204 protein-coding genes, 2 tRNA genes and 2 pseudogenes (2 of these 208 running past the window's edge) are annotated in these 227,312 nt (G+C 63.7%); 112 read left to right on the top strand and 96 right to left on the bottom strand.

Annotation, left to right across the window (positions count from 1 at the left end; translation table 11 throughout):
- From KVX96_RS00305 to cysQ, 7 genes are all read right to left on the bottom strand, one after another.
- Positions 1-1,530 carry the 5' portion of a beta-1,6-N-acetylglucosaminyltransferase gene (locus KVX96_RS00305; RefSeq protein ID WP_261191930.1) on the bottom strand. It extends 168 nt beyond the left edge of the window, so 1,530 of the gene's 1,698 nt are visible here — the first part of the coding sequence; its start codon is at positions 1,528-1,530; the stop codon falls past the left edge of the window.
- Positions 1,527-2,537 carry a glycosyltransferase family 2 protein gene (locus KVX96_RS00310; RefSeq protein WP_261191931.1) on the bottom strand — a complete coding sequence of 337 codons (1,011 nt, stop codon included), beginning with the start codon at positions 2,535-2,537 and terminating at the stop codon, positions 1,527-1,529. The genes KVX96_RS00305 and KVX96_RS00310 overlap by 4 nt, the downstream gene beginning before the upstream one ends.
- A gap of 67 nt (positions 2,538-2,604) precedes the next feature.
- Positions 2,605-3,726, bottom strand: a complete 1,122-nt coding sequence (locus KVX96_RS00315) for a glycosyltransferase family 4 protein (RefSeq protein WP_261191932.1) — start codon at positions 3,724-3,726, stop codon at positions 2,605-2,607.
- A gap of 64 nt (positions 3,727-3,790) precedes the next feature.
- Positions 3,791-4,777, bottom strand: coding sequence for a UDP-glucose 4-epimerase GalE (gene galE, locus KVX96_RS00320; RefSeq protein ID WP_261191933.1), 987 nt, complete (start codon positions 4,775-4,777; stop codon positions 3,791-3,793).
- Positions 4,778-4,806: 29 nt separating this feature from the next.
- Positions 4,807-5,700, bottom strand: a complete 894-nt coding sequence (galU, locus tag KVX96_RS00325) for a UTP--glucose-1-phosphate uridylyltransferase GalU (RefSeq protein ID WP_261191934.1) — start codon at positions 5,698-5,700, stop codon at positions 4,807-4,809.
- A 188-nt stretch (positions 5,701-5,888) separates the two neighbouring features.
- The gene (locus tag KVX96_RS00330) at positions 5,889-7,145 is read right to left on the bottom strand and encodes a glycosyltransferase family 2 protein (RefSeq protein ID WP_261191935.1); all 1,257 of its coding nucleotides are present in this window, start codon (positions 7,143-7,145) and stop codon (positions 5,889-5,891) included.
- A gap of 107 nt (positions 7,146-7,252) precedes the next feature.
- On the bottom strand, positions 7,253-8,050 hold the full coding sequence (gene cysQ, locus KVX96_RS00335; protein WP_261195343.1) for a 3'(2'),5'-bisphosphate nucleotidase CysQ: 798 nt from the start codon (positions 8,048-8,050) through the stop codon (positions 7,253-7,255).
- A gap of 142 nt (positions 8,051-8,192) precedes the next feature.
- On the opposite strand from cysQ, the gene KVX96_RS00340 reads away from it, so the two are divergent.
- On the top strand, positions 8,193-9,014 hold the full coding sequence (locus KVX96_RS00340) for an ABC transporter permease (protein ID WP_261191936.1): 822 nt from the start codon (positions 8,193-8,195) through the stop codon (positions 9,012-9,014).
- Here the strand turns inward: KVX96_RS00340 and KVX96_RS00345 are convergent, their stop codons facing one another.
- On the bottom strand, positions 9,015-9,626 hold the full coding sequence (locus tag KVX96_RS00345) for an alpha-ketoglutarate-dependent dioxygenase AlkB family protein (RefSeq protein ID WP_261191937.1): 612 nt from the start codon (positions 9,624-9,626) through the stop codon (positions 9,015-9,017).
- 220 nt (positions 9,627-9,846) lie between these two features.
- On the opposite strand from KVX96_RS00345, the gene dnaK reads away from it, so the two are divergent.
- From dnaK to radC, 3 genes are all read left to right on the top strand, one after another.
- Positions 9,847-11,766 carry a molecular chaperone DnaK gene (gene dnaK, locus KVX96_RS00350; RefSeq protein ID WP_261191938.1) on the top strand — a complete coding sequence of 640 codons (1,920 nt, stop codon included), beginning with the start codon at positions 9,847-9,849 and terminating at the stop codon, positions 11,764-11,766.
- 84 nt (positions 11,767-11,850) lie between these two features.
- Positions 11,851-12,996 carry a molecular chaperone DnaJ gene (dnaJ, locus tag KVX96_RS00355; protein ID WP_261191939.1) on the top strand — a complete coding sequence of 382 codons (1,146 nt, stop codon included), beginning with the start codon at positions 11,851-11,853 and terminating at the stop codon, positions 12,994-12,996.
- 110 nt (positions 12,997-13,106) lie between these two features.
- A complete protein-coding gene (gene radC / locus KVX96_RS00360) occupies positions 13,107-13,868 on the top strand; it encodes a RadC family protein (RefSeq protein WP_261191940.1) in 762 nt (253 codons plus the stop codon).
- Here radC and KVX96_RS00365 read toward each other — a convergent pair whose 3' ends face one another.
- From KVX96_RS00365 to secA, 3 genes are all read right to left on the bottom strand, one after another.
- Positions 13,869-15,431 carry a phosphate ABC transporter substrate-binding/OmpA family protein gene (locus KVX96_RS00365; RefSeq protein ID WP_261191941.1) on the bottom strand — a complete coding sequence of 521 codons (1,563 nt, stop codon included), beginning with the start codon at positions 15,429-15,431 and terminating at the stop codon, positions 13,869-13,871.
- A 21-nt stretch (positions 15,432-15,452) separates the two neighbouring features.
- Entirely contained in the window at positions 15,453-16,445 is a 993-nt protein-coding gene (locus KVX96_RS00370; protein WP_261191942.1) for a hypothetical protein, read from the bottom strand.
- A gap of 125 nt (positions 16,446-16,570) precedes the next feature.
- Complete coding sequence (gene secA / locus KVX96_RS00375; RefSeq protein WP_261191943.1) at positions 16,571-19,324, bottom strand: preprotein translocase subunit SecA; 2,754 nt, start codon at positions 19,322-19,324, stop codon at positions 16,571-16,573.
- 188 nt (positions 19,325-19,512) lie between these two features.
- Between secA and KVX96_RS00380 the strand changes: the two genes are divergently transcribed.
- The 3 genes from KVX96_RS00380 to mutT are packed head-to-tail and all read left to right on the top strand — an operon-like array spanning position 19,513 to position 22,008.
- Positions 19,513-20,358: a peptidylprolyl isomerase gene (locus tag KVX96_RS00380; RefSeq protein ID WP_261191944.1), complete on the top strand. Its 846-nt coding sequence runs from the start codon at positions 19,513-19,515 to the stop codon at positions 20,356-20,358.
- 22 nt (positions 20,359-20,380) lie between these two features.
- Positions 20,381-21,613 (top strand): bifunctional glutamate N-acetyltransferase/amino-acid acetyltransferase ArgJ, encoded by a 1,233-nt coding sequence (gene argJ / locus KVX96_RS00385; protein WP_261191945.1) that lies wholly within the window; start codon positions 20,381-20,383, stop codon positions 21,611-21,613.
- The gene (mutT, locus tag KVX96_RS00390) at positions 21,610-22,008 is read left to right on the top strand and encodes an 8-oxo-dGTP diphosphatase MutT (RefSeq protein WP_261191946.1); all 399 of its coding nucleotides are present in this window, start codon (positions 21,610-21,612) and stop codon (positions 22,006-22,008) included. Before argJ ends, mutT begins: the two co-directional genes overlap by 4 nt.
- A 521-nt stretch (positions 22,009-22,529) precedes the next feature.
- On the opposite strand, the gene infB is transcribed toward mutT, so the two are convergent.
- The 5 genes from infB to KVX96_RS00415 all read right to left on the bottom strand — a co-directional run bounded on the left by infB (position 22,530) and on the right by KVX96_RS00415 (position 28,701).
- The gene (gene infB, locus KVX96_RS00395; RefSeq protein ID WP_261191947.1) at positions 22,530-25,052 is read right to left on the bottom strand and encodes a translation initiation factor IF-2; all 2,523 of its coding nucleotides are present in this window, start codon (positions 25,050-25,052) and stop codon (positions 22,530-22,532) included.
- Positions 25,049-25,681, bottom strand: coding sequence for an RNA-binding protein (locus KVX96_RS00400; RefSeq protein WP_261191948.1), 633 nt, complete (start codon positions 25,679-25,681; stop codon positions 25,049-25,051). Before KVX96_RS00400 ends, infB begins: the two co-directional genes overlap by 4 nt.
- Positions 25,682-25,707: 26 nt before the next feature.
- Entirely contained in the window at positions 25,708-27,339 is a 1,632-nt protein-coding gene (gene nusA, locus KVX96_RS00405; RefSeq protein WP_261191949.1) for a transcription termination factor NusA, read from the bottom strand.
- A gap of 2 nt (positions 27,340-27,341) precedes the next feature.
- Positions 27,342-27,935 (bottom strand): ribosome maturation factor RimP, encoded by a 594-nt coding sequence (gene rimP, locus KVX96_RS00410; RefSeq protein WP_261191950.1) that lies wholly within the window; start codon positions 27,933-27,935, stop codon positions 27,342-27,344.
- Positions 27,936-28,077: 142 nt separating this feature from the next.
- On the bottom strand, positions 28,078-28,701 hold the full coding sequence (locus KVX96_RS00415; protein WP_261191951.1) for an NYN domain-containing protein: 624 nt from the start codon (positions 28,699-28,701) through the stop codon (positions 28,078-28,080).
- A gap of 361 nt (positions 28,702-29,062) precedes the next feature.
- On the opposite strand from KVX96_RS00415, the gene mgrA reads away from it, so the two are divergent.
- A complete protein-coding gene (gene mgrA, locus KVX96_RS00420; RefSeq protein ID WP_261191952.1) occupies positions 29,063-30,091 on the top strand; it encodes an L-glyceraldehyde 3-phosphate reductase in 1,029 nt (342 codons plus the stop codon).
- Positions 30,092-30,197: 106 nt separating this feature from the next.
- On the opposite strand, the gene KVX96_RS00425 is transcribed toward mgrA, so the two are convergent.
- Entirely contained in the window at positions 30,198-30,824 is a 627-nt protein-coding gene (locus KVX96_RS00425) for a CDGSH iron-sulfur domain-containing protein (protein ID WP_261191953.1), read from the bottom strand.
- Positions 30,825-30,988: 164 nt separating this feature from the next.
- A complete protein-coding gene (gene pip / locus KVX96_RS00430) occupies positions 30,989-31,978 on the bottom strand; it encodes a prolyl aminopeptidase (RefSeq protein WP_261191954.1) in 990 nt (329 codons plus the stop codon).
- A 69-nt stretch (positions 31,979-32,047) separates the two neighbouring features.
- Here pip and ubiG point away from each other — a divergent pair, with 69 nt between their 5' ends.
- Positions 32,048-32,803: a bifunctional 2-polyprenyl-6-hydroxyphenol methylase/3-demethylubiquinol 3-O-methyltransferase UbiG gene (ubiG, locus tag KVX96_RS00435; protein WP_261191955.1), complete on the top strand. Its 756-nt coding sequence runs from the start codon at positions 32,048-32,050 to the stop codon at positions 32,801-32,803.
- On the opposite strand, the gene KVX96_RS00440 is transcribed toward ubiG, so the two are convergent.
- Genes KVX96_RS00440 through KVX96_RS00455 form a run of 4 tightly spaced genes read right to left on the bottom strand, consistent with a single transcriptional unit; the run spans position 32,804 to position 35,091 of the window.
- Complete coding sequence (locus KVX96_RS00440; RefSeq protein WP_261191956.1) at positions 32,804-33,244, bottom strand: MarR family winged helix-turn-helix transcriptional regulator; 441 nt, start codon at positions 33,242-33,244, stop codon at positions 32,804-32,806.
- The gene (locus tag KVX96_RS00445; RefSeq protein WP_261191957.1) at positions 33,241-34,077 is read right to left on the bottom strand and encodes a carbon-nitrogen hydrolase family protein; all 837 of its coding nucleotides are present in this window, start codon (positions 34,075-34,077) and stop codon (positions 33,241-33,243) included. The genes KVX96_RS00440 and KVX96_RS00445 overlap by 4 nt, the downstream gene beginning before the upstream one ends.
- A complete protein-coding gene (gene grxC, locus KVX96_RS00450) occupies positions 34,077-34,334 on the bottom strand; it encodes a glutaredoxin 3 (protein ID WP_261191958.1) in 258 nt (85 codons plus the stop codon). The genes KVX96_RS00445 and grxC overlap by 1 nt, the downstream gene beginning before the upstream one ends.
- Before the next feature lie 34 nt (positions 34,335-34,368).
- A complete protein-coding gene (locus KVX96_RS00455) occupies positions 34,369-35,091 on the bottom strand; it encodes a ComF family protein (protein ID WP_261191959.1) in 723 nt (240 codons plus the stop codon).
- Between the two features lie 38 nt (positions 35,092-35,129).
- Here KVX96_RS00455 and KVX96_RS00460 point away from each other — a divergent pair, with 38 nt between their 5' ends.
- Together KVX96_RS00460 and hemH are read left to right on the top strand one after the other, a co-directional pair.
- A complete protein-coding gene (locus KVX96_RS00460; RefSeq protein ID WP_261191960.1) occupies positions 35,130-35,978 on the top strand; it encodes an SAM-dependent methyltransferase in 849 nt (282 codons plus the stop codon).
- A 57-nt stretch (positions 35,979-36,035) separates the two neighbouring features.
- Positions 36,036-37,088, top strand: a complete 1,053-nt coding sequence (gene hemH, locus KVX96_RS00465; protein WP_261191961.1) for a ferrochelatase — start codon at positions 36,036-36,038, stop codon at positions 37,086-37,088.
- A gap of 81 nt (positions 37,089-37,169) precedes the next feature.
- Here hemH and KVX96_RS00470 read toward each other — a convergent pair whose 3' ends face one another.
- On the bottom strand, positions 37,170-37,352 hold the full coding sequence (locus KVX96_RS00470; protein WP_085867616.1) for a hypothetical protein: 183 nt from the start codon (positions 37,350-37,352) through the stop codon (positions 37,170-37,172).
- A gap of 152 nt (positions 37,353-37,504) precedes the next feature.
- Positions 37,505-38,095 (bottom strand): L,D-transpeptidase, encoded by a 591-nt coding sequence (locus KVX96_RS00475; protein WP_261191962.1) that lies wholly within the window; start codon positions 38,093-38,095, stop codon positions 37,505-37,507.
- 167 nt (positions 38,096-38,262) lie between these two features.
- Between KVX96_RS00475 and KVX96_RS00480 the strand changes: the two genes are divergently transcribed.
- A complete protein-coding gene (locus KVX96_RS00480; protein WP_261191963.1) occupies positions 38,263-38,772 on the top strand; it encodes a CAP domain-containing protein in 510 nt (169 codons plus the stop codon).
- 19 nt (positions 38,773-38,791) lie between these two features.
- On the opposite strand, the gene KVX96_RS00485 is transcribed toward KVX96_RS00480, so the two are convergent.
- From KVX96_RS00485 to KVX96_RS00520, 8 genes are all read right to left on the bottom strand, one after another.
- Entirely contained in the window at positions 38,792-39,286 is a 495-nt protein-coding gene (locus KVX96_RS00485; RefSeq protein WP_261191964.1) for a murein L,D-transpeptidase family protein, read from the bottom strand.
- 66 nt (positions 39,287-39,352) lie between these two features.
- Entirely contained in the window at positions 39,353-40,573 is a 1,221-nt protein-coding gene (locus KVX96_RS00490; protein ID WP_261191965.1) for a class I SAM-dependent RNA methyltransferase, read from the bottom strand.
- Entirely contained in the window at positions 40,570-42,438 is a 1,869-nt protein-coding gene (locus KVX96_RS00495; protein ID WP_261191966.1) for an ABC transporter ATP-binding protein, read from the bottom strand. Before KVX96_RS00495 ends, KVX96_RS00490 begins: the two co-directional genes overlap by 4 nt.
- Positions 42,435-44,303, bottom strand: coding sequence for an ABC transporter ATP-binding protein (locus KVX96_RS00500; protein WP_261191967.1), 1,869 nt, complete (start codon positions 44,301-44,303; stop codon positions 42,435-42,437). Before KVX96_RS00500 ends, KVX96_RS00495 begins: the two co-directional genes overlap by 4 nt.
- 74 nt (positions 44,304-44,377) lie before the next feature.
- Positions 44,378-44,977: a LysE family translocator gene (locus KVX96_RS00505; RefSeq protein ID WP_261191968.1), complete on the bottom strand. Its 600-nt coding sequence runs from the start codon at positions 44,975-44,977 to the stop codon at positions 44,378-44,380.
- A 57-nt stretch (positions 44,978-45,034) separates the two neighbouring features.
- On the bottom strand, positions 45,035-46,183 hold the full coding sequence (locus KVX96_RS00510; RefSeq protein WP_261191969.1) for a CCA tRNA nucleotidyltransferase: 1,149 nt from the start codon (positions 46,181-46,183) through the stop codon (positions 45,035-45,037).
- Positions 46,183-46,785 carry a CoA pyrophosphatase gene (locus tag KVX96_RS00515; RefSeq protein ID WP_261191970.1) on the bottom strand — a complete coding sequence of 201 codons (603 nt, stop codon included), beginning with the start codon at positions 46,783-46,785 and terminating at the stop codon, positions 46,183-46,185. Before KVX96_RS00515 ends, KVX96_RS00510 begins: the two co-directional genes overlap by 1 nt.
- Positions 46,772-47,773, bottom strand: coding sequence for an Hsp33 family molecular chaperone HslO (locus tag KVX96_RS00520; RefSeq protein ID WP_261195344.1), 1,002 nt, complete (start codon positions 47,771-47,773; stop codon positions 46,772-46,774). The genes KVX96_RS00515 and KVX96_RS00520 overlap by 14 nt, the downstream gene beginning before the upstream one ends.
- Before the next feature lie 78 nt (positions 47,774-47,851).
- Between KVX96_RS00520 and KVX96_RS00525 the strand changes: the two genes are divergently transcribed.
- Positions 47,852-48,289, top strand: a complete 438-nt coding sequence (locus KVX96_RS00525) for an NUDIX hydrolase (protein WP_261191971.1) — start codon at positions 47,852-47,854, stop codon at positions 48,287-48,289.
- On the opposite strand, the gene KVX96_RS00530 is transcribed toward KVX96_RS00525, so the two are convergent.
- The gene (locus tag KVX96_RS00530) at positions 48,281-49,585 is read right to left on the bottom strand and encodes a PP2C family protein-serine/threonine phosphatase (RefSeq protein WP_314733081.1); all 1,305 of its coding nucleotides are present in this window, start codon (positions 49,583-49,585) and stop codon (positions 48,281-48,283) included. The genes KVX96_RS00525 and KVX96_RS00530 overlap by 9 nt on opposite strands.
- Positions 49,586-49,718: 133 nt before the next feature.
- On the opposite strand from KVX96_RS00530, the gene KVX96_RS00535 reads away from it, so the two are divergent.
- Entirely contained in the window at positions 49,719-50,048 is a 330-nt protein-coding gene (locus KVX96_RS00535) for an Hpt domain-containing protein (RefSeq protein ID WP_261191972.1), read from the top strand.
- Here the strand turns inward: KVX96_RS00535 and ilvA are convergent.
- A complete protein-coding gene (gene ilvA, locus KVX96_RS00540; protein ID WP_261191973.1) occupies positions 50,045-51,292 on the bottom strand; it encodes a threonine ammonia-lyase IlvA in 1,248 nt (415 codons plus the stop codon). The two genes, KVX96_RS00535 and ilvA, sit on opposite strands and share 4 nt — an antisense overlap.
- A gap of 138 nt (positions 51,293-51,430) precedes the next feature.
- Between ilvA and KVX96_RS00545 the strand changes: the two genes are divergently transcribed.
- Together KVX96_RS00545 and msrA are read left to right on the top strand one after the other, a co-directional pair.
- Entirely contained in the window at positions 51,431-52,654 is a 1,224-nt protein-coding gene (locus KVX96_RS00545) for an argininosuccinate synthase (protein WP_261191974.1), read from the top strand.
- A 198-nt stretch (positions 52,655-52,852) separates the two neighbouring features.
- Positions 52,853-53,491, top strand: coding sequence for a peptide-methionine (S)-S-oxide reductase MsrA (gene msrA, locus KVX96_RS00550; RefSeq protein WP_409977112.1), 639 nt, complete (start codon positions 52,853-52,855; stop codon positions 53,489-53,491).
- Here the strand turns inward: msrA and KVX96_RS00555 are convergent.
- The 3 genes from KVX96_RS00555 to KVX96_RS00565 are packed head-to-tail and all read right to left on the bottom strand — an operon-like array spanning position 53,482 to position 57,315.
- Positions 53,482-54,360 carry a ribokinase gene (locus tag KVX96_RS00555; RefSeq protein WP_261191976.1) on the bottom strand — a complete coding sequence of 293 codons (879 nt, stop codon included), beginning with the start codon at positions 54,358-54,360 and terminating at the stop codon, positions 53,482-53,484. The genes msrA and KVX96_RS00555 overlap by 10 nt on opposite strands.
- The gene (locus KVX96_RS00560; protein ID WP_261191977.1) at positions 54,357-56,618 is read right to left on the bottom strand and encodes an NADP-dependent malic enzyme; all 2,262 of its coding nucleotides are present in this window, start codon (positions 56,616-56,618) and stop codon (positions 54,357-54,359) included. Before KVX96_RS00560 ends, KVX96_RS00555 begins: the two co-directional genes overlap by 4 nt.
- Before the next feature lie 46 nt (positions 56,619-56,664).
- Complete coding sequence (locus KVX96_RS00565; protein WP_261191978.1) at positions 56,665-57,315, bottom strand: PhoP regulatory network YrbL family protein; 651 nt, start codon at positions 57,313-57,315, stop codon at positions 56,665-56,667.
- A 137-nt stretch (positions 57,316-57,452) separates the two neighbouring features.
- On the opposite strand from KVX96_RS00565, the gene mutS reads away from it, so the two are divergent.
- A complete protein-coding gene (gene mutS / locus KVX96_RS00570; protein ID WP_261195348.1) occupies positions 57,453-60,080 on the top strand; it encodes a DNA mismatch repair protein MutS in 2,628 nt (875 codons plus the stop codon).
- A gap of 104 nt (positions 60,081-60,184) precedes the next feature.
- Here the strand turns inward: mutS and KVX96_RS00575 are convergent, their stop codons facing one another.
- Complete coding sequence (locus KVX96_RS00575; protein WP_261191979.1) at positions 60,185-60,793, bottom strand: nucleotide exchange factor GrpE; 609 nt, start codon at positions 60,791-60,793, stop codon at positions 60,185-60,187.
- 7 nt (positions 60,794-60,800) lie between these two features.
- Positions 60,801-61,868 (bottom strand): heat-inducible transcriptional repressor HrcA, encoded by a 1,068-nt coding sequence (hrcA, locus tag KVX96_RS00580; protein ID WP_261191981.1) that lies wholly within the window; start codon positions 61,866-61,868, stop codon positions 60,801-60,803.
- A gap of 132 nt (positions 61,869-62,000) precedes the next feature.
- Here hrcA and rph point away from each other — a divergent pair, with 132 nt between their 5' ends.
- From rph to KVX96_RS00600, 4 genes are read left to right on the top strand one after another with little or no spacing between them, the layout of a single operon-like run.
- Entirely contained in the window at positions 62,001-62,714 is a 714-nt protein-coding gene (rph, locus tag KVX96_RS00585) for a ribonuclease PH (protein WP_261191982.1), read from the top strand.
- Positions 62,711-63,319, top strand: coding sequence for an RdgB/HAM1 family non-canonical purine NTP pyrophosphatase (rdgB, locus tag KVX96_RS00590; protein WP_261191983.1), 609 nt, complete (start codon positions 62,711-62,713; stop codon positions 63,317-63,319). Before rph ends, rdgB begins: the two co-directional genes overlap by 4 nt.
- Positions 63,316-64,479, top strand: coding sequence for a radical SAM family heme chaperone HemW (gene hemW, locus KVX96_RS00595; RefSeq protein ID WP_261191985.1), 1,164 nt, complete (start codon positions 63,316-63,318; stop codon positions 64,477-64,479). Before rdgB ends, hemW begins: the two co-directional genes overlap by 4 nt.
- A complete protein-coding gene (locus KVX96_RS00600) occupies positions 64,480-64,833 on the top strand; it encodes a YbaN family protein (protein WP_261191986.1) in 354 nt (117 codons plus the stop codon). It begins immediately after the preceding gene.
- On the opposite strand, the gene KVX96_RS00605 is transcribed toward KVX96_RS00600, so the two are convergent.
- From KVX96_RS00605 to hemJ, 7 genes are all read right to left on the bottom strand, one after another.
- Positions 64,808-65,719: a ParB/RepB/Spo0J family partition protein gene (locus KVX96_RS00605; protein ID WP_261191987.1), complete on the bottom strand. Its 912-nt coding sequence runs from the start codon at positions 65,717-65,719 to the stop codon at positions 64,808-64,810. The genes KVX96_RS00600 and KVX96_RS00605 overlap by 26 nt on opposite strands.
- Before the next feature lie 17 nt (positions 65,720-65,736).
- Positions 65,737-66,546, bottom strand: a complete 810-nt coding sequence (locus KVX96_RS00610; RefSeq protein ID WP_261191988.1) for a ParA family protein — start codon at positions 66,544-66,546, stop codon at positions 65,737-65,739.
- Complete coding sequence (rsmG, locus tag KVX96_RS00615; protein WP_261191989.1) at positions 66,539-67,156, bottom strand: 16S rRNA (guanine(527)-N(7))-methyltransferase RsmG; 618 nt, start codon at positions 67,154-67,156, stop codon at positions 66,539-66,541. The genes KVX96_RS00610 and rsmG overlap by 8 nt, the downstream gene beginning before the upstream one ends.
- Positions 67,153-69,021 (bottom strand): tRNA uridine-5-carboxymethylaminomethyl(34) synthesis enzyme MnmG, encoded by a 1,869-nt coding sequence (gene mnmG / locus KVX96_RS00620; RefSeq protein ID WP_261191990.1) that lies wholly within the window; start codon positions 69,019-69,021, stop codon positions 67,153-67,155. The genes rsmG and mnmG overlap by 4 nt, the downstream gene beginning before the upstream one ends.
- Positions 69,022-69,033: 12 nt before the next feature.
- Complete coding sequence (gene mnmE / locus KVX96_RS00625; RefSeq protein WP_261191991.1) at positions 69,034-70,323, bottom strand: tRNA uridine-5-carboxymethylaminomethyl(34) synthesis GTPase MnmE; 1,290 nt, start codon at positions 70,321-70,323, stop codon at positions 69,034-69,036.
- A gap of 25 nt (positions 70,324-70,348) precedes the next feature.
- Positions 70,349-71,620 carry a transcription termination factor Rho gene (rho, locus tag KVX96_RS00630; protein WP_261191992.1) on the bottom strand — a complete coding sequence of 424 codons (1,272 nt, stop codon included), beginning with the start codon at positions 71,618-71,620 and terminating at the stop codon, positions 70,349-70,351.
- A 152-nt stretch (positions 71,621-71,772) separates the two neighbouring features.
- Positions 71,773-72,225, bottom strand: coding sequence for a protoporphyrinogen oxidase HemJ (hemJ, locus tag KVX96_RS00635; protein WP_261191993.1), 453 nt, complete (start codon positions 72,223-72,225; stop codon positions 71,773-71,775).
- 444 nt (positions 72,226-72,669) lie between these two features.
- Here hemJ and KVX96_RS00640 point away from each other — a divergent pair, with 444 nt between their 5' ends.
- Genes KVX96_RS00640 through dnaQ form a run of 4 tightly spaced genes read left to right on the top strand, consistent with a single transcriptional unit; the run spans position 72,670 to position 75,386 of the window.
- Positions 72,670-73,269: a Maf family protein gene (locus KVX96_RS00640; RefSeq protein WP_261191994.1), complete on the top strand. Its 600-nt coding sequence runs from the start codon at positions 72,670-72,672 to the stop codon at positions 73,267-73,269.
- Positions 73,266-74,102, top strand: coding sequence for a shikimate dehydrogenase (locus KVX96_RS00645; protein WP_261191995.1), 837 nt, complete (start codon positions 73,266-73,268; stop codon positions 74,100-74,102). The genes KVX96_RS00640 and KVX96_RS00645 overlap by 4 nt, the downstream gene beginning before the upstream one ends.
- Positions 74,099-74,698, top strand: coding sequence for a dephospho-CoA kinase (gene coaE / locus KVX96_RS00650; protein WP_261191996.1), 600 nt, complete (start codon positions 74,099-74,101; stop codon positions 74,696-74,698). Before KVX96_RS00645 ends, coaE begins: the two co-directional genes overlap by 4 nt.
- Complete coding sequence (dnaQ, locus tag KVX96_RS00655; protein ID WP_261191997.1) at positions 74,691-75,386, top strand: DNA polymerase III subunit epsilon; 696 nt, start codon at positions 74,691-74,693, stop codon at positions 75,384-75,386. The genes coaE and dnaQ overlap by 8 nt, the downstream gene beginning before the upstream one ends.
- A gap of 70 nt (positions 75,387-75,456) precedes the next feature.
- Here the strand turns inward: dnaQ and secB are convergent, their stop codons facing one another.
- Together secB and KVX96_RS00665 are read right to left on the bottom strand one after the other, a co-directional pair.
- Positions 75,457-75,963 (bottom strand): protein-export chaperone SecB, encoded by a 507-nt coding sequence (secB, locus tag KVX96_RS00660; RefSeq protein WP_261195350.1) that lies wholly within the window; start codon positions 75,961-75,963, stop codon positions 75,457-75,459.
- Between the two features lie 60 nt (positions 75,964-76,023).
- Entirely contained in the window at positions 76,024-76,551 is a 528-nt protein-coding gene (locus KVX96_RS00665; RefSeq protein WP_261191998.1) for an FxsA family protein, read from the bottom strand.
- Between the two features lie 109 nt (positions 76,552-76,660).
- On the opposite strand from KVX96_RS00665, the gene KVX96_RS00670 reads away from it, so the two are divergent.
- The 3 genes from KVX96_RS00670 to KVX96_RS00680 are packed head-to-tail and all read left to right on the top strand — an operon-like array spanning position 76,661 to position 78,971.
- Positions 76,661-77,329 (top strand): Tim44/TimA family putative adaptor protein, encoded by a 669-nt coding sequence (locus tag KVX96_RS00670; RefSeq protein ID WP_261191999.1) that lies wholly within the window; start codon positions 76,661-76,663, stop codon positions 77,327-77,329.
- Complete coding sequence (locus KVX96_RS00675) at positions 77,326-78,363, top strand: murein transglycosylase A (RefSeq protein ID WP_261192000.1); 1,038 nt, start codon at positions 77,326-77,328, stop codon at positions 78,361-78,363. Before KVX96_RS00670 ends, KVX96_RS00675 begins: the two co-directional genes overlap by 4 nt.
- Positions 78,360-78,971: a Smr/MutS family protein gene (locus KVX96_RS00680; protein ID WP_261192001.1), complete on the top strand. Its 612-nt coding sequence runs from the start codon at positions 78,360-78,362 to the stop codon at positions 78,969-78,971. The genes KVX96_RS00675 and KVX96_RS00680 overlap by 4 nt, the downstream gene beginning before the upstream one ends.
- Here the strand turns inward: KVX96_RS00680 and KVX96_RS00685 are convergent.
- From KVX96_RS00685 to hslV, 4 genes are all read right to left on the bottom strand, one after another.
- Complete coding sequence (locus KVX96_RS00685) at positions 78,954-80,183, bottom strand: MFS transporter (protein ID WP_261192002.1); 1,230 nt, start codon at positions 80,181-80,183, stop codon at positions 78,954-78,956. The two genes, KVX96_RS00680 and KVX96_RS00685, sit on opposite strands and share 18 nt — an antisense overlap.
- On the bottom strand, positions 80,180-81,292 hold the full coding sequence (locus KVX96_RS00690) for an alpha/beta hydrolase (RefSeq protein WP_261192003.1): 1,113 nt from the start codon (positions 81,290-81,292) through the stop codon (positions 80,180-80,182). The genes KVX96_RS00685 and KVX96_RS00690 overlap by 4 nt, the downstream gene beginning before the upstream one ends.
- A gap of 66 nt (positions 81,293-81,358) precedes the next feature.
- On the bottom strand, positions 81,359-82,669 hold the full coding sequence (gene hslU / locus KVX96_RS00695) for an ATP-dependent protease ATPase subunit HslU (RefSeq protein ID WP_261192004.1): 1,311 nt from the start codon (positions 82,667-82,669) through the stop codon (positions 81,359-81,361).
- Positions 82,666-83,223 (bottom strand): ATP-dependent protease subunit HslV, encoded by a 558-nt coding sequence (hslV, locus tag KVX96_RS00700; RefSeq protein WP_261192005.1) that lies wholly within the window; start codon positions 83,221-83,223, stop codon positions 82,666-82,668. The genes hslU and hslV overlap by 4 nt, the downstream gene beginning before the upstream one ends.
- A 113-nt stretch (positions 83,224-83,336) precedes the next feature.
- Between hslV and KVX96_RS00705 the strand changes: the two genes are divergently transcribed.
- Positions 83,337-84,248 (top strand): hypothetical protein, encoded by a 912-nt coding sequence (locus tag KVX96_RS00705; RefSeq protein ID WP_261192006.1) that lies wholly within the window; start codon positions 83,337-83,339, stop codon positions 84,246-84,248.
- A gap of 81 nt (positions 84,249-84,329) precedes the next feature.
- On the opposite strand, the gene trxA is transcribed toward KVX96_RS00705, so the two are convergent.
- From trxA to regB, 8 genes are all read right to left on the bottom strand, one after another.
- Positions 84,330-84,650, bottom strand: a complete 321-nt coding sequence (gene trxA / locus KVX96_RS00710; RefSeq protein ID WP_261192007.1) for a thioredoxin — start codon at positions 84,648-84,650, stop codon at positions 84,330-84,332.
- A 62-nt stretch (positions 84,651-84,712) separates the two neighbouring features.
- Complete coding sequence (gene addA / locus KVX96_RS00715; protein ID WP_261192008.1) at positions 84,713-88,096, bottom strand: double-strand break repair helicase AddA; 3,384 nt, start codon at positions 88,094-88,096, stop codon at positions 84,713-84,715.
- A complete protein-coding gene (addB, locus tag KVX96_RS00720; RefSeq protein WP_261192009.1) occupies positions 88,093-91,011 on the bottom strand; it encodes a double-strand break repair protein AddB in 2,919 nt (972 codons plus the stop codon). The genes addA and addB overlap by 4 nt, the downstream gene beginning before the upstream one ends.
- Entirely contained in the window at positions 91,004-91,690 is a 687-nt protein-coding gene (locus tag KVX96_RS00725) for a nucleotidyltransferase family protein (RefSeq protein WP_261192010.1), read from the bottom strand. The genes addB and KVX96_RS00725 overlap by 8 nt, the downstream gene beginning before the upstream one ends.
- The gene (locus KVX96_RS00730; protein ID WP_261192011.1) at positions 91,675-92,688 is read right to left on the bottom strand and encodes an aminoglycoside phosphotransferase family protein; all 1,014 of its coding nucleotides are present in this window, start codon (positions 92,686-92,688) and stop codon (positions 91,675-91,677) included. Before KVX96_RS00730 ends, KVX96_RS00725 begins: the two co-directional genes overlap by 16 nt.
- Positions 92,681-93,154, bottom strand: a complete 474-nt coding sequence (gene tsaE, locus KVX96_RS00735; protein WP_261192012.1) for a tRNA (adenosine(37)-N6)-threonylcarbamoyltransferase complex ATPase subunit type 1 TsaE — start codon at positions 93,152-93,154, stop codon at positions 92,681-92,683. Before tsaE ends, KVX96_RS00730 begins: the two co-directional genes overlap by 8 nt.
- Before the next feature lie 48 nt (positions 93,155-93,202).
- Positions 93,203-94,831 (bottom strand): PAS-domain containing protein, encoded by a 1,629-nt coding sequence (locus tag KVX96_RS00740; RefSeq protein WP_261192013.1) that lies wholly within the window; start codon positions 94,829-94,831, stop codon positions 93,203-93,205.
- A 96-nt stretch (positions 94,832-94,927) separates the two neighbouring features.
- Positions 94,928-96,319: a sensor histidine kinase RegB gene (regB, locus tag KVX96_RS00745; RefSeq protein ID WP_261192014.1), complete on the bottom strand. Its 1,392-nt coding sequence runs from the start codon at positions 96,317-96,319 to the stop codon at positions 94,928-94,930.
- Between the two features lie 98 nt (positions 96,320-96,417).
- Here regB and KVX96_RS00750 point away from each other — a divergent pair, with 98 nt between their 5' ends.
- The 3 genes from KVX96_RS00750 to KVX96_RS00760 all read left to right on the top strand — a co-directional run bounded on the left by KVX96_RS00750 (position 96,418) and on the right by KVX96_RS00760 (position 98,145).
- Entirely contained in the window at positions 96,418-97,038 is a 621-nt protein-coding gene (locus KVX96_RS00750) for an SCO family protein (RefSeq protein ID WP_261192015.1), read from the top strand.
- Positions 97,039-97,106: 68 nt separating this feature from the next.
- On the top strand, positions 97,107-97,661 hold the full coding sequence (locus tag KVX96_RS00755) for an ActR/PrrA/RegA family redox response regulator transcription factor (RefSeq protein WP_261192016.1): 555 nt from the start codon (positions 97,107-97,109) through the stop codon (positions 97,659-97,661).
- 79 nt (positions 97,662-97,740) lie between these two features.
- Positions 97,741-98,145 (top strand): hypothetical protein, encoded by a 405-nt coding sequence (locus KVX96_RS00760; protein ID WP_261192017.1) that lies wholly within the window; start codon positions 97,741-97,743, stop codon positions 98,143-98,145.
- A 123-nt stretch (positions 98,146-98,268) separates the two neighbouring features.
- Here the strand turns inward: KVX96_RS00760 and KVX96_RS00765 are convergent, their stop codons facing one another.
- Together KVX96_RS00765 and KVX96_RS00770 are read right to left on the bottom strand one after the other, a co-directional pair.
- Complete coding sequence (locus KVX96_RS00765; RefSeq protein WP_261192018.1) at positions 98,269-98,754, bottom strand: GNAT family N-acetyltransferase; 486 nt, start codon at positions 98,752-98,754, stop codon at positions 98,269-98,271.
- Complete coding sequence (locus KVX96_RS00770; protein ID WP_261192019.1) at positions 98,747-99,346, bottom strand: HD family hydrolase; 600 nt, start codon at positions 99,344-99,346, stop codon at positions 98,747-98,749. The genes KVX96_RS00765 and KVX96_RS00770 overlap by 8 nt, the downstream gene beginning before the upstream one ends.
- Positions 99,347-99,512: 166 nt before the next feature.
- Here KVX96_RS00770 and ahcY point away from each other — a divergent pair, with 166 nt between their 5' ends.
- Positions 99,513-100,901: an adenosylhomocysteinase gene (gene ahcY, locus KVX96_RS00775; RefSeq protein WP_261192020.1), complete on the top strand. Its 1,389-nt coding sequence runs from the start codon at positions 99,513-99,515 to the stop codon at positions 100,899-100,901.
- Between the two features lie 178 nt (positions 100,902-101,079).
- On the top strand, positions 101,080-101,421 hold the full coding sequence (locus KVX96_RS00780; protein WP_261192021.1) for a DUF2853 family protein: 342 nt from the start codon (positions 101,080-101,082) through the stop codon (positions 101,419-101,421).
- Positions 101,422-101,495: 74 nt separating this feature from the next.
- Here the strand turns inward: KVX96_RS00780 and KVX96_RS00785 are convergent, their stop codons facing one another.
- The 7 genes from KVX96_RS00785 to tsaD all read right to left on the bottom strand — a co-directional run bounded on the left by KVX96_RS00785 (position 101,496) and on the right by tsaD (position 106,144).
- On the bottom strand, positions 101,496-102,497 hold the full coding sequence (locus tag KVX96_RS00785) for a DUF1214 domain-containing protein (RefSeq protein WP_261192022.1): 1,002 nt from the start codon (positions 102,495-102,497) through the stop codon (positions 101,496-101,498).
- 73 nt (positions 102,498-102,570) lie between these two features.
- On the bottom strand, positions 102,571-102,867 hold the full coding sequence (locus KVX96_RS00790; protein ID WP_261192023.1) for a DUF4377 domain-containing protein: 297 nt from the start codon (positions 102,865-102,867) through the stop codon (positions 102,571-102,573).
- 3 nt (positions 102,868-102,870) lie between these two features.
- Positions 102,871-103,266 (bottom strand): DUF1761 domain-containing protein, encoded by a 396-nt coding sequence (locus KVX96_RS00795; protein WP_261192024.1) that lies wholly within the window; start codon positions 103,264-103,266, stop codon positions 102,871-102,873.
- Positions 103,267-103,390: 124 nt separating this feature from the next.
- Positions 103,391-103,810, bottom strand: a complete 420-nt coding sequence (locus KVX96_RS00800) for an EVE domain-containing protein (RefSeq protein ID WP_261192025.1) — start codon at positions 103,808-103,810, stop codon at positions 103,391-103,393.
- Positions 103,810-104,082, bottom strand: a complete 273-nt coding sequence (locus KVX96_RS00805) for a YciI family protein (RefSeq protein WP_261192026.1) — start codon at positions 104,080-104,082, stop codon at positions 103,810-103,812. The genes KVX96_RS00800 and KVX96_RS00805 overlap by 1 nt, the downstream gene beginning before the upstream one ends.
- 5 nt (positions 104,083-104,087) lie before the next feature.
- Entirely contained in the window at positions 104,088-105,050 is a 963-nt protein-coding gene (locus KVX96_RS00810; RefSeq protein WP_261192027.1) for an NAD(P)H-dependent glycerol-3-phosphate dehydrogenase, read from the bottom strand.
- Positions 105,047-106,144, bottom strand: a complete 1,098-nt coding sequence (gene tsaD, locus KVX96_RS00815) for a tRNA (adenosine(37)-N6)-threonylcarbamoyltransferase complex transferase subunit TsaD (protein ID WP_261192028.1) — start codon at positions 106,142-106,144, stop codon at positions 105,047-105,049. Before tsaD ends, KVX96_RS00810 begins: the two co-directional genes overlap by 4 nt.
- Before the next feature lie 160 nt (positions 106,145-106,304).
- Between tsaD and KVX96_RS00820 the strand changes: the two genes are divergently transcribed.
- From KVX96_RS00820 to KVX96_RS00835, 4 genes are all read left to right on the top strand, one after another.
- On the top strand, positions 106,305-107,024 hold the full coding sequence (locus KVX96_RS00820; protein WP_261192029.1) for a uroporphyrinogen-III synthase: 720 nt from the start codon (positions 106,305-106,307) through the stop codon (positions 107,022-107,024).
- A 56-nt stretch (positions 107,025-107,080) separates the two neighbouring features.
- Entirely contained in the window at positions 107,081-108,490 is a 1,410-nt protein-coding gene (locus KVX96_RS00825; protein ID WP_261192030.1) for a COG4223 family protein, read from the top strand.
- 12 nt (positions 108,491-108,502) lie between these two features.
- Positions 108,503-110,086 carry a heme biosynthesis protein HemY gene (locus KVX96_RS00830; protein WP_261192031.1) on the top strand — a complete coding sequence of 528 codons (1,584 nt, stop codon included), beginning with the start codon at positions 108,503-108,505 and terminating at the stop codon, positions 110,084-110,086.
- Between the two features lie 48 nt (positions 110,087-110,134).
- Positions 110,135-110,210, top strand: a tRNA-Thr gene (locus KVX96_RS00835).
- Between the two features lie 525 nt (positions 110,211-110,735).
- On the opposite strand, the gene KVX96_RS00840 is transcribed toward KVX96_RS00835, so the two are convergent.
- From KVX96_RS00840 to KVX96_RS00850, 3 genes and pseudogenes are all read right to left on the bottom strand, one after another.
- Complete coding sequence (locus KVX96_RS00840) at positions 110,736-111,134, bottom strand: GYD domain-containing protein (RefSeq protein ID WP_261192032.1); 399 nt, start codon at positions 111,132-111,134, stop codon at positions 110,736-110,738.
- 67 nt (positions 111,135-111,201) lie between these two features.
- Positions 111,202-112,593: pseudogene (locus KVX96_RS00845) on the bottom strand (amidohydrolase family protein).
- A gap of 68 nt (positions 112,594-112,661) precedes the next feature.
- Positions 112,662-114,002, bottom strand: coding sequence for a metal-dependent hydrolase family protein (locus KVX96_RS00850; RefSeq protein WP_261192033.1), 1,341 nt, complete (start codon positions 114,000-114,002; stop codon positions 112,662-112,664).
- A 126-nt stretch (positions 114,003-114,128) separates the two neighbouring features.
- Between KVX96_RS00850 and KVX96_RS00855 the strand changes: the two genes are divergently transcribed.
- The gene (locus KVX96_RS00855; RefSeq protein ID WP_261192034.1) at positions 114,129-115,121 is read left to right on the top strand and encodes an AraC family transcriptional regulator; all 993 of its coding nucleotides are present in this window, start codon (positions 114,129-114,131) and stop codon (positions 115,119-115,121) included.
- 298 nt (positions 115,122-115,419) lie between these two features.
- Here the strand turns inward: KVX96_RS00855 and KVX96_RS00860 are convergent, their stop codons facing one another.
- From KVX96_RS00860 to KVX96_RS00870, 3 genes are read right to left on the bottom strand one after another with little or no spacing between them, the layout of a single operon-like run.
- Positions 115,420-116,175: an aspartate/glutamate racemase family protein gene (locus KVX96_RS00860; RefSeq protein WP_261192035.1), complete on the bottom strand. Its 756-nt coding sequence runs from the start codon at positions 116,173-116,175 to the stop codon at positions 115,420-115,422.
- The gene (locus KVX96_RS00865; RefSeq protein WP_261192036.1) at positions 116,172-117,350 is read right to left on the bottom strand and encodes a M24 family metallopeptidase; all 1,179 of its coding nucleotides are present in this window, start codon (positions 117,348-117,350) and stop codon (positions 116,172-116,174) included. Before KVX96_RS00865 ends, KVX96_RS00860 begins: the two co-directional genes overlap by 4 nt.
- Positions 117,343-118,398: a pyridoxal-phosphate dependent enzyme gene (locus KVX96_RS00870; protein WP_261192037.1), complete on the bottom strand. Its 1,056-nt coding sequence runs from the start codon at positions 118,396-118,398 to the stop codon at positions 117,343-117,345. Before KVX96_RS00870 ends, KVX96_RS00865 begins: the two co-directional genes overlap by 8 nt.
- Positions 118,399-118,724: 326 nt before the next feature.
- Here KVX96_RS00870 and KVX96_RS19195 point away from each other — a divergent pair.
- Positions 118,725-118,865 (top strand): annotated as a pseudogene (locus KVX96_RS19195) (sugar ABC transporter ATP-binding protein); the annotation flags it as partial.
- Between the two features lie 322 nt (positions 118,866-119,187).
- Here KVX96_RS19195 and KVX96_RS00880 read toward each other — a convergent pair.
- On the bottom strand, positions 119,188-120,276 hold the full coding sequence (locus KVX96_RS00880) for a glycosyltransferase family 4 protein (RefSeq protein WP_261192038.1): 1,089 nt from the start codon (positions 120,274-120,276) through the stop codon (positions 119,188-119,190).
- A 151-nt stretch (positions 120,277-120,427) separates the two neighbouring features.
- On the opposite strand from KVX96_RS00880, the gene KVX96_RS00885 reads away from it, so the two are divergent.
- The 3 genes from KVX96_RS00885 to KVX96_RS00895 are packed head-to-tail and all read left to right on the top strand — an operon-like array spanning position 120,428 to position 123,761.
- Positions 120,428-121,855 (top strand): flippase, encoded by a 1,428-nt coding sequence (locus tag KVX96_RS00885; RefSeq protein ID WP_261192039.1) that lies wholly within the window; start codon positions 120,428-120,430, stop codon positions 121,853-121,855.
- 14 nt (positions 121,856-121,869) lie between these two features.
- Positions 121,870-122,598 (top strand): hypothetical protein, encoded by a 729-nt coding sequence (locus KVX96_RS00890; protein ID WP_261192040.1) that lies wholly within the window; start codon positions 121,870-121,872, stop codon positions 122,596-122,598.
- Positions 122,595-123,761, top strand: a complete 1,167-nt coding sequence (locus KVX96_RS00895; protein ID WP_261192041.1) for a phosphatidylinositol 4-kinase — start codon at positions 122,595-122,597, stop codon at positions 123,759-123,761. The genes KVX96_RS00890 and KVX96_RS00895 overlap by 4 nt, the downstream gene beginning before the upstream one ends.
- On the opposite strand, the gene KVX96_RS00900 is transcribed toward KVX96_RS00895, so the two are convergent.
- Genes KVX96_RS00900 through KVX96_RS00910 form a run of 3 tightly spaced genes read right to left on the bottom strand, consistent with a single transcriptional unit; the run spans position 123,742 to position 127,845 of the window.
- On the bottom strand, positions 123,742-125,502 hold the full coding sequence (locus KVX96_RS00900; protein WP_261192042.1) for a hypothetical protein: 1,761 nt from the start codon (positions 125,500-125,502) through the stop codon (positions 123,742-123,744). The genes KVX96_RS00895 and KVX96_RS00900 overlap by 20 nt on opposite strands.
- Positions 125,503-125,546: 44 nt before the next feature.
- Positions 125,547-126,674: a glycosyltransferase gene (locus KVX96_RS00905; RefSeq protein ID WP_261192043.1), complete on the bottom strand. Its 1,128-nt coding sequence runs from the start codon at positions 126,672-126,674 to the stop codon at positions 125,547-125,549.
- Between the two features lies 1 nt (position 126,675).
- Positions 126,676-127,845: a glycosyltransferase family 4 protein gene (locus KVX96_RS00910; RefSeq protein WP_261192044.1), complete on the bottom strand. Its 1,170-nt coding sequence runs from the start codon at positions 127,843-127,845 to the stop codon at positions 126,676-126,678.
- 304 nt (positions 127,846-128,149) lie between these two features.
- On the opposite strand from KVX96_RS00910, the gene KVX96_RS00915 reads away from it, so the two are divergent.
- The 7 genes from KVX96_RS00915 (at position 128,150) to KVX96_RS00945 (ending at position 135,763) form a co-directional block, all read left to right on the top strand.
- Positions 128,150-129,019 carry a glycosyltransferase family 2 protein gene (locus KVX96_RS00915; protein WP_261195351.1) on the top strand — a complete coding sequence of 290 codons (870 nt, stop codon included), beginning with the start codon at positions 128,150-128,152 and terminating at the stop codon, positions 129,017-129,019.
- A complete protein-coding gene (locus KVX96_RS00920) occupies positions 129,016-129,930 on the top strand; it encodes a hypothetical protein (protein WP_261192045.1) in 915 nt (304 codons plus the stop codon). Before KVX96_RS00915 ends, KVX96_RS00920 begins: the two co-directional genes overlap by 4 nt.
- Before the next feature lie 432 nt (positions 129,931-130,362).
- The gene (locus tag KVX96_RS00925; RefSeq protein WP_261192046.1) at positions 130,363-132,492 is read left to right on the top strand and encodes an exopolysaccharide transport family protein; all 2,130 of its coding nucleotides are present in this window, start codon (positions 130,363-130,365) and stop codon (positions 132,490-132,492) included.
- A 131-nt stretch (positions 132,493-132,623) separates the two neighbouring features.
- The gene (locus tag KVX96_RS00930) at positions 132,624-133,790 is read left to right on the top strand and encodes an O-antigen ligase family protein (RefSeq protein WP_261195352.1); all 1,167 of its coding nucleotides are present in this window, start codon (positions 132,624-132,626) and stop codon (positions 133,788-133,790) included.
- A 429-nt stretch (positions 133,791-134,219) separates the two neighbouring features.
- Positions 134,220-134,900, top strand: coding sequence for a sugar transferase (locus KVX96_RS00935; RefSeq protein ID WP_261192047.1), 681 nt, complete (start codon positions 134,220-134,222; stop codon positions 134,898-134,900).
- 282 nt (positions 134,901-135,182) lie between these two features.
- Positions 135,183-135,485 carry a hypothetical protein gene (locus KVX96_RS00940; RefSeq protein ID WP_261192048.1) on the top strand — a complete coding sequence of 101 codons (303 nt, stop codon included), beginning with the start codon at positions 135,183-135,185 and terminating at the stop codon, positions 135,483-135,485.
- 32 nt (positions 135,486-135,517) lie between these two features.
- Positions 135,518-135,763, top strand: coding sequence for a hypothetical protein (locus tag KVX96_RS00945; RefSeq protein ID WP_261192049.1), 246 nt, complete (start codon positions 135,518-135,520; stop codon positions 135,761-135,763).
- An 18-nt stretch (positions 135,764-135,781) separates the two neighbouring features.
- On the opposite strand, the gene KVX96_RS00950 is transcribed toward KVX96_RS00945, so the two are convergent.
- Positions 135,782-136,003: a hypothetical protein gene (locus KVX96_RS00950; RefSeq protein WP_261192050.1), complete on the bottom strand. Its 222-nt coding sequence runs from the start codon at positions 136,001-136,003 to the stop codon at positions 135,782-135,784.
- Between the two features lie 99 nt (positions 136,004-136,102).
- Here KVX96_RS00950 and KVX96_RS00955 point away from each other — a divergent pair, with 99 nt between their 5' ends.
- Positions 136,103-136,999 carry a LysR family transcriptional regulator gene (locus KVX96_RS00955; protein WP_261192051.1) on the top strand — a complete coding sequence of 299 codons (897 nt, stop codon included), beginning with the start codon at positions 136,103-136,105 and terminating at the stop codon, positions 136,997-136,999.
- 60 nt (positions 137,000-137,059) lie between these two features.
- On the opposite strand, the gene katG is transcribed toward KVX96_RS00955, so the two are convergent.
- Positions 137,060-139,234, bottom strand: coding sequence for a catalase/peroxidase HPI (gene katG / locus KVX96_RS00960; protein WP_261192052.1), 2,175 nt, complete (start codon positions 139,232-139,234; stop codon positions 137,060-137,062).
- A gap of 145 nt (positions 139,235-139,379) precedes the next feature.
- On the opposite strand from katG, the gene KVX96_RS00965 reads away from it, so the two are divergent.
- From KVX96_RS00965 to KVX96_RS00985, 5 genes are all read left to right on the top strand, one after another.
- Complete coding sequence (locus KVX96_RS00965; protein ID WP_261192053.1) at positions 139,380-140,288, top strand: hydrogen peroxide-inducible genes activator; 909 nt, start codon at positions 139,380-139,382, stop codon at positions 140,286-140,288.
- A 56-nt stretch (positions 140,289-140,344) separates the two neighbouring features.
- Positions 140,345-141,688 carry a glycosyltransferase gene (locus tag KVX96_RS00970; protein ID WP_261192054.1) on the top strand — a complete coding sequence of 448 codons (1,344 nt, stop codon included), beginning with the start codon at positions 140,345-140,347 and terminating at the stop codon, positions 141,686-141,688.
- A 61-nt stretch (positions 141,689-141,749) separates the two neighbouring features.
- Positions 141,750-142,955 carry an NAD(P)/FAD-dependent oxidoreductase gene (locus tag KVX96_RS00975; protein ID WP_261192055.1) on the top strand — a complete coding sequence of 402 codons (1,206 nt, stop codon included), beginning with the start codon at positions 141,750-141,752 and terminating at the stop codon, positions 142,953-142,955.
- Between the two features lie 157 nt (positions 142,956-143,112).
- Positions 143,113-144,699 (top strand): GMC family oxidoreductase, encoded by a 1,587-nt coding sequence (locus KVX96_RS00980; protein WP_261192056.1) that lies wholly within the window; start codon positions 143,113-143,115, stop codon positions 144,697-144,699.
- A 63-nt stretch (positions 144,700-144,762) separates the two neighbouring features.
- Entirely contained in the window at positions 144,763-145,605 is an 843-nt protein-coding gene (locus tag KVX96_RS00985; protein ID WP_261192057.1) for an aminoglycoside phosphotransferase family protein, read from the top strand.
- Here KVX96_RS00985 and ubiB read toward each other — a convergent pair.
- Both ubiB and ubiE read right to left on the bottom strand, forming a co-directional pair.
- The gene (gene ubiB, locus KVX96_RS00990) at positions 145,594-147,126 is read right to left on the bottom strand and encodes a 2-polyprenylphenol 6-hydroxylase (RefSeq protein ID WP_261192058.1); all 1,533 of its coding nucleotides are present in this window, start codon (positions 147,124-147,126) and stop codon (positions 145,594-145,596) included. The genes KVX96_RS00985 and ubiB overlap by 12 nt on opposite strands.
- Positions 147,127-147,129: 3 nt before the next feature.
- Positions 147,130-147,876 carry a bifunctional demethylmenaquinone methyltransferase/2-methoxy-6-polyprenyl-1,4-benzoquinol methylase UbiE gene (gene ubiE / locus KVX96_RS00995; RefSeq protein WP_261192059.1) on the bottom strand — a complete coding sequence of 249 codons (747 nt, stop codon included), beginning with the start codon at positions 147,874-147,876 and terminating at the stop codon, positions 147,130-147,132.
- A gap of 94 nt (positions 147,877-147,970) precedes the next feature.
- Between ubiE and mutM the strand changes: the two genes are divergently transcribed.
- The 6 genes from mutM (at position 147,971) to recF (ending at position 154,622) form a co-directional block, all read left to right on the top strand.
- On the top strand, positions 147,971-148,822 hold the full coding sequence (gene mutM, locus KVX96_RS01000) for a bifunctional DNA-formamidopyrimidine glycosylase/DNA-(apurinic or apyrimidinic site) lyase (protein WP_261192060.1): 852 nt from the start codon (positions 147,971-147,973) through the stop codon (positions 148,820-148,822).
- 63 nt (positions 148,823-148,885) lie between these two features.
- Entirely contained in the window at positions 148,886-149,662 is a 777-nt protein-coding gene (locus tag KVX96_RS01005; RefSeq protein ID WP_261192061.1) for an enoyl-CoA hydratase, read from the top strand.
- 211 nt (positions 149,663-149,873) lie between these two features.
- Positions 149,874-150,137, top strand: a complete 264-nt coding sequence (gene rpsT / locus KVX96_RS01010; RefSeq protein ID WP_261192062.1) for a 30S ribosomal protein S20 — start codon at positions 149,874-149,876, stop codon at positions 150,135-150,137.
- A gap of 676 nt (positions 150,138-150,813) precedes the next feature.
- Complete coding sequence (gene dnaA, locus KVX96_RS01015) at positions 150,814-152,199, top strand: chromosomal replication initiator protein DnaA (protein ID WP_261192063.1); 1,386 nt, start codon at positions 150,814-150,816, stop codon at positions 152,197-152,199.
- 130 nt (positions 152,200-152,329) lie between these two features.
- Entirely contained in the window at positions 152,330-153,448 is a 1,119-nt protein-coding gene (gene dnaN, locus KVX96_RS01020; protein ID WP_261192064.1) for a DNA polymerase III subunit beta, read from the top strand.
- Positions 153,449-153,515: 67 nt separating this feature from the next.
- Entirely contained in the window at positions 153,516-154,622 is a 1,107-nt protein-coding gene (gene recF / locus KVX96_RS01025; protein ID WP_261192065.1) for a DNA replication/repair protein RecF, read from the top strand.
- Here the strand turns inward: recF and KVX96_RS01030 are convergent.
- The gene (locus KVX96_RS01030) at positions 154,619-155,167 is read right to left on the bottom strand and encodes a TetR/AcrR family transcriptional regulator (RefSeq protein WP_261192066.1); all 549 of its coding nucleotides are present in this window, start codon (positions 155,165-155,167) and stop codon (positions 154,619-154,621) included. The two genes, recF and KVX96_RS01030, sit on opposite strands and share 4 nt — an antisense overlap.
- A gap of 150 nt (positions 155,168-155,317) precedes the next feature.
- Between KVX96_RS01030 and KVX96_RS01035 the strand changes: the two genes are divergently transcribed.
- A complete protein-coding gene (locus KVX96_RS01035) occupies positions 155,318-155,911 on the top strand; it encodes an NAD(P)H-dependent oxidoreductase (protein ID WP_261192067.1) in 594 nt (197 codons plus the stop codon).
- Between the two features lie 84 nt (positions 155,912-155,995).
- Entirely contained in the window at positions 155,996-158,413 is a 2,418-nt protein-coding gene (gyrB, locus tag KVX96_RS01040) for a DNA topoisomerase (ATP-hydrolyzing) subunit B (RefSeq protein ID WP_261192068.1), read from the top strand.
- A gap of 51 nt (positions 158,414-158,464) precedes the next feature.
- Here the strand turns inward: gyrB and KVX96_RS01045 are convergent, their stop codons facing one another.
- From KVX96_RS01045 to KVX96_RS01060, 4 genes are read right to left on the bottom strand one after another with little or no spacing between them, the layout of a single operon-like run.
- Positions 158,465-159,382, bottom strand: coding sequence for an amidohydrolase family protein (locus KVX96_RS01045; protein ID WP_261192069.1), 918 nt, complete (start codon positions 159,380-159,382; stop codon positions 158,465-158,467).
- Positions 159,379-160,107, bottom strand: coding sequence for an SDR family NAD(P)-dependent oxidoreductase (locus KVX96_RS01050; protein ID WP_261192070.1), 729 nt, complete (start codon positions 160,105-160,107; stop codon positions 159,379-159,381). The genes KVX96_RS01045 and KVX96_RS01050 overlap by 4 nt, the downstream gene beginning before the upstream one ends.
- Positions 160,108-160,113: 6 nt before the next feature.
- Complete coding sequence (locus KVX96_RS01055; RefSeq protein ID WP_261192071.1) at positions 160,114-161,166, bottom strand: Gfo/Idh/MocA family protein; 1,053 nt, start codon at positions 161,164-161,166, stop codon at positions 160,114-160,116.
- Between the two features lie 43 nt (positions 161,167-161,209).
- Positions 161,210-162,205: a LacI family DNA-binding transcriptional regulator gene (locus KVX96_RS01060; protein ID WP_261192072.1), complete on the bottom strand. Its 996-nt coding sequence runs from the start codon at positions 162,203-162,205 to the stop codon at positions 161,210-161,212.
- Positions 162,206-162,430: 225 nt separating this feature from the next.
- Between KVX96_RS01060 and KVX96_RS01065 the strand changes: the two genes are divergently transcribed.
- The 9 genes from KVX96_RS01065 to KVX96_RS01105 are packed head-to-tail and all read left to right on the top strand — an operon-like array spanning position 162,431 to position 171,003.
- Positions 162,431-163,747: an ABC transporter substrate-binding protein gene (locus tag KVX96_RS01065; protein ID WP_261192073.1), complete on the top strand. Its 1,317-nt coding sequence runs from the start codon at positions 162,431-162,433 to the stop codon at positions 163,745-163,747.
- 58 nt (positions 163,748-163,805) lie between these two features.
- The gene (locus tag KVX96_RS01070) at positions 163,806-164,657 is read left to right on the top strand and encodes a carbohydrate ABC transporter permease (protein ID WP_261192074.1); all 852 of its coding nucleotides are present in this window, start codon (positions 163,806-163,808) and stop codon (positions 164,655-164,657) included.
- On the top strand, positions 164,654-165,511 hold the full coding sequence (locus tag KVX96_RS01075) for a carbohydrate ABC transporter permease (protein WP_261192075.1): 858 nt from the start codon (positions 164,654-164,656) through the stop codon (positions 165,509-165,511). Before KVX96_RS01070 ends, KVX96_RS01075 begins: the two co-directional genes overlap by 4 nt.
- Positions 165,508-166,659, top strand: coding sequence for an enolase C-terminal domain-like protein (locus KVX96_RS01080; protein ID WP_261192076.1), 1,152 nt, complete (start codon positions 165,508-165,510; stop codon positions 166,657-166,659). The genes KVX96_RS01075 and KVX96_RS01080 overlap by 4 nt, the downstream gene beginning before the upstream one ends.
- 4 nt (positions 166,660-166,663) lie before the next feature.
- Positions 166,664-167,731 (top strand): ABC transporter ATP-binding protein, encoded by a 1,068-nt coding sequence (locus tag KVX96_RS01085; protein ID WP_261192077.1) that lies wholly within the window; start codon positions 166,664-166,666, stop codon positions 167,729-167,731.
- Complete coding sequence (locus KVX96_RS01090; protein WP_261192078.1) at positions 167,731-168,894, top strand: enolase C-terminal domain-like protein; 1,164 nt, start codon at positions 167,731-167,733, stop codon at positions 168,892-168,894. The genes KVX96_RS01085 and KVX96_RS01090 overlap by 1 nt, the downstream gene beginning before the upstream one ends.
- Complete coding sequence (locus tag KVX96_RS01095; RefSeq protein WP_261192079.1) at positions 168,891-169,223, top strand: L-rhamnose mutarotase; 333 nt, start codon at positions 168,891-168,893, stop codon at positions 169,221-169,223. Before KVX96_RS01090 ends, KVX96_RS01095 begins: the two co-directional genes overlap by 4 nt.
- Positions 169,220-170,164: a dihydrodipicolinate synthase family protein gene (locus KVX96_RS01100; RefSeq protein WP_261192080.1), complete on the top strand. Its 945-nt coding sequence runs from the start codon at positions 169,220-169,222 to the stop codon at positions 170,162-170,164. The genes KVX96_RS01095 and KVX96_RS01100 overlap by 4 nt, the downstream gene beginning before the upstream one ends.
- A complete protein-coding gene (locus KVX96_RS01105) occupies positions 170,161-171,003 on the top strand; it encodes a fumarylacetoacetate hydrolase family protein (RefSeq protein ID WP_261192081.1) in 843 nt (280 codons plus the stop codon). The genes KVX96_RS01100 and KVX96_RS01105 overlap by 4 nt, the downstream gene beginning before the upstream one ends.
- A gap of 111 nt (positions 171,004-171,114) precedes the next feature.
- On the opposite strand, the gene KVX96_RS01110 is transcribed toward KVX96_RS01105, so the two are convergent.
- On the bottom strand, positions 171,115-171,984 hold the full coding sequence (locus KVX96_RS01110) for an SMP-30/gluconolactonase/LRE family protein (RefSeq protein ID WP_261192082.1): 870 nt from the start codon (positions 171,982-171,984) through the stop codon (positions 171,115-171,117).
- Positions 171,974-173,617 (bottom strand): SMP-30/gluconolactonase/LRE family protein, encoded by a 1,644-nt coding sequence (locus tag KVX96_RS01115; protein WP_261192083.1) that lies wholly within the window; start codon positions 173,615-173,617, stop codon positions 171,974-171,976. The genes KVX96_RS01110 and KVX96_RS01115 overlap by 11 nt, the downstream gene beginning before the upstream one ends.
- Before the next feature lie 144 nt (positions 173,618-173,761).
- Here KVX96_RS01115 and KVX96_RS01120 point away from each other — a divergent pair, with 144 nt between their 5' ends.
- From KVX96_RS01120 to KVX96_RS01160, 9 genes are all read left to right on the top strand, one after another.
- Positions 173,762-174,925: an enolase C-terminal domain-like protein gene (locus KVX96_RS01120; protein WP_261192084.1), complete on the top strand. Its 1,164-nt coding sequence runs from the start codon at positions 173,762-173,764 to the stop codon at positions 174,923-174,925.
- Positions 174,926-174,974: 49 nt separating this feature from the next.
- Positions 174,975-175,868, top strand: coding sequence for an SDR family NAD(P)-dependent oxidoreductase (locus KVX96_RS01125; protein WP_261192085.1), 894 nt, complete (start codon positions 174,975-174,977; stop codon positions 175,866-175,868).
- A 25-nt stretch (positions 175,869-175,893) separates the two neighbouring features.
- A complete protein-coding gene (locus KVX96_RS01130) occupies positions 175,894-177,648 on the top strand; it encodes an ABC transporter substrate-binding protein (RefSeq protein WP_261192086.1) in 1,755 nt (584 codons plus the stop codon).
- Between the two features lie 66 nt (positions 177,649-177,714).
- Complete coding sequence (locus tag KVX96_RS01135) at positions 177,715-178,719, top strand: ABC transporter permease (RefSeq protein WP_261192087.1); 1,005 nt, start codon at positions 177,715-177,717, stop codon at positions 178,717-178,719.
- Between the two features lie 19 nt (positions 178,720-178,738).
- Positions 178,739-179,659, top strand: a complete 921-nt coding sequence (locus tag KVX96_RS01140; RefSeq protein WP_261192088.1) for an ABC transporter permease — start codon at positions 178,739-178,741, stop codon at positions 179,657-179,659.
- The gene (locus KVX96_RS01145) at positions 179,656-181,413 is read left to right on the top strand and encodes an ABC transporter ATP-binding protein (RefSeq protein ID WP_261192089.1); all 1,758 of its coding nucleotides are present in this window, start codon (positions 179,656-179,658) and stop codon (positions 181,411-181,413) included. The genes KVX96_RS01140 and KVX96_RS01145 overlap by 4 nt, the downstream gene beginning before the upstream one ends.
- Positions 181,414-181,418: 5 nt before the next feature.
- Positions 181,419-182,855 (top strand): sulfatase, encoded by a 1,437-nt coding sequence (locus KVX96_RS01150; protein WP_261192090.1) that lies wholly within the window; start codon positions 181,419-181,421, stop codon positions 182,853-182,855.
- The gene (locus KVX96_RS01155) at positions 182,852-183,760 is read left to right on the top strand and encodes a dihydrodipicolinate synthase family protein (RefSeq protein ID WP_261192091.1); all 909 of its coding nucleotides are present in this window, start codon (positions 182,852-182,854) and stop codon (positions 183,758-183,760) included. Before KVX96_RS01150 ends, KVX96_RS01155 begins: the two co-directional genes overlap by 4 nt.
- Entirely contained in the window at positions 183,757-184,452 is a 696-nt protein-coding gene (locus tag KVX96_RS01160) for an SDR family NAD(P)-dependent oxidoreductase (protein ID WP_261192092.1), read from the top strand. Before KVX96_RS01155 ends, KVX96_RS01160 begins: the two co-directional genes overlap by 4 nt.
- On the opposite strand, the gene KVX96_RS01165 is transcribed toward KVX96_RS01160, so the two are convergent.
- A complete protein-coding gene (locus KVX96_RS01165; RefSeq protein ID WP_261192093.1) occupies positions 184,449-185,363 on the bottom strand; it encodes a helix-turn-helix domain-containing protein in 915 nt (304 codons plus the stop codon). The genes KVX96_RS01160 and KVX96_RS01165 overlap by 4 nt on opposite strands.
- Positions 185,364-185,526: 163 nt before the next feature.
- Between KVX96_RS01165 and KVX96_RS01170 the strand changes: the two genes are divergently transcribed.
- From KVX96_RS01170 to KVX96_RS01205, 8 genes are all read left to right on the top strand, one after another.
- A complete protein-coding gene (locus tag KVX96_RS01170) occupies positions 185,527-187,605 on the top strand; it encodes an ABC transporter substrate-binding protein (RefSeq protein ID WP_261192094.1) in 2,079 nt (692 codons plus the stop codon).
- Positions 187,606-187,693: 88 nt separating this feature from the next.
- Positions 187,694-188,719 (top strand): ABC transporter permease, encoded by a 1,026-nt coding sequence (locus tag KVX96_RS01175; RefSeq protein WP_261192095.1) that lies wholly within the window; start codon positions 187,694-187,696, stop codon positions 188,717-188,719.
- Between the two features lie 11 nt (positions 188,720-188,730).
- Complete coding sequence (locus KVX96_RS01180) at positions 188,731-189,897, top strand: ABC transporter permease (RefSeq protein ID WP_261192096.1); 1,167 nt, start codon at positions 188,731-188,733, stop codon at positions 189,895-189,897.
- Positions 189,898-189,914: 17 nt separating this feature from the next.
- Entirely contained in the window at positions 189,915-191,531 is a 1,617-nt protein-coding gene (locus tag KVX96_RS01185; protein ID WP_314733082.1) for an ABC transporter ATP-binding protein, read from the top strand.
- Complete coding sequence (locus tag KVX96_RS01190) at positions 191,528-192,874, top strand: alpha-glucosidase/alpha-galactosidase (protein WP_261192097.1); 1,347 nt, start codon at positions 191,528-191,530, stop codon at positions 192,872-192,874. Before KVX96_RS01185 ends, KVX96_RS01190 begins: the two co-directional genes overlap by 4 nt.
- On the top strand, positions 192,871-194,376 hold the full coding sequence (locus KVX96_RS01195; protein WP_261192100.1) for a tryptophan halogenase family protein: 1,506 nt from the start codon (positions 192,871-192,873) through the stop codon (positions 194,374-194,376). Before KVX96_RS01190 ends, KVX96_RS01195 begins: the two co-directional genes overlap by 4 nt.
- Positions 194,373-195,872 (top strand): alpha-glucosidase/alpha-galactosidase, encoded by a 1,500-nt coding sequence (locus tag KVX96_RS01200; RefSeq protein WP_261192102.1) that lies wholly within the window; start codon positions 194,373-194,375, stop codon positions 195,870-195,872. The genes KVX96_RS01195 and KVX96_RS01200 overlap by 4 nt, the downstream gene beginning before the upstream one ends.
- A gap of 138 nt (positions 195,873-196,010) precedes the next feature.
- Complete coding sequence (locus tag KVX96_RS01205) at positions 196,011-197,345, top strand: serine hydrolase domain-containing protein (RefSeq protein ID WP_261192110.1); 1,335 nt, start codon at positions 196,011-196,013, stop codon at positions 197,343-197,345.
- A gap of 15 nt (positions 197,346-197,360) precedes the next feature.
- Here KVX96_RS01205 and KVX96_RS01210 read toward each other — a convergent pair whose 3' ends face one another.
- Both KVX96_RS01210 and KVX96_RS01215 read right to left on the bottom strand, forming a co-directional pair.
- Positions 197,361-198,605 (bottom strand): L-rhamnose isomerase, encoded by a 1,245-nt coding sequence (locus tag KVX96_RS01210; RefSeq protein WP_261192126.1) that lies wholly within the window; start codon positions 198,603-198,605, stop codon positions 197,361-197,363.
- A 22-nt stretch (positions 198,606-198,627) separates the two neighbouring features.
- Positions 198,628-200,730 carry a bifunctional rhamnulose-1-phosphate aldolase/short-chain dehydrogenase gene (locus KVX96_RS01215; RefSeq protein WP_261192134.1) on the bottom strand — a complete coding sequence of 701 codons (2,103 nt, stop codon included), beginning with the start codon at positions 200,728-200,730 and terminating at the stop codon, positions 198,628-198,630.
- Positions 200,731-200,917: 187 nt separating this feature from the next.
- Between KVX96_RS01215 and KVX96_RS01220 the strand changes: the two genes are divergently transcribed.
- From KVX96_RS01220 to KVX96_RS01250, 7 genes are all read left to right on the top strand, one after another.
- A complete protein-coding gene (locus tag KVX96_RS01220; RefSeq protein ID WP_261192149.1) occupies positions 200,918-201,724 on the top strand; it encodes a DeoR/GlpR family DNA-binding transcription regulator in 807 nt (268 codons plus the stop codon).
- Between the two features lie 45 nt (positions 201,725-201,769).
- On the top strand, positions 201,770-202,768 hold the full coding sequence (gene rhaS / locus KVX96_RS01225; protein ID WP_261192165.1) for a rhamnose ABC transporter substrate-binding protein: 999 nt from the start codon (positions 201,770-201,772) through the stop codon (positions 202,766-202,768).
- A gap of 70 nt (positions 202,769-202,838) precedes the next feature.
- Entirely contained in the window at positions 202,839-204,371 is a 1,533-nt protein-coding gene (locus KVX96_RS01230; RefSeq protein ID WP_261192167.1) for a sugar ABC transporter ATP-binding protein, read from the top strand.
- A gap of 14 nt (positions 204,372-204,385) precedes the next feature.
- Positions 204,386-205,369 carry an ABC transporter permease gene (locus tag KVX96_RS01235; RefSeq protein WP_261192169.1) on the top strand — a complete coding sequence of 328 codons (984 nt, stop codon included), beginning with the start codon at positions 204,386-204,388 and terminating at the stop codon, positions 205,367-205,369.
- Positions 205,366-206,349, top strand: coding sequence for an ABC transporter permease (locus tag KVX96_RS01240; protein WP_085869719.1), 984 nt, complete (start codon positions 205,366-205,368; stop codon positions 206,347-206,349). Before KVX96_RS01235 ends, KVX96_RS01240 begins: the two co-directional genes overlap by 4 nt.
- Positions 206,349-206,663 (top strand): L-rhamnose mutarotase, encoded by a 315-nt coding sequence (gene rhaM / locus KVX96_RS01245; RefSeq protein WP_261192190.1) that lies wholly within the window; start codon positions 206,349-206,351, stop codon positions 206,661-206,663. Before KVX96_RS01240 ends, rhaM begins: the two co-directional genes overlap by 1 nt.
- A gap of 9 nt (positions 206,664-206,672) precedes the next feature.
- Positions 206,673-208,043, top strand: a complete 1,371-nt coding sequence (locus tag KVX96_RS01250; protein ID WP_261192192.1) for an FGGY-family carbohydrate kinase — start codon at positions 206,673-206,675, stop codon at positions 208,041-208,043.
- 96 nt (positions 208,044-208,139) lie between these two features.
- Here KVX96_RS01250 and KVX96_RS01255 read toward each other — a convergent pair.
- Positions 208,140-208,226: transfer RNA gene (locus tag KVX96_RS01255), tRNA-Leu, on the bottom strand.
- Positions 208,227-208,411: 185 nt separating this feature from the next.
- On the opposite strand from KVX96_RS01255, the gene KVX96_RS01260 reads away from it, so the two are divergent.
- Positions 208,412-209,395, top strand: coding sequence for a complex I NDUFA9 subunit family protein (locus tag KVX96_RS01260; RefSeq protein ID WP_261192194.1), 984 nt, complete (start codon positions 208,412-208,414; stop codon positions 209,393-209,395).
- Between the two features lie 6 nt (positions 209,396-209,401).
- Here KVX96_RS01260 and KVX96_RS01265 read toward each other — a convergent pair whose 3' ends face one another.
- Positions 209,402-210,205 carry an undecaprenyl-diphosphate phosphatase gene (locus tag KVX96_RS01265; protein ID WP_261192200.1) on the bottom strand — a complete coding sequence of 268 codons (804 nt, stop codon included), beginning with the start codon at positions 210,203-210,205 and terminating at the stop codon, positions 209,402-209,404.
- Positions 210,206-210,429: 224 nt separating this feature from the next.
- Between KVX96_RS01265 and KVX96_RS01270 the strand changes: the two genes are divergently transcribed.
- From KVX96_RS01270 to KVX96_RS01305, 8 genes are all read left to right on the top strand, one after another.
- Positions 210,430-211,863, top strand: coding sequence for an NAD(P)-dependent oxidoreductase (locus KVX96_RS01270; protein ID WP_261192202.1), 1,434 nt, complete (start codon positions 210,430-210,432; stop codon positions 211,861-211,863).
- 108 nt (positions 211,864-211,971) lie between these two features.
- A complete protein-coding gene (gltB, locus tag KVX96_RS01275) occupies positions 211,972-216,507 on the top strand; it encodes a glutamate synthase large subunit (RefSeq protein WP_261192210.1) in 4,536 nt (1,511 codons plus the stop codon).
- A 270-nt stretch (positions 216,508-216,777) separates the two neighbouring features.
- Positions 216,778-217,488 (top strand): monofunctional biosynthetic peptidoglycan transglycosylase, encoded by a 711-nt coding sequence (gene mtgA, locus KVX96_RS01280; protein ID WP_409977113.1) that lies wholly within the window; start codon positions 216,778-216,780, stop codon positions 217,486-217,488.
- 58 nt (positions 217,489-217,546) lie between these two features.
- Positions 217,547-218,212 (top strand): glutathione S-transferase family protein, encoded by a 666-nt coding sequence (locus KVX96_RS01285; RefSeq protein ID WP_261192212.1) that lies wholly within the window; start codon positions 217,547-217,549, stop codon positions 218,210-218,212.
- Positions 218,213-218,286: 74 nt separating this feature from the next.
- Positions 218,287-219,330, top strand: coding sequence for a tRNA epoxyqueuosine(34) reductase QueG (gene queG / locus KVX96_RS01290; RefSeq protein WP_261192228.1), 1,044 nt, complete (start codon positions 218,287-218,289; stop codon positions 219,328-219,330).
- Positions 219,331-219,405: 75 nt separating this feature from the next.
- Positions 219,406-220,326: a DMT family transporter gene (locus KVX96_RS01295; protein WP_261192231.1), complete on the top strand. Its 921-nt coding sequence runs from the start codon at positions 219,406-219,408 to the stop codon at positions 220,324-220,326.
- A gap of 4 nt (positions 220,327-220,330) precedes the next feature.
- Positions 220,331-221,242: a DMT family transporter gene (locus tag KVX96_RS01300; RefSeq protein ID WP_261192233.1), complete on the top strand. Its 912-nt coding sequence runs from the start codon at positions 220,331-220,333 to the stop codon at positions 221,240-221,242.
- 188 nt (positions 221,243-221,430) lie between these two features.
- Positions 221,431-221,625 (top strand): hypothetical protein, encoded by a 195-nt coding sequence (locus KVX96_RS01305; RefSeq protein WP_261192234.1) that lies wholly within the window; start codon positions 221,431-221,433, stop codon positions 221,623-221,625.
- A 78-nt stretch (positions 221,626-221,703) separates the two neighbouring features.
- Here the strand turns inward: KVX96_RS01305 and KVX96_RS01310 are convergent, their stop codons facing one another.
- Complete coding sequence (locus KVX96_RS01310; protein WP_261192246.1) at positions 221,704-222,573, bottom strand: branched-chain amino acid aminotransferase; 870 nt, start codon at positions 222,571-222,573, stop codon at positions 221,704-221,706.
- Positions 222,574-222,757: 184 nt separating this feature from the next.
- On the opposite strand from KVX96_RS01310, the gene KVX96_RS01315 reads away from it, so the two are divergent.
- From KVX96_RS01315 to dxs, 6 genes are all read left to right on the top strand, one after another.
- Entirely contained in the window at positions 222,758-223,255 is a 498-nt protein-coding gene (locus tag KVX96_RS01315) for a MarR family winged helix-turn-helix transcriptional regulator (RefSeq protein WP_261192253.1), read from the top strand.
- On the top strand, positions 223,255-223,959 hold the full coding sequence (locus KVX96_RS01320) for a response regulator (protein WP_261192264.1): 705 nt from the start codon (positions 223,255-223,257) through the stop codon (positions 223,957-223,959). Before KVX96_RS01315 ends, KVX96_RS01320 begins: the two co-directional genes overlap by 1 nt.
- A 131-nt stretch (positions 223,960-224,090) precedes the next feature.
- Complete coding sequence (locus tag KVX96_RS01325) at positions 224,091-225,026, top strand: histone deacetylase family protein (RefSeq protein WP_261192266.1); 936 nt, start codon at positions 224,091-224,093, stop codon at positions 225,024-225,026.
- Between the two features lie 72 nt (positions 225,027-225,098).
- Positions 225,099-225,341 (top strand): exodeoxyribonuclease VII small subunit, encoded by a 243-nt coding sequence (locus tag KVX96_RS01330; RefSeq protein WP_261192274.1) that lies wholly within the window; start codon positions 225,099-225,101, stop codon positions 225,339-225,341.
- 2 nt (positions 225,342-225,343) lie between these two features.
- A complete protein-coding gene (locus KVX96_RS01335) occupies positions 225,344-226,213 on the top strand; it encodes a polyprenyl synthetase family protein (RefSeq protein ID WP_261192284.1) in 870 nt (289 codons plus the stop codon).
- Positions 226,214-226,240: 27 nt separating this feature from the next.
- Positions 226,241-227,312 carry the 5' portion of a 1-deoxy-D-xylulose-5-phosphate synthase gene (gene dxs, locus KVX96_RS01340; RefSeq protein WP_261192290.1) on the top strand. It continues 854 nt past the right edge of the window, so 1,072 of the gene's 1,926 nt are visible here — the first part of the coding sequence; its start codon is at positions 226,241-226,243; the stop codon falls past the right edge of the window.

Below are 227,312 nucleotides of genomic sequence, written 5' to 3' on the forward strand. Positions count from 1 at the left end.
CAGCGGGCGCGGGGCGATCTCGTCGATCACCGTTTGCAGGGGCTCCATCGGGGCCTCCACGAAATCCGCCATCGTCCAGATCCGCACACGGGCCTTTGCCGTGGTGGCGCGCAGCAGATCCAGATGCGCGTTCTCGATCTTCTGCAGTTCCGCGGCCTCCTTGCGGATGTCGGCGAAATTGAGGTTCGAGTTGAACAGCGGGATCGCCCAAGCCCCGGATATCACGGCGATCTGCGCATTGGGATCGCGCGCCAGCGTGGCGCCGATCTTCTGCACGTCGCGCGGGCCGAACTGGAAGCACTGCCGCTCCCCGCGCGTGTTCCAGACAAGGCTCGAAAGGAAGGCCTTCGGGTTGTAATCGCGAATCGCCGCGCTCTCGCTCAGGCAACCGTTGTAAACCGTCTGATCCCCGGTGAAATGCACCCGATCCTTGGCAAACAGATGCCCGTGCACCTTCAGCCCGGTGGCCTTGGTGAGCCAGGCCTCGAAATCCACGAAGAGATCCGAGAACCCTTGCAGCACCGCGTAAGGCGCAGCCGTGAGCCCGTTTTCCCAGCCCTCATGGGGAAAGCGGCTCTGCATCAGCAGGCCGGGCCGCCCCTTGGTGCGCCGCTCCACCGCCTTGGAGAAGATGCGATCGATCTTGCCGGGGTTCGGCTCGGCCCGGTTCATCGCGCCATCGGGCGAGGTGAGGAAGGCCTCGTAAAGCTTCTCTGCATCCGGCCAGATCTTGCGCGCCACAAAGCAATCGGAGCGGCGCAGAAGCTGCAGGTGATCGTCGTAGAAGATATGCGGCTTGCCCTGGAAATCGAATTTCGACAGCGTCAGCGACCGGCTTTCGATCCGGGTGGAATAGAGCCGCGCCAGCGTCTGGTAGTAGCTTTCATCCGGGATCCAGACGCGCTTGAAATAGGCATCATAGGCGGCGCGATCCGGATCCTGCAGGATGGCCGACAGCGTCTGCCGCGTGAGGCACCACCATTGCGAGCCCATATGCGGCACCAGCCCCGAAGGGATGCGCCGCTTGAAGCGCACCAGCCGCTGCAGGCGCACATAGGCGTCGAAGGCCTTACGGTGCTTCTTCCAGCTGAAGGGAAAGCGCAGGGTGAAGCGCTCCTTGTCGAGCCCACCAACCGTCCAGGGCACATCCTCGGTGGTGGCAGATTCGATGAAATCCGTCTTCGGGCGCTCGGCGAGGTAATCGATCAGCTCCTGCACTGGGCGCAGGGGCAGGCAAGAGCCGGACGACAGGTACACATGGCTCACCTGCGGGTATTTCGCGAGCATCACCTCTGAGGCGATCTGGCTTGCCTCCACCAAGGACCACGTGCCCCAGTCGCAGCGCAGCCGCCGGGTGAAGCGCAGGTTTTCCAGATCCGAAAGGCTATCGACGAAGGGGCGGTAGTCATCCTCCGCAACCCGCTTGTCGACGTGGATCACCACCGGGCAGCCCGCCGCATGCCAGTGCCGCGCCACCTGAGCGGCGCGGGGCAGCGCGGTATGCGCCAGCATGACGATGCCCACCGTCATGCCCAGTTCCCCTTGGACATCAGCCCCAGAATCTCAAGCTGGCGCCAGTTGATGTATTTCTCGCTCCATTTGCACCAGAGCTCGGGATTGGCCTTCATCGCCTCGTTGTAGGCCATGTATTCCTTGCTGTTGGCGAAATGCTGTTTGCGCTCCAGCTCCTCCTTGGCCTTTTTGCCGAAGGTCGAGAGGAACTTGGCGTGCAAGAGGCAGCCCGAGGCTTTCTCCCCGCCCCATTCGTCATAAACAAGGTTGAGCCCGCGCGGCAGCAGCATATGGGTGGAGCTGACATAGGCGTAGCGGCGATCCCATTTCACCAGCGGCACCTTGTTGAGCGCCGGGGCGCGTTCGGGCTGGTCGGCAAAGAACATCCGCGCCCTTGGCCCGCCCTGAATCCAGAGATTGCCGTAGAGGCTGTTGCGGCTCATCACGTAGTTGCCGGAGTCAAACCATGAGGCGATCTCGAACGGATCCTGCCCGCTGCGGTAGGGCTGCTCGTCCACGCCGCCCTTCGGGTACATGTCGAGGATCATCGCGCCGAAGCTCTTGATCGAGGAGGCATCCAGCCAATCGGTGAGCGCGCGCAGGGAACGGGTGTCGCAGAACGGGTAGACGAGGAATTCATCCACATCCACCGTCAGGCACCAGTGACGATGGCCATAGCGCATCTGCAGCCAGTTCAGCCAATCCATCCCGAAACGCGAGCGCTTGTAGCTCTTGGCCGAACTCCAGAGCGAGACATCCGGCTGATCCTCAAGGAACTCGCGGGTGCCGTCGGTGCTGCCGTTGTCCACGAAAATGAAGTGGTCCACGCCAAGATTGCGGTAGTATTTCAGGAAGAACGACAGCCGCACCTTCTCGTTGCGGACGGTGCTGAACACGAGGATGTCGTCGGGGCGGATATGGGCGGTACGGTTGCGCACGGAAGCCAGCTCCCGCCGCTTTCGAAGGGCGCGGATCAGCCATTTCCTGCGTTGTAGACGCAAGCGATATGATCTTAACGCACTCACGCTTTTTCCCTACCGGTCCGTGGCTGCGCCTCCATCCCCGGCGCGCCCTTCCCACCCGGCAATCGGATCAGGATCCGAAAACGGTTGCGAAATGATCGCTCCAGACTGGCGGGCGGAACCCGTTGGCACCGATTTTTCTTTCCTTAACAGATGCTTCCGCAAGCATCCTGATCGCCTTCTCCCATTGATACTGATCAGAGGCATCGGCGTAAATGGGAATGTTTCCAAGCGTTTCGCGATAAACCGGAAGTGTGTTGCAGACGACCGGCACGCCCAGCGCGGCCGCTTCCAGCGGCGGCAGCCCGTAGCCCTCCGCAAGGCTCGGAAACAGAAGCGCCTGCGCCCCGGCGATCAAAGGGGCCAGATCTTCATCCGCCACCCCGCCAAGCTCCTGCACCCTGCCCTGCCAGTGTGCGGTATCGTCGAGCCGGTCAAAGACTTCCGCGTTGTTCCAACCGCGCTTGCCAACGATCTTTAGCAGGGGCACGTCCCCGCCTTCGGCCAGAAGCCTGTCCCAGACATCCAGCAGCAGCGCGTGGTTCTTGCGCGGCTCAATCGTGCCCAGCGCGAGGAAATAGGGCGCTTCGGCCTCCGCTGCGGGAGCAAGCTCCGGCAAATCGAGGCCGAGCGGCGCGACGACAGCAGGCGGCACGCGGCCAAAGCGTTCCATGTGCCGCTCCGCATCGGTGCGGGCTGTCTGCGTGGTGTAAATGCAGCGGGTCGCAGACCGGCTCACCGCCTGCATCCGGCGGGCAAAGGCCTCAACCGTGCCGGGGCGCTGGTACTCGGGGTGGTCGAGCGGGATGACATCATGCACCAGCACATGGGCCGTGCCATCGCGCGTGGCCGCGAAGAGCGCGGGCGTCAGGTTGGAATGGCCGGTGTTGTAAAAGTCAAAGCCTTCCGGAAAGGCCTTGGCGAGGCAGGCCCTCAGGCGCCGTGGCACAGAGCGCGCGATGGCGACGCTGCGCACGGCTGTTTCGATTTCCTGCGCAGGCAGATCCCGCACGGGGGGCAGACGCGAGAGCAAATCCCGCCCGCCCGGTGCGGCGTGAGTCAACCAGCCCTGAAGTGCTCCAAGCCCGTTTTGATCCAGCAGAAGATAGCCATAGCGGCTGCGCAGCAGGCCGAAGGCCGGATCGGGACGCGCGATCAGCTCTGCCAGATAGGCGGCTTCAACGCGGTCCACGCCTGTGAAAGGGCCTTTGCCATAGCGCGAAACAAGCCGCGTGACGTCCAGCAGGCGGGGCCTGTTACTTAGTGTAGTGGCCGTTCTGGTGCCATCTCCAGGCATCGGCGATCATCGTCTCCAGCGTCGAGCGTGTCGGGGTCCACCCCAGTTCCTTTTCCGCCCTTTCGCTGCCCGAGACAAGCTTCGTGCAATCGCCCGCGCGGCGTGCGCCCTCGACGATGGGCACCTGCTTGTTGGTGACGCTATTGGAGTGATCCACCACTTCGCGCACCGAGAAGCCATCCCCGGTGCCAAGGTTGAACACCCGGTTGCCCTTGCCCTCTTCCAGCCATTTGAGGCCAAGAATATGCGCCTCCACCAGATCCATCACATGGACGTAATCGCGGATGCAGGTGCCATCGGGCGTGGGGTAATCGGTGCCATAGATCGTAAGCGCCGCGCGCTTGCCTTCGATCGCGTCCAGCATCAGCGGGATCAGGTGGGTTTCGGGCTGGTGGAACTCGCCCACCTCGCCTTCGGGATCGGCCCCGGCCACGTTGAAGTAGCGGAAGATCACGTTGTTCAGCCCATGGCTCGCCGAAAAATCCGCGAGGATCTGTTCGATGGCCAGCTTGGAGCCGCCATAGGCGTTGATCGGGTGCTGCGGCGTGGTCTCGTCCAGCAGCACGTTGTCGTGCTCGCCATAGGTGGCACAGGTGGAGGAGAAGACGAAGTTCAGGCAGCCGGCTTCCACCGCCGCTTCAACGAGGTTCACCGCGCCCAGCACGTTCTCGCGCCAGTATTTTCCCGGCAGCTGCATGCTTTCACCGACTTGGCTCAGGGCGGCGAAATGCATGACGGCCACGGGCTTGTGAGCGTCGAAGGCGGCCTTGATGGCCGCCTTATCGAGCAGATCGCCCTGCACGAGCGGGCCGAATTTCACAGCCTCTGCCCAGCCCGTCGAAATATTGTCAAAGGTAACCGGAGTATAGCCCGCGCGCGCGAGCGCCTTGCAGGCATGCGAGCCGATATAGCCCGCACCGCCAGTCACAAGCACTGTCTTTTGCATTCAGGATCTCCGGGGAGGGTGGGGGCCGACTACTCGGCCACCTTCTTCATGTGGACCATCTCTTCGAGGAAGCCGGACAGCTCTTCGCGCAACTCATCGCGGGCAAGACCGAAGGCCACAGTGGCCTGCAGGAAGCCCGCCTTGGAACCACAGTCAAAGCGTTGGCCACGGAAGCGGTAGCCGAACACGTCGCGCCCGGCTTCAATTTCCTGAGCGATGGCATCGGTAAGTTGGATTTCCCCACCAGCGCCTTCCTTCTTGGCGTTGAGGTTCCGCATGACCTGTGGCGTGAGGATATAACGGCCAATCACAGCCAGGTTGGAAGGTGCGCTCTCGGGCTCGGGCTTTTCGACCATGCCCTTCACAGACACGATGCTGCCCATGTCTTCCTGCACGTCCAGAAGACCATACGCCGCGGCTTTCTCCTGCGGGACTTCCATGGCGGCAACCATGTTGCCACCGGTTTCCTCATAGGCCTCGACCATCTGCTTGAGGCAGGAGGTTTCAGCGGCGATCACGTCATCCGGCAGGATCACGGCGAAAGGCTCGTTGGCGATCAGGCGGCGGGCGCACCACACGGCATGGCCAAGACCCAACGCGTCGTGCTGGCGGATATAGGCGATCGCGCCACTTTCCATGTTCGTCTTTTTCAGCTCGTTCAGAAGCTCCGTCTTGTTCTTCTTGCGAAGCGACTGCTCAAGCTGGGGGTTGGTGTCGAAGTAATCCTCAAGCGCACTTTTGCCGCGCGAGGTCACGAAAATGAATTCCTTGATCCCGGCTTCGCGGGCCTCATCGATCGCATATTGAATCAGCGGCCGGTCCACCAGCGTCATGATTTCTTTCGGAACGGATTTCGTCGCAGGCAGGAAGCGTGTGCCCATGCCGGCCACAGGAAAAATCGCCTTCGTTACTTTACGTCGCATGATCGGACCTTGTTACCAATAAGTTTGTTCAGAGTGGGAAGAGCATACGCTGCAGCGCAGAAAAAACAAACGACTATCGCTCCCAACACTCGCGAAGGAGGGTAAATCAATCCCTTCCGCTTGGATAGTTACGCAAGTTTTCATGCTTTTGCAAAAGAATGGTGAAAATTTCGGCACGGATACCATGTTCACCCTTCTTTTCCTCCCGGTTCAGGCCAGCGCAGTTGGCGCAGGCGGCGGATTTCATGTTTGGCCCTGTCCATACTGCGCCAAAGGTGCGGTGCAGGCTCGGACCGGATCGACCTCCCGAAGATGCCTCCGTTTTGTTCCCATATGCCATCCTCCCGGAAGGACGCTCTGTGGCGCAAAGGGGTAGCGCTGAAACAAAAGAGGGTTGTTACCTCCCCCGACTGGCGCAAGGCTCTGGCCTGTTTTTCAAGCCGCTGCCGCCTGCGCCAGTGCCCTGCCCGCCAGGACGCCGCGCGCGGCGCGTCCGCCGTTACCAAAACCGGAGTGCCACAGGGGTCCGCCAGAGGGGGCAAAGGCTGCAGCACGGCCTCCGCGCCTGCGGCAAACCCGGCCTGCAAACGCGCCATCAGTCGGCCAACTGCCGCAGGGTCCAACGTTCCGGCCACCATGTGGTGCAAAAGCCTGCGTCGCTGGGCATGGGCAAACTCCGCCATGGCAGCCTCCCGCTGCGACTGATGCAAGTGTCGGCGCAGCAGGACCGCCTGACTGCGGCCGATCTCGAACAGGTCGCGAGGAGTGCGATCCGCGCGCCGGGCGGCATTCTCGCTGAACCCGTGGTGCACGAGGGCGAGCGGCGCAAAGGCCGTCGCGTGGCCGGCGGCTGCCATCCGCAGGTTCAGGTCGGTCTCGTCGTTGAAATATCGGTAGGCGGGATCAAACCCGCCCATGGCGCGCAGGGTGGCGGCGCGGAAAGCGCAGTTCGTGCCTTGAGTCTTGGCGGCATAGCCTTGAGGCGGCAACGCCACGAAGGGCGCATCACCGGAGGGCGGCGTCAGGGCGATCTCGCTCCCGTCCGGTGCCACAGCCCGCGCGCGCCACTGGTGGCTGATCCCGTTGCGCCCCAGCACAAAACCCCCGACGGCCTCCGCCCCCGGCAAAGCAAAACCGGCCAGCAGATGGGTGATCCACTTGGGCTCTGCAGCGGCGTCATCGTCGATGAAGGCCACCACCGCCCCGTGCGCCGCTGCGACCCCAAGGTTGCGCGCCGCCGACAGGTTGGCCTCGTCATAGGGCAGCAGCACGACGCCCGACCGGGACGCAAGATCGGCAACATGGGCACAGCCCGCCGGATCAGCCACGACGATGATCTCAAGCGGTCGGTAATATTGCTGAAGCAGGGACAACAGGCAACGGTACAGGCCCTTCGGACGCCCGCGCGAGGCGACGACGATCGAAACGAGTGTACCCTGTGCCATGCCCCTGCCCGCGTTCGATGCCTTTTTCGGGCATCCCTTTCTGGCAGCCTAACGCAAAAAGCCCCCGCGAGGCAGGGGCTTTTCTTTCACCGCGCCGGTTGAGCGGCTCAGGCTGGTTGCAGCTCCACACCCGGTGCATAGGCGATGAAGAAGGAATTCGCGTAGCCGTCCTTGCCGTAGACAAGCTGGGTGTGATCGTCGAAGGCCACAACATTGCCGCCCGCGCCCAGCAGAACGGCGTGGCCGGCGGCCGTATCCCACTCCATGGTACGTCCGAGGCGCGGATAGAGATCGGCCTCTCCGGTGGCGACAAGGCAGAACTTCAGCGAGGAGCCCGCGCTCTTCATGTCCTTCACGGAATACTTGCCGATGTAATCATCCGTCGCCTGATCGCGGTGGGATTTCGAGGCCACCACCATCAGCGCGCCCATGTCCGGTGTGGACACTTTGATCGGCGTCGTTGCCCCGGCAGCATCCTTGGCGAAGGGGCCGGTTTCCTCAACGGAGGTGCCATCGGCCTGCGTGTAGAACAGCCGCTCCTTGGCCGGGGCATAGACGACACCCCGCACCGGGACACCTTTTTCCACATAGGCGATGTTCACGGTGAAATCGCCGCGGCGCTTGATGAATTCCTTGGTGCCGTCAAGCGGGTCGACGATCAGGAAGGTCTCGGCTTTCTCGGCGTGGCTCGCGGCCTGCTCTTCCGTCACGAGCAGCACATCCGGAAAAGCGGCGCGCAGGCCCGCGCTGATCAGCGCGTCGGCGGCTTCGTCGGCTTCGGTCACCGGGCTTTCGTCGGATTTCACTTTCACGTCGAAATCGTCGGCGTTGTAGATCTCCATGATCTTGTCGCCGGCTTCCAGAGCCAGCTTGCGGCTCACCTCGGTGAGTTTCTCAAAATCCACGCGTTTCACTCCTTTTTGCCCCGCAGGGCCCTTTGTATTGAAAAAAATTTGCTGCGTTTTTATCGTGCACCCGTAAGGGAACAACAAGAAATCCCTCAGATAAATGCGGCAGAATGGCCCCATGTGGCAGGAAAACACGTGAATGTTTACGCATAGAGCGAAAAAGAGCGGCCTTGAGGCGACGTTTTCGACGCTGGCGCTGATCTATCATTCCACCGTCCGCAAGGTGCGGGACAAACACCGCAACGCCTTCGTGTCGATCGGGATCACCATCCTGCAGGCCTTCACCATGCTGGCCGTCTTCATGATCATGTTCATCGTGCTGGGCCTGCGCGGCACCACGATCCGGGGGGATTTCTTCCTCTATATCCTGTCGGGGATCTTCCTGTATCTCACCCACATCCGGGTGGTGAACACGATCGCCAATTCCGAAGGCCCCACCTCGCCGATGATGAAACACGCGCCGATGAACACGGGCATCTCCGTGGCCTCAACGGCGCTGGCTTCGCTCTATGTCTCGGTGCTCAGCATTCTGCTGATGCTCTATTTCTACAACGTGCTCTTCGCGCGGATCTACATCTACGATCCGGTGGGCGTCTTCGCGATGTTCCTTCTGTCGTGGTTCTTCGGCGTGGCGGTGGGGATGGTCTTTCTCGCGCTCAAACCCTGGGCACCGACGCTGGTGAAAACGCTCACCACCGTCTACATCCGCGCCAATATGATCACCTCGGGCAAGATGTTCGTCGCCAATACCCTGCCGGGCTGGATGCTCGCCATCTTTGATTGGAACCCCCTGTTTCACACCATAGATCAGGCGCGCGGCTTCATGTTCATCAACTATTTCCCGCACAACTCGTCGTGGAAATACGCGCTGATTGTTTCCATCGTGCTGCTCGGCATCGGCATGTTGCTGGAGTTCTACACCCGCAAGAAAGCCTCGCTCAGCTGGAGCGCGACGCAGTAGTCAATCCACCACCCGCAGCGTGAGGTTCAACCGACCGGGCTTGTTCAAAAGCGTGGAAGTGCCGGGGCGGATCTTGTCCACGCCATGATAGGTCAACCGCGCCTCGCCGCCCATCAGCACCACGTCGCCGGACCGCAACCAGAGCGACTCTGTTTTGCCGCCGCGTGTGGCATTGCCGATGCGAAAGAGCCCCTCGTCCCCCAGCGAGATCGAAAGCACGGGCCAAGAGAAATCCGCCTCGTCCTTGTCCTGATGCATTCCCATGCGCGCGCCCTCGCCGTAGAAGTTCAGCAGGCAGCAATCCGGCGCGCGCTCCCGGCTCACAAGCGCCTCCCAGACTGCCAGTACCGAGGGCGGGATCGGCGGCCAGGGCTGGCCGTCGGGGTGGCTCTGCACATAGCGATAGCCGCGCCGGTCGGAAAACCAGCCGTATTTCCCGGCCGAAGTCATCCGCACCGACATCGGCTTGCCATAGGGCGTCATCGGGGAAAACAGCGGCGCGTCGGCCTGAACGGCGCGCAGATCCGCAAGCATCGCCTCCTGCGCAGACGCGTCCAGATAGCCGCTGTAAATCTCGAATCCCCGCAGCCGCAGGGCTGGCTCCGCTCCCATTCTGCGCCCCTTCCCCCCGGCCCCGTGCCGGAGTCGTGTTTTTTGGCAAAAATGCCGCCTGACGGGACGTTTCCACCGCTTGCAGCGCCCCTGCCCCCTCCTTATATACGCCGGGAAGCCTGATCGGGTAGCTTACCCGGTCGTTAACTGGGATCGGAACCGAGATGCCTCAGCAAGGGGGTCCGGCTCCTACACATCGCCAAAGAAAAGGGTAAACATCATGGCTAAAGTCATTGGTATCGACCTCGGCACCACCAACTCCTGTGTTGCCATCATGGACGGCGCTCAGCCTCGCGTTATCGAAAACGCCGAAGGCGCCCGTACCACTCCTTCCATCGTTGCATTCACCGACGATGAACGCCTCGTAGGCCAGCCGGCCAAACGCCAGGCCGTCACAAACCCCTCCAACACCGTGTTCGGCGTGAAGCGCCTCATCGGCCGCCGGTTCGACGACGCCGATCTCGCGAAGGACAAGAAGAACCTGCCCTTCAACGTGATCGACGGCGGCAACGGCGACGCATGGGTTGAAGCTGGCGGCGAAGAATACTCCCCGAGCCAGATCTCGGCCTTCATCCTGCAGAAGATGAAGGAAACCGCCGAAAGCTACCTCGGCGAAGACGTGACGCAGGCCGTCATCACCGTGCCCGCCTACTTCAACGACGCCCAGCGTCAGGCCACGAAAGACGCCGGCAAGATCGCTGGCCTCGAAGTGCTACGCATCATCAACGAGCCGACCGCAGCCGCGCTGGCCTATGGCCTCGACAAGAAAGAATCCAAGACGATCGCCGTCTATGACCTCGGCGGCGGCACCTTCGACGTGACCATCCTCGAAATCGACGACGGCCTCTTCGAAGTGAAATCCACCAACGGGGACACCTTCCTCGGCGGTGAAGATTTCGACATGCGCATCGTCAACTACCTCGCTGGCGAGTTCAAAAAAGAGAACGGCGTGGATCTGACGGCCGACAAGATGGCGCTGCAGCGCCTGAAGGAAGCTGCCGAGAAGGCCAAGATCGAGCTCTCCTCCAGCCAGCAGACCGAGATCAACCAGCCGTTCATCTCGATGGACCCGAAAGGCGGCCAGCCGCTGCACCTCGTGCTGAAGCTGACCCGCGCCAAGCTGGAAAGCCTCGTCGGCGATCTGATCAAATCCTCGCTGAAGCCCTGCCAGGCCGCGCTGAAGGATGCCGGCCTCTCCACCTCCGACATCGACGAAGTCGTGCTCGTGGGTGGTATGACCCGTATGCCGAAAGTCCTCGAAGAAGTGACGAAATTCTTCGGCAAGGAGCCGCACAAGGGTGTGAACCCGGATGAAGTGGTCGCCATGGGCGCCGCCATTCAGGCCGGTGTGCTGCAGGGTGACGTGAAAGACGTCGTGCTGCTGGACGTGACCCCGCTCTCGCTCGGCATCGAAACGCTGGGTGGCGTGTTCACCCGCCTGATCGACCGCAACACCACGATCCCGACGAAGAAGGCGCAGGTCTTCTCCACCGCCGAGGACAACCAGAACGCCGTGACGATCCGCGTGTTCCAGGGTGAGCGCGAGATGGCAGCCGACAACAAGATGCTCGGCCAGTTCAACCTCGAGAACATCCCGCCCGCCCCGCGCGGCATGCCGCAGATCGAAGTCGCCTTCGACATCGACGCCAACGGCATCGTCTCCGTGTCCGCCAAGGACAAGGGCACCGGCAAAGAGCAGAAGATCACCATCCAGGCCTCCGGTGGCCTTTCGGATGACGAGATCGACCAGATGGTGAAGGACGCCGAGGCCAACGCCGAGGCCGACAAGGAACGCAAGGAACTTGTCGAAGCCAAGAACCAGGCCGAGAGCCTCATCCACTCGACCGAGAAGGCGATGGAAGAGCACTCCGACAAGGTCGATCCGACGACGATCGAAGCCATCGAGCTGGCCATCGCCGCGCTCAAGGACGAGCTGGAGAACGACAACGCCAGCAAGATCAAATCGGGCATCCAGAACGTGACGGAAGCCGCCATGAAGCTGGGCGAGGCCATCTACAAGGCCGAGCAGGACAAGGCTGACGGCGGTGCGCCTTCGGAAGAGGATTTCGAAGCCGACGCCAAATCGGACGACGACATCGTCGACGCCGATTTCGAGGATCTGGGCGACGAAAAGCGCTAAATGGGGGCCTGATACAGGACCTCAGAAGGCCGGTCTGGTGCAACCGGACCGGCCTTTTTCATGGTCCCAAGGGGGACATCACACATGTCTAAACAAGATTACTACGAGCTGCTGGGGATCGCCAAAGGCGCTTCCGCCGAGGAGATCAAGAAGGCCTATCGCAAGAAGGCCAAGGAGCTCCACCCGGATCGCAACGCCGACAATCCGAATGCGGAAGCGCAGTTCAAGGAAGTCAACGAGGCCTACGACGTCCTGAAGGATGCCGACAAGAAGGCCGCCTATGATCGTTACGGCCATGCGGCCTTTGAAGGGGGTATGGGCGGGCGGCCCGGTGGCGGCGGCTACGGCGGGCAGGGCGATTTCGCTTCGGCCTTCTCCGACGTCTTCGACGATCTCTTCGGCGATATGATGGGCGGGCGCGCGGGCTCCGGCCGGCAGCGTGCCACGCGCGGCTCCGACCTGCGCTACAACCTGCGCATCGACCTGGAAGAAGCCTACGCCGGCGTTCAGAAAACGATCAACGTGCCCACCTCGGTGGCCTGCGGCGAGTGCAACGGCACCGGCGCTGAAGGCGGGGCTGAGCCCACGACCTGCCCCACCTGTTCGGGCATGGGCAAGGTGCGCGCGCAGCAGGGTTTCTTCACTGTCGAACGCACCTGCCCCACCTGCGGTGGCATGGGTCAGATGATCAAGAACCCCTGCAAGGGCTGCGGTGGCGCAGGCCGCGTGGAGAAGGATCGTGCGCTTTCCGTCAACATCCCGGCGGGCGTTGAAACTGGCACAAGGATCCGGCTGGCCGGCGAAGGCGAAGCCGGTCTGCGTGGCGGGCCGACGGGCGATCTCTACATCTTCATCGAGGTGCGCGAGCACAAAATCTTCGAGCGCGACGGCACAGCCCTGTTCTGCCGCGTTCCGGTAAGCATGGCCACGGCCGCGCTCGGCGGGGAGATCGAAGTGCCTACCATCGACGGGGGCCGGTCGCGCGTGAAGATCCCGGCGGGCAGCCAGTCCGGCAAGCAGATGCGCCTGCGCAGCAAGGGCATGCCAGCCCTGCGCGGCGCGAACCAGGGCGATATGTTCATCGAACTGGCCGTTGAGACGCCGGTGAACCTCACGAGCCGCCAGAAGGAGCTTCTGCGCGAGTTCGACGAGATCGCCGCGGACAACAACCCCAACAGCTCCAGCTTCTTCGCCTCGGTGAAGAATTTCTGGGACAGCATGAAGGGCTGATCAGCCTTTTAGTCCAAGTGTAAACGGCGTTGCCCACCACGGGCAGCGCCGTTTCTCTTTGCAGCAGAGTGGTTAACTCCGTCTAAACGGAATCGGCGCAAGCTGGCCACATGAGCCAGAAAAGCAGCTTCGCCGAAACCCAGATGGATTTCCTTGCCGAGGATGAGGCACCGGTCGCGCCGCTGCCCTCGGGCAAGCTGCCGTCCTACATCGCCGAACACCGCCGCCGTTTGCGCGAGCGGTTCATGATCGGCGGGGCCGATGCGCTGCCCGATTATGAGCTGCTGGAACTGCTGCTGTTCCGCGCCCTGCCCCGCAAGGATGTGAAGCCCGTCGCCCGCATGCTGCTTGATACCTTCGGCAGCTTCGCCGCCGTTGTCTCCGCGCCGCCGGAGGTGCTGCGCAAGGTGAAGGGCATCGGCGATGAGACGATCACCGATCTGAAAATCGTGGAGGCCGTGGCGCACCGGCTGGCGCGCTCCCGCGCCATGCATCGCTCGGTGATTTCCAGCTGGGATGCGCTGCTGGATTACTGCCACACGGCCATGGCGCATCGGCAGACGGAGCAATTTCGCGTGCTGTTTCTGGATCGCAAGAACGTGCTGATCGCCGATGAGGAACAGGGGCGCGGCACGGTGGATCATGTGCCCGTCTACCCGCGCGAGGTGGTCAAACGCGCGCTGGAGCTAAACGCTTCGGCGCTGATCCTTGTGCACAACCACCCCTCCGGCGATCCCACACCATCCGAGGCCGACATCCAGATGACGCAGCAGGTGCAGGCCGCCGGGGAGGTGCTGGGGATCACGCTGCACGATCACCTGATCGTCGGGCAGGAGCGGGAGGTGAGCTTTCGCGCCGAAGGCTATCTCTGATCAAGGCGTGGCCGGTGCCGCCCAGACTTCCACGCGCCGGTTGATCTGGCGGCCCAGGGCGCTGTCATCACAGGCCATCGGCAGCGCTTCGCCGAAAGCTTCGGTGGCCATCAGGACACTGCCCTCGGGCAAAGCCGGTGCGGCGCGGCGCACGGCGTCCATCACCCGCCGCGCCCGGTTCTGGGAGATCTGGCGATTGGAGGCGGCGGCCCCATCACCATCGGAGAAGCCGACGAACATCAGGCGCTGCCCGTCGTAAGCCCCGGCCTCCAGCGCCTCGGCCAGCAGCAGCACATTGGTGCGCGATTGGGCATCGAGCACGGAGGAGCCCGTCTCGAAGCGGAAGGTCGTCGTGAGGCGCTCATAGCCTGCCAGCCGCGCGACCATGCGCTGAAGCTCCGACAGCGGCACCTCGCTGCCCGCGTTCAGGATCGCGCCCGCCAGCCGCTCGCCCTGGATCGCCAGCGGTTCGCGCTCTGCCGCAAGATCCACAAAGCCATTGGCCCGAACCAGCGCTTGCGCTGGGGCGGTGCCGAGGTAGCGTAGGAAGCCGCGGGCGAACTTCGGCAGGCGGCGCGGCGGGGTGTAGAGCAGGAGCGGCAGCGTCAGCGGATAATCTTCGGCCTTGAGCCCGTGGGCCGAGGCCGCGAAGCCGCGCCCGCAGGCCCCCAGCAGGCCCAGCGTGCGCGCATTGCCCTGCTCGGTGAGCGTACCAAAGCCGAGCGCCAGCGGATCGCGGGCCACCGCATCGGCGAGGCTCGCAAGCGAGCGGTGCCGGGTGACCGCGACAGGGCCGAGCGGCGCGATCTTCTCCGCGATCGCCTCCTCAACGCCCGAGTCTGCCGTGAGCGCGTGCAGCACGACAGGCGCATCGATCCCCCCGAGATCCGCCCAGTTGGTGATCTCGCCTCCGCGCAGGGCCACGAGCTGCTCGAGCGAAAGCGCGGCCACCGGGTTTTCGGCGGCCACCAGCGGCACCAGCCCGTCCAGCGCCACGACGCGCCCGCGCGCGGCGGATTTCAGGGCCGGAAGGCCAGCCTCGCGGGCGGCAACAAGCTCATCGGGCGTGATCTCCCGCGCGGCCATGACGATGTCGGCCTGATCGGTGAAGAGATCGCCAAAACCCTGCGCCGTGGTGCCAAGATGGAAGGCGATCTCGGCGACTGGCGTGCCGGAATCCTCCTGCCAGAGCACGTAGTGGAAATTGCGGTCATCACTGACGATGCGGCGGATGCTCAGCCCGGCGGACCCGGCATAGGATTCAAGCAGCAGCGGCATCAGCTCCGCGCCCAGCATTGCATCCCCGGCCACGGTGATCCGCGCGACGAAATTTTCCAGATCGGGGCAGCCGGGCCCGGCGCAGTCCACGCCGGAACCATCCAGCGTTAGCGGGCCGAACTCCGTCTGCACGCGGTAGAACTCGCCATCGAACGACAGCAGCGTCCCGCTTACCGAAAGCCCACCCCCGCGCGCCGAGAGCGTGACATCCTGCGCCACGGCAGGGGCCAAGAGGCCGGTGAATAGAAAAAGTGCGGCGCTTACCGCCGCACGACGCATCCTCATGACGCTGCCTGTTGCTGCCCTCTAGTTGCGGGCGATCTTCAGGTCTCGCAGCAGGTTTTTCAACACCAGATAATCGCCCACCGCCGAACAATCCGGCATGGCGAGCTCGATCTGCACCGTCGGCTCGGCCGTGCCTCCGCGCAGCTGGGTGCTGCGGGCGGCAAGCGCCGTGCCGCAGTTGGCCTGCGTCACCTCGGCTTCCACGCTCAGGCGCACAAGGCCGGAACGCCCCATCAGCCCGCTGGGGAAGCTGTAGATCTCGGCGCGCTGGGTGTGGTTCAGATCGCGCGCGCCCACTTCGGTGATGAAGCCCCCAAGGGCGCGGGCGGCAAAGCTGGGATCGCGCGGCGTGGCGGAAGAGACATGCCCTTTCTCCCCGTATTGCGCGCCAAACTCCAGCGCGTGGATCGCAAGGCCAGCCTCGCCGTCCCACTGCAGGATCACCCGGTCATAGAGCGCGGCCTCCTCCACCCGTACTTCGGTGGCAAGGCGGCTGCCGTCCTCGAAGCGGATTTCCAGCGCGGCGAGCGGCGAAAGCGCGGGGATCGTGGCGGTGTAGCCACCGGTCACGCTCGTCATGTCGGAATAAGCCAGATCGCCCTGCGTGACGGTGAGAAAACGCTCGGGCTGGCACGGGGCCGTCACCTCAAGCGCGATCATCCCGCCCGGTGCGGGGCTGGCCGTGAGGCTTGGCGTGCAGGGCAGGCCAAAGGCGCTGAGCACGGGCTGGGTGGTGGTCTGCGCAGCGGGCAGGCTGTCAGACTGCGTGATCGCGGGGGCTTTCAGCGGCGCAGAACCCAGCGCCAGCGTGGCCTCGGGATCGCGCGGCACGCCGGGCAGTGCGCCGGGCGTGGCTTCTGTGGCGGGGGCGCTGGCCTGCTGTACCGGCGCAGGGGCTTCTGGCGCGGCCACAAATCGCGCGGCGATGGCGCCGGAGTTCATCACCCCCATGGCCACAAGTGCGCTGAGCACGGCGACGGATGCGATCAGGGTGTATCTGCGTTTGCCAGCCATCTTGGCCTCCTCGAAACCACGGGGTTTGCGAGGGATATGGCAGCGAAATCGGGTGGAATTATGACCGGGACGGGATCAATGCCTGATCCCGCCCCGGATTTTATGCCTTTTGGGCAACAATCACTTTAGGCAAGGCGCCCGTGGCAGTGTTTGAACTTCTTGCCCGAGCCACAGGGGCAGGGCTCGTTGCGCGAGGGGTTGCCCCATGTCGTCGGGTCGTTTTCATCAAACCCTTCCACCAGCGGCACCGGCGCAGCTTCAGCGGCGGCTTCGCCCGCACCCACCGTTTCGGGCTGCGGAGCCGGAGCGGCGGCCGGAGCAGCAGCCGGAGCGGCCACGCCCTGAGCGCGCTGCTGCTGGGCAATCAGCTGCTGGATCATCTGCTGCTGCTCTTCCTCGGTGAGCGGACGCACACGGGAGAGCTGCTGCGTCACGTCGCTGCGCAGGGCATCGAGCATGGTTTCGAACAGCTGGAAGCTTTCGTTCTTGTACTCGTTCAGCGGATCGCGCTGCGCGTAGCCGCGGAAACCCACCACGGAGCGCAGGTGCTCCAGCGTGAGGATATGTTCGCGCCACTTGCGGTCGATCGTCTGCAGCAGGATCTGCTTTTCGATCGTCTTGAGGGACTCTTCGCCAAAGGCCTCGCGCTTCTCCGCCATCAGGGCATCGGAGGACTCGTAAAGACGCTCGCGGATGTCGCCATCGTCCACGCCTTCTTCCTCGGCCCAGCGGATCACCGGCACATCCAGCCCGGCTTTTTCCAGCAGGGCGGCATAGAGGCCTTCGGTGTTCCACTGATCGGCGTAGGTGTTGGCGGGCATGTATTCGTCCACCAGATCGTCCACCACCTGGTGGCGCATGTCCTGCACGATCTCGCTCAGATCTTCCGCTTCCATGATCTCCATGCGCTGCTTGAAGATCACCTTCCGCTGGTCGTTCATCACGTCGTCGAACTTCAGAAGCTGTTTGCGGATGTCGAAGTTGCGGCCCTCGACCTTCGCCTGCGCCCGTTCGAGCGATTTGTTCACCCAGGGGTGCACGATGGCCTCGCCCTCTTCCATCCCGAGGGTGGAGAGCACTTTCTCAAGCCGGTCGGAGCCGAAGATGCGCATCAGGTCGTCTTCCAGCGAGAGGAAGAAGCTGGAGCGGCCCGGATCGCCCTGACGCCCCGAACGGCCGCGCAGCTGGTTGTCGATCCGGCGGCTTTCGTGGCGCTCGGTGGCCAGAACGTAAAGCCCGCCTGCGTCCTTCACCGCCTGCTCGTCACCCTCGTGGGCCGCTTCGATCTGGGCGCGGATGGCCTCGTGATCGCCCTCGGGGTTGGCCGCGATGGCTTCCATGATCTTGAACTCGACGTTGCCGCCCAGTTTGATGTCGGTGCCGCGGCCGGCCATGTTGGTGGCGATGGTCACCTTGCCGAGCTTGCCGGCATCGGCCACGATCTCGGCCTCGCGCTCGTGCTGGCGGGCGTTGAGCACGTTGTGCTCGATCCCCGCAGCGGTGAGCATCTGCGAGAGCATCTCGGATTTCTCGATCGATGTGGTGCCAACAAGCACGGGCTGGCCCTTCTCGTGGCTCTCCTTGATCGATTTGATGATGGCCTCGTATTTCTCCCGCGCGGTGCGGTAGACGGCGTCGTTCTCGTCGATCCGGGCGATCGGGCGGTTGGTGGGCACTTCCACCACGCCAAGGCCGTAGATCTCCATGAATTCCTCGGCCTCGGTGGCCGCGGTGCCCGTCATGCCGCCGAGCTTGTCGTAGAGGCGGAAGTAGTTTTGGAAGGTGACAGAGGCGAGCGTCACGTTCTCGGGGCGGATATCGCAGCCTTCCTTGGCCTCGATGGCCTGATGCAGACCGTCCGACAGGCGGCGGCCAGCCATCATGCGGCCGGTGAATTCGTCGATCAGCACAACTTCGCCGTCTCGGACGATGTAATCCTTGTCCTTGGTGAACAGGATATGGGCGCGCAGGCCTTGGTTCACGTGGTGGACGATGGTGGTGGATTCCGGATCATAAAGCGATTGCTCGGCCGGAAGGATCCCGGCGGCGTGCAGGCGCTCCTCAAGAAACTCGTTGCCCTCATCGGTGAAAGAGACGCTCTTGGCCTTCTCATCCAGCGTGTAATGCTCGGTGGTGAGCTCCGGGATGATCTTGTCGATGGTGATGTAGAGCTCGCTGCGATCCTGCGCCGGGCCGGAGATGATCAGCGGCGTCCGGGCCTCGTCGATCAGGATGGAGTCCACCTCGTCGACGATGGCGAAGTAATGGCTGCGCTGCGCCATTTCCTTCAGGTCGGACTTCATGTTGTCGCGCAGGTAATCGAAGCCCAACTCGTTGTTGGTGGCGTAGGTCACGTCACAGGCGTAGGCCTCGCGCTTTTCGGGCTCGGGCTGCTGCGGGTAGATCACCCCCGTCGTCATGCCCAGAGCACCATAGACCTTGCTCATCCACTCGGCGTCACGCTTGGCGAGGTAATCGTTCACCGTAACGATATGCACGCCCTTGCCGGTGAGCGCGTTTAGGTAGGCCGGGAAGGTGGCCACGAGGGTCTTGCCCTCACCGGTTTTCATCTCGGCGATATTGCCCTGATGCAGGAAGATCCCACCCATGAGCTGCGTATCGAAGGCGCGCAGGCCAAGCGCACGGCGCGCGGCTTCCCGGCAGTTGGCGAAAGCTTCGGGCAGCAGCTTGTCGAGCGGCTCGCCCCCGGCAACGCGCTCCTTGAACTCGGCCGTCTTGGCGATGATGCCCTCATCAGAGAGCGCCTCGAACTCAGGTTCCAGCTCGTTGATTTTTGCGACCAAAGGACGGGTTGCCTTGATCTTGCGATCATTCGGCGTGCCGAAGACCTTCTTCGCGATTGTTCCGAAACCCAGCATGTTCTCTCTGCTTGCGGCGAATATCCATGTGTGGTCCTTTTGCGCTGAACCGCTTGTCCGGCTGCTGCTTCGCCCCTAGAACGGCGAAAAAGCGCGGACCGGCCATCGCAGACCTTTAGGCGATGTAAGGGGCTGCATAGATAGTGTCAACGTCACGCACCCCCGCGTGCCGCTCAGAGGAAATATAGATGTCCAAACGCCATACGCTGATGATCGGTGCCCTGTGCGCCGCCGCCCTGTCTGCCCCTGCTTTCGCCGAGGAAGTCACTGCCGAAACCGTGCTGGCCACGGTGAACGGGCAAGAGATCACGATGGGTCACATCATCGCGGCCCGCGCCACGCTGCCCGACCAGTTCCAGTCCGCCCCCGATGAGGCGCTGTTTGAAGGGCTGCTTGAGAACCTGATCCAGCAGGCCGTTCTGGCCAGCGCGCTGGAAGAAGTGCCGACCGCGATCAAGCTGGCCGGTGAGAACGCCGTGCGCAGCCTTGAAGCCGGTGCCGCGATCGACGCCGCCATCGAAGCCGGCATCACCGAAGAGATGGTGCAGGAGGCCTACGAGGCCCGCATCGCCGGGTTCGAGCCGCAACGCGAATTCAACGCGTCCCACATCCTGCTGGAAACCGAGGAAGAAGCCGCCGCCGTCAAGGAACTGCTGGAAGGCGGCGCCGATTTCGCCGAGACCGCGAAAGAGAAATCCACGGGCCCCTCCGGCCCCAATGGCGGCCAGCTGGGCTGGTTCGGCCTTGGCATGATGGTCGCCCCCTTCGAGGAGGCCGTCGTGGCGCTTGAGCCCGGCCAGATCTCCGCGCCGGTGCAGACGCAATTCGGCTGGCACGTGATCCTGCTGAACGAAGCCCGCGACAGCCAGCCCCCCGCGCTGGACGAACTGCGCGAGGAACTCACCGCCGAGATGGAGCAGGCCGTGGCCGAGGAATACATCGCCTCGCTCGATGGCAGCGCCACGATCGAGCGCGCGGATGTCTCCGCCATCGATCCGGCCACCATCCGCAACATCGACCTGATCAACAACTGATCCACCGGAGCCGCTGACCGCCATGGGCACACAGAAAGAAAAAATCGTTTCTCCGCTTGCCCCGGCAGGCGGCTTCCCTGACCTGCCCCCGATCAAAGGGGCAGAGTTCGCCGCCGGTGCCGCGGGTGTCCGCTACGCGGGCCGCACCGACGTGATGCTCGCACGGCTCGCGCCGGGCACGGCGATTGCCGGCGTCTTTACCCGCTCCGCCACCCGCGCGGCACCTGTGCTGGATTGCGAAGCCAAACTCGGCGGCGACGCCAGCGAAGGGGCCGCGATCATCGTAAACTCCGGCAACGCCAATGCGTTCACCGGCAAGAACGGGCAGGACGCGGTGGACAAGGTGACGGGCGCCGTGGCCGAGGCCCTCGGCCTTCCGCGCGCCCGCGTGTTCAGCGCCTCCACCGGCGTGATCGGCGAGCCCCTGCCCCACGCGCGCATCACCGCCAAGATCGCCGATCTGGCCGCCGCGCTCTCGCCCACCGCCCAGAAGGACGCCGCCGCCGCCATCATGACGACGGACACCTTCCCCAAGGGAGCAACGGCTTCCGTGAACGGGGTGACGATCTCGGGCTTTGCGAAGGGCTCCGGCATGATCGCGCCCGATATGGCGACGATGCTTGTCTATATCTTCGCCGACGCAAAGATCGCTCAGCCGCTGCTGCAGAAGGTGCTCTCCGAGCTCACGGACGTGACCTTCAACTGCATCACCGTTGATAGTGACACCTCCACGTCTGATGCGCTGCTGCTCTGCGCCACCGGGCAGGCCGAGGCCGAGGAGATCACCGAAGCCAATGTGGGCCCCTTCCGCGACGCGCTGCACGGCGTGATGCTGGATCTCGCCCATCAGGTGGTGCGCGACGGTGAAGGCGCGACGAAATTCGTCGAGGTCGCCGTAACCGGCGCAGCCTCGGACGAGGACGCCCGCAAGGTGGCGCTGGCCACCGCCAACTCCCCGCTCGTGAAAACCGCGATTGCCGGTGAGGATCCCAACTGGGGCCGCGTGGTGATGGCTGTCGGCAAATCCGGCGCCAAGGCCGATCGCGATCTGCTCTCGATCCGTTTCGGCGATGTGCTGGTGGCCGAGAAGGGTTGGGTCTCGCCCAGCTACGCCGAGGCCCAGGGCGCGGCTTACATGAAGCAGCAGGATCTGGTGATCGGCGTGGATCTGGGGCTGGGTGCGGGCAAGGCCACCGTCTGGACCTGTGATCTCACGCACCGCTACATCGAGATCAACGCGGATTACCGCTCGTGAAAACGGTCCTTGTTTCGGCCGTCGCGCTCGTCGATGTCGACGGGCGCGTGCTGATCGCTCAGCGCCCGGAAGGCAAAACCATGGCCGGGCTCTGGGAGTTTCCCGGCGGCAAGGTCGAACCGGGCGAAACGCCCGAAGTCGCCCTGATCCGAGAACTGCAGGAAGAGCTGGGTATCAACACCTGGGAAAGCTGCCTCGCGCCGCTCACCTTCGCGAGCCACAGTTACGAATCATTTCACCTTCTGATGCCGCTCTACATCTGCCGAAAGTGGGAAGGCACGGTCGTGCCCCGCGAAGGGCAGACTATTAAATGGGCCTTTGCAAAAGATCTGGCCAAATACCCGATGCCAGCGGCCGACATCCCCCTGATCCCGATACTTCGCGACTGGTTGTGACAATTTTGCCCAAACTGGCCAACTGTTTGTTTTGCAACCAGTTTGTAAATGTGACGCTACGGAAGTGTTTCAAGACTGTTAAAAAAGTCACCTTTCGTTGATGAAGGGTGGTGTTTTCTTAATCAGTTTCCATATAGACTTTACAGACACCAATTTTGACTGGGGAGAAATTGGAAATGATGAAAACGATCACTCTGGGCAGTTACGTGTCAGTGCAAGGGACCTTTATCCGTGCACTGAGCAACGGGAAGATCGTGGTTCGCGTTGGTTCGCGTGACTTCGAAGGATACCCGGTGGCCAGTAACGCCGCCTGATCAAACACTCGGTCTTCGGACCAACGGAAAGAAAAAAGGACAGGATGAAAATCCTGTCCTTTTTCTTTGCGCGATTGTGAATATCTGCCAATTCCTGCCCTGATCCGTGCAGTTGCAGCATTTGCGGGCAGACAGCGGCGAAACCTCCTAAGAAAAAGGCCGCCCGAAGGCGGCCCTGTTCATGTCGCAGCTGCAAAAAGCCACAGCTTAGAGCGTGCGCTCGACCTCTTCGCGTTCGAAGATCTCGATCACGTCGCCCGGACGGATGTCGTCGTAGTTCTCGAAAGCCATCCCGCATTCCTGGCCGGACTGGACTTCCTTGACCTCGTCCTTGAAGCGCTTGAGCGTCTTCAGCGTGCCTTCGTGGATCACCACGTCGTCGCGCAGCAGGCGCACGCCGGCGGAGCGGCGGGCAACGCCCTCGGTCACCAGACAGCCGGCAACCTTGCCAACGCCCGTCACCTTGAAGACTTCCTTGATCGAAGCATAGCCGATGAACTTCTCGCGGATTTCAGCGGAGAGCAGGCCGGAAGCGGCTGCCTTCACGTCGTCCACCAGATCGTAGATCACCGAGTAGTAGCGGATCTCGATGCCCTTCTGGTTCGCGGTGTTGCGCGCCGAAGCATTGGCCCGGACGTTGAAGCCGAAGACCGGCGCGCCGGAGGCTTCCGCAAGGCCGATGTCGGATTCGGTGATCGCGCCCACACCGGAGTGCAGCACGCGCACGCGCACCTCGTCGTTGCCGATCTTTTCCATCGCCTGAACGATAGCCTCGGCAGAGCCCTGCACGTCGGCCTTCACCAGAATCGGCAGCTCGGCCATGTTCTGATCTTCTTTGGCCTTCGCCATCAGCTGTTCCAGCGTCGTCGCAGCACCGGCAGCAGCGCGTTTGTCCTTCGCGGCCTGCTCACGGTATTCGGCGATCTCGCGGGCCTGTGCCTCGGTGTCGACGACGTTCAGAACGTCACCTGCTTCCGGCGTGCCGTTCAGGCCCAGCACCTCGACGGGCACGGACGGCCCGGCCTCTTCGACGCGGTCGCCCTTGTCGTTGATCAGCGCGCGAACCTTGCCCCACTGCTCGCCGACGACGAAGATGTCGCCCTGGCGCAGGGTGCCGTTCTGAACCAGCACGGTCGCGACGGGACCGCGGCCCACGTCCAGCTGGGCTTCGATCACGGCACCGGACGCGGCGCGTTTCGGGTTGGCCTTCAGCTCAAGGATCTCGGCCTGAAGCGCGATGGCTTCGAGCAGTTCGTCGAGGCCCTGACCGGTCAGCGCGGAGACTTCAACGTCCTGCACTTCACCCGACATGGCTTCCACGACAACCTCATGCTGCAGCAGTTCGGTGCGCACGCGCATCGCGTCCGCCTGCGGCTTGTCGCATTTGTTGATCGCCACGATCATCGGCACACCCGCCGCTTTCGCGTGGTTGATGGCCTCGATCGTCTGCGGCATCACGGAGTCATCCGCAGCCACAACGAGCACCACAATGTCCGTCACCTGCGCGCCACGGGCGCGCATCGAGGTGAAGGCGGCGTGGCCCGGAGTGTCGAGGAACGTCAGCACGGAGCCGGAGTCCGTCGTCACCTGGTAGGCGCCGATGTGCTGGGTGATGCCGCCGGCTTCGCCAGCCACCACTTTCGCATCGCGGATCGCGTCCAGAAGCGAGGTCTTGCCGTGGTCCACGTGGCCCATGATGGTGATGACCGGCGGACGATCGACGAGATCCTCTTCCTTGTCCTCGACCGTATCGATCACGTCTTCCACGTCAGCATCGGACACCCGGACCATCTTGTGGCCGAATTCCTCGATGATCAGCTCCGCGGTGTCGGCGTCGATCGGCTGGTTCTGGTTGACCATCATGCCCATTTTCATGAGCTCTTTCACCACGTCAGCCACGCGCTCGGCCATACGGTTGGCTAGCTCGGAGACGACGATCGTCTCGGGCAGCTGCACCTCGCGGATCACCTTTTCACGCTCTTGCGAACCGCCCATCGCCTTCTGGCGGGCGCGTTCCTGCTTGCGGCGCATTGCCGCCACGGAGCGCTGGCGGCCATCGCCACCAGAGAGCGCCTGGTTCAGCGTCAGCTTGCCGGAGCGGCGGCCATCGTCGCGGCCCCCTTTGCGTGCCGGGCGATCGCCCTTGGCGTCACGGTCGGGCTTGCGATCACCACCGGCCGGCTTGCCGCCACCACGCGGGCCGCTGCTGGCCTCTTGGCCGGGCTCGGTGGCCGCGGCGGCAGAGGCTGCTGCGCGTTGTTCCTTGGCGCGGGCCGCATCGGCGGCTTCGCGTTTCTTGGCCTCGGCTTCTTCCTTGGCCTTGCGCTCTTCTTCCTCGGCACGCTGGCGGGCACGCTCTTCGCGCTCCTGCTCTTCGCGTTCCTTGGCTTCCTGCTCGGCCCGGCGGCGCTCCCGCTCGGCGGCGCGCTCTTCCTCTTCGGCCTTGCGGCGCTCTTCATCCTCGGCCTCGCGGGCCTTGGCAAGCTGAAGCGCCTTCATGCGGCGCTGCAGTTCGGCCTCGGAAATCCCGGCCGGACGTTTGGAGGCATCGCCACCCGGCGTGCCGCCGCCAGCAGACTTCGTGGCGCCGGGCTTGGGCACCACAACGCGCTTGCGCTTGGTTTCCACGACCACGTTCTTCGTGCGGCCATGGGAAAAGCTCTGTTTCACATTGCCCGAACGCGGCCCGCCACGCAGGCCAAGTGTCTTTTTGCCGTCGCTATCGCTCATGTGGTCTTCGTACCCTTTCCGGTGGACGTTCCACCGTTCTTATCGCGCAAACCCGTAAGTTTCGTGGCTTCCTCTACAACACGTGTCGTGAGTCCACCAGCCGCGAGCGCGCCATGTATCACATTTTCCCGTCCGAAAGCCAAACCCAATTCCGACGCGCTCAAAACGTCGATATAGGCCCCTTTTCCGGGCGGCGGGCGCAGCTTGGACTTGCCACGCTCCGACCCATCATTTGCCTGGATCAGCACGGCCCCACGGCCCGACACGATCCAGTCCTTCACCTTCTCAAAGCCCGTCACCGCGAGCCCTGCCTTGCGCGCCAGCGAGATCAGATCGACCACCCGTCGCGCCAGAAGCGCCTCGACGTGATCGGCCAGCCCCTCGGGCACGGCGACCTGCTGCCGGGCAGCGCGGCTGAACAGCTTCTTCTTCGCCGCCAGCTCCAGCGCCGCACGATCGGCCGAGACCCAAAGCCCCCGGCCCGGCAGCTTTTCCGCCAGATCGGGCACCACGGTGCCATCGGGGCCGACGACGAAGCGGATCAGGCCCGCTTTCGGCGCCACCTCACCGGTGGCGATGCACCGACGTTCGGGCTCTCCCCGATCCTTGTCCCGGCCACCCCGTGACATCTGCCCGCGCCCAGCGAGGCCTGAGATCAGGCCTCGTCCTCCGTGGTGGTGTCTTCACCCTCGGCGAGCTCGGCTTCTTCCTCTTCGTCGGTTTCCAGATCCGCCGGATCGACCCAGCCAAGCTGGATACGCGCCGTCATCACGAGGGTCTGGGCTTCTTCGAGGCTGACGTCGAACTTTTCGAGAATGCCGTCATCCTTGACGCGCTGCCCGTCCACGGTCGTCCAGCCACCGGCCAGCTCCCAATCCGCGCAGGTGGCGAAATCGTCGAGCGATTTCACACCGTCTTCGGCGAGCGCCTGAATCATCTGGGGGGTCAGCCCGTCAAATTCAACCAGGCTGTCTTCGACGCCCAGTTCACGGGCGCGTTCCAGCGCCTTACGGTTCTGCTCTTCAAGGTAGTCGCGGGCACGGGCCTGCAGCTCTTCGGCGGTACCTTCGTCCACACCGTCGATCACGAGCAGTTCGTCCTGCTCGACGTAGGCCACCTCTTCGAGGTTGGTGAAGCCTTCAGACACCAGAAGCTGGGCGAAGAATTCGTCCAGATCCAGCGTGTCCATGAACAGCTTGGTGCGTTCTTCGAACTCGGCCTGACGGCGGGCCGATTCCTCGGCTTCGGTCATGATGTCGATATCGAGGTTCGTCAGCTGGCTGGCGAGGCGCACGTTCTGGCCCCGGCGGCCAATGGCGAGCGAAAGCTGCTCATCCGGCACCACGACTTCGATCTTCCCAGCATCCTCATCCAGCACCACTTTCGACACTTCGGCCGGCTGCAGCGCGTTCACGAGGAAGGTCGGCGCGTCTTCGTTCCACGGGATAATATCGATCTTCTCGCCCTGCAGCTCGTTCACCACGGCCTGCACGCGGGAGCCGCGCATACCCACACAGGCACCCACCGGATCGATGGAGCCATCGTAGGAGATGACAGCGATCTTGGCGCGGGAGCCGGGATCACGGGCCACGGCCTTGATCTCGATAATGCCGTCATAAATTTCCGGCACTTCCATCTTGAACAGCTCGGCCATGAATTCCGGCGCGGTGCGGGAGAGGAAGATCTGCGGGCCACGCACTTCGCGGCGCACATCCTTGATGTAGCAGCGGATGCGATCGTTCGGGCGGTAGCTTTCGCGGCCGATCTTCTCGTTGCGGCGCAGCACGGCTTCGCCGCGGCCCACGTCCACGATCACGTTGCCGTATTCTTCGCGTTTCACGAGGCCATTGATAATGGTGCCGGCGCGATCCTTGAATTCTTCGTACTGACGATCCCGCTCCGCTTCGCGCACCTTCTGCAGGATCACCTGCTTGGCGCTCTGGGCGGCGATGCGGCCCAGTTCCACCGGCGGCACCTCGTCGCGCAGCTCGTCACCGATCTGCGGGTCGGCCATGTATTGCTTGGCCTGCTCGACGGTCAGCTCTGCCTGGTAGTTCTCCAGCTCTTCATCGGCCACCACCGTGCGCACACGGGTGAAGGTCGCCTTGCCCGTCTTGCGGTCGATGGAGACACGGATGTCCATCTCGGCGCCGTAGCGGGATTTGGCGGCGCGGGCGAGGGATTCCTCCATGGCTTCGACAACGAGGCCCGGATCGATCATCTTCTCGCGCGCAACGGCCTCGGCCGTCTGAAGCAGCTCGAGCTGGTTTGCAGAGGTAATTGCCATATTCACTCCTCCTCGGAAGCGGTGTCTTCGTCTTCTGTTTCGATCTCGTCGAACTGGCTTTCGTCGACGATTCCAGCGTCTTTGCGCTGGCGCAGCATTTCATTGATCAGCTCATCGGTGAGCACGAGCTTGGCGTCAGACAGCCACTCGAAGGTCAGCCCGATGATCACGTCTTCGCCGTTGTTGTCGATCTCGATCAGCACCTCGCCATCCTCGGTGCCCTTGAGGATGCCTTTGAAACGCTTGCGGCCGTCGATCAGCTCGCTCGTCTCGATCTTGGCCTCATAGCCCTCGAAGGTGTCGAAATCCTTCAGCCGGGTCAGGGGGCGGTCGATGCCGGGGCTCGAGACTTCCAGCGTGTAGTTGTCAGCGATCGGATCTTCCACGTCCAGAATGGCGCTCACGGCCGTGGAGATCTTCGCGCAATCGTCCACTTCGATACCGCCTTCGGGGCGCTCGGCCATGATCTGCAGCGTCGAGGTCTTGCCGCTCATCAGGCGGATCCGCACGAGCTCGTAGCCCAGATCCTCGATCACGGGCTGGACGATCTCTGCAAGGCGCCGATCAATGGCGGCTTTGGCGATCAGGTCAGACAAGGGTGTCTCCAAAACAAAAAAGCGGGCTCGCGGCCCGCTGAATTTTCCGGTGGGGCTGGCCGAGGCCAACCACCGCTGTTGGAGGTGCATATACGGGCTTGGAGGTGAGTCTGCAAGGGGCTTCTAACTGCCTCCCTGTAGGTCACCAACTGTTGGGTTTTACGATCCTAGAGCCACCGCGACCACGTACGGTTTCCGGAAACTGAGAACGTTGAAGCATCCCATCCGAAACGTGCCGTACTGAATCTGCAAAGGACCTGAGTCTTTTACTAGGCGCTCCGCCATCAAGCCACGCGACAACAATTTTCTTCCCCAGCTCCTGCTTTACCATTCTAATCGGCTCAAGGAGATCGGTGTCTTGCGAAAATATGAGAGCTAGATCGTAGCTGTCACAAAATGCATCCATTAATAGGTAAGATGCTAAGTTTACGTCACTACCCTTCTCTTCCGTGTCATGAACTGTAACAAATGTAGCTGGATCAGAGACAAGGGGTCTTGTTATTTTCTTAGGAAGAAACTTTCCCTTATGTATTGAAAGCTCTGGGATTGTTTTCAAAGCTCTAAAGTACGTAGCCTGCCTTGTAGGCGCATCAGGATCACCTGATCGACTTGAAACATCTGCCGTAAAGTACCTTATTCCTTCAACCACATCATCCGACTGAACTAGCTCTTGAGAAAGAAGCCTAAGGTTGACCCATTTGTAATTTGATGAGCGTAGTCTTCGATAGTAGAAATTGAATCCGTCTACATACACACGTACGCGCATCGATTACTTTTTCGCTCTTATGATCCCGCCCCAATAAAGCAGCAAGGGCCGCAAGAGTACACCCCTTACAGCCCTTGAACCAGCAGACTTGCCACTGGCCGGTATGACTCAAATATAGTGATTCCAGGCGTCACGGTCAAGCGCGGACTCACTTCTTACGCAGAGTCAAGAGTTTTCAACATATTGTACCCAGCTTACGTATAGACACCACAAAAAGTTCTCGACACTTTCTACTCATATGTTGCCAGTTGGGTCACCTTTTCAGAACGCCCCCTGCACGCCGCGGAATAAGCCTCGGTTGACAGCTCTTGCAACACCGCCCACACAAGGCCCGACTGTGTAACCGCACCGGAGCTTCCCCATGCCCTATACCCCTGCCCCCGACCGCTACGAACGCATGCCCTACCGCCGCTGCGGGCGCTCCGGGCTGAAGCTTCCGGCGATCTCGCTCGGGCTGTGGCACAACTTCGGGCATGACACCTCCCACGAGGTGAAGCGCGCGATCTGCCAGACGGCCTTTGACAACGGCATCACCCATTTCGATCTGGCCAACAACTACGGCCCGCCCCCGGGCAGCGCCGAGGAAGCCTTTGGCGAGATCCTGAAAACCGATTTCGCCGGCTACCGCGATGAGCTGATCATCTCGTCCAAGGCCGGCTACATGATGTGGGACGGCCCCTACGGCGAGTTCGGCTCGCGCAAATACCTGATGGCTTCCTGCGATCAGAGCCTCAAGCGCATGGGGCTCGACTATGTGGACATCTTCTATTCCCACCGCTTCGACCCGGAGACGCCGCTGGAGGAAACCATGCAGGCGCTGCATGACATCGTGCGGGCGGGTAAGGCGCTCTACGTGGGGATTTCCTCCTACAACTCCCAGCGCACGCAGGAAGCCGCGGCGATCCTGAAGGATCTCGGCACGCCCTGCCTGATTCACCAGCCGAGCTACAACATGCTCAACCGCTGGGTGGAGGAAGACGGGCTGAAGCAGACGCTGAAAGATCTGGGCATCGGCTCCATCGCCTTCACGCCGCTGGCGCAGGGGCTGCTGACGGGGAAATACCTGAACGGCGTGCCCGAAGGCAGCCGCGCGACGCAGGGCAAATCCCTGAACCCGGCGCTGGTGAATGAAGACTCGGTGAAGAAGCTCAACAAGCTGAATGAGATCGCGCAGGCGCGGGGGCAGACGCTGGCGCAGATGGCGATTGCCTGGGTTCTGCGTGAAGGCGGCATCACCACGGCGCTGATCGGGGCGTCCAAACCTTCGCAGGTAGAAGATTGCGTCGGCGCGGTGGGCAATCTGGAGTTCACCGCCGAAGAGCTTGCCGCGATCGATGCATACACCGATCTGGGGCAGATCAACCTCTGGGCGCGGTCGTCGGATTCGTAAAAAGAAGATGCAACGGTAGCGCCGTCCCGAGGGGTGGCGCAATCGCGCCGCCCCGTGGGGGCGGGACGGCGCGGCCCAACAGTGCCTGTTGGGCGCTCTTTGAGCTTCAGTCCCCGCTCTTCCACCCCGCGCTGCGGTGCGTGCCATCGCAATAAGGTTTGTTCCCGGATTTCCCGCAGCGGCAGAGGATGTTTTTCCGCTCCGAGATCCCTTCAGCCGAGGAGTCCGTCTCCACCGGGACCTCGGTGACCCAATAGGGCCCATCCTTCTGGATCATGATCTCCGCGCGGCCCTCAGCCACCATGGTTTCCGGCGGCGTGCCCATCTGCAGCGCGCCCGACGGGCAGGCCGCCACTACGGCTTCCACCTCGGCCACGGTGCCATTGTCCGGCTGCACCCAGGGCTTCTTGTTCGCGTCGAAAATGTTGGAGGCGATCCGCCCGCATTCCGCCGCATGGCCACAGAGGCGCGGGTTGAAGGAAACCGTCACCTCCTTGCCCTCATAGGTGAAGAACTTGTCTGGGCCTTCGGGCTTGCCGCCCCGGCTTTCAAAGCCAACCTTGGTGTGCGTGCCATCGCAGAAGGGCTTGTTCGCGCTTTGCCCGCAGCGGCAGAGCGCCATCACAGGTTTCACCTCCAGCGCCGCGCCATCCTCACCCGTCAGGCTGTGGATGTGTTTCGCTATGAGCGGCCCGTTCTCGCGCTCTTCGATTTTCGGGGTCTCGTCACTCATCGCTGGCTCCTCCTGCTGGCATACTCAGCAAATAGGGTAACCCGGTGCAAATTGAGATCAAACCGCCCGGCGGCACGCCGGGCAGCCCCCGCCCGCCCCCAAGGCGGAGGCTTTCGCCCCCACCACGGGCCGGGGCCGCCCTCTGTTTGGCGACAGTTGGGGCCTCAGAGCATAAGCGTTGTGCGCCGCAGCCGCAGGGCGTTCATTTCCTTCACCAGCTCCGCCGTGATCCCGGCTTCCGACAGCGCATGGCCCGCCATATGCACCATCTTCAGCCGTGCATGCGGCAGGCCCTTGGCCAGCGCATAGGCCGATTGCGGCGGGCAGATCATGTCAAACCGCCCCTGCACGATGGAGACCGGCAGATGGGCGATCTTCGGCAGATCCCGCAGGATCTGGCCGTCTTCCTGCAGAAAGCCCTTGTTGACGAAATAGTGGTTTTCGAGCCGCGCGAAGGCGCGGGCATAATCCGAAGGCGCCTCCATCCGCGCGCCCTGATTGTGGATCGAGGCAAGCGCGTTTTCCCACCCAGCCCAGGCGCGGGCGAAACGGGATTCCTGCACCGTGTCACCGGAGAACAGGCGCGCGTGGTAGGCGGCGATCAGATCGCCGCGCTCCTCTTCGGGGATCAGCCCGGCAAAATGCTCCCAGACTTCCGGCCAGAAGGCCCCGGCCCCGCCGCCGTAGAACCAGTCCAGCTCCCGCTGCATCATCAGGAACACGCCACGCAACACCAGCGCTGCCGCGCGGTCCGGGTGCGCCTGCGCGTAGATCAGCGCGAGCGTCGCGCCCCAGCTGCCGCCGAACACGATCCAGCGTTCTATGCCCAGCGCGGCGCGGATCGTCTCGATGTCGCGCACGAGGTGCCACGTGGTGTTGTCCTCAACCGAGGCATGGGGCCGCGAACGCCCACAGCCGCGCTGATCGAACAAGACGATCCGGTAGGCCTTGGGATCGAAATACCGGCGCATCGCCGGGCTGCAGCCGCCGCCGGGGCCGCCGTGCAACACCACGACCGGGATGCCTTCGGGATTGCCGCATTGCTCCACATAGACGCGGTGCCCCTCGCCCACCTCCAGCGTGCGCTGGTCAAACGGGGTGATCGCGGGGTAGAGGAACCCGCCTGCGCTGTTTTGGTCTGCGACTTTGTCCATACCCCACCTATATAAGCTGCAAGGGCGCCCCGCCATGGGGCCGACACGAGATATTAACCGGAGGCGCATATGCAGGCCACCCAAACCACCGCTCAAACCACCGTCGATCCGGCGGAAGTCGCCAAGTTCGAGGCCATGGCCGCGGAATGGTGGGACGTGAACGGCAAGTTCAAACCGCTGCACATGCTCAACCCCTGCCGGCTGGATTACATCACCAGCCAGATCGCGCTGGAGTTCGACCGCGACCTGACGCAGCCCGAGCCCTTGAAGGGCCTGCGCCTTCTGGATATTGGCTGTGGCGGAGGCTTACTGTCCGAACCGATGGCGCGGCTGGGGGCTGAGGTTGTGGGCGCGGACGCCGCGCCGCGCAACATCCCCGTCGCGCAGGTCCATGCGGAGCAGCAGGGGCTGGTGATCGACTACCGCAACGTGACAGCCGAGGCGCTGGCCGAGGCGGGCGAGCAGTTTGACGTCGTGCTGAACATGGAGGTGGTGGAGCATGTTGCCGATCCTCAGGCCTACACAGATGCCTGCGCCGCGCTGCTGAAACCGGGCGGGCTGATGATCTGCTCCACGATCAACCGCAACCCGAAAAGCTTCATGATGGCCATCGTCGGCGCGGAGCATGTGATGCGCTGGCTGCCCAAGGGCACGCACGACTGGAACAAGTTCATTACGCCGGACGAGCTTTACGGGCTGATCGAGAAGGCCGGGCTGCTGCCGGTGGACCGCAAGGGATTCGTGTTCAACCCGATCAGCTGGAGCTGGTCCCTTTCGGACCGCGATCTTTCGGTGAATTACGTCTCCGCCTCCACCAAGCCCTGATCAGCTTTCCCCAAGGTGCTGGCGCAGCTCGCGCAGCACCTTGAGCGTGGTGCGGGTGTTTTCATCACCAATGTCGGCGGTGGCCTCCGACAAGATCGGCGCAATCGCCTGAATCGCGGCCTGCAGCGCGGCGCGGCCTGCCGGGCTGATCGAGACGAACTTGCGCCGCGCGTCGTCCCAATCGGGGCGGATGTGCACATGGCCAGCCCATTCCAGCTTGGAAAGCGTGTTCGTCATCGCGCCGCGCGTCACGTGGAACGTGGCCGCAAGCTGGGCCGGGGTGCGCTCGTCGCGCAGGTGATCAAGGTGGTTGAGCACCGAGAAATGCGAAAGCTCCATCCCCTTGGGCAGAGCCTTGGAGATCTGGCTGCGGGCCAGCTGCCCGGCCATGAACAGCTCGCTGAACAGGGCCGCGGCAAGGGATTCGTTCGGGTTGTTCATACCGGTGCCGTGTAGTCCCTGTCGTGGGTGATCGCGGGAATCTGTTTGCGGCACTTCTCCACCAGTGACAGGTCAAGATCAACCACGCTGACGCCCGGTGCATCGCCCGCATCGTGCAAAACCTCGCCCCAGGGCGAAACCACCAGCGAATGCCCATAGGTTTGGCGGGATTTGCCTGTGCTTGCGGCATGAGTGCCGGTCTGCGCGGGGGCGAGCACGAAACAGCCCGTCTCGATGGCGCGGGCGCGCAGCAACACATGCCAATGCGCCGCGCCGGAGACGGGCGAGAAAGCGGCCGGCACTGTCAGGATCTGCGCGCCGGCTTTTGCCAACGCGCGGTGCAGATGGGCGAAACGCAGATCATAACAGATCGTCATGCCGATCTTGCCGAATGCCGTATCCGCCAGCACGGCCTCAGCCCCCGGCCTGTAGCCCGCGCTTTCGCGGTAGGATTCGGCTTCGCTGATCTCCACGTCGAACATGTGGATCTTGTCATAGCGGGCGCGGATGCTGCCGTCCGGGGCGATCAGAAAAGAGCGGTTGGCGAAGCGGCCGTCTGCATCCTCGGTTTTCAGCCCCAGTGAACCGATCAACAGCCATATGCCATGTTTCGCCGCGCTTTCGCGCAGGCCCGCAAGGGTGCGATCCTCGGCTTCCGGCTGCAGCACGGCCTGCTGGTGCGTGCGCGAGGCGGAGACGCAATTCGTCACCTCAGGCGTCAGCACAAACTGCGCGCCCTGCGCGGCGGCTTCGGCCACCATGCCTTGAGTCACCGGCAGGTTGGCCGCCGGATCATCGGAGACGTTAAGCTGCAGAAGCCCCGCGCGCAGCATCAGGCGGCGAGCAGCGGATCGAGCTTGCCGCGCTGTTCCAGATCGTAAAGGTCGTCGCAGCCACCCACATGAGTCTCGCCGATGAAAATCTGCGGCACCGTGTGGCGGCCATGGGCGCGCTGCATCATCGTCTTGCGCAGCCCTGAATCGCGGGAGACATCATATTCGGTGAACTCGATGCCCTTTTGCTTCAGCAGGCGTTTGGCGGCGTGGCAGAAGCCGCAGAGCGGGGAGGTGTAAATCTCGACGGGTTTCATGGCGGTATCCTTGTTTGCGCGGAACTATAGGCATCTAGGCATCCTTCGCAACGCGCGCGAGGGTCAGGACACATACCTCACTTGCCCGTGATGCAAGGCAGGCCTCGGCGCAGGCCGCCAGCGTCGCGCCCGAGGTCATCACATCGTCCACCAGAAGCACCGGGCGGTCCGTCATCAGCTCCTCCCGGCGTGGGTGGGCGATGATGGCATCGGTCAGCGCGGCGAAACGCGCCTCCGCCCCGAGGCCCTCCAGCACCGGCGTCTGTTTGCGGCGCAGAAGCAGATCCGGGCAGTAGCCGAGCCCCGCGCGCCGCGCGATAGCGCGGGCCAGCAGCGCGGATTGGTTGTAGCGCCGCTGCAGGAAACGCATCCGGTGCAGCGGCACCGGGGCCACGAGCAGATCCTCCCGCAGAAGCGGCGCGGCGGCGCGCAGCATCCAGCCTGCGGCAGGCTCCACCAGATCGAAGCGGTCCGCCCGCTTCAGGCCAAGGATCATCCGCCGCGCATTGCCTTGATACAAAAGCGCCGCACGCCCCGCCGCCCAGGGCCGCGCGATGCGGCGGCAATCGTCGCAGAGCTCGCCCTCAGGGGCCTCCTCGCCGGGCAGCGGCACACCACAGGCATGGCAGATGATCCCGGTGATGAAGGGGGTTTCCCGCCAGCAGCTGCCGCAGAGGCCCCCGTCATCCGCCACCAACGCGCCGCAGCCAAGGCAGCGCGGCGGGTAAATCAGCCTCAGAGCCCTTTGCATCCCCATCGCAGCCTCCTATCTTGCCGCGAAACCCAGGACAAAGCATGAGCCGCCAAGCCCCGATCACCGACCAGAAGGCCCTTGCCCGCGCCCGCCAGCGTGCCGCGCAGCACGGCGACTCGGCTCTGTTCCTGCAGGAAGAAGCGCTTCTGGAGATCAAGGAAAGACTCAGCGAGGTTAACAGAGCGTTTAAGCGGGTGGCCGTAATCACGCCTTGGCCCGCGCTCTGGCAGCCCGCCTTCCCCGAGGCCGATGTGCTGGAGGACGGCGCCGATCTGCTGGCCTTCCCTAACCCGCCCTATGATCTGGTGATCCACGCCATGGGGCTGCATTGGGCGGGCGATATCGTCGGCCAGCTGGTGCAATGCCGACTGGCGCTGAAACCGGATGGGCTGTTCCTTGGCGCAGCGCTTGGAGGGCAGACGCTCCATGAACTCCGCGCCTCGCTGGCGCAGGCCGAGACACAGGTAAGCGGCGGGCTGTCCCCGCGCGTGCTGCCCATGGCCGAAATCCGCGATCTGGGCGCGTTGCTGCAACGAGCCGGCTTTGCCCTGCCGGTGGCCGACAGCGCCACGCAGGTGGCGCTCTACCGCGATCTCTTCCACCTTGCCGCCGATCTGCGCGCCATGGGCGAGACGAACGCCCTCACCGCGCGCCGGAAAACATTTGCCCGCCGCGCCCTCTTCGCCGAGGCGGCGCGGATCTACGCCGAGGCCTTCGGGCAGGAGGGCCGCATCCGGGCGAGCTTCGAGCTCATCTTCCTGACCGGCTGGGCCCCCCATGCCGATCAACCCAAACCTTTGCGCCCCGGCTCCGCCGCCCAGCGGCTTTCGGATGCGCTCAACACAGACGAATTGCCGCTGCCGGGCGCAAATCCTACCCCAAGCGATTGACACCGCCCCTCGCGCCTTATCTTCCTCGCCAGACCGCTAATGACCAGGACGGACCCGATGACCCAGCCAGACGCCACCTGCCCGGCCCATGCGCCGAAGGATCACCCGAAGCTGCCGAAACCCAAGATCGGCGTGCTTCTGGCCAACCTCGGCACCCCGGACGGCACGGATTACTGGTCCATGCGGCGGTATCTGAACGAATTCCTCTCCGATCAGCGGGTGATCGATTACCCGAAGTGGAAATGGCAGCCGCTGCTTCAGCTGATCATCCTGTCCAAACGCCCCTTCACCTCGGGCGCGGCCTATAAATCGATCTGGAACGAGGAGTTGGACGAAAGCCCGCTTGCCACGATCACCAAGGCGCAGGTGACGAAAATCGCGGACGCGATGGAGGCGCTGCACGGGGCGGAGGTCGTGGTGGATTACTGCATGCGCTACGGCAACCCTTCCACGCCATCGAAGGTGCGCGCGCTGGTGGAGCAAGGCTGCGAGAAGATCCTCTTCTTCCCGCTCTATCCGCATTACGCCGGCGCGACGACGGCCACGGCGAACGATCAGTTCTTCCGCGCCTTGATGGCCGAGAAATGGCAACCCGCCGCGCGCACCGTGCCGCCCTATTTCGCGCAGGAAAGCTACATCGAGGCGCTCGCGCAATCGGTGGAGAAAGCCTACGGCGCGCTGGCGGAAAAGCCCGATATTCTGGTGTGTTCCTACCACGGCGTGCCGAAACGCTACCTGCTGGAGGGCGATCCGTACCATTGCCAGTGCCAGAAGACGACGCGGTTGCTGAAAGAGCGGCTCGGCTGGGAAGACACTGCGATCACCACCACCTTCCAGAGCCGATTCGGCCCCGAAGAATGGCTGAAACCCTACACCGTGGAAGAGGTCGCGCGGCTGGCAGAGACCGGCAAGAAGAAGATCGCCGTGATCGCGCCGGCCTTCTCGGCGGATTGCATCGAGACGCTGGAAGAGATCAACGAAGAGATCAAGGAAAGCTTCGAACACGCTGGTGGGGAAAGCTTCACCTACATCCCCTGCCTGAACGATGACGACGCCCATATCGCGGCGCTGGTCGAATCGATTGAGGACAATCTGAAGGGCTGGATCTAGGGCGCGCTCAGCGCCCGATCGGCCAATAAAAAAAGGCGGTGGCTGGGGAGCCACCGCCTCTTTTTTCGGTGTGACCCGAAATTAGTTGGCTGCAACAGCAGCGGCCACGACGGCCAGCAGCAGAAGCGGAACAACCCAGCCGCCGGAAGAACCGGTGGTTTCTTCAACGATCACCGGCTCTTCGATGATCGGCTCTTCGTAACCACCAGCAAAAGCGGTCGAAGCAGCAGCGGTCAGCGCAGCGGCGAGAACGAGTTTCTTCATGTTAACCTCCAGTAATCACCTTACGCCGCGTTAAACAAAATGAGGACGGCGCAGGCAGTTCAGACTGTACCTCGTAGTCTCCAATAAGCAGGCTATGTGTCCGATTGCAAATGTATCTTTCGGAATTTGCCAAAACCTGCCGTTTCGTGGCGTCAAATAAGCAACACTTGCGTCCCCGGCCCCGCCAATTGGTACAGCTGGGCAATATGTTCGTTGTAGAGCCCGATGCATCCATTGGAAGATCGGCGGCCGATTTTGCGCGTGTCGTGGGTGCCGTGGATGCGATAGTACTTCCACCCAAGATAGAGCGCATGGGTGCCTAGCGGGTTATCCGGCCCCGGCGGCACGTAGCTCGGCCACTCCGGATTGCGCTTCAGCATCGCCGGTGTGGGGGACCAGCTTGGCCCTTCCACCTTGCGCGTCACGGACGTCCGGCCCCTGCGGGTGAGATCTTCGGTCAAGGGCACGCTGGTGGGATAAAGCTTGTATACCGTCTGATCTGCCGACCAGTAGTGCAGCACCCGCGCGTCCACATCCACAAGGATCGCCCCGCCCGAGAGACTACTGAAATGCGGCTGCCAGCTGTGCGCCTTGAAGCCAGACAAGTTGCGTTGCACCGGCGGCGTGAACACCCCCGGCTCCGGTGTTTGCGCCAAAGCAGGCGCGGCCGTGCAGGCCAGCCCTGCCACGGAAGATGCGAGAAAAACACGGCGGTTGAGCCGTTTGGAATCCCGTTGAGCCATGAGTTGCCCCCCGATTCGTCATGTAAAAGCAGCCTGTGGATAATATGGCGCGGGGGCCTCAGTCGCAAATTAAACACGGGTTTGTGCGGGCTTGGGCCGTTTTGGCGGTTTGATCCGGGCGCGCAGGGCCTGTAATGAGGGTGGGTTATTCTTACACGGTGGAGCCGATGCCCAAACTCGTGATCACCCTTTTCGCCGCCGTTCTGGCGCTTGCGGCCTGTCAGCCCTCCACTCCGGCCGTCGGCCCCGATGGGCGCCCGGCGACGAGCGTCTACAAGATCTCCGCGCGGGACTCTGGCCAGATCCAGTTCCGCATGCTGGACGGGGTGAACACCTTGCGCGCCGCGGCTGGCGTGCAGCAGGTGCAGCTGAACACCGCGCTCACCAATGCCGCCTCCAACCATTCGCGCGACATGTCGAACCAGAACCGCCCGTGGCACTTCGGCTCCGACGGCTCCTCGCCGCTGGATCGCGTGGCGCGCTCGGGCTACCCGGGCCCGGCAGTTGGCGAAGCCATTTCGGAGACCTTCGAGACAGAGCTTCAGACACTGGCCGCCTGGATGGAACAGCCCGGCACCCGCGCGGTGATCCTTGATCCGGCAGCGCGCAACATGGGCTTCTCCTGGTATCAGGAACCCAACGGCAAGATCTGGTGGACATTGGTGATGGGCGGCTAAAGCCGCCCGAACGCGCCGGTCACGGGTAGATCGAGATCACCGTGCCGTCATTCACCATGGCGTAGATGTCTTCCATCTCGCGGTTTTTCACGGAAATGCAGCCCCAGGTCCAATCGCGGCCCTTGGGTTTGAAGGCATTGGGTTCACCGTGGATGAAAATATCTCCGCCCGCGGATTTCCCCAGCGCCTGCGCGACTTCGAAATCCCGGCGGTTCGGGTAGGAGATCCCGAGCGACAGGTGGAACTTCGAATTCGGGTTGCGTCGATCGATGGTGTAATCGCCTTCCGGCGTGCGGCCGTCGCCCTCGAACTGCTTGTGGCCCACGGGGGCAAAGCCCAGATCGATGTCATAGGCTTTGAGCACCCGGCTGTGATGCATCAGATACATCCGGCGCTGCTCCTTGAAGACAGCGACGCGGGTCACTTCCGGCCCATTGTATTTACGAAATTTCGAACTGCAGGCCGCCAGCGGAGCGATCAACAGCGATAGGAGAATGGTTCTGCGCGATACCATGAAAACACTGCCCGTACTCTTATTTTGTTGGCGTCCATACACCAATTCGCAGCTCGAAAAAAGATCTCAGCCCGCGTTTCGCGTGAAAGAGGCGGCCAATTCCACGTGAGGCGACCAGCGGAACTGGTCCACCACGTCGATCCACGCCAAGTGATACCCCACGCCTACCAGCACCGCCGCATCGCGCGCGAAGCTTTGCGGGTTGCAGGAGACATAGGCGATTCGATCCACATCCGCGCGGGCCAGTTCTGCAACCTGCGCCTCGGCCCCGGCACGGGGCGGGTCGATGACCACGGCGTCAAACCGCGCCAGTTCGTCCGGCAGCAGCGGGCGGCGGAACAGATCGCGCGCCACGGTCTCCACCCTCTTCACCCCTTGCGCCGCGCGCCAACCCTTGTTGAGCGCGGCGAGCATCTCGGCCTCGCCTTCTACCGCCAGCACCTCGGCCTGATCGGCGAGCGGCAGGGAGAAGGTGCCGCAGCCGGCGAACAGATCAGCGATCTGCGCGGCAACGCCCACGGCCTCGCGCACGCTGGCCAGCAGCGCAGCCTCGCCTTCGGCCGTGGCCTGCAGGAAGGCGCCCGGCGGCGGGGCGACGCGGGCCTTGCCGAAGGCCAGAACTGGCGCGTGCCATTCGGCCACCGTTTCCCCGTTCCACGACAGCCGCGCCAGCCCGGCCCGAGCGCCCAGCGCCGTGGCCTCTTCGCGCAGCTTGGCGTCCAGCGGATGCAGGTTCTCAGCCGCAAGATCCACCCCGCCGAGCGTGCTGGTGGCCGTCAGGCTCACCTCGCCCTTACGGGAGCCGCCGAGCATCACCAGAGCGGCCATCGCCTCACGCAAGGCCAGAAGCTCGGGCCGCACGACGCTGCATTCCTGCAGATCGACGATGGTGCCCGACGCACGGCCATGAAAGCCGATCAGCGCGCCCTTCTTGGTGCGGCGGCCCGAAAACACCGCCCGGCGGCGCGATTGCTGCGGGGAGGTCTGCACCGAGCGGATCGGGGCGGTAAGCCCATGGGCGGCCAGAGCGGCCTGCACGATCCCGGCTTTCCAGTCGGCCACCAAGGGATCCGCGGCATGCTGCATGGTGCAGCCCCCGCAGGCTTTGAAATGGCGGCAGGGGGCTTTCACCCGGTCCGGCGACGGGGTGACGATCTTCGGCGCGGTGATGCGCCCGTTCTCCACCTCGCCTTCGATCACCTCGCCCGGAAGCGTCATCGGAGCAAAGATCGGGCCCTCGGCGATCCCGTCGCCAAGGTGGCCCAGTTTCTGAATGGTAAATGTCACTCGGCTGCGTCCTGAATGGTGAGGAAGCCGCCGGACTGGCGCTCCCAGTAGCGGGCGTAAAGGCCGCCCAGCGCAAGCAGTTCCTCGTGGCTGCCCTGCTCGGCAATGCGGCCTTCATCGAGCACGATGATGCGGTCCATCTGCGCGATGGTCGACAGCCGGTGCGCGATGGCGAGCACAGTCTTGCCCTGCATCACCCTCTCCAGCGCGGCCTGGATCGCGGCTTCGACCTCGGAATCCAGCGCGCTGGTGGCTTCGTCCAGCACGAGGATCGGGGCGTCCTTCAGGATGGCACGGGCAAGGGCAATGCGCTGGCGCTGGCCACCGGAGAGCTTCACCCCGCGTTCGCCCAGATGCGCGTCATAGCCTTCGCGCCCCTTGTGATCGCGCAGCTGCAACACGAAGTCATGCGCCTCCGCCCGCCGCGCGGCCTCCTGCACCTGTTCCAGCGTCGCGCCGGGGGTGCCGTAACGGATGTTCTCGAAGGCGGAGCGGTTGAACATCGCGGTTTCCTGCGTGACGGTGCCGATTTGCGCCCGCAAGGACTCCTGCGTCACCATCTTGATGTTCTGGCCGTCAATCTCCACCCGGCCGCCTTCCGGGTCGTAAAGGCGCAAAAGCAGGTTCACAAGGGTCGATTTCCCCGCACCTGACGCACCAACGATGCCGATCTTCTCCCCGCCCTGCACCGCCAGCGTGATCCCGTTCACGCCGCCCGTCTGCTGGCCGTAGTTGAACTGCACATCCTCAAAATCGAGCGCGCCCGATGTCACCTGAAGCGGTTTGGCGTGGCGGCTGTCGGTTAGCGCGTGGGAGGGGGTGAGCGTGGTCATCCCGTCCTCCACCTCGCCGATATTGGCGTAGATCGCCATCAGCACGAAGCTGACCCAGCCCGTCATCTGCGCGATCCGCAGCGACACCGCGCCGGTGGCCGCAATCGCCCCCGCCGTCACCTCGCCCGCGTTCCACAGCAGCAGCGTCGCCCCGATCAGGATCACCGGCACCACGCCCGCGACAGCCATCAGCGCGAAGCGGAAGAAAGTGGAAAGCTCGCCGAAATGCACGGCTGTTTCGCGCCATTCGGAGAGCGATTCATTGGCCGCCGTATCCTCATGGGCGTCGTGGGCGAAGAGCTTCACCGTCTTGATGTTGGTAATCGTGTCCACGATCTGGCCCGAGACCATGGCCCGCGCCGAGGCCCGGCGGCCTGAGCGCACGCGCACGCGTGGCATGAACCAGCGGATCATCAGCAGATAGCCCACCAGCCAGACGGAAAGGATCGCGCCGATGCGCCAGTCGATGCCCATCAGCAGGAGCGCCGCGCCAACCAGCGAGGCCAGAGCGAAGGCCACGACGTTGATCATCTCCATCGTCACATCGGTCACGGCGCGGCTCGTCTGCATCTGCTTCTGGGCGATGCGCCCTGCGAAATCATTGTCGAAGAATTCAACGGAATGGCCCAGCGCGTAGCGGTTGAGGCGCGACAGCACCAAGGGCATCACGTTGGGCCCCACGGCCATGCTCTGGATCGCCGCGGAGGCGCCAAAAACCAGCGGCCGCAGGATCAGGAAGAACCCGGCCACGCCCAAAAGCAGCGGCCATTCGCCCGCCAATCCCCCCGCGCCCGCCCGCAGCGCGCCATCGACCACGAGCCCCAGCAGGAAGGCACTGCCCACCTCGATCACGCCCGCCACGACGGAGATGAAGGCCGCCAGCCCCAAAACAGGCCAGCTGCCCTGCAGGCACCAGCCGAAGAACGCCATCAGCGTGCGCGGCGGCGGGCCGTCTGCCGGTTGCAGCGGGTCGATAAGCGCTTCAAGGCGCAGACGGTCAAGGATGCGCGTCGTCAGGCGGAAGGGGCTCATTCGGCGGCCTCCTCCGATTGCGCGTCGGCCTCATCCTCGGTGCCGATGAACCCGCCGGATTGCCGCTCCCAGAAGGCGGCATAAAGCCCACTCTGGCTGAGCAGTTCCGCATGGGTGCCTTGCTCCGCGATGTGGCCCTGATCCAGCACGACGATGCGATCCATATGCGCGATGGTCGAAAGCCGGTGCGCGATGGCGATCACCGTCTTGCCTTCCATCATGCCGTAGAGCGTCTCCTGAATCGCGGCTTCCACTTCTGAATCCAACGCACTGGTGGCCTCGTCGAGCACCAGAATTGGCGCGTCCTTCAGGATGACCCGCGCCAGCGTGATCCGTTGCCGTTGCCCACCCGAAAGCTTCACGCCGCGCTCGCCGACATGGGCGTCGTAGCCGGTGCGCCCCTGCGGATCCTCCAGATCGAGGATGAATTCATGCGCCTCGGCCCGTTTCGCGGCCTCGATCACCTCAGCTTCGGTGGCGTCCGGGCGGCCATAAAGAATGTTGTCGCGCACCGAGCGGTGCAGCAGGGCGCTGTCCTGCTGGACCATGCCGATGGCGGCGCGCAAGCTGGTTTGCTGCACGTCGGAAATGTCCTGCCCGTCAATACGGATCGCGCCCTTCTCCACGTCGTAAAACCGCAGGATCAGCTTGACGAGGGTCGATTTCCCCGCGCCAGAGCGGCCCACGAGACCCACCTTCTCACCCGGTTTTAGGGTGAGCGAAATGGCATCCAGCCCACCCGCTTCGCGACCGTAGTGATGGGAGACTTTGTCAAATTCGATCTCACCCTTTGTCAGCGCCAGGGGTTTCGCGCCGGGCTTGTCCACCAGCGTGATCGGCTGGGCGATCGTCTCCATCCCTTCCGACACCACGCCGAGCGAGCGGAAGAAAGTGGAGAGCGCCCACATGATCCAGCCCGTCATCGCGTTGAGCCGCAGGGTGAGCGCCGTGGCCGCGGCCACTGTGCCGATGCTCGCCGCGCCATTCATCCAAAGGATCACGGCCCAGCCCACAACACCCACGATCAGCCCGCCGTTGAGCGTGACAAGGCCCAGATCCATCTTGGTGAAGATCCGCATTTCCTTCGCGAAGGTCCGGCGGGTGTTCTCGATGGCTTCCTTGGCATAGTCGATCTCATGATCGTGGTGCGCGAAGAGCTTCACCGAATGAATGTTGGTGTAGCTGTCCACCACGCGGCCCGTCACTTCGCTGCGGGCATCGGACGAGGCCTTGGAAGCCGGGCCCACGGTGCGGATCGTCCAGCGCACCAGCAGCGCGTAGAGCACGAACCAAATCACCAGCGGGATCGCGAGGCGCGGATCGGCGTCGGCCAGCAGGATCGCCGCGCCCACCAGATAGGCGACGGCAAAGGTCATCATGTCGAAGACCTGGAACACCGCGTCCCCGGCGGCGGGCGGCGTCTGCATGATCCGGTTGGCAATGCGCCCGGCGAAATCATTCTCGAACCAGCCCACCGACTGGCGCAACACATGTTTATGCGCGCGCCAGCGGATCAGCGTGCCGAAGTTGGGCAGGATCGCGTTGTTCAATAGCGCCACATCCAGCGCCTGCAGGATCGGACGGGCAAAAAGGATGAAGAGAGCAACGAGCAGGAACTCCAGCCCATAGTCTGCGCGCACCGATTCGGGCGTGCCTGTCGAAAGCACATCCACCACTCGGCCCATATAGGCGATGAGCCAGATCTCGATCACCGCCACAACAAGCGACATCACCCCGGCGTAAACAAACAGCTTATGGAACGGGCGCGCGTATTCCCGCAGAAACGGCCACAGCCGCTGCGGGGGGCGGTCGGTCTCCTCATACGTCGTATAGGGATCGACGAAATTCTCGAAATACCGGAACACAGTAAAACCCTTCGTCGTGCCCGGGACATATAGCCCTTCCGGTGCCAAAGGGAAACCGGGCGCGCCGAAGGCGTTTACCCCGCGAAGAGCATCACCACAGAGGCCGCGATCATTGCTGCCATCCCGTAGTTGAACCAGCGCAGGCGGTTTTCGGTGGTGAGCCAGCGGGTGAGCGCCTGCCCGGCCACGGCCCAGGTGGAGGCCGAGCAAAAGCCCATCAGAACGAAGGTCGCCGCCACGATGAGCGCCGCCGTCATGCCGCCCTGCCCGCTCACGAATTGCGCCGTGACGGCAATGGCCATCGCCCAGCCCTTCGGGTTGATCCACTGAAAGGCGGCCGCTTCCGTGGCCCGCATCGGGCGCGCGGCTTTTTCCCCTTTGCGGGAGAGCCCGCCGGAGCGCGCGATCTGGAACGCGATATAGAGCAGCAATGCCGCCCCACCCCAGCGCAGCGCTTCGCGCAGTAGCACGCTGCGCGCGAAGATCTCGCCCAGAAACAACCCAACGATGAAGATCATCAGCGGAAAGCCCAGCCCGATGCCAACGATATGAGGCAGCGTGCGGCGGAAGCCGAAATTCGCCGCCGAGGCCGCCACCATCGCATTGTTCGGCCCCGGCGTGAAGGCGGCGGTGAAGGCCAGAAGCAGCAGGGCAAGGTAGGTTTCGGCGGTCATGTCGGGGATCTGTCTGTCAGGGAAAACCCGGCGAACGTATCCGCGCGGCGGGGCGCGTCAAGCCAGAAGTTCGGCCCGCGTCAGGGTGAATCCCGAAGCGATCCAGTCGGCCTCCAGCGCCTTCAGCCGCGCGCCCAGCGCGGGGCCGCTGAGGGCAGGCATCAGATCCTTCGCACTTACGGGGAATGTGGCTTCCGCCCCCGCCTGCGCGGCCTTCAGATCCTGAACTTCAAGAGGCATCTCCAGCAGGGCCGCGCGCAGCAAAACCACGCTCTGCGCCATATCTGCGCCCAGCCGATAGCCCAATTCCGCCGGGCTTTGGCCAGACCCTACGGCCTCACGCAACACCTCAAGCGTGCGCGCTTCCGCGCGGCTCAGCCGCAGGCGCTCTGCCACGCTCTCTCCGCCCAGCGCGGCAAGGCGGCGGATCGCATCCGGTGCCATGCCCGCCTGCGCCTCAAACGCCACAAGCGGCGCAAGCGCTTTGGAGTCAACACCGGGCACAACCGCGTTCAACACACCCGCTTGCTGCATGGAGGAAACCGAGGGCGCAGGGTCCGGCGCGGCAAGGAGCTTCTTCATCTCCGCCCCCAGCCTCTCGCCCGAAAGCGTCTCTATTCCGGCGGAATTTGCGGCGCAGGCGGCCAGCCCGTCTGCGTCGATCCCCTGATCGGGATCGCCATACCAGGCATGAAACCGGAAGAACCGCAGGATGCGCAGGTAGTCCTCGCGGATGCGCGCCTCCGGGTCATCGATGAAGCGTACAAGGCGCGCCTTCAGATCAGGCAAGCCGCCCAGCGGATCCTGCACCGCGCCCGTGGCATCGGCATAAAGCGCGTTCATGGTGAAATCGCGCCGGTGCGCGTCGTCCTCGATGCTGTCGGCAAAGGCCACCACGGCGCGGCGGCCATCGGTTTCCACATCCTTGCGGAAGGTGGTGATTTCAAAGGGCGTGCCGCCCGCGATCACTGTCACCGTGCCATGGTCGATGCCTGTGGGCACCACCCGAAAGCCTGCCTCAGTGAAAAGCCGGTGCGTGTCCTCAGGCCGCGCATCGGTGCAGACATCCAGATCCCCAACGGGCGCTCCCAGAAGCGTGTTGCGCACGCAACCGCCCACGAAATAGGCCGCATAGCCAGCACCAGTGAGCACCGCCATCACCGCCTGCGCCTCGGGCGCGTCGATCCACTCCCCCGTCACCCGCATCAGCCGCGCACCACGGAGGCGAAGCCACGCAGCATCCGCGCGGTGGCGCCCCAGATGTAATAGGGCCCGAAAGGCACCGTGAAATACTTGCGCTGCTGGCCGCGCCACAGCCGGGACTGGATCAGGAAATTGCCGTCCTGCAGCAGATGCGCGAGCGGCACTTCAAAGACCTCTTCCACCTCTCCCGCTTCCGGCACGGGTGTGAAATCCGCCATCACCTTGGCCACAATCGGCGTCACGATGAAGCCTGTTACCGTCTCATGCGGGGCAAGTTGCCCAAGAACAGAGACGTTTTCTTCCGGCAGGCCAATCTCTTCCCGCGCCTCGCGCAGGGCGGTGGCGATGAGGTTTTCATCGCCCTGATCCTGCTTGCCGCCCGGAAAGGCGATCTGGCCGGGGTGGTGTTTCAGGCCCGACGCGCGTTTGGTGAGGATCACCCGCAGCCCGTCCGCCCGCGCGATCAGCGGCACAAGGACGGCCGCGGGGCGCAGTTTGCGCCCCTCCGGTAACACGAGATCCGGGTGCAGATCGTAATCCGACGACGCCGCGCCACCCCCATTGAGGGCGGCGCGGATCGTTTCGATGGTGTCAGGCCTCGCCATCCGCGGCTTTCTGGGCCTCAAAGCCCACCGTGGCCGGATCGAGCACGTAATGCGCCCCGCAGAACTGGCAATCGGCCGTGACCTTGCCGTCTTCGGTGGTCATATGGCCAATGTCCTTGGCGGAGTAGATCGACAGGCTGTCGCGCACGCGCTGCTCGGAACAGGTGCAGCCGAACTTCACCGGCTGGGTGTCAAACACCCGCGGCTGTTCCTCGTGGAACAGGCGCACCAGAAGCTCCGTTGGCTGCACCGTCGGGCCGATGAGTTCCAACTCATCCACCGTGTCGAGCAGCACATTGGCCCGCGACCAGTTCTCTTCGGCGTCGTCATCAAGGATGTCGGACGCGCTCAGCAGCCCGCCCTCGGCGGAGCCACCTTCACCCGTCACATGCGGCGAGGCCTTGGGCATCATCTGCATCATCATCCCGCCCGCGCGCCAGCTTTCCGGGCCGCCCGCGAGGGTGGATTTCCCGAAGCTCAGCTCAAAGCGCGTGGGCAGCTGCTCAGACTGCGCGAAATAGGTTTCCGCACAGGTGGCCAATGAGCCGCCCGCGATCGGGGTGATGCCCTGATAGGGCACGGTGCCCTCGCCCTGATCGATGAGCACGGCAAAATAGCCCTTGCCGACCTGATCATAGGGGTCGCCATTGGGCTCCAGCCGTTCGGCATCGAAGGAGGCATAGGCTCGGATCCGGGCCGGCTCGCCCTCTTTCGTCGGGCCATAGTAATCGGTGGCGATCAAGCGTGCAGGGCCGTCGCCGCGCACCTGCAGCGAAAGCTTCCAGCGCAGCTTGATCGTCTGGCCGATCAGGGCCGTGAGCAAAGCCATCTCCGCCACCAGCGCTTCCACGCTCGGCGGGTAGTCATGTTGTTTCAGGACATCATCCAGCACGCCATCAAGGCGCGCGACGCGGCCACGCACGTCCGAGCGGTCAAGCTGAAAGGGCAGGACGGTGTCGTCCCAGGCGATTTTCGAACCAATCATAATGGGGTTTCCTTACGCGTCTCGCGTTGGCATACCGCGACTATATAGGCCTCGCAACCGCTGCTCCAAGACCCAGAGACGATGATCAGACGATTCGGAGACACCCCGGACCCTTCCCGGCGCTACCGCCAGCGCCCTGGCGTCTATGCGATTCTGCCGATCGACGGGCAGATCCTGCTGACCTTTCAGGACGCCCCGACACCCGAATTCCAACTGCCTGGCGGCGGGATCGACCCCGGAGAATCGCCGCTTGCCGCGCTGCACCGCGAGGTGTTCGAAGAAACCGGCTGGCGCATCACCGCGCCACGCCGACTGGGGGCTTTTCGCCGATTCACCTATATGCCGGACTACGACCTTTGGGCCGAAAAGCTTTGCCACATCTATTGTGCCACGCCCACATTGCGCCTTGGCGCGCCATCGGAGCCGGGCCACACCGCGCTGATTCTGCCGACGGCAGAGGCCATCAACCGCCTCGCAAATGAGGGTGACCGGCATTTCCTCTTGGGGCTTTCAGCCTGACTTAGAGCCTTTTCCACTGGCCTCAGCCCTAACTTCCAGCAGCACCGCCGACACATCGTCCCCGAAATCATCCCCGTCGCAGAAGCGCTCAAGCTCCTGCAGCAAGGTATCAAAATAGGCCTCGCCGCTGGTTGCGGCCTGCTGTGTCAGGTGCTGTGACAGCCCGTCTTCGCCGAACAGCTCGCCGCTTGTGGCCGTTGCTTCGGTGATCCCGTCCGAAAACACGAAAAGCCGATCGCCGGGTGCAAGTGTGAGGCTGAAGGACGTGTAGCTCGCACCGGGGATCAGGCCGATAGGCAAACCGCCCTCGCCAATGAACTCTACCTGCCCGTCTGCCCGTTGCACGGCGGGGTTCGGGTGCCCTGCCTGCACCATCGTCACCTGCCCTGTCGCCGGCTCGAAATGGCCAAGAGCAATGGTGAAATAGAGATCCGTCTCCATCGAATCGAGCATGGCCTCATTCAGAAGCGCGGCGGCCTTCTCGGGCGGACGCGGGCAGGTCTGGCCCGCGTCATCGCGCATCAGGGCGATGTTGTGATCGGGATTATCGGTGGTGAGCATGCCGGCCAGCCGCGTTGTCAGCAAAGCTGACGGCACGCCGTGGCCCGACACATCCAGCGAGAAAAAGCCGATCCGCCCCGACCCGGCGTTGAACCACCCCACAAGATCCCCGCCCACATGGCCGCTGGGCTCCAGCAGGAAGGAAAGCGCAACCGGGCCCTGCCGCACATGGCGTTCCCGCACCAGCGATTGCTGCAGCTTGCGTGCTTCAATCAGATCCTGATCGAGTTTCTCATAGAGCTTGCGCAGCTGCGCCATCTGCGCGTTCAGCCTGCGCTGCATGACGAGAATACGCTCCGCCGCGTTGATCCGGGCGCGCAGCTCATCCGGGTTGACGGGTTTGGTGAGGAATTCATCCGCACCCACGTCCAGCCCGGTGGCGATGTCCTGCTTTTCATTCTTGGATGTGACGAGGATGAAATACCCGTAATGCTCGGACGGCAGCGCCCGAAAGGCCTTGCAAAAAGCGAGCCCGTCCATCTCGGGCATCATCCAGTCACTGATCACAAGATCGATTCTCTCTTCGCGGCAAATCTCAAGCGCTTCGGCGCCCGAGGCCGCGGTTTTGTAACTGTACCCCCAGCGCCGCATCATCGCCGAAAGCAGCGTCAACTGGGCGCGGCTGTCATCCACCAGCAGAACGGAGTTGATGGCGCGCAGCGCCTCCGGCACCTGTTCAACTGCCTCTTCTGTCTTGATCCGCGCAATCGTCACGCCGCTGCCTTTCCGCATCATTCGCGGTCATCATTACAGCGCCGCCTTAACAGCGGCTAAACGGCCAACCGGATTCAATCTCACGGTTTCTTAAGATTCCCGGAGCAGACTGACCGCAGGGCCTAAGCCCGGGTTGCCCGGAAAGGAGCGCGTGATGATCGATTGGAACCGCGTCAACGAACTGCGGGAGGAGGTGGGGCCGGAGGCCTTTGACGAAGTGGTGGAGATCTTTCTGGAGGAGGTCGATGAAACGATCCAGCGCCTGCGCACGGCTATCGTGGCGGAGAGTTTTCGCGCCGACATGCACTTCCTGAAAGGCAGCGCGCTGAACCTTGGGTTTGCCGATTTCGCCGCGCTCTGTGCCGAAGGGGAGATCGGCGGCGACGTCAGCGCGCGGGATTCGGCCTTCGTGTCTGCCCTGTTTCAAAGCTACGACGATTCGCGCACGGCTTTCCTTGCGAGCCTTCCGAAGATGCCAGCCTAGACCACAAGGGCCGACAGCGTTTCATCATTGGTGATGTCGCGGAAGGTGAAACCCGCCTCGTTCATACGGGCAAACAGGCGCGGGAAGTTCTCTGGCTGAGTTGTCTCCAGCCCAATCAAAACAGAGCCAAAGTTGCGGGCGGATTTCTTCAGGTATTCGAAGCGGGCGATGTCGTCTTCCGGGCCGAGCATACCAAGGAAATCTTTCAGTGCACCGGGGCGCTGGGGCATGCGCAAGATGAGGTATTTCTTGAGGCCACGGTACTTCTGCGCCCGTTCCTTCACCTCGGGCAAACGCTCGAAATCGAAATTGCCGCCGGAGGTGACGCAGACGACCGTCTTACCCGCGATCTGATCGGAGATGTCTTTCAGCGCATCCACGGCCAGAGCCCCGGCGGGCTCCAACACGATGCCTTCCACGTTGAGCATGTCGAGCATGGTGGTGCAGATCCGGTTTTCGTCCCCTGCAAGAACCTTTGCCGGATCGACGGCTTTCAGAATCTCGAAAGGCCGCGCGCCGATGCGGGCCACTGCTGCACCGTCGACGAAACTGTCTACCTGCGGAAGGCTCACCGGCTCCCGTGCGCTTAGCGCCGCAGCAAGGCTCGCGCCTCCGGCTGGCTCCACGAAACGGAAATCCACCGCCGGGGCTTCGGTGGCCATGTATTTCACCACGCCCGAGGCCAGCCCGCCACCGCCCACCGGTAGCACCACAAGATCCGGCACGTCGGGCAGTTGCGACAGGATCTCCACCGCAACGGAGGCCTGCCCTTCGATCACATCCTCATCGTCAAAGGGCGCAAGAAAATGCCCGCCCGTCTCGGCGCAATAGGCCTGCGCGGAGGCAAGCGTGTCGTCGAAATAGTCCCCAACAAGGCGAATCTCGATCGCATCGCCACCGAAGATCCGCGTCTTGTCGATCTTCTGCTGGGGCGTCGTCACCGGCATGAAGATCACCGCGCGCACGCCGAAGTGCTGGCAGCAGAAGGCCACCCCCTGCGCATGGTTGCCCGCGCTGGCGCAGACGAAGAGCTCCTGCGCCGGGTCCGCCGCGCGCACCTTACGGATGGCGTTGAACGCGCCGCGGATCTTGTAGGACCGCACCGGCGTCAGATCCTCGCGCTTGAGCCAGATCTCCGCGCCGTATTTCGCGGAGAGATGTGCGTTGCGCTGCAAGGGGGTTTCGGCAAAAAGCCCGCGCATGCGGGAGGCCGCGGCGAGCGCCGTATCGGTGAAATCAGACATGGCGCAGCTTTGCCGCGCGTTTTGCCGCCGTGCAAGCCCCAACAACGGCCCCAAGCCGTCCGAAATCCCTGCATCTCCTTGCCCTCGCGTCCAAAACCCGTTAACGCGCGAGCGTAGTTTCAACCATGGGAGACACGGATGTCCGCGCCCAAGAAAGTCGTGCTTGCCTACTCCGGCGGCCTCGACACCTCGATCATTCTGAAATGGCTTCAGACGGAATACGGTTGTGAGGTCGTGACCTTCACCGCTGACCTCGGCCAGGGGGAAGAGCTCGAGCCGGCGCGACGAAAGGCCGAGATGCTGGGCATCAAGCCGGAAAACATCTTCATCGAAGATCTGCGCGAGGAATTCGTGCGCGATTTCGTCTTCCCGATGTTCCGCGCCAATGCCGTTTACGAAGGGCTTTACCTGCTGGGCACCTCCATCGCGCGGCCGCTGATCTCCAAGCGGCTGGTGGAAATCGCCGAGGCCACCGGGGCTGATGCCGTTTCCCACGGGGCGACGGGCAAGGGCAACGATCAGGTCCGTTTCGAGCTGTCTGCCTATGCGCTGAACCCCGACATCAAGGTGATCGCGCCCTGGCGCGAGTGGGATCTGTCGAGCCGCACCAAGCTGCTGGAATTCGCGGAAGCCAACCAGATTCCGATTGCGAAGGACAAGCGCGGCGAGGCCCCCTTCTCGGTGGACGCCAACCTGCTGCACACTTCCTCGGAAGGAAAAGTGCTGGAAGATCCGGCCGAAATGGCGCCGGATTACGTCTACCAGCGCACCGAAAGCCCCTTCACCGCGCCCGATGAACCCGAGTACATCGAGATCGGCTTTGAAAAGGGTGATGCTGTCTCCATCAACGGCACCGCGATGAGCCCGGCCAGCATCCTGACCGCGCTGAACGATTATGGCCGCAAGCATGGCGTGGGTCGCCTTGATTTCGTGGAAAACCGCTTCGTGGGCATGAAATCCCGCGGCATCTACGAAACGCCGGGCGGCACGATCCTGCTGGAAGCGCACCGCGGCATCGAGCAGATCACGCTGGATTCCGGCGCAGGCCACCTGAAGGACAGCCTGATGCCGCGCTACGCGGAGCTGATCTACAACGGCTTCTGGTTCTCGCCGGAGCGCGAGATGCTGCAGGCTGCGATCGACAAATCGCAGGAACATGTCACCGGCACCGTCCGCGTGATGCTGTTCAAGGGCTCTGTGCGCACCGTGGGCCGCTGGTCGGAGCATTCGCTCTACTCCGAGGCTCATGTGACCTTCGAGGACGACGCCGGCGCCTATGATCAGAAAGACGCACAGGGCTTCATCCAGCTCAACGCGCTGCGCCTGAAGCTTCTGGCCGCGCGCAACCGCCGCGTGAAGTGAGCATTTTTTGGCCGCGCCCAACACCGGGCGCGGCCGTTTTTCGCTGTTAAAGCGTAACAATCCCCCCAAACCGGTCACGCGTGATCACCTAAGGGTGAACTCACCATCCGTTGAATTGCCCGGAGCCGTATTCCCTGTAACCAACAGGGCATCACGGAGGGCAAACCCATGCATATTCTCACCGATTACGCCAAGGCCATGACCTTGAGCCTCGCCATCGCCATCGGCCTGCTGCTGAGCTGCGGCGAGGCCCACGCGCAGAGCACCGAGACCGCGATCTTCGCGGGGGGCTGTTTCTGGTGCGTGGAGAGCGATTTTGAAAGCGTGAAAGGCGTGATCGAGGCCGAGAGCGGCTATACCGGCGGTTCCGTCTCCGATCCCAGCTACAAGCAGGTCACCAAGGGCGGCACCGGCCATTACGAGGCCGTGCGCATCACCTACGATCCGGCGCAGGTGAGCTACGCCCAGCTTGTGGATCTCTTCTTCCGTTCGGTGGATCCCACCGATGCCGGTGGCCAGTTCTGTGATCGGGGCGACAGCTACCGCACGGCGATTTTCGTCTCTGACTCAGGCCAAAAGGCCGCTGCGGACGCTGCAAAAGCCAAGGCACAATCGGCGCTGGGGCAAACCGTGGTGACACCGGTGCTTTCGGCCGCGCCCTTCTACCTCGCCGAAGATTATCATCAGGATTACTACAAGGGCAGCAAACGGGTGCTGACGCGCTTCGGCCCGAAAAAACAATCGGACGCCTACAAGCTCTACCGCGAAGCCTGCGGCCGCGATGCGCGGGTGAAACAGCTCTGGGGTGATGCCGCGCCCTTTGCCGGTCACTCCTGATCGGCGATAAAGCCTTCCACCTCCACCCGCGTCGGGATGGCATCTGCCGCCCCGGCGCGTGTAACTTTCAGCGCCGCAGCCCCAGCCGCCAGCCGCATCGCTCCCGGTACAGAAAGCCCCTGTTCGCAGGCGGCCGCAAAGAAGCCAGCGAACGTATCGCCCGCCGCCGTGGTGTCTTTCGGGGTAACCTTGAAGCTCGCCACCTCGAACGCCTCGCCACGGGCCGCGCGCCAGACAGCACCCTTCGCGCCTTTGGTGATCAGTGTTTCCGGCACATCGAGCGCTTCCGGCGTGGTGCCCAGCGCCTCGGAGAGCTGCTGGGATTCAATCTCGTTCATCGCCAGAAGATCCACATGGGGCAGAACGGCCTTCACCGCCTCCACCGAAAACGGTGCGGCGGAATAGACAACCCGCACGCCCTTGGATTTGGCGATCTGCGCGGCCTCGACCTGAAAGGCGGTTTCGTTCTGCAACAGCAGCACATCGCCCGCGCCCGCATCGGCCAAAGCGGCCTCCACGACGGAGAGATCAAAGGCGAAGTTCGCGCCTTTCAGCAGGACGATCGCGTTCTCGGCCCCCGCGTCCACGTTGATGATCGCATGGCCCGTCGGGCCATCCACGCGCACCACGTGATCCACGTTCACGCCATAGCCCGCGATCCGCTCCCGCGCCCATGCGCCATCGGCACCAACGGCCCCGATATGCACCACGCGGCTCCCGGCGCGCGCGGCAGCCACGGATTGGTTGGTGCCCTTGCCGCCAAGCCCGATGGTCAGGCTTTCGGCGGCAAGGGTTTCCCCCGGCCCGGGCAGATGCGGTACGGCATAGACGTGATCCGCGTTGATCGAGCCGAGGTTGTAGATCGTCATTTGCTCACCTTGCAGGCCGCCAGAAGCGCCATGTTCAGGATGTCGCCCGCCGTGGATACGGCCGAGCAGATCTGCACCGGGTGATCGACCCCGGCAAGGATCGGGCCGATAACGGTGGCCCCGGCCATTTCCTGCAGCAGCTTGACGGAGATCGAGGCCGAGTGCCGCGCGGGCACCACCAGCACGTTGGCCGGGCCGGTGAGGCGGGAGAAGGGGTATTGCTCCGCCGCCTTCGGGTTCAGGGCCACGTCCACCGTCATTTCGCCTTCGTATTCGAAATCCACGCCCCACTCATCCAGCACCCGCGGCGCGGCATGCATCTTGGTGGCGCGTTCGGTGACGGGATAGCCGAAGGTCGAGAAGCTGACAAAGGCCACGCGGGGCTCAAGCCCCAGGAGACGCGCCACTTCGGCGCCGCGCATGGCGATGCGGGCCAGATCCTCTTTCTCGGGCCATTCATGCACCAGCGTATCGGTGATCAGCACGATGCGCCCCTTGTGCAGCAGCGCCGTGACGCCTACCGCGCCATCCTCAGCACGCGCGTCGATCACGTGGTTGATCAGCTCCAGCACCTGCGCCGATTTGCGCGTCGCGCCGGTGATCAGCCCGTCACCATGGCCATGTGCCAGCATGAGCGCCGCAAACACATGGCGATCCCGCGCGGCGAGGCGGTGGATGTCGGAGCCATCAAACCCTTTGCGCTGCAGGCGGTTGTACAGGAAGTCCTTGTACTCCTGCAGATGCGGCGTGTTGCGGGCATTGACGATTTCGATCTCGCCAAACGCATCGCCAAGGCCCGAGGCCTCCAGCCGCTGCTTCACGTCGTCATCGCGCCCTACCACAAGCGCCTGCCCGTAGCCGGAGCGCTGGTAGTTCACGGCGGCGCGCAGCACGCGGTTGTCGTCACCTTCCGCAAAGATCATCCGGGCCTGCGCCGCGCGGGCTCGGGTGTTGATGGAGCGCAACACCGAGGCCGTCGGATCCATCCGCGATTTCAGCGCGTGCTCATAGGCATCCATGTCAATGATCGGACGGCGGGCCACGCCGGTGTTCATCCCCGCTTTCGCCACCGCCGGCGGGATCACGTAGATCAGGCGCGGGTCAAAGGGCGTGGGGATGATGTAATCGCGCCCGAAAGTGAGCTTGCGCCCGTAGGCCATGGCCACTTCGTCCGGCACATCCTCGCGCGCCAGATGGGCGAGCGCATGGGCGCAGGCGATCTTCATCTCGTCGTTGATGGCGCGGGCATGAATATCCAGCGCGCCGCGGAACAGGTAGGGAAAGCCCAGAACGTTGTTCACCTGGTTCGGGTAATCCGAGCGGCCCGTGGCGACGATGGCATCCTCGCGCACCTCATGGGCTTCTTCCGGCGTGATCTCCGGGTCCGGGTTGGCCATGGCGAAAATCACCGGGTCGGGCGCCATGGATTGCACCATCTCCTGCGTCACCGCGCCTTTCACCGACACGCCAAGGAACACATCGGCCCCCTTCATCGCCTCTTCGAGCGTGCGCAGCTCGGTGGTGATCGCATGGGCCGATTTCCACTGGTTCATGCCCTCGGTGCGGCCCTGATAGATCACACCCTTGGTGTCACAGACGATGCAGTTTTGATGCTTCGCACCCATCGCCTTGAGGAGCTCGATACAGGCAATGCCCGCCGCGCCGGCCCCGTTGAGCACGATCTTCACATCCTCGATCTTCTTGCCGGAAATCTGCAGCGCGTTGATCAACCCGGCGGCGCAGATCACGGCGGTGCCGTGCTGATCGTCGTGGAAGACGGGGATGTCCATCTCTTCCTTGAGACGCTGCTCGATGATGAAACATTCCGGCGCTTTGATGTCCTCAAGGTTGATGCCACCGAAGCTGGGGCCCATCAGCTTCACGGCGTTGATGAAGGCATCCGCATCTTCGGTATCCAGCTCGATATCGATGGAGTTCACATCGGCGAAGCGCTTGAACAGCACGCTCTTGCCTTCCATCACCGGCTTGGAGGCCAGCGCGCCGAGGTTGCCAAGCCCGAGGATCGCCGTGCCGTTGGAGATCACCGCAACGGTGTTGCCCTTTGTGGTGTAATCATAGGCGGACTCCGGGTTCTCCGCGATCGCTTCCACCGGGACGGCCACACCCGGCGAATAGGCGAGCGACAGATCGCGCTGCGTTGTCATCGGTTTGGTCGCCACGACCTCCCATTTCCCCGGCTGGGGGTCCAAATGGTAGGCCAACGCTTCTTCGCGCGTCACTTTCGTTCTGGATGCCATTCTTGCCTCTCTCTCTCGTCACACCGGCCTATGGCACCAGCGGCGCTCATTCAATACGACGGGCGCTCTCGTTCCATGTTTTTTGCAAATATTTCGCCAGACCCCGGTATTTCTTTTTCAATCCACGCCTGTTGAGGCTGTCAAAGTAACTTTTGACCGGAATGAAGTTCGAATCCCCAAAGCCGTCCACCATCACGAAGCGCGGGGATGCGCCCTTTTCATCGAGCACGATATTGCCGGGGTTCATGTCATTCACCCGCATGTTCCAGCGGTTGATCTGGGCAATCAGATCGTTGAGCAGGCCAAGGTGCTCATCGGTGAAGCTGCCCGCCTCCTGCAGCGCCTTCACCGTTTTGCCGATGCCATCGCCGCGCGGGCCGATCTTTTCCACCACCATCCCCAGCCCCTTGTCCGTCTGGACAAGCGCCATGAGGTTGGACACAGGCAGCGGTCCGCCGATCTCTTCCTGCTGGATCTTCAAGCGCAGGTAGTAATCGTATTCGCGGAACAGGAAGCGGTAGAGCTGAAAGCGGCTGCGGGATTTCACGAAATTGCGGATGCGTTTTCTGGGGTTCGGCACTGGCGGATGCATCACCTTGATCATCACGTCATCGCGCCCCGGCACGGCGTAGATCGAGCGGTAGGTGCCGCTGGCCAGCGGCGAAAGCCCCTCAAGGCGCATCGGTTCGTCAAACATTCTCACCCCCGTCCGCAGGCTTATTTCCGGTCGTGTTTCGGCACTCTTCCCGATAGAAAGGCGGAAACGGGCCAGAGAGGCCAGAAATACTGCACTTGGGGGCAAGAGTGAACAAGGCGAATCCGGGCGTGACGCCGATGATGGCGCAGTTTCTCGACATCAAGGCCGAGTATCCCGAGGCCCTGCTGTTCTACCGCATGGGCGATTTCTACGAGATGTTCTTCGACGACGCGGTGCAGGCCGCCGCAGCGCTGGACATCGCGCTCACCAAACGCGGCAAGCATCTGGGCGAGGACATCCCGATGTGCGGCGTGCCTGTGCATTCCGCCGAAAGCTATTTTCTCACCCTGATCCGGAAGGGTTTCCGCGTGGCTGTCTGCGAACAGCTCGAAGATCCAGCGGAGGCGAAAAAACGCGGCTCGAAATCGGTGGTGAAGCGCGGCGTGGTACGGCTGGTGACGCCCGGCACGCTCACCGAGGACACGCTACTTGAAGCCCGCCGTCACAACTTCCTTGCCGCCTATGCCGAGCTGCGCGGCGAAGGGGCGCTTGCGTGGGTCGATATCTCCACCGGAGCCTTTCACGCCATGCCCTGCCCCCGCGTGCGGCTGGGCCCGGAACTGGCGCGGCTTGCGCCGAAAGAGATCCTGCTTTCGGAGGGTTTAGAGCGCGATTTGGCTGAAATCGTCTCTGAATCGGGCGCGGCGAGCACGCCGATGTCCCGCGCGGCGTTTGACAGCACGTCAGCCGAAGGGCGGCTCACCGCGCTTCTGGGCGTGAGTGCACTGGATGCTTTCGGGCAGTTCGACAGGGCCGAGATTTCGGCCATGGGTGCGCTGGTGGAATATCTGGAGATCACCCAGAAGGGCAAACTGCCGCTCCTGCGCCCGCCGCGCCGGGAAAGCCTTGGTGGGGCCATGCAGATCGACGCCGCGACACGCCGCAATCTGGAACTGACACAAGCTTTGAGCGGTGGGCGTGAGGGCTCGCTCATCGCCGCGATTGATCGCACCGTCACCGCCGCCGGCGCGCGGCTCCTGGAGCGCAGGCTCTCGGGCCCCTCCACCGACCTCTCCACCATTCAAGCGCGGCTGGATGCCGTTGGCTTCTGCGAAGAGCACGGCGGCTTTCGTGAGGCTTTGCGCGATATTCTGCGCAAAGCCCCCGATATGGACCGCGCCCTATCGCGCCTTGGGCTGGATCGGGCTGGGCCGCGCGATCTGGCCGCCGTGCGCAACGGGCTGACGCAAGCCGCCGCGCTGGCGGACAGGCTTGAGGGGTTGGAACTGCCCGCCCTGCTGCGCCAGAACGCCTCCGCGCTGACCGGGCATGAAGAGCTTCTGGATCTGCTGGATCAGGCGCTGATCGCCGAGCCGCCGCTGCTGGTACGCGATGGCGGTTTCATCGCGCCCGGTTTTGACGAAGAGTTGGACGAAGCCCGCACTCTGCGCGACGAAGGGCGCGGCGTGATCGCTTCCATGCAGGCGCAATATGCGGAGACAGCGGGCGTCACCTCGCTGAAGATCAAGCACAACAACGTGCTGGGCTATTTCATCGAAACCACCGCCACCCATGCGGAAAAGATGCTCTCTGCGCCGCTTTCGGAAACCTTCATCCACCGCCAGACAACCGCCAACGCCGTGCGTTTCACCACGGTGGATCTTTCGGAGCTGGAAACAAAGATCCTGAACGCAGGCCAGCGTGCGCTGGAGATCGAAAAACGTTTCTATGACAGCCTGAAAGCGGCCATTCTCGACCAGATCGCCGCCATCGGCGCGACGGCGCAGGCGCTGGCCGAGTTCGATCTGAGCGCCGCGCTTGCCGATCTTGCGGCGCGCGAGGATTGGTGCCGCCCGCAGGTGGACGACAGCCGCGCCTTCCTGATCGAACAGGGCCGCCACCCGGTGGTGGAAGCCGCGCTGCGCAAACAAGGCGGCGCGCCTTTCATTGCCAATGATTGCGATCTGTCCGATGGCAGCAAACCGGCTGACATCTGGCTGCTCACCGGCCCGAACATGGCCGGTAAATCGACCTTCCTCCGTCAGAATGCGCTGATCGCCCTGCTGGCACAGATGGGCAGCTTCGTACCCGCGCAAAGCGCGCGGATCGGGCTTGTCTCGCAGCTTTTCTCCCGCGTCGGTGCGGCGGATGACCTGGCGCGCGGGCGCTCCACTTTCATGGTCGAGATGGTGGAAACCGCCGCGATCCTCAATCAGGCCGATGAGCGCGCGCTGGTGATCCTTGACGAGATCGGACGCGGCACGGCCACCTATGATGGGCTCTCCATCGCCTGGGCCACGCTGGAGCACCTGCACGACGTGAACCGCTCCCGCGCGCTTTTCGCCACCCATTACCACGAGATGACGGCGCTCTCCGGCACGCTGGACGGGGTGGAGAACGCCACGGTCGCGGTGAAGGAATGGGAAGGCGAGGTGATCTTCCTGCACGAGGTCCGGCGCGGCGCGGCGGATCGCTCTTACGGGGTGCAGGTGGCGCAGCTTGCCGGCCTGCCGCGCGCCGTGGTGGAGCGGGCGCGCTCGGTGCTGGATGCCTTGGAGAAGGGCGATCGGGAAAGCGGCGCGAAGCCGAAGGCGCTGATCGATGATTTGCCGCTCTTCTCCGCCGTGGCCGCCGCGCCAGCACCGGCTCCGAAAGCCGCCGGGCCATCGCCTTTGGAAGCGCGTGTGCAGGAAATCCTGCCCGACGAGCTGACCCCCCGCGAAGCGCTGGATCTGATCTACGAGCTGAAGGCTTTGCAGAAATAGGCTGGATTAGGCGGTAAGCGCCCGACCGGGTGGGCGCGAAACGCGCCCGCCATGGGGCGGGCGGGCGCGTGCCTGTTTCTAGCGAAACAGGAGAGCTTTGAAGTTTACGACTTCGGCGTCGAAGACACGCCCACCTGCGCCGGGCGCAGAAGGCGGTCATGGATCATGAAGCCCTCGGCCATCACCTGAATGATGTCCCCGGCCTGCGTGCCGGGCACCGGGGCCTCGAACATCGCCTGATGCTGCTTCGGATCAAATTTCTCACCCAGCTCCGGCGATACCCGCTCGATGCCGTGTTTGGAGAAAATGTTGAGCAGCTCGCGCAGCGTCAGCTCCACGCCTTCGATCAGCGCCTTGTTGGCCTCGCGGCTTTCTTCCGGCACCGCTTCGATGGCGCGGTTCAGGTTGTCGTAAACCGGCAGCATATCGCGTGCCAGCTTGGAGCCGCCGTAGTTCTCGGCCTCCTTGCGATCCCGCTCGCTGCGTTTGCGCGAGTTCTCAGCCTCGGCCAGAACCCGCATCACGCGATCCTTCAGCTCGTCCCGCTCGGCGCGCAGCGCGGCCATCTCGGATTCGCTGGCCTTGCTCGCCGGCTTGCTCGGCCCTTCGCTGGCCTCTTCAGACATGATGTCGATGGGCTCGTCGCCAAACAGCTCGTCTTCGAGCGCTTCGATATCGTCCAGGAAATCATTCTCTTGCTTCGGCTCAGCCATATCTCACCTATTGCCTCTGGTCCGACAGCAACCGCCCGACCAGCTGTGCCGTGTAATCCACGATCGGCACGATCCGTCCATAGTTCAGGCGCGTCGGGCCGATGACGCCGACAGCACCCACAATCTTACGATCCGCGTTCATATAGGGAGAAACCACCAGAGAGGAACCCGAAAGTGAAAAGAGTTTGTTCTCCGAGCCGATAAAAATGCGCACGCCCTCGCCTTCCTCGGCCAGTTCGAGGAATTGAGCGATATCCCGCTTGCGCTCCAGATCGTCAAACAAACTGCGCACACGCTCCAGATCGGCGGTCTCGCCGCTGTCCTGCAAAAGATTCGCCCGGCCCCGCACGATCAGGCGCGGATTGGCATCGCCCTCGGTGTCCCACATGGCCATGCCGTTCTCGATCATGTCCCGCGCAAGGGTGTCGAGCTCCTGCCTCCGCTGGGTGATCTCCCGCACCACCGCCTTACGCAGATCGCTGAGGGTTTTGCCTTCCGCGATGGCGTTCAGAAAATTCGCCGCCTCCCGCAGCGAGGAGGGTGTTTGCCCGGCGGGCGGGCGGAACACGCGGTTCTCCACATGGCCGTCGGCAAAAACAAGCACCACAAGCGCGCGATCCGGGGCGAGGGACACGAACTCGATATGGCGGATCGGGGCTTCGTGTTTGGGAGCCAGCACGAGGCTTGCGCCCCGCGTCACACCCGAGAGCGCTTCGCCCACCCGATCAAGCATCGCGCCCACATCACTGCCAGAGCCGCCCATCGTGGTGTCGATCTTCGCTTGATCGTCTTTCGTGAGGTTCTCGACCTCCAGCAACCCATCCACGAACAGCCGCAAGCCGGTCTGCGTCGGGATCCTCCCGGCAGACACGTGCGGCGCCTCCAGAAGGCCGAGATACTCGAGATCCTGCATCACGTTGCGCACCGTCGCCGCCGAGACCTTCTCGCTCAACGTCCGCGTCAGCGTGCGCGAGCCCACGGGGCCGCCGGTTTCAAGGTATCCCTCCACCACACGGCGGAACACCTCGCGGCTACGGTCGTTCATCTCGTCGAAGATCTTGCTGCGTTCGCTCATCTGTTCCGTGTGTCTGGTGGCCTGCATCCGGGCCCGCCCATTAAAGAGCACAGGCCCGGAAGGTCAATCGGGCTTGCCTTCCGCCGGGTGCGGCAGGTATCTGGGGCGCAACTCTTGCAGCAAGGAAAGCCCATGCGTCCGTCAGGCAGAAACGTAAGCGAAATGCGCCCGATTTCAATCGAGACCGGGGTCACGAAACACGCCGAAGGCTCCTGCCTGATCAAATGCGGCGATACCCATGTGCTCTGCACCGCCACGATCGATGAGCGCGTGCCGCCCTTCCTGAAGAACTCCGGCCTTGGCTGGGTGACAGCGGAATACGGCATGCTGCCGCGCGCCACCAACACGCGGATGCGGCGCGAGGCCAAGAACGGCCAGTCCGGGCGCACGCAGGAAATCCAGCGCCTGATCGGCCGGAGTTTGCGCGCCGGTGTGGATCGCGTGGCCCTTGGCGAGCGCCAGATCACCGTGGATTGCGACGTGATCCAAGCCGACGGCGGCACCCGCTGCGCCTCGATCACCGGGGGCTGGGTTGCGCTGAAACTCGCGGTCAACAAGCTGATGAAAGCCGGGGACGTGATCTCTGATCCGCTCATCGATCCCGTGGCAGCTGTCTCCTGCGGCATCTACGCCGGTCAGGCCGTACTGGATCTCGACTACCCGGAAGACAGCGAAGCCGGCGTGGACGGCAACTTTGTGATGCTCGGCAACGGCCAACTCGTGGAAGTGCAGATGTCGGCGGAAGGCGCGACCTTCTCCCGCGCGCAGATGGATGAGCTGATGGGCCTTGCCGATAAGGGTGTGGCCGAACTGGTTGCCGCGCAAAAGGCGGCCGTGGGCCAATGACGCGTAAGCTGACCGAGACAAAGATCGTCCTCGCCTCCCATAACGCGGGCAAGCTGCTCGAAATCGCGGATCTGCTCGCGCCCTATGGCGTGGATGTTGTCTCTGCCGGCGAACTCGGCCTGCCGGAACCGGAAGAAACGGAAGATAGCTTTGCTGGAAACGCCCGCATCAAGGCGCATTTCGCGGCAAAGGAATCCGGCCTGCCCGCGCTGTCGGACGACAGCGGGCTGGAGGTCGATGCGCTCAACGGTGCGCCCGGCGTTTACACGGCGGATTGGGCCGAAACGCCCAATGGCCGGGATTTTCCGATGGCCATGGCCAAGGTTCAGGCAAAACTGGACGAGAAGCAGGCCCCCTCCCCGCGCAAGGGGCGCTTCTGCTGCACGCTGTGCCTCGCCTGGCCCGACGGCCATGACGAGATCTTCGCAGGCACAGTCGATGGCCAGCTCGTCTGGCCGATGCGCGGCGAGAATGGCTTTGGCTTTGACCCGATGTTCCTGCCCAACGGCGAAGTGGAAACCTTCGGCGAAATGGATCCGGCCAAGAAACACGAGATGAGCCACCGGGCGGATGCGTTCGCCAAGCTCGTCAAAGGCTGCTTTTGAGCGAGGATTGGCAGAACGCGGGCTTCGGCCTCTATATCCATTGGCCGTTCTGCCAATCGCTCTGCCCCTACTGCGATTTCAACTCCTACGTCTCCTCCAAGATCGACCAGCGCCAATGGCAGGGCGCCTATATCCGTGAGATCAAACGCATCGCGGCGGAAACCGGGCCGCGTGTTCTGGGGACGGTGTTTTTTGGTGGTGGAACCCCCAGCCTGATGGCGCCGGAAACGGTGCACGCCATTCTCGACGCCGTCCGCGCCGCTTGGCCGATGGCCAATGATGCCGAGATCACGCTGGAGGCTAATCCGGGCTCCGTGGAAGCCGGGCGGTTCCGCGGCTATCGCGACGCCGGGGTGAACCGCGTCTCGATGGGCGTGCAGGCGCTCAACGATGCCGATCTGAAGCGACTGGGGCGGCTGCACAGCGTGGCCGAGGCCCGTGCCGCCTTCGACGTGGCCCGCAGCGCCTTTGACCGCGTGAGCTTCGATCTGATCTACGCACGCCAGCACCAGAGCGTGGCCGCTTGGGAGGCAGAGCTATGCGAGGCGCTTGCCATGGCGATTGACCACCTGTCGCTCTATCAGCTGACCATCGAACAAGGTACGGCCTTCGGCGATCGCTACGAGGCCGGTAAGCTTTCGGGCCTACCCCTCGAAGATGACGCCGCCGAGATGTACGAGCGCACGCAGGAGATCTGCGAGGCCGCCGGAATGCCAGCCTATGAAATCTCCAACCACGCCCGCACTGGGGAGGAATCCCGCCACAACAGTCTCTATTGGCGCTACGGCGATTACGCCGGTATCGGCCCCGGCGCCCATGGGCGGCTCACGCTGAACGGGCGGCGCCTGGCTACGGAAACCTACCTTCAGCCCGGCAAATGGCTGGAGGCAGAGGGTACGGCAGGCTCAGGGGAAAGCCTGAGGGAAGAGATTACCCAGCAAGATCAGGCGGTTGAGTATCTTCTTATGGGGCTGCGGCTGGTAGAGGGGATCGATTTACCACGGCTTGAGGGGCTCAGCTCGACCGCCATTAATATGAATAAATTCAATAGCTTAATGGAACACGGGCTGCTTGAAACGGCAGACAACCGCTTGCGCGTCACACCGAAAGGTCGGCCCTTGCTGAATGCCGTCCTACGCGAGCTTCTGAGCGAGGCCTAGATGCGCATTCTTTGGGTCTGCTTGGGAGTCATCGCCCTCACGCTGGGTACCATTGGTATTGTGTTGCCCCTGCTACCCACGGTCCCGTTTCTGCTTCTGGCGGCCTTCTTCTTTGCGCGTTCCTCAGAACGGCTTCACAACTGGCTTATCACCCATCCGCGCTTTGGCCCGCCGATTGAGGACTGGAACCGCTCTGGCGCGATCAGCCGACGCGCGAAGATCCTCGCAACAGTCTCTGTTGCGGCTGCTTTCGGGCTTTCCCTCGCGCTTGGGCTGCGGCCGATGATCCTAATGATCCAGGCCGCCACCCTGTGCTGCGTGCTTCTGTTTATATGGACGCGTCCGGAGAGCTGACGGAGAGGATCCGGCAAAGCTCATCAAGCTGTTCAAGCGATTTGTAGGAGATCGAAAGCTTCCCGCTTTCCTTGCCGGCATCATGATCCACCGAAACGCGCATCCGCAGCGTGGCTGTCAGATCGCCTTCGAGCGCCACCGTATCGGCATCCTTCTGCACCTTCGGCCCCTTGGGCCGCATCGGCTTCTCCCCTGCTCCGGCCTGTTTGGCCAGGCGCTCGGTTTCGCGCACCGAAAGCCCTTTCGCCACAACGATCTTGGCGAGCGCCGAGGGGTTGTCCGTGGTGATCAGCGCGCGGGCATGGCCGGAGGTTAGCTTGCCGTCGCGAAGCAGATCCAGCACATCGTCTGGCAAGGACAGCAGGCGCAGCAGGTTGGCGATATGCGACCGGCTCTTGGACAAGGCTTCTGCCAGTTTTTCCTGCGTGTGGCCGAAGCGATCCATCAGCTGACGATAGCCTGCGGCCTCTTCCACCGGGTTCAGATCGGCGCGCTGGATGTTTTCGATGATCGCGATTTCAAGGACTTCGGTATCGTCCAGCTCGCGCACCAAGACCGGAAGCTCGTGCAATTGCGCCATCTGAGCGGCGCGCCAGCGGCGCTCCCCGGCAACGATCTCGAACATCTCGGGATCGCGCGGATCCTTGCGGACGATCAACGGCTGGATAACCCCCTTCTCCCGGATCGATTCCGCCAGTTCCGACAGGGCTTCGGGCGTGAAGGTCCGCCGCGGTTGATCGGGGTTGGGGCGAATTTTCTCGACCGGTAGCCGCGAATCTGCACGTGTTTTTGTGGGCTCCTGCCCGCCTTCACTCAGGTTCACATCCGCCATGAGGGCCGACAGCCCCCGGCCAAGGCCCCGGCGTTCTGTTTTCTTCTCTGCCATGTTCCCGGCCTTTCCTGTCAGGCTTTCGCCGTTTCGTAACGCGCCACCAGCTCGGCCGCCATGTTGCGGTAGGCCTCGCTCCCCTTGGACGCGGTATCATATTCGAGCACCGGCAGCGCATAGGACGGCGCTTCGCTGACGCGGACATTGCGCGGGATCACGGTGTTGAATACCAGTTCCCCAAGGTTTTCGCGCGCGTCGAGCTCCACTTGCCGGGAGAGGTTATTGCGCCCGTCATACATCGTCATCACCACACCTTCGATGCGCAGGTCCGGGTTGGCCGACTGGCGTACTTCGCGGATCGTGAGCATGAGTTGCGACAGGCCTTCCAGCGCGAAAAACTCGCTCTGCAGCGGCACCAGCACCGAATGCGCTGCGACCATTGCGTTGACTGTCAGCAAGTTCAGCGACGGCGGGCAATCGATCAGGATGTAATCCAGCGCAAAGGCATCTACCGCAGGCTGACGCAGGGCGTCATGCAGAAGAAAGACACGTTTCTCGTTGGAGAAGAGCTCAATATCCGCCGAACTCAGATCGGTCGTGGCGGGGATGATGCCAAGGCCCGGCACATTCGTGTCCGCGATCACTTCCTTCAGTTCCGCATCGCCGACAATCAGATCATAGGTCGTGTACTTGCGCTGGCTGGATGCGATACCCAAGCCGGTGGAAGCATTGCCCTGCGGATCGATATCAACGATCAACACCCGCTTGCCGCGCTCCGCAAGGGCTGCGGCGAGGTTGATCGTCGTCGTGGTTTTACCGACCCCACCCTTCTGGTTGGCAACGGCAATGATCTTGGCCCCCGGGGGCCTTGTGGGATCAGACACGCTCGATTCCTCCGATCGCAAGGATAACTGCTTTTCCATCAGTGATACTCGGGATCGTCTCCGCAGAGAAGTGCCAGCGGGCTTTGGCCTCGCTGATTTCCTGTTGATAACTCTCGCCTTTTGGAAAAATCGCCCGCCCGGACGGTTTCAGGTGCAGTTCTGCGAATTCCAAAAGCACATCAAGCGAGGCCAGCGCGCGCGCAGACAGGACATCCACGCACAGGGGCTGCGTCTTTTCGATACGGGAGGCCAGCACATCAACATTCGCGCCTGTTTCGCGCGCAACGGTTCTCAGAAAGGCGGACTTGCGCTGATCGCTTTCCACCAGCGTGAACCGCGCTTCCGGGGCTTTTTCCAAGGCCAGGATCGCACAAACCATACCCGGAAAGCCGCCACCAGATCCGAGATCCGCCCAATGCGCAAAGCCATTAGGCGCCAGATCATAGATCTGAGCGGAGTCCACGAAGTGACGTGTCCAGAGGTCCTTCAAAGTGGATTTCGCAACGAGGTTGATTGCCGGGTTCCACTTCTCCAGCAATGCGGCGTAGGTTTTCAGCCGCTCCAATGTTTCACGTGAAACATCCTGCAGCCCCCCCTGCCCCGCTGTCATGCGCTCTTCTGCCTCTGGTGCTGGCGCACCTTGGCCAGGATCAGAGTCAAAGCCGCCGGCGTCATCCCATCGACGCGCCCGGCCTGCCCTAGCGTCTGCGGGCGGACTTTTTCAAGCTTCATGCGCAGCTCGTTGGACAGCCCCTGCATCGCCTCATAGGAAAAATCGAGCGGGATCTTCTGCGCCTCGTCGCGTGCGAGGGCATCAACGTCCTTCTGTTGCCGCGAGATATAGTTCGCGTAGAGCGCGTCGCGGGCGATCTGAGCACGGGTTTCGACATCGATTTCCGCGAAGGCGGGTTCAAGCGCATCCAGAATGGCGAACTCCATATCCGGCAAGGAAAGAGCCTCATAACCGTTCCGGCGCGGCCCATCGCGATTCACCTTCACGCCATGATCTGCCAGCACGCGCGGTGTTACCGTGAAGGCCTCCAAAGCAATACGGGCCTGCCCAAGCGTCTCCATCTTCTCAGAGAAAGCCGCTTTGCGCACCTCACCCACAAGGCCAAGCGCCTCACCGAAGGGCGTTAGGCGCTGGTCGGCGTTGTCGGCGCGCAGCGAGAGACGGAACTCGGCGCGGGAGGTGAACATACGATAGGGTTCCGTCACGCCGCGCGTGACCAGATCGTCGATCATGACGCCGATGTAGGACTCCGTGCGGGAGAAAATCACGCCCTCCCGCTCCGCCGCCTTACGCGCAGCGTTCAGACCGGCAACCAGCCCTTGCGCGGCGGCCTCTTCGTAGCCGGTCGTTCCGTTGATCTGCCCGGCAAGGAACAGGCCGGGGACGTTTTTCAACTCCAACGTCGGCGAAAGCGCGCGCGGGTCGACGTAGTCATATTCAATCGCGTAACCGGGCTGCAGAATCTTCGCATCTTCAAGCCCGAAGATCGAGTGAACGTAGTCTTCCTGCACGTCTTCCGGGAGAGAGGTGGAAATGCCGTTCGGATAGACGGTGTCATCGTCCGCGCCCTCCGGCTCCAGGAAGATCTGATGCGAGGTTTTCTCAGCAAATCGAACGATCTTATCCTCGATCGACGGGCAATAGCGTGGGCCGACGCCCTCGATATGGCCACCATACATCGCCGAGCGTCCCAGATTCGCGCGGATGATCTCGTGCGTTTTCTCGTTGGTATGGGTGATCCCACAGGAGATCTGAGGCGCCGTCACCGTCTTGGACAGAAAGGAGAAGAGAACGGGTTCCTCGTCACCCGGCTGCGCTTCGAGCGCATCCCAGCGGATCGTCTTCCCATCGAGCCGCGGCGGCGTGCCCGTTTTCAGCCGGCCAAGCGGCAGGCCAAAGCTGTCCATCCGCTCTGCGAGTTTGACAGAGGGCTTATCCCCCATCCGGCCACCCGGGCGCGAGACATCGCCGATATGGATAACGCCGCGCAGGAAGGTGCCGGTTGTCAGGACAACGGCTTTGGACGAGAGCTGTGAGCCGTCCGCAAGAACCACTCCGCGCACGGTATCGCCTTCGAAGATAAGGTCCGCGACCTCCCCTTCCACGACATCGAGATTCGGCTGCGCGGCGATCTCCGCCTGCATGGCAAGGCGATAGAGCTTGCGATCAGCCTGCGCGCGCGGGCCTTGAACGGCCGGGCCCTTGCGTCGGTTGAGAAGGCGGAACTGGATCCCGGCCTTATCGGCAACGCGGCCCATCACGCCGTCCAGCGCGTCGACCTCCCGCACGAGGTGGCCTTTGCCAAGCCCACCAATGGCCGGGTTGCAGCTCATCACACCGATGGTATCCGCGCGCAGCGTCACCAGAGCTGTACACGCACCAGCGCGGGCCGCGGCATGGGCGGCATCTGCGCCGGCATGGCCGCCGCCAACTACGATCACATCAAAGCTCGAATGTTTCACGTGAAACACTCCTCACTTACCAAGACAAAAACTGGCGAAGATCTCGTCGAGGATTTGCTCAACATCGACGCGCCCCACCAGGGAATCCAACGCCCGAACCGCCGTGCGCAGCTCTTCGGCGGCGAGCTCAGCGCGATCAGGCCCGTTGCATACTTCAATCCGCGCCGATTCTAAAGCCCCTATCCCGGCTTGGATCGCATGGCGATGCCGCGCCCGAATGGCCGTCCCCGCGCCCGACGCGCGCTGTTCCAGAACCGAACCGATCTGACGCACCAGGTCGCCAACGCCCTGCCCTGTTTTCCCAGAGACCGACGGCCCATCCCACGCCTGCGCATCGGCTTTACCAAGAACGGTGATGTCCCCATGCACGCTCGGAATGCCCAGATCCTCGCCCGGTTCGGAAAGCAGGAAAACACGCAAGTCCGCGGCTTCCGCCCGACTGCGCGCGCGCTCGATCCCAAGGCCTTCCACGACATCCTCGGTTTCCCGAATGCCGGCCGTGTCCAGCACAGTGACAGGCAAGCCGGCAAGATCCATGCGGACTTCGATCACATCGCGGGTGGTCCCGGCGATTTCCGACGTGATCGCCGCCTCCCGACCGGCCAGTGCATTCAGCAGCGTGGATTTCCCGGCGTTCGGCGATCCGACAATCGCCACCTCAAACCCTTCCCGGATGCGTTCTGAAATAACCGCGCCTTCCGCTTCTCCGCGCAATTCAGCAAGCGTGGAGTCCAGCAGCTCCAGAACCTCTGGACTCACATCCACCGGAACCTCTTCATCGGCAAAATCGATGGTGGCTTCCAGCAACGCCGCCGCGCGGATCAGCTTGCGCCGCCAACCCTCTGCCTTCTCGCCCAACGCACCAGACAGCACACGAAACGCCTGCCGCCGCTGCGCTTCGGTTTCCGCTTCGATCAGATCGCTCAGGCCTTCGACCTGCGCGAGATCCAGCCGCTCGTTCTCCAAGGCCCTGCGGGTGAATTCCCCCGGCTCGGCCAGCCGTAATCCTTCAATTCGCCCGAGTTCAGAAAGCACACCGCTGACAACAGCAAGACTACCGTGAAGCTGCAGTTCCACCACCGGCTCGCCTGTGAAGCTGCGCCCTTCGTCAAAGCACAGCACCAAGGCCTCGTCGAGCGCGGCCCCATCGGCCCCCCTCAAAACGCGCAAACCCGCGCGGCGCGCGGGCGGGAGCGGGCCAGCAAGGCTGGCGGCGGCTGAAAAGGCTCTTTCGCCCGAGATCCGGATGACGCTGACGCCAGCCTTCCCCCGGGCCGAGGCCAGAGCGAAGATAGTTTCCATTACATATCAACCACTTACGTGATTATCACGCATTCATGGAGTCGAAGAACTCGTCGTTCGACTTGGTCTGCTTCAGCTTGGACAGCAGGAATTCGATCGCATCCGTCGTGCCCATGGGGTTCAGGATCCGGCGCAGCACGAAGGTCTTCTGCAGATCCTTCGGATCAACCAGAAGATCCTCTTTCCGGGTGCCGGATTTGAGAATGTCGATCGCCGGGAAGACGCGTTTGTCCGCCACCTTGCGATCCAGCACGATCTCGCTGTTACCGGTGCCTTTGAATTCTTCAAAGATCACCTCGTCCATCCGCGAGCCGGTGTCGATCAGCGCGGTGGAGATGATGGTGAGCGAGCCACCCTCTTCGATATTCCGAGCCGCGCCGAAGAAGCGCTTGGGGCGTTGCAGGGCGTTGGCGTCCACACCACCCGTCAGCACCTTGCCGGAGGACGGCACCACGGTGTTGAAGGCCCGGCCAAGGCGCGTGATCGAGTCGAGCAGGATCACCACGTCGCGCTTATGCTCCACCAGGCGTTTGGCCTTCTCGATCACCATTTCCGAAACCGCCACGTGGCGCGTCGCGGGCTCATCGAAGGTGGAGGAGATCACCTCGCCCTTCACCGAGCGCTGCATGTCCGTCACCTCTTCCGGGCGCTCGTCGATCAGCAGAACGATCAGGTAGCACTCCGGGTGGTTCTTCTCGATGCTGGTGGCGATGTTCTGCAGCAGCACGGTTTTACCGGTCCGCGGCGGCGCCACGATGAGCGAGCGCTGGCCCTTCCCGATCGGGGCAACCAGATCGATGATGCGCGCGGAGCGATCCTTGATGGTGGGATCCTCGATCTCCATCTTCAGGCGCTCGTCCGGGTAGAGCGGCGTGAGGTTGTCGAAGGCCACCTTGTGGCGGGCCTTCTCGGGATCCTCGAAGTTGATCTTGGTGACGCTCGTCAGGCCGAAATAATTCTCGTTGTCGCCCGGCGCGCGGATCGCGCCTTCCACGGTGTCCCCGGTGCGCAGGGAGTACTGGCGGATCATGTCGGGCGAAACGTAGATGTCATCGGGGCCCGGCAGGTAATTGGCCTCCGGCGAGCGCAGGAAACCGAAGCCGTCCTGCAGCACTTCCAGTACGCCCTCGCCGCCAATTTCCCAGCCCTCTTCCGCGCGCTCTTTCAGGATCGAGAACATCATCTCGCCCTTGCGCATGGTGGAGGCGTTCTCGATCTCCAGATCCTCGGCCATCGCCAGCAGGTCTTTGGGGCTTTGCGCCTTGAGATCGGACAGGTTCAAACGGTTTTCGCTCATGGGAACACTCACGGGTCGTCGGGCACAGGCCATGATATTTGGCGCGTGGCGATCAGGTATGGAATCGGAAGATGCTTCGGCCGGACGGCCAAGCGTTGACCCCTAATTAGGGATCGCCATGGGGTGAGTCAACATCCGGCCCCGAAGGTGGCTCAGAACGGCCGTGCGATGACGGAAACGACGATGATGATCAGCAGGAGCGTCGGCACCTCGTTCATCATCCGGTAGGTGCGCCCAGTGCGCGTGTTCTCCCCGCGCAGGAAGTCCTTCCGGCGCAGACCAAGCCAATGGTGGAACCATGTCATCGCCAGTACCGCTGCGGCCTTCGTATAGGGCCACAGGGCGCTCCAGTCGACGATCCCGGGGGTGAGGGCCAGCATGAGGCCAAACACCCACGTGGCGATCATCGCAGGGTTCATGATGGCCCGCAGCAGACGCACTTCCATCGTCTGGAACAAAGCGTCCGTTTCACTGCCCGTTTCGATCCGCTCCGCGTGGTAGACGTAGAGTCTGGGAAGATAGAACAGCCCTGCCATCCAGGCGATCACCGAGATCACGTGGAGCACCTTCGTCCAGGGATAGAAATCGGCAAGCAGGCTGAGCATGGCGGAGTCCGTTCTCGGGCATGGGCAGGTCGGGAGCGATCCCAAGGCCCCTCATAAAAAATAATTATAGAAAGAAAAAGGATGATGATTTTGTAGGGCAGGCCGCTTTCAGTGGATTAAAACTTATCCCGTGATTTCCTCCCCGTGGAAAGCGCCTGTGTAAAACCGCGGGGAAGACTCCGCCGAGCCGAACTGTGACACGTATTTTTGTTGTTTTACAGAAGGTTACGAAATCACGCGCCTGAGGAAAACATCGGGGAAAACCCTGTGTGACTCTTCGTGCTTGACGATTCCCTCACAAGGCGCGGTTTTCCTTTTCCACCTTGTAGAAAACTTGGAGAGGCGTTGACAAAGCGCCCGCCTCCGGGGGAAGACCCGGCAAGGCGGGAAATTGTTCCAAATCATGCGAAAATCCTCCGCCCGGTTTTCATCGGGGTTATCCACATGACTGACCACATCATCCTTGCCTCGGGCTCTGCCATCCGCCGCCAGCTGCTGGAGAACGCTGGTCTGACCATAGAGGTCGCGCCGGCACGGATCGATGAGGCGGCGATCAAGTCTGCTCTTCTCTCTGAGGGCGCGAAACCACGCGACGTGGCCGATACGCTGGCCGAGTACAAAGCCCGAAAAGGCGCGCAGAAGGCTGCGTCGGCGCTTGTGATCGGCTGCGATCAGGTGCTGGAGGTCGGCGGCGCGCTGCTGTCCAAGCCGAAATCGCCCGATGAGTGCATCGATCAGCTCAGAAAACTGCGCGGCACGCGGCACAAGCTTCTCTCTGCGGCGGTGATTTACGAGGGCGATCGCCCGGTTTGGCGGCATGTGGGCGAGGTGCGCCTCTATATGCGCGACTTCTCGGACACATATCTGCAAGACTATGTGGCCCGGAACTGGGAGTCCGTTTCGCAAAGCGTCGGCGGCTATAAGCTGGAGGAAGAGGGGGTGCGGCTGTTTACGCGGGTTGAAGGCGATTACTTCACGGTGCTTGGGCTGCCGCTGCTGGAACTGCTGAACTATCTGACCTTGCGGGGGGTGCTGCCGAAATGAGCGAACAGGCGATTCCATTGGCCGGGGTGATCGGCCATCCGATCGCGCACAGCCGGTCTCCGGCGCTGCATGGCCATTGGCTGCGGCGCTATGGCATCAAGGGGCATTACATCCCGATGGATGTGAGCCGCGAGAATTTCGAAACCGTGCTGCGCACGCTGCCCAAGATGGGCTTCATGGGGGTGAACGTCACCCTGCCCCACAAGGAACGCGCGCTGGCGCTGGCGGATGTGGTAACGGATCGCGCCGCACTCATCGGGGCCTCGAACACGCTGATTTTCCGTAAGGACGGCAAGCTACAGGCTGACAACACCGACGGCTACGGCTTCATCGAGAACCTCAAGCAGGGCGCGCCCGAGTGGCGGGGGGCCGATGGCCCGGCGATCGTGCTTGGTGCCGGTGGCGCATCGCGCGCGGTATTGGCCTCGCTGATCGACGCCGGCGTGCCGGAGATCTACCTTGCCAACCGCACCAAGACGCGCGCCGAGGCGCTGAAGGACGAATTCGGCGCGAAAGTACGCGTGATCGACTGGGTGCAGGTCGCCAATGTGCTGGATGAGGCCGCGCTTCTGGTCAACACCACCTCTCTTGGCATGACGGGCAGTTCTGAGATGCGCCTACCGCTGGACAATCTCACTGCGAAAACCGTGGTGACGGACATCGTCTACACACCCCTGCGCACGCCGCTGCTTGATGCGGCAGAGCAGGCGGGTTGCGTTACGGTGGACGGGCTCGGGATGCTCCTGCATCAGGCCGCACCCGGTTTTGAGCGCTGGTTCGGCCAGCGTCCGGATGTGGACGACGCCCTGCGCGCGGCGGTGCTGGCGGGATGAAAAAGCCGGTCCTGATCGGGCTCACGGGCTCCATCGGTATGGGAAAATCCACGACGGCCGCGATGTTTGCCGAGGAAGGCGCGGCTGTCTGGGACGCGGATGCTGCCGTTCACCGGCTCTATGGCCCCGGCGGCGCAGCCGTGGCCCCGATGCAGGCGCAGTTTCCCGAGGCCATCTGCCCGGATGGCGTGAGCCGGGAGGCTTTGAAAGCCCTCATCTCCAAGGATCCGTCCGTTCTGAAAGCGATTGAGGCCATCGTGCACCCGCTCGTCGCCGCTGATAGGGCCACTTTCATCGCGAAGCGTCCCGCTGAGATCCTCGTGCTCGATATTCCGCTGTTGTTTGAAACCGGCAGCGAGGGACAGTTCGATCTGGTCGCCGTCGTCTCCGCTCCGGCGGATCTGCAGCGGCAGCGCGTTCTGGCGCGGCCCGGCATGACGGAAGGGCAGTTTGAAACCATCCTTGCAAAACAGATGCCGGACGCCGAAAAACGGCAGAAGGCGGATGTGATCATCCCGACCGAAACTCTGGACGGCGCCCGCGCTGCGGTCCGCGCCATCATGGAAGAGGCAAAAGGCAGGCTGGCTAATGCGTGAGATCGTGCTCGACACCGAAACCACCGGGTTTGACCCGGAAAGCGGCGACCGGATCGTGGAGATCGGCGCGGTGGAGCTTTGGAACCACATCGCGACGGGCAAGACCTATCATGTCTACATCAACCCGCAGCGCTCGATGCCGCAGGAGGCCTTCGAGGTGCACGGGCTGGGCGATGACTTCCTCGCTGACAAACCCCTCTTCAAGGACATCGCGCAATCCTTCGTGGATTTCGTGCAGGATTCGCCGCTGGTGATCCACAACGCGAGCTTCGACATGAAGTTCCTGAACGCCGAGCTGAAGTGGGATGGCCGCCCGCTCCTGCCCTTCGATCAGGCCGTCGACACGCTCCTGATCGCGCGCAAGAGGTTCCCGGGCTCCCCGGCCTCGCTCGACGCGCTCTGCCGCCGCTTCGGGATCGATAACTCTGCACGCACACTGCACGGCGCGTTGCTCGACTCCGAGATTCTGGCCGAGGTCTACCTTGAGCTGATTGGCGGGCGGCAGCCGGATTTCGGGCTGTCGGCTTCGGGTGACTCGGACAGTGGCAAAAGCGATACGCCGGGCACCTGGCGGCCGGGCAAGCGCCCCGCACCCCTGCCCGTACGCCTGAGCGCCGAGGAAGAAGCCGCCCATGCGGCTTTCGTGGAAAAGCTGGGCGATGACGCGCTTTGGAAGAAATTCGGCTGAAGGCCATCAGCACCTCAGACATAGAAAAAGGCCCGGCAAGAACCGGGCCTTTTTTTTTAAAACCAGTGCCTTAGTTGGCCGTCGTCTCTTCGGCCTGCGCCTTCTGGGCCGCCGCTGCGCGGAGCGCGAGGTTCTGGCGGTAGATGGCCACGAAATCGATGTTCTCGAGGTTCAGCGGCGGGAAGCCGCCGTCGCGGGTCACATCGCCAACGATGCGGCGGATGTAGGGGAACAGCATGCGCGGGCATTCGATCAGCAGGTAGGGGTGCAGCTGATCCTCGGGCACGTTCTCCACGTGGAAGATGCCGGCGTATTCCAGCTCCAGAAGGAACAGCTGGTCGCCGCCTTCCTTGTTCACCGCGGAGATGTTGAACTTGGTCAGAACCTCATACTGGTTCTCGGCCGAACGTTTCTTGGCGTCGAGGTTCACATTCACCTTCACGTCCGGCTGAGGCGCGCCCTGTGCGCCTTTTTGCGCCAGCACGTTCTCGAAAGACATGTCACGAATGTATTGCGCCAGAACCTGCATTTTCACCGGTTCGGGTTGCACGGGGGCTTCGGTGCCGTTCTCGGCCATGAGTTCCTCTCCCATTGGAAAAATCTGTTAGGCGCGGTGTATCACCCCGCCGCGGGAGCCTCAATGCTTGGTCCAGCCAGAAGGGCGGTGTGTGGGCTTTTTTACAAGGAGTTCCTCGCCCGGCTCAAAAGGCTCGGCGGCCTCCTTCGGCGCGTTCGGTTCCTTCACCGCGTGAAACTCGCCGTCGATTACGCTGTCATCGCGATCGTAGGATTGCATCCCCGACATCGAGAAATTCTGCACCACCACCCGCGAGCGCATGTAGCGATAGGCCGCCGCGCGGAAGGGCGGCAGCAGCAGCAGGAAGCCGACGGCATCGGTGAAGAAGCCCGGTGTCAGCAAGAGCGCGCCCGCGATCAGGATCATCGCACCATGGGCGAGCGGTTCGGTTGGATCGCGCATCTCGGAAAAGCTGTTGCGCATGTCGTCCATCGCCATCCGTCCTTGCGAGCGGACGAGGTAGGTGCCCAATACGGCGGTGATCACCACGATCAGCAGCGTTGGCCAGAGGCCGATGAAGCCGCCCACCTGGATGAACAATGCGATCTCGATCAGCGGGACCGTCAGAAATGCGATGAACAGCCACATAGCTGCGCCTTCTCCTTCAATTCGCGCGCGGTAGACTTGACCGCGCCCCTGACTTACATATGTCGGCAAAGCAACGGTTACTACAGTTTTACTCAGAAAGAGGCCCCTGATGAGCTCTTCCGCTATTCAACTTCTTGTTCTCGCGGGGATCGCTATCTTTTTGATTCTCAAGCTAAGAAACGTGCTCGGGACCCGCGAAGGCTTCGAGAAACCGCCCGCGAAGATCGGCGAGTCTTCGCCTGCGGCGAGCCGCAGCCGCGCCAATCTTGAGGTGATCGAGGGCGGCCCCGATGAAGATATCATCGATCACGTTGACGAGAGCAGCGCCGCGGCCAAGGCGCTTGCCGCCATGAAACGCAATGATCCGAGCTTCCGCGTCGGTGAGTTCCTGCAAGGTGCACGTGGTGCCTATGAGATGATCCTGATGGCCTTCGAGAAGGGCGAGTTGGATCCGGTCGTGCCTTTCCTGTCCCATGACGTGTTTGAAAGCTTCTCCGAGGTGATCGACCAGCGGGAAGCACAGCGCCTGACGATCGACGCCAATTTCGTTGGCGTGCGTGAGGTCTCGCTCGTGGGTGCCGAATTCGACGAAGTCACGAAAACCGGCGAAGTCACCGTGAAATTCGTGGGTGAACTGACGAGCGTCGTGAAGAATGCCGCGGGCGAGGTCATCGAGGGCAACCCCAACGAGATCAAGCGCCAGAAGGACGTCTGGACCTTCGCGCGCGATATGGGCGCCAATGATCCCAACTGGCAGCTTGTCGCCACGGGCGAATGAAGCGTGCCACGCGGGCGCTGTTGCTGCTGGCGGCGCTCGCCATGAGTTCCGCCGCGCGGGCCGAAGGGGCCGATTACGCGCTGCTCTCCTTTGACGATCTGCAGGGTTGGGCGTCGGATGATCACCATCTGGCGCTCGAAGCCTTTCTGGAGACCTGCGGCGATCTGAAAGATCCCGCCTGGGGCCCGCTCTGCGCGGTGGCCAAGACCCGCCCTGAAGCACGCAGTTTCTTTGAGCTGTTCTTCCGCCCCGTGCTTGTGAAAGACGGCAACGCGCCCCTGTTCACTGGCTATTTCGAGCCGGAGCTGGACGGCGCGCTCAGCCCGTCGGATCGCTTCCGCTATCCGCTCTACCGCACCCCGCCTGAAGCCCGCGCGGGCCCTTTCGTTAGCCGCCGCGAGATCGAGGAAGGCCAGGTTCTGGCCGGGCGCGGGCTGGAGATTGCCTGGGTCGATGATCCGGTCGAGCTGTTTTTCCTGCAGGTTCAGGGCTCCGGCCGCATCCGGCTCTCGAATGGGCAAGTGCTGCGCGTGGGCTACGGCGGGCACAACGGCCATTCCTACAGTTCCATCGGGCAGGAGCTGGTGCGGCGCGGCGTTTACGGGGCGCATCAGGTCTCGGCGCAGGTGATCCGCAACTGGGTCCGGCGCAATCCGGTGGCCGGGCAGGAGCTGCTCTGGACGAACCCCTCTTATGTTTTCTTCCGCAAGATCCGCAACGTGGCGGCCGAGAAAGGCCCGCTCGGCGCGATGAACCGTTCCATCACCACGGATCGCAGCATCGCGGTGGATCCGGCCTTCACCCCGCTGGGCGCGCCGGTCTGGGTTGAGAAGGACGGGCGCGATCCGTTCCGGCGGCTGATGGTGGCGCAGGACACCGGCTCGGCCATCAAGGGCGCGCAGCGGGCGGATATTTTCTACGGCACGGGTGATGAAGCCGGGCGGATTGCCGGGCAGATCAAGGACCCGGGGCGCATGGTCGTGCTCCTGCCGATCCAGACAGCTTTCGAGCTGGTGCCGGAGGGCGAGGGATGAAGCGGCGGCCCCGGCATGTCTCCAAGGAGGAGAAGGCGCTCTGGCGCGAGGTGACGAAGCACGACACCCCGATGCACCCTGCCCGGCCCAATCTGCCGGAGCCGGAGCGCCCTGCCCCCAAGCCGGTCCGCAAGCCCCGGCTCCACCAGCCCGAGGTCCCGGCCCCGCTGGCCGCTTTCCGCATTGGAGCGGAGGCCAAGCCCAACGCGCCGGGGGATGATCTTCTGCCCACCCTGTCGCGCCGCCTCTCTGAGGCGCCGGTGCATATGGATCAGAAGGCCTATGGTCGCCTGCGTCGGGGCAAGCTTGCGCCGGAGCGGCGGATCGATTTGCACGGGATGACGCTGGATCAGGCCCATCCAGCTTTGCTGCGTTTCATCACCTCCTCCCACGCGCGCGGGTTGCGGCTGGTTCTCGTGATCACTGGCAAGGGCAAGCGTGGTGAAGACGAAGGCCCGATCCCGAGGCCGCGTGGGGTGCTCAAGCATCAGGTGCCGCAATGGCTGCGCGCCGCACCGCTGGGGCCTTTGATCCTGCAAGTCACCGAGGCCCACATCCGCCACGGTGGTGCGGGGGCCTATTACGTTTACCTAAAGCGCCACCGCTAGCGGCGCGCGCAGGCGTCGCGCTAAAGGCACCAGCGCGAGGCTGACACCGACAAACACCACCGCAATCCCCCACCCCTGCGCCGGAAAGGCGAGTCCGGCATCGATCAGAACGCCGCTCAGGATCGGACCCACGGCGGAGCCGAGCACCATGATCGCCGTAGCCACCGCCTTGATCGCACCCAGATGACGCGTGCCGAAGAGATCCGCCATCACCGCTGCCGGCAAGGGCGCGTTGGCTCCGGTGGTGAGCGCCATCAGGCCCATCGCCAGCGCGATCCCCGTGAGCCCGCCAAACCCGGCCAGCGCGCAGAAGCCGAGCGCCATGGGCATTTGGTAGAAAGGTAGCAGCCGCGCCGTGCCGAAACGGTCCACCGCCCAGCCGGTGGCAAACATCGCGGCCACCGAAAGCCCGGTGTAGAGCGGGAACAGGGCCACAAGCGCAAGGTGGGCAACGCCCTTGGCCTCGGCCACATGCACCTGCTGGAAGAAAAACGCCGTCACGAAACAGGAGGGCGCAAACAGCGCTGGGGCGAGCAGCCAGAAGGCGCGCGATTGCAGCGCCTCGCGCCGCGTCCAATGCCTGCCTTCCAGCCCGTGGCTGCTGTCGCTTTCCGCATAGCTCTGCGGCTGGCGTTCGCTGCGCAGCAGGTGGCGCAGCAGGACCGTCGCCGCAACAAGCAGCCCGGCGCAAAGGAACCAGAGCGATTGCCACGCCGCGATGCCCATGAGCGCGACGAACACGATGGGCAAGAGCGCCTCACCTACGGAAAAGCCGAAGGCCGCGAAGGCAATCGCCTTGCCCCGGTTCGCCGCAAACCACCGCGCCATGGCGATCATCGCCACATGGCTGGCCATGCCCTGCCCGAACAACCGCAGCAGGAACACCACGAAAGGCAGCATCCAGACCTGCGACGCCAGCGCCATGGCGCAACAGGCCACCGCCAACCCCAGCAACACAGCACTGCCCAACCCACGCAGCCGGAACCTGTCGGCCAGCCCGCCCGCCCAAAGCATCACCGCCGCCGAGGCCAGCGTGCCGCTTGCATAAAGCGCACCCCAGCCGCCGTGGCTCAGCCCGAAATCGGCGCGGATGTTACCGGCGAAGATCGAGATGAAATAGGTCTGCCCGAAGCCCGAGCAGAGCGCCATCAGCGCCCCCGCGCCGATCCACCGCGCGTTCGCGCGGGCAAAGCCAAGGGCGCTGTCGCTCATGGCTGCTCCACCCCGCCGATGGTCTCATAGGTCAGGCGCGTGGCCTCCTGCACCGAGAGGATCGCGCCCGAGACAGGCCCTGTCCGGCGGCGCGTTTCAGACAGCAGATCATCATGCAGCCCCGCAAGGCGGGTGAAAGCGTCGATCGCCTGTTCAGAGGAGAAGGTGATCATGTGATTGCCCGCATCGCCATCGGTGAACTCGCTGACGTCGATCACCAGCACGTCAAGCCCTTCGATCTGCGCCGGGTCCTGCACGTTGCCGATCCGGCTCTTGCTGCCGGTGATCGTGGCCGAAAGCGCCAAGGCGCGGTCCAGCGTGGATGACAGCACGAGGATCGGCTGCGGCAGCGGGCCGATGTCCGCCATCTGGGCGCGGAAGACATCCACGTCGATGTCCGGCGAGATCAGCGCGACTTCCGAGAACAGCCGGTCACGGTCGGCCGGGCTTGCCAGCGCCACCTGCCGCATCGTCTCCATCACCAGATGGGAACCGACGCTATGGGCGGCCACGATGACCTCCTTCGCCCCGGCGGCCCGGATCTCGCGCAGGAAGGCCTCGAACGCCCGGCGGCTGACGAGGATGGAGTCCCGATCCCGCGCATAGCCGAAGGGCGATGCCGCCGAGGGCCACGAGAAATGCACCAAAGGCTCTGTGAAACCGTAATCGGCCTTCATCTGCGCCGCCCGGTAAAGCCCTTCGGCGAAATTGGTGTTGAAGCCGTGCACGAAAACGATCACGCGGCCCTCAGCGCCCGGCGTCCGGCGCAATTCTTCCGCGAGCCGCGCGCGGAATATCGAGGCAGATCCGTAGTTCACGAAGGCCGTGGCAAGGAAATCCTCCTCGGCATCAGGCTCCGGCCCCGGCCATGTTACGGAGCCGGGCTTGCGCTCCGGCGGGATGGAAATATCCAGCCGCGCGAAAGAGAGATCCCCGCTGCGCTGGTTGCCATAGGTGCCATCGGCCTCGCGCACGCGGGTCGTGCCCACGAACACCCGCTCCTGCCGCCCGACCTCTGCCGCCTCGGGTGCAACATAGATCGCCCCGCGCGGCACACAGGCGGTCAGTGCAAAAGCCAGCAGCGGGGCAAGAAGAACGGCAAGGCGCAAAGAAAAAGGCTCCGGCAGAACGCGTGGTTTCCCCGAAGCCTTACAGAAGCGCTGCGCGCTGCGCCACTACAGCATGTAGCGGCTCACATCCGTGGCGCTGGCAAGCTCGCCGAGGTTTTCCTCCACGAAGGCCTTGTCCACGGTCACGCTTTTGCCACCCATGTCGGGCGCGGTGAAGGAGAGCTCTTCAAAGACGCGCTCAAGGATCGTGTAAAGCCGGCGCGCGCCGATGTTCTCGACCGAGCGGTTCACATCCGCCGCGATGGCCGCCAGCGCTTTGATGCCATCCTCGGTGAAGGTGACTGTCACCTCTTCGGTCTGCATCAGGGCGGTGTATTGGCGGGTGAGCGCGTTGTCTGTCTCGGTGAGGATGCGCACGAAATCCTCTTCGGTCAGTGCGCGAAGTTCTACCCGGATCGGCAGGCGGCCCTGCAATTCGGGCAACAGATCACTGGGCTTGGCGATATGGAACGCGCCCGAGGCGATGAAGAGGATATGATCGGTTTTGACGGGGCCATGTTTTGTGGACACGGTGGTGCCCTCGATCAGCGGCAGCAGATCGCGCTGCACCCCTTCCCGGCTCACATCCGCCCCGCGCGCATCCGACCGCGCACAGACCTTGTCGATCTCGTCGATGAAAACGATGCCGTTCTGCTCCACCGCTTCCAGCGCGGCGCGGGTGACGGTTTCATCGTCCAGCAGCTTGTCGGCCTCTTCGCCGATCAGGACCTCGTAGCTCTGTGCCACCGTCATCTTGCGGCGCACGGTGCGGCCGCCAAAGGCTTTGCCGAAGAGATCGCCAAGGTTCATCATCCCCATCTGCCCTGCCCCGGGCTGGCCCGGCACCTCGAACATGGACATCGGGTTGCTGGTGTCGCTCACCTCAAGCTCGATTTCGGTGTCGTCCAGCTCGCCGGATTTCAGCTTGCGGCGGAACATTTCCTTCGTGGCCTCGCGTGCGTCCGTGCCTGCGATGGCGGCAATCACGCGCTCCTCGGCGGCCTGATGCGCCTTGGCCTTCACCTCGTCGCGCATCACTTCGCGCGTCATTACGATGGCGGAGTCCACCAGATCGCGCACGATCTGCTCCACGTCGCGGCCGACATAACCGACCTCGGTGAATTTCGTGGCCTCCACCTTTAGGAAGGGCGCTCTGGCGAGCTTCGCAAGGCGGCGGCTGATCTCGGTTTTGCCCACGCCGGTGGGCCCGATCATCAGGATGTTCTTCGGATAGACTTCATCGCGCAGATCGTCAGACAGCTGCTTGCGCCGCCAACGATTGCGCAGCGCCACGGCCACGGCGCGCTTGGCGTCCTTCTGGCCGATGATGAAGCGATCCAGCTCGCTCACGATTTCGCGGGGGGTCAGGTCGGTCATTTGGAGATCTTCTCCACGGTCAGATTGCCATTGGTATACACACAGATGTCGGCGGCGATGGCCATGGCCTGCCGGGCGGTGGCCTCGGCATCCAGATCCGCCGCCAGAAGCCCGCGCGCGGCGGCCAGGGCGAAATTGCCGCCCGAGCCGATGGCGGCCACGTCATGCTCGGGCTCCAGCACGTCGCCCGCGCCGGTGATCACCAGCAGATCCTTGCCGTCGGTCACGATCAGCATGGCCTCCAGCTTCTGCAGGTATTTGTCGGTGCGCCAGTCCTTCGCCAGCTCCACCGAAGCGCGGGCCAGCTGGCCCGGTGTGGCCTCAAGCTTGGCCTCCAGCCGCTCCAGCAGGGTGAAGGCATCGGCGGTGGAGCCGGCAAACCCGGCCACCACGTCGTAGCCCCCGGGCGACAAGCGGCGCACCTTGCGTGCCGTGCCCTTGATCACCGTCTGCCCGAGGCTCACTTGCCCGTCACCGGCAATCACCACCTCGCCGCCTTTGCGCACGCCGATGATCGTGGTGCCGTGCCAGCCGGGAAATTGATCGTCTGCCATGGATCTCTCCTTTTCGTCCTGCCCTATATGGCGAGCATGGGGCCAAGCGGCAACCCGACGCGGCGGAAACCGGGCGGCTTGAGGCGGGATTGCACACGGGCTAGCGTGGCCGCATGGCAGTGGCAAAACGGCTCCGCATCTATCTTGATCCCGGCATGCGCGCCGCTGCACAGGCGGGCAAGCATAATTTCCTGCGCCTCGTGCAGGAGGTCTGCGAGGGCGAAGGCTTTACGGTGGAGTTCTGCCCCTCCAGCGAGCGCGAGCGCCTGAAATCCGCCGCGCGCCGGGGCTATACGCTTTTCCACATGGAGCCGCCCTTCCATCCCCGCGCGCTCACCTTCCGGCGCGTCTACCACTACCCCTTCTGGCAGATCGAAGCCTCGGAGAAACGCTGGGAATGGGAGGTAACGTGCACCCCCTTTGAACCCGCCAATACAGACCCTGTTCAGGCCAAATCCTTCGCAGATCGCTGGCGCAATACCCTGTTTGCGGATTGGCCCGCCCCCAGCCGGAGCGGCTTCGTCTATATCCCCCTGCAGGGCCGCCTGCGCGATCACCGCAGCTTTCAAAGCTGCAGCCCGCTTGCCATGATCGAAACGACGCTTGCGCAGGAGCGCAATCGCCCCATCGTCGCGGCGCTGCATCCGCGCGAGGTCTACACACCGGAGGAGATCGACGCCCTGCAGGCGCTGGCCGCCCGCCACCCTCGCCTCACGATTGAGACCGGCGGCATGGAGCGCTTGCTGCCCGCTTGCGATTACGTGGTGACGCAGAACTCGTCGGTCGCCTTCATGGGCTACTACCTGCACAAACCGGCGATCCTTTTCGGGCAGATCGATTTCCACCACATCGCCGTCTCCGCTGCCACTGACCCCGAAGCGGCCTTCGCCCGCATCCTCTCTCATTCGCCGGACTACGATCGCTACCTGCACTGGTTCCTGCAAGAGAAGGCCATCAATGCAGGCCGCCCCGACGCGAAGGCGCAGATCCTCACCACCCTGCGCGCCCGTGGGTGGGAAATCTGACTCCTCTGGAAGACACCGCCGGAGGCATGAAAAAAGGCGCCTCGAAGAGCGCCTTTTCTATCCGTCCGGTGGCAGAAAGCCTCAGATCGCTTCTTCGATCCAGCTTTGCAGGGCCGCTTTCGGAGCAGCGCCCACCTTGTTGGAGATCACCTGACCGTCCTTGAACATGAACAGCGCCGGGATGCCGCGTACACCCATCTGGGCCGGGGAGTTCGGGTTCTCGTCTACGTTCACTTTGACGATCTTCACCTTGCCGTCGTATTCGGCGGAGAGCTCTTCCAGAGCCGGGCCGATCTGTTTGCACGGGCCGCACCATTCGGCCCAGAAATCCACCACAACGGGGATGCTGGAATTGCGGACTTCGGCGTCGAACGTGTCGTCGGTGACTGCTACGGTCGCCATGGGCGTACCTCCTGATGAAATCTGGCGTTGGCTAGGGAACGTATGGAGGCCGCCCAACAAGGTCAAGATGTAGCGGTGCGCCCGAGGGCAGCCATCACGGCCTCGTGTGAGAGCGGCATCAGCGTGGCGTCGCGCGTCCAAAGGATCGCAGGGGCAATCTCGCGCCCCGGAAAGATCGCCTCCAAAGCCGCCACATAGGCCCCCATCTGGCGCAACAGCCCTTCGGGCACCTCGGATTCCTCCTTTGGCACCAGTTGGTTCGTCTTGAAATCCACCACCGTCACCCGCTCGGGCGTCACGATCAGCCTGTCCACCGTGCCTTGAATCCGCTGCCCGCCAAGCGCCGCCACCGGGGCCGTCAAATCTACTTCCGCCAGCGTGTCCGCGTCAAAAAGCATCGCCAGATGCGGCGCTTTGATCACGCCCGCCGCCTCGGCGAGCATATCGGCCATGTCGCCCGTGGGCAGCTCGGCGGCCTGAAACAGGCGCTGCGCCATTTCCGGCCAGAGGGATTCGGGGTGGTCGGGCAGATGTTCGAGCAAGAGGTGAATCGCCGTGCCGCGCTGCAGGGCTGCCTCTTCGTCCCAATCCTCCAGCACCCCCGCCAACGCCTTCGCGCCGCCAAGATCGGACGGCGTGAGCACGGGTGTTTGCGCGGATGGGCGCGGTTGTGCGCGTTGCGCCGCCCATTCGGGAAGATCGGGCAAAGGCGCATCCTGTGCCCCTGCCCCGTCGCTCGCCGTTTGCGGCCATGCGCCGGTTTCCAGCCGAAGCCCCGGCGCGCCGAAAAAGTCCTGCTCCACGGCGCCGGCCGCTTTCAGCCCCGCTTCGATCAGGTCAAACCACGTGTCCCCGGATTTCCCCAGATCGCCGCAGGCGCAGGTGATCAGCCATTTCTCCGCCCGCGTTGCGGCCACGTACAAAAGCCGCATCCGTTCGGCATACTGCACCGCTTTCTCGGCCTCCATCGCGGCCTCCATCGGCGCGGGCTGGGCGATGCCGCCGACCTTCCACATCGGCAGACCGTCTTCCGAGCGATAGATGTCGTCCCGAAGCCTGATCGGGCGCTGGCCGGTGTCGGGCAGGATCACGATCGGCGCTTCCAGCCCCTTGGAGCCATGCACCGTCATCACCCGGATCTTGCCACCGCCGCTGTCGAGCTGGCGCTTGATCTCCACCTCTTCGCTTTGCAGCCAGGCAAGGAAGCCGGTGAGGCTCGGCACCTCGCTGTTTTCATAAGACAGCGCCTGATCCAACAGGGCATCGATGCCGTCTTCGGCCTCCTCGCCAAGGCGGGAAAGCAGCCGGTAGCGCCCCTGATGGCGGGTCAGGAGCCGCTCGATCAGTTCGAAAGGCCGCAGGAAATCGGCCTCGCGCCGCAGATCGTCCAGCACCGCAAGCGTATCGGTGTGCTGATCGCGCGCCTCGCGCAGGGCCTGCCAGAGCCTGCGCGCGCCCCGCCCCTGTGCCAGCGTGTAAAGCTGCTGCTCGCTCCAGCCAAAGAGCGGCGAGCGCAGCGCGGCGGCGAGGGAAAGATCGTCCTCCGGCAGGGCCAGGAAGGCCAGCAGCGCGATGATGTCCTTAACCGCCAGTTCGCCGCCCACTTTCAGCCGGTCCGCGCCCGCTATTTCCAGCCCCTGCTCCTTGCAGGCGCGGATGATCTCGTGGAACAGGGCCGAGCGGCGCTGCACGAGGATCAGGAAATCGCCGGGCTGCACCGCGCGCGCCTCGCTGGCGCTTTGGGGCAGCGGTTCGCGGCTGTCGATCATGCGCTTGATCTCGCCCGCGATCATCCGCGCCAGCCGCACCGAATGGTGATCCTCGCTGGGCTTGTCCACGGGATCAAACCAGTCGCCCGGCTCTTCCTTTTCAGTTTTTTCCACGAGCGGCCAGAGATCGCAGCGCCCCGGCAGATCGCGGTTGAAGGCGATGTGGCGGGAAATGTCGCCAAGGTTAGCGGCTAGCGGGCCTTCGAAAATCTTGTCCACCAGCTGCAGCACGGCGGGGCTGGAGCGGAAGGAGTATTCCAGCTGCAAGGCCTGCAAGCCCCGCCCCGAGGGCGCAAGGCGGGCAGCAAAGTGATCGCGCATCCGGTCAAACGCGCCGGGATCGGCTCCTTGAAAGGAGTAGATCGATTGTTTCTTGTCGCCGACCACGAAAATCGTGCGCTCCACATCCTCGCGCGCGCCGGTGCCCGCCGTGAACTCCTGCGCAAGGCTTTCGATCACCGCCCATTGCGTTGGCGAGGTGTCCTGCGCTTCGTCCACGAGGATATGGTCGATGCCGCCATCAAGCCGAAACAGCACCCATTGCGCCACGGCGGGATCGGTGAGCAGCTGGCGGGCCTTCAGGATCAGATCGTCGAAATCAAGCCAGCCCCGCGCCTGCTTGCGCCGCTCGTACTCCGGCAGGAAGGCGGCGGCGAACTGGTGCAGAGCAAAGGTTTTTCGGGCGGTATAGAGACTGTATTGCGCAAATCGCGCCGCCTCGATGCGCTCCATGAAAGCGTCGAGCTCGGGCAGGATCGGCTCCAACGCCTCGCGCGCGGCCTTGTGGTTGGATTGCGGCACGCCCCCCACCTTGGCCCGATCTTTGCGGTCGCCACTCTTGTAGAGAAAGGCATCGCACAGCGCGTCGAAGTCTGCGGGCCCCGGCTCCTTCACATTGATCGTCGCCAGCGCAGCGGCGAGCTTCTGATAGGTGGCCGACTGGCCACGCAGCATCGGCAGAAGCTCACCGAACAGCGCGGGTTCGCTGCCATCGAAAGCCAGCGCGATGGCAGCCTGCTCATCGAACCTCGGCGGCAAGCCGAAGCCTGCCAGAACCGCATCCATCGTTGGGGCCGCGCCGAAATCGGCGGCGAGGCGGCAGACTTCTGCCGTGAGCGCGGCGAAATCCTCACCGGTGTGATGGGCGGCCATGCCATCAATCAGCCCCTGCAGCGGGCCATCGGCCATTTCTTCCACGATCTGCTCACGCAAGAGCAGCGCGGCGCGGTCGTCCATTTCGGTAAACTGCGGCGAGACGCGGGCTTCCAGCGGGAAGCGGCGCAAAAGCGAGGCGCAGAAGGAGTGGATCGTCTGGATCTTCAGCCCGCCCGGCGTTTCGATGGCGCGTGCAAAGAGCCTGCGCGCGGTGCGTAGATGTTCGGCATCGATCGTGCCCTCCTCGCCCAGATCGCGCAATTCGGCGCGCAGGGCGTCATCGGGTTTCATGGCCCAGCCGCCAAGGCGACGGAACAGGCGGTTCTGCATCTCGCTGGCGGCGGCCTTGGTGTAGGTCAGGCAAAGGATGTGCTGCGGCTCCAACCCGGTGAGCAGCAGCCGGGCCACGCGATCGGTGAGCACCCGCGTCTTGCCGGAGCCGGCGTTGGCGGAAAGCCAGGTGGAGGCCAGCGGATCGGCGGCGATCACCTGCCGCTCTGTGGCGTCATCGCGCGGACTCATGCCAGATCCTCCGGTGTGGGCGCGTCGGAATCCTCCCATTCCCCATAGCGGGAGAGGTGATCGTAATCGCCGGCATAGGTGAGAAGCGCCGGGGCGCGGCGGGCCGTGAAACCCTGATTTGGGCTAAGATAGGCTCTGATGAGCTCGTCCAGCTCCGCCCATGTGCGCGCCGGGGAGATCTCGTCCAACGGCGCGGGCTCTTCCTTCGGGCTCGCGCCAAGGCCGATGTAGGCGGCGTAATCCACCGTGCCCACGTGGATCTCTGGGAAGGCCCCGTGTTCGATCATCGCGGCCTCCAGAAGCAGTTGCTTGTCGAAAGCGGCCTGCTGTTTCTTGGACGGCGGCGCGCCGGTTTTGTAATCATAAAGCCGGAGCGTTCCGGCGTCGCTGCTGTCCACCCGGTCCAGCCGCGCGGTGAGGGTGACACCGGTGCTGCCGATCAGCGCCTTGCCCGATTTCTCGACCCCGATGGGCGCGGCCGTTTCGCGGCGCGCACGTTCTGACGTGACGAACCAGTCGGCCACGCGTGCGAGCTTGGCCAGCCAGAGGCGGCGGGCGGTGGGCCAGGGGACCTCTTCCTCAAGCACGGCGCTGGCGGTGGCGATGAGCCGCGCTTCCGCACCATCCGAAAGATCATCTTCGGCGATGAACCGCTCCAGCACGCTGTGCAGCACAGTGCCGCGCAAGGGCGCATCGGGCGAGGGATGCAACGGGTCGACAGGCTTCAGCCCCAACACGCCGCGCGCGTAGATCGCGTAAGGATCGCGGATCAGGGTTTTGATCTGGGTGACGGAATATTGCACCGGACGGGCGGCAACAGGCGGGCGCGGTGAGGGGCGCTTGGCGGCTTGCACCTGGCCGGGCTGTTCCAGCTTGGCTGCAAGCGCCAGCCAGTGATCGCCGCGCGCTTCCATACCGGCCAAGGCTTCCGCGCCGCCCTGAGCCTCAAGGCCCGAGAGCAGGTTCACCAGCCGGTTCAGCCAGCGCGAGGGCACGGTTTCGGCCTCCGAATCCCGCGCTGCGCGGCTGAGCCAGATCTCTTTCGCGCCCGCTGCCATCTGGAAGTCATGGGCCGAAAGCCCGATGCGGCGCTCGGGCAGAAGCAGGCCCGCGTCATGGCGCATCTTGCGGTTCAGCCAGGGATCCGGCGCAGGGGTGGGCGGCCAGATGCCATCGTTGAGCCCGCCCAGAATCACCACATCGGCGGCCTGCACGCGGGCCTCCTGCGTGCCGAGGATCATCAGGTTGGGGAAATCCTCGTCCGGTGCGCGCACGTCGCTCTTGGCCAGCAGCGCGCGGAACAGCTCGCTGTATTCATGCGGGGCCATGTCGCCGCCGAACCCGGCGTCGGCGGTGAGCGCATCCACCACGGCGCGCGCCTTGCGGCCAGCCGCCTCACGCCAGAGCTCGCTTTCGCCGCCCGTAGGACCAGCGGCCAAGGCCTCGGCGCAGGCGATGTGCAGCGCGGCCCAGTCGGCGAGGGGGCGGGTGACGGGCACGTCCTCGAAGGGCAGGGCGGCGATCAACCACTCGGCCCACACAGGCGCACCTTCGTCCTTTTCGGCCTGCTTGGTCGCCCATTTGCGCAAAGATGCTGCATCGGGAAAGGCGGGGCCGTTGCGGCGCAGCGAAAGCTCAAGCTCCCGCGTGCGCAGCAAATGCGTGCCGCGATCCCCGGCGGAATGGGTGATCGGGTGTTTGAGCAGGGTCAGCAGCGCCTCGATGGTGAGCCGCTGGCCGTAAAGCCGCGCCACCAGCCGCAGGAAGCGGCCCGGAGCAGACAGATGCAGCGGGAAGCCGGCGCTGTCGTCCACGGTGACCTGCCAGCGGTCCAGCGCGGCTGTCACCTGCCGCGTGAGCATACGGTCGGGCGTGATCAGCGCCAGCGTTTCGCCGGTGTCCACCGCCTGCCGCATGCGCAGCGCGATGGCGAGTGCCTCGGCGCGGGCAGATGGGGCTTTCAGGTAGGTGATCTGCGCCGTCGCCTCCGCGATACCCTCCAGATGCGCGCCTTCGCTCATCCATTGATCGGTGACGGGCGCGGGGCGCAGGGCGAGCGACAGCAGCGTGTTGCGCGGCGGGCACGGGGCAGGGGCTTTGGCCCACTCACCCACGGCGCTGGGCGAAAGGCCAAGCGTTTTCAGTAGCTTGCCATAGCGGAACTGCGGGTGATCCTCGCTTTTCATCGCATCCGACAGGCTTTCCCAGACAGGCTCTGGCAGATCGAAATCGAAGCCCGGCAGGATCACGGCCCCTTGGGGCAGACGGGCAACGGCCTCCATCAGCAGGTGGGTGGCCCCGCGCGAGCCGGTGGAGCCAGCGATCAGGATGGGATCCGGCGGCGGGGCCTCGGCCCATTGGGCGGCGAGCCGCTCCACCACCATACGTTGTCGGGCCTCGGCGTCGGGCGCGTCCTCATCGGCGACGAAGGCCTGCACGATGCGGATGAACTCCAGCGCGCGGGCCCAGTGGCCGGATTGATCCGTCACGTCGAGCTGCGCGATCTCCTCCGGTGTCACGCCTTCGCCGTGCATCTCGTCCAAAAGCGTGGCGAGGCTGTCGGCAAGGTCATAGGCGCTCGCCGTCGGGGCGAGATCGGGTGCGCCCTCGATCAGGCGCGCGATCAGTTGCGCCAGTTCCAGCCGCCGCCGCAGGGGAGAGATGGCGGGGGGCAGCGGGGCATCCGTGAGCCCTTTGCCCAGATCCTGAATCAGGCGGATGCGCGGCAGCAACAGCGCGCCGCCCTCGGCAAAGAGGCTGCGCAGGCGGCGTTGCATCCGGCCCGTGTTGACGAAGATCTGCACCCGCGCAAGCGCTTCCGGGCCGGCAGCGCCATAGCGCGCGATCACCCCATCACGCAGGGCCTTCGGGAAATCCGCGCCGGGGGGCACGCCGAAGAGCGTGGTGTCAGCCATGGGCGGCCTCCGCGAGCATTGCTTCGGCAAGCGGGATACAGTCTGGCCGGCCCACATCGCACCAACCGCCTTGATGGCGCAGGCCGAAGAGGCGGCGTTTGGCCTGCATCACGTCCCACAGGCGGTTGAGGGAAAAGGCGGCTTCCGGGATGGTCGGTAGCAGATCGGGCTTGAGGATCTGCACGCCGGAATAGATCAGGCCGGGGCCACGGCTCAGGCGGCCTTCGGGATCCATCAGGAAATCGCCCTTGCCCGTGTGGCCACGCGCATCCTGTGGCGCGACGAGCAGCAGCAGCGCGTCCATCCGCGCCGGATCCCATGCGGTGGCGAGCTGGCTGAGCGGGTTTGCGCCCGTCCAGGCGGCGTCGGTGTTCATCGTGAATACCGGGCCTTCGCCGAGCAAGGGCAGAGCGGCGCGCAGGCCGCCGCCGGTTTCGAGAATGTCAGGCTGCTCCTCGGAGAACAGCACATCGCGCCCGGCAAGTTGGGCGCGCAGTTGATCGGGGCGATAATGCAGGTTGGCCACCGTACGCAGCGGGCCATGAGCATCGCGCAAGGCCAATGCGTGATCGATCAGCGGACGACCTGCAACCTCGATCAGCGGTTTCGGCTTGTCGGCGGTCAGCGCACCCATGCGGGTGCCGAACCCGGCGGCGAACAGCATCAGGGCGTCGGGCATTGCTGGCGCAGCCTTTCCAGAATGTCTTCGGTGGGGGCGGGTAGGGCCGCGCGCAGGGGGGCGGCCAGATCCGCAAGGGCAGGGTGCGCCAGATCGCGCTCCAGATGCGCCCAGACACGGGGCATCAGGGCAAGGTATCCGGGCTTGCCAAGGGCACGGGCAAGGCGGGCAAACACCCCGAGGATCCGCAGGTTGCGCTGGGCCCCCTGTACCGCGAGCGCAGCTTCGAAGCGCTCCGGGTCCAGCCCGTTTTCATGGGCATACCACGAGATGCAGGCCAGCCGCGTGCTTTCGCGGATGTCACGCCGGGCGTCCTCCAGAAGCGAGATCAGATCATAGGCGGGATGGCCGAGCAGCGCGTCCTGAAAATCCAGGAGGCCCAGCGCCTGCACGCCGCCGCGTTCGGGCAGAACCATCAGGTTCTCCGCGTGGTAATCGCGCAGGATCATCACGTCTGTCTCCGGCGCATGGCGGGCCAATGCGGCCTCCAGAAGCGCCTGAACTCGGCCTTGTGCGGCGGGATCGCCGGTGCCCGTTGCGGCGGCATATTCCGTGAAGGCCACATCCACCATCGCGGCCATTTCCGCCGGGCCGTAGGGCTGCAGGCCTTCCATCGGCGGCACGCTGTGCAGGTAATGCAGCACCTTGGTGGCGCTGAGATAGAGCGCGCGTTCCGTGTTGGGCGCATTGGCGACGACAGAGGCCATCACCGCCTCGCCGAAATCCTCCAGCAGGAGAAGGCCGTTCTGATCGTCGCGAGCAAGGATGTCCGGGGCGGAGAGGCCCACGGCGCGCAGGTGCCGGGCGACATCGCAAAAGCGGGCGATCTCGGCCCTGGAGCCTGCCGGGCAGAGCATGAGGATGGCGCTTTCGCCGTCCGCGCGGGTCAGGCGCTGGTAGCGGCGGGCCGACGCGTCGCCCTGCATGGGGGCGGCTTCGGCTTGGTGCCAGCCGGCCTGCGCAAGGAAAGCGGACAAGGCCGCGGCGGTTTCAGGCATGAAGGCCATCCAGAACGCCGGCCCAGCGTTTCCGGGGGCCGCACAGGGCAAGGCTGCGGCCCGTGCCATCGGGCTGGTGGGCAAACGAAAGCTCCAGCGCGTTGCGCGGGGTGTAGGCCCCAAGCCGGTCCGGCCACTCCACGAGGCAGAGCGCGGTGTCGAAGGCCTCGTCCAGCCCCAGCTCGAATGCATCCTCCGGGCCGGAGAGGCGATAGAGATCGCAGTGCCAGATCTCGAAGGCAGGGGCGTCATAGGTCTGGACGAGGGTGAAGGTGGGCGAGGGCACGTCTTCGGGCTCGGGCAGCAGGGCAAGGATCAGGCTGCGGGCGAAATGGCTTTTCCCCGCGCCCACAGGCCCCGACAGCAGCAGGCAATCCCCGGCCTCAAGCAGGGGCGCGAGCTGCTGGGCCAACTCGGTAGAAGCGGTCTCATCCGCGAGGGTCAGGGAAAGGCGCGCATCGCTCATGGGCGGATATTACCTGCCCCGCCCCGGCCCGCAAGACGCTTCGCGCCCTTAGCCCTGATGCGCCTGCAGACGCACACTGGTGAAGGGCACGGCGGTGTCGGCGGCGCGGAAGCGCACCAGCGTGGCGTTGCCGGGCAGCGGTGCCACCGTGGTGCGCAGGGCGCGGCCATCCAGCATGCGGACATCGGCCTCCCATTCGGCGCGATCGCGCGGTGCGGCGGCGAACTCCCTCAGATCACCCCAGGCCGGGGTCGGGTGGCACCGGTTGCGCCACATCCGGCTGGTTTCAAAGATGGTGAACTCGCTCAGCGCGCAATCGTCGGAGCCGAACCACAGCCGCGCGAAGGCCCGGTTGGTGAAGGCTAGCCGCCCGCCTTCGGAGAAGACGGCAATGGCATCCTCCATCGTGTCGAGCACCGCTTGCGAGATCTCCAGCTCGGCCCGGAAGTGGCGGGTGAGCGAGACCTCGGTGCTGATGTCCTCCAAAAGAAAGGCGATGGCGTTGTCGGGGTGGGGGCGGCCGGTGAGGCGGAAGGAGCGGCCTGAAGGTAATGTCCAGGTTTCCTCGTAGGCACCGCGCGTGGATTCGGCCTCGGCCTGTGTGATGCGCCGCCGCCATTCGGCGAAATTCCGGGGCTCCGGCAGCAAGCGGCTTTCGCGCAACCGATCAAACACCGCATCCAGCGTCGGGCGCAGGCTCAGAAAATCCACAGGCAGCCCGGTGAGATCGGTTAGCGCCGGGTTGAACAGCGCGAGCCGCCGGCTGCGGTCAAACACGGCAAGGCCGATGGGCAGATGCGCGAAGGTTTTCGTCAGGGTCTGGACGAATTGTTCCAGCGTGCGCTGGGCCGAAACAGCCGCCGAGGCATCCACCGCATAGTGCAGCGACTCCCGGCCCACGGCAAAGCTGCGGCAATCGAACCATGTTTCTTCTTTCTGGCCGATCAGCTGTAGCGGCAACCGGCAGGCGCGGCTTTCTGGCGTGCCCTGATCGAGCGAAAGATCGGTGAAAATCTTCACCGGCGGCCAGCCGCGCGCCTCTTCCGGGGCGACGTCCGCCTGATTGGCGGCGGTGTCCAGATAGGCGGTGTTGGCCCAGGTCACGGCGCCAGCCGAGGTTTGCCGCCAGATCGGAAAGGGCGCGGTGTTGAGCAGCTGGCGCAGGCCTGCCACCTCTTCGCGCAGGAAGGCGCATTCCCAATCGGCATCCTTGCGCACTTCGGGCTGGGACAGCGTGAGCCGGGTAAAGCCGCCCCATTGGAGAAACTCGATACGGCCGGCATCCTCGGGCGTGCGCGCGTGAAAGATCTTGCGGATTTCAGGGGCTTCGGTGGCCGCATCGACAGGGTGTTCAGGATCGTCGCCGCTGGGGTCCCCGGTGGGGTGGCCGAGGTCTGTGCTCAGATCCAGCATGCGGTCCAGATCAGGAAAGCGGGGCTTTAGGGCGCGGATCAGGGTGAGAAGATCGGTTTCCTGCTTCTCGGCGGTTTCCAGAAGCCCATCCGCCGCGCCGGAGGCATCCACCAACCGGGAGCCCTGAAACAGGAAGCTGGTTTCGCCGCGATCATCCGCCGACTGGGGCTCACCCGGCGTGGGATGCACGACGAGCGCCCGGATCGTCAGCCAGGCGGCTGCCGCAGAGAGCAGCAGCGTTGTGAAAAGAAGCAGCGGTTGCATGGGCACAGGTCGAAGTGGTTTTGTCCGACGCTACCGCGGGATGGTTAACGGAGGTTTAACCGCCGCCCGGCCCTTAAAACCGCCCAAAACGCCAGATCAGGCGAACTGCTGGTTCTCCCCGAGCGGCCCTGTCCAATCCTCGGGCTTGCCCTCCAGCGCGCTGCGCGCCCAGCGCACCTGCACGATGGCGCCGGATTTCTCGGGCCGCTCCGATTCCTCAAGGAAGGGATCGGAGCCATTGGCAAAGCTCAACTCCGCCCCGGTGCGCTCCAGCAGCGTCTTGGCGATGAAAAGGCCCAGCCCCATCCCCTCGTACTCCGGGCGTTTGGCGGTTTCGGTGGCGCTGGCCCGGCGGCGCACGAAAGGATCGCCGATGCGCCCGATCAGCTGCGCCGGGAAGCCCGGGCCGTTGTCCAGAATACGGACCGTGATTGCGTCATCGCTCCAGCCGATCTCGACCCAGACGCGGCTGTCGGCGAAATCCACGGCGTTCTGCACAAGGTTACGGATGCCATGCACGAACTCCGGATAGCGCATCACCATGGGCTGCGCGCCGGGGGCCTCATCCGACACCAGCGCGAAGCTGATGTCCTTGCCACGGTCCAGATGCGGCTCGGCGGCCTCGTGGATCACGGTTTCCAGCGGTGCGCGCTTGAGGTGCTTGTCGTCCTTGCCGGCGCGCCCCATGGAACGCAGGATCTCGCGGCAGCGGTCGGCCTGTTCGCGGATCAGCTCCGCATCTTCCTTTAGATGCGTGCCTTCCTCCAGCTCGTCCATCATCTCGGTGCTAACAAGCTTGATCGTGGCCAGTGGCGTGCCCAGCTCATGGGCTGCCGCCGCGACAACGCCGCCCAGATCGGTGAGCTTCTGTTCCCGCGCCAGCGCCATCTGCGTGGCTAGAAGCGCTTGCGACATGGAGTGGATTTCCCCGGTCACGCGCCGGGCGTAGATGCCGAGAAAGACGGTGCCGATCACGATGGCGAGCCAGAAGCCGAAGAGAAACAGCGCGGGCAGCTCGTAGATCTCGCCCTCGGAGGTTTGCAGCGGCAGGTGAAACGCGGCGACACAGGTGATCGCGGCCAGCGCAACGATGCCCAGCAGCAGCGTGGAGCGCATGGTGAGCACCGTTGCTGAAACCGTCACCGGGGCCATGATCAGCAACGCGAAGGGATTGTTGAGCCCGCCCGTCAGGTAGATCAGCGCCGAGAGCTGGCAGATGTCGAACAGCAGCAGCGCGAAGCTTTGCCTGTCGGTCAGGCGCTTGGTTTCGGGATAGATGAAGGTGGCCACGAGGTTGGCGATCACCGCCGCCCCTATCACAAGATAACAGAGCCCCAACTCCAGCTGCACGTCAAAGACGCGGCGGGCAATGAAGATCGCGCCGATCTGCCCCGCGATGGCGAACCAGCGCAGCACGATGAGCGTGCGCAGGCGGATCCACCCGCTGCGCTGTGTGGCGCTGAACAGGGCTGAGGTGCTGTCGGACATGTGCTGCTCGCGCCTTCGTGAATGCGTCAACCTGCACAATTGTTAATCCGCAGCTGCAGGACGATCAATGCGCCCAACCCGCCAGAAGGACATTCGCCATGACCCGCCTCATCGCCATCGTTGCCTCAACCATCGTGATCGCCATGCTGGGCGTGCTGTGGTTCGTGACCTCAGGCACCCGCAGCGACGATCAGTTCGCCGCCTGCCGCGAGTCCCAGATCGCGGGCGGCGCCGGGGCCATTGGCGGGCCGTTCACGCTGGTCAATGGCGACGGCGAAACGGTGACGGATGCCGATGTGATCACCAAGCCCTCGATCCTCTACTTTGGCTATACCTTCTGCCCCGATGTCTGCCCGCTTGATAACGTGCGCAATGCCGAGGCGGTGGATCTTCTGGCCGCGCAGGGCATCGAGGTGACGCCGGTGTTCATCTCCATCGACCCTGAGCGAGACACGCCCGAAGTGATGAAAGACTACGGCGAGATCATTCATGACCGTATGATCGCGCTGACGGGCTCCGAAGAGCAGGTGAAGGCTGCCTCGCAGGCCTACAAGACCTACTACCGCAAGCAGGAGAGCGAGGATGAGTTCTACCTCGTGGACCACTCCACCTTCTCCTACCTCGTCCTGCCGGACCATGGCTTCGTGGAGTTCTTCAAACGCGATACCACGCCGCAACAGATGGCGGAAAGCGTCGCCTGTTTCGTCGACGCCAGCTAGCGCTGTTTGACGGGATGGGGCCTTCGCCCTAAACATTGGGAAAAAGAAGGTTTAGCGAAGGATTGACCATGGCCGACCGCGAGCTGGAGGAGATCGGGGCAGACAACACCCTGCTTCTCGTTGACGATGACGAACCGTTCCTGAAGCGGCTCGCCCGCGCCATGGAGAAACGCGGCTTCGCTGTCGAGACGGCTGGATCGGTGGCCGCTGGCCGCGCCTTCGCAACCGCGCGCCCCCCGGCCTATGCGGTGGTGGACCTGCGGCTTGAGGATGGCTCGGGCCTTGAGGTTGTCGAAACGCTGCGCGAGACGAGGCCAGATTGCCGTGTTGTGGTGCTCACCGGCTATGGCGCGATTGCCACGGCGGTGGCCGCGGTGAAGATCGGCGCGATGGATTACCTTTCCAAACCAGCGGACGCCAATGATGTGACGGCGGCGCTCTTGGCCTCGGCGGGCGATCTGCCGCCGCCGCCTGAGAACCCGATGAGCGCAGACCGCGTGCGCTGGGAGCATATCCAGCGCGTCTATGAGCTCTGCGACCGCAACGTGAGCGAGACAGCCCGTCGGCTGAACATGCACCGCCGCACGCTGCAACGCATCCTCGCCAAGCGCAGCCCGCGCTAGGGCTGTGGGCCTGTTGCCGTTCCGTATGGTTTTGGCCGCAGGCGCGACCCTTGTGCTAGCCGCCTGCAACACCAGTCCCGTGCCGGACGCCTCGGCCCCTGTGTCCGGTGGGGCGTCAGGCCTTGCCTTGGCACCGGATCACCTCCAGCCCATCGGCTCCCCCCTCCGGATCGATTTCGGCCGCGCTGAAGCCGGCACAGTCGCGGCCATCAGCCGGCTTGTCGGCGCACAGCCGCAGGCCCGGATCCCCTGCAGCAACGGTGCCGGTGCGGCGCAGCGCTGGGCAAATGGGCTGACACTCTATTTCCTGCGCGAAGGCCTGCACGGCTGGCGGCTTGAAGCCGGGCGCGGCGCGTCGGTGGCAACGGTGGAAGGCTTCGCACCGGGCCAGCCTGTTCCGGCGGCCACGGGGCCCTACGTGTTTGAAGGCGATGCATCGGGGCTCACGGCGATCAGTGCTGGGGAAAGCTGCCCGTTGGGGTAGGTGTTATGGGATGTTTCGCCCGGCGGTACGCCGGGCAGCGCCGGCCCGCCCCCATGGGGCGGCGCTTTGCGCCACCCCGCGGGACAGCACTGCCCTCACCGCTTTCAACGCAATTTCAGTGCCTTAATCCAGATCGAAGCGCTTAAGAACCTTGTCCACCACTTGCCCATTGGCCATCTTGTAGCCCTGCCAGTGATCGTAAGTGCGAAAGCCGCGGCTCTGGTAGTAGATCAGCCCGCCTTCATTGTCGGCGCGGATGTTGGCGTTGATCCAGCCCGCGTCCATCTTCATCGAGGCCTGCCGCGTCGCGTCAAACAGCGCAGAACCGATGCCCAAGCCCGCCTGCCCGCGTTTCACGAAAGTGGCGATGTCGATGGCCTCGGGCGGCAGGTAGCCCTGCTCCCCCAGCCATTGAAACCCGATCACCGCGCCGCGCCCGTCCAGCGCCACATGCCAGGCGGAGCGCCCCGGCGCTGCCATCCAGTCTTTCAACACCTGCGCGGTGACGGGCTCCGTCAGCGCCGTGGTGCCGCCTTCAGCGATGATCTCGTTCAGGATCTCGGCCATGCCGCTGCAATCTGACGGCCCGGCCTTGCGCACCTCACCCATGGCAGGCCTCCATCAGTTCCCCATGCCGCGCGGTGAATGCCGCGCGCACGTCAACCGGTGGGCGCGGCGTGATCTGCAAATCGGCTTTCAGATCCTCCGGCGGGCGGCCGAAGAACTTGTTGGCCTCGGCCTCGGAGAAGCCAGCAATCTGCGTCGCTTCGAACCACGCGCTGATCTTGTCGGCGCGTTTGATCTGCTTCTTGACCGACACCGGGATCGCTGCCGGCAGGCCGAAGCGGATGTGGATGGCGGCGGTAAGCCTGTCGTCCAGCAGGCCGTAATCCGGGCCGACGGCGGCTTTCACCGGGGAGATCATGTCGCCGATCACATATTCCGGCGCGTCGTGCAGCAGAGCCGCCAGCTGCCATTTCGCCGGAGCCTTGGGCTGCAGGCGGCGAAACAGCGCTTCGACCAGCAGCGAATGCTCGGCGACGGAATAGGGGTAATCGCCTTCCGTCTGCCCGTTCCAGCGCGCCACGAAGGCCAGACCATGGGCGATGTCGGCGATCTCGATGTCCACAGGCGTCGGATCCAGAAGATCGAGCCTGCGGCCCGAAAGCATGCGCTGCCAGGCGCGGGGTTGCTGGGGCATGGCTGTTCGTACTCACGCTTGGTCGTTGTGGAACTCTGCGCCCAAGAGACCCCGAGCGGCCATGGGGCGCAAGCCTCAGGTGGGCAGAACACAGTAGTCCGGTTGCCGCAGGCGGGCGTCGGTGCTATCTGCGGCTTAAATCATGGACGCGTGAAGGAGCAGCCCGATGGCCGCCGATTACATTGTGAAAGACATCTCGCTTGCCGCCTATGGCCGCAAGGAGCTTGATATTGCCGAAACCGAGATGCCGGGCCTGATGGCTCTGCGCGAGGAATATGGCGAGAGCAAACCGCTGAAAGGCGCGCGGATCGTTGGTTCGCTGCATATGACGGTCCAGACAGCCGTTTTGATCGAAACGCTGGTGGCGCTGGGCGCGGATGTGCGCTGGGCCTCGTGCAACATCTTCTCCACGCAAGATCACGCGGCAGCGGCGATTGCCGAGGCTGGTATCCCGGTCTTCGCGATCAAGGGCCAGACGCTGGAAGAGCACTGGGATTACCTCGATAAATCTTTCCTCTTCGCCGAGGGCCCGAACCTGATCCTCGACGATGGCGGCGACGCAACGCTCTACATCCTGCTCGGCGCCCGCGCCGAAGCCGGCGAAGACATCATCGCCGTGCCGACGAGCGAGGAAGAGGCCGTGATCAAGGCCCAGATCGCCAAGCGCATGGCGGCAAGCCCCGGCTGGTTTACCAAGATGCGTGAGCAGATCGTCGGCGTGTCCGAAGAAACCACCACCGGCGTGCACCGGCTTTACGAGCTGCAGCGCGGCGGCCAGCTGCCCTTCCCGGCGATCAACGTTAACGACTCCGTCACGAAGTCGAAGTTCGACAACAAATACGGCTGCAAGGAATCGCTGGTCGACGGCATCCGCCGCGCAACCGATACGATGATGGCTGGTAAAGTGGCTGTTGTCTGTGGCTACGGCGACGTGGGCAAAGGCTCCGCCGCCTCCCTGCGCGGCGCGGGCGCGCGCGTGAAGGTGACGGAAGTCGATCCGATCTGCGCCCTGCAGGCGGCGATGGACGGCTTTGAGGTGGTGCTGCTGGAAGAGGAGGTCGAGAAGGCCGACATCTTCATCACCACCACCGGCAACAAGGACATCATCCGCATCGAGCACATGCGCGCGATGAAGGATATGGCCATCGTCGGCAACATCGGCCACTTCGACAACGAGATTCAGGTTGCCGCGCTGAAGAACCACAAGTGGACCAACATCAAGGAACAGGTGGACATGATCGAGATGCCCTCGGGCAACCGCATCATCCTGCTCTCCGAAGGCCGCCTGCTGAACCTCGGCAACGCCACCGGCCACCCCTCCTTCGTGATGTCGGCTTCCTTCACCAACCAGGTTCTGGCGCAGATCGAGCTCTGGACGAAGGGCGATGCCTACAAGAACGAAGTCTACGTTCTGCCCAAGCACCTGGACGAGAAAGTGGCCGCGCTGCACCTCGCAAAAGTGGGCGCGAAGCTCACTAAGCTCGATGCGGATCAGGCCTCCTATATTGGCGTGAAGCCCGAAGGCCCCTTCAAGCCCGAGCATTACCGCTACTGACGAAGGGGGTGGGGGCTCTGCCCCCCGTCCCTTGCGGGACTCCCCCCGAGGTATTTGGCGCGAGAGGAAGGCGCTAAAGCTGGGGGGAAATCCTGCGAGATGTTTTCCTTTTGCGCGCATGCGCTTTGGCCTTAGGCTCCTGCCACCATAACTCATACGTGACACTGGGAGGATGCCGATGGGCAAACGGGACGAACTGATCGCGCAATATGCCGATGATCTGAAGAACAAATGCGGCATGACGCCGGATATGGCGCTGCTGGAAAAGGTGACAATCGCCTGTGGTCCGGCGATCTACAACGCCGATGCCTCCACCGTTGCCGCGACGCAGGAGAGCGAGCTTGAGACGGTGAAGAACAACTTCCTGATCAAGAAGCTTGGCCTTGCCGATGGCCCGGCGCTGATGGACGCGATCAACGCGGTGATCGAGACCTACGGCAAATCCGAGCGCAACAAGTACCGTGCCGTTGTCTACTACATGCTGGTGAAGCATTTCGGGAAGGAAGCCGTTTACGGCTGACCTCTGGACCGGTGCAGCGACGAAGCCCCGCAGGAGATCCGGCGGGGCTTTTTGTTTGTTACTGTTGGGAGGGCCTAGCCGGCGGGTGTGACGTCCGGGAGCACGTAGCTGCGATCCAGCACGGCCTGGCCGGGGCGGTAGACGCGCATCAGGAAGTTCCAGCCTTCCGACACATCCACGCGGTTGGCTTGCGCGCCGCAGTCTGCTTCCGAGCCGTAGTAGGCGGTGAAGGTTCCATCCTCGTTCAGCGTCACGTTGCGGTCGTTGATGATGTTGTTGTCGGACTTCATGAAGCCGTCGCTGCCGTAGACGGTGATGGACCAGAAGGCATCGTTGGGCGGCACCTCGTAGGTGGCCGTCTGGCAACCGGTCGCGCCAGCGGGGGCGGTGTAGTTGATGTAGACGGCGTCTTTCTCGGGAAACAGGCCCCAGGCCCCGGCGACGGCCAGATGGCGTGTGTCCTCGTTCACCTCGCCGCGCGGGCCCATCCAGTCGGGCTCATACTGGGTGAACTTCTGAAATTCGACCTCGTAGTCGGCACGCAAAGCCAGCATGCTTTCCACGTCCCATTGCGGATCGGGGAAGAGATCGTGGTTCGCGGCCTCGATCACGAACTGGTTCTGCATCTCGTTGACCAGCGCGACATCCGTGGGATCGCTTGGATCCATGATCTGGATGCGCTGGATAAGGGCGACGTATTTGGTGTCATCCGGTACGGCGTAGGTGCCCGGCTCATAGAAGACGGTGGGGGCGTAGTGATCATTGTCGATCACGAGGATGGAGAAGTAGCGGTCATCCGGAAATTCCGGGATCGTGATGGTGGCGCCGCCTTCGGTGTCCACCACGGCCCCGGCATAGAGCGTGTCGCGGTTCATGCGCACGACGGCCTGCGCGTCCAGCGGGGTGGGTTTGCGGATGTAGTAGAAGCGGTTCACATCCTCGCCCGCGTTGAGCTGGAACTGATCGAAGGTCACATCCACTTCGGCGCGGATGTAGGTTTCGGGGGTTACGGTCTCCTGCGCGACGGCGGGGAGGGCGAGGGCGAAGAAGGGGGCGGCTAATATGGCGTGGCGCATGGGAACGTCCTTTTACGGGTCAATGAACTGGCAAAATAGCTAGAGCGCCTGTGGTGCCATGGCAAACGGGCGGTTAGTTGAGGCGTTCCACCATCTTGTAGGTGAAAGCCCCGGCATCCGCCGGAAGGGGCAGCCCGGCGGGCGTGCGCAGCACGCTGAGCGTGGCGGGCTGGCCCTCCACATGGGTGTAGCCCGCGATCGGATCATAGAAATACGCGCCGTTCACGATCAGGCAGCGCATGGGCGCGACACCGGTGCAGGGCTGGGTGTCGGCGGCGATGTTGAAGGTCAGCAGCTCGCCTTGGGCCGGCGTGCTGCTCTCGCACGCGGCGAGGGCAGCCAGAGCGGCGAGGATGATCGCGCCGCGCATGGATCAGAACAGCCCGAGCACGGCACCGATCACGGTGCAGCCGATGGTGGCATAGCCGCCGTCGATCACGATCAGCTGGCGCGGGCGGCCAGCAAACGTGTAATTCGTTGCAATCCACGGCGTGGCGATGAAGAGGCCCAGCCCGAGGCCCGCCACAAGGCCCTTGCCGAGCCCGTCGATCCCGCCCAGCGCGAAGACGTGGCGCATCATGCCGGCGACGATGATCAGGCAGACGAGGCTGGTGATATAAGGGATCGGATCCTTGGAATTCTTGGGCCGGCCATCTTCGCCGCGCTCAACGCCGGCGGCTGTCATCCACGGCTCGGCCAGCCGCATGTACCAGACGGCTCCGAAGCCATAGGCGGCCAGTGCCGCGACGATCACGCTCAGAAATCCCATCGCATGTCTCCCTGATGAATACGATGGGGTAACTATGCCCGCGCTTCCGGGCCGCGCCTAGACGTTTTTTGCCAAGTCTTTCGGTGGCGCGCTCAGGCTGATTGGGGGCGAAACAGGCTCTGAGTCAGCCCGAAACACCACCCATTTCGCAGATCAGCGCCCATTCGGCATCGGCCACGGGTTGCACCGAGAGGCGGGTGTTGTTCACCAGTACCATTTCGGCGAGGCGTGGCTCGGCCTTGCACATATCCAGCGTCACCGGCTTGGGCATTGGCGCGACGGCCTTGATGTCCACGCATTCCCAACGCGGATCATCGGTGCTGCTGTCGGGGTGGACCTCGGCGCAGACCTCGACGATGCCGACGATCTTCTTGTCCTTCTGGGAGAGGTAGAAAAAGCCGAGATCCCCGAGCTTCATCTGCCGCATCATGTTGCGCGCCTGATAGTTGCGCACGCCGTCCCATTCCTCGCCGGCCTCACCCTTGGCGACCTGCTGCTCCCAGCTCCAGGTGGAGGCTTCGGATTTGAACAGCCAATATGCCATCAGCCGATCACCCGGTTCCACGGGATCAGCTCGACCGAGGCGAAGAGCCCGGCCTTGCCATAGGGATCGCCCGCCGCGAAGGCCTCGGCCTCGGCCATGTCGGCCACCTCAAGGATGATCAGCGAGCCGCACATCGCGCCCTCGGCGTCCAGCAGCGGGCCGGCCTGTTCCACGGCGGGCGTGGCTTTCAGATAGGCCACGTGATCGGGCCGGTTTTCCATACGGATCGCAAGCGCGCCGGGTTTGTCTTTCGCAATCAGGGCGACTTTCATAGGCTCTATTCCTCCTTGAGCGGGCGGGAGAGCAGTGCATCCACGGCCTCCCGGATTGTCAGTTTCTGTTCCAGCACGGCAGCGACGACGCTGGTGATGGGCATCTCGGCCCCGGCTTCGCGCGCCAGCCGGGCCACGGCGCGGGCGGTGGCGGCGCCTTCGACCGTCTTGCCCGCATCAAAGCTTTCCCCGCGCCCCAAGGCCAGCCCGAAAGAGAAGTTGCGGCTCTTCTCCGAGGTGCAGGTGAGGGCGAGATCGCCAAAACCTGAAAGCCCGGCGAGCGTTTCGGGGCGCGCGCCAAGTTGCTGCGAGAGCCTCTGCATCTCGGCAAAGCCGCGCGTCATCACGGCGGCGCGGGCGCTTTCGCCGAGGCCCGCACCGATGGTGACACCGCAGGCAATTGCGATGACATTCTTCAGCGCGCCGCCAAGTTCCGCGCCGGTGGTGTCGGTGGTGCGGTAGAGGCGCAGCGTGTCGGTGGAGAGCGCGGCTTGCAGGCGCTGGGCTTCGGCCTCGTTCCCGCAGGCCAGCGTGAGCGCCGTGGGAAGACCACGGGCGATGTCGATCGCGAAGCTGGGGCCGGTGAGCACGGCGGGCGTGGCGGTAGGGCAGGCGGCGGCGATGGTGGCCGTTGGGCCAAAACCGCTTTGCAAGTCCACGCCTTTGCAGCAGGCGACGATGGGTTTGCCAGCGAGCCGCGCGCCATGTTCGGCAAGGAAGGCCGCGATCTGTTGCATGGGCACGGCGAGCAGGGCGATACCGGCCTCGATAGAGGCGATTTCTGCTGTAACAGTGACGTTTTGAGGAAGCGACACACCCGCCAGCCGCCGCGCATTTTCGCGCGTGGCCTGCATCTGCGCGGCGTGCTTCGCATCCCGCGCCCAGAGCGTGACCGGGGTGCCGCCACGGGCGATTGTGATGGCGAGGGCGGTGCCGAAGGCCCCGGCGCCCAGAACGGCGATACTCATGCTTTCGCGCCTTTCTTGCCCGATCCCAAAAGGGCGGGGCTGCGGTTGTCCAAGGGCCAGCGCGGGCGGGCGGCGAGTGCCATATCGTCAGCCGCGCCACTGGCAAAGCGCTCAATCCCGGCCCAGGCGATCATCGCGGCGTTGTCGGTGCAGAGCTTCAGGGGCGGCGCAAGGAAGCGCACGCCTTGGCTTTCACACAGCGCCTCCAGAGCGCTGCGGATGGCCGCGTTTGCGGAGACGCCACCGGCGACGGCGAAGGTTGGCGTGGCGGGGGCCTCGGCCAGATAGGTTTCGAGCGCCCGGCGGCTCTTCTCGGTGAGCACGTCGCACACGGCGGCCTGAAAACTGGCACAAAGATCGGCGCGGTCCTGCCGGGTGAGGCCGCCTTTTTCGGCCACCACGCCATCGCGGGCGCGCAGTACGGCGGTTTTCAGGCCGGAGAAGCTCATGTCGCAACCGGGGCGATCCAGCAGCGGGCGGGGCAGGGAAAAGGTTCTATCATTGCCGGACTTGGCCTCTGCCTCCACATGAGGCCCGCCGGGTTGGGGCAGGCCGATCAGCCGTGCGACCTTGTCGAAAGCCTCGCCGGGCGCATCATCGATCGTTCCGCCAAGGCGGGTGTAACTTTCAGGGCCGGAGGCAATGAGGAACTGGCAATGCCCGCCAGACACAAGCAGCATCAGGTAGGGAAAGGCCACGCCATCAGTGAGCCGGGGTGTCAGCGCATGGCCGGCGAGGTGGTTCACCCCGACCAGCGGCAACCCGGCACCGGCGGCGATCCCCTTGGCGCACATCACGCCCGAAAGCACGCCGCCGATCAGGCCGGGGCCCGCCGTCACCGCGATCCCGTCCAGATCGGAAAGGTCAAGGCCCGAGGCCGTGAGCGCCTCTTCCACGCAGATGTCGAGCTTCTCGGCATGGGCGCGGGCAGCGATTTCAGGCACGACGCCCCCGAAGGCCGCGTGCAATTCGGCCTGCCCGGCAACGACATTGGCGAGGATTTCGGCACGGCCATCTGGCCCCCGGCGCACAATGGCGGCGGCGGTATCGTCGCAGCTGCTTTCAATGCCGAGGAAGGTGAGCGCTTTGGTCATCCGTTTCGTGCCGGTTGCCGGTTGGGTCTTCGGCAGGTAACACTTGGCAGGCTTTCATACAATGCCGCAGGCGAGGCCCCGTTTCGTGACGTGCCCCCCAAGTGACCAGATCCCAGAGGCAAACCCGGCCTGGACCGATAAGCGGCCCGAAATACAGCCGGTGCTCCTGCTCACGCGCCCGCGGGCCGCGGCGGAGCGCTTTGCCGCGCAACTCCCGCCGCAGCTGCGCTACCGGCTGCAGATCGAGATCGCGCCGTTGGCCCAGATCCTGCCCACCCGCGCGCCCGTGCCGGATCCCGATGGCTTTGATTACGTGGTCTTCACCTCGGAGAACGGAGCCCAGATGCTGGGCGGCGCACCGCGCGCCTTGCCTGCGTGGTGCGTTGGTGCGCGCACCGCCGATGTGGCCAACGGGCTGGGCTACCGGATCGCCCATGTGGCACCGGATGTGGCCGCTCTGCTCACGGCGCTCAAAGACGCGCGGCCCAAGGGGCGGGGGCTATATGCGCGGGGTGTGCAGGTGAGCCGCCCCCTTGTTGAAACGCTTGCGCAGCACGGTCTGCAGATCGACGAAGTGATGCTCTACCGGCAGGCCCCCTGCGATTGGGAGCCTGATCTTCTGGCCCAGCTTGGTGGCAGGCGTCTCTTAGCGCCGCTGTTTTCCCCGCATATCGCCCGGCGGTTCCGGGCGGCCATCGAGGGGAAGGGCCTGGATGTTTGCGCTATCACCTTCAGCCCGTCTGTGGCGGAGGCGCTTGGCCCTGATTTCGCTGGGGAAATCCTGACATGCGCCAGCCCGGACGCTGGCGTGATGGTGGAAGCCATCGAGGGGCTATTGGACGCATGGGGTACGCTTGAGCGTGGTGGATCGCCAAGCTAGTGTGAGTGGGCTGCCGCACTGCGGCGTGATTCATTTAAGGGGTCGGAGGGGTATTCGTGGCCAGCAGAAAGAGCAAGCAGGGCAAGGACACAAGCGCCAAGCCGGAAGACGTGGCAGAGGCGGAGGCCCTGCTGTCGCCGGAAAGCGATGCAAGTGACGCGCCCGAGGTCGATGAGGCCGAAGCAATCCTGCCGGAAGAGATCGAGCCGGAAGACCCGGATGATCTGGACGATGCCTTTGACGATGGTGTCCAGCTTGGGGCGTCCGAGGAAGATCTGCGTGACATGCAGGCGCTTGATGGCGTGAGCGACGAGGATCTGGACGCGGTGCTGGCCGAGATCGAAGAGCCGATGGAGGAGGCCATGGAAGAGCCCTACGCCCCTGCGCCTGCCCCGGAACAGAAAAGCGGCGGCGGCCTGCTGCCCGTCATGCTGGGCGGCGTGGTGGCCGCGGGCGTTGGCTTTGGCGCGGCGTGGTATCTGATGCCGCGTACTGGCGGAGACACCGAAGCGCTGCAAGCCGCATTGGCCGCGCAAGGCGAAACCATCGCCGCGCTGCGCGAAGAGATTGCCGAGATGTCGGCGGCCAGCGCCACCGCTCCGCAGGCCAATGCGGAGGTTGCCGAGGCCATCGCCGCGCTGCAGGCGCAGCTCTCCGAGCAGCTTTCGGGCCAGATTTCCGGCGATATCGCCGGCCAGATCGCCGAGGTTGCCGCACAGGTGGGCGCGGTGTCGGCCGGGCTGTCCTCCGTGGATGCCCGCCTGCTCGAAGCCGAGAAGCGCCCCGTCACCGAAAGTGCTGGCGCGGCGGCTGCCGTTGAGGCCTATCAGCGCGAGCTGGAAGCCCTGCGCACCACGGTGCAGGAACAAAAGACGGCGATGGAGGCCATGTCGAGCGAGGCGCAGGCTGAAGCCGAGGCCCGGATGCAGGAGGCCGCCGAACGCGCCGAGGCCGCGCAAGCGCAGGCTGCTGCCGCCCTCACCCGCGCTGCCCTCGTGGAGCTGTTGCGCGCGCTGGAAAGCGGCGCGCCTTTCGCCGAGGCCATCGCGAGCCTCTCTGAAAACGCCACGCAGCCGGTGCCCGAAGCTTTGGCCGCAGCAGCCGAAGGCGGTGTGCGCCCGATGCCGGAACTGCAAAGCGGCTTCCCCGCCTCCGCCCGCGCGGTGCTGGACGCCACCATCCGCGCCGAAAACGCCGAGACGATCACCGGCCGCCTGACCGCTTTCCTGCGCAACCAGACCGGCGCACGCAGCCTTGCCCCGCGCGAAGGCAGCGATCCGGACGCGATCCTCTCGCGTGCCGAAGCCGCGCTCAATGCCAATGATCTGGCTGCCGCGCTCGCCGAGCTGGAGCAATTGCCGGAGGCCGGGCAGGCCGCCATGGCGGATTGGCTCTCCGCCGCGCGTCAGCGCGCCACCACTGTGAAGGCCGCGCAGGAATTTGCGCAGGGCCTGGACGCCATCTGAGGATAACGCCCCATGCTCTGGTCCCTTCTGAAAATTCTCGTCTTCGTCACCCTCGTGGCCGCGCTCACCTATGGCGCGGGCTTCCTCATGGAGAGCGACGAAGGGCTGCGGCTGGCCGTGGCCGGAACCGAATTCACCCTCGGCCCGCTGCAGGCGGTGATTGGCATCATCGCCCTTTTCGCCCTCGTGTGGATCGCGCTGAAACTGGCTGGGCTTCTGGTGGCCTGCCTGCGCTTCCTGACGGGCGACGAAACCGCACTGTCGCGCTATTTCGACCGCAGCCGTGAACGCAAAGGCTATCAGGCGCTGTCCGACGCCATGCTGGCGCTGGCCTCGGGCGAGGCCCGGCTGGCGGGCGTGCGTGCGGCCAAGGCCGAGAAATACCTCGGCAAGCCCGAGCTGACCAACCTGATTTCCGCGCAGGCCGCCGAGATGAACGGCGACACCCGCAAGGCGCAGGAGATCTACAAGAAGCTGCTGCAACACGACGCCTCCCGTTTCGTCGGGGTGCGCGGGCTGATGCGCCAGCGGTTGGAAGCTGGCGATACTGAAACCGCGCTGAAGCTTGCCGAGAAGGCGCTGGCGATCAAACCCAAGCATGTGGACACGCAGGACACCGTGCTGAAGCTGCAGGCCGAGGCATCCGATTGGGAAGGCGCGCGCAAGACGCTTTCCACCAAGCTGCGCTACGGCGCGATCCCGCGCGATCTGCACAAGCGGCGCGATGCGGTGCTGGCGCTTTCCGAGGCCATGGAGGCCGAGCGCGACGGCAACACCGAGGCCGCGCAGGCCAAGGCGCTGGAGGCCAACCGGCTGTCGCCCGAGCTGATCCCGGCCGCCGTTCTGGCCGCCAAGGCCGACATCGCGCAGGGCAAGCCGCGCCCGGCGGCCAAGCTGATCAAGAAAGCCTGGACAGCGCAGCCGCACCCGGATCTGGCGGCAGCCTTTGCGGCCATCGTGCCCGATGAAGCGCCTGAAGCGCGGATCAAACGGTTTGCCCCGCTGACCGGCCTGAAACCCGACCACGCCGAAACCAAGATGCTGCTCGCCGAGCTATACATCGGGGCCGAAGATTTCCCGGCGGCGCGCAAGGCGCTGGGCGATTTGGCCGAGACCGATCCCACCGTGCGCAGCCTCACGCTGATGGCCGCAATCGAGCGTGGCGAAGGCGGCGAGGATTCGGCTGTGCGTGGTTGGCTCACTAAGGCGCTTTCGGCGTCGCGCGGGCCGCAGTGGGTCTGCGAGTCTTGTGGCAATCCGCACACAGAGTGGACGCCTGTCTGCCTGCATTGCGGCAGTTTCGACACGTTGAGCTGGAAGGTCCCGGCTGCGAAATCCGCTGCCATGCCGGCCTCCACCGAGATGCTGCCGCTGATCGTCGGCGCCATCGAGAAGGCGGAGCCTGAAGAGGCAGAGGCTGAAGAGGCAGAGGCCCCCGAGGCTGAAGCGCAACCCGCTGAACCGGCAGCCGTCGTCGTCAATGGCGAGGCCAAGGCTGAGGCAGATCCGGCTGAGGAAAACCCCCCCGGTGGCCCTGCGGCGGATTACGTTGTGGAAGCCGAGGTGGTGGAAGAGTCGAAAGCCGAAAAACGTTGATTTTGGGGCTACACCTTCCCGGAAAAGGTTGGTAATAGCCCCTCCAGCGCCGCTGTAGCTCAGCTGGTAGAGCACGTCATTCGTAATGATGGGGTCGGGGGTTCGAGTCCCTTCAGCGGCACCATTTCATCTGTTAAGTGGATGAAATTGTAATGTACTTTAGGGAGTGGTTGGCGAGCCATCCCTTGGTGTATCCCCTTTTCCCTTCTCTATGCAGATCTGCTTTTTTAGCCTCTTCTGAAGGGGTGGTGGATTCGCCGATAACGCTTCGACGACAACTGCCCTGACTCTTGTAGCAGTTAAAGAGCCACAAAAACGTTGAGCTGCCTTGATACTTTCCGACATGGTTCTCGATGCAAAGAGCGACGTTGGGGGGCGGATGGTAGGATAGTTTCCCAGAAGGGCGCTACGGAATGCCATGCTTGAGTGCTGTCTGAAACGCCAGAAATAGCCTTCGGTTTTTCCTCCGGGCTCGTCGTCGTGTGAACGATCAAAACATAGTTTCTCGGGTATCCAAGCCGTGTAAAGGTCAACATTGGTACAGCATGTACGGTGATGCGGAGAGTCCCGACGTTTTACTTTCAGGGGCTCTCAACTTCAAAATTCCTCCACCCCCTTCCACACACAAAAGGCCTAGCCGCTCTTGGGGCTATTCGACCGGCGTGGTGAAGTCGGGCACCCGTTTCAGAGCATCTACCATGTCGGCGCTCGTCATGAGTTCAATGAAAGTGTAGTCCTTCAGAACGCCCTGGCTCAGGCGTGACACATACATTGCCTGAACCATGCCCGGATCGTCGGGCAAGCGGACAGTGATGTAGTTTTTTCCATCCGCCAGCCCCCAGAAGTAGCTGATCATTTCGCCGCCAATCGTCTCAATGGCGCGCCCCATGTCCTTTTCACGATCGGTGGGGTTTTCAATCATGATCTGCCACGCTTCTGGGGCGGGCTCCCCAATGCCAAGGTAGTAACGGCCCGCGGTTTCTTCCGCGGTAACGGCAAACGCGCAAAGCGAGGTTGCGACAGCCACACAAATGAACGCCTTCACCATAGGTCTCTCCCTTAACTCAGCTTGGGAAAAAACGCGGGGCACTGGGGAAGATCGCCCCGCGCGAAAATCACTCGAGAGTGTTCTTGTAGAATTTGCCGTCCTTCATGATGACTCGGATCGTATCGAAGCCGCGTTCGCGCGGAGCCGCATCGAACCAACTGGGGTTAGCACCGAGCACGGACAGATCCTCCAGAGGATTGCCGTCGACAATGAGAATGTCCGCGTAGGACCCTTCTTCAATCACACCGAGTTTGTTGGGGTATGGGTTCCGTCGCCCGGTCAGTTGAGCCAACTCGCCCCCAGTTGAGGTGGCCGAAACAAGGAAGGCATGGTTGCCCAGCAACTCCGCGAAATAGTATTTCTCGAAGTCGCGATGGGAGCGACCAAACCCGATTGTCGATAGAACGGTGTCGACGTTGTGGACGATCTTGGGTTTGTACTTCTTGATGTAATCAATGACGTTTTCCGAACCGACCAGATACTCTTCCAACTTGGGTTTGACCGTGGGCATGGAAAAGTTTGGGTGATCGAGGAGCGCAGGGTCCATACCCGCGACGTTCAGGGCCCAGAAAATGCCCTCATCCGCAATGCGTTTCACGGTTTCTTCGCTGATCATCTGAGCGTGTTCCAGAGACTTCACACCAGCGTCGAGCGCCATGGTCACGGTCTCATCTGTGTAGGCGTGGACTGTCACATAGGTGTCGAAAAACGACGCCGCCTCGACCGCCGTGGCGATCTCGTCAACACTGTAGGCGACTGACCACAACGGATCGAGTTCCGACGACACCCCGCCACCGGCCATCAGTTTGAGGAAACTCGCGCCATGGGCGAAGTTCAATCTGGAAGCTTTGCGAGTTTCGTCCGGTCCATCAGCGATGTAGGAGAGGTTCAACGTGTTCGCGACGTCGTCTTACCCCATGTTGTAGGTCCGTTGTTCGGGATTCCGCCAATCGCCGTGCCCGGATGTCGGTCCTATTGCGGCTCCTGAGGCGTAAATGCGCGGGCCATCCACCACCCCCCTGTCAATCAGCTCTCGGAGACCAGATCCCATCCCACCCGTGTCGCGGACCGTGGTGTACCCGTCATAGAGGTAGTCGCGGGCGTTCTCGGCTGCCGTGGCCCCGACTTGATCCCATTTGGCGGCTTGCAGCCCGGCGAAGGATTGTACGAGACTCGTTGCGTAGAGATGCACGTGGCTGTCGATAAGGCCGGGCATCAACGTCCGTCCACCACCGTCGATCACCGTCGCGTCCGGGGCGTCGATCGGAGCGGTCGAAACGGTCTTGATGAGATTGCCCTCAACAAGAACGCTTGCATTCTCGATGCGAGCTTCGCCAACACCGTCAAAGACGTGGACATTTGTGAAAAGCGTTTGCGGCGCTGCATCCTGCGCGGAGACAATGCTTGCCGTCATAGTAGCAATAACAGCCGCCATGGAGAGTTGCCAGTTATCGGCCATCGGCCTACCTCCTTACCGAAACAAATTAGACGCGCGGGACGTCGAGGCACAATCGCCCCGCGCCACACTCAGTCGAGCGTGTTCTTGTAGATCGCGCCGTCCTTCATGATCAGGTCGATGTTGGCTTCATAGTCGACAAGCAGTTCCACATCTTCGACAGGATTGCCCTCGACCAGCAACAGGTCGGCATAGGCGCCTGGTTCGATCACACCCAACTGACCGGCCGGATAGGGATTGAGTTTGCCAGAGAGCGCCAGAAGCTCCGCTGACTTAGACGTCGCCTGTTGTAGGATCTCGTGCGACGTCCAGACTTCGAGGCGGTACTTGAACTCGTCGTTTTGCTTGGTGAGCGCGACAGGGTCGCCGATGATGTCGGTGGAAAACGCAACCTTCTCGATCCCGAACTCCTTGATCAGCTTCATTTGGTTGCGGGCGCCTTCCTGAACCGCAAGGAACTTCGGAGCCGCCGCCGGGCCGAGGGCGGTTTTCACCACCTCCTCGTCGAGCCCCAGCAGCGAGTAGAAGGGCACGATCCAGGCATCCGCATCCTTGATCGCTTGTGCGCCGACTTCGGTCATCAGTTGCCCGTGTTCGATGCTGATGACGCCGGCCTCGAGGGAGCGGAGGATGGAATCGTCATTATAGGCGTGGACCATGACATATGTGTCCCAGTCGGCTGCAGCCTTGACCGAGGCTTCCAGCTCCTCGGGAAGCCCCTGCACCGTATGCAGCGGATCGACAGACGAGGAGACGCCGCCACCCGCCATCACCTTGATCTGCGTGGCTCCCATGCGCAGTGCTTCGCGGGTTGCGCGGAGGACTTCTGGCACGCCATCCGCCAGGAACTCGACATGCTGATTGAAGAAGGACGGCTGCGCGCCCATGAAATTCGGATGTGGCTCGTTGTAGACACGGTGTTCGCCATGCCCGGAGGTTTGCGAGATCACCGGGCCAGACGGGTAGATCCGCGGCCCGACGGCCTTGCCCCGGTCAATCGCCTTCTGAAGTCCGATAGCGGGGCCTCCTGCATCGCGTACCGTGGTGAAGCCACGCAGCAGCATCTTTTCCGCCTCTATGGTTGAGACCGCGCCCCAATACATCCAATCGTAGTTGTCTCGCAGGTCGGCCACGGGTTCTGTCACCGCCATATGCACATGGGCGTCGATCAGGCCCGGCATCAGCGTTCGGCCTCCGCCGTTGATAATCCGGGCATTCGCCGCGGCGAGTGGTTCGGTCGATACTTCGGCGATCAGATTCTCGACAACCAGCACATTGGCATTCTCGATCCGCTCAGCGTTCACACCATCAAAGACATGGACGTTGGTGAACAGGATCGGGAAGCGTTCCTCCTGTGCCGACGCAGCCGAGGCGATGCTCACGGAAAGCGCAAACGCGAGTTGTTTCTTCATGCCATCAACCTCCGACCAGATTCCTCTTGAGGATCGAGTGTAGCGGTTTGCGCGCGCGTGTCATTGACATTGCGGCCAGGAATAGTCGAATAATCGAACCATTTTGCACATGTCACCGGGGGAACCATGCCAAGAAAGAACACTTCCCGCGCCTACCTTCCGGTTGTTTCCAGCGCTATGGCACAACCCTTTCTGGCAGCGCTGCTCGGCAAGGGCATTACAGCGGATGATGCTCTGTATGGATCAGGATTGTCCCTGGCCGATGTTCAGGACGGCTCTGCGCCAATGCTGGGACAGGATTGGTACAACCTGGCCGAACGGACGGCGGAGGTAACGGGCGATCCGCATTTCGGGTTCAGGATCGGGTCGGAGGACGCGATCTACAGCCACCCTAACTTCCGAACGGTCACCCTGACCGATACGGCGCTTGGCGAAGTCCTGACAAAGCTGATCGTCGATGCCGAACAGATCACCTCACTCGCGACCTACGAATTGCGTATCAGCGGTAGCCGGGCCGTCCTGAGTTCCGAACGTCAGTTCAAACCGACCCGCCGCCCGCGGCAGGTCGACGGGTATTTCGCGGGATTCATGTGTCGTTTGATCCGCGAGGCGTGTGGCGAAGCGTGGAAACCATCAGACCTTACGGTGCGCGTCTCCGACCCTGCCGCGATTCCGTCGACCTTCGCACCCGGGCTTGCCGTGCGCCGTAGTGACTCGCGAGGGGCACGTTTCGAGTTTCCCGCGCCTTGGCTCCTGCTGCACATCGGGGGAGCGCCTCGCCAGTCGGCTCCGGAGCGTCCGTCCTCGCCCGAGGCCTTCCTCTCGGATTTTCGGAGGCTACTGGACCTCCACCTGCATAAACCGTCTCTTTCGCTTGAGAGGTTCTCGGAGGTCGCCGGCATGAAGGCCCGCCGCATCAAATCCGTGCTCACGGAACATGGAACCAGCTACAAGGCAGAACTCGATCACCGCCGTGCCGAACGGGCGAAGGCCCTCCTGAAGGACCATCGGCTTGGCTACCCGCAAGTTGGGGAACTTGTCGGCTATCCAGATCCCTCGGCATTTTCGCGCGTGTTCAAGCGGTGGACAGGTCAAACGCCCGGCACCTACAGGGGGTAGGTCTCAGGAGAAGCCACCCACTTTTCTCTCATCGGACATTGGTGACAGGAGCAGAGCAGGCCCGCAATCCGCCCAAAGTGGCTTGCGACCGCAATCGCACCCAAACCTGCCGTTCACCGCTCGATCAAGATGCTGCGGTCGCAGCCCGCTTTGCGGTCATTCGTTTCGGGTATGAACATATCACCAATGCTATTCGGCGAGCAGCAGGACGCTGTGCACGATGACCGCCACCGGAGACCCTACAACGTGCCTCGGTTCAGGCAGTCGGTTTCACAGAGGCGAGCAGAGTTTGGCGACCTTACGTGCTGGAAAGCTGACGGAATAATCTGCCCGGGGTATCACCTTGCGGCGAGATCCCCGCGGTTTGAGCCATATGCCATGCAAGCGCCAGGTTGCTGCTGATGACCGGCTTCCCCAGCCTCGCCTCTAGCCTCTCGATGATGCCAAGTGTGCGTAAATTCGTGCAGGATAGAAAGACCGCGTCAACGTCAGCCTTCTGGCCAACTTCAAGCGCAGCCTCAAAGATCGACGCCGGATCAATTCTGGCGACGCGTTCTTCGACCTGTTCGCCGAAGGACAGGGTGGCGGGCACGCTGAGACCTGCGGCGCAGAGGGCATCTTTGACCGGTGTGGCAACAGGTTCGATGTAGGGCGATACGAGCGCCACGGATTTCGCGCTCAGAGCGTTCAGTGCGGCAATCGCAGATGACAAGGGGTTGGACACAGCGCGGGTTGACACATTGGATGTGACAAGCCGTGCCACCCGTTCTGCTCCGATCAACGTGGTCCCGGATGTGCAGGCATAGGCGACCACATCGAAGCACGCCGCCTTTGGCAGAAGCTCGGCAGCACGCGGGAGGTCGCGCTCCATCTGCGCAATCGTCTCCTGTGTCAGTTCTGCGCCCGACGGAATACGGCTCACATAAAGGGCGATATCCGGGTCTGGGAACATCCGTCGAAAGTCCTGCTCGATGGTCTCATCGACCTGCAGCACGATCAGCCCAAGCGTGGCCTTTGCGCCAATCGGACCCGTAACCTTGTAGGGCCTCTTCATGCCCCGATCCTTGGAAGTTCCGACGTGGTGCGCCTGTGCAGCAGCTCGGGGCCATCTGCGCGCAGGACAATATTCTCCTCGTGAACCATGATCGTGCCGGGCCGCCCTTCAGGATCGACAAAGACGCTGGGTTCCAGGGTCAATACCATACCTTCGCGCAGCTCCGTCTGGTCCTTTGGGGTCAGCGACGGCCACTCGGTCAGTGTCAGGCCAAGCCCATGGCCAAGACGGCCACCGCAAGGGGTCGCCCCCTGCGCGCGCAATGCCCCTGAGAGCAGTCCGTGCAAATCCGCGGCTGTCATGCCCGGGCGGAGGCGCGCCATGGCGGCTTCTGTCGCGGCAAACAGCGCGGCATGGGCGCGCTCCGCCGCAGCATCGACTGCGCCGATCGCAAAGTTTCGGTCGAAGTCGCAGAAATAGCCGTCCTTGACTGCGCCGGTGTCCAGCATCAGGACATCGCCCGGCTTGAGCGGGGTTTCGTCGGCTGGTGAGATCACGTCGCCATAGCCGGCCTGCCCAGCACCGCCCGCCGTGTAGCTGACCCAATCCGCACCAGCCGCCAAGAGAGCGATCTGAAAATCCCGGAAGACCTGATCCAAAGGCCTGCCAGCGGTCGCGAATTCGGGGACTGTTGCAAATGCAGCATCAGCAATCCCGCAAATGGTGCGGATCTTGTCGATCTCTGCCGCGGATTTGATCTCTCGCACGCGCTGCACCGTTTGGGTGGCATCGACAAAGCGGCGGGCGGCGGTGCGTTCGGTCAGCCGTCCAAAATCGCGCAGCGGCATCCGCAGCTGTGTTTCAAGCCCCATTGGCACGCCGACGCAGCCCTGTTCCGGCACAAGATTGGCCAGCGTATCGGCCAGAAGGGTCACGCCATCGTCCACCGGATCAGGGGCGTTCCAGGTTCGTATGTCGCTGATCCACGTGCGCCCCATGAGATCGGCACCAATATGGGGAATGATTGCCACGGGCGGAGCGCTGGCTGGCACGACGATGAACCACGGTCGGGCCGGGCTTTCCCAGAACCGCGTCAGAAAGCCGGTGACATAAAACACATCTGCAGGCGTGGTCAGAAGCAGCGCATCCTGATCCCGCGCCTGCATCTCAGCCTGCAACGCGGCCGTCCGACGACGGTATTCATCGGCCGGAAAGACCAGTGACCCTTCAGGCATCCTCTGCGCCTTCGCTTAGAAACACGAGGGCGCGGCTCTCGGCATCCAGTGGAACACGGCCGCTCAGCAGCGCCGCAAGCCCCGCCACCCCGGACGGTGTGCTCTGCAGCCCAACCTCGGCCAGCCGGGACACCGCGCTAGCGGCCTCTGCCTCGCTCAGGGTCACAAATAAATCAGCGTCGCGCGACAACCCGGCCAAAGCGATCATCGAAGGCGTCTTGCAATCCAGTCGGCCCATACCAGAGACCGGGCCCTCGGTCGTGACCGAAGTCCCGGCCCTGGTGCTCTCGATCAGAGCGGGGGCGGCTTCAGGCTCCACAACGATGATCATCGGCGCGTCGCCCCAGGCCGCGCGAGCATGGGCCGCGACCGCCGCCGCAAAGCCGCCGACCCCGGCTTGCAAGACTATATGGGTGGGCACAGCGTCGATCTGGGAAACCGTTTCCGCCGCCAGCTGAAGATATCCCTCCATCACACGGAGCGGCAGCTCTTCGTACCCCGGCCAGGAAGAGTCTGAGAGCAAGATGCCAGACGTCTCCGCCGCTGCCGCAGCGGCGTCCATGCTTTCTTCATAGGTGGCCCCGGCGCGCACAACCTCCGCTCCCATCGCCCGCAACCGTTCTGCGAAGGATTCAGGGACGCTCTGTGCCAGATAGATCATGGCCTTTGCCCCAAAGACCCGCGCGCCCGCAGCGACGGAGAGTCCATGATTGCCCGCGCTGGCTGTGACGAAGACGCGGCCCTCTAGCGCATTGGCCCAATCCTCTGGTGTATCGCCCGTCACAGCCTCCGCAGCCGCGCGCGCAATGACATAAGCCGCCCCGAGCGCCTTGAAGCTGCCGAGCCCCATACGGCCCCGCTCGTCTTTGACGTGCAGTCGCGCAATCCGAAGCTCTGCCGCCAGACTTCCCAGATCAAGCAATGGGGTTTCGGCATGCGCGGGACAATGCGCCAGCAGTTCTCCCACAGCGCTTGGATCGCTCATCGGTCGTATCCCGCCAGCGGAAAGACCTACCCCCCGAAACGGGTTTTTCAGAGACTCGGACATGTTGTTCACTCCCTGCTGTCCACATCTTGGCAAAGCTGACGAAAGTCGCAACTCGTGTTCCCCGAGCAAGAGACACGCAGGCGCTTCGGATAGTCAGCGGATACGAGACACCGGTTTCAACACCAAAATGCTACGACGTCAGAGAAATCAGCATTACCCGGCCGCCCCCAGAGCGGATCCCTGCAGTCGCTCTGAAGCTTGATGCCAATCGCCTTCGGCCCTTTGCGTACACTGGCCAAGCTCTCAAGATGCGGCGTCGCAGCCCGCCAGAGGAGCCATTCGCTGCAGTTGTGCGAACAGGCACGTCGCACAGTCCGATGTAGGTGCCCAAGGAGTTTTCGGACTGGCAGGCCCAGCGGGTGGCCGTGGGGCAGGCGCTGATCAATCCGCCGGATGTCTTCCTGTTCGACGAACCGCTCTCCAACCTCGACGCCAAGCTGCGCGCCTCGATGCGGGTGCGGATCTCTGGTTCGGCCCTTGCGGGATCGCCATGGGCGCCCTGGTCCCGATCGCGCGCTTGCGTCCGCCCCGTTCTGCGGACGGTTGACCCTTCCCAGAAGTGCTGACGAGTTACGAGACCTTCCTTGCGTGATCCTTGAGGAAAAGTACCCCAAAACACTTGTCCAGCTACGAGGGCAACGAAGCCGAACTAGGATGCCGAGTGCCCCGGAGAACCAGTCGGCCTATTTTGACAGCGGGGCTTTTTCACGGATCGGGTCGGTCTGCGGGAATGAGTGAAAGCGATCCGAGTGCTTTCTCTTTCGTCATCTGAAGAACATCGGCTCTAGGTCAGTTTCCTCGCTGCGCGCGGGACGACAGTGTCTCCTCGATGTGGCCCCGCATGCGCGCCGCGACGGCGGGCCAGTCGTACCTGTCCTCGGCCAGTCTCCGACCCGCCTGACCGAAGTTTTTGCGCAAGGCCATGTCTGAAAGAAGGGTGTCGAGCCTCTGTGCCAGGGTATCCACATCGCCCGGAGCGACGAGGAAACCTGTCTGCGCTTCTTTTACCATGTCTGGCACCGCTCCCACGCGTGTACCAATGATGGGCAAAGCATTCCACATGGCTTCGACGAACACGATGCCAAAGGGTTCAACGCGGGTTGGCAGGCAAAAGATCGTCGCGCGTTCATAAAACCCGGGCATCTCGGCGAGCGGCACCCGGCCGACCACGTTGCAGCCAGGTGTCTGGCCGACCTCCGGTGTGCAACCGACGATCGTGAGCTTTGCATCCGGGTGGCGCGGCAGGATCTTCTGAAAAGCGGCAAGTAGATTTGGCCCGCCCTTTCGGTCCCAATCGATGCCTGCGAAGAGGATCTCTTTCGCAGAATAGCGTGTCGGCAGGTCCTCAAGCTGGCCTGGTTTCGCGGCATTGCTCCCGGCGAACACACAGGCGATTTTTTGGGCTTCAAGGTTGTACTGCTCGTGCAGCGAAGCGCTGACATTGGAGCTGCGGGTAAACACCATGTCCGCGTTTCGATAGATGCTCCGCTCCAGTTCGATCCAGCTTTTGCTGTAGAGAGAGGAGGGCTGAAAATCCTCGAAGTTCAGGTTTTCCAGGTGGGTGTGGTCCGTATAGACGAAATGGGGCAGGCCCGTGGTGCTGGCATCGAAGATCGACTGCATCTGGAAGCTGAAGTCATATTGGCCGGACTGCACAACCCGCCCGGCTTGTCGCTTGATCCAGTGAAAAATCCACGGCGTTCGGAAGGCGGCGTATTTGAATTTCTTCCGGCCTCTGAGCAGGTCGGGTGCGTAGCTGCCCCCCGCCGCAATGGCCGCCGCCGCCAAGGCAAGGGGCGATTTCTTCAGCATCGGCAAAACGTAGAACGCGTCGATCCGGTATTCAGGATAGACAGCCCGGAGCGCGTCCAACGTCATTCCATTGGCAGGCGGGGCCGGAGGGGAAGGCGTTAGGGAGAAGAATGCCGCCCTGCGCGATTGTCTGCCTTTATGCACCGTCGCCCCTCGATGTTGTTTGGAAGGCACTTTGGCCTCGAGCCGAAAACAGCTTCCCACGATCTTGATTTACATGGCAAGTTTTCCCGAGAATACTTCCCGACATTGGCTGGCAGAAGAGACCCTAGGCTGGTCCCGAACGTTCGGAGGTTCGTCGATTTTGAAGCTGCTGCCTTCGCTACCGATCTCAGAGGCACGCGAGAAAGTCTTGAAATCCGGCGGCTGGTTGCTTGCCCGCCAAGCCGTGAACATGGTGAACACGCTGGTACTGGGCGTCTTGCTCGCGCGGCATCTTGGCCCCGAGGGGTTTGGCGTCCTGAGCTATACCGTGTCGCTGGTCGCGGTGCTGGCGCCGCTGACCACGCTGGGCCTGAAGAACCTCTCCCTTCGCGAATATGCTCAATCACCGGCGGAAGCAGACCAGATCCTTGGAACGATCACCGTCATGCGCGTGCTCGGAACGCTGGTTTCGATCGCCGCAGCCTATTTCGTCGCCACCCGGTTTCCCATTGATCACGAGAACATCGCCATCCTCTGCGTTATTGCGGCCGGGGCCGTCTTGTTCAAGGCATTCGACTCGCTTCAGGAATATTTCATCGCGGAGCAGGATCCGAAGCCTTTCGTCATCAACTCTGTCCTGATCCTGCTGTTTTTCACCGCGGTGAAAGTGGCTCTCATACTGGGCGACTACACGGTAGACGCGTTTATCCTGGCGAATGCCGCTCAGACAGCCGCGCAGAGCGTCGGGATCGTCATTGCCTACCGTCGCAATCGCGGTGCTTTTCCGGGTTTCAGGGTCGATCCAAGCCGGATGAAGCTGTATGCCCGACAGGGCTTCCCCCTGATGATGGGCGCGATGTCGGCGGTGATCTACCTCAAGATCGACGTCCTGTTTCTTTCGAACATGGCGGGCAAGGAGGTGACGGGGATCTACAGCGTCGCCGCCCGGCTTGCCGAGGCCTGGTACATGTTACCCGCCACATTGGCGTTGGCCGCCTTTCCTCGGATGGTCCAACTCCGGCAGGAATCCCAGAAGCGATACAATCGGCGGATGCAGGACGCGCTGGACGTTTTCGCGGCTTTTGGCACGGCCATCGCGGTGACGTCGATCTTCTGGGCCGAGCCCCTGATCCGTATCCTGTTCGGACCGGCTTACGCGGCGGCTGTTCCGGTTCTGCAGATCTACGTCTGGATCGGAATCGTTTTCGCCACGCGCGCTCTCATTCACAAGTGGCTTCTTGCGGAAGGTTTTTTCTGGGGCTCCGCGATGATCAACCTGACCGGAGCGGTCAGCAACGTGATACTCAATTTGGCGCTGATCCCACGCTTCGGCGCGGAGGGGGCTGCGGTCGCCACTGTGATTTCCTATACATTGGCGCCGATCCTGCTCGCTCCGATAGTGCCCAGCCTGCGCCCCGTGGCGATCATGCAGTTAAAGGCAATTGTTTGGCCGCGTCGATTGGTGCAGCTTTATGGGAGAGGCGGCTCCGGCCAAGGCTGACAGAAAGGAACATCGTGGCGATCAGCAAGCGGGAAGCACTGGCAAGAGCACTGACTCCGTTCTGCGCCATGTTCGGACAACGGTTTCGCAATTGGACGACAGGTGCCGTCAACCCGCGGGGGAAACTCTACATCCCCAGTTCTCTTGGCGTGGCGGGGTTCTTCCGGGCGTTGAGCGATGCCGGGGCCGGGCATGTGGTTTTGCGGTGGTTTGAAGATCTGCCCCACGTCGAGGCTGGCCACGACATTGATATTCTGGTGGCCGATGATGCGGTTGAAACGGTACGTGGCCTGCTTTCCGAATGGCCTGAGGGGCAGAAAATCGATTTCTATTCCGAGACAGGTTTTCAAGGCACCGGTTACAAGCCCAACAAGATCACGGATGTTCCTGCCTTTCCGCCCCATGTCGCCGCGGAGATCCTTGCCTCGGCTTCAGCTCGCGAAGGTGGTTGGTCGGTGCCTGATGCCCGGACCCACTTTCTTGGCCTCGCCTACCACGCCGTCTACCTGAAAGGGTATGAATCAGGCCTGCCTCGGGATGAAGGCTCCGAACCGCGCAAGAAGGCCTCTCACGACTATGCGACCGTCCTTACAGAGCTCGGGCAAAAGGCTGGATATGATCTTGCTCAGCCAGTGACTCTCGCAAGCCTCGACGCTTTCCTGCGATCCGTCGGCTGGGCGCCGGATGCGGATCACCTGCGCGCACTTGCGCCCTCCAACTCTTGGATCACCCCCCCGCCGTGACGGAGACCGCGATCGTCTTGCTCTCTGGGGCCAGTTTGCCGGAAGGGCGCCATCAAGCCACCTTGGCTTTGCTCAACAGGGGGTTCGAGATCTTCACGGAGGTTGAGCTGCCTGCAGAAGCCCTGGGTGGCCTGCCCGGCGGGTTTACCGAGGGAAGCCATGCCCTCATCGCCTTCAACCCTCTCATGAAAGGTCAGAACCGGCGGGACACGGCAATCTTCAAGGATCTTGAACTCGAAAAGGCGGCGCATCTCCTCGCGGTCACCGTGGAAAACGCGCCATCCAACCTGCGGGTGATAACCACGGCGGAGAAGGCACGCGAGGTAGCGGGCTTGTTGCTGCAGCCGCCGCAATTCCAAGAACTGCAGTCCCTCATCCGGGAGAAGGCAAGCGCGCTGGAAACGCGCGAACCGGTGATTGCCGACCTCAGTAGGTTCAAGTACCGCGCCAAGGTCGAGTTGATTGACTGGAATGGGTCAAAAGCGATCAAGAAAACGTTTCGCCCTTACGCAATGGACGCGATGGAACGAGAGCGGGCATTTATAGAGGACATGTCCCAGGTCTCCGACGTACCGGCCAGGATCCTTGCCGTGACGCACAATGCACTGGTGATCGAATTCGTCGACAACGGCCTGAAGGAAAAGCGTTTCCTCGGCCGGCGATTGCCTGTTCCCCTGCCACTCAAGACGATGCGCCAGCTTTCCAATTTTGTTCACCTGACAGTGAGCCGAGGCTGGGACCCGCTGGATCTGACGCCCGGCAACAACATCATGATCGATCGGAAAACAGGCAATCTGCGCGCGATCGACTTCGAGTTCGCGCACCGCTGGAGCGCGCCAGTCGAGCCTGAAGCGGCGTATTTCCTGTCGGGCGTTCCGGACAGTTCCACCGTCGCACGCCCCTTGAACAATGCAATGGAACAGGATCCTTACCCGTCGAAATGGCGGCCTTTCACGGGTCTGAGCAAGCGCAGCTTTCTAGGTGATCCGGCATGGCTCCAAAGGGTGAAACGCACGGTTTTGCATCCATTCTGGTTGGCGGGTTTCGTTGCTCATGCCCTGCGGCGGAAGAAACGCGCAACCTCGGACCGCGATCGAGAACTGGCTGCAATTGCCCTTGACGACCTTCGGATCACCTCGGCCATCAACCGCGAAGAGATCTGATCACCGCCCGGGCTTTTGGGCGCAGCCGAACCCACGGCTCTTTCATGCTGCCCCACACCCGAAGCGCGGGCGACAAGAGGTACCGGGACAAAAACAACCCGGCTGTGCCTTCACTCAGCAAGACCTGTTTTGAAACGCCCAGCAAGGGCACCCAGCTTGCTGCATCCTGCCCGCCGCCAGCTTGCAGCAGTTGTGTTTCATGCGTTTGGCCGGCGTCCGGTTGTGTGGCGTGGCGTACCGTGTCGAATCCAATCAGGATTGCATCGGCATCGTTCCGCGAAACGCACATGTTTCGCGCGGGATCCCAGTCAACGGCAACAAAACCCGCTTTTCTGATCTCGTGAAGAACCCGGCGCAACCGGAGCAGCGCGGAAAGGCTTGGTCGCTGGCCCAGTGGACCAAGTGGCGCGAAGGAACTGTCGGGGATATCAAAGTCAATCCAGCCATCCCCTTGATCGAAAATCTTCGGAACCTCCGGCCAGTCCGCAGAAAGCGTTTCGTGAAGGGCTGAAACGGGGCCTACCAGAGACGAATACTGCGGCCGGAAGATTTTTCGAAATCTTACCCCTTCAGGCACTTCGGCGGAAAAGGTTGCTGCGACAGGCGCATCCCGCCAGATCATCGTTCCCTCGCCTGTCAGTTCATCCACCCGACGACGGGTCGACGCAAATGTCTCTGACAGCGAGTCGAACGCTTGTTTTGGCAGGACCAACTCGGCGAGCCTCAATGCCTCACTGGAATTATCCGAAGAATGAAGAGGGTTGAAATGTTCATCCGGTGTGACATGCGCAAGGACGGCGTCCCGCGCGAAGAGTTTTGCGGTTAGGGTGTTTTCGTTGTCGAGAAACGGGTGTTGCCCCAGAAGTGCCTCTGCCGGCGCGACGGGGAATACATCGACCGCGAAGATCATGTGTTTTGGTGTGCCACCATTGACGGCGTAAGGGCCGCTGCCCCAATTGCCGCCGCGCGTTGAGTCCCTCAGTTTCAGGGCGATTTCACCTTCGACAGGCAGGGATGAAAGGATCTGGAACCCCTTTTCTTCCAAGGCACGGCTGATCGTATCGAGGAAGCCAAGATCAACCGCATTTTCGCGGCAGAAGAAAGCGGCCAGCCCAGGCGCGACGTCCAGATGCTCCGTCAGCTCAGGCAAAAGATCCGTTGCGATCCAGGGGTCGGCAAGCCCGAGCCGTTCCAACATGTCAACGGGGGGCTGCCATCCGACGGACGCAAGGAAGGTGTGGAGAGCGAAACGATCCTCGTCCAAGCCAGGAGTTAGTGCGCCGGAATAGCTTGCCTCTGCGATTTCGACATCAACCGCATCCGCGCCGGAGAGCTCCATCAGTCGGTCATTGGAAATGAAGTAGGCTTTGACGTAGAGCGCGAGTCTGTGCCGGGTTTCGGCGCGAACGCCACCGTCCACTTTGGCTTCCTCAAGGAGCGCCGAGGAGATGCATATTGGAAAGACAGCCATCGTAATGGCGCGATACGTCGGGTTATCCAGACGGTAAGCGCCGCCTTTCCGGCCAGATCCAGAGAAGAAGTGAATCTTTTCGCCGCCTCTGCGCGCAAGCCGCCTTGCTGCTTCGATGTCCTCGTCGGCCACGAGAACAGCCGTATGCCTGTGGCCCGACTTGAGGGCGCTCCCCAATGACACCGCCGTAATCCCGGCACTCGCCAGCAGTTTCTCGACGTCAGTCTGGCGGGCCGCTGAGCCATCAACTGGGGCAAGGCTGCCGGTCATATACCCTCTTTCTTGGGCGGCCTTCGGAAGGCCAGAAGAAATATTCAGATTTCACAATTTCTTAACACACGCATGTAGTTTCGGACAACCGAGGCGACATCGAAGCTCTCGGCGCGCTCTCGGCTCTTTTCAGACAGCTGCTTTCGCAGGTCTGATGCGTCGAGATCGTCCATCGCCGATGCCATGGCTGCCGTATCGTCCACCGGCACCAAGATCCCCCAAGGTGCGTATAGCTTCCCCTGCGCAATCCCGGTTTGCGCGTCCGCCAGGATTTCGGCAGGCCCCGATTGGCAGTCCGTTGCGACAACGGGGCAACCAAGGGCCATGGCCTCCACCAACGCATTGGGAAAACCCTCGCTTCTGGAGGCCGAGACATAGGCCGTAGCACGGGCGACGACCGCATGTGGGTTTGGGATGTGCCCCGGCATCATCACCCGGTCGGCCACACCGAGCGATCGTGACAGTTCGTGGAGCGTTTCTCGCTCCGGGCCCTCGCCGAGCAGCACGAGACATCGGGTGGTGTTTCGATGTGCCGCAAAGGCCCGGATGAGCGGCTCGGCGCCTTTGTTTGGCACCAGCCGACCGACGCTCACGAAGAAGTCGCTCGGCAAGTCGAAGACTGGTTCTTCGTTGGCCTGTGCCCTGAGGTTCTGCGCGTCCACCGGGTTGTGGATGACGTGCAGCCGGTCCGTGGCAACATGATAATTTTGCCGAAGCTCGTCGGACACGCCGCTGGAAACAGCAACAATCGCATCGGCACGGGGATAGAGCGCCGTGATGAGGCGTTTCAGCAGGACTGCGCGGGCGCCCCGCCCAAGATGGCTACTGGTGTTGACACGTTCGCTGATCACGCAGCGAAACGGCCCGCGCGACCGCGAAAGCACGGCGGCACAGTTCGCCCGCGTCAGGAAGGATAGCACAACGTCAGGGCTGAGGTTTGCGATCAGCTGCCGGGTTCCTGATACGCTGCGGAGGAATGATCCGCGGCTGCCGAGCCGATGCAGTTCTACCGTACTGGGAGGGGCGTAGGCATCGGCAACATCATCAAGAAGGCCGAGGTGAACCTCAAAATGCTCAGCCTGCGCTGACAGCTCTTCCGCAAGGCGCACCATGATTTTCTCAGCCCCTCCACCTTCAAGCGAATTGATAAGCAGTAACAGCCGCTGCCTCATGTCAAAGGCGTCCCTTGGGGTTTTCGGCCGGAGTGCTTGCGCGTAACGGCAAGTAGGCTTCGGGGGCAAGAGGCGCTAATGTCTCCAGCGTTTGGCGGGCGATCTGATCCCAGTCGAACACGGTGTGGTCGAAATCTGTCGTACTGTAGGTCTCAAAATCCACCGAGAGTTTCTGTGCCAGATCCTCGACGGAGCCCGTTTTGAAGTAGTGGCCGGCGGGAAGGCCGATATCGGTATTCGGCTCAATATCGCTAAGCAAAACAGGCACGCCGGTGAAAAGGGCTTCCAGCGCCGCGATTGATAGCCCCTCGTGATAGGACGGAAGCACGAAAAGAGCGGCTTCGCGGTTTAGAGCGACAACGGAATCCCGTGGCAGTCGCCCGCTGAAGATCACCGTGTCGCTGCCTCTCCTGACGAGATCCTTCGAATAGGGGCTGTCATGATCTGCAGCGCCGACGATCAGGAGTTTAAAGGGGGGCTGCGCTTCCCCCAGCCCGGATCTTTCGAAGGCATCGATCAGATCTGTCTGTGCTTTTTCAGGCACAAGCCGCCCGACGGTGATGACGAAACCACCGTGAGAAAGCCCGAGATCCTGCAACAAGGGGGCTGGGTCCACGTCCGTATCGGGCGGCGTAACGCCGTTTGGGATATAGGTGATCCGGTTTGCCTGGCGTGGAAAACGGGATGCCAGCGCCTTGGCGGAGGACTTGGAAACAGTAATCACACGATGCGCGCAGGTGATTCCGAGTACCTCTCCCATTTTTAGCATGGATTTAGCGACCCGCCCCCATTTCTGGCGCTTGTAATCCTCGCCATGGTGCGTGAACAGGAGCTTCACGCCGAGCAGCCGGACCCACGGGGCCATCAATGCCGGGCCAATCCCGTGCAAGTGAATGCAATCCGCGCGCAGCACGAAGCGGGCGTAGAAAACTGCATTGAACGTGTGAACAATAGTTTCAAGCCGGCTGTTCCCCGGAGCCCAGAGCGGGATCTGAGCAACGCCTTGAAACTCGCTGGGCTCGGCCACATAAGGCCGCCGCGCCAGAACCGTGATTTTCAGATCTCCCGGCTTTGCCTCGGACAGAAGCCGGGGCAGCAGCGCAGCGCAATGGGTTTCGATACCCCCCATGACGTCCGGGATCCCACGCAACCCAACCACGGCAATGTGCAAACGCAATCTCCTCGTCCCCTGGGGCGAACGCCTACGCGCATCAGAAGCGATTGGCCTTGGTGCTTGTGACGCCAGTGCGTTGACGACATAGTAAATACCGACAAGGCCTTCGGAAAAAGCCTCTTTTGGGAATTATCTGTTGGGCCGGCCGTGGGTCTGTCTGGAACGAAAGGAAAAGGGTACACTTGGACAAACGTCCCACAGCGCTCCGCGAAGAAGGCCAGCTATCCGTGGAGTGCGGTCAGCAGATGATGCCTGCGCCTTCGACACGGGTGCTGCACGACACGTTCTACCGGTGTTCCAGATGACAAGGAAAACCATCAGCGTCGTCATCCCCACCTGTAATCGCCCGGACCTGTTGGTTGAGGCGGTGCAAAGCGCCGTTGCGCAAACCCTGCCTGTGCACGAGATCATCGTGGTGGACGACGCCTCCGATATGGATATGCAGCCCGCGCTTGAGACGTTCGGTGACATCGTGCGCTATGAACGACTTGCGCAGAAGGGCGGAGCCAATGTTGCGCGCAATCGCGGCATCGCGTTGGCCTCCGGAGAGCTGATCGCTTTTCTCGACGACGACGACATCTGGCTGCCAGACAAGCTGGAGCTTCAAAGTGCAGCCCTCGTTCCTCCGTACGAAGCCTGTCTGTGCACCAGCCGCGAGGTCTCTGCCGCGGAGCGGCCTCCGAAAGGCTGGCAGGACGTCCGTGAGGCGCATCTGAAGTTTCGGACTCCTTGTGGAACCAGCGGGCTTTTGGCGACGGCGCGCGTGCTGGAGGAAGAAAAGTTCGATCCGGCGATTCCTCGCGGTCAGGATTGGGATTTGTTCGTCCGTCTCGTACAGCGGCACCCTTTGGCCTTCGTCGATCGCTCCCTGTACCTCCGGCAGACGGGGCACGAGCGTATCACCACGACGGCTCTGGAGCTGAGCCCGGAGGATCTATTGGCAAGGGCGGCGGCGGTCGAAAAACACCGAACCTGGCTTGGGGAAGACGCCTATCGGCAACGTATGGCGGCAAATCTTCTTGCCTTCATATCGCAACGGCAGGGAAAGCTTCGGTATATCCGCGCCTCGCTCAAGCACGCTGGGTACCGCGCGACGGTTGGCCATTTCACCAAAACGCTGCGCAAGAAATCCCAGCAGGGGGTTTACGCGACACAGGCGAGGCGGACGTGATCACCCGGCCGCTTTCGTTGATATCTCCGGATCGGCCGAGGGCGCGGGTGCGATTATTGTTAAAGGGGATCGCCACCCAATTGGCGGGGCTCGTTCTGGCTTTGGGGTGCGGTCCGTTGGGTGCCGAGGCCGTAACGGAACGGATGATGTCTGGGACCGCCGCCTGCGAGGCACAGCAGGCCGCAGACTGGATCACGACGCAGTTTCCGAATGCGCCGAGCCACTCAGGGGTATTTGAAGGCCGGCTGGAGGCTGAAACACCGGTTGTCCTGAAGCATGCGCAGGTCTCGCAGGCACGCTACGGCGTATCCATTCACGAACGTGTTCCGCCTCTCGACCCACGGATTGCGCTGATTGACGTGTCCATTTCGGATCTCCGGTCTGCCAACGCGTTTGGCGGGGGAATCAAAACGCATTCCGGCAGCCCCGGTGTTGAACTGTTTCTGGTTAACGTGACAATTAACCCAAATTGGCCCCATTGGGTGTCATACGCGAAGACCAACTATGACGGCCTTGTCCTCGACGCAGCTGCGGCAATTTACGCTCAAAATCTGACCGTGAACAACTGGAACGCGGACTCGGCGATCGACAACAAGGCAGAGATTTCACAGTTTGTGAACCTTGTCATAAGCGGCCCCGGCCACCGACCGATCCGGTACTGGCGGCCCGGCCCGCACTTCCTAGTCGACGCCGATATCAGCCGGGAAGGTACAGGCCCGTTGCTGTGGTTCAGGCATTGCGAGGCAACGACCGTTTACATCTACAACTCGGTTTTCAACGGGGAGCCAAGGGTTACGGGCCCGATGGTGCAATGCGACGAGGGAACCGCACCAAACCTGGTCTACTTGCCGGAAGACCCTGTAAAAAAAGGAAAAATGTCTTCGATGTTTCGTCGCTGCCCGAAGGGGTGAGGCCATGAGATGGCTCCTAGGCCTTTTGGCTGGCGGCGGTGCCAAAAGTTTCGATCCACGCTGAAAGGTTTTCGAGTTCTCTGACGGTGACAAGGCTTCGTTCGACCGCAGACCCGCGAAGCTACCTTGCGGGAAGCAGACTTCGCCGGGGCTGCCATCAGCCCTTTCGACCGGTCAAACGCCCGCCTCGGCCACCGTGAGAAACTGATTGGCAGGGGCTGCGACTGCGATCGCAAAGCCTTGTCACAATTCGCCAAAAGGTTGATCTCGTAAAAAGAAATCCAGGGTTCCTTGCAAGATTTGGATGCCTGCAATCCTCGGAAGCCGCTAAGCTGCAAGCGGGGTGTTTGCTGTAGTCTTGTTAAAGGGTAGAACTGGTTTTCAATGGAGCGATCAGCGTCACCTGTCCACAATTCGAACGATCAACAGACCATGACCAGCGACTACGCGCATGACGATGACCTGACCTTGTGGAGCATCGCCTGGCAGCATCGCTGGGTTTTGCTGGTCAGTGGGATTCTGGCCGCCGCCATCACCTTCATCGCGCTCACCCGGGTCACACCGGTCTACGAGGCAAAGACGCATGTGCTCCTTGGGCCCAGCGCCTCGAACGTGATCGATATGCCGGGCGGCGTGCAGCAATCGCCGGTGAATGCCGCGATTTCCGAAAGCGCCGTTATCGTGATGTCGTCCAACGACGTTCTGCGCGCCACCGTGGCCGAGTTGGGGCTTGATACCAGGGCGGAGTATAATTCCGCTCTCCGGGAGAAAAGCTTGGCAGACCGGATCAAGGGGCAGATCTCCGATCTGATCGCCCTGATCCCGGGCCGCACGGGCGCAGCGCAGCAAGGGGAAGCGGTTCCCCTAGGAGCAGACGATCCGCTTGCCGGCACCGTCAGGGGGTTGAGATCCAATATCAAGACGCGGGTCCTGGGGGAATCTTTCGTGATCGAAGTTGCCGCGCAATCCAGCAATCCGAGGGTCGCAGCGCTGATCAGCGATACGATCGCCGAGAATTATCTCGAACGGCAGCTGGAAAACAGCGCGCAAGCCGGCGGGCAGGCCACCGAGTGGCTGGAAGAACGGGTCACCGAGTTGCGCAGTGATCTTGCGGCCGCCGAGTTGAAGGTTGCGGAGTTTCGCAGTTCGCTCTTGAGTTCCGATGACCAGATTGCACAGGATTTCGAGCCGCAATTGGCCGAGATGAACGCACAACTTGCGCGCCTTGCCACCGAAGCGTCCGACCTGAAGGCGCGACGTGACGAAATCGAAGAGCTGTCGGCGATCTCGAATTACGCCGCCTTGACGGAGTTGCTGAACCAACCCGTTGTCTCGGATTTGTTTGCACGACTGAGTTTGGAAGAAGAGCGGGTTGCCGATCTGAAAGCCCGTTTCGGGGATCACAGCGGGGTGGATAAAGCGATCGCCGAAAGAAACCTGATCGCGGCCCAGATCGACGACCAAATCGCCCGCGCCCTGTCCGGGTTGGATGTGCGGATTGCCGTTGTCGGCGATCAAAGGGAAAACCTTAGAGCCGAGCTCCAATCCACTCGCCGAGCAATGGCGGAACGCCGACAGCAAGAGCTCACCCTGCTGGAACTGGAGCGTGAAGCGGAAACCTCCCGGGATGTTTACAACCGGTTCCTGTTGCGCCTGAAAGAAGTGCGGGAGCGGAACCTATTCCAGGCGCCGGAGGCTTCAATCGTTTCCTACGCTAGCGTTCCGGTCAATCCGGTGGCACCGCAGAAAACAAAGATGGCCGCATTGGCGGGCGTTGCTGCTGGTATCGCCGTGCTCGGGCTGCTCGTCCTCAAGAATGCCGGTCGCGGCCGGATCCGGTCCCCGAGGGAGGTCTCGGAACAAACAGGTGTCCCTCTGGTTCTTCAGTTGCCCTTCTTGCGTGGCGCGCGAACTTCCATCGACCTCTTGAGGAAAGCGCGAAAGCCCTCGGGCGCAGAGCTTCTCAAGGCCGTCAATCTCTTGCGGGCGCGCATGGTTGGGCGCGATGCGGAGGCTGTTAGGGTCATCATGGTCACGTCGACAGCGCAGGGTGAGGGCAAGACGGCGCTGAGCCTGCTTCTTGCGGAGGTGTTCGAAGCCAGCGGCTACAAAACTCTGCTGATCAATGCGGACCCGGCCAAAGGCGGCCTGTCCAATTTCAACGGTACCGACGTGATGCGACGATCGTTGTTTGGATTCCTGGACTACTCCAAGGAAGTCAGAGACTCTGCGTCGGAGGATCCGGGCGCTGAAACGGCGATGATGAAGCTGCAAAGGGAAATGAAGCGTTCGGATGCGATCATCGTTGACGGTCCCGTTGCACTATCCTCGCCGGAGTTCATCGACTTTGGCCTGCTGGCAGATCATGTGATCGTGGTTGGTGAATGGAACAGGACGGAAGCGGCAGAGCTTTCGCAGAGCGTTGAAATGCTCAAGGCGGAAGGTCTGAATGTGTGCGCTGTGGCCATCAACAAGGTGCCTCGCAAATCCATGGCGCCGCTTTCCTCGCCCGCGCCAGCGAAACGACGGCCCCTGTCCCTGCCGCCACCCTCTGCGACGTAGCCCGTGCAGTAGAGCGAACCGGTTTCCTGCTGCAAGCTGCCACATATCTGCTGATACCTGTCAGCCTTGCCCTTCTCGCCCCAAGGCTGCGCGCCTTCGGAGACGACAGGCTTTCCAAACTTGTGATCCTGATGATCTGGGGGCGGTTCGCGCTGTCATCGATGGGGGAAATCGCCGTTCGGACGAGTATTGCGGGCTTCTCGGTGATTGCGCTGGGCACCATTGCCATTACCGCCATCGGCCTGCTTGCCATGCCGCTTCGCCTGTTCGGGCGCCCGGCGATAAAGCCGTTTTACCTTATCGCTGCCTTTGGAGCCCTCAGCGGTTTGTTGAATGGGGCATATGTTGCGCTTGTGATTTTTCTGGTGACATGGTGCTACTTCGTGGCATGTGCCCTGCTCCTTGTACGGGCGTTTGAGCAGCACGGCAGCAAGGTCGTGCTACGCTGTCTTCTCTGGGCTTTCCTGCTTCCGCTGGGAAGCCAGGCGTTGTCCGTGGCTTTGGGCGCGCCCAAAGTGGGCCCTGACGGATCGCTGAGTTACATCGGCACCTACGGCCACGAGTCTGTCTTTACCTTGGTCACTATGGCGGCAACGCTAGGGGTTGTCCTTAACCCCTGGCGAAGGCCGCGCACAGGCTTCTTTGGTCTTGGGATCATGATCGCGAGCCTGCTTCTGGCCAACTATCGGACGATGATTATCGCCGCCGCGCCCCTGTTCATTGCTCCGATTGTTCAGGTCATCAAGCCGGGAAGGCATGCTCTGGGGCGCGTCGCTGTCCTCGTGGTTGTTCTGATCGTCGTGATACCGGAGATCGCGCCTCGCCTGATTGGTGACAGGTTCGATGAAATCGGAACTCTTTCCAGCGGCGAGACGGACTTGCTCAAACCGCCGGAGGACTTCACAGCCCGCGAAAAGGACGTTCTCTCGGCGCGCGCCTATATCTGGTCTTCCTATTTTTATGGTTCGGCGCGGACCGAACCGGTTCAGCGTCTGATCGGCCACGGGCCGGACTCGCGTGCGCCCGAATTGACTGTCCATGCCCATAATGAATTCCTGCGGATCCTGTTCGAGTTTGGCCTGCTGGGACTTCTCTTGTGGCTCGCTGTTTTCGCCCTCCAGATCGTCAAGGTTCTGGATGTGGACCCTCCGCACCTGCGCCTCGCCTTGCTGGCCGGCTACGCCTCGCTTTTCCTCGGCGCAATGGGAACGGCGTATTTCAACCGCCCGGAAGGCATGATCTTCCTCGCAATCCTCTGTGCCTCAACATGGTATTACTCCAGCCCGCGTCGGGCTTAGGTCCCAACAAACCGGCGTTCACGCTCATGATTCGCTGCGATGGGCGGACACGCTTTGGACACAATCCTGCCACTTTTGAGGGTGTCGTCGCCTAATATGCAAGCAGCGCCGGCTTGGCGTGCTGAGCGCAATTCGGCTTGATTGAACGTGATTTTCGCAACGAATTATCAGAACAAACCGGACTGTTTCCCCTGTGGATGCAATGCGCACGCCCGCGGGGGCTCAGGTGCGGAGATCCGTCTGATACACATCAGAAAATTTGAATAATGTTTGGTGCAATGTCGTTCATCTGGTAAGAATTGTGACATATTTGTGGCGAAGTGATGACGTTGCTGCGAAGGGCTGAACGAAGTTGGGCGTTCGGTTCTGTCATCCTTCAAAACCTTTGAGCTGCATACCACTCAGTTCTGCTGGAGGGGGCACGGACTAATGAGTTTCCAGGATTGGAACGAAGAACAATTGCGCGGCGGCGCAGGACTAGACATTGTCGTCGCTTGGGACTTTGAGCAATACAATCGCTTTGGCAAGCGGATCCTTGACCTATGCGTTGTGCTGCTAGTGACGCCCTTCATCGTGCCGGTCATTCTTGTTTCGGCATGTCTGATCGGGCTCGACGGCTCCAATCCGTTCTACGTTCAGGAAAGGGTTGGACGAGGCAACCGCATCTTCAGAATGTGGAAACTTCGGACCATGGTGCCTGATGCGAAACGGAGGCTTGAGGAGGTTCTTGAGCGGGATCCCGACGCCAGGACCGAATGGGACTCCACCCAAAAGCTCAAGTGCGACCCTCGAACGACATCTCTCGGCCGGTTCATCCGTAGGTTCTCGATCGACGAGTTGCCCCAGATCTGGAATGTTGTTCTGGGTGATATGAGCGTGGTTGGACCGCGGCCGATGATGCCAGAACAGCGCTCCTTGTATCCCGGAAAAGCATACTTCAGCCTGCGTCCGGGCATGACGGGCCTTTGGCAGGTGTCAGATCGCAACAAAACCACTTTCGCAGCGCGCTCGGATTACGATCTTGCATATGCAAACGATCTTTCCATTACGCAGGATCTTCTGATCATTCTGCGGACCGCAAGGGTCGTCTTGAAAGGGACGGGCTACTAACGTCCATTTTCTTCTTGACGGTAAAGCGCCCGCGACGGGCAAGCATGTGCGCGGCGCGTTTGAGTGCACTCACTGAAACTCCCGCCTTCACGAAGTTGTTCTCTATTACAGCATGGAGCGCGTAGATCGGTGCTTTGCCCCACGGTGTTTGGAAGCGAAGCGCGTCCAGTGGGGGGCACGCCTTCGAGTCCATTAGCACGCTTTGTAGATCAGGTTTGGTGCACTACACTGGCGAGGTAACTCTTTAGGTTGTTAAATTTTTTCGTAGAAGAAGGATCCGCCATGACCACCTTTCGATTGATCCCCCTCGCTTTTATGCCCGCCATCGCAGCGCTGTCCGCCTGTGTGGAAGAGTCTTCCAATGCGAGCGCCGGCGTTCCGACAGCCGCCGAGCAAGTCTGCCTGCGCGATGTGACCGCCACGACGAACAATCCGGATGTCGTGCTTCTGGGCTCTGAATTCTCTGAGGCAGGTACGTTGGTGCGAGTGGGTGTCGGCCCGGATCGCGCGCCGTGGCAGTGCATCGCCTATTCCGATGGCACGACGGCCGGGATCGAGTTCCTCGGCAATGAGGGCACGCTCTAAGCTGCGGCGCGGGGTGTGACCTGATGTGCCGGATGGTGACACTGGCGTTTGGGCTGTTCTACGTGGCAGCGCTGTTCGTCTTTCTCGTCGGAACATTCGGCTGGTTCGGGCAGGCGCAGGATCCCTTGTCTGGCGTGTACCTGCTGCCACTCGGCCTGCCGTGGGTGGCTCTGGGCAACATGGTGCCGGAGGGCGGGAAGGCCTTCTTTGCGGCGGCCGCGCCAGCTATAAACCTTTCCCTCCTGATCTTGCTCTGCCGCGTCCTGAAGCGCAGGTAGGTCTCGTTTCACAGGATCTTAGAGGTGAGATGGATAGTGCAGCATCAAGGTCTGCACATCATATTCGCTCGAAAAGGCATCGGGGTTTTCAAGCAGTGTCTCCTGAACAAAGCGGTGGCGCTCCCGGTCTTCGATTGGGGGAGTGGGATCCGAAATCCTCGCCCAGCACGTGGCAGCATGGCGCAGCACAGCGGTGATGTGGCGGGTGGGGCTTAGGGGAAGAATATCGGTTTGTGCCATGGTCGTGAACCTTCTTCGGATCGGTGATCAGGTGCCGACAGGTTACCCGGCGCATGGGTTTCTGTGGTATCCATGGCCATGTTGTGCGGTTCTACATAAATGAAGAGCGTTTTTCGAAACTGGTCCGACATTCCGATCTTCCTCTCGGTCATGCGGCTTGGCTCGACCTTGGCGGCGGCCCGCGCGTTGGGCATGGCGCAGCCAACTGTTGCGCGGCGCATTGAAGCGCTGGAGCAATCCCTCGGCCTGACGCTTTTTGACCGTGACACGCGCGGAAGCCATCCCACCGCCGCCGCCAAGGCGCTACTGCCAGCAGCCGAGGCGATCGAGGCTCAGGCTCAGGCTTTCGCGCGCCTTGCCGCCGACCAGAACCTGGCACAGCCGATCCGGATCACAGGGTTTTCTGCAAATCTGCAGGACAGCACGAGCGAGATCTTTAGTGGGTTTTCACAGCGGCACCCGGACATCGCGTTCGAGTTCCTGCCAGCTGTCCGGGTGCTGGACCTTGCGGCCGGAGAAGCGGATATCGCGCTCAGGATCTGCTGGACACCACCGGACGACGCGCTGATCTGCCGTCATATCAGCGATGCAAAATTCACCCTCTTTGGCAGCCCCGATTATGCTGCGAAACACGGCCTGCCAAAGAGACCTGAAGAGTTGAAGGATCACATCGTTTTCGGTTTCCACAGGGATGATATCCGCCCGGTCACGCATGACTGGCTGGCCAGCTACATGCCGGAAGGGAGGCTTTCGCGCCGGTTTAGCGAAATCACGGTCTTGGATGCGGCAGTTCGGGCTGGCCAAGGGTTGGGGATCATCAACCTGCGCCTTGCGGAAAAGGACGAGCGCGCCGGCCGCTTGATCCGATGCTTTGAGCCACCGGAAGCGCTTTGTGCACCTCATCTCGTCCTGATTGCGCCGCAGGCCTATCGCCGCCCCGAAGTGCGCAGCTTTTTGCGGTATTTCATTCCGCGCTACGCTGCCTTGTTCAAATAAAGAAGCCCGGCGCAAACCGGGCTTCCTTTGAGTGTATATGTCTTGTGTCGGCCAGAAGGCTCAGACGAGGTCGAAGCGGTCCGCGTCCATCACCTTGGCCCAGGCTTTCACGAAATCGGCGACGAACTTCGCTTCATTGTCGTCCTGCGCGTAGACTTCCGCATAGGCCCGCAGCACGGAGTTGGAGCCGAACACCAGATCCACGCGGGTGGCGATGTATTTCACCGAGTCATCCTTGCGCGACCGGATCTCGTAGGTTCCGCCTTCCACCGGCACCCAGCGATAGGACATATCGGTGAGCGTGGTGAAGAAGTCCGGCGTCAGCGCGCCTTCGCGATCGGTGAAGACGCCGTGCTTGCTGCCGCCGTGGTTTGCACCGATGGCACGCAGGCCACCAACGAGCACCGTCATCTCGGCCCCGGTCAGGCCCAGAAGTTGAGCGCGGTCCAGTAGCAATTCCTCCGGCGTTACCACGTAGTCGGCTTTCTCCCAGTTGCGGAAACCATCGGCCAGCGGTTCCAGCGGTGCGAAGGAGTCGACATCCGTCTGCTCCTGCGTCGCGTCACCCCGGCCCGGGGAGAAGGGTACGGCAATGTCGTGGCCAGCCGCCTTGGCGGCCTGTTCGATGCCCAGGCAGCCGGCGAGCACGATCACATCGGCCACGGAGGCACCGGTTTCTGCGGCGATCGGCTCCAGCTTCTCCAGCACGCGGGCGAGGCGGGCGGGCTCATTGCCCTCCCAGTCCTTTTGCGGGGCTAGCCGCAGGCGCGCGCCATTGGCACCGCCGCGCATGTCGGAGCCGCGGAAGGTGCGGGCGGAATCCCATGCAGTGGCGACCATATCCGCCACCGAAAGCCCGGAGGCGGCGATCTTGCTCTTCACCTCGGCGACCACGTAATCGCTGTTTCCGGCCGGAATAGGGTCTTGCCAGATCAGATCTTCCTGCGGCACTTCCGGGCCAATCCAGCGGGCTTTCGGGCCCATGTCGCGGTGGGTGAGCTTGAACCAAGCCTTGGCGAAGGTTTCGGAGAAGTAGTCCGGATCCGCCATGAATTTCTCGCAGATGGCGCGGTAGGCGGGATCCACCTTCATCGCCATATCGGCGTCCGTCATGATCGGCGTCGTCTTGATCGCGGCATCTTCCACGTCTGCCGGCTTGTCGGCCTCCTCGATAGACACCGGCTCCCATTGCCAGGCACCTGCGGGGGATTTGCGCAGTTCCCACTCATGGCCGAAGAGCATCTCGAAGTAGCCCATGTCCCATTTGGTGGGGTTCGCCGTCCAGGCACCCTCGATGCCGGAGACAACCTGATCGCGGCCAATGCCACGGCCTTTCGTGGGCATCCAGCCAAGGCCCTGATCGGTCAGGTCCGCGCCTTCGGGTTCCGGGCTCAGATCGGCGGCGGAGCCGTTGCCGTGCGCCTTGCCGATGGTGTGGCCGCCTGCGGTGAGCGCGGCGGTTTCCTCGTCGTTCATCGCCATGCGGGCGAAGGTCTCGCGGATCTGCTCGGCGGTCTTCGCCGGGTCCGGCTGGCCGTTCACCCCTTCCGGGTTCACGTAAATCAGGCCCATCTGCACGGCGGCGAGGGGGTTTTCCATCGTGTTCGGCTTGGCCACGTCGCCGTAGCGCGTGCCCGAGGGGGCGAGCCATTCTTTCTCGCTGCCCCAGTACACATCCTTCTCCGGATGCCAGATATCTTCGCGGCCGAAGGCAAAGCCATAGGTTTTCAGCCCGGCTTCCTCATATGCGACATTGCCGGCAAGGATCATCAGGTCGGCCCAGCTGATCTTGTTGCCGTATTTCTTCTTGATCGGCCACAACAAGCGACGGCCCTTGTCGGTGTTGGCGTTGTCCGGCCAGGAGTTCAGCGGCGCAAAGCGCTGGTTGCCGGTGCCGGCCCCGCCGCGCCCATCGGCGAGACGATAGGAGCCTGCCGCGTGCCAGGCGACGCGGGCGAACATGCCCACGTAGCTGCCCCAGTCTGCCGGCCACCAATCCTGGCTGTCCGTCATGAGGGCGCGCAGATCGGCTTTCAGGGCCTCAACGTCGAGCGATTTCAGCGCCTCGCGGTAGTTGAACTCCCCGCCCATCGGGTTCGTCTTGCTGTCCTGCTGGTGCAGGATGTCGAGGTTCAGGGATTTGGGCCACCATTCGACAACAGATGTGCCGCTTTCGGTCAGGCCCCCGTGATGGATGGGGCATTTGCCACCGGTGTTCACGTTGTTTCCGTCCATGCTGGCTCTCCTCGCTTGAGCGGCGCACGTGGCGCCGAATAACACGCGGCCCGCGCGAATCCGCGTGGCCGTTGATGAGAGGAAGGTAGCAGTTTTTAGAATTAATATAATTTGTATTTTCTAATCGCGCCGATTAGATGAGCTTATGATCAATCTCACCATGAAACACCTGCGCTATTTCGAGGCGCTCTCCCGCCATGGCCACTTCGGGCGCGCCGCGGAATCTTGCGCAATCACCCAGCCCGCGCTTTCGGTGCAGATGAAAGAGCTTGAGGCCCTGCTCGGTGCGCCACTGATCGAGCGCAATGCGCGGCAGATCCGGCTCACGAGCCTAGGCGAGGAGTTGGCGGTGCGGGCGCGCAAGATCCTTGGCGACGTGGAGGAAATCGCCGATCTCGCGCGCACTGTTCATGCGCCGCTGGCTGGCCGTTTGCGGCTTGGCGTGATCCCCACGATCGCGCCCTACCTGCTGCCCCGGCTGATCACCGGGCTGACCCAAGCCTATCCGAACCTCGATCTTCAACCGCGCGAATCCGTCACCCGCACGCTGCTGGCCGATCTTGCCGACGGGCGGCTGGACCTAGCCATCGTCGCCCTTCCCGTGAGCGAACCTGCCCTGCATGAAGAGCCGCTGTTTGACGAGGAGTTCGTGCTCGTTCGCCCGGGAAGCGACGCCGGGAAGCCCGTGCCGCGCCCCGAGCATTTGCGCGAAATGCGGCTTCTTCTGCTGGAAGAGGGTCACTGTTTCCGCGATCAGGCGCTCACCTTCTGCGATATTCCCGACACGCCTGCCCGTGCCCTGATGCAGGGCAGCTCGCTCGCCACGCTGGTGCAAATGGTTGGGGCCGGGATCGGCGTGACGCTGATCCCCGAGATGGCCGTGGCGGTGGAGGCTGGCAATGCGCCAGTGGATGTCGTCCGCTTGCCTGCGCCCCAGCCCAAGCGTACCATCGGCATGGTCTGGCGGCGCTCCTCGCCGCTGGCCGAGAGCTTCGGGCTGATCGCGGATCAGCTGCGCGAACAGGCACAAGCGCTGGCTTGGCGCGGCAGTTAGGGCACAACGCTGCGGGCAAGGGCGGGGTGCCATTGACGCCGCGCCTGCCTGCGGGGATGCTTTGGCCCATTGAAACGCTTCTTTTCCAGCCGCAGGGGGCATCGGTGCAGCCGGGCACAACAGATCATTTCTTGCTCGCCACCATCGGCTCTGCCGGGGATGTCTTTCCGTTCATGGAGCTGGGCCGGGCGCTGCAGGCGCGGGGCCATCGCGTCACCCTGATGACAACGCCGCTTCTCGCCGAAATGGTCGCCGAACATGGCCTCACCTTCGCACCTTTCGGCGATCTGGAGCAGCTGCGCGGCGCGGCGAAGGATCCCAAGATCCACGGCGAGGCCAGCGGTCCTGCCGCCTTCTGGGATCGCATGATAGCGCCCAATCTTCTGGCGTTGCGTCGGTGGGTGGAAGCCCTGCCGGAAGGCGAAACGCCCGTGATCGTCAGCCACACGCTGCTCGTTCCGGCCGCCGCGCTGGCGCGCACCGCCGGTCGGCCCGTGCGGATCGTGAACCCGATCCTTCAGCCCGGCTTCATCCGCTCCGCCCTGACCCGCCAGACCTTCGGCGTACCCCGGCTTGGCCCCGTCACCTTCGGGCGCTGGATGCTGCCCGTGGTACGGCGCTGGCTGACGCAGAAGGGCGAGGACAGGATCATCAACGGCCCGATACTCCCCACGCTCAACGCGACGCGGCATGAAGCCGGGCTGCCGCCTGTCGCTTCCTTCTTCGGGCATATCCAAGAGGCGGCGGATCTTTACATGCCGCTCTTTCCCGAGTGGTACGCCGCCCCGCAAGCCGATTGGCCCGCGCCGCGCGTGCAGGGAGATTTCATCTTCTACAAGGCGCTGCAGAGCCAACAGGTCAGCCCGGAACTGGCCACCTTTCTGGACAGCGGCCCGCCGCCCGTCGTTTTTACAGCAGGCACCGGGAATTTTCAGGCAGAAAGGCTCTATTCTGCCGCAATCCCGGCCCTGCAGCGCCTTGGCCAACGTGCCGTCTTCCTGACCCACGTGCGCCATCAGCTGCCCGATCCCCTGCCCGAGGGCATGCTCTGGCAGCCCTATGCACCCTTTGACCAGATCCTGCCGCGCGCCGCCGCCCTTGTGCAGCACGGCGGTATCGGCACCACCGCCGAGGCCCTGCGCGCCGGTGTGCCGCAACTCGCCACGCCCTTCGGCTACGACCAATATGACAACGCCCGCCACATCCGTGAGCTGGGAGCCGGGCGCTCTGTGCCGTTCCAGCACTTGACCGAGGCGAAATTCGAAGCCGCGCTGGCCGATCTGCTGAAGCCTGCCGCGCTCAAGGCCGCCAAAGCCACCGCCGCGCGGTTCAAAGCCGGGCCGGATGCTGCAGAGATCGCCGACCGGCTGCTGAGCGCCCTTGCCCAGATGCCCGCTTGACGCGGCGCCGGCTGACGGCCAGAGGCTGGTGCAAGGCGTTCACCTGCTGTAGCAGGGCGCCATGAGCGAAACGTCCTTTGATACAGTGATCCTTGGCGCTGGCGCGGCTGGCATGATGTGCGCGGCCCATGCGGCGGCGCAGGGCGGGCGCGTTTTGGTGGTGGATCATGCGAAAGCCGCCGGGGAGAAAATCCGCATTTCCGGTGGCGGGCGCTGCAATTTCACCAACATGCATTGCGGTCCGCATGCCTTCCTCTCGCAGAACCCGCATTTCGCCAAATCCGCGCTCAAGCGCTACACGCAATGGGATTTCATCGACCTCGTCGCGCGCCACGGCATCGCTTATCACGAAAAGACCCTCGGCCAGCTGTTTTGCGATGACTCCGCCAAGCAGATCATCGCCATGCTGCTGGATGAAATGGCGAAAGCCGGCGCATCTCTGGCCTTGCAGACCTCGGCAAAAGCGATCACGAAAATTGAAAGCGGCTTCCGGCTGGAGCTGGAGGGCGCGCGGGCAGGTCATGTGACGGCGCGAAACCTCGTGATCGCGACCGGGGGCAAATCCATCCCCAAGATGGGCGCGACGGGGTTTGGCTATCGTGTGGCCGAGCAATTCGGCCTACCGCTCACCGAAACCCGCGCCGGGCTCGTCCCGCTGACCTTTGCCGAGGATCTGAAGGCCGGTTTTGCCGAGATCGCGGGCGTCGCCTGCGAAGCAGAAGTGGCCAGCGGCGGCACCGCCTTCCGCGAGGCGCTCCTGTTCACACACCGGGGTCTCTCTGGCCCGTCGATCCTGCAGGTCTCCTCCTACTGGCAGGAGGGTGAAGAGATCGAGGTGAACTTGCTGCCGGGGCGGGATGCTTTTGCCGAACTGCGCGCAAAGCGGCAGGAGAACGGGCGGCGCGATGCAGCGGGGGTTCTGGCGGACCTGCTGCCGAAGCGCTTGGCGGCACAACAGGCTCTAACTCTGCAGGTTTCGGGCAATATTGCCGATCAATCCGACAAATCCCTGCGGGTCATCGCTGATCACCTGCACCACTGGCGGCTCAAGCCCATCGGCACCGAGGGCTACCGCACAGCTGAGGTGACGCTCGGCGGCGTGGACACGGATGCGCTCAGCGCCAAGACGATGGAAGCGCGCCACGTGCCGGGGCTCTTCTTTATCGGTGAAATGGTGGATGTGACGGGCTGGCTTGGCGGCTACAACTTCCAATGGGCCTGGTCCTCGGGCTGGGCCGCCGGGACAGAGATCGCCAGCCGCGCCTAAGCGCAATCACTCTTGCCCGACATAATGTCGGGCAGCCCCCAACCATCCCCATCGGGCAGCCCCCGACCGCCCCGATCGGGCGGTGGCTGCCCGATGTGCTCTCTTGCGCGTTGCAGGGAGGGGCGCGGACTCCTAGGCTCGGCCCTGGGAGGACGATATGGAATTTGACTATATCATCGTGGGCGCGGGTAGTGCGGGCTGCGTGCTGGCCAACCGGCTGAGCGAAAACGGCAAGCACCAGGTGCTGTTGCTGGAAGCCGGCGGCAAGGACACTTACCACTGGATCCATATCCCCATCGGCTACCTCTATTGCATCGGCAACCCGCGCACCGACTGGGGCTTTCGCACGGCGGAAGAGCCGGGGCTGAACGGGCGCAGCCTGATCTATCCGCGCGGGCGCGTGCTGGGCGGCTGTTCCTCGATCAATGGGATGCTCTACCTGCGCGGGCAGGCCGCCGACTATGACGGCTGGCGGCAGCTCGGCAACACCGGATGGGGGTGGGACGACGTGCTGCCCTATTTCAAGCGCAGCGAGGATTACGTGGGCGGCGCAAGCGACACCCACGGCGCGGGCGGGGAATGGCGGGTGGAGAACCAGCGTCTGAGCTGGGAGATCCTCGATGATTTCATGGCCGCCTGCGAGGCCGTCGGCCTGCCGCGCACGGAGGATTTCAACGGCGGGGACAATGAAGGCGTTGCCTATTTCAAGGTCAACCAGCGCAAGGGCTGGCGGTGGAATACGTCCAAAGCCTTCCTGCGGCCCGCGAAGGGGCGGCAGAACCTGAAGGTGGAAACCCACGCGCAGGCAGAGGGGCTGATTTTGGAAAACGGCCGCGCTGTCGGGGTACGCTACAGGCGGCAGGGCGAGGCCTGTGAGGCACGGGTGCGCGGTGAGGTGATCCTCGCCGCCGGTGCGATCGGGTCACCGCAGATTCTGCAGCTTTCGGGCATTGGGCCGGGGGAACTTCTGCAGGAGCATGGTGTCGACGTGGTGCAGGAAAACGCTGGAGTAGGGTCGAACTTGCAGGATCACCTGCAGATCCGCTGCGCTTATCGGGTTGAGAATGCTAAGACGCTCAACACGATGGCGGCAAGCCTCTGGGGGCAGGCGAAGATTGGGCTGGAATATGCGCTCAAACGCACCGGGCCGATGTCCATGGCGCCAAGCCAGTTGGGGGCCTTCGCGCGCTCCCGCCCCGATGTGGCGACGCCGGATCTGGAGTATCACGTGCAGCCGCTGTCGCTGGATGCTTTCGGTGAGCCGCTGCACCCGTTCGATGCGATCACCGCGAGTGTCTGTAACCTGCGGCCGGAAAGCCGGGGTCATGTGCAGATCACCTCGCGCGATCCGCTGGCCCACCCCGAGATCCGCCCCAATTATCTGAGCACTGAAGGTGACAAGCGCGTGGCGGCGGATTCCATCCGGCTCACACGGCGGATCATGGCGGCCGGGCCGATGGCGAAATACGCGCCGCAGGAATTCAAGCCAGCCGATCCGAGCGATACGGAGGCCGATCTGGTGCGCGCGGCGGGCGAGATCGGCACGACGATCTTTCATCCGGTGGGCACCGTGGCGATGGGGCCGGACGCACCGCTGGATGAGCGTCTGCGCCTGCGCGGGATTGCGGGGCTGCGGGTGGCCGATGCCTCCGTCATGCCGCGTATCACCTCGGGCAACACCAATTCGCCGACGATCATGATCGCCGAGAAAGCCAGCGACATGATCCTCGCCGATGCGCCCTGAACCTCCATTGGCAAGCCCGCTCGCAGCGTCTAGCGTGCCGCGACTTTGAACGGGGCGAATGACATGCAGGCAGAGGCCATTCTGCGCGCGGTACTGGAACGGCAGGGGCTGATCCCCGCGGCCACGCGCTGGGCGGTGCTGGCCGGAGGGCGCTCCAATGCGCTCTGGCGGGTGCAGGGCGGCGGCGTTGATCTGGTCTGTAAACTCTACCGGCCCGCGCGCGGCAACGCGCTGTTCCCGAATGAGGCCGAAGCGGAGGCGGTGGCACTGCAGGCGCTGGCGGGCACCGAGCTTGCGCCGCCCTTTCTTGGGAAAGCGGATAGCCCGCTCGGCGTGGTGATCCTCTACGGGTTTGTGCCGGGCACCCACGGCGAGGTTGCGCCGCAGGACGTGGCGCGCGCGCTCGGGCGGCTGCATGGGCTGCCGCAAAGGCCGGAGCTGCGCAGAACAGGCTCTGATCCGGCTGAAATCGCGAAAATGGGTCGTTTCTTTCTGGAGGGCAATCGTGAATCCCGATTGGCCGAGATGCTGCCAGAGGTGCCACCTCTTCCCCCCGCCAGCAGTTGCCTGATCCATGGCGATGCCGTGCCGGCCAACATCATCGCCTCGGACTCCGGGCCGGTGTTCATCGATTGGCAGTGCCCCGCGCTGGGCGATGCGGCGGAGGATCTGGCGATCTATCTTTCGCCAGCGATGCAGCAGATCTACGGCAGTGGGCCGCTCACGGAGGCGCAGCAAGCGGCGTTTCTGGCGGCCTACCCGGATGCGGAGACCGCCGCGCGCTACCGCGCCCTTGCGCCGCTGTTTCATTGGCGCATGGCGGCTTACTGCGATTGGAAGGCACGCAGGGGCGAGGCGGAATACGCCCGCGCCCGCGATCTGGAAATCGCCGCTTTAGAGGGCTGAGAGCAGCCAGACCCCCACCAGCGTGAGGCCGCTGCCCGCCAGCATCCACCCGGCGATCCGGCGGCGGGAGGGTGCAAGCCGCTTGGGTGGCGCATTGTGGCTTTGGGCCACCAGCGCAGCCTCGGCGAGGGCGGGCAGGCGGGGGCCGAAGCGGGCCAGAACGCGTGCTGTCTTCGCCAGATCGCTCGCCAGCGCCTTCGGGCCGATCGAGACCTTGATGTAATCTTCCACCACCGGCTGGGCGACTTCCCAGATGTTCACATGGGGCGACAGCGAGCGGCTCACGCCCTCCACCACCACCATCGTGCGTTGCAGCAGCAATAGCTCGGTGCGGGTTTCCATGCCGAAGCGCTCCGTCACCTCGAAGAGATAGGCAAGCAACCGCCCCATGGAGATATTGGAGGCATCCATGCCGAAAATAGGCTCTCCGACAGCCCGAAGCGCCAGCGCAAAGGCTTCGACATCCTGATCGGCGGGCACGTATCCGGCCTCGAAATGCACCTCGGCCACGCGGCGGTAATCGCGCTTGATGAAGCCATAAAGGATCTCGGCATAGACGCGGCGGGTGTATTCGTCGATCTGGCCCATGATGCCGAAATCATAGGCCACGATGGCCCCGTCCGGGCCGACCTTCAGGTTGCCCTGATGCATGTCGCCGTGGAAGAACCCGTCGCGCAGGGCGTGGCTCAGGAAAAGCTGCAGCACCCGTGCGCCCAGCGCGGCGCGGTCAAAGCCTTCCTTCTCCAGCAGCGCGTTGTCGCCGATGGGGGTGCCTTCCACCCAATCCATCGTCAGCACCGTCTTGTCGGTCAGATCCCAGCGCGGCGCGGCGACGCGGAAGCCTTCGTCCTTCTCGGTGTTGGACTGGAACTGCGAGGCCGAGGCCGCTTCGAGCCGCAGGTCCAACTCGCCCAGCACGACGCTTTCGAAATGCTCGATCACGGCATAGGGCTTCAGGCGGCGTGAGAAGGGGGCGAACAGCTCGATGGCGCCTGCGGCGAAATAGAAGGCGTCGATGTCGCGCTGGAAGGCCTTGCCGATGCCGGGGCGCAGTACTTTTACGGCCACGAACTCGCCCGTACGCTTCAGCCGCGCCTTGTGCACCTGCGCAATAGAGGCGGCGGCGACGGCATCGGAGAACTCTTCGAAGATCTCGTCGGGATCCTGCTCCAGCGCTTCCGCGATCTGCTTCTTGGCGATCTCGGTTGGGAAGGGCGGCAGCTTGTCCTGCAGCACGCGCAATTCGGTGGCCAGATCGTCGCCCACCACATCGGGGCGGGTCGAAAGGATCTGACCGAACTTGATGTAGGCCGGGCCCAGCGCGGTCAGCGCGCGGGTGATCGGCGGGCGGGAGGGATCGCCTTTGTCGCCCAGCCATTGCAGCGGCCATGCGATGCCGCGGTAGAGCCCGCGCAGCAGCGGCGGGGCCTCCATCGCGTCGAGCATGACGCTCATGGCACCCGTGCGCTCCAAGGTCGCGCCGGTGCGGATCAGGCGCCAGATGTTGTGAGGGCCGCGCATGGATCAGATCTTCCAGCCGGAATGCAGCGCCGCGATGCCCATTGTCAGGTTGCGGTATTTCACGTTGTCGAAACCGGCCGTGCGGATCATCGAAGCGAAGGTCTCCTGATCCGGGAAGTTGCGGATCGATTCCACCAGATACTGGTAGCTGTCACGATCATTGGCGATCACCTGCCCCATCACCGGGATCACGTTGAAGGAATAGAGATCGTAGGCCTTCTGCATCATGTCGTTGGGGATGTGGCTGAACTCCAGCACCATCAGCCGCCCGCCGGGCTTGAGCACGCGGTAGGCTTCCGCGAGCGCATCGGGAATGCGGGTGACGTTCCGGATGCCGAAGCTGATCGTGTAGACATCAAAGGTGTTGGCCTCAAACGGCAGCTGCATCGCATCGCCCACGACCCAATCAAGGCTGTCGGCCATCGCCCCGGCCTCTGCGCGTTTTGCGCCTTCCACCAGCATGGATTCCGTCATGTCCAGCACGGTCGCATGGGCGTATCCGGCGCGTTTGAGGAAGCGGAAGGAGATATCGCCGGTGCCCCCGGCCACGTCCAGCAGCTTCTGGCCCGCGCGCGGCGCGAGCCAATCCATCATCGCGTCTTTCCAGATGCGGTGGATGCCCATGCTCATGGCGTCGTTCATCACGTCGTATTTGCTGGCGACATTGGTGAAGACGCCGTGGACCATCCCGGCCTTCTCGGATTCGTTCACCGTCTGGAAGCCGAAGTGGGTGGTTTTTTCCTGGCTCATGCTGATGGGGCCTTGCCGTTCCTCTATGTCCTGCCCTTCTTATAGGGCCCACACCCGGCGTTACAATGCGCCCCTTTTGCCGCGAGGAGCCCCGATGCCCGAATTGCCAGAGGTCGAAACCGTCCGCCGCGGGCTGGCGCCGGTGATGGAGGGGCAGGTGATCGTGCGCGCCGATGTGCGCCGCCCGGATCTGCGGTGGCCCTTCCCGGACAATATGGCGCAGCGGCTGACCGGCGCGCGGGTGGAGCGGCTGCGGCGGCGCAGCAAATATATCCTTGCCGATCTCTCCACCGGGGAAACGCTGCTCATTCATCTGGGGATGTCGGGGCGGATGCAGGTTTCGGGGACATCGGTTGGCACCTTCGCCCACGAGATCGCGCCACTGGTAAAGCACGATCACGTGGTGCTCGACATGGAGAACGGCGCGCGGATCGCCTTTAACGATGCGCGGCGGTTCGGAGCGATGGATCTGATGGCGACGGGCCAGGAGGCCGCCCACAAGCTGATTGCAGCTCTCGGGCCTGAGCCGCTGGGCAATGGCTTTCACGCCGATTATCTGGCCGAGCGCTTTTCGGGAAAGAACACGCCCATAAAGGCGGCGCTGCTGGATCAGGGAATCGTGGCCGGGCTTGGCAATATTTACGTCTGTGAAGTCCTGCACCGGGTTGGCGTATCGCCGAAAAGAAAGGCAGGCAATCTGTCCCGACGCAAGATCGAGGCGCTGGTTCCGGCCGTGCGCGCGGTGCTTTCGGAGGCCATCGAGGCCGGTGGCTCCTCGCTGCGCGATCACCGCCAAGCCAATGGTGAGCTTGGATATTTTCAGCATACCTTCCGCGTTTACGGGCGCGAGGGCGCGCCCTGCGCAACGCCCGGTTGCGGCGGCACCGTAAAGCGAATCGTGCAGTCGGGGCGGTCGAGTTTCTATTGCCCGCAATGCCAAAGATAGCTTGATCCGGGGGGTCAGACTGGTAAGGAATCGGTTCTGACGAAACCAATCTGGCAGGATTTCATGGCCTTCGAGACATTGATTGTCGACATCAGCGACCATGTGGCGCTGATCACCCTGAACCGACCCGAAGCCCTCAACGCCCTCAATTCACACTTGCTCGGAGAGCTGGCGGACGCGCTGAAAGAGGCCGACGCCAACGACAAGGTGCGCTGCATCGTGCTGACCGGTTCGGAGAAGGCCTTCGCCGCCGGGGCCGACATCAAGGAGATGTCGGAGAAGAGCTTCGTGGAGATGTTCACCTCTGATTTCTTCGGGGCCGAAACAGAGCAACTGCTGAAAACGCGCAAACCGATCATCGCCGCCGTCTCCGGCTACGCGCTGGGCGGGGGTTGCGAGCTGGCGATGATGTGCGATTTCATCATCGCCTCGGACACCGCCAAGTTCGGCCAGCCCGAGATCAACCTCGGCGTCGTGGCCGGGATCGGTGGCACCCAGCGGTTGACACGCTTCGTGGGCAAGTCCAAATCCATGGACATGCATCTGACGGGCCGTTTCATGGATGCCGAGGAGGCCGAGCGGTCCGGGCTCGTCTCCCGCGTGGTGCCGGCCAAGAAGCTGATCGAAGAAGCGCTGGGCGCGGCCCAGAAGATCGCCGAGAAAAGCGCGCTGGCCACGGCGGTGGTGAAAGAGGCGGTGAACCGCTCCTACGAAACCACGCTGTCCGAAGGGCTGCTGTTTGAGCGCCGCATCTTCCACGCGCTCTTTGCGACAGAAGATCAGAAAGAGGGCATGAACGCCTTCCTTGAGAAGCGCGAACCTCAGTTCCGCGACAAGTAATAGGCAACCACCGGGCAGGGCTGCGTGGCACGCAGTGCTGCCCTGCGCGGCCCAAGGGCAATTCCTGTTTGCAATTGCCGGGGAATCCCCTTAAACGCCGCTGCCATACATGCGCGTGTAGCCCGCTTTGGCTGGATCAACCCCACTCGGGGGACCCGTTCGGGCGTCTGCATGCGTTGGAAAGAACCGAACCTAGAAGGGTAACAGATCCATGGCCAACTCGCCGCAGTCCAAGAAACGCGCCCGTCAGAACGAGCGCCGCTTCGCCGTCAACAAAGCCCGCCGCTCCCGCATCCGCACCTACCTGCGCAAGGTCGAGGAAGCCATCGCTTCCGGCGACAAGGCCGCTTCTCAGGCCGCTCTGCGCGTTGCAGAATCCGAACTGATGCGTGGCGTGACCAAAGGCATCGTTCACAAGAACACCGCCTCCCGCAAAATCTCCCGCCTGTCTGCCCGCGTGAAAGTGCTGGCCTGATCTGGTCTCAGCCCTGCCTTCGGGGCTGAAAGATGAGTCGTGAATAAGCGCCCTTCGGGGCGCTTTTTTCGTTTGGAGATTCTGCCACTGCATCTCGCATCTGCAGCAACGCGGCAGAAAAACCACACCTTCCGCATGGTCACGGGATTCGATTCAGAGGAGTCCAGAGTCAAGCCAGAAGAGTCGTTGCGACTCGTCTGACGGGCGGGCTAGCTTGGCTGTGCGATTCACATCGTCTTGGGGGGACATGCGAAGCAACCGGGCTGCCGCTCCGGATCATGGGGAACCATCAGCTGATTGCGATGGCCCGTGCCGGATGTGCCGGGTGTGGAAATGTCGGAATTGGGTCTGGCTGCGCCGGGCTTTACCGATCTGAAGGGGATAACCGCGCGTCGATTTGCGTGGGCTCTCTTCTTCACATGTCCATATGGAAAATGGCTCTTGCCACAGGTTGTGCCGGCCCGGATTCGGGCCGCTTGCACGGGATATTTTGTGGCGAAGAGGGCTCGAAGGTCTGAGGCAGACCAGAGCAGCTGAAACACTTGGTTTCAGCCCACGGATGGCTTTTGCCATGCGATCCCCATCGCTTTGTGTGCCGCATGGTTGGCTCCGCTTTGATGCGGCGGAGTTTGCGAGTGATACGGGTCAATAAAGCGCAAAAAAGCGGACGGAAAAAATGACAGAAGAGACGTGGGGACAGGTCAAAGATGAACTTCAGAAATCATTGGGGCGCAGCAACTACACGAATTGGATCGAGCCGCTTGTTTTTCGCGATCTGAAAAGCGGCGTGGCGACGTTTGACGTCCCGACGAGCTTCATCGGCAACTGGGTCTCGCGCAACTTCGGCGATCAGATCCGCCACCATCTTGGCAAAGCCGGTGCGCCAGTGAGCCGGATTGAATTCATCGTGCCCTCCGCCGCGCCCGCACCGTCGGCGCAAGCCGCAAATAGCGAGCCACGCGCCGCCCAGCAGCCCGTCGCCAAGGCCGCCGCTGCGGCTGTCCGCCCGGCCGAGCCCGGCCTGCCCGGCGCACCGCTGGACTCCCGTTTCACCTTCGACAGTTTCGTCGTTGGCAAGCCCAACGAACTGGCCCATGCCGCCGCGCGCCGCGTGGCCGAGGGTGGCCCCGTTACCTTCAACCCGCTGTTCCTCTATGGGGGCGTTGGCCTTGGTAAAACGCACCTGATGCACGCCATCGCCCATGAGCTTCAAGCCAGCCGCCCGGATCTGAACGTCGTCTACCTCTCGGCGGAGCAGTTCATGTACCGCTTCGTGCAGGCGCTGCGCGAGAAGAAGATGATGGACTTCAAGGGCCTCTTCCGCGCTGTCGACGTGCTGATGGTCGATGATGTCCAGTTCATCGCCGGCAAGGACAGCACGCAGGAAGAGTTCTTCCACACGTTCAACGCGCTGGTGGATCAGAACAAGCAGATCATCATCTCCGCCGATCGCGCGCCGGGCGAGATCAAGGATCTGGAAGAGCGCATCAAGTCGCGCCTGCAGAGCGGGCTCGTGGTGGATCTTCACCCGACCGACTACGAGCTGCGCCTTGGCATCCTGCAGCAGAAGGTGGAGCAATACCGCCAGCAGTACCCGGATCTAGTGCTTGCGCCGGGGATCCTCGAATTCCTCGCCCATCGCATCTCCACCAACGTGCGCGTGCTGGAAGGTGCGCTGACGCGGCTCTTCGCCTTCGCCTCCCTCGTGGGGCGCGAGATCACGATGGATCTGGCGCAGGATTGCTTGGCCGATATCCTGCGGGCTTCGGATCGCAAGATCACCATCGAGGAAATCCAGCGCAAGGTGAGCGAGCACTACAACATCCGCCTCTCCGAGATGATCGGCCCCCGCCGGGCGCGCACCATCGCGCGGCCGCGTCAGGTGGCGATGTATCTCTCCAAGCAGCTCACAAGCCGATCGCTCCCGGAAATCGGCCGCCGCTTTGGCGGGCGTGATCACACCACCGTCATGCACGGGGTGAAGCGCATCGAGGAGCTGAAAGGCCATGACCACCAGATCGCCGAAGATCTGGAACTGTTGCGCCGAAGCCTAGAGGCCTAGGGCCGCGCCCGGGAAACGGGCGTCAGCGCTTGACGCCCGTGCCTTTCCAACAGACAGTCCGAAAAAACACTTGAGCTGGGGTGCGAATGGGATACGTTCGACGCCCCGACAGCTGTCAGGAGCGAGGGTTATGAAGATCAGCATTGAACGCGGCACGCTGTTGAAAGCTGTCGCACAGGCGCAGTCGGTCGTGGAGCGCCGCAACACGATCCCGATCCTTGCCAACGTGCTGATCGAGGCCGAAGGCGAGCATGTGAGCTTCCGCGCCACCGATCTGGACATCGAAGTGGTGGACAAGACGCTGGCGCAGGTCGAGCGTGCAGGCGCAACGACGGTGTCCGCCGTGACCCTGCATGAGATCGTGCGCAAGCTGCCCGACGGGGCGCTGGTGCAGCTGACCGAGGAAGCGGCCTCCGGCCGCCTCACGGTGGAAGCGGGTCGCTCCAACTTCTCACTGGCGACGCTGCCGAAAGAAGACTTCCCGGTGATGGCTTCGTCCGAGTACACCGCGAACTTCTCCGCCCCCGCCCCGGCGCTGCGGCGGCTGTTCGACAAATCCAAATTCGCGATTTCCACCGAGGAAACCCGCTACTACCTGAACGGCGTCTACCTGCATGTCTCGCAAGGTGCCGATGGCAAGGTGCTGCGCGCCGTGGCCACCGATGGCCACCGTCTGGCCCGGATCGATGCCGATCTGCCCGCTGGCGCGGAAGAAATGCCCGGCGTGATCGTGCCCCGCAAGACGGTGGGTGAGCTGCGCAAGCTTTTGGAAGACGACGAGGCGCAGATTGCGGTGTCGGTCTCTGAAACAAAGGTGCGTTTCGCCACGCCGGAAATCACTCTGACCTCGAAAGTGATCGACGGCACCTTCCCCGACTACACCCGCGTCATCCCGGCCGGAAACACCCGCCGTCTGGAAGTAGACGCCGGCGAGTTCGCGCAGGCCGTGGACCGTGTGGCGACCGTTTCCTCCGAGCGCTCCCGCGCGGTGAAACTTGCGCTGGACGAAGACCGGCTGGTGCTTTCGGTGAATGCGCCTGACAGTGGCGCCGCTGAGGAAGAACTTGCCGTGGCCTATGGCGACGAGCGGCTGGAGATCGGGTTCAACGCGAAATACCTGCTGGAAATCGCCAGTCAGGTGGACCGTGAGAACGCGGTGTTCCTGTTCAACTCCGCGGGCGACCCGACGCTGATGCGCGAAGGCAATGATGAAAGCGCGGTTTACGTTGTCATGCCGATGCGCGTCTGAGCGCTGTCAGGCCAGACTTCATGCCTCCGGCGGAGATATTTTTGGAACAAAGTGAAAGGGGCGGCCGATGAGCCGCCTCTTTTTGCGCGACCTGCGGCTTTCGCATTTCCGCTCACACAAGGGCGCGCGGCTCAGCCTTGACGGGCGGCCCGTGGCGATCCACGGGCGCAACGGGGCGGGCAAGACCAATATTCTGGAAGCGATCAGCCTGCTGTCGCCGGGGCGCGGGATGCGCCGGGTGGCGGCGGCGGAGATGACCCGTCGGCCCGAGGCGCTGGGATGGAAGGTGGCCGCGCTCGTGGAGCAGGGCGACCGGGCGCATGAGGTCGAGACATGGTCGGAAGGTGGTGCGGCGCGGATCGTGAAGGTGGACGGCAAGGCGGCGACGCAGGTGCAGCTGGGCCGCATCGCGCGGGTGCTCTGGCTGCTGCCCTCGATGGACCGGCTCTGGATCGAGGGCGCGGAGGGGCGGCGGCGGTTTCTGGACCGGATGACGCTGAGTTTCGAGCCCGGCCATGCGGATGTGTCGATCACCTATGAGAAGGCCATGCGCGAGCGCAACCGGCTGCTGAAGGAGCAGATCGACGATCCGCATTGGTATCGCGCGCTGGAGGCGCAGATGGCGGCGGCTGGGGCTGAGATCATCGCCAACCGCGCGCGCGCGGTCGCCGCGCTGCAGGCGGCGCAGGCCGATGCGGAGACGAGCTTTCCGGTGGCCGCGCTTTCCCTACTCTTTGCCGATGGGGCGGAAAGAGGGCCGGAGAGCGAAGAGGCGCTCGCCGCAGGATTTTCCGAGGGCAGGCCTGCGGACCTGCGCGCCGGGCGCACGCTTTTGGGGCCGCACCGCGCTGATCTGGGGGCTGTGTACGCGGCCAAGGGCGTGGCGGCCAAGGATTGCTCGACCGGGGAGCAGAAGGCGCTTCTGGTGTCGCTGATCCTCGCCAATGGCCGCGCTTTGGCGGCGGAGATCGGCGCGCCGCCGATCCTTCTGCTCGACGAGGTGGCGGCCCATCTGGATGCCGAGCGCCGCGCCGCGCTTTACGACGAGATTTGCGCTCTGGGCACGCAGGCCTTCATGACGGGCACCGGGCCAGAGCTGTTCACCGATCTGGGCGAGCGGGCGCAGAGGGTGGAGGTGCTGGAGGCAAATGGCGTGAGCGAGGTGCGGGCCTAGGCCTGCGGCAGGAGCCAGGCGGTGAGCAGGGGGCGCAGCGCGTCCTGCGGATCCTCAAGGCGGGTTTCGATCGAGCAGAAGCCAAGCGCCAGCACATGGTTGATGAAGGCCTCTAGCCCCTCGGCCAAACATTCCGGGCTTTGATCGCGGCGTAGCACGCCTTCGGCCTGCATCTGGGCAATCCAGCCTGCAAGGATGCCCACGCGGCGCTCAAAGGAGCGCGCGACGCCTTCGTTTACATTGCTGCCGATGGTGCCGGAGTAGCGCAGCAGCAGATCGAAGATCTCCCGCTCCGAGCCGATGTAGCGCAGCTGCGGGGCAAGGCGCGCGAGCAGCGCATCGACGCTGTCGGGCGTGCCTTCGGCCTCCATCGCGTCTAGGAGGCGCATCATTTCAGCGCCGATGAGCACCGCCAGAAGGCCGTCCTTGTCGGTGAAATGGGCAAATAGCGTGCCTTTGGCCACGCCCGCTTCCTCCACGATCTCCTCGATGCGCAGACCGGAAAATCCGCGCGTTTCAAGCAGCGCCTGCGTGACCTCGAGCAACTTGGCGCGAGTCTTGAGGCGGCGGGGTTGGGGCGAGGCAGACATGCGGATCCGATCAATTTATGACCACGGTCAATTTATGTATTGACCGCGGTCATTTTTTGGCGTCTAGAAAATGACCGAAGTCATTTTTCTATTCTGGAGAACCCCATGGCAATGCGCAAGATCCTCGTTCTGAACGGCCATCCCGGCGAAACCTCCCTCTCGCGCGCCCTGACCGAGGCCTATGCGCAGGCCGCCACGGCAGCGGGCCATGAGGTGCGCCTGCAGGATCTGGCTGCGATGCGGTTTGATCCGGACTTTGGCGAGGGCGGCTATGAGGCCTCCAAGCCGCTGGAGCCGGATCTGGAGGCCTTCCTGAGCGATCTGGACTGGGCCGAGCATCTGGTGCTGGCCACGCCGCTCTGGTGGGGCGCGATCCCGGCAAAGCTGAAGGGGCTTTTTGACCGGGCGCTTCTGCCGGGGCGCAGCTTCGACACGCGCAACCCAAACGTCCTTGGTCTGCCCGCGCCCATGCTCACCGGAAAAACCGCCCGCGTGCTGCTGACCTCCGACACCCCGCCGGTCTTCCTCTGGCTCTTCTACGGCAATGCGGTGAAGACATTCCTGAGCCGCCAGATCCTCGGCTTTGTCGGCATTCGCCCGACCCGCTACACGACCTTCGCGCCGGCCTCCCATGCGGGCGCGCAGAAGGTGGCGCTCTGGCTGGAACGGGCCGGAAAAATGGGGGCGCGCGCGGCCTGAGTCGGCCCAAGAAAATGGGTCAATCCGCGTGACATTCCCCCGCCGGTTTCGTATAAAATCACAAAAATACGAAGGAAGGCGCGCATGTCCGAAAACGAGCAGATCCCGGCCGAGTATGGAGCCGATTCCATCAAGGTTCTCAAGGGGTTGGAAGCCGTTCGGAAGAGGCCCGGCATGTACATCGGCGACACCGATGATGGCTCGGGCCTTCACCACATGGTTTACGAAGTCGTGGACAACGGCATCGACGAGGCGCTCGCGGGCCACGCCGATGCGGTGACGGTGAAAATCCACGCCGATTCCAGCGTCTCCGTCTGTGACAACGGGCGCGGCATCCCTGTGGACATCCACGCGGAAGAGGGCGTTTCGGCGGCCGAGGTCATCATGACCCAGCTGCACGCCGGCGGGAAGTTCGACAGCAACTCCTACAAGGTCTCCGGTGGTCTGCACGGCGTGGGTGTGTCCGTGGTGAACGCGCTGTCGGACTGGCTGGAGCTGCGCATCTGGCGCAACGGCAAGGAGCACGTCGCGCGCTTTGAGCGTGGCGACACCGTGAAGCATCTGGAAGTGGTCGGCGATTGTGGTGATCGCACCGGCACCGAGGTGCGCTTCATGGCCTCGACCGATACGTTCTCCAACCTCGACTACTCCTTCAAGACGCTGGAAAACCGCCTGCGCGAACTGGCGTTCCTGAACTCCGGGGTGAAAATCATTCTTGAGGACGAACGCCCGGCAGAGCCGCTGCGCAGCGAGCTGTATTACGAGGGCGGCGTGCAGGAATTCGTGCGCTATCTCGATCGCCACAAGACCTCGGCGATGGAAGATCCGATCTTCGTCACCGGCGAGAAGGACGGCATCGGCATCGAAGTCGCCATGTGGTGGAACGACAGCTACCACGAGACGGTTCTGCCCTTCACCAACAACATCCCGCAGCGCGATGGCGGCACCCACCTTGCCGGCTTCCGCGGCGCGCTGACGCGCACGATCAACAACTACGCGCAATCCTCCGGCATCGCCAAGCGCGAGAAGGTGAACTTCACTGGCGACGATGCCCGTGAAGGGCTGACCTGCGTGCTGTCTGTCAAAGTGCCCGATCCGAAATTCTCCTCCCAGACTAAGGACAAGCTCGTCTCTTCCGAGGTGCGCCCGGCTGTGGAAGGGCTGATGAACGAGAAGCTCTCGGAGTGGTTCGAGGAGCACCCCAACGAAGCCAAGCAGATCGTCGGCAAGATCATCGAGGCCGCGCTGGCCCGTGAGGCCGCTCGCAAGGCGCGCGAGCTGACCCGCCGGAAAACGGCGATGGATGTGGCGAGCCTGCCGGGCAAGCTGGCCGATTGTCAGGAAAAGGATCCGAGCAAATCCGAAGTCTTCCTCGTGGAGGGCGACTCCGCCGGTGGCTCCGCCAAACAGGGTCGATCCCGCCACAATCAGGCGGTTCTGCCCCTGCGCGGCAAGATCCTGAACGTGGAGCGTGCGCGGTTTGACCGGATGCTCTCCAGCCAGGAGATCGGCACGCTGATCACCGCGCTTGGCACCGGGATCGGGCGCGACGAGTTCAACATCGGTAAGCTGCGCTACCACAAGGTCGTCATCATGACGGATGCCGATGTGGACGGCGCGCATATCCGCACGCTGCTGCTGACGTTCTTCTTCCGCCAGATGCCGGAGCTGATCGAAGGCGGCTACCTCTATATCGCGCAGCCGCCGCTCTACAAGGTGAGCCGGGGGCGCTCGGAGGTCTACCTCAAGGATCAGGCCGCGCTGGAGGATTACCTGATCGAGCAGGGCATCGACGGCGCGATCCTGCGCCTGCCCAGCGGTGAGGAGATCGCCGGGGCCGATCTGGGCCGCGTCGTGGAAGGGGCGCGCAACTTCAAGCGAATCCTCGATGCTTTCCCGACCCATTACCCGCGCCACATCCTTGAGCAGGCCGCGTTGGCCGGCGCCTTTGATCCGGGCCGGGCCGATGCCGATCTGCAGGCGGTGGCGGAGTCGGTTGCGCGGCGGCTGGATCTGGTGGCCGTGGAGTATGAACGCGGCTGGCAGGGGCGCATCACGCAGGATCACGGCATCCGCCTGACGCGCGTGCTGCGCGGCGTGGAAGAGATCCGAACGCTTGATGGCGCCGTGCTGCGCTCCGGCGAGGCGCGCAAGCTCTCCGAGGTGTCCCAGCCGATCCGCGGCACCTTTGCCGATCCGGCCAATCTGGTGCGCAAGGAGCGCGCGCAGATGATCCACGGGCCGACGGAGCTTCTTAAAGCGATCCTGGCCGAGGGTGAGAAAGGACTCACCCTACAGCGCTACAAGGGGCTGGGGGAGATGAACCCCGATCAGCTCTGGGAAACCACGCTGGACCCGGAAGCGCGCACGCTGCTGCAGGTGCGGGTGGAGGATCTGGCCGAGGCCGATGACATCTTCACCAAGCTCATGGGCGACGTGGTGGAACCGCGCCGCGAGTTCATCCAGAACAACGCGCTGAGCGTGGAGAACCTTGATTTCTGATCAGGGCCGCAAAGCGGAGTGATTTAGCGGGGCCCTCTCAGGGCCCCGTTTTCATTTGGCGAGCCGATAGACGCGCCGGGCCGTGCCGGAAAACAGCGCTTGGATTGTGGAGTCCGGCTGGCCGCTCAGAATGGTTTTAAGCTGGGCCATCTGTTGCTTCAGCGGGCAGTTCACAGTCTCTACGGGCAGGTTAGAGCCGTACATCATCCGCTCGGCACCAAGCGCGGCGAGGGCGAAATCGACGTAGGGCTTGAGCACCGGGGCGGACCACGCGCGATCCGCCGTCCAGAGGCCGGACAGCTTGAGAACGACGTTGGGCGTATCCGAAAGCGCGTCGATCCCGGCAAACCAATCCTTGGCATTGCCCGGCTGATCGGGTTCCAGCGTGGCGAAATGGTTGATCACGATGGTCAGCCCCGGATACGCGGCGGCGAGCGCGGCCACCTCGGGAAGCTGCGCGGGGACAACAACCATCTCAAGGCACAGGCCATGGGCTTCAATAAGGGGAAGCGCTGCGCGGAAGGCGGGCTCCGCCAGAACGCCTGCGCGATCGGCCACCCGCCAGCGCCCGGCGGCGTCATAGGCCACGGGCGTGCGGAGGCCACGAAACACCGGAAAGGCAAGGTTGCGCGCGATTTGCTCTGCGGCCTCTGGCGCGCAGAGATCCACCTCGGCAACCGCCGCGCTTGGCCCCCCCGTGGCGTCAGATAGCTCTTGCAGCCATGCCGTTTCGGCTACGGGATCGTCCGCGCCGCAATTGGCTTGCACATGGACGCTGCCGGTCAAATTGTGGCCTGCGAAATCGTCCTGATAGGCGGAAACGAGGTAATCGCGCTGTAATAGGGTCTTTTCCCCGAACCTCCCCGGCCCGCTCCCGGGAGCCAGCCAGCGGTAGGGAAAGCGTGATAGGTCCCAGAAGTGGTGGTGGGCGTCGATGATCTCGACGCCCTCAAGCGCGGCATCGCTCAATAGGTGGCCCGCCCGCCCGACAGATCGAAGACAGCGCCGGTGGTGAAGCTGTTGTCCTTGGAGCAGAGCCACGCGATCATGGCGGCGGCTTCGGGCAGTTCAAGGAAGCGGCCACGCGGGATCTTGGAGAGCATGTAGTCGATATGCTCCTGCTTCATCTGGTCGAAAATCCGCGTGCGCGCGGCGGCCGGGGTGACGCAGTTCACCGCGATGTCGTAGCCCGCCAGCTCCTTGCCCAGCGATTTCGTCAGGCCGATCACTGCGGCCTTGGAGGCGGAATAGGCCGAGGCGTTCGGGTTGCCTTCCTTGCCCGCCACCGAGGCGATGTTGACGATGCGGCCATAGTTGGCCTCGATCATCGCAGGGACCACGGCGCGGTTCACGTGGAAAGCGCCCAGCAGGTTGATCTCGGTGATCTGGCGGAACTCGTCCACCGGATACTCGGAGAGCGGCGCGTTGGAGCCCGCGACACCGGCGGAGTTCACCAGCACGGCGACCGGCCCGCCTTCCGCGATGGTGCGCGCCATGGCGGCCTCGACACTGGACCAATCGGAGATGTCCACGCCGCAGGCGAAGGAATTCCCGCCGATCTCTGCCGCGGTTTGGGCGGCGAGGGCTTCGTCGCGGTCCCAGATCGCGATCTGGTAGCCGTCTTGCACGAGCCGCTCTGCGACGGCCCGGCCAATGCCCTGTGCGCCGCCGGTGACGATGGCTGTCTGTTGCATGTCTGATTACTCCGCTACGGCAGTGGATGCCGGTTTGATGTCGTGCCGCGTGCCCTGTTTGGCCGAGGCCAGAATCCCGTGCATCACCTCGACGGCGCGCGCGCCCACATGGGCCGGGCTTTCGTTGCGCCCGTGACCCAGTGCGATGTCCACCAGCCGATTAGCGGGGCCTTCGCAGCTGTAGGTCCATGCGCCGTCGGGTACTTCGGCGGTTTCCACTACGCCACCCGGAAGTTTCAGGGTGAGGCGCTGGGTTTCGATGTCCAGAACCACGGAGCCTTCGGTGCCATAGAGCCGGATATCGACTTCAAACCCGTGGCCGTTCGGCACGCCGCAGCTGCCCGAGAACACGCCCGTCGCGCCGTTCTCAAACACCACCGTGGCGGCGTCATGCAGATCGATCGCGGTGGGGGCGTCGAAGGTCTCCGCCCTCACGGTGGAGGCGCGCAGATCGGTGAGCCAGAAGAGGATGCCGAGCGCGTGGGAAAGCTGGCCATAAACATAGCCGCCGCCCTGTTCCGGCGCTTCCCATGTGGAGCGGTCCGGCTGAATGGCGATGTGTTTCCAACGCTCCATGCCACCGCCCGAGAAGATCCCCCGCGTGAAGGAGGCCATGTGGCAGACGACATGCTCAATCTCACCAATACGCGCGATCATGGCGCGGGCTTCATCAAGGCCGGGCTTGTAGTTCCACCCGTAAGCAACCAGCAGTTCCTTGCCGCTGGCCTCGGCGATGCGCGCCAGCTCCCAGGCTTCCGCAGGATCGAGGCACATGGGTTTTTCCACCAGCACGTGACACCCCTTTTCGAGGAAGGCCTTCGCCTGTTCGAAATGCAGGTGATGCGGCGAGGCGATCACGGCGATGTCGATCTCGCGCTCCAGCACGTCGCGCCAGTTCTCGGTGGCGAAGGCGAAGCCGAATTCCTTGCGGATCAGCTCAAGCTCTTCCGCGCCCAAGCGGCAGACACTGTCCAGCTCCACCTCGTCGCGGGCGGCGAGCACGGGGATATGCATGCGATAGGCAAAATGCCCGGCGCCGATGATGGCCGCTTTTACCATGCGCGTGCTCCCGCATCTGTGGGGGCGAAATCGGTCTGAGCCGTCATGTGCTGCTCCTGAGTTTCAATGTGTAGCCCACATCCAGAACCGCGTGGTCGGACTCCGCCCCTTGCAGGCGGGCGAGCGTTTTGGTGGCGGCCTGTTCGCCGATGTCGCGGCCAAGGATCTGGACCGTTGTCATCGGCACCGGCAGCAGGGCGGAAAGGCTGAGATCACCGAACCCGGCGATGGCCACGTCTTGCGGCACGCTGATCCCATGCGACAGCGCCCAGAGCATCGCGCCCTGCGCCGGCAGTTCGGCAAGGAAGAATACAGCGTCCGGCTTGCGCGGGCGCGCCATGAGTGATTGCAGGATCGGCCCGCCGCTTTCGATGGTGGCGGGGTTTTCGAACTCCACGATCGTGTCGCTGCGCACCTCGCGCCCGGCGGACTTCATGGCTTCCACAAAGCCGCGCGTCCGGTCCGCGGCCTGGTCATTGTTGATGGAAGAGCCGCCGACCATCACGATCTCCCGGTAGCCCTTGCCGATCAGATATTGCGTCATCTCCACGGCGGCGGCGTGGTTGTCGAAGCCCACGGCGGTGTCGATCACGCCGTCGCGCTTGTTCCAGGCTTCCACCACGGGGCCGGGGAAACGTTCCAGCAGTTTGCGGGTGGCCTCGGTGTGGGAGAAGCCGGTGAGGATGATCCCGTCGGCCTGCCGCGCGATGAAGGTGCGAATCGCTTCTTCTTCCTTCTCGGGCGACCAGTTGCTCACCGCCAGAAGCATGCGCTGCCCGTGGGGCTCCAGCGTCTTGGAGACGCCTTCCGCGAAATCGGCAAACAGCGAGCTGGCGAGGATCGGCACGACGACGCCGATCATGTCGGAGCGCTGGGAGACGAGCGAGCGCGCGGCGAGGTTGGGGATATAGCCCAATTCGTCAATCGTGGCCTGAATCTTCGCGCGCGTGTCCGCGTGCACGGTTTCGGGCTGACGCAGGGCGCGTGACACGGTGATCAGCGAAAGCCCGGAGGCTTTCGAAACGTCTTTCAGGGTCACTTTTTTGCCAGGTCCAGACACGGCGAATTCCTTATTCTCAAATGCTCGTCAAATCCCCGCAGGGGTTTTTGGAGCGTCGAGTATCCGGGCGAGAAAGCCAATCAGATTTTCGATTGACATACGAGTATCATTGCCTCTAGGGTCCGTCAATATCAAATGATACTCGTATATCATGTGATCACAGGCGCCGCAGGAGGCGGTGCTAGCATCCGGGAGGAGGATACTATGAAACATCAAATCAGCCGTCGCCGTTTCCTTGGCACCACGGCCGCCGCGGGTGCCTTGGCAACCGCACCGCTCTCCAGCGCCAAGGCCGCTTCGGGCGAGCTTTCGGTCTGGAAATTCGGCGGCACGCCGAACGAGGTGGAGCAATGGGCCGGGCGCAACGATGCGTTCTCTGCCGCCCATTCCGACATCGACCTGAACTACTCCTATTTCAACGGCCAGATCCGCCGTCAGAAGATCCTCGCGGGCTTCCAGACGAAGCGCCTTGCCGATGTGATCATCGCCTTCGGGCAGGACATCCCGGAATTCGTCGGCTTCGACATGGTGCAGCCGCTGGACGACATCGCCGCCGACAAGATCCCCGGCTGGAAAGAGCGCATCGTGCCCGAGGTGATGGCCTCCGGCATGCACGAGGGTAAGCTCTACGGCCTGCCGACCTATGTGGACATGGCGAGCTTCCTTGCCGTGAACCTCGACGCGCTGGAAGAAGCCGGGTATGATCGCCCGCCGGCCACGTGGTCCGAGCTGCGCGAATACGCCAAGGCAATGACGAAGCCGGATCGCCCGGGCCTCGCCTTCCCTGCCACCACCGCGCCGGTGGACATCAACATCTTCGAAGGCATCGCCTACGCCAATGGCGGGCGGATCTTCGACGAGGAAACCGGCCAGGTCACGCTCAACGATCCGGGCGTTGTAGATGCGCTGCAGCTCTATGTTGATCTGATCGCCGATGGCTCCACCCCGCCGGCCACCTCGCTCACCGAGACCTTCTTCCGCGACACCGCCCAGCTCTTCGGCCAAGGCCGCTCCGCCATGTGGATTGGCCTCTCGTGGCTCAACACGCCCTGGGGTGTGAACGAAGACGTGCGCTGGACCGGCGTGCCGATGCCGCGTCCGGATACGCCCTCGGGCAGCTTTGCACCGGTGAACGCGATCATGGATCCGACCGCGATCCTGATGGTTTCTTCCCGTGCGAAGAACCCGGAAGCGGCTGTGGAATACCTCGATTTCTGGTCGCAGGACGAGCAGCTCGAGATCTGGGGTGGCCAGCCGGAAGTGGCAAGAATCCCCGCAGGCAAGGCCGCATGGGACAACGCCGAACTGGCGGAAGTCTGGCCGAACTGGGTCGAGGCCTACAACGCCGGCACGCTGTTCGAGGGTGCTGCTCCGATGCCGCGTTTCATCGGCGTCTCCGCCATCGAAAGCGCGCTTGGCACAGCCATTCAGGAAGCCGTGCTGGGGCAGAAAACCCCGCAACAGGCACTCGATGACGCAACCAAGGCCGCTCAGACGCAGATTGACCTGATCCGCGGCTGATCCCCGGCAAGCAAAGGGCCCGAAGACAATGCAGAATGACCGCCTCCTGGCGTATTTCATGATTTTGCCCGTGGTGGTCGCCGTTCTGGCGTTCGTCATCGGGCCCACCTACAACGTGGCCACGCTCAGCCTGACGAAGATCGTCATGGGGCAGGAGCGTGGTTTCGGGACGCTGAGCAACTTCAGCGCCCTGACCTCTGATCCGGTCTTCTGGCTGGTGATGAAAAACACCGCCATCTGGATCCTCGGCGGCACGCTCCTGTGCGTCTGTGTCGGCCTTGGCGTCGGCACTTTCCTCGCCGTGGACAGCAAGATGACCTCGGTGCTGCGTGCGCTGATCCTGCTGCCTTGGGTGCTGCCCGATGTGGTGACGGCCATGGCGTGGAAATGGATGCTGCACGGGCAGGTGGGCATCATCGGGCAGACGCTCGAATCCACCGGCCTGACGGAAGAGGCGATTTCCTTCCTTGGCGATCCGGACCTCGTGATGTGGACGCTCGTCGTCGTGCTGATCTGGCGCAAGATGCCGCTGGTGGCGCTGATCTTGTGCGCCGCGATCCGCTCGGTGCCGGACGATCAGATGGAAGCCGCGCGGATGGACGGGGCCACGGCCTTTGAGCGCTTCCGCTTCGTGGTGATCCCCAACATCGCCTTCTCGCTGACCGCCGTAACGGTGATCTCGATGATCTGGATCACCGCCGAATTTGCCCTGCCGTGGATCATGACGGGCGGTGGCCCGGCCAACGCCAGCCAGATCATGGCGACGTATATCTACCAGCAGAGTTTCGAATTCTTCAATTGGGGCGTGGCCTCGGCCATGTCGGTGATCAACCTCGTGATGCTCGCCTCCATCGTCGGTCTCTACCTCTACATCAACCGCCGCTCCTGGGCCTCGGAGGCTTCCGAATGAACGAATCTCCCCGCACCCTCTACTGGCTCGGCCTGAGCTGCGTCGGCCTGATCATCGCGATCTACATCCTGTTCCCGGTGTTCTGGCTGTTCCTCGCCTCGTTCAAAACGCAGGCCGAACTGGCGCAGCTGCCGATTTCCTTCTGGCCGGAAGCGCCCTCGCTCGAAGCCTACAAGGCGCTGTTCTCCCCGACGCACCAGAAGGGGCAGCTGCTGGACTGGCCGCGCCTGATCGGCAACAGCTTCTTCATCGCGATCACCTCGACGATCCTCGTTGTCTTCTTCGGCACGCTCGCAGGCTACGCTTTTGCCCGGCTCAGCTTTCCGGGGCGCGATCTGATCCTTGGCGGCCTTCTGATCAGCCGGATGTTTCAGGGCGCAGCCCTTCTGCTGCCGACCTATCGCCTGATGAGCATGATCGGCCTGCAGGACAACCCGATCGGCCTCGTGCTGCTCTACTCCGCCTTCGGTCTGCCCTTCGCGACGTGGATCATCGCCTCGTCCTTGCGCGAAATCCCACGCGAGCTGGAGGAAAGCGCGATGATGGATGGCGCGAGCCGTATCCAGAGCATGGTTATGGTGGTGTTGCCGCTGGCCACGCCCGCGCTGATCACCGCTGCCATGTGGCATTTCGTGGGCGCGTGGTCGGAGTTTGCCTTCGCCTCGATCCTGCTTGAATCCAACGAAAACAAGACGGTGACAATCGGGCTGGCGAGCTTCGTGGAGCTGTTCACGCTGGAGTTCCAGTTCGTCGGTGCTGCCGCTACCATCGTGGCTCTGCCGATCATGCTCGTCTTCTTCTTCGGGCAGCGCTACTTCACGCGCGGCCTGCTGGCCGGGGCCGTGAAAGGATGAAGATCCGTGCGATCTCTGCGCGGGCGGTGGATTGCGGCTTCCAGAAGCAGGCACTCCAGACCACCCGCGTGGCCTCGCCCATGTCGCGGTTCCCCCGGTTTGCCGAGGCCCGTGCCAGCTGGATGTGGCCCTCGAAGAAGACCTTCGTGCGCGTGGAGGCCGACAACGGCTTCGTCGGCTGGGGCTGCACCAATGGCGGCGAGATCACGGAGATGATCGTCAATAGCCACCTTGCCCGCCTGTTTGAGGGCGAGGCAGCGGACGCAGCGCAGATCCATGCGCAGGCCACGGCCTCGCTGCTGCCCAACGATCGCTCCGGCTTCGCGATGATGGCCGTGGCCGCGCTCGACATCGCGCTCTGGGATCTGCAGGCCAAGGCGCAAGGCAAGGCGCTGGTGGATTTGTTGGGCGGCTCCGAGCTAGAGACCTTGCCCGTCTACATGACAACCGGCCGCCCGGAGGCCTTCGCGGGTGGCGGCTGGCAGGGGCTGAAGGCGGCCGCGCCCTATGGGCCGGAGTCCGGCGATGAGGGCTTGGCGGAAAACGTCGCCCTGATGCGCCGCTTTGCCGAGGCAGCGGGCCCGGACCAACCGATCATGATCGATGCTTTCCTGTCGTGGGATGCCGACTACACCCTGCGCTTTGCCGAGGCCTGCAAGGATCTGCCGCTGGCGTGGATCGAAGATCCGATCCCGCCGCAGGATGTGGAGGGCCTCAGGAAAATCCGCCGCGAGATGGACCCGGGGATCGCGCTGGCGCTGGGCAACTTCGCCTTCTCCTACGCCGATGCCGCCGATCTTCTGCGCAGCGGCACCGTGGGCGTGCTGCAGCCCGACATCGCATGGGCCGGGGGCATCACCGAAACGCTGCGCATCCTCGCGCTGGCGGAGGCCGTCGACACGGAAGTGATCCTGCACAACAGCTGCGAGCAGCCCTGGGCGCTGGCCATGGCCGCCGCCTGCCAAAGCAAAGCGCGGGTGGAATGCGTGGACCGGGGCGAAAGCTCTCCGCTCTACAGCCTCCTCGCCCCGCGCGCCGACATCGCGAACGGCCAGGTGGCCGTTCCCCGCCAGATCAGCGGCTTTGCGCCGCCGCACTTCGTATCGGCCGCCTTCGAGGCCGCCCCAGAACCATCCAAGGGAGGGTGATCCGATGGGATCCGTTGCACTCAGAAACATCCGCAAATCCTACGGCGCCGTCGAGGTGCTGCACGGGATCGACCTCGACATCAAGGACGGTGAATTCACCGTGCTCGTCGGCCCCTCCGGCTGCGGGAAATCCACCCTCCTGCGCTCCATCGCCGGGCTGGAAACCATTTCGGATGGCGAGATCGCGCTGGATGGCGCGGTGATCAACCGCCTGCAGCCGAAAGAACGCAACATCGCCATGGTGTTCCAGAACTACGCGCTCTACCCGCATATGAGCGTGGCGAAGAATATGGCGTTTTCGCTGCGTCTGGCGAAGGAGCCACAGGCCGAGATCGACCGCAAGGTGCAGGCCGCCGCCGAGATCCTCGATCTCGCGCCGCTCTTGGATCGCTACCCGCGTCAGCTCTCCGGCGGCCAACGCCAGCGCGTCGCCATGGGCCGCGCCATCGTGCGGGATCCGGAAGTCTTCCTGTTCGACGAGCCGCTCTCCAACCTCGACGCCAAGCTGCGGGTGCAGATGCGCGCCGAGATCAAGGAGCTGCACCAGCGCCTGAAAACCACCACGATCTACGTGACCCACGATCAGATCGAAGCCATGACGATGGCCGACAAGATCGTCGTCATGCGCGGCGGCCACGTGGAGCAGATCGGCTCCCCGCTGGAGCTTTACGACCGCCCCGCAAGCGTCTTCGTGGCCGGGTTCATCGGCTCCCCCGCCATGAATTTCCTGCCCGCGAAAGCCGCAGGCGCCGCGCTGCACACAGCCTCGGGCACGCCGTTGGGCGAAAGCCCCGTGGCGCTGGAGACCGGGCGCGAGGTGATCGCTGGTGTCCGTCCCGAGGATCTGCGCCTTGCCGATGCGGGCCTGCCCGCGAAGGTCGTTGTGGTGGAGCCCACGGGCGCGGAAACCCAGCTGATCCTGCGCAGCGCCGACGGGGCCATCGTGCTCACCACGCGTGATCGCGTCACGGCCGCGCCGGGCGATACGGTCCACCTGCAGATCGAGCCGGGCAAGCTGCATGTGTTTGACGCCCAGACCGAGGCCGCGATCCGTCCCGAAAGCCAAGCGTAATGAAGATCAGCGACGTCAAAGTCATCCGGTTCCGCACCCATGCGGACCGCTGGGACATCGGCCACGCGCGTTTGAAGAAGAACGCGAAGGTGATCCAGACGGTGACCTGCATCGAAACCGATGAAGGGCTCACGGGCTACTTCTTCGGCGGCGGCAAACATGGCGATCAGGATGGCATGACGCCGGACGAGCAGCGCCTGATCGAGGGGCAGGTGCGCTCCATGATCCTTGGGGCCGATCCCTTCGACCGGGAGCTGATCTGGAAATGGATGTGGGTGCGCAACATCCCCGAAGTGGCCCAAAGCGTGATCGATTGCGCGCTCTGGGATCTGGCCGCGCGCCACGCTGGCCTGCCGGTGTACAAGTTGATGGGTGGCGCGCGCGACAAGGTCCCGGCCTACGCCTCAACCTATCCCAACATCGGCCAGCCCGAGGTCTATGCCGAGCACGCGCTGGCCTGCAAAGCGGAAGGCTATCAGGCCTACAAGATCCACCCGCATTACTTCTGGAACCCGGACACCGGCCTGCCCACCAATGGCCGCCCCTCCAACATCCGCGCCGACATCGAGACGATCAACCTCGTGCGCGAGGCCGTAGGGCCGGACATGGTGCTGATGTATGACGTCTGGGGCACCTACCACACCTTTGAAGAGACGGTGAAAGTCGGCCGTGAGCTGGAGCGGCTGGATTTCTACTGGTACGAGCATCCGATGCCCGAATACCGCGTCGAGACCTACCGCCGCCTCTGCCGGGAGCTCTCGATCCCGATCCTCGCCCCCGAGATCGCGGCTGGCGGTGTCTTCACCCGCGCCGAATGGATCCTGCAGGGTGCCTCCGACATGAGCCGGATGGACATCCGCCGCGGCGGCATCACCGGCTGCCGCAAGACGGCCATCGTCTGCGAGGCCTATGGCCAGCGCTGCGAGGTGCATATGGCGGGCTGGGGCAATCTGCAGGTCATGGGGGCAACCCACGAGGACACCAGCGAGTGGTACGAGAAGGGCCTGCTGGCCCCGGGCGTCGATTACGACGCGCCGCACCCCTACCTGAAGCGCAACTGCGATCCGATGGATGCGGAGGGCTACGTGGCCCTGCCGCAGGTGCCGGGCATGGGCTACGAGCCGATCTGGGACTACATCGAAGACAACAGGGTGGCGGCATGAGCGCGTTTCGCCGGGCCTGGACGATGCGCCTGAAGGAAGGCGCGGAAAGCCGCTACGACGCCGCCCATGCCGCCGTCTGGCCGGAGCTTCTGGCGCAGATGCGCGCCAGCGGGATCGAGCGGTTCCACCTCTTCCGCGACGGCACCACCGTCTTTGCCTTTCAGGAGCGGCAGGCCCCTTTCCCAAGCCACGACACCAGCCCCGCCCCCGTCACGCTGAAGTGGTGGCGCGAGATGGAAGCCCTGATGGAGACCGACGCCGAGGGCCGCCCCATTCACAACGTGCTGACCGAAGTGTTCGCCCTGCCAGAGATGGAGATAAAACCATGACCGCCGCCCCTAATGGCCAGAACAAAGGGCTGACAAAGGGTCTAACTGGGATCGTCCCGATCCTTCTCACGCCCTTCAACGACGATGGCAGCATCGACTACGGCAGCCTGCGCTGCGAGGTGGATGCGATGGTCCGCGCCGGGGTGCATGGGATCGGTATCGCCATCGGCAGCGAGATCTTCAAGCTCACCCGCGAAGAGCGCCGCGAGATGCTGCGCGCCGTGGCGGATCAGATCGAGGGGCGGATGCCCCTGATCATGAATGTCTCGGCCCCCGGCACCGATGTCGCCGTGCAACTGGCCGAGGAGGCCGCGCGCGCCGGGGCCACGCGGCTGATGATCTGGCCGCCGGATTTCTTTGCGACCGGCCCGGACGCGGTGATCCAGCATCTGGACCGCATCGCCACGGCAACCAACCTGCCCATCGTCCTGCAGGACGTGCCGCAGGCCCCGATCTCGCCCGCGCTCGCGCTGCGCATCGTCGAGGCCGTGCCGCTCGTGGACACGATCAAGGTGGAAACCCAGCCAACCGTTTCGCAGGTCAACGCGATGGTCGCGGCGGTGGGCGACAGGCTCGCCATTCTGGGCGGGGCTGGCGGTGGCACGCTGGTGGAGGAATTCCGCCGGGGCGCACGCGGCACCATGCCCTTCGCCAGCCAGGCGGATGATTTCATGGCCGTCTGGCGGCTTCTCGAAGCGGGCGATGAGGCCGCGGCCTTCAGCCATCTGGAAAGCCGGATCCTGCCTGTCAGCCGCCTCGGCTTCCAGTCGGCGGATCTCTTTTACCACATCCACAAGGCGCTGCTCACGCGCGCCAAGATCTTCAAGGCGCCCCATGTGCGCCCGCCCACCGTCGCCCCCGACGCGCAGACGCGCGTCGAGATCGCGGCCATGGTGGACCGCATGGTGCCCGGCAAACAGAAACAGAAGGAATTGACATGAAACTGATGCGCGTAGGCCCGCAAGGCAGCGAACGCCCGGCCCTTCAGCACACCGACGGAACCATCCGCGATCTCTCCGGTGAGATCGAGGACATTGCCGGCGCGGCGCTTCTGCCCGAAGCGATTGCGGCGCTCCAAAGCCTTTCTCCCGAGGCGCTCCCTGTGATCGAAAGCGGGGTGCGCATTGCCCCCTGTGTTGGTCGCGTCGGCAAATTTATCTGCATCGGCCTGAACTACGCTGATCATGCTGCCGAAAGCGGCATGGAGGTGCCGAAAGAGCCGGTGATCTTCATGAAGGCAACCTCCGCGATCTGCGGGCCGAATGATGATGTTTACCTGCCGCGCGGGGCCGAGAAGGGCGATTGGGAGGTTGAACTGGGCGTGGTGATCGGCCGCGTGGCCAAGGACGTGAGCGAGGCGGAGGCGCTGGAGCATGTGGCCGGCTATTGCGTCGTCAACGATCTCTCCGAGCGTGCCTTCCAGCTGGAGCACGGCGGCCAATGGGTGAAGGGCAAATCCGCCGACACTTTCGGCCCCATCGGCCCGTGGCTCGTGACGCGCGACGAGGTGGGCGATACCTCCAACCTCGGCATGTGGCTCGATCTGAACGGCGAGCGTGTGCAGGACGGTTCCACCAAGACGATGATCTTCAACGTTGCGCATGTGGTCTCGTACCTGTCGCGCTACATGTCGCTGCAGCCGGGTGACATCATCTCCACCGGCACGCCGCCGGGTGTGGGCTTCGGCATGAAGCCGACGCGCTACCTGAAGGCCGGGGACACGATGCGCCTTGGCATCGAAGGGCTGGGCGAGCAGGCCCAGACGGTGCATCAGGGATAGGGAAACGGCGCGCTTTCCAGAAGCGCGCCGCCTTATGTTCGGAGCCCGCGCACCGGCGAGACCGGCGTGCGGGCTTTTTTCGATCTGGGACGCGGCGGAATTGAGGTCTGCCTAAGCGCCAGCCACGCGCCACTCCGGCCCCGGCAGCACGGCCTCGGCGCGGGCCAGAAGCGCCCCGGCAAGTGGCTGCTGCGCCAAGGCTTCGGCATTCAGGAACCGGCGCTGGTTGGTGAGCCAAAGCAAACCGCCGCCAAGCGCGGGCATCGTTGGGCGGGTCACAGGGCAGGCGAGTTTGGCAAGGATCTCCCCCGCAACCGTAAAGCGCCAGACCTCCCCCGCGCCGATCATCGCCGCCCAGATATGGCCCTCCGCATCCAGCACCGCGCCGTCGGTGTGGAAGGCTTGGGGTGTTGTCAGCACCGTCTGCCAGTCGCTCAGCGCACCGCTGGGCGGATCAATCGCGCAGATCTGCAGCGCCTTGGTGGGGGAATCGGTGAAGAGCAGGCGGTCATCGGGCAGGGGCACGATGCCATTGGGCACGCGAATGCCTTCGCGCATCACATGCACGCTGCCATCGGCGTCGCGCCGGTAGAGGCGGCCATTGGCCTGCCCGGTGCCGCTCATGTCCATCGAGCCGAACCAGAGCCTGCCGTGGCGATCCGCCTTGCCGTCGTTCAGGCGCAGCGTGGGGCGGTCGGCCTCGGTGTCTGACAATTGCTCCCACGCGCCGCTCGCCGGATCATGGGCAAAGAGCCCGTACTCCAGCCCGACAACAAGCCGCCCGCTTGCGGCATGGGCCACGAAGCCCGGCTGGCCCGGAGTCGGCGTGGCGGTGGTGGTGCCGTCGGGCGTGGTGAACAGCAGGCGCTGGGCCTGAATGTCGATCCACCAGAGCCCACCGCGCTCGGCGTCCCAGAGCGGGCTTTCGCCGGTGGTGGCAAGGGGCTGGGCGAGGGCGGTGAAGCTGGTGTCACATGTCAATTTGAGGGGGCTCCATGCCGCGCACGCCGGTGCTGATTTCCAGAAGGTTGCCCGCCAACGGCGCGGTGCTGGAATAGCCGCCGGGCATCCTGAGATAGGTGGAGGTGACGTAGAGCTTGCTCATGTCCGCCCCGCCGAAGCACAGCGCCGTGGGCGTGGGCACGGGCAAGGCGACGCTCTCCAGAAGCGCGCCGTCGGGGCTGTAACAGTTCACCGCCCAACCGCCAAGCATGGCGACCCAGATGTTGCCGTTCGCATCCACCGCGATGCCGTTGGGGGCGCCGGTTTCATCGGTGCCCGTCACCAGCACGCGCGGCGCGCCGAGGCTGCCGTCTGCGCGCAGTGGGTAGGCCGAAAGCGTCCGGCTGCGCCCTTCCGACAGGTACAGCGTGCCACCGTCGGGTGAGAGCATGGCGTTCTTGGGCAGGGCGACCTCGGGCAGCATCACGCGCACGCTCAGATCGGGGCCGATCCGGTAGAGCGCGCCGCTGCCGGTGCAGTTGTCGACCGGCATGGTGCCGATCCAGAGCTGGCCACTGGCATCCACGCTGGCGGAGTTGAAGCGGTTGTCGGGCTTGTGTTCTTCGGGGTCAAACAGCATCCGGGGCGTGCCCGTGGGCTGATCCAGCAGGTAGATCCCCTGCTGGCCCGCGAGCAGAAAGCGGCCGCTCCGGCACAGGGCAAGCCCGCCGGTGAGATTGGGCAGAACCACCCGTTCTGTGGTTTCGGTGAGCGGATCGCAGGCGCGCAACGCCGGGGCCAGGACGTCGAGCCACCAGATCCGGCCATCCACCGGGTTCCAGACGGGGTTCTCCCCCATGAAATCGCGCCCCGTGGCCAGCACGCGCACGCGGGGATCGCTGGTGGCGGGCTGCGGGCCGATCACCATGCTCTGGTGTGACAGTCCCACGTTTCCGGCAGCCCGTTGGCTGGCTTCGCGAATCTTGCGTCCGATCTCGTGAATGGTTTCCACCCCGGTTTCGCCGGTGTCGAAATGCACGCAGATCGCGGCGACGGGGTAATCCGCCTCATCCACGATCGGCGCGGCGACGGCAGGGGTCTTGCCGCCGGTGAAGGCATAGCCCAAAGCGCGGGCCTGGCTCACGGCCGGATCGGCGGCGCGTTCGCTGCCTTCGCCGGGGCGACGGGAGGCAATCGCGAGCCCCGGTGCCGAGCTTTGCGCGGGCACGCGTGGCCAGACCCGGACAACGCGGGTCTGCGCGGCGTCGGGATCTTCGAAATCCAGCACGAAAAGCTCCTGCCCATCCTGCACGTAGAGGCAGACGGGCCGGTGCAGATCGCGGGCCATGCGCGCCAGTTCGGGCTTGGCGGCGCGGATCACGCTGTTCTGCTCCATCGTGCGGCGGGCAAGATCGAACACCCGGCTGCCGATGGCATAGCGCCGCCCGTTTTCCTCGTAGCGGATCAGATCGCGGCTTTGCAGCGCGGCCAACAGCCGGTGCAGCGAGCCTTTCGGGATGCCCACGGCGGCCTGCAACTCGCCAAAGCGCAGCGGTGCGGGCGCGGTGCCGATGGCCATCAGCACATCGAGCCCGCGCATCAGCGCCTGCGCGCCGGGCACGTTTTCCTTGCCGGAGGTCTCTGGGGAAGGGAGCGGGTCTGTCTCTGTCATGGGGTGACACTAGGCGGTTGGCGGGGGCATCTCAAGCTGAAATCTGGGAGCAATAAAGAATCTGTTGACATAAACTCTCACAATATGGAACAAAATGTAGAACGAAAAGTTAACGGCTCAAAAATCGAGTCGGAAAGGACGCCCATGCGCTTCACCGCGCTCTCTGCCAAGCTTCTGCCGGTCTCCGAGAAGACGTGCTGGATCTTCCTGTGCCTTGGCGATGACGCGGGCCGCATGGCCTGGGGGGAGGCCACGCATTTCGGCCATGAGGCCGAGATCTGCGCGCTGGCGCAGGCGCTGGGCGAGAGCCTTGCCGCGCGCCCGGCTGTTGGGCTCGGTGATCTGCTGGCACGGGTGCGGCAGGCCGATATGGCGGCGCCACGCCGGGCGCTGGCCTCTGCGCTGGAGCAGGCGGCGCTCTCGCTGCAGGCCGAGGCGGCAGGGCTCTCGCTGGCCCAGAGCCTTGGCGGGCCGTTCCGGGAGGCTGTGCCCTTCTATGCCAACGTCAATCGCGGCATCACCGACCGCAGCCCGGAGGGCTTTGCCGCGCAGGCGGCGCGGATGCATGGGGAGACGGGCGCGAGCGGGATCAAGATCGCGCCTTTCGATGGCTACCGTTTCGAAGAGGCCAGCCCAAGCGACGCGCGCGGCCTGATCGCGCTGGGGCTTGATCGCGTGGCCGCCGTACGCGCGGCCTTGCCCGCCGGGGCGCTCCTGATGGTGGATTGCCACGCGCGGTTTGACGGGTTCACGGCGCGGCAGGTCATGGCTGAGCTGGGCCGCATTGGCACCTATTGGATCGAAGAGCCCTGCCGGATGGAGGTGTTTTCGCCCAGCGAGCAGCGCAGCCTGCGGGCGGCGGCCCATGCGGCGGGCTTGCGCCTTGCCGGGGCCGAGACCCTGGCCGATTGCGCCGGCATGGCTGCCGTTCTGGCGGCGGGCGGCCACGATGTGGTGCTGCCCGACCTGCGTCAGACAGGCGTCGCGGAAGGCATGGCAATGCTGCGCATGGCGGCGGCGGCTGGGGTTTCCGTGAGCCTGCACAACCCGGTTGGCCCGGTGCTAGATCACGTGTCCACGCAGGTGGCCGCTGCGCTTCCGGCCTTCCACATCCTTGAGCGGCAGGTCGGCGAAAGCCCCCTGTTCCACGCCCTGCGCGGCGCGCGGGAGGTCTTGGCCGAGGGCCATGTAATCCCGGAGCCGGACGGGCTTGCCCAGTTCAATGCTTCGTTGCTGCACGACGCCGCTCCGGGTGCACAGGCAAAGCTGAGCTTTGCCGGAATGGCAGGGGCTGGCCCCGATGCGTGACGCCCCCTCACAAAGTCCCCCCAGCCACGCCACAGAAGGGCAAGAGCCGATGACAGCCGAGACCCCACGCGCGCAAGTCTCCAAGGGACGTTTCGCCGGCCGCCGTGCGCTGGTGACAGGTGGCAGCCGGGGCATCGCCGCTGCGATCTGCCGGGCCCTCGCGGCGGAAGGCGCGAGTGTTGCGGTGAATTTCAGCGCACAGGCCGACAGCAAGATCGGCAAGGCCAGCGCGGCGGAGGCACTTGTGGCGGACTTGCGCGCTGGCGGCGCGACTGCTGTGGCCGTTGAGCAGGATCTGATGCAGCCGGGCGGCGGTGCCTCGCTTGCCGCCAAGGCCCATGCGGCGCTGGGCGGGATCGACACGCTCGTGCTCTCGGCCTCGATCCAGTACCACCTGCCCTTCCTGCGCCAGAGTATTGCGGAGGTCGAGGAACAGCTCCGCATCAACATCCTGTCCAACATCGAAATGCTGCAGGCCTGCCTGCCCGACATGGCGCGCGACGGCTATGGGCGCGTGCTCACCGTGGGCTCCATTCAGGAGGTCTCCCCGGCGGCGGAGATGCCGATCTACTCGCTCACCAAGGCGGCGATGAAGAACCTCGTGGAGAACCTCGCGGTGCAGGCCGCGGGGCAGGGCGTGCTGATCAACAACATCGCCCCCGGCCTTGTGGAGACCGACCGCAACGCCTTTCGCCGCAGCGATCCGGCGGCTTGGGCCGCGCTGCAGGCCGGGGCCAACCCGGTGGGCCGCGCTGGCCAGCCCGAGGATCTGACAGAGCTTGCGCTGTTCCTGCTGAGCCCAGGCAACGGGTTCACCACCGGGGCGACGATCTACGCCACCGGCGGCAGCCACATACCCAATGCGGGCGGGCAAAACCGCCCCGAACTGGTCCTTCCCGAAAGCGAGGGCCTCACAGCGCCGCCTCAGGCGGCAGAACGCTGATCATCTTGCAACGGAGGAGGAGAAGATGACTTTGCGAAAGACTTTGGGGAAGGGTGCCGCGCTGGCGCTGGCCCTCATGGCGGGAGCGGCTTTGCCCGCAGCCGCCTTGGACAAGGTGGCGCGCGAGCGCACGCTGATCCTGATGCCCGACGACGGCGGCGCGCCCGCCTTCCGCAACCCGGGCCAGCTCAACCCCTACCTGCCCTCGAACCTGACCTTCCGCTGGTCGGGCGGGCCTATCATGGAGCCGCTGTTCTACTACAGCTCGCTGGAAGACAAGATCATCCCGTGGCTGGCAGAAAGCTTCGAATACAACGCCGATTTCACCGAGGTGACGCTGAAGCTGCGTGATGGGGTGACGTGGTCTGACGGCGAGGCCTTCACGGCTGATGACGTTGTCTTCACCTACACCCTGCTGCTGGAGAACGGCAAAGGCGGTGGCGGGCTGATGCATTCCTCGGATGTCGCTGATCGCGTCGCTTCTGTTTCCGCACCCGATCCGCTGACGGTGGTCATCAGCCTCACCCGGCCTGACAGCCGCTACGCCTTCCGCCATCTGATCAACCACTTCGGCAAGGGCCTGTTCTGGCTGCCGCAGCATGTCTGGGAAGGGCAGGATCCGCTCACCTTCACCAACTGGGCCGAGGATGGCAGCTTGCCGGTGGTGACGGGCGCATGGTCCATCGCGCGCTCCACGCCGCAGCAGATCATTTTAGACCGCCGCGACGATTGGTGGGGGGCGACGACGGGCTTTCGCGATCTGCCCGACGTGGAACGGGTGATCAACATCCCCAAAACCGGCCACGACCGCGCTGCCCAGCTTGTTGTGGCAGGCGAAGTGGACATGACGGGTGATCTCGTCTCGGCCCCGCTGATGAAGAGCGTGGTGGAGGGGGCAGAGCACGTCACCAGCTTCTCCGGCGATGAAGCGCCCTATGGCAACCTCGATTGGTGGCCGAACTCGCTCTACATGAACCTGAAAACCGGCACATGGGACGACGTGCGCCTGCGTCGGGCGATGAACCACTATGTGAACGCCCAGCAGCTGGTGGACATCGCCTATCTCGGGGCAAACCCGGTGAGCCGCACGCCCTTCCCGGCCTTCGGCTCCATGGCCCCCTACATCGAGGACAGCATCGCGCTGGCCGATCAGTATGGCGTCGGCGTCTTCGATCCGCTGAAGGGCGACTCCCTGATGGAAGAGATGGGTTACGCCAAGAACGGCGATGGCATGTGGGAGAAGGACGGCAAGACGATCACCGGCTCCTTCCACGGGCTTGCGCTTTTTGAAGCCGTCGGCCCGATCATCGCCCAGCAGCTGCGTGATGCAGGGATCGACGTCGAGTTCGTCACCAACACCGACAGCCGCGGGCTGATGGTGGAAGGCAAGACAGAGCTGTCGATCTTCGGGCACCGGGGCGGTGTGGCCGATCCCTATGACACGCTGGATCTCTACCACTGCAAGAACGCGTTGGAGGTGGGCGAACCGATCCTGATCCTCGATCGCTGGTGCAACGAGGAGTACTCCGCGATCGTCGACCAAATCGGCCTCATTGCGCCGGACGATCCGAAGATGCGCCCGCTGGTGAAGCAGGCGATGGAAATCTGGTACGAGAATGCCGTGGAAGTGCCGCTGAACCAGTGGGTCCACCGCATTCCCTACAACACCACCTACTGGGACAACTACCCGACGGTGGACAATCCCTACATGCAGCCCGCTTTCTGGTTCGCCTCCGGTCAGTTCGGCTACGTGCTCCACAATCTTCAGGCCAAGAACTGACGCAAGTCGCCTGAAGCGCGCCGCCTGCCTCCCGTGGGCGGCGCACCCCAAAGAGGGAAAGTTCCGATGTATCTCATCTATGTCCTGCGCCGCTTCGTGATGCTGTTTCTGGTGGTCATCACCGCGGCCTCGCTCAACTTCTTCGTGCCCCGCATGTCCGACAAGAACCCGGTGCTCGAAAAGATCACCGAGATGAGCGAAAGCTCTGCCCCCGGCAGCGTGGACATGCAGAACCTGCTCACCGTGTTCAACGAACGCTTCGGGCTAGATCGCCCGCTCTGGGAGCAATACCTCAGCTACATCGGCGACATGCTGACGCTGGATCTGAACTATTCGATCACCAGCTACCCGACCCGCGTGGCCGACATGATCGCGCAGGCCCTGCCCTGGACGCTGGGGCTGATGGTCACCGCCACGCTGATCGCCTTCCTGCTGGGCACCGTGCTGGGTGCGCTCACCGTCTGGCGCAAGGACAGCCGCCTGTTGCAGATCACCGTGCCGGTGGTGATGGTCTTCTCCGCGATCCCCTTCTACCTGATCGGCCTCGTGCTGATCTATTTCCTCGCCTATCGCGCCGGGTGGTTTCCCATCGGCGGCGGCTATTCGATCACCTCTTTTCCCGGCTGGAACTGGGAGTTCATCGCCGATGTGATGCGCCACTCGATCCTGCCAGCCTCTTCCATCGTCATCGCTTCCATCGGCATCTGGGCGCTGGGCATGCGCGGGATGATGGTGACGGTGCAGGGCGAGGACTACATGAACTTCGCCGAGGCCAAGGGGCTGACATCGCGCCGGATGTTCCTTCGCTATGCCGTGCGCAACGCGATCCTGCCGCAGATCACTCAACTCGCGCTCTTCATGGGGCAACTGGTGACAGGCGCGGTGCTGGTGGAGATCGTCTTTGGCTATCCCGGCATGGGCAGCGTGCTGCTGCAGGCGGTGGACTACCTCGATTACTACACGATCTACGGCATCGTCTTCGTGCTGATCCTCGCCGTGGCCGTTTCGATGCTGATCCTCGATCTCGTCTACCCGCTGCTCGATCCGCGCACCCGCGCCCAATCGCACTGACATGAAGGAGCTTTCCGAAATGACCGCGGAAGCGACCAATCTTTCCGCCGCGCCCATGGCTGCCGCCGGGCCGCGCAACCGGCCGGGCCGGGGCCAGCAGATCCGCGGCTACCTGCGCCGCAACCCCTCGCTGGGGATCGGTGTGGCCATGATCGCGGGGCTGATCCTGTTCTCGCTCATCGGCAGCCTCTTCGTGGATGAACGCATGGCGCGTCCGCTCTCGGCCCCGCCCTCGCAGCCGCCCACGGCCGCGCATCCCTTCGGCTCCGACAGCCAGGGCCGCGATCTCTTCGCGGTGCTCGTTTACGGCACTTGGCTCACGGTGCGGCTCGGGCTGGTGGCCGGGGCCATCGGTGTGCTGATCGGCGGCGCGCTGGGCTTCATCTCGGCCTATTTCGGCGGCTGGACGGACCGGATCATCAACTTCGTCACCGATGTGCTGCTCACCGTTCCGGCCCTGCTGATCCTCGTGATCGTGGCCTCCGCCATCAAGGAGGGGCTCACGCCCACCACAATGGCGCTGATCATCGCGGCGCTGGCGTGGCGCAGGCCGGCCCGCCAGATCCGGGCGCAGGTGCTGGTGATGCGCGGGGCGGGCTACGTGAACACCGCGCGCATCTCCGGCGCTGGCCCGTTCGAGATCATCTTCTGCGAGCTGGTGCCCAACCTTCTGCCCTTCCTCGTGGCCTCTTTCGTGACAGCCGTCTCGGCGGCGGTGCTAGCCTCCATCGGGCTTGAGGCCATGGGGCTTGGCCCCAAGAACGCGCCGACGCTGGGGATGACGATCTACTACATGATGAACTTCTCGGCTTTCCTGCTAAAGCTCTGGTGGTGGATCGTGCCGCCCATCGCGGCGCTCGTGATCCTGTTCGTCGGCCTTTACCTGATCAATACCGGGCTGGACGAGCTGTCCAACCCCCGCCTGCGGAGGCGCGCATGAGCCTGCTGACTGTCGAAAACCTCGCCGTGGAATACCCGACGCTTTCGGGCGTGGTCCATGCGGTGGCAGAGGTGAACATCGCCATCACACCGGGCCGGCGCGTCGGCTTTGTGGGGGAAAGCGGATCAGGGAAAACAACGACGGCGCTGGCCGTGATGCGGATGATCAAGGCCCCGGGCCGGATCGCACGCGGCAAGATCATGTTGGGCGAGACGGATCTTCTGAGCCTTGGGGCCGAGGAGATGCGGCAGGCGCGGCTTTCGCGCGTCAGCTATATCCCGCAGGGCGCGATGAACTCGCTGAACCCGGTGATGCGGATCGAAAAGCAGATCTGGGACGGGATCGTGGATCACGAAGGCCCGCGCCCCAAGAGCGAGCTTCAGGCGCGTTCGAAAGCAGCGCTGGAGGGTGTCGGCCTGAAGCCCGAGGTCGGGCGGATGTATCCGCATGAGCTGTCCGGCGGCATGAAGCAGCGCGCCTGTATCGCCATCGGCACCGCGCTGAATCCGGAGCTGATCATCGCCGACGAGCCCACCAGCGCGCTGGATGTGATCACCCAGCGGCAGGTGATGGAAACGCTGCGCCGCGCGCAGGAGAGCCTTGGCTCTGCGCTGATCCTGATCGGCCACGACATGGGCCTTATGGCGCAGAGCGTGGACGAGCTGGTGGTGATGAAGAACGGCCACATCGTGGAGCAGGGCGAGATCGCCCAGATCATGACGGCCCCCGCGCATCCCTACACCAAACAGCTGATCGCCTCGGTGCCGATGATCGGTGGTGAAAGCTTCCTGCCCGCCGCCGCGAAAACGCCGGAGAAGGCCCCCGCGCAGCACAGCGGAACGGAGGCGCTGCTAACGCTGGACAACGTCTCCAAGACCTATGGCGGCGGGTTGTTCGGCGGCCCGGCCAATCAGGCGCTGGCACCGGTCTCCATGCGCCTTGATGGCGGCAGGCCGATGATCGTCTCTGTGGTGGGGCAATCGGGCTCCGGCAAATCCACGCTGGGCGGGCTGATGCTGGGCTTCACGCCGCCCAGCACCGGGGCCGTCACCTTTGAAGGGCAGGATGTGGCCAGCCTGCCGCGCAACCGGCGCAAGGATTTCCGCCGCGATGTGCAGGCGGTGTTTCAGGATCCCTACGGCTCCTTCAACCCGTTCTACCGGGTGGATCGCGCCCTGACGCTGCCGCTCAAACGCTTCGGCATCACCTCCGATCACGCGGAAATCGAAGCCCGCATGGCGCAGGCCTGCGAGGCCGTGGGGCTGGATCCGAACCTGATCCTTGGCCGCTTCGCCCATGAGCTGTCCGGTGGCCAGCGCCAGCGGCTGATGGTGGCCCGCGCGCTGATGCTCTCGCCCAAGCTGCTGATCGCGGATGAGCCGGTAAGCATGGTGGACGCTTCCCTGCGCGCCTCGATCCTGAAGAACCTGCACGCCCTGAAAGAGCAGTTTGGAATTTCTATCGTCTATATCACCCATGATCTGGCCACGGCCTACCATGTGAGCGACTACGTGATCGTGCTGCACCACGGCCGCGTGGCCGAGGCCGGGCCGCCCGCCGAGGTGATCGGCGATCCGCAACACCCCTACACGCGCCTGCTGATCGGCTCCATCCCATGGCCCGACATCACCCGGCGCTGGGGCGGGGAGGGCGGCTCGGCCGAGGATCTCAAGGCGCTGGCAGCGATGGCCGAGAGCCGCGAAACCTGCCTGCGCGGGAAGGTGGAAGGGTTCGATCTGTCGGTGCCGGGGTAGCGGCCATGGACCGGCCCAACATCCTGTTCCTGATGCCCGATCAGCTGCGGGCGGATTTCCTTGGCTGCTATGGCGCGGATTTCGCGCGCACGCCGGTGCTGGATGCTCTGGCGGCGCGGGGGCAGCGCTTTGCGCGGTGTCTCTCGCCCACGCCGATCTGCGTCCCGGCGCGGGCCAGCATGCTGACGGGGGCCTCCTCGCTGCAAACGGGGGTGATGACGAACGGTGAATGGCTGCGCCCCGACGGCGCGGCGCTGGGCCTTGCCACCTGGCCCGCGCGGCTCGCGGACGCGGGTTACACGACCTACGGTGTGGGCAAGATGCATTTCACCCCATGGGATGATCCGGGCGGTTTCACCACCCGCGTGATCGCGGAGGACAAGCGCCATATCGGGATCAAGGATGACTACGCGGATCATCTGGCCAGCAAAGGTGCGGCCAAGCAGCATGGGCGGGATCTGGAAGGCTACCATGAAAATGGCGGGGCTTGCCTTTCGCCACTGCCGCTGGAGGACAGCGTGGATCTCTGGTGCGCCGATCGCGCGGCAGAGCTGATCAAGGCCCATGATCCCGCGCGCCCCTTCGCGATGATGGTGGGCTTTCCCTCGCCCCACTGCCCCTATGATCCGCCGCCAGAGATTGCCGCGCTCTTTGATCCGGACTCCATGCCGTCGCCCGCCCCGCCGACGCCCGAAAGCGAGGCCCTGCGCCCTTGGTTTGTGCAGAACATGCGGCGGGACTGGGCGGACATCGACTACAGCGATTTCACCGCAGGGCAGATCGCCAAGGTGCGCCAGCACTATTCCGCGCTGATCCACATTCTGGACATCGCCGTGGGCCGGGTGCTTACCGCGCTTGAGGCGCGAGGGATGGCCGAGAACACGTTGATCCTTTTCGCCTCCGACCATGGTGATTTCGTCGGGGACTACGGGCTTGTCTGCAAGAATTTCTTCATGGACGGCAGCCTGCGGGTGCCGATGATCCTTGCCGGCCCCGGCATCAGTGTTGGCCTGCGCCCCGATACCGTGAGCCTGACGGATGTTTTTGCAACGGTGCTGGATGCCGCCGGCCTGCCGCAACCTGAGCGCAGCGAGAGCCGCAGCCTGCTGGGCCCGCCGCCCGACACGCCGCGTGCGATCTGCGGGCTGACCCATCGCGGTGCGGTAATCGAGCGGGGGCGCTACAAGCTCGCCCGCTACGTGGAAGGGCTGACAACGCTGCACGACATGGCCGCCGATCCGCAGGAGCAGGTGAACCTCGCCCGCGATCCGGCGCATACAGAGGCACGCCGCGCGCTTGAGGCCGAACTCGATCGCTGGATCGTTGCACAGGCCATCCTTGGCCATGCCGAGAAAACCGCCGCCCCGCTGCCCAAGCGCAACGCCCATGTTCGAGGGGCCGGGCGGCTCTACCCTCACCCCCTGCCGGAGGCCCAGCGATGAACCGCCCCCCTGAAAGCATCGGTGGCATCCTGCCCGTGCTCTATTCCTTCTTCGACGCTCAAGGCGCCCTGCGCCCGGAGGGCTTTCGCCAGCAGGTGACCCACTGCATGGAGGTCGGGGCGGGGGGCGTTGTGCTCTTTGGTTTTGTCACGCAGTTCTACCGGCTCACCTTCGAGGAGAAACGCGCCGCCTTGCAGGCCACGGTGGCCGAGATGGCGGGGCAGGGCACAGTGGGCGTGACGGTGATGGAGCCGAGCCCCGAAGGCCAGAAAGCGCTGGTGAGCGCGGCCGCCGAGGCCGGGGCGGATTGGATCATCCTGCAGCCGCCCCTTGGCCCGCCCGCCGCGCCTGCCGAATGGCTCGACCTTCTGGTCGAGGTCGCGCAGGCTTCGCCGCTGCCTGTCGCGGTGCAGAACGCCAAGATCGCGACGACGCAGCTCACCAATGCCCAGCTGCTGGACCTGCGGCAGGCCTGCCCCAACGTGATCGCCGTGAAGGCGGAAACCGGGGCGGAGCAGGTGGCGGATTTCGCCGCCGATCATGGCGCGCGATTCCGGGTGCTGACTGGGGATTGGGGCGTGGAATACCCTTTCTTCCTGCGTGCCGGTGTGCACGGGCTGATCCCCGCGCCGAATTTCGTGGCCCAGCAGGTCGCGCTGCACCGCGCCGCGCAGGCGGGGGATTGGGCACAGGTGGAGGCCATCCACGCCGCGATCCTGCCCCTGATGCAGTTTTTCCGCGAACGCGCCGCGCCGGAGGGGCAGATCCTGCTCGCCCGTCAGATCTACGCCGAGGCGTGCGGCATGGATCCGGGCCACAACCGCCGCCCCGGCCCGCAGGCGCTGGATGCCCGTATTCTTGCCCATGCCCGCCACTTGCAAAAGCGCCTTGAGGCACAGGCATGAGCCCGCAGCGCGCGGTGCTGGTGACCGGCGCAAGCCGGGGCCTCGGGGCCGCGTTCTGCCGCCAATACGCCGCCGAGGGCTGGCAGGTCTTCGCCGCCTGCCGGTCGCTTCCCGGGTCTGGGGCAATGGCCAAAACGGGGGTAACCTTCGTGCAGATGGATGTGGCGGACCCTGCAAGCATCGCGCGCTGTGCGGCGCAGCTGGCCGATGTGCCGCTTGATCTGATGATCAACAACGCCGGTGTGATGGGCGACGCCGAGGCCGGCCCCCTGCAGGCCGAGCCAAGCGCATGGGAGGCCGCCTTCCGCATCAACGTGCTGGCCCCCGCCCTCGTGACACGCGCCTTCCAGCCCAATCTCTCTGCGGCCCCCATGCCCGTTGCCGCGACGATGGGCAGCCAGGCGGGGATTTTCCGCTTCATCACCGATGCGCGCATGGCGGCCTACCGCGCCACAAAGGCCGCCGCCCACGCCGTGACGCTTTCGCTTGCATCGGAGCTTGCGCCGATGGGCATTCCCTACGTCTCGCTGCGCCCCGGACCGACGCGCACCGACATGCTCAAGGGCGGCGGGCAGTATGAGATCGACGACAGCGTGGCCCGCCTGCGCCGGGTGCTTGCCGGGGTCACGCCCGCGCAATCGGGGCTGTTTCTGGACCGCGACGGCAGCACCTTTCCCTACGACGCGCCTTAGCCCCAGCCCCGCGCATACTGGGCGCGCATTTCCTTCGGGGTCTGGCCGTAGGCGGCACGGAAGTGCTCGTAGAACTGCGTCATCGAGGAAAAGCCGGACATTTCCGCCACCACGGAAATCGGATCGCGCCCTTCGATCAGGATCGCGCGGGCGCGGATCAGGCGCATCCGGGTGAAAAAGCGCTTCATCGGCATCCGCAGGCGCTTGGCAAAGAGCGAAGAGGCGTAGTTCGGGTGCAGCCCGACCGTTTCGGCTACCTGTGCGACGGTCAGCGGGGCGTGCAGGTTCTCAAGGATGTAGCGCACCATTTCGGCGAGCTTGGCTGTCTGATCGGCGGCGGTGCCACGCGGCTCGCCGCCTTCGCCGGGCCGCAGATCGCCACTGGCCGCATCCGCGGCCTGCGCCCGACGCAGAGTGGCGTTCAGCTCCTGCAGCAGGATCTCCCGCCGTTCTTCCGAGCCGGAGCGGCAATCCTCAAGCCATTGCAAGAACTTGCCTTTTGGCAAGGCGGAAAGCGGCAATATGCGGATTTCCCCGGCCAGCATCGCCACCTGCATGGGGCTGATATGGGGCATGAAAAGGAAGGTATCGGCAGGCACGTAAAGGTTTGTCAGCCGCACATCGGCCAGATCGGGCGCGCCGAAATCGGTGAGCCTGTGCGGGATGCCGGCCCAGAACATGACAACCTGATCCTGCGGCACAAGCACCGCCCGGCCGTCGTAATCATAGGTCATGGTGGAGCCGGAAATCAGGTTGAACTCCACATGCCCGTGCCAATGCGGGCGCTCCATCCGATTGGGCTGGAAGTGCCGCATCCCGAAGCGCCCGAAGGCGCGGCCGGGCTGGTAGAGATCGCGTTCATCGGAGGGAACACCGTGCAACGCGGCCTGTTCATTGTGCATCTGCAGCATGGCTGATCCCCCCTGATCTTTGAAACCCGGACAAGTTGCCCGTGAAATGACATTGCCGCGATTGGCGCGGTTTCACAAGCTTGGGGCTGCGCTGGTTCGTTTGAGGAGGCGGGCTGGCGCGCCAAGAACCTGCCCGGCGACGGGCACAGGGAGGAGAAAAAGAATGACACACGCACGCAAGGCGCCGCTTCTGGCGCTGATGCTCGGCGTCTCTGCCACGGCGCTTTCCGCGCAGATGGTGGAGCCGACGATGCCGCCCGAAGCGCCGAAATTCGACGCGCAGGGTGAGCCCGTCTTCGTTAAACGGGCCGATATTTTCGAGTACCGCGCGCTCGACAGCTATAGCGAACCGGAGTTCGTGAAGGCCTTCGTGGACGCTGGCAAGCTGCCCCCCGTGGCCGAACGCCTTCCGGCGGAACCGATGGTCTACAAGGCCGCGAACATGCCCGATGGCATCGGCACCTACGGCGGCACGCTGCGCCATGTGAGCGGCGGGCGGCCCGAGGGCTGGAACTTCTGGGGTGGCCAGTCGCAGGGCTGGGGCGGCATCGACATCGGCATGACGGAATGCCTGACGCGCACCGGCCCGCTCTTCACCGTGGAGAGCAGCGATCTTTCCCCGATGCCCAACCTCGCGCGCAGCTGGGAGTGGTCGGAGGACGGCAAAACGCTCACTGTGAAGCTGATCGAGGGGGCCAAGTGGTCTGACGGCGATCCCTTCGACACCGAGGACATCGCCTTCTACTGGAACGACATCGTGATGGATCCGGAAGTCTCGCCGCTGATGGGCGCGAGCCAGGACACCTACGCCGGCGCCACGCTCGAAGTGGTGGATGGCAGCACCTTTACAATGACGTTTGACACGGCCTTCCCTGAGAGCGTGCTCTACAACATGGCCTATGGCAACTTCTGCCCCGGGCCGAGCCACGTTCTGAAGCCGCATCACCCCGCCCATGGCGGCGAGAGCTACGATGCCTTCATCAACGCCTTCCCGCCCGAAACGCTGGGCTTCCCGGTGATGGGGGCCTGGGTGCCGGTGGAGTACCGCGCCGACGACATCATCGTGCTGCGCCGCAACCCCTTCTACTGGAAAGTGGATGAGGCCGGGAACCAGCTGCCCTACCTGAACGAGGTGCACTATCGCCTCTCCACATGGGCGGATCGCGATGTGCAGGCCGTGGCCGGTACGGGAGATTTCTCCAACCTTGAGCAGGCCGAGAATTACGTGGAATCCCTGCGCCGCTCGGCGGCGGATGACGCGCCCGCGCGGCTTGCCTTCGGTCCCCGCACGATCAGCTACTCGATGTATCCGAACTACTCCGCCAATGGCTGGGGTGAGCCGGACGCCCGCGCCCAGACGGTGCGCGAGCTGAACCGCAACACCGATTTCCGCATCTGCCTGACACAGGCGATCGACCGGCAGCGGCTGGGCAACAGCCTCGTGAAAGGGCCGTTCACCGCGCAATATCCCGGCGGCCTGGTGCCCGGCACTTCTTACTATGATGCCGAAAGCACGGTGTTCTACCCCTACAGCCTTGAAAGCGCGAAGGCGCATTGCGAGGCGGCGGGCCTGACCGACACCGACGGCAACGGCTTCCTGAACTGGCCGGCGGGTGCGGCGGCGGGCGACGGCGATCTGACGATCACCATCCTGCACACCACCGACTACAACACCGACCGCAACCTCGCGGAAGGCGTGGTGGCCATGCTGGAAGAGGCGGGCATTCGCGCCACGCTGCAATCGGTCAACAACAACGACCGGGACGCAAACCGCGATGCGGGCACCTTCGATTTCAACCTGATCCGCAACGACAAGGAATTCATCACTGTCGTGCAGCAGACCGATCAGCTCGCCCCGGTGGGGCCGACGACGGCGCAGAACTACCACAAGGCCAATGCCGCCGGTGAGCTGGATTTGCTGCCCTTCGAGGAAGAGCTTGTCGGGATCGTGAATGCCTTCATCGGCAGCCGCGATGCGGGCGAACGTGCCGATCTGATGAAGCAGTACCAGAAGGTCTTTACCGAGAATGTCTATGGCATCGGTCTGACGGCCTATCCGGGCGCGCTGATCATCAACAAGCGCTTTGCCAACATCCCGGAAGGGGCGCCGATCTTCATGTACAACTGGGCGGAGGACAACATCATCCGCGAGCGGGTCTTCGTGCCGGCGGACGCCCAGCGGGACTATGAACTGCACCCGAACACGCTGCCCACGGCCGAAGGGCCGATGGTGGCGGGGTAACCCAAGTCTCCCGTGGGTCGGGCGGTTTGCCGAAAGGCGGCCGCCCGGTTCCAATATCCTTCAAAAAGACTGAACCAAGGCCCGCCCCATGCTCCGCTTTCTCGGCATCAGACTTCTGCAGGCGATCCCCGTGCTCATCGTGATGAGCATGATCACCTTCGCCATCATCAACGCGCCGCCGGGCGATTATGCCGATTACATCCGCTCCAACATGATTTCGCAGGGCGGGGCCTCGGTGGAAGCCGCCGATGCCGCCGCCGAAGCCTACCGCGAGCGCCACGGGCTGAACGATCCGATGCCGGTGCAATATGTCCGCTGGGTCTGGGGCATCCTGAGCGAAGGCGATTTCGGTCATTCCTATTACTACAACAAGCCCGTCTCCGAGGTGGTGGCTGAGCGCCTGCCGCGCACCATCGCGCTGGCGCTGACCTGCCATTTCTTCGCATCGGTCTTCGGGATCACCTTCGGCATCCTCGCCGCAACGCGCCAATACGGCGTGGTGGACACGGTGCTCTCCTTCGTCAGCTTCCTTGGCATGACGATCCCGCGCTTTCTGCTCGCGCTGATCATTCTCTACGTGCTGGCGTTCAAGCTGAACGTGCAGGAGCTGGGCAGTTTCTATTCGTCCAAATACGGTGGCCAGCCCTTCTGGCTGGGGCCCTTTGATTTCAACTGGGCCAAGCTGTGGAACCTGATCGAGCATGTCTGGCCCGTGGTCTTCATCGCCACCATCGGCGGGCTGGCCTACAACATGCGCGTGATGCGCGGGAACCTGCTGGATACGCTCAACGCGCAATACGTGGAAACCGCCCGCGCCAAGGGGCTTTCGGAGCGCGCCGTGGTGATGAAACACGCCGTGCCCAACGCGCTGCATCCGCTGGTGGCCTATCAGGGGGTGATCCTGCCCTACATGCTGACCGGTGAGATCGAGGTGGCCATCGTCTTTGGCCTGGCGACGGTTGGCCCGGCCATCGTCGGCTCGATGGGGATCGGGGATGTCTATGTGACGGCCACGCTCCTGCTGGTGCTGGGCGCGACGCTGATCATCGGCAACATCATCGCCGACATGATGCTGGCCCTGCTGGATCCGCGCATCCGCGTGGGCAACGACTGATGGGGGCGCAGATGGACAAGACAGCCAACACCGCGTTCGACGACCTGCCCGAAGACATGCAGGAGGGCGAGGACAAGCGCATCTCGACAGTCACGACCGATGGGCAAGGCTATGTGGCGCTGGTCTGGCGGCGGTTCCGCCGGTCGGTGCCGGGGATGCTTGGCTTGAGCCTCGTGGCGATGCTGCTCATCGTGGCGCTGTTTGCGCAGTTCTTCGCGCCGCTGAACCCGAAGGAGCCCTTCATCGCCTTCGCGCCGCCCGACACGATCAGCTGGCACGTGCCCGGCGAAGGGCCGGAGGCGGGTTGGCGGCTTTGGCCTGTCTCCTTCCCCATCGTGGAAACCGATGAGCTGGACCCGGTGACGTTCCAGCCGCTCACCGGCCCGGATTTCAGCAATCCCAGGCCCATTGTGCTCTTTGCCAAAGGCTGGGAGTACAAGATGCTGGGCATGACGTTTTCGCGCCATTTCATCGGCACCGGCGACGGCAGCCCGCTGCATATCCTCGGCACCGACAAGCTGGGCCGCGACATCCTGAGCCGGGGCATCGTGGGGGCCAAGATCAGCCTCGCCATCGCGCTCACCTCGATTACGATGATCACCATCCTTGGCACGCTTCTGGGCATCACCTCAGGCTATATCGGCGGCAAGTTCGATCTGTGGTTCCAGCGCTTCGTGGAGATCATCCTCGCCTTCCCGCAGTTGCCGCTTTACCTCGCGCTGGCCTCGCTCATCCCCGTCACCGCGCCTTCCGGGCTGTTCCTGACCTTCGTGGTGCTGGTGATCGTGGGCCTTGGCTGGGCGCAGCTCAGCCGGGAGGTGCGCTCCAAGACGCTGGCCTTGCGCCGGGTGGATTACGTGCGCGCGGCGCTGGCGGTGGGGGCGGGCGACGGGCGGATCATCACGCGCCATATCCTGCCCAATGTGCTGTCGCATGTGATCGTCGCGGTGACGCTCGGCATCCCCACGATCGTGCTTCTGGAAAGCTTCCTTGGCTTCCTTGGTTTCGCGGTGAAGCCGCCGCTGATTTCCTGGGGGCTGATGCTGCAGGACGCGGGCACCTTCAGCGTGATCGGCTCCTACCCGTGGATCCTGTCGCCGGTTGGTTTCGTGCTGCTCACCGTCTTTGCCTTCAACGCGCTGGGCGATGGCCTGCGCGATGCTGTTGATCCCTATTGAGCCGGAGGCGTGAGGCCATGAATGACATGACCCCCATCATCGAGGCCCGCAACGTAGGCGTGAGCTTCAAGGTCGACGGCGGCGAGGTGGAGGCCGTGCGTGACGTGTCGTTCACCCTGCGGCGCGGCCAGACAACGGCGCTTGTGGGCGAGAGCGGCTCGGGCAAATCCGTCACCGCGCGGGCGGTGATGCGGCTTCTGTCCAAACGGGCGTCCGTCACCGATGCCACGCGGATCTTCTATCAGGGCGAGGATATGGCCCACCTCAGCGAGGCCGCGATGCGACGGCTGCGCGGGGATCGCATCGCCATGATCTTTCAGGAGCCGATGAGCTCGCTCAATCCGGTCTACAAGATCGGCAGCCAGCTCTGCGAAGTGATCATGCTGCACCAGAAGCTCTCCAAGAAGGAGGCCTGGGCGCGGGCGGTGGAACTGCTTCAGGAAGTGCGCATCCCGGACCCGGACGCGCGGGTCAACCAGTATCCGCACCAGCTTTCGGGCGGGCAGCGCCAGCGCGTGATGATCGCCATGGCGCTGGCCAACCGCCCCGATGTGCTGATCGCGGATGAGCCGACAACCGCGCTCGACGTGACGGTGCAGGCCGAGATCCTGCATCTGATCGACGATCTGAAGCAGAAATACGGGATGGGCGTGATCCTGATCACCCATGATCTGACGGTGGTCCGCCAGTTCGCCGATCATGTCTACGTCATGCAGCACGGCGAGATCCGCGAGGAGGGCCCGACGGAGGAGATCTTCACCGCGCCCCGCCACGGCTACACGCGCCGGCTGCTGGCCTCTGACCCCAAGGGCGTGGCCGAGCCTTTGACGGGCGCACCGGAAACGGTGCTGGAGGGCAAGGGCGTGCGGGTGCAGTTCATGCTCCGCAAGGGCGGGGCCTTCCGGGGCAGCTATGCGCCGCTGGTGGCGGTGGATGATCTGGACATCACCTTGCGCCGCGGCGAAACGCTCGGCCTCGTGGGCGAAAGCGGTTCTGGCAAGACGACTTTCGGGCAGGCGCTCTTGCGGCTCAACAAGATGGACGAAGGCGCCGTGAGCTTTCTGGGCGAGCGGATCGAAACCTACAGCCGCAAGCAGATGCGGCCGCTGCGCAGCAAGATGCAGATTGTCTTTCAGGATCCGTTCGCCAGCCTCAACCCGCGCATGAGCGTGCGGCAAATCATTGAGGAAGGGCTGATCGTCAATGGCATTGGTGAGGGCAGCAAGGATCGCTTCGCCCGCGTCAAACAGGCCCTGCGCGAGGCCGGGCTGCCCGACAACATCACCAGCCGCTTCCCGCATGAGTTCTCCGGCGGGCAGCGCCAGCGGCTCGCCATCGCCCGCGCGATCGCGCTGGAGCCGGAGTTCATCCTGCTCGATGAGCCGACAAGCGCGCTCGACCTGTCCGTTCAGGCGCAGATCATCGCGTTGCTGCGTAAGCTGCAGGCGGAGAAGGGGCTCTCCTACCTGTTCATCAGCCATGATCTGAAAGTCGTCCGCGCGCTTTGCCATCGGGTGATGGTGATGCAGCATGGGCAGATCGTGGAGCAGGGGCCGGTGAACGAAGTGCTGGTGAACCCGCGCACCGCCTACACCAAGCGGCTTGTCCGCGCAGCCTTCGAGATTGCCACATGACGATCATCACTTTCATTGGGGCGGGCAGCACCGTCTTTACCAAGAACATCGCGGGCGACATCCTGCACCGGGATGCCCTGCGCGATGCCACCCTCCGGCTGATGGACATCGACGCCAAGCGGCTGGAGGAATCCGCCATCGTCGTCGGCAAGATGGCGCAATCGATGGGCGGGCACGCGACGGTGGAGACATACGCCGATCAGGCCCGTGCGCTGGCCGGGGCGGATTTCGTTGTCGTCTGTTTCCAGATCGGCGGCTACGCGCCCTGCACCGTGACGGATTTCGAAATCCCCAAGGCCCATGGGTTGCGCCAGACCATCGCCGACACGCTGGGCATCGGCGGCATCATGCGGGGCCTGCGCACCGTGCCGCATCTTTGGAAGATCTGCGAAGACATGCGCGCGCAGTGCCCGGAGGCGATCCTGCTGCAATATGTGAACCCGATGGCGATCAACACATGGGCCATTGGCGCGAAATACCCCGATATCCGGCAGGTGGGCCTGTGCCATTCGGTGCAGGGCACGGCGGGGGAGCTGGCCCGCGATCTGGAGATCCCGGTGGCCGATATTCGCTACCGTGCGGGCGGCATCAACCACATGGCCTTCTATCTGGAGTTCTCCCACCGCCAGCCCGACGGCAACTTCATCGATCTCTACCCGGCGCTGAAGGCAGGCTACCGGGAGGGGCGCTTCCCCAAGCCCAACGCCCACAACCCGCGCTGCCCCAACAAGGTGCGCTACGAGATGCTGATGCGGCTGGGGTATTTCGTGACGGAAAGCAGCGAGCATTTCGCCGAATACGTGCCGTGGTTCATCAAGGACGGCCGCCCGGATCTGATCGAGCGCTTCGGCATTCCGCTGGATGAATACCCCAAACGCTGCGAGGAGCAGATCGAACGCTGGGCCGCACAGGCGCAGGCCTACCGCGAGGCCAATGAGGTGAGCGTCGCGCCGAGCCACGAATATGCGAGCGAGATCATCAACGCGGTGGTGACGGGCGAGCCCGCAGTGATCTATGGCAACCAGCTCAACGCGGGCTACATCCCGCAATTGCCCGAAGGCTGCGCCGTGGAGGTGCCGGTGTTGGTGGATGCAAACGGGCTGCAGCCCACCGTGGTGCGCGATCTGCCGCCGCAGCTGGTGGCGCTCATGCGCACCAACATCAACGTGCAGGAGCTGACGGTTCAGGCGCTGCTGACCGAAACCCCGGAGCACATTTACCACGCGGCCATGCTCGACCCGCATACGGCGGCGGAGCTGGATCTGGATCAGATCTGGGCGCTGACCCATGACCTGCTAAAGGCGCATGGCGATTGGCTTCCGGGCTGGGCCCGCGTGGCATGAGTAAATCCGCGCGCCATATCGTGATCGTCGGCGGCGGCACGGCGGGCTGGCTCGCCGCGCTGATCCTCGGCGATCCTTCGGCGCGAGCCAAGGCAGCGCCCGCGCCGCGCATCACCGTGGTGGAAAGCAGCAAGATCCCCACCATCCGCGTAGGGGAAGGCACGACGGCCGTGTTTCGCCAGATGCTGCAGCATTTCGGGTTGGATGAGGGCGATTTCCTGCGCGCCACCGGGGCGACGATCAAATACGGCATCCGCCATAAGGATTGGCGGCGCGTGGGCCACAGCTACGATGGCCCGATTGATGACCCGGCCCGGCTTGCGCCGGGGATCGACACCTATGCCGTCGCCGCCGGAAAGCCGGTGGCACAGGCGCATCTGTTTCGGGATTTGATCCGTAAATGCCGCGCCCCGGCGGCGCGGGTGAAAGGGCGCGATGTGCCCGCCGGGCCGTTCCACCACGCCTTCCACTTCGATCAGGCCCGCGCCGGCGCATGGCTGCGTGCGCAGGCCAAGGGGGTGGAGATCGTTGATGCCGTGGTGCAGGATCTGGAGCGCGACAGCGCGACGGGCCATATCACCGCGCTCAAGCTCGACACGGGCGCGCGGCTCACGGGCGATCTTTTCCTCGATTGCACCGGCTTCCGCCGCGCCCTGATTGGCCCGATGGGGGCCGCGTGGCGCACTTACGCCGATGTTCTCCCGGTGAACCGCGCCATGCCCTTCTGGATCGATCTGCAGGAGGATGAGGAGATCACTCCCGTTACCTTCGCCTGGGCGCAGAAAGCGGGGTGGATGTGGCAGATCCCCACGCAGGAGCGGTTGGGCTGCGGCTATGTCTACTCCGACGCGCACATCAGCCCCGATCAGGCGCAGGCCGAGATCGAGGCGGCGCTGGGCCACGCCATCGAGCCGCGCAATGACATCAGGATCGACGCGGGCAGGCTGGAACAGCCGTGGATCGGCAATTGCATCGCGCTGGGGCTGGCCTCCTCCTTCCTTGAGCCGCTGGAAGCAACCTCGATCCACGGCACCATCGTGCAAGTCATGCTGCTGGCGCGTTGGCTGGAGGATCCCAAGGGCGCCGCGCAATGCAACGCCACCGTGGCCCGGCAGGTGGATGATTTCCGCGATTTCATCCGGCTGCATTACGTCAGCGAACGGCGTGATAGCGCTTTCTGGCAGGACGTCGCCACAAGCCACCCGGAGCGCATTCTGCAACGGGTGCAGCGCTGGCAGGCCCGCCTGCCGGAGCGCCGCGATTTCACGCCTTTCCCCGGCGATCTGCCCCATGTGCAGGAACAGCTTTACACCCCCGTCCTCGACGGGCTCGGACTCCTCGACCGGGGGGCGGCGAAAGCCGCGCTCGCCCGGACACCCCAACGCCGCGCGCAACTGCGCAAGGCCCATGACACCCTCACGCGCGATCACGCCCGGGCGGCCTCTCGCTGCCTTCCTCACCGGGCCTGGCTGCGCGCGCTTCACACGGAACAGGCCCTATGAGCTTCAAGATCTGCATCATCGGCGCGGGCAGCGTCGGCTTCACCAAGAAACTCTGTTCGGACATCCTGAAGGTGCCCGAGTTCACCGGGATCGAGATCGCGCTCACCGATATCAATGACCACAACCTCGACATGATCCGCCAGATCATCGAGACGATCGTGAAGGTGAACGGGCTGCCCGCGAAAGTCACCGCCACCACCGATCGCCGCGCGGCGCTGGCAGGCGCGCGCTACGTGATGAACTGCGTGCGGATCGGCGGGCTGGAGGCCTTTGAGAGCGACATCGCCATCCCGCTGAAATACGGCGTGGATCAATGTGTGGGCGATACGATCTGCGCGGGCGGCATCATGTATGGCCAGCGCGGCATCGCCGCCATGCTGGAGTTCTGCAAGGACATCCGCGAGGTCGCCGAGCCCGACGCGCTGCTGCTGAACTACGCCAACCCGATGGTGATGATGACATGGGCGGCGCTGGACGCGGGCGGCGTGCGCACCGTGGGCCTGTGCCACGGGGTGCAGAACGGCCACCGCCAGATCGCCCGCGCGCTGGGGGTGGAGGGGCCGGAAGAGGTGGACATCATCTGCTCCGGCATCAACCACCAGACGTGGTATCTCGACATTCGCTACAAGGGCGCACAGATCAGCCGCGATGCGCTTGTGGCGGCGATGGAAGCGCATCCCGTCTTCTCGCAGCAGGAGAAGGTGCGCATCGATGTGTTGAAGCGTTTCGGCGTCTATTCCACGGAATCCAACGGGCATTTGTCGGAATATCTGCCGTGGTATCGCAAGCGCCCGGAGGAAATCGGCGATTGGATCAGCCTCGACGAGTGGATCCACGGTGAGACGGGCGGCTACCTGCGCTACTGCACGGAGAACCGCAACTGGTTCGAACAGGATTTCCCGAAGTTCCTCGAAGAGGCCGCCGTGCCGCTCGCCGGCCCGCGCACCGATGAACACGCAAGCTGGATTCTGGAAGCGCTGGAAACCGGGCGCGTCTATCGCGGCCATTTCAATGTGCGCAACGGCGGTGTGATCACGAACCTGCCCGAGGATTGCATCATCGAAAGCCCCGGCTTCGTGGATCGCTTCGGGATCAACATGGTGGAGGGCATCACCCTGCCCATGGCCGCCGCCGCCACCTGCTCGGTGAGCGTGAACGTGCAGCGCATGGCCGTGCGCGCGGCGTTGACGGGCGATGTGGACTTGTTGAAACAGGCCATGCTGCACGATCCGCTTGTTGGCGCGGTCTGCACGCCCGAGGAGGTCTGGCAGATGGTGGACGAGATGCTCGTGGCGCAGGCCGAATGGCTGCCGCAATACGCCGAAGCGATCCCGGCGGCGAAGGAACGGCTGAAGGCCCCGAAGGTGAAAACGCGCAATTGGGCGGGCGCGGCGCGGCTGGGGGTGCGTTCGGTGGAAGAGCTGCGCGCCGCGCGGGCCGCGAAGGAGGCCGCAGCGGGTGAGGGCCATGGGCTCGGCACGAAAGTGATGGGATAAGCCTAGCGTCGGCCCGTGCCGTGGCGTCACAGCCTTGGCGCGGGCCGGGAACCCTGTTGAGCATTTCCGCGCCGCCGCTACTCTGCCCGCCAAGCGGCACACATCAGGGGGAGGGCCGGCCAGGGGCCGGTGCGGCGCATGTTCAAACGGATTCTCAAGATCACGGCCTCGCTCGTGGGGCTCCTCCTGCTGGGCGGGCTCGCCTTCCTCTGGATCGCCCCGCCGGACCTGCTGCGCGTGGGCACGAATTACTCCGCCAAAATCGTCTGCTCCAACGTCTTTCTGGCGGGGCGTGACGCCGATGAGGTGCTCGCAGTGGACGTGCAGGCGCCGGGGCATCCGCTGCTGAAATACGTCTCTATTAAGGTGGATTCCGAGGCTCAGGCGGTGGAAGCACGGCTCTTCCGCTTCTTCGCGCCCGCCACTTCCGCCTATCGCGCAGGGCTCGGCTGCAGCAACACCCAGAGCGGCACCCTAAGCGCGGCACAGCTGGACGCGCCCGCCGCACCCGGCACCGGGCTTTGGCCCGCCGGCAACCGCGTTGCGCCCTCGCAGGATCCCGAGGTTCTGGCAGCCCTTTCCGATCCGGCGCTGCTGGGCGAGGGGTTCCGCGCCGCCGTCGCGGTGAAAAACGGGCGCATCATCGGCGAAAGCTACGCCGAGGGCTTTACCGCCGATACACCGCTCTTGGGCTGGTCCATGACCAAGACCGTCACAGCCGGTTTGATCGGCACGCTGATCCACTCCGGCCAAATGGCGCTGCAGGATGATCTGACGGCAAGCTACCCCGAGTGGGCCACGGACGATCGCAAGGCCATCACGGTGGAAGACATGCTCGCCATGGCCAGCGGCCTGCGTTGGAACGAGGGCTATGGCAACGTGTCGGACGTGACGCGGATGCTCTATCTCGTGGACGACATGGCCGGGTTCGCGGCCAGCCAGCCCGCAGAGGCCGCGCCGCAGCAGGTGTTCACCTATTCCTCGGGCACCTCCACGATGCTCGCACGCCTCTGGCAGGACGTGGTGGGCGAAGACAGCCTGACCTACCCGAAAAAGGCTCTGTTCCAGCCGCTTGGCATGGCTTCGGCGGTGATGGAAACGGACGCGCGCGATACCTTTGTCGGCTCCAGCTACATGTATGCCACCGCGCGCGATTGGGCGCGGTTCGGGCAGTTCCTGCTGCAGGGCGGGGAATGGAACGGCGCGGCGCTGCTGCCGGTGGGCTTCACCGATTGGATGTTTGAGCCGGTTCCGGCGTCCGATGGCGTTTACGCCAAAGGGCACCTCTGGCTCGAAGCCTCCGGCGACAAGCCGCCGTTTGAAGATGCCGTCTGGCTCTCCGGCCATGACGGCCAGAGCATCGGCATCTTCCCCTCGCATGATCTGGTTGTGGTGCGCCTTGGCCTGACGCCTTCGCGGCTGGGCTATTCGGCCCTGCCGCTGGCGCAGGCGCTGATCGAGGCGACGGAGTAGGCCGGCCGGCGTGGGTTACCCCCGCGCCGCGACCTTGGATTGGTAGACGTCCAGTTCCTTGATGAGCGCAAGGCCCTCGGGCACCTCGTTGCGGCGGCAGAACTCGGCCCAGATCGCGCCATAGGGCAGATCCTTCAGCTCTTCCGTCATCACAAGGCGTTTGGTGAAATCAAGGCCCGTTTCGGCCTGTGTTAGAGCCTGTTGTGGCGCAAGCATGGCGCGCAGGAGGGCCTTCTGCATGTTACGCGTGCCGATCACCCAGGCGGCGGTGCGGCTGATCGTGGCGTCGAAGAAATCGAGCCCGATCCGCGTGCGCGCCAGAAGATCGCCGCTCACCAGCGCCTGCGCCATGGCGAGGATGTCATCGTCCAGCAGGATCACGTGGTCTGAGTCCCAGCGCATCGGGCGCGAAACGTGCAGCAGCATCTCCGGCACCGAAAGCGACACCGCGCTGAGCTTGTCGGCGATGTTCTCGGTCGGGTGGAAATGGCCCATGTCGAGGCAGAGAAGCGTGCCCTTGCGGATCGCGTAGCCCATGTAGAACTCGTGGCTGCCCACGGTATAAGCCTCCACGCCGATGCCGAAGAGCTTGCTCTCAACCGCGTCGCGCATCTGCGCCGGATCCAGCCCGTCGGCCATCATCGCATCGAGCGAGGCCTCCAGCCGCTGGCGCGGGGCGAGGCGATCGACGGGGATGTCTTTCATCCCGTCCGGCACCCAGATGTTGTTGACGCAAGCCGTGCCAAGTTCGGCCCCCATCCGCGCCGCGATCTCGCGGCTGCGCTTGCCGTGTTCGATCCAGAAATCGCGGATGCCCTGATCGGGGTGGCTGAGGGTCAAGTTGTCGTCGGCCTTGGCGTGGGCAAAGAAGGTGGGGTTGAAGTCGAGCCCCAATCCTTGCGCCTTGGCCCACTCCACCCAGGGGGCGAAATGGGTGTATTCGATCTCGTCCCGGTCCGGGTTGGCCTCGGTGTCCAGATACATCGCGTGCAGGTTCAGCCGGTGCTTGCCCGGGATCATCCCGTAGGCAAAGTCCAGATCCGCGCGCAGCTCGTCCGGCGTGCGGGCGCGGCCCGGGTGGTTGCCGGTGGCCTGAATGCCGCCGCCGGAGGCACCCGTCTTGGTTTCAAAGCCCACCACGTCATTGCCCTGCCAGCAATGCATGGAGATGGGCACGCTCTTCAACGCGGTCAGCGCGGCTTCGGTATCCACGCCCCAATCCGCAAAGGCGGCCTTGGCCGACTCATATGCTATCGCCATCGTCTTCCCTCCCGGCTTCCCCTTAGCGGGGGAAGGCCTGCACGTTGCCGGCATCCACGTTCAGGATGTTGCCGGTGGATTTTGCCGAGGTATCGGCGGCGAAGAAATAGCAGGCTTCCGCGATGTCCTCGGGCAGAACCGAGCGCTTCAGCATGGAGCGTTGGCGGTACATTTCCTCAAGGCCTTCTTTGTCGGTGCCATAGGTGGAGGCGCGCTGGTCGAGCCATTCGCCCTGCCAAATGCGCGAGCCGCGCAGCACGGCGTCGGGGTTCACGACGTTCACACGGATCCCGGCCTCGGCCCCTTCAAGAGCCAGGCAGCGGGCGAGGTGAATTTCGCTCGCCTTGGCGGTGCAATAGGCCGAGGCGTTGGGCGAGGCGGCAAGCCCGTTCTTGGAGGCCACGAAGACGATGGAGCCGCCCATGTCCTGCACGCGCATCAGCTTGAAGGCCGCGCGGCTGACGAGGAAATAGCCGGTGGATAGGATCTCCATGTTCTTGTTCCACATGGCGAGCGAGGTTTCCTCGACCGGTGCGGAAGAGGCGATCCCGGCGTTGGAGACAAGGATGTCGACGCCACCGAAAGCCACGCAGGCCGCGGCGAAGGCGCGTTCCACGGCGTCTTCGCGGGTTACGTCCATGGTGACGGAGGAGACAACATCCGCGCCGAACTGCCCTTTCAGACCCTGTTCCGCCTCGGAAAGCGTCTCGGCGTTGATATCGGCCAGCACCACGCAGGCCCCTTCAGCGAGGTAGCGGGCCGCCGTGGCCGCGCCAATGCCGCCTGCGCCACCGGTGACAAAGGCCACGCGGCCGGCCAGCGATTTCGGCTTGGGCATGCGCTGCAGCTTGGCCTCTTCCAGAAGCCAGTATTCGATGTCGAAGGCTTCCTGTTCGGGCAGGCCCACGTATTCGCTCACGGCCGAGGCGCCGCGCATCACGTTGATGGCGTTGACGTAGAATTCGCCAGAGATGCGGGCGGTGGCCTTGTCCTTGGCGAAGGTGATCATGCCGACGCCGGGCACGAGGTACACAACGGCGTTGGGATCGCGCAGGGCCGGGGAGTCGGCGTGTTTGCAGCGCTCGTAATAGGCGGCGTAGTCCTCGCGGTAGGCCGCGATCTGATCGGCAAGCCCGGCGAGAACATCGTCGATATTGCCTGCTTTAGGGTCGAAATTCACCACCAGCGGGCGGATCTTGGTGCGCAGGAAGTGATCCGGGCAGGAGGTGCCGAGCGCGGCCAGCGGCTCCATGTCGTTCGCGTTCACGAACTCCAGCACCTCGGCGCTGTCGTTGAAATGGCCGACCATATGCTGGTTGCCGGAGACGAAGCCACGGATCGCGGGCATCAGGCGCGCGGCCACCTCGGCGCGGGCCTCCGTGGGCAGGCTCTGGTGCTTTGCACCGCCGAAGGCGGGCTTGCCCTCGGTGCGTTCGGCCAGCCATTGCGTTGCCTGATTGATGACGTCGATCGTCATGTCGTAGCAGTCTTTCGCGGTGTCGCCCCAGGTGAACAGCCCGTGGCTTTCCAGAACCACGCCATCGGCGTCGGGGTTCTCGAGGCAGAATGTCTCAAGCCAGAGGCCCAGCTCGAAACCGGGTTTCTTCCACGGCAGCCAGCCGATCTTGTCGCCGAAAATCTCTTTCGTGAGCTCTTTGGAGTTCTTGGACGCGGCGATGGCGATGATGGCATCGGCGTGCACGTGATCAACGTGCTTGCGCGGCACATAGGCGTGCAGTGGCGTGTCGATGGAGGCGGCGCGCGGGTTCAGGCGGAAGGTGCAATGGGGCAGGTAGCCGACCATCTCGTCCTCATGCTCGACGCCCCGGTAGAGGTTTTTGATCGCGTGGAGTTTTTCCATGTAGAGCGTGGCGAAACCGTCCATCTTGATCGAGCCGATATCGCCGCCGGAGCCCTTGACCCAGAGCACCTCGACCTCTTTGCCGGTGAGCGGATCCACTTCCATCGCCTTCACGGAGGTGTTGCCGCCGCCATAATTCGTCACGCGCTTGTCGGCGCCCAGAATGTTGGACCGGTAGAGAAGCAGCTCCGATTCGCTCATCCCGGACGCCACCTTGGCGTCCCAGCGATTCTCGAGCAGGGAATTCTCTTGGGTTGTCAGCATCTTATCCTCCCGGGTGGCGCCCTGCGCCCGTATCTGAAATCGTGGACATCCTGCGAATGGTGCGTCGGAATGTCAATCATAAACGATCACAAACAATCATGCTGCAGTGCAGAATGAGCGAAAATGATTGTTAATGATTGACAGGCTGATCGAATCTGCGCAGTGTCTGAAGCCAAGGGAGGTGCAAATGCACGAGAAAGAACGCCATCGAATCATCTTGTCCGCAGTCCAGGACCGCCCCGTCGTGACGGTGGTGGAGCTGTGCACGCTGACCGATGCCTCGGAGGCGACCATCCGGCGCGACATCGCCACGCTGCACACCCAGCGCAAGCTGCGGCGTGTGCGGGGCGGGGCGGAGGCGATCACGCCGCCGCAGTTCGTTGGCCTTGCCGGGCGGCCCTTTTCGGTGAATCAGAGTCTGCGTAGCCGTGAAAAGCAGGCGATTGCGCGCGCCGCCGTGGAGCTCTGCGACGATGGCGATTCCATCATCATCAACGGCGGCACCACGACGTTCCAGATGGTGCATCCGCTGGCCAGCCGCCGGATGCAGGTTTTCACCAACTCCTTTCCGATTGCCGAGCACCTGCTCAAGCACTCGAAGAACACGATCATGCTGTCCGGTGGGGCGATCTACCGGGAGCAGAACATCATCCTGTCGCCCTTCGACAATGACGTGACGCGCAACTTCTACGCGCGCCGCATGTTCATGGGCGCGCATGGGCTGGGGCCGCTGGGCCTGATGGAAGCGGATCCGCTGCTGATCCAGGCCGAACAGAAGCTGATCGGCCAGGCCGATGAGCTTGTGGTTCTGGTGGACAGCAGCAAGTTTGAAAGCCGCTCCAGCCTGATCCTTTGCCCGTTGAGCCGGATCACCACCGTGATCACGGACGAGGGCTTGTCCGATGCAGCCGCCGCCATGCTGGAAGCGGCTGATGTGAACTTGATCGTCGCCTCGACGGGCGCCGCTCAGGAAGAGGGCGAAGCGGCCTCTTAGAGCGCAGCGCACGCCGGGAAGATCATAACTCTGGGAGGAAAATCCATGATCCGCCGCAACTTTACCAAACTGCTCGCAGGCACCGCGATGGCGTCCGCGCTTCTGGCCAGCCCGGCTCTGGCCGATGACAAGCGCATCGCGCTCGTCGTGAAGGCGCTGGGCATCGGCTTCTTCGAAGCTGCCGCCAAAGGGGCCGAGGAAGCCGCCGCCGAACTCGGTGGCGTGGAAATCATCTACACCGGCCCGACGGACACCACCGCCGAAGGCCAGATCGAAGTGATCAACTCGCTGATCGCGCAGGGCGTGGATGCCATCGCCATCTCCGCCAACGATCCGGACGCCCTTGTCCCGGCGCTCAAGAAAGCCATGGACCGTGGCATCACCGTGATCTCCTTTGACTCGGGCGTGGCACCGGAAGGCCGCCAGATGCACCTGAACCCCTCGTCCAACGCGCTGATCGGCAACATGATCATCAAGCTGGCCGCCGATCACCTGCCCGAAGGCGGCGAAGTTGCCGTGCTCTCGGCCACCACCACCTCCACGAACCAGAACATCTGGATCGACGAGATGAACAAGGTGATGGGCAACTATCCGGGCATCGAAGTGGTAGCAACGGTTTACGGCGATGACCTTGCCGACAAATCCTACCGCGAAGCCCAGGGCCTGATGCAATCCTACCCGGATCTGGACGCGATCATCGCGCCGACCTCCGTGGGCATCGTGGCTGCCGCGCAAGCCGTGCAGGATGCTGGCAAAGCTGGTGAGATCAACGTGACGGGCCTTGGCCTGCCGTCCGAAATGGCCGGTGCCATCGAAAGCGGCGCGTCTAAGAGCTTCGCGATCTGGAACCCGATCGATCTGGGCTATGCCGCAACGATGATCGCTCACGCTCTGGCTTCCGGCGATGCTACGGCCGAGCCCGGCGCCTCTATCCCGATGGGCCGCATGGGCGACGTGACGCTGGACGACACCAACGCTGGCGCGATGGCTGACCCCTTCGTCTACGACTCTTCCAACATCGACGAGTTCAAGTCGATCTTCTGATCGCAGGGCTCTCCCCCGGCTCCGGTGCCTTGTGCGCCGGGGCCACCTAGATTCCAGAAATGACATGCTGATGCACGCAGAGACCGCCGCGAAAGCCGCCCCGGCCACAGCGCCCGACCCGGCACCGATCCTCGCCCTTGAGAAGATCACCAAGACCTTCCCGGGCGTGAAGGCGCTGTCGGAGGTCGACCTTCGGCTCTATCCCGGCCAGGTGACGGCCTTGATCGGGGAAAACGGGGCCGGCAAATCGACCGTGGTGAAGACGCTGACCGGGATCTACCAGCCCGATGGCGGCGAGATCCTCGTGGATGGCATCCCCCACCGTTTCGCCACGGCGCAAGATGCGGCCGCCGCCGGGATCACCGCGATCCATCAGGAGACCGTGCTCTTTGATGAGCTGTCGGTGGCCGAAAACATCTTTCTCGGCCATGCCCCGCGCGGCCGGTTCGGGCTGATCGACTGGGCCGAGATGCAGCGCCGCGCGGCGGAGATCCTGGACGGCATCGGGGCGCAGATCGATCCCAAGGTCCGCCTGCGCGATCTCGGCATCGCCAACCGCCACTTGGTGGCCATCGCCCGAGCGCTCTCGATCGATGCGCGCGTGGTGATCATGGACGAACCCACCGCCGCGCTCTCGCACAAGGAAATCGAGGAGCTTTACGAGCTTGTCGAAAGCCTGAAGGCCAAGGGCAAGGCGATCCTCTTCATCTCGCATAAATTCGACGAGATCTTCCGCATCGCGGACCGGTTCACCGTGTTCCGGGACGGCCAGTTCGTAGGCGACGGCCGCATCGCCGACATCACCGAGTCCGACCTTGTGAAGATGATGGTCGGCCGGGACGTGAGCCAGATCTTCCCTGCGCGCGAAAGCCATATCGGCGACGAGGTGCTGCAGGTTGTCGGCTACGATCATCCCACCGAATTTGCCGATATCGGCTTCACCCTGCGCCGGGGTGAGATCCTTGGCTTCTACGGGCTTGTCGGGGCCGGGCGCTCGGAATTCATGCAGGCCCTCTTCGGCATCACGAAGCCCAGCAAGGGCATCACCAAGATCGATGGCACGCTTTCGGCCATCCGCTCACCGGCGGATGCGATTGAAAACGGCATCGTCTATGTGCCCGAGGATCGCGGCCGGCAAGGGGCGATCACGGATCTGCCGATCTTCCAGAACGTCACGCTGCCCTCGTTGAAACGGACCTCGAAAAACGGCTTCCTGCAGCTCGCCGAGGAGTTCCGCCTGACGCGTGAATACACCAGCCGCCTCGATCTGCGCGCCGCCTCGCTCGATGCCAACGTGGGCACGCTTTCGGGCGGCAACCAGCAGAAGGTGGTGATCGCGAAATGGCTCGCCACCCAGCCCAAGGTGATCATCCTCGATGAGCCCACCAAGGGGATCGACATCGGCTCCAAGGCCGCCGTGCATGAATTCATGGCCGAACTGGCCGCGCAGGGGCTGGCGGTGATCATGGTCTCCTCCGAAATCCCGGAGATCCTCGGCATGTCCGACCGCGTGATCGTGATGCGCGAAGGGCGCATCGCGGCGGAGCTTGCGGGCGAGGATCTGGCCCCGGAAACGCTTGTCCGCCACGCGGCGGGGATCTGAGAAAGGCTCTAACCATGCTCAAACGCCTTCTGGCTTCCCGCGAAATGCTGCTCTTCGGCGCGATTGCCGCGCTGCTCGTGCTGATCGCCACCCGCTTTCCGGGCTTCGTTGCGCCCTCCAATCTGGCTGGCGTTTTCAATGACACCGCGCCGCTGATCCTGCTGGCCATCGGCCAGATGATCGTGATCCTCACCCGCTGCATCGATCTGTCGGTGGCGGCGAACCTCGCACTTACAGGTATGGTCGTGGCGATGCTCAACGTCGCCGCGCCGGGGCTGCCCATCGTGGTGATCCTGATCGTGGCAATCCTGTTGGGCACGCTTCTGGGCATGGTGAACGGGCTCCTTGTCTGGAAGCTCGACATCCCGCCCATCGTGGTGACGCTGGGCACGATGACGATCTTCCGTGGCATCATCTTCCTGATTTCTGACGGTAAATGGGTCAACAGCCATGAGATGAGCGCCGCCTTCAAGGCGCTGCCTCGGGCCGAGGTGCTTGGCCTGCCCGTGCTGAGCTGGATCGCCATCGCCGCCGTGCTGATCTTCGCCCTTGTGATGCGCCGCACCACTTTGGGCCGGGCCTTCTACGCCGTGGGCGGTAGCCCCCATTCGGCCACCTACACCGGCATCAACGTGGGCCGCACGCAGTTCTGGGCTTTCACCATCTCCGGCGCGCTGGCCGGGCTGACGGGCTACCTCTGGGTCTCGCGCTACGCGGTGGCCTATGTGGACATCGCTGGCGGCTTCGAGCTGGACGTGGTGGCGGCCTGCGTGATCGGCGGAGTGTCGATTGCAGGCGGAATAGGCTCTGTTGCAGGCGCTTTGCTGGGCGCGCTCTTCCTTGGGGTGATCAAGAACGCCCTGCCCGTCGTCGACATTTCCCCCTTCTGGCAACTCGCCATCTCCGGCAGCGCCATCATCATCGCCGTGGCGGTGAATGCCCGCGCCAACCGTGAGAAGGGCCGGATCATCCTCAAATCCGCGGAGCACGCCGCATGAGCACCACCGACCGTTTCATCCCCGACCGCCTGCAAAGCCCGCTAGAGCGCCGCCTGAAAAGCTGGGAAAGCCTGCTGCTGCTCGTCGCCATCGCGATCTTCATCGCCAACAGCTTTGCCTCACCGTACTTCCTCAACGCCTGGAACCTCTCGGACGCGACCTTCAACTTCACCGAGAAGGCGATGATCGCCTTCGCCATGGCGTTGCTGATCATCTCTGGCGAGATCGATCTGTCCGTGGCCTCGATCATCGCGCTGGCCTCCACGGCCATGGGCGCGGCTGTCCAACTGGGGGCGGGCACCCCGGTGCTGATCCTCGTGGGCCTTGGCACGGGCTTGCTGTGCGGCGCGTTCAACGGCTTTCTCGTCACCCGCATGGGGCTGCCCTCCATCGTGGTGACTATCGGCACCATGAGCCTGTTTCGCGGCATCAGCTACATCGTGCTCGGTGATCAGGCCTTCCGCGGCTACCCGGCGGATTTCGCCTTCTTCGGGCAGGGCTACGTGTTCTGGGTGATCTCTTTCGAGTTCGTACTCTTCGCCCTGCTTGCCGTGATCTACGGCGTGCTGCTGCACAAAACGAACTTCGGCCGCGCCGTTTATGCCATCGGCAACAACCCGACGGGCGCGCTTTTCTCCGGGATCCGCGTGGCGCGGGTGAAATTCATCCTCTTCCTGCTCACCGGCCTGATGGCGGGCGTCGCGGCGATCTGCCTGACCTCGCGGCTCGGCTCCACCCGCCCTTCCATCGCCTTCGGCTGGGAACTTGAGGTGGTGACGATGGTGGTGCTCGGCGGCGTGAACATCCTTGGCGGCTCCGGCTCCATCCCCGGCGTGGTGATCGCGGCCTTCGTGATGGGGCTCGTCACCTTCGGGCTTGGCCTGCTGAACGTGCCGGGTATCGTGATGTCCATCGTCATCGGGGCGCTGCTGATCGGGGTGATCGCCCTGCCGCGGCTCTGGAAGATGTGGAGGGGCTGATGGAGAAATTTGCCTTTCGGATGCGGCTCAATCCGGGCTGCGAGGTCGAATACAAGAAACGCCACGACGAGATCTGGCCCGAACTCGTGGCGCTGCTGCAGGAGGCTGGCATCTCGGACTACTCGATCCATCTGGATGAAGAAACCGGCCTTCTGTTCGGCGTGCTCTGGCGGGAAGGCAGCCACGGGATGGACGCGCTACCCGATCATCCTGTGATGCAGCGTTGGTGGGCGCATATGGCGGACCTCATGGAGGTGAAGCCGGATAATGAGCCCGTCGCCGTGCCGCTTCCTACCGTCTTTCACATGCGCTGAGGGGCCGGGATGGCTGGAAACGTCGCCGTCATCGACATCGGCAAGACAAATGCCAAGCTCGCACTGGTGCGCCGCAGCGATCTGGCCGAGATCGCCGTGCTCAAGCGGCCCAACACGGTGCTGCAAGGCGCGCCCTATCCGCATTTCGACGTCGACGGGCATTGGGAATTCATCCTCGCAGGCCTCGCGGCGTTTCAGGCCGACCATGGCGTCAGCGCGATCTCCATCACGACCCACGGCGCCTGCGCGGCGCTGCTAGCGGCGGATGGTCGCCTCGCCGCGCCGATCCTCGATTACGAGCACACCGTGCCGGACGATCTGGCCAAGGAGTATGACGCGATCCGCCCGAATTTCGCCGAGACAGGCTCGCCCCGGCTTGGCATGGGGCTCAACATCGGGGCGCAGCTTTTCTGGCAGTTTGCGCAGGATCAGAGCCTGAAATCGCGCGTTGTGCAGATCGTGACCTACCCGCAGTACTGGGGCCACCGGCTCACCGGCGTGGCCGCGACGGATGTGACCTCGCTGGGGTGCCACACGGATCTCTGGGCCCCGCGCGAGGGCGGGTTTTCCTCGCTCGTGGCGCGGCTGGGGCTTGAAGGCAAGATTGCCCCGCCGCGCAAGCCGAGCGATGTTCTGGGGCCGATCCTGCCTGCGATTGCTGCCCGCACCGGCCTTTCGCCCGAAACGCCTGTGCTGTGCGGGATTCATGATTCCAACGCCTCTCTGCTGCCCCATGTACTGCGGCAGGACGCGCCTTTCGGCGTGGTCAGCACCGGCACATGGGTGATCGCCATGGCCATGGGCGGCACGCAGCTGCCGCTGGATGCCAGCCGCGACATGCTGATCAACGTCAACGCATTCGGCGACCCGGTGCCTTCGGCCCGTTTCATGGGGGGCCGCGAGCATGATCTGGCTTTGCAGGGCCACAGAGTGGCGGCGGATGACGCCACCATCGCGCGCGTGCTGAACAGCGGGGTGATGCTGCTGCCAGCGCTGGCCCCCGAAAGCGGCATCTTCCGGGGCCACACGGCCCGTTGGATCGGAGAGGAACCCGCCATCGGCACGCCGGAGCGCACGGCGGCTGTCGGGCTCTACCTCGCTCTTGTCACCGCGCGCTGCCTGCAGGGCATCGGGCAGGAGGGGCCAGTGATCGTGGAAGGGCCTTTCGGAAGGAACAGAGCCTTTTTGCAGATGCTTTCAGCGCTAAGGCCCGGGCCTGTGTTCACCTCGACGGGCCAGACAGGCACCAGCGAAGGCGCGGCGCTTCTCTGGGGGCAGGGCGTTCCGGAGCAGGCATTGGAGCCAGCGCCCACGCCTGCTCCGGAACACGAAGACGCCTTCCGACCCTATGCAAAAGCTTGGGGCGACCACCTGACCTGAAACGCGTCTTGGGGCCAGATGGTCTGGCTCTCAGCCACTGCTGCCTCCAAAGACACAAACGCCCTGAAAACCGAAGTTTTCAGGGCGTTTGTTTTATGGTGCCCAGGAGAGGACTCGAACCTCCACGTCCATACGGACACTAGCACCTGAAGCTAGCGCGTCTACCAGTTCCGCCACCTGGGCAGGTGTCGTGGAGGGCGATTTACGGGGATTGCCGGGGGGTGTCAACGCGATTCTCCGGGCGAAAATGAAAAAACTTTCACGGCCACTTTCTGCCATGCTCCGGCCCCTCGGACGGCGCGGCGTCATGAAGCTTGTCCGGCGTGGGGTAGGCCGCTATTTCTTTGCCAAACGGATCGGAGGGCCTCATGGCGAAACTTGTCACCATCTACGGCGGATCGGGCTTTGTGGGCCGCTACATCGCGCAGCGCATGGCGCGGCAGGGCTGGCGGGTGCGGGTGGCTGTGCGCCGCCCCAACGAGGCGCTCTTCGTGAAGCCCTATGGCGCGGTCGGGCAGGTGGAGCCGGTGTTCTGCAACATTCGGGACGATGCTTCTGTGCGGCAGGCACTGCGGGGCGCGGATGCGGTGGTCAACTGTGTCGGCATCCTGAATGAAACCGGCAAAAACAAGTTCGACAGCATTCAGGCCGAAGGGGCCGGGCGCATAGCCCGCGTGGCAGCCGAGGAGGGCATCACCACGATGGTGCAGCTCTCCGCGATCGGCGCGGATGCCGAGAGCGAAAGTGCCTATTCCCGCACCAAGGCTGCCGGCGAGGCTGCCGTGCTCAAGCACCAGCCCAATGCGGTGATCCTGCGTCCCTCGGTGATTTTCGGCCCGGAAGATGGGTTCTTCAACCGTTTCGCCTCCATGGCGCGGCTTGGGCCAATCCTGCCGCTTGTGGGCGGTGAGACGCGTTTTCAGCCGGTCTACGTGGACGATGTGGCCGCCGCCGCCGAGAAGGCGCTCACCGGCGCTGCCGCGCCCGGCATCTACGAGCTGGGCGGGCCGGAAGCCGCGACGATGCGCAAGCTGATGGAGGACATGCTGAAGGTCATCCATCGCCGCCGGCTGATCATCAATCAGCCCTTCTGGGTGGGCCGGATCCTCGGCGGGATCTTCGATATGTTGCAATTCGTGAGCTTCGGGATGTTCACCAATGGCATCCTCACCCGCGATCAGGTGAAGAACCTGCGGCTGGACAACGTGGTGTCTGAAGACGCGAAGGGCTTTGCCGATCTTGGGATAGAGCCGACGGCCTATGAGGCTGTGCTGCCGGAATACCTCTGGCGTTTCCGTCCGTCCGGCCAGTATGACGCCATCAAGGATTCCGCCAAGAACCTGCGCGCCTGATCGACGCTAGCTGTAGGCGATCCAGAGCAGGATCACGCCGAGGATCACCCGGTAGATCACATAGGGCGTGAAGCTCACCGAGCGCAGCAACCGCATCATCAGCGAAAGCGCGAGCAGGGCTGAGAGGAAGGCGAAGAGCGCCGCGATGGCGCCGTCGCGCGCGGCCTGTGCGTCGGCCTCGGCGATCACGCCGCCCGCGATGAAAATGCCCGAGGCGATGATGGTGGGGATCGACATCAGCATCGACAGCCGCGCCGCATCGCTGCGTTCGTAGCCCAAAGCTCGCGCGCCAGTGATCGCCGCGCCGGAGCGCGAGGTGCCGGGGATCAGCGCCAGCGCCTGCCAGAGCCCCATGATCACCGCATCGCGCACGGACCAGTCTGCCCGTTCCTTGGTTTCCGGGCCCTTCTGGTCGAACCAATACAGCAGCAGGCCGAAGCCCAGCATCGTCCAGCCGATCACGGCGATGGAGCGCATCGCGTCATCAAGCCCGGTGAGCGCGAGGAAGAGGCCGAAGAGGATCACCGGAACCGTGGCCACGATCAGCAGGAAGGCGAGCCTTGCGCCATCGGTGTCGATCCGACCAGTGAGGAGCCGGGGCAGCCCGCCGAACATCAGCGCCACGTCGCGGCGGAAATAGAGCATCACGGCCGCCAGCGTGCCCACATGCACCGCGCCGTCGATCACCTGCCCCTGATCCGCGAGGCCCGTCAGGTTGGGCAAGAGAATCAGGTGCCCAGAAGAAGAAACCGGCAGGAACTCGGTGATTCCCTGAATGATGGCGATAAGCAGCAGATGAAAGAGCGACATGGGCGTCCGGTGGCTAGGGTGGATCAGAGAATTCTATCTTATTTGGTTTCAATAGGATAGGCGAAAGAAGGTAAATTAAACTGACCTAAAAGCACTATGAATCACTCTGCGCGGAAGCTACATCAAGGAAGAAATCGAAATAAAGGTCAGCATTTCTGACTTTTCATTCCTTCAGACGCGCTGTAAGCAAGCGCTCCGAAGTCCAGTCTACAGAGAGTACAGCCATGGCTAAGCAGCGAATGCTCCAGTTTGTAACGGTCGAGCGTGACATGCCCGAGAAGCGTGCCGCCGAAGTGCGCAACAAGGACTTCGACGAGATCTATCAGGAATACGCGGCGGCCAAGGCCGAAGAGCAGGCCTCGCGCTGTTCCCAATGCGGTGTGCCCTATTGTCAGAGCCACTGCCCGCTGCACAACAACATTCCCGACTGGCTGCGCTTGACAGCGGAAGGCCGCCTGCAGGAGGCCTATGAAGTCTCGCAGGCGACGAACACCTTTCCCGAGATCTGTGGCCGCATCTGCCCGCAGGATCGCCTCTGCGAAGGAAACTGCGTGATCGAGCAATCCGGCCACGGCACGGTGACGATCGGGTCCGTTGAGAAATACATCACCGATACCGCCTGGGAAAACGGCTGGGTGAAGCCGGTTGTTCCGGCGCGTGAGCGGGCCGAGAGCGTTGGCATTATCGGCGCTGGCCCCGGCGGCCTTGCGGCGGCGGATGCGCTGCGCCGTCAGGGCGTGCAGGTCACCGTCTATGACCGCTACGACCGCGCCGGCGGACTGCTGACCTACGGCATCCCCGGCTTCAAGCTGGAAAAGCCCGTTGTCATGCAGCGGATCGAGCAGCTTGAGAAGGGCGGCGTTTCCTTCGTGCTGAACTGCAACGTGGGCGAAGACATCACCTTTGCCGAGATCCGTGAGAAGCATGATGCGGTGCTGATCGCCACGGGCGTGTATAAATCCCGCGATCTGGGTGGGCCGGGTGCCGGTGCCAAGGGCATCGTGAAGGCGCTCGATTACCTGACCGCCTCCAACCGCGCCTCTTTCGGCGACGTGGTGCCGGAGATCGACTCCGGTGAGCTTTATGCCGAGGGCAAGAATGTTGTCGTCATCGGTGGCGGCGATACCGCGATGGACTGTGTGCGCACCGCGATCCGTCAGGGCGCGAAGAGCGTGAAATGCCTCTACCGTCGGGACCGCGCCAACATGCCGGGCTCCCAGCGCGAAGTGCAGAACGCCGAGGAAGAAGGCGTGAAGTTCGAGTGGCTCACGGCACCGAAAGGCTTCACCGGCGATGCCGTTGAGGGCGTGATGGTGCAGCGCATGCGCCTTGGCGCGCCGGATGCCTCTGGCCGCCGGTCGCCGGAAGCCATCGAGGGCGAAGACTACATCGAGTCCGCCGATCTGGTGATCAAGGCGCTGGGCTTCGAGCCGGAAGCGCTGCCGACGCTCTGGGGCGAAGAGGCGCTGGAAGTGACCCGCTGGGGCACCATCAAGGCCGATTTCCGCACCCACGAAACAAGCCTGCCGGGCGTTTACGCCGTGGGCGACATCGTGCGCGGGGCTTCGCTGGTCGTCTGGGCGATTGCCGATGGCCGCGAGGCTGCGGAGTCGATCCTCACGCATCTGAACGCCTCCGCCTCCGTGGCTGCCGAGTAAGGCTGAGATCCGGGCTTGGGCGCGCAGGCGCGCCCGCCCCCTTCCAAGATTTTCCGGCGGGTTACAGGGCAGGGCCCGGACACGCCGCCGAGCGAAAGGTAAACGACCATGACCAAATACGATCAGGCCTGGGTTGCCGCCGAAGAAGCCAAACGCCAGTTCATGTCCGAGAACGGCCTCTACCGCGAAGACGACGAACACGCCTCCTGCGGTGTGGGCCTCGTGGTGGCCACCAACGGCAAGGCCAGCCGCAAGGTTGTGGCCGCCGGTATCGAGGCGCTGAAAGCCGTCTGGCACCGTGGCGCGGTGGACGCCGATGGCAAAACCGGCGACGGCGCGGGCATCCACGTCGAGATTCCGGTCGAGTTCTTCTACGATCAGATCCGCCGTACTGGCCATGAGCCGAACATGGATCAGCTGATTGCCGTCGGTCAGGTCTTCCTGCCGCGCACGGATTTCGGCGCGCAGGAAGCCTGCCGCACGATTGTTGAAACCGAAGTGCTGCGCATGGGCTACTACATCTACGGCTGGCGCCACGTGCCGGTGGATGTGACCTGCCTTGGCGACAAGGCCAACGCCACCCGCCCGGAGATCGAGCAGATCCTGATCTCCAACGTGAAAGGCGTGGACGAGGAAACCTTCGAGCGTGAGCTCTACGTGATCCGCCGCCGGATCGAGAAGGCCGCCGCGGCTGCGCAGGTGGCCGGGCTCTACGTCTGCTCGCTCTCCTGCCGTTCGCTGATATACAAGGGCATGATGCTGGCCGAGCAGGTCGCCGTGTTCTACCCCGATCTGCTGGACAAGCGCTTTACCTCGCGCTTCGCGATCTACCACCAGCGTTATTCCACCAACACCTTCCCGCAGTGGTGGCTGGCCCAACCGTTCCGCATGCTTGCCCACAACGGCGAGATCAACACGCTGAAGGGCAACGTCAACTGGATGAAGAGCCACGAGATCCGCATCTCGTCCTCTGCCTTTGGCGAGCTGGCTGAAGACATCAAGCCGATCATCCCCTCGGGCTCCTCTGACTCCGCAGCTCTGGACGCGGTGTTCGAAGTCATGGTCCGCGCGGGCCGCAACGCGCCGATGGTGAAAACCATGCTGGTGCCGGAAAGCTGGAGCCAGCAGGCGGTGGATCTGCCCAAGCCCTGGCGCGACATGTATTCCTACTGCAACGCCGTGATGGAGCCGTGGGACGGCCCAGCCGCGCTGGCGATGACGGACGGCCGCTGGGTCTGCGCCGGGCTCGACCGCAACGGCCTGCGCCCAATGCGCTACGTGGTGACCGGCGATAACCTGCTGATCGCGGGCTCCGAGGCCGGCATGGTGCCGACCGACGAAGCCACTGTGGTGGAAAAAGGCGCGCTTGGCCCGGGCCAGATGATCGCCGTGGACATGAACGACGGCTCGCTGTTCCACGACACCGAGATCAAGGACAAGCTGGCGGCCTCCCAGCCCTTCGGCGACTGGCTGGAGAAGGTCGTGGACCTCTCCGCCGAGATGGACGGCGTGACGGAAACCGCGATCTACTCCGGCGAAGAGCTGAAGAAGCGTCAGGTCGCGGCGGGCTACTCCATCGAGGAGCTGGAGCAGATCCTCGCGCCGATGGCCGAGGACGGCAAGGAAGCCATCGCTTCGATGGGTGATGACACGCCCTCGGCCGTGCTCTCCACCATGTACCGCCCGCTGAGCCATTTCTTCCGGCAGAACTTCAGCCAGGTGACGAACCCGCCGATCGACTCCCTGCGCGAATATCGCGTGATGAGCCTGAAGACGCGCTTCGGCAACCTGAAGAACGTGCTGGACGAAGACAGCTCCCAGACCGAAATCCTCGTGCTGGATTCGCCCTTTGTCGGCAACGCCGAGTTCGATGCGCTGCTCAAGCACTTCGGCGAGTCCGTGGTGCAGATCGATTGCACCTTCCCCGTGGGCGGTGCGCAGGGCGCGCTGAACGCCGGGCTCGCCCGTATCCGGGCCGAGGCTGAAGACGCCGTGCGCTCCGGCGCGGGCCATATCGTGCTGACCGATCAGGCGCAGGGGCCTGAGAAGGTCGCCATGCCGATGATCCTCGCGACCTCGGCAATCCACTCGCATCTGACCCGCAAGGGCCTGCGCACCTTCTGCTCGATCTCCGTGCGCTCCGCCGAATGTATTGATCCGCATTACTTCGCGGTTCTGGTGGGCTGTGGCGCGACCGTGGTAAACGCCTACCTCGCCGAGGACAGCCTCGCCGACCGCATCGAGCGCGGCCTGCTGGACGGCACGCTCACCGAGAATGTGGCGCGCTACCGCAATGCCATCGATCAGGGCCTGCTGAAGATCATGGCCAAGATGGGCATTTCGGTGATCTCCTCCTATCGCGGCGGTCTGAACTTCGAGGCCGTGGGGCTCTCGCGCGCCATGTGCGCCGAATACTTCCCCGGCATGCATTCCCGCATCTCCGGCATCGGTGTGTCGGGCATCCAGAAGAAGCTCGAAGAGGTGCACGCCAAGGGCTGGGTGGCCGGCTCCGAAGTGCTGCCCATCGGTGGCTTCTACAAGGCGCGCCGCTCGGGCGAGAAACACGCTTGGGAAGCGCAGACGATGCATATGATGCAATCGGCCTGTGACCGCGCCTCCTTCGAGATGTGGAAGCAGTATTCCGCGCGGATGCGGGCGAACCCGCCGATCCACCTGCGCGATCTGTTGGACATCAAGCCGCTGGGCAAGCCGGTGCCGATCGAAGAGGTGGAAAGCATCACCTCGATCCGCAAACGCTTCGTGACGCCGGGCATGTCCCTCGGCGCGCTCTCACCCGAGGCTCACAAGACGCTCAACGTGGCCATGAACCGGATCGGCGCGAAGTCTGACTCCGGCGAGGGTGGCGAAGATCCGGCGCATTTCGTGCCGGAACCCAATGGCGACAACCCCTCCGCCAAGATCAAGCAGGTGGCCTCGGGCCGCTTCGGTGTGACCGCCGAATACCTGAACCACTGCGAAGAGCTTGAGATCAAGGTGGCGCAGGGCGCGAAGCCCGGAGAGGGCGGCCAGCTGCCGGGGATGAAGGTCACCGATCTGATCGCCCGCCTGCGCCACTCCACCAAGGGCGTGACGCTGATCTCGCCGCCGCCGCACCACGATATCTACTCGATCGAGGATCTGGCGCAGCTGATCTACGACCTCAAGCAGATCAACCCGCGCTGCAAGGTGACGGTGAAGCTCGTGGCCTCTTCCGGCGTCGGCACCATCGCGGCTGGCGTGGCGAAGGCGAAGGCCGATGTCATCCTGATCTCGGGCCACAACGGCGGCACCGGGGCCTCTCCGGCGACCTCGATCAAATACGCGGGTCTGCCGTGGGAGATGGGCCTCACCGAGGCGCATCAGGTGCTGGCGATGAACAACCTGCGCGAGCGGGTGACCCTGCGCACCGATGGCGGCCTGCGCACCGGGCGCGATATCGTCATGGCGGCGATGATGGGGGCCGAGGAATACGGCATCGGCACCGCTGCCCTGATCGCCATGGGCTGCATCATGGTGCGCCAGTGCCAGTCCAACACCTGCCCCGTGGGCGTGTGTACGCAGGACGAGCGCCTGCGCGGCAAGTTCACCGGCAACGCGGACAAGGTGGTGAACCTGATCACCTTCTACGCGCAGGAAGTGCGCGAGATCCTGAGCCAGATCGGCGCGCGCTCGATGGACGACGTGATCGGCCGGGCCGACCTGCTGAGCCAGGTCTCCCGAGGTGCGGCGCATCTGGACGATCTCGATCTCAACCCGCTGCTGATCACCGTGGATGGGGCGCATGACATCGTCTACAACCGCGACCGCGCCCGCAACGCGGTGCCGGATACGCTGGACGCTGAAATCGTGAAGGACGCCGCGCGCTTCCTGAACGATGGCGAGAAGATGCAGCTGCAATATGCGGTGCAGAACACCCACCGCACCATCGGCACCCGCACCGCGAGCCACATTGTGCAGAACTTCGGCATGCGCAACAGCCTGCAGCCCGACCACCTGACGGTGAAGCTCAACGGCTCCGCCGGTCAGTCGCTCGGTGCCTTCGCGGCACCGGGGCTGAAGATCGAGGTTTCCGGCGACGCCAACGACTACGTGGGCAAGGGGCTTTCGGGCGGCATCGTCGTGGTGCGCCCGCCGATGGCCAGCCCGCTGGTGGCGAGCGAGAACACGATCATCGGCAACACCGTGCTTTATGGCGCGACCGATGGTTACCTCTTCGCGGCGGGCCGCGCGGGCGAACGTTTCGCGGTGCGTAACTCGGGCGCGAAAGTGGTGATCGAGGGCTGCGGCTCCAACGGCTGTGAATACATGACCGGTGGCGTGGCGGTGATCCTTGGCTCCATCGGCGCGAACTTCGGGGCCGGGATGACGGGCGGCATGGCCTATCTCTACGACCCGCAGGGCGAGGCCGAGGCCAATATGAACATGGAAACGCTGGTGACCTGCCCCGTGACCGTGGATCATTGGGAAGCGCAGCTGAAAAGCCTCGTGGAGCAGCATGTTAAGGAGACCGGCAGCGTGAAGGCTGGCGAAATCCTGCAGCATTGGGATACCGAGAAGGCCAACTTCCTGCAGGTCTGCCCGAAGGAGATGCTGATCCATATTCCGCATCCCCTTGGCATCGAAGAAGGCGCGGCCAGCGCCTGAGGGTAAGCGGGGAGGGGGCTCTGCCCCCGGCCCTTCGGGCCCCCCCGAGATACTTGTAAGAACAAAGTAGGGGGCGCGGGCGAAAGCTTGCGCCCTTTCTGCTGAGGCGTGTGGTAAGGCTTGATCCGGGCGCGGAAATCGCCCAGAGCAGCGCGCGGGCAAGGACGAGGGGCAGGCGTGGCGAAGAAGGCGGTCAAGAAAACAGCGAAGACGGCAAAGACCGGGAAGGGCAAGAAGGCGGCGCAGAAAACGCCGACTTTGACGTCGGATATCGGGCTTCTCTTCGTGTTTCTTGGGCGGCTTTTCGGCCGGATCTTCGGCTTCCTGTTCAAATGGCTGGCGCGGGCGGTGCTTGCGTTTTATGCGCTCGTGCTCATTGCCGTGGTGTTCTACGCCGTCGTGAACCCGCCGACCACGGCGACGATGGTTTCTGAAGCGCGTCGGCTTGGGAGCATCCAGAAAGACTGGGTGGGGCTTGAGGTCATTTCGCCCCATCTGAGCCGGGCCGTGGTGGCGGCGGAGGATGCGAATTTCTGTCGGCACTGGGGGTTTGACGTGGCCGCGATCCGCGAGGCGCTGCAGGAGGGCGCGCAGCGGGGGGCCTCGACGATCAGCCAGCAGGTGGTGAAGAACGTCTATCTCTGGCAGGGGCGCAGCTGGACCCGCAAGGCGCTGGAAGGGCTGATCACACCGGTGGTGGAGCTTGTCTGGACCAAGCGGCGGATTCTTGAGGTCTACCTGAACGTGGCCGAGTTCGACGAGGGTGTCTTTGGCGCAGAAGCCGGGGCGCGGCGCTATTTCGGCAAGGCCGCGGCGGATCTGACCGCGCAGCAGGGCGCGCTGATGGCGACGGTTCTGCCCAACCCGAAGGAGCGATCAGCCGCGCAACCGGCCACATGGATGCAGCGGCGGGCCGCCCAGATCGCCGATGGCGCGGCCACGATTGCCGCAGACGGGCGCGCCGATTGCTTCGGTGGTTGAACTGGTGCAGGGTTCGGGGCAAACCGTAGGCCCGCCCTTCAACGAGTGATTTGCCAAGATGAACCGCCTCTACCACGTGCCGCTCTCCCCGTTTTGCCGGAAGGTCCGGCTGTCGCTTGCCGAGAAGAAGATCGAGGTGGAACTGGTGGAGGAGCGTTACTGGGAGCCGAGCGCGGAGTTCCGCCGCCGCAACCCGGCGGAGAAAGTGCCGGTGCTCAAGCTCGACGGGAAGATGATGAGCGAGAGTGCGGCGATTTGCGAGTACCTGGAGGAGGCGCATCCGGAGCCTTCGCTCATGCCCAAGGGCGCGCAGGAGCGCTACGAAGTGCGCCGCCTGGTGAGTTGGTTTGACGACAAGTTCCATCACGAGGTGACGTCGAAGCTGCTTTATGAGCGGGTGAACAAGAAGGTGATGAAGCTGGGCTATCCGGACAGCAAGAACGTGAAATTCGGGGCGCAGAAGATCAAGTATCACCTGGATTACATGGGTTGGCTTCTGGAACAGCGGCGCTGGCTGGCGGGCAACAGCCTGTCGCTTGCGGATTTCGCAGCCGCCGCGCATCTGTCGAGCCTCGACTATATTTCGGACGTGGATTGGAACCGGAACCAGAACGTGCGGGACTGGTATGCGAAGATCAAGTCGCGCCCGGCGTTTCGCGGGATACTGGCCGATCAGGTGCCGGGTTTCCCGCCACCGGCGCATTATGCCGATCTGGATTTCTGAGGCGGAGCGGCGAGGGGCTGTCTGCCCCCCGCACCCCCCCCCGAGGATATTTGTGCCAAGATGAAAGGTGAGCGGTGGAGCGGGATCTGAAATCCGAGCTGCAGGCGCAGGCGCGTGCGGAAGGGTTTGCCGCTTGCCGGGTGACGCGGCCCGATGCGGTGCCCGAGATTGCCGCGCGGCTTTCGGCCTTCGTGGCGGACGGGCGGCACGGGCAGATGGGCTGGATGGCGGAGCGGATGCACTGGCGGGGGGATCCGGCGGCCCTGTGGCCCGAGGCGCGCTCGGTGGTGATGCTGGCGGAGCCCTATACGCCGGAAGACGATCCGCTGGCATTGCTTGAGGAACGGGATCGGGCGGCGATCAGCGTTTATGCGCGCAACCGCGATTACCATGACATCGTGAAGAAGCGCCTGAAGCGCGTGGGGCGCTGGCTGCTGGAGCAGGCGCCGGGGGAGGCGATCAAGGTTTTCGTGGACACCGCGCCGGTGATGGAGAAGCCCTTGGCAGCAGCTGCCGGGCTGGGCTGGCAGGGCAAGCACACGAACCTTCTGAGCCGGGAGCTGGGCAACTGGTTTTTCCTTGGTGCGATCTTCACGACCGTGGAGCTGGCACCGGATGCGCCGGCGCGGGAGAATTGCGGCTCCTGTCGGGCTTGCCTTGATGTCTGCCCGACGGAGGCGTTTCCCGCGCCGTTTCAGCTCGATGCGCGCCGCTGCATTTCCTACCTGACGATCGAGCATCATGGCCCTGTTGAGGAAAGCCTGCGCGCGCGGATGGGCAACCGGATTTATGGCTGTGACGATTGCCTTGCGGTTTGCCCGTGGAACAAGTTTGCCGTGGCCGCGCAGGAGATGCGCTATGCGGCGCGGCCCGAGCTGGTGGGGCCGAAGCTGGCCGAGCTGGCCGCTTTGGACGATGCGGCGTTCCGGGCGCTTTTCTCCGGCTCACCGATCAAACGGATCGGGCGCGACCGTTTCGTGCGCAATGTGCTTTATGCGATCGGCAACTCCGGCGAGGCGGTGCTTTTGTCTGCCGCGCAGGCGCTTTGCGAGGATGCTGACGCAACCGTTGCCGATGCTGCCCGCTGGGCCGTGGGCCGGCTTTCGGGGGTGCTCTGAGAAAATCAAGCGGGGTTGTCAGTGCCCGGGCAAAGGCGTAGGCACGGGGGAAACCCCTTTTTCTTGCGTGACTTGATGACCCCCTTTCGCGGCATCCTGCTGAAAATCTCTGCCGTTGTGCTCTTTGTCCTGATGCAGACCTGCATCAAGGCGGTGTCGGGCGATGTGCCCGCCGGGGAGACGGTGTTTTTCCGTTCGCTCTTTGCCTTGCCGGTGATCATAGGCTGGCTCGCGGTGCGGGGGGAGCTGGCGCGCGGGGTGCGGGTTGTTTCAGTGAAAATGCATCTGCTGCGCGGGATCGTGGGCACGGCGGCGATGGGCATGGGGTTTGCAGCGCTGGGCCTGCTGCCGCTCCCGGAGGTGACGGCCATCGGCTATGCCATGCCGCTGCTGACGGTGGTTTTCGCCGCACTTATTCTGAAGGAGCAGGTCCGGCTGTTCCGCTTCGCCGCCGTGGGGCTAGGGCTTGTGGGGGTACTGATCGTGCTCTGGCCGCGGCTTGTGGGCAGTGGCGCGAGCCTTGGCGAAGGCGCGGCGCTGGGGGCGCTTCTGGTGCTGGGTTCGGCCTCGCTGGCCGCTTTGGCACAGATCACCATCCGGCGGATGGTGGCCACCGAGACAACCTCTTCCATCGTGTTCTGGTTCTCGATCACGGCGACGCTGGCCTCGCTGCTGACGCTGCCTTTTGGCTGGGTCGTGCCTGCCGGTTGGCAAATGGGGCTTCTGGTGCTCTCGGGCATTCTGGGTGGGGTTGGGCAGATCTTGCTTACGAGTTCCTACCGCCATGCCGATGCGTCGCTGCTTGCGCCATTCGATTACACCTCGATGCTGCTGGCGCTGGGCATTGGCTATTTCGTTTTCGCCGAGGTGCCGACGCCGATGATGCTGACAGGTGCGGCGCTGATCATCACCGCCGGTGTGCTCATCATCTGGCGAGAGCGCCAGCTGGGGCTGAAGCGCGGGCGCGCGCGCCCCAACATGACACCGCAGGGCTAGCCGCATGAACCCGGCGCGTGGGATCGGCATGGTTGTGCTGGCGGTGGGCATGTTCACCGTGATGGCGACGGCGGTGAAATTCACCAGCGATCACGTGCCACCGGGGCAGGCGATGTTCGTGCGCTCTGCGGTGACACTGCCCATCGTGCTTTTCATGCTGGTGCGCAAGGGCCAGCTGCATGGCGCGCTGCATACGACTTACCCGATGGGGCATTTGATGCGCGGGCTGACGGGCACGGCGGCCATGGGCATGGGCTTTGCCGGATTGGCCTACCTGCCGCTGCCTGAGGCCACGGCAATCCGCTTTTCCACTCCGCTTTTCGTCGTTGTGCTTGCGGCGCTCATGCTGGGAGAGCGCTTCCGGCTGATCCGGCTTTCGGCGGTGGCGGCGGGGCTTGTGGGGGTGTCGATCATTCTCGCGCCGCGACTTTCGGGGGATCTGGGCAGTGCGGCCAGCCTTGGGGCCCTGCTGACACTGGGCTCGGCCTTCTGCGCCTCGCTCTCGCAGATCCAGGTGAAGCGGCTGGCGGGGAAGGAGAACACGGCGACGATCGTGTTCTACTTCTCGATCTGCTCGCTGGCGTTTTCGCTGCTGACCGCGCCCTTTGGCTGGGTCATGCCGACCCAGCAGGAGGCGCTGATCCTGTTTGGCGGGGCCGTGGTGGGCAGCTTCGGGCAAATCCTTCTGACCGGGGCGTACAAGCATGGAGATGCCTCGCTGCTGGCGTCGTTCACCTACTCTTCGATGATCTGGTCCCTGCTGTTGGGCTACCTCGTGTTTGGTGATCTGCCGACGGTCCAAATGCTGCTGGGCGCGGGCATCGTGATCGTGGCGGGGTTGGTGATTGCGTGGCGGGAACAACAGCTCGCGAAGCGGGCGATTCGGTCGGAAACAACAGTGGTGGGCCCCGGCTGACACCCGTGCTTGTGCAGCATGGGCAAGGGGCGAAAGCGGGTATCTGTGAACCCCGGTAAGCGCTTGCGCGGATGCTGCACCTGCGAGGCTCACACCCATTTACTTTACGTAAACCTCTCGCTTTGTAACCTCACCCCGTCGTGTTAGGGTTGTGGCCCCGCGTGACGGGGCATGAGAGGGAGGATAGCATGAACAAGCATATTCTGGATCGGCCTGCGGTGGAGTCGGACGGGAAGATCGTGCGGACATTCGCGGAAGTTGAGCGCCTGTCAGGCGAAGGGCCGAGCGATGCGGCGATGACGCTGCTGCGCCGGGCGCAGGATCGCCCGCCCACCAGCAGCCGCATGGCGCAATACACGCGCATCGATTCCGAGCGCGGCTGACACCAGCCGCAAACGACACAAATGAAAAAGGCGCAGGGGGCCCTGCGCCTTTCTTTTTTCCGGGGGTTGCCTTGACGATCAGGCGCGCACGAGTTTCTCGTAGCTTTCCGCGATGTCGCGGGTCAGCGCGCCCACTTCGAAGGTGTAATCGCCGATCTGGCCAACGGGCGTCACCTCGGCGGCGGTGCCGGTGAGCCAGCACTGCTCGAAGCCTTCCAACTCCTCGGGCATGATGTGGCGCTCATGCACGGTGATGCCACGGTCTTTCAGCATGCCGATCACCGTCTGGCGGGTGATGCCGTTCAGGAAGGCGTCGGGCTTGGGCGTATGCACCTCGCCGTCCTTTACGAAGAAGATGTTGGCACCAGTCGCCTCGGCCACGTAGCCGCGGTAATCGAACATCATCGCATCCGAGCAGCCCTTCGCCTCGGCGGCGTGTTTGGACATGGTGCAGATCATGTATAGACCGGCGGCCTTGGCGTGGCAGGGGATCGTTTCCGGGCTGGGGCGCTTCCACTTGGAGATGTCGAGCTTCGCGCCTTTCATCTTGGCGTCGCCGTAATAGGCGCCCCATTCCCAGGCGGCCACCGCCATGCGGACGGGGTTCTTCTTGGAGGCCACGCCCATGTCTTCGCCCGCGCCGCGCCAGGCGATGACGCGCACATAGGCGTCGTCCCAGCCGTTGGCTTTCAGCACGTCGTATTTGGCTTTCTCGATCTCCTCCACGGAATAGGGGATCGGCATGTCCAGCAGTTCGCCGGATTTCAGCAGGCGCTCGGAGTGCTTCACGCTTTCGAAGATCTTGCCGTTGTAGGCGCGCTCGCCCTCAAATACCGAGGAGGCATAATGCAGGGCATGGGTCAGGATGTGGACTTTGGCGTCACGCCATTCCACCATCTTCCCGTCCAGCCAGATTTTTCCGTCGCGATCGTCATATGCGCCAGCCATGGGCTTCTTCCTTCCAAATCACCGGCTTACCCGCCGTCATCTTTTCCGAAAGTTGCGCCGCAAAAGTCCGGACCGGACATAAAGTTGCGCAAAATCTGCGGATTGCTACACATTGATTCTTGGAAAGTCAACAAGGCTGACTTAATATCGGGGCCAGAACGCATTGAAGACCAAGAGGATACTTATGGCAGAGGGCGCGCCGGGCAGTGAAAGCCTCTTGTTTCTCACCGACGAACAGTTGCGCAAGGGGATCGAGGCGATGTTCTTCGCCTATCGCGGCTTCACGGCAGATCCCGACAGGATCCTTGAAAACCACGCCTACGGTCGCGCGCATCACCGGGCGATCCACTTCATCAACCGCAGCCCCGGCACCACGGTGAACAACCTGCTCTCGATCCTCGGGGTCACGAAGCAATCGCTGAACCGCGTGCTGCGCACCCTGATCGAGGACGGGCTGGTGGAAAGCCGCGTGGGCACCCGTGACAAGCGCGAACGGCATCTGTTTCTCACCGAAGAGGGCGCCACGCTGGAGCGCGCCCTGAGCGACGCCCAACGTGCCCGGATGCGCAGCGCCTACCGGGCGGCGGGGCCGGAGGCCGTTTCGGGCTTTCGGCAGGTGCTGGAAGCGATGATGGATCCCGACATGCGCCGCCATTTCAACACGATGAAGGAAGCCGGCTGATGGGCGCGCAGGGCGATGGCCACCTGCTGGTGGTGGATGACGATGAGCGGATCCGGGGGCTCCTCCAGAAGTTTCTGATCCGCAACGGTTTCTGGGTGACAGCGGCGCGTGATGCCGCCCATGCCCGCAGCATTCTTTCCGGGCTGGAGTTCGACCTGATCGTGCTCGACGTGATGATGCCCGGCGAAGATGGCATCTCCCTCACGCGGTCCCTGCGGGAGGATATCGCGACGCCGATCCTGCTGCTCACCGCGCGGGGTGAAACCGAGGATCGCATCGCGGGACTGGAAGCCGGGGCCGATGATTACCTTGCCAAACCGTTCGAGCCCAAGGAGCTGCTGCTGCGCATCAACGCCATCCTGCGCCGCGCGCCCGCTGCCGCGAGCGAGGCGGAGGGGCCCAAGGTGCTGGCGCTTGGCCCGGTGCGCTACGACGTGACCCGGGGCGAGATGTGGCAGGGGCAGGAGCTGATCCGCCTCACCGCCACCGAAAGCGCTCTGATGAAGATCTTCGCCGCCCATCCGGGCGAGCCCCTGAGCCGGACCCAGCTCGTGGAGGATCTGGGCCGCGACAAGGGGCAGGCGCAGGAGCGGGCGGTGGACGTGCAGATCACCCGGCTGCGGCGCAAGATCGAGAGCGATCCGCGCCAGCCACGCTACCTGCAGACAGTGCGCGGCGCTGGCTACATGCTCGCGCCCGACTGACGGCGTTGCGCTTGTGGCGCGGATGGATGCCTCCGGCGGGGATATTTTCAGAACAAAGTGAGGCGGAGATTCCGCTGGCTGCGGCATGGGATACCGTTGTGCGGGCGCGCGGCTGCGGCTAGCGTCGGGGCATGACAACCGCGCTTTATACTCACCCCGCGAGCCTCTATCACGTCACCCCGCCGGGCCACCCCGAGCAGGTGGCGCGGATAGAAGCGATCACCGCCGCGCTGGCGGACCCGGCCTTTGAGGGGCTGACGAGGCTCTCTGCCCCGCTCGCCGAAGAGGCGCATCTGCTGCGCGGCCATCCGGCGCAGTACATCTCGCATATCCGGGCGAGCGAGCCGGCCAACGGTTTTCTGGCGCTGGATGCGGATACGCATATGTCCTCCGGGTCCGTGGAGGCGGCGCTGCGGGCCGTGGGGGCCAATGTGGCGGCGGTGGAGCTGGTGATGAAGGGGGCGGCGGCCAATGCCTTTTGTGCCCTGCGCCCGCCCGGGCACCACGCAGAGGTGGAGCTTCCTATGGGCTTTTGCCTATTTGGCACCGTGGCGCTGGGCGCGAAACATGCGCTGGAGGCCTGCGGGGCGGAGCGCGTTGCGGTGATCGATTTTGACGTGCACCACGGCAATGGCACGCAAGCGTTGCTGTGGCATGAGTCGCGCAGCCTTTTCGTGTCGAGCCATCAGTCGCCGCTCTGGCCGGGCACCGGCGCACCGGAAGAGCGCGGCGCCCATGGCAATGTGATGAATGTGCCGCTGGCCCCGGACAGCTCGGGCCAGCTGATGCGCGCGGTCTACGAGGGCGAGATTCTGCCGGCGGTTCTGGCCTTCAAGCCCGATCTGATCCTGATCTCCGCCGGGTTTGACGCCCATCGCGCCGATCCGCTGGCGAGCCTGAACTGGGAGACCGAAGATTTCGCCTGGCTCACGCACCGGATCTGCGACGTGGCCGACGAGGTCTGTAGCGGGCGGATCGTCTCCTCGCTTGAGGGCGGCTATGACCTTGACGCGCTCGGGGAAAGCGTGGCCGCGCATGTTGCCGTGCTGATGGAGCGGGCAGGCTAGCGGCTGGCCTCGACTTTTGAAGCCGGATATGGTCTGGCACGGCCAGCCAATGCATGAGGGAGCAGCGATACAATGACCGAGATCGACGTTTCGGAGATGAGCTTCGAGGATGCGCTGAAGGCGCTGGAGCAGGTTGTGGGCCAGCTGGAGCGGGGGGATGTGCCGCTTGAGGATTCCATCGCGCTTTATGAGCGCGGCGCGAAGCTGAAGGCCCATTGCGAGGCCAAGCTGAAAGACGCCGAGGAGAAGGTCGCCCAGATCACCCTTGGTGAAAATGGCCAGCCTTCCGGGCTGAAACCCGTCGAAGGGCTCTGATCATGTTCACCGGGGCGATCGCCGAGGCCGCTGCGCGCATCGAGGCGGAGCTTGCGCGCGTCATGGCGCCGCTCGCCGATCAGCCGGTGATCGAGGGCATGCGATATGCCTGCCGGGGCGGCAAGCGGCTGCGGGGCTTTCTGGTGATGGAAGGCGCGCGTTTGCATGGGATCGCGCCGGAGCAATCCGTGGTTGCCGCCTGCGCCGCCGAGGCGCTGCATGCTTATTCGCTGGTGCATGACGATCTGCCCTGCATGGACGATGACGATCTGCGCCGCGGCCAGCCGACGGTGCATGTGAAATGGGATGAGGCCACCGCCGTGCTGGTGGGCGATGCGCTGCAGACGCTGGCCTTCGATCTGCTCGCCCGGCCCGAATGCGCGCCGCAGGCCGAGGTGCGCGTGGCACTGATCGCCTCCTTTGCCAAGGCCGTGGGGGCCGAGGGCATGGTGCTGGGGCAGGCGCAAGACATCGCCGCCGAAACCGCAGGTCGCATGCTGACGCTTGAGGAGATCACCGAGCTGCAGGTCAACAAGACAGGCGCGCTGATCTGCTGGTCCGGAGCCGCTGGCGCGCTGCTCGCTCAGGCCGATCCAAAACCGTTGACCGATTACGCGGCAGCACTGGGCGCGGCCTTCCAGATTGCCGATGACATTCTCGATGTGGAAGGCGATGAAGCCGAGGTTGGCAAGGCTGTTGGCAAGGATGCGGACGCCGGCAAGGCCACCTTCGTCTCGCTGCTTGGTTTGGAGGGGGCGAAGGCGCGTGCTAAGTTGCTGGTTGAGCAGGCCGAAGCGGCGCTGGCGCCCTACGGTGACGAGGCGCGTGCCTTGAAGGAAGCGGCCCGCTTCGTTATTGCGCGGAACAAGTGATTTGCCCGAAGGGAGGGCATGGTAGCCATGAGTAATCGTCCCCACACGCCGGTTCTGGACCGCGTAACCACCCCCGCCGACATGAAGAGCCTTTCGGACACGGAGCTGCGCCAGCTGGCCCATGAGCTGCGGGAGGAGACGATTTCCGCCGTGTCAGAGACGGGTGGCCACCTTGGCGCGGGCCTTGGCGTGGTGGAGCTGACGACCGCGCTGCACGCGGTGTTTGACACGCCGCGCGACCGGCTGATCTGGGACGTGAGTCACCAGAGCTACCCGCACAAGATCCTCACCGGGCGGCGCGACCGCATCCGCACCCTGCGGCAGAAAGGCGGGCTTTCCGGTTTCACCAAACGGTCTGAAAGCGCTTATGATCCTTTCGGCGCGGCCCATAGCTCCACTTCGATTTCTGCGGCGCTGGGTTTTGCCGTGGCACGGGATCTGGGCGGCGCGCCGGAGCACGGGATCGGCGACGCGATAGCGGTGATCGGTGATGGCTCCATGAGCGCGGGCATGGCCTTTGAGGCGATGAACAACGCGGGCCATCTGGGCAAGCGCATGTTCGTCATCCTGAACGACAACGAGATGTCCATCGCGCCGCCGGTGGGCGCGCTCTCCTCCTATCTGTCGCGCCTCTACGCGGGCGAGCCCTTCCAGGAGTTCAAGGCCGCCGCCAAGGGCGCGGTGAGCCTGCTGCCGCCGCCCTTCCAGGAGGGCGCGCGCCGGGCGAAGGAGATGATCAAGGGCATGACGGTGGGTGGCACGCTCTTTGAAGAGCTTGGCTTCTCCTACCTCGGCCCGATCGACGGCCACAACATGGACCAGCTGCTGAGCGTGCTGCGCACCGTGAAAGCGCGGGCCACGGGGCCGATGCTGATCCATGTGCTGACTCAGAAAGGCAAGGGCTACCACCCGGCAGAAAACGCCCCGGACAAGGGCCACGCCACGGCCAAGTTCGATGTGGTGACCGGCAAGCAAAAGAAGGCCAAGAGCAACGCGCCGAGCTATACGAAGGTCTTTGCCGAGAGCCTGATGAAGCTCGCCGCAGAGGACGACAAGATCTGCGCCGTGACAGCCGCCATGCCAGATGGCACAGGGCTGA

Origin of the sequence: Pseudoruegeria sp. SHC-113 (assembly GCF_025376885.1) — a bacterium.
Classification (GTDB): domain Bacteria; phylum Pseudomonadota; class Alphaproteobacteria; order Rhodobacterales; family Rhodobacteraceae; genus Pseudoruegeria.

Excerpts from the sequence above, each read along its gene's own strand:
- galE (WP_261191933.1), bottom strand. The coding sequence starts at position 4,777 with ATGCAAAAGACAGTGCTTGTGACTGGCGGTGCGGGCTATATCGGCTCG.
- galU (WP_261191934.1), bottom strand. The coding sequence starts at position 5,700 with ATGCGACGTAAAGTAACGAAGGCGATTTTTCCTGTGGCCGGCATGGGC.
- KVX96_RS00330 (WP_261191935.1), bottom strand. The coding sequence starts at position 7,145 with ATGGCACAGGGTACACTCGTTTCGATCGTCGTCGCCTCGCGCGGGCGT.
- KVX96_RS00340 (WP_261191936.1), top strand. The coding sequence starts at position 8,193 with ATGTTTACGCATAGAGCGAAAAAGAGCGGCCTTGAGGCGACGTTTTCG.
- KVX96_RS00345 (WP_261191937.1), bottom strand. The coding sequence starts at position 9,626 with ATGGGAGCGGAGCCAGCCCTGCGGCTGCGGGGATTCGAGATTTACAGC.
- dnaK (WP_261191938.1), top strand. The coding sequence starts at position 9,847 with ATGGCTAAAGTCATTGGTATCGACCTCGGCACCACCAACTCCTGTGTT.
- dnaJ (WP_261191939.1), top strand. The coding sequence starts at position 11,851 with ATGTCTAAACAAGATTACTACGAGCTGCTGGGGATCGCCAAAGGCGCT.
- radC (WP_261191940.1), top strand. The coding sequence starts at position 13,107 with ATGAGCCAGAAAAGCAGCTTCGCCGAAACCCAGATGGATTTCCTTGCC.
- KVX96_RS00365 (WP_261191941.1), bottom strand. The coding sequence starts at position 15,431 with ATGAGGATGCGTCGTGCGGCGGTAAGCGCCGCACTTTTTCTATTCACC.
- KVX96_RS00370 (WP_261191942.1), bottom strand. The coding sequence starts at position 16,445 with ATGGCTGGCAAACGCAGATACACCCTGATCGCATCCGTCGCCGTGCTC.
- secA (WP_261191943.1), bottom strand. The coding sequence starts at position 19,324 with ATGCTGGGTTTCGGAACAATCGCGAAGAAGGTCTTCGGCACGCCGAAT.
- KVX96_RS00380 (WP_261191944.1), top strand. The coding sequence starts at position 19,513 with ATGTCCAAACGCCATACGCTGATGATCGGTGCCCTGTGCGCCGCCGCC.
- argJ (WP_261191945.1), top strand. The coding sequence starts at position 20,381 with ATGGGCACACAGAAAGAAAAAATCGTTTCTCCGCTTGCCCCGGCAGGC.
- infB (WP_261191947.1), bottom strand. The coding sequence starts at position 25,052 with ATGAGCGATAGCGACGGCAAAAAGACACTTGGCCTGCGTGGCGGGCCG.
- KVX96_RS00400 (WP_261191948.1), bottom strand. The coding sequence starts at position 25,681 with ATGTCACGGGGTGGCCGGGACAAGGATCGGGGAGAGCCCGAACGTCGG.
- nusA (WP_261191949.1), bottom strand. The coding sequence starts at position 27,339 with ATGGCAATTACCTCTGCAAACCAGCTCGAGCTGCTTCAGACGGCCGAG.
- KVX96_RS00415 (WP_261191951.1), bottom strand. The coding sequence starts at position 28,701 with ATGCGCGTACGTGTGTATGTAGACGGATTCAATTTCTACTATCGAAGA.
- mgrA (WP_261191952.1), top strand. The coding sequence starts at position 29,063 with ATGCCCTATACCCCTGCCCCCGACCGCTACGAACGCATGCCCTACCGC.
- KVX96_RS00425 (WP_261191953.1), bottom strand. The coding sequence starts at position 30,824 with ATGAGTGACGAGACCCCGAAAATCGAAGAGCGCGAGAACGGGCCGCTC.
- pip (WP_261191954.1), bottom strand. The coding sequence starts at position 31,978 with ATGGACAAAGTCGCAGACCAAAACAGCGCAGGCGGGTTCCTCTACCCC.
- ubiG (WP_261191955.1), top strand. The coding sequence starts at position 32,048 with ATGCAGGCCACCCAAACCACCGCTCAAACCACCGTCGATCCGGCGGAA.
- KVX96_RS00440 (WP_261191956.1), bottom strand. The coding sequence starts at position 33,244 with ATGAACAACCCGAACGAATCCCTTGCCGCGGCCCTGTTCAGCGAGCTG.
- KVX96_RS00445 (WP_261191957.1), bottom strand. The coding sequence starts at position 34,077 with ATGCTGCGCGCGGGGCTTCTGCAGCTTAACGTCTCCGATGATCCGGCG.
- grxC (WP_261191958.1), bottom strand. The coding sequence starts at position 34,334 with ATGAAACCCGTCGAGATTTACACCTCCCCGCTCTGCGGCTTCTGCCAC.
- KVX96_RS00455 (WP_261191959.1), bottom strand. The coding sequence starts at position 35,091 with ATGGGGATGCAAAGGGCTCTGAGGCTGATTTACCCGCCGCGCTGCCTT.
- KVX96_RS00460 (WP_261191960.1), top strand. The coding sequence starts at position 35,130 with ATGAGCCGCCAAGCCCCGATCACCGACCAGAAGGCCCTTGCCCGCGCC.
- hemH (WP_261191961.1), top strand. The coding sequence starts at position 36,036 with ATGACCCAGCCAGACGCCACCTGCCCGGCCCATGCGCCGAAGGATCAC.
- KVX96_RS00470 (WP_085867616.1), bottom strand. The coding sequence starts at position 37,352 with ATGAAGAAACTCGTTCTCGCCGCTGCGCTGACCGCTGCTGCTTCGACC.
- KVX96_RS00475 (WP_261191962.1), bottom strand. The coding sequence starts at position 38,095 with ATGGCTCAACGGGATTCCAAACGGCTCAACCGCCGTGTTTTTCTCGCA.
- KVX96_RS00480 (WP_261191963.1), top strand. The coding sequence starts at position 38,263 with ATGCCCAAACTCGTGATCACCCTTTTCGCCGCCGTTCTGGCGCTTGCG.
- KVX96_RS00485 (WP_261191964.1), bottom strand. The coding sequence starts at position 39,286 with ATGGTATCGCGCAGAACCATTCTCCTATCGCTGTTGATCGCTCCGCTG.
- KVX96_RS00495 (WP_261191966.1), bottom strand. The coding sequence starts at position 42,438 with ATGAGCCCCTTCCGCCTGACGACGCGCATCCTTGACCGTCTGCGCCTT.
- KVX96_RS00505 (WP_261191968.1), bottom strand. The coding sequence starts at position 44,977 with ATGACCGCCGAAACCTACCTTGCCCTGCTGCTTCTGGCCTTCACCGCC.
- KVX96_RS00510 (WP_261191969.1), bottom strand. The coding sequence starts at position 46,183 with ATGCGGGTGACGGGGGAGTGGATCGACGCGCCCGAGGCGCAGGCGGTG.
- KVX96_RS00515 (WP_261191970.1), bottom strand. The coding sequence starts at position 46,785 with ATGGCGAGGCCTGACACCATCGAAACGATCCGCGCCGCCCTCAATGGG.
- KVX96_RS00525 (WP_261191971.1), top strand. The coding sequence starts at position 47,852 with ATGATCAGACGATTCGGAGACACCCCGGACCCTTCCCGGCGCTACCGC.
- KVX96_RS00530 (WP_314733081.1), bottom strand. The coding sequence starts at position 49,585 with ATGATGCGGAAAGGCAGCGGCGTGACGATTGCGCGGATCAAGACAGAA.
- KVX96_RS00535 (WP_261191972.1), top strand. The coding sequence starts at position 49,719 with ATGATCGATTGGAACCGCGTCAACGAACTGCGGGAGGAGGTGGGGCCG.
- ilvA (WP_261191973.1), bottom strand. The coding sequence starts at position 51,292 with ATGTCTGATTTCACCGATACGGCGCTCGCCGCGGCCTCCCGCATGCGC.
- KVX96_RS00545 (WP_261191974.1), top strand. The coding sequence starts at position 51,431 with ATGTCCGCGCCCAAGAAAGTCGTGCTTGCCTACTCCGGCGGCCTCGAC.
- msrA (WP_409977112.1), top strand. The coding sequence starts at position 52,853 with ATGACCTTGAGCCTCGCCATCGCCATCGGCCTGCTGCTGAGCTGCGGC.
- KVX96_RS00555 (WP_261191976.1), bottom strand. The coding sequence starts at position 54,360 with ATGACGATCTACAACCTCGGCTCGATCAACGCGGATCACGTCTATGCC.
- KVX96_RS00560 (WP_261191977.1), bottom strand. The coding sequence starts at position 56,618 with ATGGCATCCAGAACGAAAGTGACGCGCGAAGAAGCGTTGGCCTACCAT.
- KVX96_RS00565 (WP_261191978.1), bottom strand. The coding sequence starts at position 57,315 with ATGTTTGACGAACCGATGCGCCTTGAGGGGCTTTCGCCGCTGGCCAGC.
- mutS (WP_261195348.1), top strand. The coding sequence starts at position 57,453 with ATGATGGCGCAGTTTCTCGACATCAAGGCCGAGTATCCCGAGGCCCTG.
- KVX96_RS00575 (WP_261191979.1), bottom strand. The coding sequence starts at position 60,793 with ATGGCTGAGCCGAAGCAAGAGAATGATTTCCTGGACGATATCGAAGCG.
- hrcA (WP_261191981.1), bottom strand. The coding sequence starts at position 61,868 with ATGAGCGAACGCAGCAAGATCTTCGACGAGATGAACGACCGTAGCCGC.
- rph (WP_261191982.1), top strand. The coding sequence starts at position 62,001 with ATGCGTCCGTCAGGCAGAAACGTAAGCGAAATGCGCCCGATTTCAATC.
- rdgB (WP_261191983.1), top strand. The coding sequence starts at position 62,711 with ATGACGCGTAAGCTGACCGAGACAAAGATCGTCCTCGCCTCCCATAAC.
- KVX96_RS00600 (WP_261191986.1), top strand. The coding sequence starts at position 64,480 with ATGCGCATTCTTTGGGTCTGCTTGGGAGTCATCGCCCTCACGCTGGGT.
- KVX96_RS00605 (WP_261191987.1), bottom strand. The coding sequence starts at position 65,719 with ATGGCAGAGAAGAAAACAGAACGCCGGGGCCTTGGCCGGGGGCTGTCG.
- rsmG (WP_261191989.1), bottom strand. The coding sequence starts at position 67,156 with ATGACAGCGGGGCAGGGGGGGCTGCAGGATGTTTCACGTGAAACATTG.
- mnmE (WP_261191991.1), bottom strand. The coding sequence starts at position 70,323 with ATGGAAACTATCTTCGCTCTGGCCTCGGCCCGGGGGAAGGCTGGCGTC.
- rho (WP_261191992.1), bottom strand. The coding sequence starts at position 71,620 with ATGAGCGAAAACCGTTTGAACCTGTCCGATCTCAAGGCGCAAAGCCCC.
- hemJ (WP_261191993.1), bottom strand. The coding sequence starts at position 72,225 with ATGCTCAGCCTGCTTGCCGATTTCTATCCCTGGACGAAGGTGCTCCAC.
- KVX96_RS00640 (WP_261191994.1), top strand. The coding sequence starts at position 72,670 with ATGACTGACCACATCATCCTTGCCTCGGGCTCTGCCATCCGCCGCCAG.
- KVX96_RS00645 (WP_261191995.1), top strand. The coding sequence starts at position 73,266 with ATGAGCGAACAGGCGATTCCATTGGCCGGGGTGATCGGCCATCCGATC.
- coaE (WP_261191996.1), top strand. The coding sequence starts at position 74,099 with ATGAAAAAGCCGGTCCTGATCGGGCTCACGGGCTCCATCGGTATGGGA.
- dnaQ (WP_261191997.1), top strand. The coding sequence starts at position 74,691 with ATGCGTGAGATCGTGCTCGACACCGAAACCACCGGGTTTGACCCGGAA.
- secB (WP_261195350.1), bottom strand. The coding sequence starts at position 75,963 with ATGGCCGAGAACGGCACCGAAGCCCCCGTGCAACCCGAACCGGTGAAA.
- KVX96_RS00665 (WP_261191998.1), bottom strand. The coding sequence starts at position 76,551 with ATGTGGCTGTTCATCGCATTTCTGACGGTCCCGCTGATCGAGATCGCA.
- KVX96_RS00670 (WP_261191999.1), top strand. The coding sequence starts at position 76,661 with ATGAGCTCTTCCGCTATTCAACTTCTTGTTCTCGCGGGGATCGCTATC.
- KVX96_RS00675 (WP_261192000.1), top strand. The coding sequence starts at position 77,326 with ATGAAGCGTGCCACGCGGGCGCTGTTGCTGCTGGCGGCGCTCGCCATG.
- KVX96_RS00680 (WP_261192001.1), top strand. The coding sequence starts at position 78,360 with ATGAAGCGGCGGCCCCGGCATGTCTCCAAGGAGGAGAAGGCGCTCTGG.
- KVX96_RS00685 (WP_261192002.1), bottom strand. The coding sequence starts at position 80,183 with ATGAGCGACAGCGCCCTTGGCTTTGCCCGCGCGAACGCGCGGTGGATC.
- hslU (WP_261192004.1), bottom strand. The coding sequence starts at position 82,669 with ATGACCGACCTGACCCCCCGCGAAATCGTGAGCGAGCTGGATCGCTTC.
- hslV (WP_261192005.1), bottom strand. The coding sequence starts at position 83,223 with ATGGCAGACGATCAATTTCCCGGCTGGCACGGCACCACGATCATCGGC.
- KVX96_RS00705 (WP_261192006.1), top strand. The coding sequence starts at position 83,337 with ATGGCAGTGGCAAAACGGCTCCGCATCTATCTTGATCCCGGCATGCGC.
- trxA (WP_261192007.1), bottom strand. The coding sequence starts at position 84,650 with ATGGCGACCGTAGCAGTCACCGACGACACGTTCGACGCCGAAGTCCGC.
- addA (WP_261192008.1), bottom strand. The coding sequence starts at position 88,096 with ATGAGTCCGCGCGATGACGCCACAGAGCGGCAGGTGATCGCCGCCGAT.
- addB (WP_261192009.1), bottom strand. The coding sequence starts at position 91,011 with ATGGCTGACACCACGCTCTTCGGCGTGCCCCCCGGCGCGGATTTCCCG.
- KVX96_RS00725 (WP_261192010.1), bottom strand. The coding sequence starts at position 91,690 with ATGCCCGACGCCCTGATGCTGTTCGCCGCCGGGTTCGGCACCCGCATG.
- KVX96_RS00730 (WP_261192011.1), bottom strand. The coding sequence starts at position 92,688 with ATGCCTGAAACCGCCGCGGCCTTGTCCGCTTTCCTTGCGCAGGCCGGC.
- tsaE (WP_261192012.1), bottom strand. The coding sequence starts at position 93,154 with ATGAGCGATGCGCGCCTTTCCCTGACCCTCGCGGATGAGACCGCTTCT.
- KVX96_RS00740 (WP_261192013.1), bottom strand. The coding sequence starts at position 94,831 with ATGCAACCGCTGCTTCTTTTCACAACGCTGCTGCTCTCTGCGGCAGCC.
- regB (WP_261192014.1), bottom strand. The coding sequence starts at position 96,319 with ATGTCCGACAGCACCTCAGCCCTGTTCAGCGCCACACAGCGCAGCGGG.
- KVX96_RS00750 (WP_261192015.1), top strand. The coding sequence starts at position 96,418 with ATGACCCGCCTCATCGCCATCGTTGCCTCAACCATCGTGATCGCCATG.
- KVX96_RS00755 (WP_261192016.1), top strand. The coding sequence starts at position 97,107 with ATGGCCGACCGCGAGCTGGAGGAGATCGGGGCAGACAACACCCTGCTT.
- KVX96_RS00765 (WP_261192018.1), bottom strand. The coding sequence starts at position 98,754 with ATGGGTGAGGTGCGCAAGGCCGGGCCGTCAGATTGCAGCGGCATGGCC.
- KVX96_RS00770 (WP_261192019.1), bottom strand. The coding sequence starts at position 99,346 with ATGCCCCAGCAACCCCGCGCCTGGCAGCGCATGCTTTCGGGCCGCAGG.
- ahcY (WP_261192020.1), top strand. The coding sequence starts at position 99,513 with ATGGCCGCCGATTACATTGTGAAAGACATCTCGCTTGCCGCCTATGGC.
- KVX96_RS00780 (WP_261192021.1), top strand. The coding sequence starts at position 101,080 with ATGGGCAAACGGGACGAACTGATCGCGCAATATGCCGATGATCTGAAG.
- KVX96_RS00785 (WP_261192022.1), bottom strand. The coding sequence starts at position 102,497 with ATGCGCCACGCCATATTAGCCGCCCCCTTCTTCGCCCTCGCCCTCCCC.
- KVX96_RS00790 (WP_261192023.1), bottom strand. The coding sequence starts at position 102,867 with ATGCGCGGCGCGATCATCCTCGCCGCTCTGGCTGCCCTCGCCGCGTGC.
- KVX96_RS00795 (WP_261192024.1), bottom strand. The coding sequence starts at position 103,266 with ATGGGATTTCTGAGCGTGATCGTCGCGGCACTGGCCGCCTATGGCTTC.
- KVX96_RS00800 (WP_261192025.1), bottom strand. The coding sequence starts at position 103,810 with ATGGCATATTGGCTGTTCAAATCCGAAGCCTCCACCTGGAGCTGGGAG.
- KVX96_RS00805 (WP_261192026.1), bottom strand. The coding sequence starts at position 104,082 with ATGAAAGTCGCCCTGATTGCGAAAGACAAACCCGGCGCGCTTGCGATC.
- KVX96_RS00810 (WP_261192027.1), bottom strand. The coding sequence starts at position 105,050 with ATGAGTATCGCCGTTCTGGGCGCCGGGGCCTTCGGCACCGCCCTCGCC.
- tsaD (WP_261192028.1), bottom strand. The coding sequence starts at position 106,144 with ATGACCAAAGCGCTCACCTTCCTCGGCATTGAAAGCAGCTGCGACGAT.
- KVX96_RS00830 (WP_261192031.1), top strand. The coding sequence starts at position 108,503 with ATGCTCTGGTCCCTTCTGAAAATTCTCGTCTTCGTCACCCTCGTGGCC.
- KVX96_RS00840 (WP_261192032.1), bottom strand. The coding sequence starts at position 111,134 with ATGGTGAAGGCGTTCATTTGTGTGGCTGTCGCAACCTCGCTTTGCGCG.
- KVX96_RS00850 (WP_261192033.1), bottom strand. The coding sequence starts at position 114,002 with ATGAAGAAACAACTCGCGTTTGCGCTTTCCGTGAGCATCGCCTCGGCT.
- KVX96_RS00855 (WP_261192034.1), top strand. The coding sequence starts at position 114,129 with ATGCCAAGAAAGAACACTTCCCGCGCCTACCTTCCGGTTGTTTCCAGC.
- KVX96_RS00860 (WP_261192035.1), bottom strand. The coding sequence starts at position 116,175 with ATGAAGAGGCCCTACAAGGTTACGGGTCCGATTGGCGCAAAGGCCACG.
- KVX96_RS00865 (WP_261192036.1), bottom strand. The coding sequence starts at position 117,350 with ATGCCTGAAGGGTCACTGGTCTTTCCGGCCGATGAATACCGTCGTCGG.
- KVX96_RS00870 (WP_261192037.1), bottom strand. The coding sequence starts at position 118,398 with ATGTCCGAGTCTCTGAAAAACCCGTTTCGGGGGGTAGGTCTTTCCGCT.
- KVX96_RS00880 (WP_261192038.1), bottom strand. The coding sequence starts at position 120,276 with ATGACGTTGGACGCGCTCCGGGCTGTCTATCCTGAATACCGGATCGAC.
- KVX96_RS00885 (WP_261192039.1), top strand. The coding sequence starts at position 120,428 with ATGGCAAGTTTTCCCGAGAATACTTCCCGACATTGGCTGGCAGAAGAG.
- KVX96_RS00900 (WP_261192042.1), bottom strand. The coding sequence starts at position 125,502 with ATGACCGGCAGCCTTGCCCCAGTTGATGGCTCAGCGGCCCGCCAGACT.
- KVX96_RS00905 (WP_261192043.1), bottom strand. The coding sequence starts at position 126,674 with ATGAGGCAGCGGCTGTTACTGCTTATCAATTCGCTTGAAGGTGGAGGG.
- KVX96_RS00915 (WP_261195351.1), top strand. The coding sequence starts at position 128,150 with ATGACAAGGAAAACCATCAGCGTCGTCATCCCCACCTGTAATCGCCCG.
- KVX96_RS00925 (WP_261192046.1), top strand. The coding sequence starts at position 130,363 with ATGACCAGCGACTACGCGCATGACGATGACCTGACCTTGTGGAGCATC.
- KVX96_RS00930 (WP_261195352.1), top strand. The coding sequence starts at position 132,624 with ATGATCTGGGGGCGGTTCGCGCTGTCATCGATGGGGGAAATCGCCGTT.
- KVX96_RS00935 (WP_261192047.1), top strand. The coding sequence starts at position 134,220 with ATGAGTTTCCAGGATTGGAACGAAGAACAATTGCGCGGCGGCGCAGGA.
- KVX96_RS00940 (WP_261192048.1), top strand. The coding sequence starts at position 135,183 with ATGACCACCTTTCGATTGATCCCCCTCGCTTTTATGCCCGCCATCGCA.
- KVX96_RS00945 (WP_261192049.1), top strand. The coding sequence starts at position 135,518 with ATGGTGACACTGGCGTTTGGGCTGTTCTACGTGGCAGCGCTGTTCGTC.
- KVX96_RS00950 (WP_261192050.1), bottom strand. The coding sequence starts at position 136,003 with ATGGCACAAACCGATATTCTTCCCCTAAGCCCCACCCGCCACATCACC.
- KVX96_RS00955 (WP_261192051.1), top strand. The coding sequence starts at position 136,103 with ATGAAGAGCGTTTTTCGAAACTGGTCCGACATTCCGATCTTCCTCTCG.
- katG (WP_261192052.1), bottom strand. The coding sequence starts at position 139,234 with ATGGACGGAAACAACGTGAACACCGGTGGCAAATGCCCCATCCATCAC.
- KVX96_RS00965 (WP_261192053.1), top strand. The coding sequence starts at position 139,380 with ATGATCAATCTCACCATGAAACACCTGCGCTATTTCGAGGCGCTCTCC.
- KVX96_RS00970 (WP_261192054.1), top strand. The coding sequence starts at position 140,345 with ATGCTTTGGCCCATTGAAACGCTTCTTTTCCAGCCGCAGGGGGCATCG.
- KVX96_RS00975 (WP_261192055.1), top strand. The coding sequence starts at position 141,750 with ATGAGCGAAACGTCCTTTGATACAGTGATCCTTGGCGCTGGCGCGGCT.
- KVX96_RS00980 (WP_261192056.1), top strand. The coding sequence starts at position 143,113 with ATGGAATTTGACTATATCATCGTGGGCGCGGGTAGTGCGGGCTGCGTG.
- KVX96_RS00985 (WP_261192057.1), top strand. The coding sequence starts at position 144,763 with ATGCAGGCAGAGGCCATTCTGCGCGCGGTACTGGAACGGCAGGGGCTG.
- ubiB (WP_261192058.1), bottom strand. The coding sequence starts at position 147,126 with ATGCGCGGCCCTCACAACATCTGGCGCCTGATCCGCACCGGCGCGACC.
- ubiE (WP_261192059.1), bottom strand. The coding sequence starts at position 147,876 with ATGAGCCAGGAAAAAACCACCCACTTCGGCTTCCAGACGGTGAACGAA.
- mutM (WP_261192060.1), top strand. The coding sequence starts at position 147,971 with ATGCCCGAATTGCCAGAGGTCGAAACCGTCCGCCGCGGGCTGGCGCCG.
- KVX96_RS01005 (WP_261192061.1), top strand. The coding sequence starts at position 148,886 with ATGGCCTTCGAGACATTGATTGTCGACATCAGCGACCATGTGGCGCTG.
- rpsT (WP_261192062.1), top strand. The coding sequence starts at position 149,874 with ATGGCCAACTCGCCGCAGTCCAAGAAACGCGCCCGTCAGAACGAGCGC.
- dnaA (WP_261192063.1), top strand. The coding sequence starts at position 150,814 with ATGACAGAAGAGACGTGGGGACAGGTCAAAGATGAACTTCAGAAATCA.
- dnaN (WP_261192064.1), top strand. The coding sequence starts at position 152,330 with ATGAAGATCAGCATTGAACGCGGCACGCTGTTGAAAGCTGTCGCACAG.
- recF (WP_261192065.1), top strand. The coding sequence starts at position 153,516 with ATGAGCCGCCTCTTTTTGCGCGACCTGCGGCTTTCGCATTTCCGCTCA.
- KVX96_RS01035 (WP_261192067.1), top strand. The coding sequence starts at position 155,318 with ATGGCAATGCGCAAGATCCTCGTTCTGAACGGCCATCCCGGCGAAACC.
- gyrB (WP_261192068.1), top strand. The coding sequence starts at position 155,996 with ATGTCCGAAAACGAGCAGATCCCGGCCGAGTATGGAGCCGATTCCATC.
- KVX96_RS01050 (WP_261192070.1), bottom strand. The coding sequence starts at position 160,107 with ATGCAACAGACAGCCATCGTCACCGGCGGCGCACAGGGCATTGGCCGG.
- KVX96_RS01055 (WP_261192071.1), bottom strand. The coding sequence starts at position 161,166 with ATGGTAAAAGCGGCCATCATCGGCGCCGGGCATTTTGCCTATCGCATG.
- KVX96_RS01065 (WP_261192073.1), top strand. The coding sequence starts at position 162,431 with ATGAAACATCAAATCAGCCGTCGCCGTTTCCTTGGCACCACGGCCGCC.
- KVX96_RS01070 (WP_261192074.1), top strand. The coding sequence starts at position 163,806 with ATGATTTTGCCCGTGGTGGTCGCCGTTCTGGCGTTCGTCATCGGGCCC.
- KVX96_RS01075 (WP_261192075.1), top strand. The coding sequence starts at position 164,654 with ATGAACGAATCTCCCCGCACCCTCTACTGGCTCGGCCTGAGCTGCGTC.
- KVX96_RS01080 (WP_261192076.1), top strand. The coding sequence starts at position 165,508 with ATGAAGATCCGTGCGATCTCTGCGCGGGCGGTGGATTGCGGCTTCCAG.
- KVX96_RS01085 (WP_261192077.1), top strand. The coding sequence starts at position 166,664 with ATGGGATCCGTTGCACTCAGAAACATCCGCAAATCCTACGGCGCCGTC.
- KVX96_RS01090 (WP_261192078.1), top strand. The coding sequence starts at position 167,731 with ATGAAGATCAGCGACGTCAAAGTCATCCGGTTCCGCACCCATGCGGAC.
- KVX96_RS01095 (WP_261192079.1), top strand. The coding sequence starts at position 168,891 with ATGAGCGCGTTTCGCCGGGCCTGGACGATGCGCCTGAAGGAAGGCGCG.
- KVX96_RS01100 (WP_261192080.1), top strand. The coding sequence starts at position 169,220 with ATGACCGCCGCCCCTAATGGCCAGAACAAAGGGCTGACAAAGGGTCTA.
- KVX96_RS01105 (WP_261192081.1), top strand. The coding sequence starts at position 170,161 with ATGAAACTGATGCGCGTAGGCCCGCAAGGCAGCGAACGCCCGGCCCTT.
- KVX96_RS01115 (WP_261192083.1), bottom strand. The coding sequence starts at position 173,617 with ATGACAGAGACAGACCCGCTCCCTTCCCCAGAGACCTCCGGCAAGGAA.
- KVX96_RS01120 (WP_261192084.1), top strand. The coding sequence starts at position 173,762 with ATGCGCTTCACCGCGCTCTCTGCCAAGCTTCTGCCGGTCTCCGAGAAG.
- KVX96_RS01125 (WP_261192085.1), top strand. The coding sequence starts at position 174,975 with ATGACAGCCGAGACCCCACGCGCGCAAGTCTCCAAGGGACGTTTCGCC.
- KVX96_RS01130 (WP_261192086.1), top strand. The coding sequence starts at position 175,894 with ATGACTTTGCGAAAGACTTTGGGGAAGGGTGCCGCGCTGGCGCTGGCC.
- KVX96_RS01135 (WP_261192087.1), top strand. The coding sequence starts at position 177,715 with ATGTATCTCATCTATGTCCTGCGCCGCTTCGTGATGCTGTTTCTGGTG.
- KVX96_RS01140 (WP_261192088.1), top strand. The coding sequence starts at position 178,739 with ATGACCGCGGAAGCGACCAATCTTTCCGCCGCGCCCATGGCTGCCGCC.
- KVX96_RS01145 (WP_261192089.1), top strand. The coding sequence starts at position 179,656 with ATGAGCCTGCTGACTGTCGAAAACCTCGCCGTGGAATACCCGACGCTT.
- KVX96_RS01150 (WP_261192090.1), top strand. The coding sequence starts at position 181,419 with ATGGACCGGCCCAACATCCTGTTCCTGATGCCCGATCAGCTGCGGGCG.
- KVX96_RS01155 (WP_261192091.1), top strand. The coding sequence starts at position 182,852 with ATGAACCGCCCCCCTGAAAGCATCGGTGGCATCCTGCCCGTGCTCTAT.
- KVX96_RS01160 (WP_261192092.1), top strand. The coding sequence starts at position 183,757 with ATGAGCCCGCAGCGCGCGGTGCTGGTGACCGGCGCAAGCCGGGGCCTC.
- KVX96_RS01165 (WP_261192093.1), bottom strand. The coding sequence starts at position 185,363 with ATGCTGCAGATGCACAATGAACAGGCCGCGTTGCACGGTGTTCCCTCC.
- KVX96_RS01170 (WP_261192094.1), top strand. The coding sequence starts at position 185,527 with ATGACACACGCACGCAAGGCGCCGCTTCTGGCGCTGATGCTCGGCGTC.
- KVX96_RS01175 (WP_261192095.1), top strand. The coding sequence starts at position 187,694 with ATGCTCCGCTTTCTCGGCATCAGACTTCTGCAGGCGATCCCCGTGCTC.
- KVX96_RS01180 (WP_261192096.1), top strand. The coding sequence starts at position 188,731 with ATGGACAAGACAGCCAACACCGCGTTCGACGACCTGCCCGAAGACATG.
- KVX96_RS01185 (WP_314733082.1), top strand. The coding sequence starts at position 189,915 with ATGAATGACATGACCCCCATCATCGAGGCCCGCAACGTAGGCGTGAGC.
- KVX96_RS01190 (WP_261192097.1), top strand. The coding sequence starts at position 191,528 with ATGACGATCATCACTTTCATTGGGGCGGGCAGCACCGTCTTTACCAAG.
- KVX96_RS01195 (WP_261192100.1), top strand. The coding sequence starts at position 192,871 with ATGAGTAAATCCGCGCGCCATATCGTGATCGTCGGCGGCGGCACGGCG.
- KVX96_RS01200 (WP_261192102.1), top strand. The coding sequence starts at position 194,373 with ATGAGCTTCAAGATCTGCATCATCGGCGCGGGCAGCGTCGGCTTCACC.
- KVX96_RS01205 (WP_261192110.1), top strand. The coding sequence starts at position 196,011 with ATGTTCAAACGGATTCTCAAGATCACGGCCTCGCTCGTGGGGCTCCTC.
- KVX96_RS01210 (WP_261192126.1), bottom strand. The coding sequence starts at position 198,605 with ATGGCGATAGCATATGAGTCGGCCAAGGCCGCCTTTGCGGATTGGGGC.
- KVX96_RS01215 (WP_261192134.1), bottom strand. The coding sequence starts at position 200,730 with ATGCTGACAACCCAAGAGAATTCCCTGCTCGAGAATCGCTGGGACGCC.
- KVX96_RS01220 (WP_261192149.1), top strand. The coding sequence starts at position 200,918 with ATGCACGAGAAAGAACGCCATCGAATCATCTTGTCCGCAGTCCAGGAC.
- rhaS (WP_261192165.1), top strand. The coding sequence starts at position 201,770 with ATGATCCGCCGCAACTTTACCAAACTGCTCGCAGGCACCGCGATGGCG.
- KVX96_RS01230 (WP_261192167.1), top strand. The coding sequence starts at position 202,839 with ATGCACGCAGAGACCGCCGCGAAAGCCGCCCCGGCCACAGCGCCCGAC.
- KVX96_RS01235 (WP_261192169.1), top strand. The coding sequence starts at position 204,386 with ATGCTCAAACGCCTTCTGGCTTCCCGCGAAATGCTGCTCTTCGGCGCG.
- KVX96_RS01240 (WP_085869719.1), top strand. The coding sequence starts at position 205,366 with ATGAGCACCACCGACCGTTTCATCCCCGACCGCCTGCAAAGCCCGCTA.
- rhaM (WP_261192190.1), top strand. The coding sequence starts at position 206,349 with ATGGAGAAATTTGCCTTTCGGATGCGGCTCAATCCGGGCTGCGAGGTC.
- KVX96_RS01250 (WP_261192192.1), top strand. The coding sequence starts at position 206,673 with ATGGCTGGAAACGTCGCCGTCATCGACATCGGCAAGACAAATGCCAAG.
- KVX96_RS01260 (WP_261192194.1), top strand. The coding sequence starts at position 208,412 with ATGGCGAAACTTGTCACCATCTACGGCGGATCGGGCTTTGTGGGCCGC.
- KVX96_RS01265 (WP_261192200.1), bottom strand. The coding sequence starts at position 210,205 with ATGTCGCTCTTTCATCTGCTGCTTATCGCCATCATTCAGGGAATCACC.
- KVX96_RS01270 (WP_261192202.1), top strand. The coding sequence starts at position 210,430 with ATGGCTAAGCAGCGAATGCTCCAGTTTGTAACGGTCGAGCGTGACATG.
- gltB (WP_261192210.1), top strand. The coding sequence starts at position 211,972 with ATGACCAAATACGATCAGGCCTGGGTTGCCGCCGAAGAAGCCAAACGC.
- KVX96_RS01285 (WP_261192212.1), top strand. The coding sequence starts at position 217,547 with ATGAACCGCCTCTACCACGTGCCGCTCTCCCCGTTTTGCCGGAAGGTC.
- KVX96_RS01295 (WP_261192231.1), top strand. The coding sequence starts at position 219,406 with ATGACCCCCTTTCGCGGCATCCTGCTGAAAATCTCTGCCGTTGTGCTC.
- KVX96_RS01300 (WP_261192233.1), top strand. The coding sequence starts at position 220,331 with ATGAACCCGGCGCGTGGGATCGGCATGGTTGTGCTGGCGGTGGGCATG.
- KVX96_RS01305 (WP_261192234.1), top strand. The coding sequence starts at position 221,431 with ATGAACAAGCATATTCTGGATCGGCCTGCGGTGGAGTCGGACGGGAAG.
- KVX96_RS01310 (WP_261192246.1), bottom strand. The coding sequence starts at position 222,573 with ATGGCTGGCGCATATGACGATCGCGACGGAAAAATCTGGCTGGACGGG.
- KVX96_RS01315 (WP_261192253.1), top strand. The coding sequence starts at position 222,758 with ATGGCAGAGGGCGCGCCGGGCAGTGAAAGCCTCTTGTTTCTCACCGAC.
- KVX96_RS01320 (WP_261192264.1), top strand. The coding sequence starts at position 223,255 with ATGGGCGCGCAGGGCGATGGCCACCTGCTGGTGGTGGATGACGATGAG.
- KVX96_RS01325 (WP_261192266.1), top strand. The coding sequence starts at position 224,091 with ATGACAACCGCGCTTTATACTCACCCCGCGAGCCTCTATCACGTCACC.
- KVX96_RS01330 (WP_261192274.1), top strand. The coding sequence starts at position 225,099 with ATGACCGAGATCGACGTTTCGGAGATGAGCTTCGAGGATGCGCTGAAG.
- KVX96_RS01335 (WP_261192284.1), top strand. The coding sequence starts at position 225,344 with ATGTTCACCGGGGCGATCGCCGAGGCCGCTGCGCGCATCGAGGCGGAG.